Raw genomic sequence first — 203,202 nt, forward strand, 5'->3', positions numbered from 1 at the left:
TGCGCTTACTGAATCTCTTTCGTTTTTCAGTGGGGCAAAGATAGAGACTTCTTACATCCCTCGCAAGTTTATTTAACATAAAATTCATTTTTGAGTAACATTTTACGCTTAACAAACTGAGAACATGTGAGAAAAATTTTAAACATTTGTTTGGAGAATGGGGATCTTGGTGGGAAAAGATGGAAATTGATGGAAAATGGGACACCTATTATATATGAGTAATGAGTAATGAGTAATGAGTAATGAGTAATGAAAGCTACACATTATATATAATACATGATCTACGTTTTAAAATTAAATTTGAAATAAGTTTTGGCTAAAGCCAAGGGAGGGTGACTTTTTAATTTGAGTGGGCTTCTATCTGTTGGATCATAATGATAGAGTATAGCATTGTTCAGATCCTTACAGGATGACAAAGATTGCGTAGAGAGAGTGATGGGAAATAAAGAGACTATATAATATATAAGTAGAAGGATTATTATGAAAGATTCTAGAATAGATTATAAAAATGATTAAAGGGAAGTTTTTTATTTTCCCACAGATGGCACAGATTTACACAGATGAATATAGATGAGATGAATAGAAATGGTTGATGCCAGGAGATTACCACCCCGTCAAAAATTCAAAGAATTTTTGACACCCCTCCAGAGGAGGGGAATGATGGAGGTCGTTCCTTAGGGATAATTGTTAATGCCATTAATTAACTCCACCCTATTACCTATTACCTATTACCTATTACCTATTACCTATTACTCATTGCTCATCATTTATAATTCTGGTCCCCTACCCTAGCCCCGATAGAAACGGTTACCCCGCAGCAAGAGTTGGAGAGTTTGAAGGTTGGAGCGGTGGGGAGCAAAGGCGTGAGGAGTATGAGTGGATAGCGGGATGAAGCTCCTGAACATTTTTAGAGGCCAAAATAAGATAAGAAGAAGCGTTATCAATATCCTGTACTTCCCGCAAATGTACACTCAGCAATAAAAAAATTAATATAAACAGGATGGTTGCTTTATAAATTCTAGATTCTATTCTAAAAAAACATATTATGGCTAATGTTTAAATAAAGAGCATGAAAAGGTAATTTTCAAATTTGAAAGAATTCATTTTTTTGCTTGAGTCTTTGAAGACTTTCTATTCTAGCATATGTTAAAAAACAGGATTTGAGTGAATATAAATCATAAAAAGCGTGACTTTTTACATTATCATTAATTAATTGATCCTTATCTATTAAGGCAATAAAGACCGTATTTATTTTTTCTTAAATGGTTGTACTATTTTTGTTAAATTTGCCGTTTTACATAGAAGTGTAAGAATATTTTATTTTTTTATATTTTTTTTAAAAAACTGCATACTTTTTGTTTATGCTAATTGCCTGAAGAAACGAATGATGTTAAACAAGACCTCTAAAAAACACTATTTTTTATTTATTTTCCTGACCATTACCAGCTTTGCACATGCTCAAAACAGGGCCAGCGGAAAGATTGTTGATGCCAAAAATAACAAGGAAGTGAGTAAAGTTGATATTTTTATCAATGATAATAAAGCTCCATCTCTTACCACTACCTCAGGAACCTTCAGTGTTCAGTCTGACAGTATTATCCAAAGACTGAGATTTACACGAAAGAATTATACTACAGAAACTATTGAAATTACTCCTGATAATGCGGAGAATATTTTTGTTCAGCTTTCCCAGGCTAAGGTGAGCAATATTCAGGAAGTAGTGATACAGGTTGGAAAGCCTAAATACAAAAGCAAAAAGGAAAACCCTGCTTATGCGATTATGCAAAAAGTATGGGCTCAGAAAAGAAATAATGGTCTGGAAAAATTTGATACCTATTCATATAAGGAATACGAAAAGACTCAATTTGATCTTAATAATATAGACAGCGCCTTCATGAAGAAGAAAATCTTCAATAAGCTGGATTTTATTTTTGATTATGCAGATTCTACTGCCAGCGGAAGACTTGGACTTCCTGTTTTCCTTAATGAAGCAGTTTATGAAAACTATGGTAAAAACAAACCTTCCAAAGACAGCAAAAGAACTCTGGTTGCTCAAAAGACCTCTGGTTTCCAGGACAACCAAGTAATTACTGTTTCCGCAAAGAATCTTTACAGGGATATCAATATTTACGATAATACTTTAAATTATTTTGATATTGGTTTTCAGAGCCCTGCAGGAACAGATGGATTCGCTACTTATGACTATAACCTTGTAGATACTATTTCTATTCGTGGAGAGAAGGCATTTCAAATAAGATATCAGCCTAAACGTAAGGATGTACTGGCATTTCAGGGAAACCTTTATATAGATACGGATACTTATGCTGTTCTGGGAGCTACTTTAAGATCAACACAAAAAATCAATGTTAACTTCGTCAACAGTGTGTATACTCAATTGGAGTATGACAATCCGGATGAAACAACATTCCTTCCAAAGAAATTAATTACTGAAGTTGAAATGAGTCCTTTTTCAAAAAAGAAAGGATCAAAAAGCATTATTGCAAAAAAATCTGTTGATTATTCTAATTACGAATTCAATATTCCTCTGGATCCTAAAGTTTTTAAACGTACAGAAGAGGAATATGAGGATAAGTTCACTGATAAAGATGATGCTTATTGGACAAAGGCAAGACCTGATACTTTATCTAAATCTGAGCAGGGGGTATACAAAATGTTGGATCAGCTTCAGCAGACTCCGAAGTTTAACCGAATGGTGAAGTTGTTTGAAACTCTTGGTTCCCGTTATTATAATGCTTTTAAAGGAGTGGATTTTGGTCCTATTTTCTCTGTATACGGAAGAAATGAGGTAGAAGGAGACAGAATAAGATTGGGGGCAAGAACCTACTTTGGATTAAATGACCCTTGGAGAGTACAGTTCTATACAGCCTATGGATTTAAAGATCACCAGGTAAAATATGGTGCAGAAGCACGGTATATGTTCAACAGACTTAACCGATTTATGATTGGTGCCGGAACCAGCAGAGATATTGTTCAGCTTGGTGGGCAGCTTACATCCGGTGATGGTGTGGCCTCACGTTCTTTATCTTCCAGTACTTTTTTTGCAAGAGGGGAGAACATTTCTTTAAGTTCTGTGAACCAGACAAGTGTTTTCGCAGCTATTGAACCATGGAAAAACGTACAGATAAGAGTTGACGGAGTTATGCAGAGTATTAAGTCTGCCATTCCGGAGAAATTCAATCTTATGTACTATCAGCCGGATGGACAATTAAGAAAAACGGTAAATGACTCTCATGTTACCATCAGTTTAATTGCAAAACCAGGTGCAAGGTTTTCTCAAACCGGAATTGACCGATACCAGGCAAAAAACCTGGCCCCGACTATTGTTTTAAGATACACCAGAGGTATTGAAGGATTATTTAATGCTGATTTCAACTATGACAAGCTACAGTTTATGTTATACAAACCGTTTTTGATCGGGACATTAGGGAAAACTATTGTTAATTTTGAAGCGGGAAAAAACTTCAATACTGTTCCTTTGGCTTTACAGAATATTATTCCGGCTAACCTTTCTTATGGTTTGGCTCAGAATACATTCTCACAGCTTAATTATTACGAGTTTGTAGCAGATGCTTATACTACCCTTCACCTGGAACACCACTTCAACGGTAAAATACTGTCTTATATCCCTTTAATTAAGAAGCTAAAATTTAGAGAGGTTGCTTTTATCAGAGCGGCGTATGGAACTTTGAGCGAAGCATCTAAAGCAATTAATGTCGAAGGATTTAAATATTCAGCTCCAAGCGATCATATTTATTATGAATATGGATTCGGAATTGAGAATATTGGTATTGGAAACCTCAGACTTTTCAGGGTAGATTTCAACTGGAGAGGAAATTATCTAGACAGACCCGGTATTTCAAAATTTGGTGTTAAAGCCGGACTTCAGGTAGGATTTTAAACAACAAAATAATATATAAAATTAGGGCGGCTTCTTTGAAGCCGCCCTAATCTATTTTAAACAATATAATTTTAATAAGTCTGGCAACCGCATGGTTCCAGCAACATATTCAGACAGTGCGTTTTTTGTTCTGCAGGCAATCACCTAATTCCTGACAGGAGCAAGGCAAAATTAACCCAGTTCTCTCAACATCTGATTTCAAACTGATTCTTTGTTATTCTTTTATGATTGCTCATATTGACAAAGAACAATTTGTATTAAATACACTCACAAGGCTCTTCAAAAATATTACTTGGGCAATGTAGCTTCTGCCATGCAGTCCATTTGCACCATGCATTACAAGAACTTGCTACAGGAGGGCATGTACCTGCTCCACCATTAATTTCTTTCAGATTTCTTTTTGTTAGCTTTTTCAAATTTTTCATAGTTATTTAGTTTTAATTCATAGCCTTCTTTAAATACTTTCCGGCTTATGCAGTTGATTAATTGTTTGACAATTAGCAAATATATAAATATTTCACAAAATAAGGAATATTTATAAAATTATCTGGATATAAAGTGTAATAAAAAAATCAATCATCTTATATCCAGATATTAGTAGCGATACCTTAAAATATAAAAACCACAGCTTCAAAAAAACAGTGGTTTTTTATATTTATATTTTATCTGTCTGTTAACAGGGATCACAAAGTTCTCCAAGCAAACAATGTGACTTTTGCCATGGGGTCCACCCACACCATTCAACACATGTATCCGTTATAGGAGGACAATAAATAGCTCCCCCGTTAATACTTTTCAAACTTCTTTTTGTAAGCCTTTTAAAATTTTTCATAGATATATTTTAATTTATAGATCATACATCACAAATTAGCAATTACATGGCATTTCATCTATAACTGCTTTGGCACAATGAGCTTTTTGCCAGGCCGACCATCCACACCATTCGCTGCACCATGAAGCAGGAATTGGACATGTCTCTCCCCCAGCAATTGTTTTCAACTGTCTTTTTGTTAATTTTTTTAGATTTTTCATATTATTTAGTTTTAATGTGTTGCCTACTCTATATGCTTTTCGGCTTCCGCAACTGATTTGTTATTTGAATTACAACAAATATAAAAATATTTCACTTTCTATAGAATATTTATAAAAAATTAACTTTTGGGTATAAAAACAAAAAAGCCTCAGCATTTTGCTGAGGCTTTAATTTTTATAAAACGCTTAAAATTATGCGTTTGGTTCTACAGATACGAAAGATCTGTTGTTTGCTTTCTTTCTGAAAACTACTTTACCGTCTACTAATGCAAACAAAGTGTGGTCTTTACCGATACCAACATTATCACCTGGGTGGTGTTGAGTACCTCTTTGTCTAACAATAATATTTCCTGCAATAGCAGCTTGTCCTCCGAAAATCTTCACACCTAATCTTTTAGAGTGAGACTCTCTACCGTTCTTGGAACTACCGACTCCTTTCTTGTGTGCCATTTTATTACTGGATTATTTGTTAAGTGCTTTAAATTGATCAATATTCTTAATGATAGCAGCATCAACTTCTTCATGAGTAAGAATATTCTTTTCTAATTCAACTTTAACTGCTTTACCTAAAGTAATTAAAGTTTCTCTGTTCTCTTTAGACTGAGACAAGTTGTTTTTCTTTAAGTGATAGTTCAACTCGTGATCTTCGCTAAAGTTAACAGTTGCGTTGTCAGAAAGAACCTCAGACTTTACAGTTTCTTTTTTAGCAGCTTTTTTAGCTCCTCCTTCAAATCCTGTAATACCAGTGATTACGATTTGAGTTAAAGATTGTCTGTGACCGTTTTTCACTTTGTAACCTTTTCTTCTTTTCTTTTTGAAAACGATTACTTTATCAGCTTTAACATGGTCTAGGATCTCTGCCTCCACAGTGATACCGCTTACAGCTGGGGCGCCTACAGTGATTGCTCCGTTTACAGTAAGAAGAACTTTATCGAAAGAAACTTTTCCTCCTTTGTCTCCTTTTAAACGGTTCACAAACAACTTCTGGTCTTGCTCAACTTTGTATTGAAGCCCTGCTATTTCTACAATTGCAAACATTGTTTATAAATTTTTAGTTATTTCGAGGTGCAAATATACAAATAAAATTCTAAACACCTTACAATCAAAGCAATGTTTTTTATTTAAAAATTATATTCACTATGTTTTGAATAATTTTTACTACTAAAGTGCTCATACATAAAAGATAATTTCTTACCTTCGTTTTACCAACTAAATAATTATATGAAAAGAAACTTTAATCTCTGCTTAATTGCAGGCGCCATTGCTGCAACATTCCTGACAGCATGTAGTGATGACAAAATGGAAGAGACTGTTCTTCCTCAACAGGAAAGCCTTAGTGCAAAAATTGAACAACCAGGAGTTACTGAAAAAAGTTGCTCTTATGTGGACAACTACTGGAGCTCAAGCTCTGTTTTAATGACCGGACTTCAGAACTCCACAGACACCAATTTTATGAATGCCCAAATGACTAAAATTGCGAGTTTATGGGGAAGAAGTAATCCTACTCTGAGATTTGTAAACGATCCATCCAATTTCAATTCAACCTACAATGCTATTTCCTACTCTACAGGAAAAATCTATTATGGGTATGCTATCTATTATGATGCAAAAGCAAAAGGCGGAGATATTGTGAATGCAATGATTCTTGCTCATGAATATGGACACCAATTACAATATATATTTGGACTTCCTTCAGTAAACGAAAATACAGCAAGACCTAATGAGCTTGAAGCTGATGGGTTTGCAGGATATTATTTAAGAAGACCAAATGGTTATAACAAAACCAATTTCTCTGAAATTGCTGCAGCTTATGAATTTGCACAAAGCATCGGAGATTATCAAACATCAGATCCTGGACACCATGGAACACCTGCACAAAGAAGATCAGCAGTTCGTTTAGGTTTCCTTTTAGGGCAGTATGATCTTAATGCGTCCAATTTCGATTACAACTTCTTCTATTATTATCAGGGAGTTCTTAACGGAACTTACAAAATGGCTAAAAACACTGTAAACCCGGAAATCGACGCTTACATGAGCCAATATATAGATGAGCTGAGAAAAATTCAGTCTGGAGAAATTTCAGCAGAAGAATTTAAGCATCTTCAATAAAGAAACATTCATTTTTAGCATATTTAAGAAAGGAGGCAGACGATTACAGGTTCTGCCTCTTTTTATTTGTCTTGAAAAATAACAGAAGTTTATTTACTTTTGACCCCATATCCAATAATAATGAACAGAGATCTCTATATTGACTTCGCCAAAGGACTGGCTACCCTATCCATTATCTTTATCCATACGGCTTTCTGGTCAGGACAATTTTATATTCCTGCAGAAGTAAGAGTCTTTTCTCTTGTTTTTGATGTTGCCTTATTTTATGCTTTAAGTGGAATCACTTCCGGAGCTAATATTGAAAAGACTTTTTACAGATTACTCAAACTGCAGATTACTTACATGATCTTTGTAACTTTTCTGTTTTTCTTAGACTATTTCTTTAAAGTATTTGGACTCACCTTCTTTTCATTAGAGTGGCTGCAAAGCTTTTACTCAACATTTGGATCAAAATATTCCACCACCAGTATTTCCATCATGCCTCAATGGCAAAACTTAGGCAACTGGTACCTTCATCAGTACACCAATGCTGATACATTTCCTGTTGTTATGGGAAGCTTCTGGTATTTAAAAGTCTATTATATTCTTACCGTTCTTGGAGTATTAATACTAAGGTTTTTCCCAAGACATATCAATTGGTTCATTGGACTTTGTATTGGATTAACATTATTATTCAACATCTTCCCGGAATATTATCCAACAGGACAGGTAGGCTACGTAGCCTTTTATATGGCAGTATTCTTAATCGGAAACAGAATGCGTGGAAAAAAATCCCAACCAAAATTATTCCTGTACTATACTCACTTGTAGCCTTAGCATTAGCATGGATGTTTTGGTATTACGGAAATGAAATCTTCTATAAAATCAATAAAAATAAATTCCCACCACAGATTCCTTATATCATTTGGGCACAGTTCTCACTGGTTACATTATTTGTTCTTTACAACAGATTAAAAATAACCAAGGAAAATTTCATTACTTATATTGGTAAAAATGCTATTTTCTTCTATTTTGCACAGGGAATAAGCTCATCCTTAGTTTATTTTCTGGTAGTTCCATTGAAAGAAAACATGCCATGGTGGATTTTAATGGTTATCATTTACGTCATTAATATTGCTTTAGCATTTGCTATTTCAGCAGGATTGAAAAAAGTAGATGCATTAGGATGGAATATTCTTGAGTTCTTAAGAAATAAAACAGCTATTAAAGACTGATTATCTTATAATATATCCTGGAAAGTACAGTATTTATAAATGATTACAGTCTACTGATTACATAAAACCCAACAGAAAGCAAATTCTATCTATCAAGAAGCATTAAATATCTCTAATTTATATTAAATTTACAAAAATTTTAAAACATGTTTAAGTTGAAACTCCCAACCGATCCAAGGTGGGCAAACATTGCAGAAGGAAACATCGAAGAAATTTTAACAGACCATGCCTGGTGTGAGCAAAAAGCAGCCACCAATGCCATTGGTTTAATCACTATGCTTCCTGAATATCCGGAGATTGTTACAGAACTTCTAGCTATTGCCCAGGAAGAACTGGATCATTTTAACCAGGTTCATGAGATCATTAAAAAGAGAGGTTATAAGTTTGGAAGAGCAAGAAAAGATGATTATGTGAACGAACTGTCCAAATTTATCATCCAGGGAAGCAGAGAAGATCTTATTGTAGACAAAATGCTTTTTGCTGCGATGATTGAAGCAAGAAGTTGTGAAAGATTCAAGGTTCTTACTGAAAACATCAAAGATGAAGAACTTAAAGTCTTCTATAAAGAACTTATGATTTCTGAAGCAAACCATTATACAACCTTCATTGGATTTGCAAGACAGCTTGGAGATCCAGAAAAAGTAAATGAAAGATGGGATGCATGGTTAGAATATGAAGCCAGTATCATTAAATCTTACGGAAATAAAGAAACTATCCACGGATAAAATATAAAACAGTAAAGAAGAAACCTTGAAGAAGCCAAGCTTTGAAAATATTGCCAATCTATTCCTGAAGAATTTTTTTCAGGGACTGGTTATTATTGGACCAATAGGACTGACAATTTTTGTAATCTGGTATATTGTAAGTGCAATAGACAACCTTGTCCCTTCACTTGCCAAACAGATTCCGGGGCTTGTTTTCGTTTCAATTATATTACTTACGGCTATTTTGGGTTATCTGGGTAATAAGTTTGTAGTGGGAAGATTCTTTTTCGACACTATGGACAGCTTACTGGAAAAAACACCTGGAGTAAAGCATATTTATACTCCTACCAAGGACGTTATGTCCTCATTTGTGGGCGACAAGAAAAAATTCAACGATCCTGTATGGGTAAAAACCAATGAAAATCCGGAGATCTGGAGAATTGGTTTTTTAACCCAAAAAGAAATGTCGGACGTTGACAAGCATAATTACGTTGCGGTATATTTACCCCATTCCTATGCAATTTCGGGCTGGGTAATTGTTACTGAAGAAAAAAACATCAAACCTGTAGTGGGTATGACTGCAGCTTCTGCTATGAAGTTTGCGGTAAGCGGCGGTGTAGCCGGATTCCATTCTGATGAAAATATATTTAAAGCTCCGGAATAACTCCTGTTCCACTTTAGATGTACATTGATGAATTTGAAAATTATTTTCAAACAGATTTTTCTTTTACACACAATTTAAAAACATACCAACCCATGAATTTACCGTACGCGGAACCTTTCCGCATTAAAATGGTGGAAGAAATCTACCAATCCACAAGAGCTGAAAGAGAACAATGGCTTAAAGAAGCTAATTATAATCTCTTCAATTTAAAATCTTCACAAGTTTTTATCGATCTTTAACCGATTCCGGAACCGGTGCCATGTCTGACAGACAATGGGGAGCATTGATGACCGGAGACGAAAGCTATGCAGGTTCACGTTCTTTTGAACAACTGCAGAACAGTGTTGAAAAAATTACCGGATTCAAATATCTGTTACCTACTCACCAGGGAAGAGCTGCTGAAAATGTACTTTTTTCCGTATTGGTGAAGGAAGGAAATGTAGTTCCCGGAAATTCGCATTTCGATACTACAAAGGGACACATCGAGTTTAGAAAGGCTCATGCCATAGACTGTACCATTGATGAAGCTTTTGATATTAATAATCCACATCCTTTCAAGGGGAATATCAACCTTGAAAAGCTGGAAGCAATTTATAAAAGTCATCCTAAAGAAAACATCCCTTTCTGTCTGATTACCATTACCTGTAATTCTTCTGGAGGACAGCCTGTTTCTCTGGAAAACATGAAAGCTGTAAAAGCCCTTTCTGATCAATATGGAATTCCTGTATTCTTTGATTCTGCAAGGTTTGCAGAGAATGCTTATTTTATTAAGAAAAGAGAGCAGGGCCAGGAAAACAGAACCATCAAAGAGATCTGCAAAGAAATTTTCTCTTATGGTGACGGAATGACAATGAGTTCTAAAAAAGATGGATTAGTAAATATCGGTGGTTTTATCGCCTTAAATAATGAAGAAGTCTTTAGAAAAGCTTCTAATTTTACAATTATCTATGAAGGATTCATTACCTATGGTGGAATGGCCGGAAGAGATATGGCTGCATTAGCTGTAGGTCTTGATGAAGCTACAGAATTTGCTTATCTGGAAAGCAGGATTTCTCAGGTAGAATATCTTGGAAATAAATTAATTGAATACGGAATTCCGGTACAGAAACCCATTGGAGGGCATGCTGTATTCATTGATTCTTTAAATTTCCTTCCTAATGTTACCCGTGAGGAATATCCTGCACAGACTCTAGGTCTTGAAATTTATAAGGAAGCAGGGATCAGAACTGTAGAGATCGGCACTTTACTGGCAGACAGAGATCCGGAAACAAGACAAAACCGCTATCCAAAACTGGAACTGGTACGCCTTGCAATCCCTAGAAGAACATATACCAACAATCATATGGATTATATTGCTGCAGCTATAAAGAATGTATATGAAAGACGCGAAGAAATCGCAAAAGGATATAAAATTACCTGGGAACCGGAAATATTAAGACATTTTACAGTACAGCTTGAAAAAGCATAAAATAACAACAAAACCGGAATTCATTTCCGGTTTTTTTATGCAGTTTATTAATAAATCAGATATTTCTCTCAAAACATCGCCTTCATCCTATTATATTTCTTATGCTTTTCGTTTTATTTTTCAAAAATCAAGAATCAAATTAATTTATTTTTTAAAAATAATGAATGATTTTAATTTACTTTTGTACTCACAAAAAAACAGACCGAAAAGTATTTAAACACCAACCTGAAAAAAACCATTATTCCGAACATGAACAAAATTGCTGTCGTGGGCGCTGGTATTTCCGGCTTAAGCATGGCGAATTATCTCGAAAAACACAATATTGATTACCACATTTACGAAAGAAGGAAAAAGGAAGATCTGGCAGGCCATGGATTTCTTATTCCGCAGGAAGGCATTGAGTATCTTACCCAAATCATAGATACAGCTCTCCTTTTTGAACACGGAAGTTTTCTGAAAAAATATATCCAATACTCCCATACAGGAAAAAAACTTGCAGAAAAGGACCTCAACAATGTATTTGCTATTTCCAGGCAGGCACTCATTCAACTTTTGTCCGGAAATATATCTTCTGAAAAAATATCATATAATACAGCTATAATTTCTTCTGATATAGAAAAAGGAAAACCGAAACACTCTGACGGAACAGATATAGAAGCTGACGTAATTATTGTTTCGGATGGTTCTAAAAGCCGCATCAGAAGATCTCTTTTCAAGGATGAAAAAATGAGACAGGTACAGGAAAATGAGGTTGTAAACATTATTCAGAATGAAGAAATAGCAGCTTCTATTGAAAATGATTTCATAAAATTCCATCATGATCAGGGCGGACTTACTTTTGGAATTCTCAAACTTTCTCACGATACTATTCTTTGGTATTCTCAGTTTGACAATGAAAAATATAAAATCAACGAGTGCACGTCAGACAACCTGAAGAAATATATGCTTGATGTTTTTGCAGACTGGTACCCCTTGGTTCCTTCAATTATCCAAAAATCAAGTTATGAACATGTACATTTATGGTGTGTTTATGAGCTGGAAGAACTTAACCCTTTTTACAAAGACAATATAGCATTTATAGGCGATGCAGCACATCCGCTCATTCCTTTTACAAGCCAGGGAGTCACCTCAGCATTAAAAGACTCCTATACACTGACGAAATATCTAGTTGAGGAACAAACTTTTTCAGAAGCTTTTCAAAAATATGAAGCAGAAAGAAAGCCTGAGATTGAAACCCATATCAATAATGGAAGAATATTATTGAATCAATTCCTTCTCCCGACAGACCAACAGACAGACAATATTTTACCCATATCCTATAAATAAATATGTTTACCAATAACGATATCAATTTTGAAGCTCTAAAAAGAAAAGCCTATAACGGAAGATGGGCAACACTGGAAGAGGGAATTATCCCTTTAACAGCTGCCGACCCTGACTTTAGAACCGCTCCTGAAATAGAGCAGGGAATCATAGAATACATAAAAGACGGTTATCTGAGCTACGGCCCATTCTCTGGGCTTCCTGAATTTAAGAAAAGTGTTGCAGATCATTTTAATCAGGAAAAGCATGGAAGTTTTTCATCTGAAAACGTTCTGGCCGTTAACAGTGCCGCACAGGGAATGTTTCTGATCGCCAAATATGTTTTAAAACCTGGTGATGAAGCGATCATTCTGGATCCTGTAGATTTTTTATTTAAGAAATCTGTAGAAACGGCTGGTGGAGCAGTGAAACTATGCCCTGTAAATACTCAAACCGGAGAGATTGATTTTGAAAAATTGGTTTCTTTAATCAATCCCAAGACAAAACTGATCAGTATCTGTAATCCGCATAATCCGCTTGGTAAAGTATATTCCAAAGAGGTTTTAAAAAAGGTTTCCGAGATTGCTTCAGCTCATGATTTATGGGTAATGAGTGATGAGATTTGGAGTGATATTATTTATGATAACAGAGATTTCTATACTTATTCATCGGTATCTGAAGAAGCCAAAAGAAAAAGTTTTACGGTTTATGGATTTTCGAAGTCTTTTGGAATTGCTGGACTAAGAATTGGCGCTGTTCTATGTAACGATCAGGAAATCTTAGAAGATTTTACAGAGAAATCCAATTTCAATTCTACTATAGAAGGTGTTTCCACTCTATCACAAATTGCTGGAAGTGTGGCACTGGAAAAAGCGAAACCTTGGTACAGAGAATTTTTAAATCATCTACAGCAAAACAGGGATCTGGCCTTTCAGCTTCTGAACGGATCAGGGCTTGTAACACCTAATCTTCCTGAAGCTACTTTTGTATTATTTCCGAAGATTGAAAATGGAATGTCAAGCGACCAATTTGCCCAACATGTTCTGCAACACGGAAAAGTAGCGATTGTTCCCGGTTCAGAAAGGTGGTTTGGAAAAGGAGCTGAGGGACACATCAGAATATGCTTCTCTACTTCACAGGAAATTCTTGAAGAAGGACTTAAAAGAATCATTAACAGCTTTTAAGATTAAAATTTTTCGTTAAATTAAATATTTTAACTATTATTTTACTTTCATTTGAGATAAACAATATTAAATTAAGACATTCATAACAAATATTTAATTTAAGTATTGATTTAAAAATAAATATTGATAATTTTGAGTTATCCATCACTCAAAATTATCAATATGAAGATAAAATACATAAGCGTCATTTTTCTCACAGCATCTTCTCTGTCTTACGCTCAGCAGATAAAAGATACGCTGGCAAAAGAATCAAAAATAGACGAGGTTGCCATTACCGGAAGCCGGAACAAGAAAAGAACCGTTATTAATACCCCCGTTCCCATTGATGTTATAGATATCAAACAGGTAAGCCAGTCTACGGGGCAGGTGGAAGTGAATCAGCTACTGCAGTTTTCTGCTCCTTCCTTTAATTCTAACAAACAATCAGGATCTGATGGAGCTGATGCAGTAGACCCGGCTACCTTAAGAGGGCTCGGCCCGGATCAGACTCTTTTGCTCCTTAACGGAAAAAGATATCATCAATCTTCATTGATTAACCTTTTTGGAACCAAAGGAAGAGGAAATACCGGATACGATATGAATACAATTCCTATTGGAGCCATTAAACGTGTAGAAGTACTTCGTGACGGAGCTTCGGCTCAATATGGTTCGGATGCTATTGCCGGGGTAATCAATGTTATCCTTAATGACCGTGACAAAGGTTTTGAAGGGAATGCTTTCTATGGAATGAACCTTTTTAAAAGTCCGGGAGATAAGGATGTGGTTTCAGATCATAAGGTAGATGGAATTACGTTTGATTTCAGTGGAAATCTGGGAACAAAGATTGGAAATAAAGGTGGTTTCGGAAATTTCACTGCAGAATTTGTCAACAAGGATTACGCCATCAGAAATGCAAATCCTGATCTGTACAATGCACCAAGACAACGTTTCGGAGATGCTAAGGCTCAAAATGTTTATTTCTTCGGAAATATTGAACTTCCATTAACCGATGGGCTGAAGTTTTATTCCCGCCAGGGCTTCTCACACAGAAATACCAAAGCTTATGCATGGACAAGAACCCCTGAAGCCAATGGTAATATCCCTGAAATCTATCCGATGGGGTTTGATCCTATTGAAGATACCAGCATCACTGATTTTACCTTTGATAACGGTTTAAAATTCAAAGTAGCCAATTGGGATGTAGACTTTTATAATGCGTTTGGAAATAACCGGTTCACTTATGATATTACCAATACGGTTAACGCAACTTTAGGACCTAAATCTCCGACTCAATTTTATGCAGGTGGGCATTCATTGCTACAAAATACAACAGGCTTTAATGCTGTAAGACAGTTTAAGGTCCTTGAGGGATTGAATATTGCCTTTGGGTCCGAATTCAGATATGAAAAATTCAATATCATTAAAGGTGAAGAAGCTTCCTATACAATGTATGACATCAATGGAAATCCTGTAACCCCTAATACTCCAGATAATTTACTGGTGACCAACCCTCTTGCTGATCCAAATGACAATATAAGACCGGGAGGTTCGCAGGGATTCCCTGGCTATTCTACAGACATTGGTAAAAACAGGAACAATTTTGCAGCTTATGTAGATACAGAACTGGACATTACTAAAAACTGGATGATCAGTATAGCCGGAAGATTCGAGAATTACAATGATTTCGGAAGCACTTTAAACGGTAAGTTTGCCACCCGATATGCCTTTACTCCACAATTTGCATTCCGTGGATCTGTCTCTACAGGATTCAGAGCCCCTTCTCTTGCACAGAAGTATTACAGCCAGCAGTTCACGAACTTCCAGGGCGGTAAATTGGTTACCATTCAGCTGGCTTCAAATGACAGCGATCTCGCCAACAGACTGGGTATTGAACAGCTAAAACAGGAGACTTCTGTAAACGGAAGCGCTGGATTTACTTTTAACACAGGGAAATTCACTGCAACAATTGATGGATACTATATCAGAGTAAAAAACAGAATTGTTCTGACAGGAAACTTTTCTAGAGACGACCTTCCTACCGATGTTCAGGCTGACTATCCTTATATTGACCAGGCTCAATTCTTTTCCAATGCCATTGATACCAAGACTAAAGGGATTGATGTTATTTTAAGTTACAGCGAAAATTTAGGCTCAGGAAAATTAACGGCAACATTAGCCGGAAACTATAATGATATGGAAATTACCAAAGTTAATACTTCACCCAAATTACAAGGTAAAGAAGATGTCTATTTAAGTCTCAGAGAAAGAGCCTTTATCCTTGCTTCCGCTCCTAAAACCAAGATTAACCTCAACCTCAACTATAAAATCAAAAAGTTCAATGCAAATCTTCAGCTGGTAAGGTTTGATAAGGTTACCTTAATTGGATATGATGATGCAGAGCAGGTTTACAATCCTAAAGTAACAACAGATATCTCTTTTGGATATGAGATTTCAAACAACCTCAACTTTACTTTGGGAAGCAAAAATATCTTCAACAGATATCCAACCTTACAAAAAACACAGGTAAGTGAAGGAAATACAGAAGCCGGGGGAATTTTTGATCCGGTACAGATGGGATTTGCAGGAAGACAGGTTTTTGCCAGACTTAATTTTAAGTTTTAATAAGGTCGGAAGCTGGAAGCTCCTAGCTACCATACAATCATTTAAAATTCCTTTAATCAGAGGTGAGAATTTTATTTATAATGGCTGCAATAACTTCTCTCTTCCAGCCTCCAGCTTCCATAAAAACGTCTGCTGAAAATTTTCAGTAGACGTTTTTTTATTTCTTTGAAATTCTATACAATTTTCCACTATCCGTTACTGCATAGAGGTTTCCATCCATACCATCTAATACGTCTCTGAACCGTTCATTCTGATCTACCAGAAGACGTTCTTCTCCTATTACTTTATTATCTTTCATTACAATTCTATTGATATGCTCACCACTCAGACATCCAATGAACAGATTTCCTTTCCATTCTTCTATATTTCCGGTATAGAAAGTAACTCCACTTGGAGAAATTACAGGATCCCAGTAATAAACGGGTTGCTCTGTTCCTTCTTTCTTAGTAATACCCTCCCCTACTTTAGCCCCGGAATACTCTATTCCATAAGTAACATCTCCCCAGCCATAATTTTTTCCAGGTTGGATAAGATTGATTTCATCGCCCCCTCTTGGTCCCATTTCCACATCCCAAAGATTTCCGTTGGGGTCAATAGCCAATCCTTGAGGATTACGGACTCCATAGGCATAAATTTCAGGTTTGTATCCTTTTTTTCCAATGAATGGATTTCCTGGAGCTGGTAAACCATCTTTAGTAATTTTGATAATCTTTCCTAAATAATTATCTGTTTTCTGAGCATAAACCCTTGTTACTTTATCAGATCTTTCCCCTGTACTAACGAATAAATATCCATCTTTATCAAAAACCAACCTGCTTCCATAATGCTTATCTCCATCATAAGAAGGTTCTGCACGGAAAATTACTTTTACCTCTGAAATCATTTTCATATCGTCTGATAATTTTCCTTTAGCCACAGAAGTCAGGTTACCTTTTCCGAATGGTTCTGAAAAACTGAAATAAATAATGGAATTGGTTTTAAAGTCAGGATCCAATGCCACATCCAGCATGCCACCCTGCCCTTTCGCATCTACTTTTGGAAAGCCTTCTATTTTTGCCATCTGCTTTCCATCCTTAGAAACAATATTCATATACCCTTTTTTATCAGTAATAAGAAATCTTCCATCCGGTAAATTGATAATTCCCCAGGGTCTGCCAAGGTCTTTATTTAAAACCTCAACTGTGTAGGCTGCGTTTGTTTTTACTGCCTTAATTCTTGTCTGCCCTTTAAATGAAGGCTGATACTCAGAATTAGGTTTTTCAGTCTCAACACTGCCATCATTTCCAGTCTGCTGCGCATGTGCATTATTCTTTTTACACGAAGATAAAGTGAGAAAAAGGCTAAGTATCGGGAAATAAAATTGATTGATTTTCATAACATTATGATTAGATACTTGAAAAGATATGGAAAAATAATGACATAAAATTTGCACAGTTAAATTTTTATTCTACATTTGTAGAACAAATTACAACATTGTAGAATGAAAGAGATTAAACTTACTGATTCTGAAAAAGTTCTTATGGATATTCTTTGGGAGAAAAAGAATATTTTCATGAAGGATATTCTGGAAGCTTACCCAGAGCCTAAGCCAGCAGCAACTACCATAGCAACTTTACTGAAAAGAATGCAGAATAAGGAGCTTGTAGGGTATAAAGTATATGGAAATTCCCGTGAATACTATCCGATGGTAGAGAAAGGGGAATATTTCAAGGAAGAAATGACTTCTATGATAGACCGTTTTTTCAACAGCTCTGTAACTCAGTTTGCTTCATTTTTTACCTCGAATGCCAAACTTAGCCAAAAGCAACTGAAAGAACTTCGTGATATTATTGATGAACAGATAGACGAATAGCCATGTTACCTATTATCTTAAAAATAATTCTGTGCTCATCACTTTTCATTGCAGTATATTATCTGTTTTTGGAAAAAGAAAAAATGTATAGGTTTAATCGTGTCTATCTGCTAGGCTCATTAATTCTATCCTATATAATCCCATTTATTACATTTACTGTAGAGACACCCAAAACTACCCGTCCGCAACTGATTATTGAAGAGGCTGCACAATATGTCTCCATAGTACAGCCAGAACAGGAAAGCTTTAATTGGATCAATCTGATATGGATAATCTATGCAACGGTTACTCTTTTCATACTGATCAAAAACATCATCGCTGTAATAACCATTAAAAGAATAAAGGGTGAAAAACGTATTTATCAAAACTACAGAATCATCCTAACCCAAAAGAATCTATCCCCTTTTAGCTTTTGGAATACGATCTATATGGGAAAAGAGTATGTGAAAAATAATATCATAGATCCAAGAATATTTCTTCACGAGAAAAGTCACCTTGACCAAAGACATAGTGTAGACTTAGCTCTTTTACATATTATAAAAATATTCACATGGTTTAACCTGGCTCTTTTCCTATATAAAAAAGCAATTATTACGAATCATGAGTTTTTAGCCGATGAAACGGTATTGAATAACAAGTTCAACCTTAAGGAATATCAGAACCTAATTCTGGATGAACTTACGGGCAGCCAAAATATGACCTTTACCCATTCACTCAATTTTAATAACACCAAAAAACGATTTATCATGATGAAAGCACAAAAAACCAAGTTCAGCTTATTGCGAAAAACCATAGGCATCACCACGATTATTGCTGCTACAGTACTGCTTTCGGAAAGAACCTATGCCAATATCTCTGCTAAACCCGAGTCTGATAAAGATCTACCTGTGAATACAGATAAGAAAACTACCAATACTGAAGAATCAAAAGCAGTTCAGTATTTCATGAAAAGTATACCGGAAGATATTCTACAGAAAAACAATCCTGATGCTCCTGCAGCATTAAAGAAAGAATCTGCAAAATCTGTCACTGACACAATTACTCCTAAAAAAAACCAAGAAGGTAAAAACACAAACAACCAGGAAGACACAAATTTTGTCAGTGCAGAGTATCCGGGAAGTAAGGCAGAACTTAGAGCTCAGATAGGTAAAACCATGGATGTAAGTGCAATTCAACCTATAAAAGGAATAATAAAAGCAATAGCCTATATTCATATTGACCCAACAGGAAAGGCTACCAATATTACAACATCAGGTGATAATGATATTTTCAATAAGGAATTCCTTAAAGCAATGACAATCATCAGCAACAATACAAGCTGGAAACCCGCAACAAAAGATGGTCAACCCATCGCATCAGTGTTAAAGGTTCCGGCAACCATGAACTTCATACAACCATGAGAAGGAAGCGCTTTTAAAGCGCTTTTTTTATTTCTGGCCTCAAGATATTTTTCTTTAAAAAGACTATTTTCCAAAAAAGAAACAAAGCTATCAGAACAATCAGCTTCAGTTTTGACAATCAAAATATTCATCATCAAAACTTTATTCTGCCTAATTATTTCTTTCGTATTTTTGTTCTATACATTCTTTTCTTATGGATTTTAAGCTTCAATCAGAATATAAACCCACTGGGGATCAACCCCAAGCTATCGATAAATTAACTGCAGGAATAGAGATTGGTGAAAAATACCAGACTCTTCTTGGGGTAACCGGATCTGGAAAAACCTTTACAGTAGCTAATCTTGTTCAAAATGTTCAGCGCCCTACTCTGGTTCTGGCTCATAATAAAACGTTAGCAGCACAGCTTTTCATGGAGTTTAAAGAATTCTTTCCAGAAAATGCGGTAGAATACTTTGTAAGTTACTATGACTACTATCAGCCGGAAGCTTATATTGCTACAACAGGAACTTATATTGAAAAGGACCTGAGCATTAATGAAGAAGTTGAAAAATTACGTCTTTCTGCAACAGCAAGTCTTCTTTCCGGAAGAAGAGATGTTCTGATTGTTGCTTCCGTTTCATGCATCTATGGTATTGGAAATCCCACAGAGTTTCACAAATCATTAATTTCTATTGCAATTGGTGAAAAAGTAACAAGAACTGCACTTCTTCATTCTTTAGTGAATGCATTATACGCCAGAACTTTAAATGAATTCCAAAGAGGTACATTTCGTGTAAAGGGTGATGTTATTGATGTTTTCCCTGCTTATACAGATAATGCCATCAGAATTCAGTTTTTTGGAGATGAAATTGAAAAAATCCAAAGCTTTGATCCTGTTTCCGGAAATGTAGAGGATAATTTTGATCAGATACAGATTTATCCTGCCAACCTTTTCGTGACCTCAAAAGAGACCTTAAACGGAGCTATTAAAGATATTCAGGATGATATGGTAAAACAGGTAGATTTCTTCAGCTCTATCGGAAAACCTCTGGAAGCTAAAAGACTTCAGGAAAGAACAGAACTGGATTTGGAGATGATCAAGGAACTCGGATACTGTTCAGGAATTGAAAACTATTCCAGATATCTTGATGGCAGACTTCCGGGAACCAGACCTTTCTGTCTTATTGATTATTTCCCTAAGGACTTCTTAATGGTCATAGATGAAAGTCACGTAACCGTTCCTCAGGTTCACGCCATGTATGGTGGTGACCGAAGCAGAAAAGAGGCATTGGTAGAATATGGATTCAGACTTCCTGCCGCTATGGATAACAGACCTCTGAAATTTGAAGAATTTGAAGCCATTCAAAATCAGGTGGTATACGTTTCTGCTACTCCGGCAGACTATGAACTGGAAAAAACCGGTGGAGCTTACATTGAGCAAATTATCCGTCCAACAGGACTTCTTGATCCTATTATTGAAGTAAGGCCAAGTTTAAATCAGATTGATGATTTAATGGAAGAAATCCAGAAAAGAGCTGATGCCGATGAAAGGGTTCTGGTGACAACCCTAACCAAGAAAATGGCGGAAGAACTTACGAAATACTTTACAAAATTCGGGATCAGAACAAGATATATTCACTCGGATGTAGAAACCCTGGAACGTATTCAGATTATGCAGGATCTTCGTTTAGGACTTTTTGATGTCTTAATTGGAGTAAACTTATTAAGAGAAGGTTTAGATTTACCGGAAGTTTCATTGGTGGCTATTTTAGATGCTGACAAGGAAGGAATGCTGAGAAGCAGAAGATCTATGATACAGACCGTAGGACGTGCTGCAAGAAATATCAATGGGAAAGCAATCATGTATGCCGATAAGATCACAAAATCGATGCAGGCAACATTAGATGAAACCGAATACCGCCGTGCAAAACAGATGAAACATAATGAAGATCATGGCATAGTACCAAAAGCACTGAATAAAAAGATCTCCGAAAACTTAGTTGGAAGAAGCAAAGACTTCCCTGATGAAAAATATACTCAGAAAGAAATTCTTCAAAAGGTTGCCGAAGTGAAAGCTACCTATGCCAGCGAAGATGTTGAAAAATGATAGAACAGAAACAGAAAGAAATGGAAGCTGCGGCTAAAAACCTCGACTTTATTAAAGCGGCTAAACTAAGAGATGAAATTGCGGCTCTGAAAAATTAAAAATATTGAATAAAACAGTATCGGCGCTTCAAAGAAGCCGCCGATACTTTATCTAAAAACAGAATGTTTTCTTGTTACAATCCATTTCTTACCGAAGCTCTGATCGGTATCAACAGCTCCATTAATCCATTGAGTTTGATCTCATAGATTGTTGATAACTGCATTCCCAGTTTTCCTTTAGGCATTCCACTTCGGTGAAACCATTCAAGGTAGCTTATCGGAAGATCTGCTAAAACGGTTCCTTCGTATTTACCAAACGGCATTTTAACTACGCAGATCTCTTTTAATATTTCCGGATTTATTCCCTCCACTTTTTATATAATTAAATCAATTTATTTTCTCCTTCAGCCTTGTTGGATAATTCAAGGTCTGGCGGCACATTCTCATCCGTAAATTCATTTCTGTATACCTGTATCAAAAGAAGAGTGAGTGAGATCAAAATAGGACCAAAAATAAGTCCCATAAAGCCAAACAGATTCATTCCCATGATAATTCCAAAGACGGTATTCAGAGGATGGATATTTTCAAGTTTCTTTAAAAGTGTGAAACGAAGCAGATTATCTGTAAGTCCTACCACTACTACACAGTAAATAGCAAGGCCAATACCCTGTGCTGTATTTCCTTCTGCAATCATAAAGATACAGACAGGCACATACACAATTGCCGTTCCTACTACCGGAATAACAGAAGCTGCTGCCGTTAATGCAAAAAGGAGAACAGCTCCAGGAGCTCCAAATATCAGATATCCGATAAGAGAAACAATCCCTTGACCAATGGCAACTACAGGAATTCCTATAGCATTAGCCATAATCAGCTTTCTCAATTTTTCGCCTAACAAAGAAACATTTGACCGTTTTAAAGGGGCAGAATTTGTCAGAATTTTCTCAAATAGCCTTGGCTTTTCCAGCATAAAATACAGAATAAAGTACATAGACATCACTACCGTAAGGGTATTGAATGTCCCACTCAGAGCTGAAGTAGAGAATTTTCCTACAAAATTCTTCAGCTTATTCATATTTTCCTGGCTTAGAATATCAAAACCAACCTTATCATAAATATAGGAATGTATCTTATCTAAAAATACATTGAACTTATCCATATAAGCCTGTGCGTTTCCTAATTTATCAATAATCAGATCTGCAATAAAGTAAATAGGCAGAATCAGAACGATAAGACTGGCAAACATTAATACAAAAGCAGCCAGGGAAGGTTTCCACTTCTTTTCTTCCTGAAGATAGAAGTTATATTTTCTGCAGACTACATAAATGGTAATAGCCCCTAAAACTGATGGAATAAACAATGCAAGGTTAAAGCAGATCAAACCTGCCATCACCAAAATAATGGCGAGCAAAGAAATCTGCTTTATGGCAACACTGCTTATTTGATTGTCTTTATTCATCAATAGTTATTTTATTGTTTTGTATACATGATCTGTCTTGGCTTTCCAACAAAAGCACAATATGTGGAATACATTACGATCATAATGAACGGAGCTGTTAAAATAATCCCTATCCCACATAGAATGATTCCTGCCATTGAAATTAATACTCCTAAAAGACCTGTTGCCAGGAACGTTCCATAATTTTCTTTTGCAATATTAAAAGACTTCGATAAAGCATCTGTAGCCGAAGCATTTTCAAATAAAAGAACAGGATATCCAATTAATAGAAGAGGGTACACGAAAAAATAGGTAGCACACACAATGCCAAGGCAACAGAAGAAATAAGCCACGCAAGTAAGCTGTAAATAAGAATATTTACAAAATTCTGACGGTATCCGATAAAAAGATCAGAAAACTCAATAGGATTCTTAGTATTGTATTTATTTACTATGTAGATCAAACCGACATACAAAGGAGACAATAGCAGCCCAAAAAGGCTGGACGCACCCATATACAATGGAAGTCCCGGAGTGCTCCAGTAATTAAAGTTCCCTCCAGACTCTCTCATTTCTTCCACCATGGAAGCAGAATCAATCCCGAAAATAAGCTGGATTATATATCCACCCAACATATAAACGATCATAGCAACCACAGCGTAACCCAAGACCCCTTTATACATTTCGAAAGCGTGAGAAATAATTGATCCTGTTTCCCTGTTAGGCACAGAACCTTGCTGATCAAATTCGTTAAATTCAGACATAGTTTAAATATTTTAATGATTTTATCAAATTTAACTTTTTTTGATAAAAAAACATATTAAACCCGGTTGAATTTTAACTTTTCTCGGAAAATATAGTTTTATATAAAGAATAGATCATGGCATTCCAGAAAGGAAATGTGAAAAGCCCTCCAATCAAAAACAAACTGAATCCCAGGTATTTAAACAAAACCGCAACGAATACACATACCATGATTTCTACAAAATACATTTTAAGAGCCTTAAAATTAAGAGAAATCGCCTCAAATATCCTCTTATTCGTAAAAAACATCAGTGGAGCTACAAATACTGTTACTGCTACCCATATAATTGCCAGCAGAATTGTAGGAACTGTAAGTCTGTAGATCATAAACCAGAAAAGATAATATCCCAGATATTTAAAGAAATTAATTCCGTTATACCCTACAAATAAATCTCCTAATTCAATTTTTTCGTTAAGATCCAGTTTTCTGAAAATCTGAAACATTCCAAGATTCAATGGATACAAAAACGCAGTGGTAGCCCAGATTGCAAGGGTAAACATCTGATAGCCTTCTGTAGCGCTTAGTTCCGCAATCTTTTCCATATAAGCTTTTGTTCCTTCTTTTAAAGCTTCTGTCAGTACCTGATTTTGTTCCCATATTCCGTACCAACTGCCAAAGAAGAATAGAGAGGTAAGAAAAATTCCAAAAAAGATCATTGAAAACATCAACTGAAAAACCAGTGTTTTATTCCAGTAGAAAAAAGCCTGCTTCAATATAAAATCAATTCCCGGTTTCTGAGGATATTTACTCTGCATTATAAAAATTTTATGCAAAAGTAAACATCAATAATTATTTTTGCCGAATGTTTTCAGTGAATCATCAAAAATTTATAGAAATGGACGAACTCTCTCTTCAGAAGGTTCCCTATTTCTTTGTTATCGATTTCCTTTCGGAGAATGTTGAAATTTATCAGAAGGACGAGATTGAGAAATCAGGATTATTAATTGATTTTCAATCATTTTCAAACACAAAAAAAGAACATAAACTTGACAAAAAAGTAGAGTGGAAATCCTTTCCGGAAACCATGGAAAGCTTTAAAACCGGGTTTGATGCAGTTCAGAAAAATATTCGTCTTGGAAATTCCTACCTGGTAAATTATACCCGAAAAACAGAAATTGAGACCAATTTAAGTCTTGAAGAAATTTTTTATCATTCTGAAGCCAAATACAAGGTTTTTTATAAAGATTTTTTTGTATTTTTTTCTCCTGAAACTTTTGTGAAGATTATTGACGGAAAAATTCTGACTTATCCTATGAAAGGTACGATTGATGCTTCCATAGAAAATGCAGCCGAAATCCTGAAGAATGACCCGAAGGAAAAAGCCGAACATTATACCGTAGTAGATTTACTCCGCAATGATCTGAGCATGGTAGCAGATGATGTATGTGTAGACCAGTTTCAGCATATTGACTTTCTAAAAACCCGGCAGAAAGATTTATATGCCATGAGTTCAGAGATTTCAGGAAGATTGAAACCTGAATTTGACGGAAAAGTAGGAAGCATTATGCAAAAACTTCTTCCCGCAGGTTCTATTTTAGGAGCTCCAAAACCAAAAACTTTGGAAATAATACTGGAAGCAGAGGGCTATGAAAGAGGATACTATACAGGAGTCTGCGGCTGGTTCGACGGTAAAAATGTTGACAGCTGTGTAATGATACGTTTTATTGAAAAAGAGGGTGATAAACTCTATTTCAAAAGCGGAGGCGGTATAACGCACATGAGTAAATTAGAAGACGAATATCAGGAAATGAAAAATAAAATCTATGTCCCAATTCATTGAAAGCATTAAGGTAGAAGATCAGGAGATTTTTCTATTGGAACTCCATCAGAAACGTGTCAATCAAACATTTTCCCACTTTGGAAAAGAGGGGTCTATTGATCTGGCTAAAATCTACAAAAACCTGGAGCATGATGAAGACGGGCTTTTCAAACTTAGAATATCCTATGATCTGGATAAAAGAGTTCGGACTCAGATGATCCCTTATGCTATTCCTGAAATACAGGACTTCCAGCTGGTGGAAAACAACAGCTTTGATTACTCGTTTAAATTTGAAGACCGTAAGGAATTGGACCGAATGAAAATGAAAGCCAAGGCCGAAGAAATCATTATTATTAAGAATAATCACATTACCGATACTTCCTTCTCTAACCTTTTATTTTTAAAAGGTAAAGATTGGTTTACTCCCAATTCTTTTCTTCTGAATGGAGTACAAAGACAACATCTTCTAAAACAGAAAAAAATAAAAGAGGCCGAAATTACCTTACAGAATATAAAGCAATTCAGCCACTTTCAACTCATCAACGCTTTAAACGATTTTGATGATATGTTTATCTATCCTATCGACAGAATTATGAATCTGCCGGGAAATGAAGAATATTTAGATCTTTAGCTTTCTTTCATGAAATTAAAGTAAGCTTTCTGAACATCAGCACTGTTCTTTCCGTGGGTATTTACTTCCAGAATCTTTGGTTGTGCATCCGGCTTGAAGAAATTCTCCAGTACTCTGTCCAGCGTCAGATCATCTTCCACTTTGATGTAAGAGAATCCAAAATGTTTGGCCAGGTGTTCAGCATTTTTACGGTGCTTGGTGGCAATAAACTCGTCCAGAGTATTTGGGTTGGCATTTCCGGGTCCTGGAATGATCTTAAAGATATTTCCTTCCCCATTGTTGAAGATAATAATTCTTACAAAAGGAGGAATATATTGGTTCCAAAGACCATTGATATCATAGAAGAAACTTAAATCTCCAGTAATCAACAAGGTTGGATTTGTATTTTTAATCGCAAAGCCCATTGCTGTAGAAGTTGAGCCATCAATACCACTTGTTCCTCTGTTGCAGTACATTTTTCTTTTACCGAAGTCAAACAGCTGTGCATATCTGATTGCTGAAGAGTTGGCAAAATGAATATTATAGTTTTCAGGTACCGTCTGTGATGCTTTATTGAAGAAATAAAAATCTGAAAACTCAACAGTATTTAGAAACTGTTGATGCCTCGCATCCTTTTTGTCTCTTAAAACATCCCAAAGATTAAAATAAGGTCTCGGTTCCAGATTAATGAATTTCAATAATTTAGAAAAGAACACTTCCGGTTTCACCTCAATTTTTTCTGTCAGAGAGAAATACGTATCCGGCTGCCATACTTCATCCAGATGCCAGTGCTGTTTTGGTCTTGCACTTCTCAGGAACTGTTTTACTTTTTTGGAAACCACGTTCTGTCCTACCGTAATCAAAAGATCCGGAGCATAAGTTTTAAAGTCTTCTTCTGTAAAATTGAAGATATAACGGTCTATATGCCTGAAAAACTTCTCGTGATATAAATTGGAATTCGCTTCACTCAGTACAACAACAGAATGGTTTTTAACCAATTGTGTCAGCTGATTTTCCAGTTCAGGGCTATAATCTCTTGTTCCTACCAATAACATAATTCTTTGAGAAGTATGCCATTCTGCAATCAGATTGGAAGGAATCTCATAGTCTTTATGTTTGATTGTTTTTTCAACCGTCGGAAAAGTCGGAAGTTCTGATACCAACTCATACAATGGTTCTTCCAAAGGAATATTGATATGTACTGGCCCCTGCTTTTCAAAGCAAAGCTCAATAGCCTTTTTAATAATGTCAAAATTAATATCTTCTGCATTCTCTTTACTGTCTTCCAACAATTGGAAGTCTCCGTAAGAATGCTGATGAAAAACATCCTTCTGCCTGATCGTCTGCCCATCAAAAATATCAACAAAATCCGTTGGTCTGTCAGCCGTTAAAACTAAAAGCGGAATATTCTGATAAAAAGCTTCTGTGATCGCAGGATAATAATTAACCACGGCAGATCCGCTGGTACAGGTTATTGCTGTTGGTTTTTTCTCACTCTTAGCCATTCCCATTGCCACAAAGGCAGCACTTCTTTCGTCTACAATGCTATAGCAATTGAAGCTGTCTATTTCTGAAAAATGAATCGCTAAAGGAGCATTCCTTGATCCAGGTGAAATTACAACATCTGCAATTCCGTACTGCTGAAGAAGATGTGCAAGTATTTGGATACTTCTCTTAGAAGAATATTTTTTCATACAGCAAATTTAACTTATAAATAATGATTTTAAAATCATTTAATTTAAAAAAAATGTAATTTTGCTATTCGTAAATTTCTAAAAATGGACAAAATACCTAGTGTAGACCTGCGTGATTTCCTTTCGGACAACCCGGAACGCAAACAGAAATTTGTAAATGAAATCGGAAAAGCTTATGAAGAAATTGGTTTTGTAGCCTTAAAAGGCCACTTTCTTGATGACAACCTTGTAGAAGATTTATATGGAGAGGTAAAAAACTTTTTTGACCAACCAGTGGAAACGAAACAGAAGTATGAGATTCCAGGAATTGGTGGCCAGAGAGGGTATGTAGGATTCGGTAAAGAAACTGCAAAAGGTTTCAAAAAAGGAGACTTAAAAGAATTTTGGCACTTTGGGCAGTATCTGTCTGATGATTCAAAATACAAAGCTGAGTATCCAGACAATGTCATCGTTGATGAACTTCCAAAATTCAACGAAGTAGGTAAAGAAGCCTTCCAAATGCTTGAAAAAACAGGACAGTATGTTTTAAGAGCATTAGCTTTACACCTTGGTTTAGATGAGTTCTATTTTGACGATAAAATCGCAGAAGGAAACTCTATCTTAAGACCTATTCACTATCCGCCAATTACTGAAGAACCGGATGATGCGGTAAGAGCAGCAGCTCACGGAGACATTAACCTTATCACTCTTTTAATGGGAGCACAGGGGAAAGGTCTTCAGGTTCAGAACCACAACGGAGAATGGATTGATGCTATTGCAGAACCAGATGAATTGATGATTAACGTTGGAGATATGTTATCTAGACATACTAACAACAAATTGAAATCTACAATTCACAGAGTGGTAAACCCACCAAGAGAATTATGGAGTACTTCAAGATTTTCAATTCCTTTCTTTATGCACCCAGTGAGTGCCATGTCATTAAACGCTCTTGACAACTGTGTAGACGAAAACAATCCAAAGTTATACGAAGACACTACAGCAGGAGAATTTTTGCATGAAAGACTTATCGAATTAGGCTTGATTAAGAAATAACATTAACATAACGATAAGAAAAAGGCTGTCTCATTTGAGGCGGCTTTTTTTACAAAAAAGATTATCGAAAAGTCCGAGAGGAAAATGAAAATTTATTCAAAAAATCAAATTTTTATTATTGGGTTCCTATTTACAGGATTCTTATATTCAATATATTCATTCATTAAGTATAAAAATGCTATTGAAAAAGGTGTTCAGGTTGAAAAGCAGGTTATAAGCCAAAGCTGTAGACCTTACACAAGACTTGCATCAGGAGTAATGATAAATGTTGGAAATAAAGCATATCATGTAAAGTTGGATTACGGTAATTGTATAAAATATCCGGTGAATAGTAAAATAAAAGTTGTATACGACAAAGAGAGAGATACTTTTATTTTTCCTGTAAAAGTTTATAATACTGGCAGGATATACTTTTTAGGAATTTTATTATTAATTTCTACATTACCATGGCTTTATTTCATTAAAAAGAAATCTCTTTGTCAGCGCAAGCATCATAAAAATAGTCAGTAATTCAATTACTGACTATTATTTTTATTTATCCTGTTATACAGTAAAACTCCGGACAAGGAGTATTTTGCGTGAAAGTCCCCCATGGACAAATACAGGTGTAAGTATATCCGCCGCCGCCAGGTCCTCCTCCTCCGGGATCACCTGTATAAGGCACACATTTTCCTCCGGAACAGATCATTCCTGCTCCACAGCCACCTTCACCAGGTCCTCCGCCTTCAAAACAATAGGCAGGTCCTATATCACCAGCAATCATTTTCTTTTGTTCATCTCTGGAAAGTTTTTTGAAATTTTTCATAGTTTTTGATGTTTAGTTTTTTCCTACTCTATACGCTTTTCGGATACCGCTTCTCTAAAATTAAAATTTATTTCATTAACATTCAAATATTTACACTTAAAATCCACCTTGAATTGAATTTTTTATTATTATTTTAAATAAATTTTATCTTTTAACACACATCGTTTTATTTAATTGAAAATATTTTAATTAATTTTGTTTTACTATCAAATTTTTAATTAAAATCATATGAAAAATCTAAAAAAACTAAGAAAAGACCAATTGAAAGGCATTTCCGGAGGAGCTAATTTCCCTGGCGTTGAATACTGTTTATACGCCTGTAATGGCACTATCATTTGTGCAGCTTGCAGTGATGATTTCAAATGCCCTGTTACAGGAGGAGAAATAATGTAGAACTAATCATCAAAATGTAATCAAACCGTTTCAAGAGAAGCGGTTTTTTATTTTCTGGCAACCAGACAGTGCAGCAAAATAAAAAACTCAAAAACAATCACTTAAGAATATTTTCATATCTTTATTTAAACCAAAAATCAAACTATATGAAGAATTTAAAAAAATTAAGCAAGGACAAATTGAAAACTATTTCCGGAGGAATAAGCTATCCTTTTCCTGGAGACTGTTTCTATGTGTGTAGTGATGGAATACAGTATAAAGCATTATGCAGAATGGAATTCATTTGTCCTGATGGCGAGCAGCCCATTATTTACTAAAACAAAAAAACGCTCCTTCCCGGAGCGTTTATATATATTAATCAAACAGTCTCAGTTGTTGATCTTTTGTTCCTGTAAAGTTGGCTGTTGATATTTTAGGGAATTCTTTTCCGTCAAAGAATTTTTTCCTTCCTATTTTAAAAGTTGTGTGAATCATTTCAGCAATATTTCCCTCTCCTCTCTGTCTTTCAAAATATCTTTTGTCTCCTAGTTTTCCACCACGCATAGAACGGATCAGGTTCAATACTTTCTGTGCCCTATCCGGAAAATGAGTTTCAATCCAATTGACGAAAACAGGTTCTACCGTATCATTTAATCGAACCAATGTATATCCAAAACCTAAAGCACCTGCATCAGAAATAGATTTTAAGATATTTAAAGGCTCATCACTATTCAATCCCGGAATAATAGGTGCTACCATAACGTGAACAGGAATTTTATTTTCTGTCAGAATTTCAATAGCCTTTAATTTATTGGGAGCAGAGCTCGTTCTTGGTTCCATCTTTCTCCTCAATTCTTCGTTGATGGTAGGAATACTCAGAGAAACAGAAACAAGATTTTGTTCCGCCATCGGCTTTAAGATGTCCAAATCCCTCAATACCAATGCATTTTTTGTCAGAATATTGACAGGATGTCTGTAATCAAGACAAACCTGAAGGAGTTTTCTGGTTATTTCAAATTGCCTTTCAGCGGGTTGATAACAGTCTGTATTTCCGGAAAGCAAAATAGGAGCCGCTTTATACCCTCTTTTCTGAAAAAATTTCTCCAGCAATTCCGGAGCATTTTTCTTCACCATGATTTTTCTTTCAAAATCAATTCCGGCACTGTATCCCCAATATTCATGGGTAGGTCTTGCAAAACAATAAGAACAGCCATGCTCACAACCCTGGTATGGATTCATAGAATACTCCATTGGAAGATCTTCGCTTTTCACCTGATTTACAATAGTCTTAGGGAAAACTTCGGTAAAAGAAGTCTTTACCGTTTCGAAATCTTCATCTTCAGGCTCATAGGTATACCTGTCGAAACGGTTGATAACATTTCGCTGAGCTCCCTGACCTTTTATGAAGTTTTCTTTTGACATTCTGATGTAAAATTAGAATGGATTTTTTATAAAATAATGAACTTTAACATTTAAGTTTTCCACAAAAAAAATCCAACACTTTCAAAAGTGTTGGATTTAAACATAATTTAATATATTGTTTTACTACTTCAGCGCGTAAAATTCCACTCCGTGTGTTTCATCGTCGTGGCTCTTTTCATCAAAGTGTCTGTGATAATCTGAATAACTATCACTATATTTTTTATCTTTTTTTGTCAATATTTTTTTGATGCTTATTAAACTTAATACTGCCAAAAGACCAACTCCCCCTGCCAGTAAAACTCCAACTTCTTTTTTCATATTTTCTTTGATTTATTATTTTGGATATTGCAAAAAGTGTACCTATTTCATGTTTCTGAATTATAAATTTTGTTAACATTAAACTCTATTTTTAAGAAATTTATAATCCGCTATTTTTCTTATCTTTAGAAAAGCAATGGTTTAATTATTGTAGTTATCAACAAAAATAATATTATGGAAAATCCAGAAAACACTGATCAAATGACCACCTTAAGCCAGGTAATGAAAACCCTGTCTGAGAGAGGAATACATAGAGAATTCAGAATGAATGAAAATTGTGAGATGAAATTTGAAAATTCTGAAAAAATATATACCCCATCTGAGCTGACTATTTTAAAAACCTACCGTTTTGAAGGTGACAGTAATCCCGATGATAATGCTGTGTTATATGTGGTAAAAGATGATGCCGGAAACCGTGGAATGATTATCGATTCTTATGGGGCTGACAGTAATTATCCCGGAGATAAGTTTGATGAATTCCTGAGAGATATTCCTGTTCACGAAAGTGACGAATTCAATCTTTAAGCATTGAAAAACAATATTAATTTTTTAAACCATTAATTCCGTTTTAATTAAAATAAAATTGATTTCATCCCCATTGAAAGGGCCAGTTTATAATTATGCTTTAATGGTTTAAGAAATTATTTATCTTCAGTATTATCTTTCTTTTTAAAAATACCATGTAAGAAGCCTTTCTTCTCCTTTTTCTCTTCCTGAGCCGGAGAAGTATTTTTTTTGTGTTTAATTTCTTCTTTAATATCCTTTACAGACTGTTTCATATCTTTCACAGATGAAACTGCGTTTTTGACTTTCTGTTCAGTTTTTTCTACATTTTTTCCAATAAGCGTCTTCTTCAACCCCTGTTCAATCCCTTTCCAGAAAAGATTAAAGAAGGATTTTGTAGGATCACGTTCTACATTTTCTACCGTTACGGATTCAGGATAATTTCCGGAGTTCGATTTCAAGAAAACGTTAGCTACTGCTGTTAGAAAACCTTTTTTTCATGATTATTTTTGTTCAGGACAGCAATCTTCAGGTCTTTATGCTTTAAATTAAATGTTCCATGCAATCCGACCGGATTTCCTTTAAAATTAAACAGCATTTCCTGAATAGTTCCTGATGTAGCCGTCACATGCAGATAAGGTCTTATAAACGGATTAATTCCATTGGCAGGAAGGTTTGACGTTTTTCCTGAAATCGTAAAAGTATCATGCTGATCTGCAACATCAAATCCCCAATTTACAGAAAGCGGAGACAAATTCATGAATGAACAGTTAATATTGATGTCCACTTTGGTTGCCTTTCCTTTTGCTTTCGCTGAATTTAGATTCTTAACATTCATATTAAAGTTACTGAATATAAGTTTCCCCGGCCCCATACTTTCAGGCGTATCTTCCTCATATACCAAAACAGAATTCTTCAAATCCAGCGTATTGATATTCATAGGAATTTTAATGGAACGAAGCATTTTGGAATACAGTGCTTTTATCTTCGGATCGTCTTTTGGAATTTTACTTCTGAAAATATTAGCATCAGCAGACTGAATCACCACATGAGATGCATTGATGAATTTATGGTCTGAAAACACGTCCCAATCGCCCTCAGCTGTCATCTGATTTGCCTTCAGATCATACAAATCCCTTTCCACCGGTATCATTTTGATAAACTGACTTCTCGAAACGAGAGGCTTCATCGCAAAGTTATTGATCTGAACTCTATTCTTATTCAGCTTTAAAAGTCCAAGACTGATATTGTAAAATTGAGTTTTATATGCAAAATTGCGGGTAGTTAAAAAGTAATCTTTTATGGTAAAAGAAAGTCCCTGATCATTTGCTTTTGGTCCTATTTCAATCCCATTTACAGTAGCATTTAAATCATGGAAAGCCAATGGCTCTTTTCCTTTATCATAAGTAATATTTGAGTTCTTCAGAGAGACTTTTCTGATAACAACAGACTGTAAAATTCCAGCATTGGTGTTTTTACTTGGCTTATTTTCTCCGGCATTAATCGTTCCGTTTGCATTTTCAACCAGAACATCTTTAACATCAAGATTCAGTTTCTTATTAATGAATTCCAGCTTATTGATATTAAACGCAATATGACTGGATTTTACATCCATTGTTGTCTTTCCGCTTGATTGAGAGCCCGAAGTTAATGAAAGATCATTGATTTCCCCATTAGTTGGCTTTAAAGCAATACTTCTTACGGCAATATTCTGATGACCGGCATACAGAATATCTTTTCCGGAGAATGTAAAATCTTTATATCCCACTGGGATTACCTGCTCTGAAGTTTCTTTATTAAATACCAGCTTGCTGATATTCATATTCAGATTTCCTGCAGACAAAAGTTTGTTTCCATCGGCCCTGTTAATTTGACCGACAGCATTTTTAATCTTTATATTCTCTAAATTAACCTCAAAGTTAGATTTCCGATTCTCCTTCTTACCCCCTTTCACACCGGTATTATAGACTGTAAAAAATGGATTTTGAAAGTCTGCATCTGCAAAAGAAATTTTGTTTTTCTTTAAAACCACATCTTTGAATTCCATTTTGGGAATGGTAAATTCAACAAGTTGAGCTTTTTGAGGATAAAATCTTTTAAACTGTGCAAAAGATAACAATGGGATCAGTTTGAAATTTTCAACAGCTACCTGCCCATCTGCTGTATTAATAGAATGAATGGTAACAGCATATACATCATTCGGCCTGAAAAAAAAGTTCTGGCCTTTAATACTGTATCTATCAAAAACAACCGGCAGCTTATCTTCCACAGACTCTTCTGTCATTTGCAGATTTTCCACCAACAGATCCAGTTGTTGTACTGATAAAAATTTCTGTTTTGTATGTTTGAAAACAGAAATTTTTCCTTCATTAATCCTAATATTTTCAAATGAGACAGGTTTTCTTTTTTTCCCTGTTTTTTTGTCTGCAGGTTTTGCCAAAATGATATTCAGGTTGGGCTTTGCCAGCAACAAGTCAGATGAACTTATTGTTTTATTGAAAATAGCATCATAAATACCCAAACGGCTGATCTTTAAAGTATCAACTGTTCCCTGAAGACCAGTAACATTAGTATTTTGCGGATCTTTACTGTTAACAGAAATTCCTGTCACCAGAATATTTCCTGTGCTAAGATCTACATCCAGACTTTTATAGGAAACTTTATAATCTGTATTGTTTTTAATGTACTCCGGAAGTTGGGTTTTAAGCCAAAAATTCAGCCCGAAATTCGCAGCAAGAAGAAGCCCTGCAACAATTCCGAAACTGATTAATAGTCTTTTAACCCATTTTTTCATGTTTGTGATTTGGTTGATTTTTTTTGATGAGATTAATTTTTAATCTCCAGTTCTATTACATAACCTTCATGTCCTCTTACATTAATAAAGTTTCCGCCTTCAAACCCAAGATACTGCCCTTTTACTCCGGTAAGTCTTCCGGTAAATTCAGGTTTCTTATCTAAAGTAAATGAAGTTACTTTTTCCGGCTTTTCAAATGGATAATCAAATGCCCAGAGTTCTTCTCCTTCACTGTAAAACTTCTGGAAATCCTCAGGGAAATATTCTTTGATCTTCTGTCTGAAATCTGCAAGATCTACCTCACCTTCAAAGTCATCCTGAAGCATCTTTCTCCAGTTTGTTTTATCTGCTAAATGTTCTTTTAATGCCACTTCTATCATCCCTGCTTCATAACGATTCTCAGTTCTGGCAATCGGCAAAGCAAAAGTAGCTCCCTGATCGATCCATCTTGTCGGAATCTGCGTGTTTCTGGTTACCCCAACTTTTACGTCTCCGGTATATGCCAGATATACAGTGTGAGGCTGAAGCTGAATTTCTTTTTCTACTTCAAGATCACGCTCCGCTACTCCTAAATGTGCTGTTGAAAGCTCCGGACGGATAATGGTCTCACTAGCATAAGGACTCTCAAAAAAGCAACTTTTACAGAAGCCCATTCTGTAAATAGGTTTATTTTCACCACAGTTTACACATTGAAACCCTACATGCTTAATGCTTAATTCCTTGCCCAACAACTCATTAATATGGATCAAATCTCCTGAAAGATTCAGATAATATTGGATGGGTTTAGCATCGTAGCTTATCATTTTTAAAATTTGTCCTTGAAACTGCATATTATATTTATATTACTTTTTTACGTAAATTTAATGATTATATTTTTCAAAAAGTAAAATTTATATTTTTGTATTCATAAAAAACCATTGATGATTTATCTTGTAACAGGCGGTAGCGGGTTCATCGGTTCCCATTTAGTTGAACAATTATTAAGAAATGGACATTCTGTCATAAACATTGACAATTTTGATGATTTCTATAGCTATCAGACCAAAATTAAAAATACTTTAGAGTCTATTGATAAAATTTCGGATTTTGAATTTTCCGATAAAGAGTCTGATATTCAACGTCTGATTTCCCTCTCTCAGTCTGATCAATATTCCCTTTACTATCAGGATATCAGAGATAAAAAAGGGATGGAAAGAATTTTCAGCAACCACTCGATTGATATGGTGATTCACCTGGCAGCATTGGCCGGTGTTCGTCCTTCAATTGAAAGACCTTTGGAGTACGAAGAAGTCAACGTTCGCGGCACCATGAATCTTTGGGAGCTTTGTAAAGATTTTGGTATCAAAAAATTTATTTGTGCTTCCTCGTCAAGTGTTTACGGAAACAATGAAAAAGTTCCTTTTGCAGAAACAGACAATGTAGACAACCCTATTTCTCCTTATGCAGCAACAAAGAAGTGCGGAGAGATCCTGGGCCATGTTTATCATAACCTCTATCACATTGATATGATCCAGCTAAGGTTCTTCACGGTATATGGGCCAAGACAGCGACCGGACCTTGCCATTCATAAGTTCACAAAGCTTATTTCAGAAGGTATAGAAATTCCTTTTTATGGTGATGGCACAACTGCCAGGGATTATACGTATATTGATGACATTATTGACGGGATTGTTAAGTCTGCTCTATACCTGGAAGGCCATTCCAATGTGTACGAAATCCTTAATTTAGGAGAAAGTCAGGTAGTCTCCTTAACGGAAATGGTAGCTACCATAGAAGAAGCCATGAAAGTGACAGCTCATAAAAAAATTCTGCCAATGCAGCCGGGAGATGTCACAAAAACCAATGCCGATATTACCAAAGCAAGGGAATTAATAGGTTATAAACCTGACACAGACTTCCAAAATGGCATAAAAAAATTTGTGGAATGGTTTTTGAGAAAACGACAATAGTAAAATTACTGACATGGCTGCCATGCAGTTGGTGACAGACATTTACAAGAAAAAATTATAAAAAGAATTGAAAATCAAGTATAAAAAAGTTTATTATACAACCTATTTTTATACTTTTGCAAAAAATTAGAAAATTATGTACTGGACATTAGAATTAGCTTCATATCTAAGTGACGCACCTTGGCCAATGACAAAAGCAGAGCTTATTGACTACGCAATCAGAACTGGTGCACCTATGGAAGTAGTTGAAAACCTTCAGGCCATTGAGGATGAAGGAGAAATTTATGAATCTATCGAAGAGGTATGGAGCGACTATCCTACTGACGAAGATTTCCTTTGGAACGAGGACGAATATTAATAAAGCGATAAGCTTTAGGCTGCAAGCTTAGAGCTTTTTTGCCCTTTTTTATATATTAACTTACACGATAAGCGTGTCATTAAAACGCTTAAAGCATCTTGCATTAAGCATAAAGCAAAAAATTTATGAGTTTTTTAAACAAAGTTCTTAAAGGGTTTTTGGGAGACAAAAAAGCGCAGGACCTAAAAGAAGTAAAAAAGTTGTAACAAAAATCAAGGCTGTAGAGCCTAACATCCAACAATTGTCGGATGATGGACTGAGACAAAAAACTGCTGAGTTTAAAGCAAGTATTAAAGATGCTACCAGCAAGATCACAGCTCAAATAGAACAGATTAAAGAGCAGATAAAGAACTCAACAAACGTTGATGAGAAAGAAGCTCTTTTCACAAAGATTGAGTCTTTAAAGAAAGAATCTTACGAAATTGAAGAGAAAGTTCTTGTTCAGGTTCTTCCGGAAGCTTTTGCATTGATCAAAGAAACCGCAAGAAGATGGGCACAGAATGGAGAAATTCGTGTAACAGCAAGTGACTGGGATAGAGAACTGGCTGCTGCAGGAAAAGATTTCGTTAGCATTCAGGGAGACCAAGCTGTTTGGAAAAACTCATGGGACGCTGCCGGAACTCCAGTAGTTTGGGATATGGTCCACTATGATGTTCAGTTTATCGGAGGTATTATTCTTCACAGTGGTAAAATTGCCGAAATGGCAACCGGTGAAGGTAAAACTTTGGTAGGAACATTACCTATTTACTTAAATTCACTTCCGGAAAGAGGGGTTCACGTTGTAACCGTGAATGACTATCTTGCGAAAAGAGACTCCGCTTGGATGGGACCATTGTATCAGTTCCATGGAATGTCTATTGACTGTATCGATAACCACCAGCCGAACTCAGACGGAAGAAGAAAAGCATACAACTCAGATATTACTTACGGAACGAACAACGAATTCGGTTTCGATTACCTGAGAGATAACATGGTGACTTCACCTTCAGAACTGGTACAAAGAGAATTGAACTTTGCGATCGTGGATGAGGTGGATTCCGTATTGGTAGATGATGCAAGAACACCGTTGATTATTTCTGGTCCGGTTCCTCAGGGAGACAGACAGGAATTTGATGTTCTTAAACCTTCTATCGACAGAATCGTTGAAGTTCAGAAAAAGACTGTTTCCGTAATTTTCAATGAAGCGAAAAAACTAATCGCTGCAGGAAACACTAAAGAAGGAGGGTTCAAATTGCTTCAGGCATACAGAGGTCTTCCTAAAAACAGACAATTAATCAAATTCTTATCGGAAAGCGGAAACAGAGCATTGCTTCAGAAAGTTGAGGCACAATACATGCAGGACAACAACCGTGATATGCCGATTGTAGATAAAGATCTTTACTTCGTTATTGAAGAAAAAAACAATCAGGTAGACCTTACAGACAAAGGTGTTGAATACATGTCTCAGGGGAACTCTGATCCTAACTTCTTCGTTCTTCCGGATATCGGAACTGAAATTGCTGAAGTAGAGGCTAAAAATTTATCTAAAGAAGAAGAATTTGAAGCTAAAGAAAGACTTTTCAGTGATTTTGCTGAAAAATCTGAAAGAGTTCACACGATGAGCCAGCTATTGAAAGCCTATACATTATTTGAAAAAGATGATGAGTATGTGGTGATTGATGGAGAAGTAAAAATCGTTGACGAGCAGACTGGTCGTATCATGGAAGGAAGACGTTATTCTGACGGTCTTCACCAGGCGATCGAAGCTAAGGAAAATGTAAAAATTGAGGCAGCTACTCAAACTTTTGCAACCATTACGCTTCAGAACTATTTCCGTATGTACAACAAACTTGCGGGGATGACTGGTACTGCTGAAACAGAGGCTGGTGAGCTTTGGGAAATCTACAAATTAGATGTTGTAGTTATTCCAACCAACCGTCCTATTTTAAGACATGACAGACAGGATTTAGTTTTCAAAACTAACAGAGAAAAATATAACGCTGTAATTGAAGAAATTGAAAGATTAACAGCAGAAAAGAGACCTGTACTAGTAGGTACAACATCTGTTGAAATTTCTCAGTTGCTTTCAAAAGCACTTCAATTAAGAAAAATCCCGCACCAGGTATTGAATGCGAAACTTCACAAGAAGGAAGCAGAAATTGTTGCTGGAGCAGGACAGCCGGGAGTTGTAACTATTGCAACAAACATGGCAGGACGTGGTACGGATATTAAGCTTTCGAAAGAAGTAAAAGATGCAGGAGGTTTAGCTATTATCGGTACAGAAAGACACGATTCAAGACGTGTTGACAGACAGTTAAGAGGTAGAGCTGGTCGTCAGGGAGATCCAGGAAGTTCTCAGTTCTATGTATCTCTTGAAGATAACTTAATGCGTTTATTCGGTTCTGAAAGAATCGCTAAAATGATGGACAGAATGGGTCATAAAGAGGGGGAAGTTATTCAGCACTCTATGATTAGCAAGTCTATTGAAAGAGCTCAGAAAAAAGTAGAAGAGAACAACTTCGGAACAAGAAAGAGACTTCTTGAGTATGATGACGTAATGAACAAACAACGTGACGTAATCTATAAGAGAAGAAAGAATGCTCTATTCGGAGATCACTTGAAATATGACATCACGAATATGATTTTCGATGTAGCCAACTCTATCGTTGCGAAAGGAAAAGCTACAGGAAGTTATAAGGATTTTGAATATGACATCATTAAAACATTCACGATGGAATCTCCGGTTTCACAAAATGATTTTAATAATAAAAACATCCAGGATCTAACGAATATCTTATTCAAAGCTGCTCAGGAAGATTACCAGATGAAGCTGAACCTATTGAAAGAGAAATCATTCCCAATCATTGAGAATGTATACCAAAATCAAGGTTCAATGTTTAAGATGATCCAGGTTCCTTTCACAGACGGACACAAAACAATGACAATTGTGGCTGATCTTAAGGAAGCTTACGATACTCAGTGTGAAAGCTTAATCAACGATTTTGAAAAGAACATTACTCTATCAATCATTGATGAAAACTGGAAGCTGCACCTTCGTGAAATGGACGACTTAAGAAGATCTTCTCAGGGAGCTGTTTATGAGCAGAAAGATCCACTTGTAATCTACAAACAGGAATCTTTCCACTTATTCAGTGAAATGATGGAGAAATTAAACAAAGAAATTATTTCTTTCTTATATAAAGGAGAAATTCCTGCATAAGAAATAATTAACGATATTATTAAAAAACCGCTCTGGCACTGGCCGGAGCGGTTTTTTGTTGTGGATTGTATAATATTTTTATGATAAATATCAATATTATTGTTTATTTAGAATAGTTAAAAACAATATATTTGCATAAAATTTGACTTTCATGAAAAATGTACTGATTTGTGCTTCCGCACTGGGGACAATGCTGGTTTCTGCCCAAAAAAAGATTCATTAACCACAAAAAGCATTGACGAAGTAGTTATCAATACGTATGCAAAGAAAGACAGTGATTATTCCAACAAAATGCCTCTAAAAGCCATAGAGGACCCACAAGTATACTCTTCTATTGGCAAAGGAATTTTAGAAAATCAATTAATATTTACCGTAGATGAAGCCTTCAGAAACGTGGCTGGAGCTCAGAAAATGTGGAGTGCAACCAACAGAGCAGGAGATGGTGGAATATTTCTTAATTTAAGAGGTTTTGTAGCAGGAAACTCTATAAGAAACGGAATGGTAGCTCCCATTACCACTTCAATGGATGCTATTAATATAGAAAGAATTGAAATTCTAAAAGGTCCTTCAGCCACTCTATTCGGAAGTAATGTAACTTCTTATGGTGGGGTTGTTAACAGAATTACTAAAAAACCATATGAAACATTTGGTGGTGCTGTATCTTTAGCTGGAGGAAGCTATAATTATTACAGAGTACAGGCAGATGTAAACGCTCCTGTTACCAATGATAAAAAATTACTTTTCAGATTAAATACTGCTTACACCAATCAGGGGACATTCCAGAAAACCAATGCAAAAAACTCATTTTATGCATTTACTCCTTCCCTTACCTACCGTCCTTCAGAAAATTTAGAGATTAATGCAGAACTGGAAATGTTTGAAACCAATGCCTATGCAGAACCGGCATTTTTCTTCTACTCATCAAGTGCAGCACTTGGAGCTGATAACATGAATAAAATGAAGGATCTTGGCTATGATTACAAGCAAACTTATGCTGGTGACGGTCTTAAAACAACAGCAAAAGCCAGAAACTTTTTCGGACAGGTTAATTACAAAATAAACGATTATATCAAATCATCAACAAACGTAAGTACTTCATATTCTTACTCTGATGGTTTCAATCCCTATTATTACTTTTCTCCCAATCCAGCCAATCCTTCAGAAATTGGAGTTTCAAGAGCGGATCAATCAACCAAAGACAGTAAAAGAACTTATTTCCAGCTACAGCAGAATTTCAACGCTGATTTTAAAATCGGAAATGTAAGAAACAGAACCGTAGCAGGTTTCGATTATATGAGAATGAATGATAATCAGTTCTTCATGTTCACTGATTTTGACTGGGTTCCATTTAACGCCGCCAGCTATGCTGACATGAACGGTGAAGCTTTAGCAGCAAAATATAAAAGTTTGCAAAGTGACCCAAACTTTGACCGTAATAATACCTATATAAGCACAGGAAAAAAAGATGTATACAGTGGATATATTTCCAATGTCATTACCCCTGTAGCAGGGCTTAATATCCTTACCTCTTTACGATACGAAAGTGTAGATTTTAAAGGTGGGCAAACAGGGCAAAATCAAACTCAAGCTTATACTCAGGGTGCATGGTCTCCTAAATTAGGAATTGTATATCAGATTATTCAGGATAAAGTATCTGTTTTCGGAAATTATCAGAACAGCTTTACAAGCAATGGATATTATATTTCAGATGCAGATTCTAATGTAACCCTTTCTGATCCTGAAAGAGCCAATCAATTTGAAGGAGGATTTAAAGCAAGCCTTATCAAAGGAAGAGTGAGCACAACATTAAGTTATTATAATATCAAAGTAAAGAATACGCTTCTTAATGTAGGATATACAGCCCAAGGAAGAGCTATTCAAAGACAGGCTGGTTCCTTAACAAGTCAGGGTGTTGAATTGGAAGCCAATGCTTATCTGATTAAAGGATTCTCTGTAATTGCCGGAGTAAGCTATAATGATATGAAATACACGGAGGCTGATGATACAGTTATGGGAAGAAGGCCTGCAACAGCTTCATCTCCATGGTTGGTTAATTTCAATGCTAGCTATCAGTTCCTGGACGGAAACTTAAAAGGTCTCGGATTTGGCGTTGGAGGAAATTATGCCAGCGATAACAAAATTGTCAATTCCACAACAATGGGAACATTTATCCTTCCAAAATATCTTGTGATGAATGCCAATGTATTCTATGATACTCCAAAATTCAGAATCGGGGTAAAAGTAGACAACTTTACCAACGAATATTACTGGAACGGATATACTACAGCCAACGCACAGCCACTTGCTAATGTAGTGGGAAGCTTTACTTATAAATTCTAAACTGTTACAATAAATTACTACCCCTTATAAACAATGAAAAAACTGACGATAGGAGCAGCATTATTAACTTCCATGTTAACATTTGCTCAGGAAAAGGACACGATTAAATCTAACAATATTGAAGAAGTCGTTGTTAACGGAAGATATTATAAGAAATATGTAGAAAAGCAGGGATCTTCATCTCTTCGTCTGGATGAAGCCCTTATTAAAATTCCTCAAAACATTTCCATCATTACCAATAAAGCATTAGAAGACCAACAGGTTACTACTTTAAGTGATGGTGTATTAAGAAACGTTGCCGGGGCTCAAAGATTAGAGCATTGGGGAGATATGTATACCAGAGTTAATATGAGAGGAGCCAGAGCTGCTGCCTTCATGAATGGAGTAAACGTAACATCAAACTGGGGCCCTTTAAGTGAAGATATGAGCTACGTAGATCATATTGAATTCATCAAAGGACCATCAGGATTCTTAATGTCAAATGGAGAACCTAGTGGTATTTACAATATTGTCACGAAAAAGCCTACAGGTAATTCTCTAAATGGAACAGCAAGAGTAACTCTTGGAAGTTTCAATATGTACAGAGGAGAAGCAGATATTGATTCTAAAATCACAGATAAAGTAGCTTTCAGATTAAACTTAATGGCTCAGAATAAAAACAGTTTCAGAGACTATGAATTCAATGACCGCTATATCATCAATCCTTCAATTAAAATAGACCTTAGTGATAAAACAACTTTAACTGCAGAATATATCTATCAGAAGGCAAAAATGTCTGAAGTAGGTTCGGCTTATGTTTTCAGTTTCCAGGGATACAAAGCAAAACCTGTAGGATATACTCTTACAGATCCGGGTCTTGACCCAACAAAAGTTGACAATAATACGATCAACGTTAATCTACAGCATAAATTTAATGAAAACTGGAAATTAACTTCTCAATTGACTTATGTGAATGAATATACAATGGGAAGTGATCTTTGGCCAAGTAAGTTTGAAGGCAATTATATGCTTCGTCGTTTAAATTATTGGGAAGCAGATAATACGATGAAATTTGGTCAGATTTTCCTGAATGGACTTGTAAAAACAGGATCTGTTTCTCACAAAATCTTAGCTGGTCTTGATCTGGGAAGCAAAAAATATATGGCAGACTGGTCTCAAGGGTATAATTTAGATAAATTTAATGAAATGGTGATGAAACTGTCGAAAATAATGTTAAGGATTATAAATACTGGTATAATATCGATACCAATAACTATGATATCAATGGAGAAAGCAGCTATTATGGACCAAACAATACTACAGCTTATATGCCATTCAACAAATCAAAACCTCTTTCTGTAAGAGCTGGAGCAGGAAGTACTATTGATCAAAGATATACGGGGTTGTATTTACAGGATGAATTAGGTTTTTTCAATGATGCTTTAAGACTTACACTAGCAGCGCGTTATACTAATGTAAAAGAAGTTAACTATGGAACAAAAGCGGAAGCAAACAGAATTACTCCACGTATCGGATTAAGCTATTCTATAGATGAAAATATGTCTGCATATGCTCTATACGACCAATCATTTGTACCCCAGGCTGGTTTATTCAGAGATGGGACAACAGCTTCACCATTAACTGGAAGCAATATTGAAGTAGGATTTAAAAAAGATTGGTTTGCCGGTAAATGGAATACGACCCTTTCATTATATAACATTAATAAGAATAATGAAATTACAGGAGATCCGGACCTAACAAACAATCCAAACGGAAAATATTCTATTCTTCTTGGGAAAACAAGAGTACAGGGAGTAGAATTTGATCTTAAAGGAGAAATCGTAAAAGGATTTAATGCTATTTTCAATTATGCCTTTACTGAGAATAAATTTACAGAAACAACAGCTGCAAGTAAAAAAGGAGACCGAGTACCTGGATATGCAAAACATACCGCAAACGGTTGGCTAAACTACACGTTCAGTAATAATCTTCTTGAAGGCTTTGGGTTGAGTTTTGGAGGAACTTATATGGCAGATAGAAGCAGCTGGGGTTGGGGAAGCACAAACACTCAACAAATGGCAGATTATGTAAAATTTGATGCAGGAGCTTCATGGGAAAATTCAAAATTCAGAGTTAATTTTAATGTATTCAATATCTTCAACAGATATTTATATTCAGGCGCGCCATATGCAGGGTATTACTATTACCAGGCAGACGCCCCTAGAAACTTCAGAATATCAATCGGATATAAATTCTAAAAAATAAAGGTTAACCCTCTCGGGGGTTAACTTTTTGCTATGAAAAAAAAGCATCATCAAAAAAAGAAAATTTCTCCAACAAAGAAATGGTCTGCCAAACTGCATTTGTGGTTTGGTTTGTCTGTTGGTATCATTGTATTCATAGTCTCTCTTACAGGGACTTTGTACGTTTTTAAAGATGAAGTACAGAATATACTTCGTAAAGACGCTATTTATATACAGCAGAATGTTTCAGGACAAAAACCATTACCCATTAGCATCCTTCGGGAAAAAGTAAGCCTTGAGCTCAATGAAAAATACCCGATTAACTCTGTTGAAGTGTCTCTGGATAAAGGAAAATCTTATCGTTTCCTATATTACGAAAAGAGTAAGAAAGGCTGGAATTATTTTCAACAGGTACTGATCAATAAACAGGTTTATATTAATCAGTACACAGGAGAAATCTTGGCGGTTTATGATGAAAAATATGATGTATTCAATATTTTGAAATATATCCACTGGGGGCTTTTATTGAATTCTGAATGGGGACCGTATGTAGTTGGGATTCCAACTGTATTGTTTATCATCATGCTGATTACCGGGATCATTTTATGGTGGCCTAAAAACAAAAATGCCCGAAAAGGAAGATTCTGGTTCAATTGGGAAAATGTAAAAAACTGGAAACGCAAAAATTATGACCTTCATAATGTATTAGGTTTCTATGCCTCATTCATTGCCTTAATAATGAGTGTAACAGGGATTTACTTTGCCTATCCTTATGTAAAAAACACTTTTAATCTTGCTATATCCGGTTATTGGGAGCAGCCAAAAGAAAAACAGATCAAATCTCCGGATTCACTAACGACAAAGAGATCTGATCTTTTTGATATAACAGCTTTACAAACTGAAAAACTATACGCAGGAGCATCCAGCTACAGAATTACACTTAATGGAAAAAATAAGAAAGGAAAAGAGCTTAAAAACCTTCCCATCACCATTTACGGACAAGAAGGAAGGTTCAGTGAGAGAAACATCCTGACTTTTGATAAATACTCCGGAAAACTACTAGCCAACAAACCTCATCAACAACTGAGCAACGCCGAGAAATATGCCAATGCCAACTATGATGTCCACACAGGGTCCTACTTTGGATTGTTTGGAAAAATCATCTGGTTTATTGCCGGTCTTATATGTACATCACTTCCAGTTACCGGATTTTTAGTCTGGTGGGGAAAAAGAAAGAAACAAGGAAAGAAAATATAATGAAAAAAGCGCTTTTATCAGCTGCATGTCTGGGAACAGTAATGACTTTTGCCCAGAAAAATGATTCTTTAAACACTCAAAAAGTTGAAGAGGTTGTGATGACCGCTTCCAGAAAAAAAGAGAACATTAAAGAAGTACCAAGCTCTATTACCATTGTTGGTGAGAAACAGATACAGTCTCAATTGACGGTCAATTCAGACATTACAAGTATTCTGCAGTATACGGTTCCCAGTTTAGGAACCAATTCCGGACAGACATCCAATACGGGACAAACTTTAAGAGGACGTCAGGTATTGGTTTTAATAGATGGAATTCCTCAGTCTACTCCCCTTCGAAACGGAGCAAGAGATTTAAGAGTTATTGATCCTTCTGCTATTGAAAGAGTTGAAGTAATTAAAGGAGCTTCATCCATCTATGGAAACGGTGCGGATGGTGGTATCATCAATTATATTACGAAAAGAAATAAAACTGATAAAAAGATTACCGGAATCTCACAGATTGGTTTCACAGGACAGCGCTCCGGAGGAACTTTAGGAGTAAGAGCCAGCCAGCTTTTATCCGGAAAGATCAATAAATTCGACTATACCCTTTCCCTAGCCTACGAAAGAACGGGCTATATGAAAGATGCCAATAAAGTCTATTTAACACCTACCTACAGTACGGCTAAAATGGATAACTACAACGGAATGTTGAAGTTAGGCTATGACATTAATGAAAACCAAAGAGTTGAAGCTTCTTATATCGGATATTCTTCAAGATCAGATCTTAATCTGGGATTAAATACAGGTATATATGGAGTGAGGCCTACTATTGGTGAAGGTCAGGGAAAAGGTTTGGAAACCACACCACAGGGAACTCCTAAAAATCATAACATAAGAGTAAGCTATGATAATAAGAATCTATTCAAAGGAACTGCATTGAATGTGAATCTTTATTATCAGGATTTTAAAACGGTATACGGATACAGTGATACCTTTTTCAATGGCGGACAGTCCAATGTAATCTCTAAAAAAGCAGGAGCAAGATTCAATTTTGATACCCAGCTTTGGAATACACAAAATTCTCAGGGAGAAATCATCTATGGAGCTGATATCCTGAATGATGAAACAGTACAGAAGCTGGAAGACGGCCGTTTCTGGACTCCCAATATGAATATGACCAATATTGCTCCTTTCTTACTGGCAAAAATTGATCTGTTCAAAAAATTAACCATCAAAGGAGGTCTTCGATATGAAAATATCAAAGTAAATGTTGATGATTTCAACACCCTTTCTGTGATTAAAAACAACGGAACATTTACCCCAAGCATTCCTGTAGCAGGTGGAAAATTAAGCTATAATGCATTGGTAGGAAATATTGGATTACGTTACAATATTGAGCCATACATCAACCTATTCGGAAGCTTTTCACAAGCCTACTCTATCAACGAACTGGGAAGAATCCTGAGAACCTCAACCTCTGAGACCATCAAAAACCTTGAAACAAAGCCTATCATCGTAAACAATTACGAATTAGGAGCCACAGGACAGGTTTCCAGCTGGATGAATTATGAATTAACCTCTTATGTAAGTACCTCTAAGCTTGGAGCTACTTTTGTGCAGAGTGCGGACAGAGCTTTAACCATCAAAAGAGCACCGGAGATTATTTACGGTGTAGAAGGATTTTTACACTTCACTCCTCTTAAATGGCTTCAGTTTGGGGGAAGCTACAGCTGGATGGAAGGAATCACATCGCCGGATGACAATGGAAATTACTCAGCAAAAATCAATAACAGCAGAATTTCTGCGCCTAAAGTTCTTGCCTATGTTCAGGTTAAACCTATTCAGCAAATTTTCTTTGGCATTGATATGCTTCATTCTTTCCAGCAGAACAGATTTCAGCCTGATGCCAAAAATCAATATACTTATGGAGAAGGATTCGTTCCGGAATACACTGTATTTAACCTAAAACTTGGTGGCGAGATCAATAAAAACTGGAAACTTTCTGTAGGAGTTGAAAACTTATTCAACAAACTGTATCAGCCTTCAATCGCATGGTGGTCAGCAAGAGACAGCGAATTTGTGAATGCTCCGGGGACAAGAGGAACACTTATCCTTGAATACAAATTTTAATTAATCTAAATAAAAAGTAAAGTTTATCTTTGCAGAACTTTAACTGTTATATGAAGAAAAATCATCATCAAAAAAAGAAGCCGGGATTCTTTAAAAAATGGTCCGCAAAGCTCCATTTATGGTTTGGGCTGGGTATTGGATTTTTAATCTTTATTATCTCTATTACCGGGGCATTATACGTCTTTAAGGATGAGGTGGAAAACTATACCCGAAAGGATGTGATCTACCATCATGAGCAGAATATTGAGCAAAAGCAGATCCTTCCTATCCGGGAGATGGAAAAAGCTGTTGCAGAACAGGTAAAAGAAAAATATCCAATCCATTGGGTTAATATTCCTATGGACAAGAAAATGTCCTATATGTTCTTCTGGTATGAGCATAATACGGATGCCTGGAATTATTTTGATGAGTTTCCTATCTACAAACAGGCTTATGTAAACCCTTACACTGGAAAAGTTCTGAGAGTATATGATGAAAAGAACGGATTCTTCAATATTGTTAAAATGATCCACTGGAGCTACCTTCTGAAGCAGGATTGGGGGACGTATGTGGTAGGAATCCCCGTAATTATCTTCATCATCATGCTGATTACAGGAATTGTTTTATGGTGGCCAAAAAATAAAGCCGCAAGAAAACAGCGTTTTTCGTTTAAGTGGAAGAATATCAAGAGCTGGAAAAGAAAGAACTATGACCTTCACAATGTATTAGGTTTCTATGCTTCAATCTTTGCCCTTATCTTCTCTATTACAGGACTATTTTACGCATTCTTTGTAGTTCAGGCGATGATTTATGTAGTTTTTTCCGGAGGAGAAACTGCCTACCCTGATTTCTCTCATATTAAAACAAAGGCTCCTATTGAGATGAGAACAGAAACCACTCTGGATAAAATCATCAATACCGTTAAAGAAAAATATCCTGAATCTTATGGCTTTGCTATAGATCTTGGACATGAGCATATGGATGATCATGAGCACCCTAATTTTGAAGTGTATGTAAAGCACCTTACCTACTCTTATCACAAAAGCAGCAGCCTTATTTTTGATGAAAACTCAGGAGAACTGCTTCATACCCATGATCCAAAAGATAAAAACTTTGGAGAAAAGGTGGTAAGTGCTAATTATGACATCCACGTAGGAGCTATTTTAGGCCTTCCTACAAAGATTATTGCTTTTATTGTAAGTCTTATCTGTGCTTCTCTTCCGGTAACAGGATTTATGATCTGGTGGGGAAGAAGAAAGAAAAAACCGGTAAAAACTGCTTAATCTTTTAAATAATACAAGGTTAATAAGCTATTAATACAATCTTTTTTATAATTTTAGCCCCTAGAATTTAATAATAGAAATGTCATTAATAGATTTATCAAAACAGGTTGCCCTTGGAGTTGACATCGGCGGAACCAATACCAAGTTCGGAATTGTAAACCACCGCGGAGAAGTTCTGGATAAAGGAAACCTTAAAACCGATGCCTATGATAAAGTAGAAGATTTCATCGATGCTTTATATGAACATGTATACCCTTTAATGGAAAAACATGGTGCAGAAAAGCACTTCGACGGAATTGGTGTAGGAGCTCCCAACGCTAACTATTATAAAGGAACTATAGAATTAGCACCCAACCTACCATGGAAAGGGGTAATTCCATTTGCAGAGTTGATGACCGCAAAGTTCAATTTACCATGTACAATCACCAATGATGCGAATGCCGCAGCATTGGGAGAAATGCTCTTCGGAGCAGCCCGTGGAATGAAGGACTTTATCATGATTACCCTGGGAACAGGAGTAGGAAGCGGGATTATTGCCAATGGAAACTTAATCTATGGACATGACGGTTTTGCAGGAGAATTAGGACACACTATTGTAAAGCCAGGCGGAAGAAAGCACTGGAGTACAGGATCTGAAGGAAGCCTGGAAGCTTATGCTTCTGCAACAGGAATCACTATTACAGCCAAAAAAATGAGAGCTGAGTTCCCGGAATCTATGCTGAATCAATATCCTGAAGACGAAATTAATTCTAAAACAGTATATGAATGTGCAATGAAGGAAGACCCAATTGCCATTGAAGTTTTTAGATATACAGGACAAAAACTGGGTGAAGCATTAGCCAATTTCGTGATGTTTTCTTCACCGCAAGCCATTCTTTTATTTGGTGGAGTTATCAAGGCCGGAGATTTTATCTTAAAGCCTACTAAACTTCATATGGAAAGGAATTTACTTCCAATCTTTAGAAATAAAGTAAAACTGGTATTCAGTGAACTAGACGAGGCCGATGCCGCTATTCTTGGCGCAAGTGCTTTGGTTTGGGAAAAATAACTGATACACTTATCATATTTAAAGCGATCTCAATGTGAGATCGCTTTTTTTTCTTTTTGCTACGAATTCACGAATGTATTTATTAGTGCATTCGTAGCCAGCATCTATCATCAGTATCATCTATGAAAACAATTCATTTAATCCGTATCAGAATCCATCAACTTTTTCTTACTTTTGATTAACATTTTCTGCAGACTTTACAGCTAATGAAAATGATATAAAACAATATAATTACCAAAAATGGATAACAATAATTTAGAAACCATCGTATTCGGTGGCGGATGCTTCTGGTGTGTAGAAAGCTGTTTCAATCTGTTAAAGGGTGTTGAATCTGCTATTTCAGGATACTCCGGCGGTCATAAAGATAATCCCACTTATCAGGAAGTTTGCACAGGAGAAACTGGCCATGCAGAAGTAGTACAGATCACTTACAATCCTTCCATCATTTCTTATGAGCAGTTAATGGATGTATTCTTCTTCCTGCACGATCCTACCCAGCTTAACAGACAGGGAAATGACATCGGAACGCAGTACCGTTCTGTTATTTATTATAAAGATGATGCAGAAAAAACAAAAGCTGAAGAAGCCATTAAAGTTTCTCAGGAATCAGGAAGATGGGCAGGAACTTATGTAACAGAGTTAACACAATTTGATAAATTCTGGCCAGCAGAGCAATATCACCAAGGTTACTATAATGAAAATCCAACACAGCCTTACTGTAGTGCCGTGGTGGGACCTAAGATACAGAAGTTCAAAAAGTATTTTGGAGAACTGGGAATGCTGAATGCAGAGTAAACTATATAAGACAATAAAAGCGAAATAAATTCTTTCGCTTTTATTGTTTCATATCAAAATAGAGTGGTTATTACTCTATTGTTTAGCATTTTCTCCCCCATAAATTTCCAATATTCTTTCAGATACATCTTTTAATGCTTTTTCATTTTCAGGATGTTTACCAAAACTTGTAAAGAATTCAACATTATTATTGCTTTTATCATACCATACCTTCCCCATAGCATTTTCAGTAGTAAGAGTGTCTGGCTGGGTTATTTTCTTTAAATCTTTAAAATCGTCCTTTTGCATAGCAATAACTTTAAATTGTCTTCCTAAATTAGCACTATCTGTAGCAATATATCTTTCCCCGTTCCAATACATATATTTTTTATTAATATCCAACTTCCCTCCTGCAATTTCTCTCACTACATTTTCAAAGCCAGAAGTATCTTTTTTGCTATTAGAAAACGCAACACTCCCTGTAAGAAGAAGAAATATAAATGCAAATTCTGCAATTCCAAATCCATTTTTAACTGCAGATGGCCACGTAATTACCGGCTTATTAGTAATATTAATAACTATCTTAGAAACTGTATGATTAATTGCATATTCTATTGTCTTCCATTCTAAGCAGTAATTCAAAAAACTATCATAATCAATATACTTACAAAGATCATCTAATATTGCTCTTTTTATATTATAATCTTCTTCATTTTCAACAATTGATTTATAGTATGTTTCAAAAGACTTATAAGTTAAAGTGATGTTGTAATCATCCTTAAAGATCTTTCAATATGTTTTGCAATTCCTGTAAATGAAGTTTCTACAGCTTCTCGTATTCCTTTTTCATAAACTTCCTCCAATAGCTTTTTTTTCTGTGGTAAAAATTTAGACATAACTGTGAATTTTATTGCACCAAAGTAGAAAAAAAGGGTGGGAAAAAATGCGGAAAACCGTAATAATCAAACAAATAAACTTTCCAAAAACTTTCCAAAAACTTTCTAACTCTTACCTTTCTTTCTGCTGCATCTTTGCATCAGAGATCAGTGAGATACTAAAAAAACAAACAGAAAATCAAAACTCTGATTTCAAAAATCACCAGATAAAACGGAGGTAAAACTCCGGGTTGGGAAGCAGATGTTTCTCCTCCGTTTTTGAAGGTTTACTTCCCAAAAAATTTAGAAGCGCTTCAATTTTTTTAATCGTGTAAAACTATCTGCGATCTGTTTCGCAGGGAAGAATACGAATGCTTTAACAATAAATTTTTTGAAAAAAATGATACAGTTTATTTTAATGCTACTTGGTTTAGCATTCCCAAATAATAATACCCACACAACATCTGATAACAATCAAACACCTGATATAGTAGTAACCTATTCAGAACCTGAACAAGGCATAGATGATGGTGGCCCAATTACTGGAAATACAGGGCAAACACCCCCTCCAGCTCCAAAACCTTAAAAATATTAAATATCTTATTATATAACAAAAAAGACAGATTGCATAAATCTGTCTTTTTTAGTATTTTGCAATAAACCAAAACCATGAAAAACTTTTCATTATTTTTATTGATAATTCTATTTTTTTTTTACTCATGCAAGAAAAATGTGATTTCAACGAATAATTTTTTCTATGAAAAAGCCAAAAATTTTAGAAAGGCTAATATTATTGATTCAGCATTCAATTACTACAACTTAGCTAAAAACGATTATTTAAAATCAAATGATTCACTAGGAGCAGCCAAATCATTTGTAAATATGGCAATAATTCAAGCAGCTAGAGGAGACTTTTATGGAAGCATAGAAACATCTCTGGAAGCTAATAATTTACTAAAAAATGAAAAAGATAGTACTATAAGAAGTACTCTTGCGGCTAATTATAACAATATGGCTATTTCTTCTTCCTATCTTAAAAATTATGATCAATCAGTAGAATTTTATAAAAAGACTTTAGAATATGCTAATGATAGTGAAAATAAATCGGTCTACTATAATAATATAAGTGATGTATTAATACTTCAAGGAAAACTTCAATCAGCCAAGGTTTATTTGAAAATGGCAATTTTAGCTAAAGATAGTAACAACTATTCAATGGCTTTAAATAACTTAGCTAAAGTTAAATTTTTAGAAAATAAAAATTACAATCCATTACCTGAATTCCATAAAGCTTTAACAATAAGAGAAAGAAAAAATGACATTAATGGGAAAAATTCCAGTTATGCTACTCTTTCAGATTACTATGCTGAGAAAGACAAAGAAAAATCTTTATATTTTGCAAATCAATTACTATCCACCGCCACAGAGATTAATAGCCTAAGTGACCAAACAGAAGCCTTACAAAGGCTTATCGTTTTAGATTCTAAAAATTATTTAATAAATTTCAAAAAATTTAATGAAATTCATAACAGCCTACAGATAGAAAGAAACAATGCAAAAAATCAATTTGCTTTGATAAGGTTTGATGTGGAGAAGATAAAAAAAGAAAATGAAAAAAAAGAAAATGAGCTTTTAAAAAGAAATATAGGCTTAAGTGGTTTATCCTTACTTTTCATTGGTGCTTTTTTTGGAATAAAAAAAGGCAAAAAATTCTAAAACAAGAAAAAGAACTCGAAGTAAAAAACACAGAACTCAAAATGTCCAAAAAAGTACACGATGTTGTCGCCAACGGTATTTACCAAGTGATGACAAAGATTGAGAACCAGGAAGATTTTGACCGAGATAAAGCACTTGATGAACTGGAATTTGTGTATGAAAAATCAAGGGATATTTCTTATGATAAAATTGGAGAAGAAAAAGAGTTCAGCAAAATAGTTTCAGACCTTATTGCTTCCTTCAATAGTGAAACCGTAAAAACCTTTACAGCAGGAAACAGCCCTGCGATTTGGACCCCTATTTCAGCTACAGCTAAAGAGGAAGTTTACCAAATGATTCGCGAACTGATGGTAAATATGAAAAAACACAGCCATGCTAGTCATGTGGCTGTGAAGTTTGAAAAAATAAACAATAGGGTTGATATTCAATACAAAGACAATGGAATAGGAATTTCCGGAGATCTTATTTATAAAAATGGGCTGCGTAATACGGCATCCCGCATAGAAGCGATTAACGGAACCATTACTTTTGACACCAAAATTGAAAAAGGACTGAAAGTAAATCTTTCATTCCCTGCTTCCTAATCATATAGCCATGTTCAAAAAAGTTTTAATCGTTGAAGACCAGGAAATAATGAACCAGGGAATCCTGAACACGATAAAAGAATTAAATATCCCTGACTTTGATTATGTAATGTATTGTGATGAAGCTTTAAGCAGGATCAAAACAGCTTTAGAAAATAAAAGTCCTTATGATCTTCTTATCGCTGATCTGTCGTTTGAAAAAGATCATATTCCTCAACAGCTTCGTTCCGGACAGGAGCTTATTTATGAGGCAAAAAAGGTTCAGCCTGAGCTAAAAACAGTTGTGTTTTCTGTAGAAAAGAAAGCTAAAACAATTGATGATCTTTACAAAACATATAAAGTTGACGGATTTGTAAGCAAGGCGAGACGTGATGGGCAAGACCTAAAAAGCACAATACGGAAAATCTTTAATGGAGAAATTGTAATTCCTCAGGAAGTTATCAATACAATGCGTCATATTTCTTCTGAATTTGATGGATATGATATGAAATTAATTGAGCTGCTTGCTAAAGGACACAAACAAAGTGAAATAAGTACCTATTTGAAAGAACACCGAATGACACCTTACGGCATCAGATCTATTGAAAAAAGATTGAACGAACTCCGTGACAGTCTTGGCGCAAAAAACAATATTGAGATGATCGTAACCTGTAAAGATATTGGCCTCATCTGACCCAATCTGTGGAAAAGGTTATTTTTTCGCATTATTTACGGGATCACGTAATGATGAAAAAATAAATGAATATACTTTTGAGGTCTTAACCTATTTTTTTAATTAAATCGTATAACCATGTTCAAAAAAGTTTTAATTGCCGAAGACCATGAAAGCATCAATATTTCCGTTCAAAAAACCCTTGAGGAGCTGAATATTCCCAACGTAGATTATGTATACTATTGTGATGATGCCATAGGAAAAATACAGAAAGCGTTAAGGGAAGAACATCCCTATGACTTGTTGATTACAGATCTTTATTATGAGGAAGATCATCATGAACAGAATCTTAAAGATGGAAAAGATCTTATTAAAACAGCAAAAGAAATACAGCCTGATTTAAAAGTTATCGTATTTTCTGCAGAACATAAAACGGGTGTCATAGAAAATCTTTTTTCAGATTATCACATTAACGGTTATGTTCGTAAAGCCAGAAATGATTCAAAAGATTTAAAAAAATCAATTACCTCCGTATACATTGGTGAAGAATATTTATCTTTTGATCTCAAGCAAGATATGAAAAAATTCAATAGCTATGAATTTTCTACCTATGATATTACACTTGTTTCTCTCCTTTCTAAAGGAATTTTACAAAAAAATATACCTGTACATCTTGAGGAAAGAAATATTAGACCCGCCAGCCTCAGCAGCGTGGAAAAAAGGCTGAACAGCCTAAAAGAAGACCTTGAAATAAAAAGCAATGAACAGCTGGTGGCCTTCTGCAAGGATATCGGGATTATATAAAAACAATTCATTTCACTTACAACCTTTCAATTTTTTTGAAAGGGTTTTTATTTTTTGCTCGTTTTACGGAAACCCGTAATGAACAGAATTTTAATGCTCATATTTTTGGACTGTTAAACAATAAACAATTTTTATTATGAAAAAGGAATATTACATTAATAAGAATCAGCAGTCTAATGGAGACTATGAAGTGCATGAAAGCTCATGTCGATTTTTACCATCTTCTGAAAATAGAATTTATTTAGGCAGTTTTTATACTTGTCAGGAAGCAGTAAATGAAGCGAAAAGACTATTCCCAGCTCAACGAAACAATATTAACGGGTGTTATTATTGTTCAAATGCATGTCATACAAGTTAAATAAAAAACAATTATGGGAAAATTTATCATCACACAAAGAATCAACAACGAGTATCAGTTTAATCTGAAGGCCGGAAATGGCGAAATTATTTTAACGAGCGAAGGATATGTCCAGAAAGCATCTTGCCAAAAAGGAATTGAATCTGTAAAAGTTAATTCACAAGACCTTTCGAGATACGACAAAAGGGTTGCGAAAAACGGAAAAGATTATTTCGTTTTAAAAGCAAGAAACGGAGAAATCATCGGGAACAGTCAAATGTACAGCTCAAAGTCCGGACTGGAGAATGGCATTGCATCCGTAAAAGCAAATGCTCCAACAGCAGAAATCGTTGATGAAACTTTAAAAAAATAATATTATGGATCTCAAAATTAAACTTGATCAATTACATCAGAAAGTAATTGGTCTAAAAGAACAGATAGGAACGGAAGAAGCTACAAAAAATGCTTTTGTAATGCCTTTTATACAAATTCTGGGTTATGATATTTTTAATCCCACGGAAGTTGTCCCTGAATACATTTGCGACATTGGAACGAAAAAAGGTGAAAAAGTGGATTATGTTATCAAAAATAACGATGAACCCATCTTCATTATCGAATGTAAACATTGGAAAGAAAGTGCAGATGCTCACAATTCGCAACTTCACAGGTATTATCATGTTTCGAAAACGAGATTTGGAGTTTTGACTAATGGTATCGTTTATAACTTTTATACAGATCTTGAGAAGCCTAATATTATGGATGAAAAACCGTTCTTCACCATTAATATTGAGGATTTAAAAGACAGTTCTATTAAAATTCTGGAAAGCTTTACAAAGAAAGATTATAACCTGGAGAGTATCCTTGATTCTGCAGAAGCATTAAAGTACATCAAGGCCATCAGAAAAGAATTCGAAAAAGAGATTGAAAACCCATCTGATGAATTAGTAAAACTATTGGTGAGCCGTTTCTTTGAAAAGCCTTTAACAGCCAACAGAATGGTTTCTTTCAAAGAATATGCTAAAAAAGCTTTAACAACTTCTATTAATGAATCCATCAGCTTCCGGTTAAAATCTGCATTAAGCATTAATGAACAAATAGAAAAAAGAGAAGACGATGTAAAAACATCACAACCCATCGATGAGAATAATGATTCTAAAATTGTAACAACGGAAGAAGAATTGGAAGGATTTCAAATTGTAAAAGCGATCCTCAGAGAGAAAATTCCTTCTTCCAGAATTGCTTACAGAGATACCCTTTCATATTTCGGAGTTTTGTTGGATGATAACAATAGAAAACCGATTTGCAGATTACACTTTAATACAGCAAATAAATATTTAGAAACGTTCCATAACGGCAAAGAAGCAGGAGAAAAGGTTTTATTGAACACTCTGGATGAAATCTATAATTACAGGAATCAGCTTCATCAGACACTGGAAAATTATAACTAACCATGAAAAAACTAATCTCTTTCATAATATTGACCTTCAGCTTATTTCTGTTAAATTCTTATCTGAAAGCCAATGACAATGTAGAACACGGCGGAAGATGTACAGGTTCTGCCTATTGTTCCGCATGCTCCAACTGCTCAAGATGTGGACATTGCAGTGGTGGTGGAACGTGTGGGGTTTGTGGAGGAGGCTCTTCCGGGAGAAGTTCATCATCAGGCAGATCCAATAAAAAAAGTAAGTCTGAAAAATACAAGCCTTCTGATTCTTATAAATCCTCAAAAGCAAAATCCAGTAAACCCCCAAAAGTATTTATTGATGAAGTTAATTTCAATATTAATTCCAACAACAGGTACATTGCAGGAATAGAAGCAACAAATATTTATGAGAAGCCATCCTTAAAATCTAAAATAATAGCAACCATTTCTAAAAATACCAAGCTCATTCAACTTTCCAAAGAAGGCTCGTGGTATAAAGTACAAGTCAAATCAAGTGGAAAACAAGGATATGTTTATTATAAAGATGTAAAATAATCAAAACAAAATAATATGAACTTAAAGAATTTTTTAAATGAAGAACAGGATCCTCAAGCTGTTGAAAAACTTTTAGGAAGAATCAACAGCCTTCTTACTTCACAAGAAGTTGTAGAATACATAGCTGTTCAGAAGAAACCTGTAATCAATTTATCTCCAGATTGTATTGCTCTAACCAACAGGAGAATTATTTTCTGCAGGCCCAAAAATTTTGGCTTATCAATGGATTTTCAGGATTACAGTTGGGTAGATATAGCCGATTGCCACATCAAGGAAGGGATTGTTGGTGCTACGTTTATCATGAAAACAACAAACAACTTCACCAATATGATGGATTATCTCCCTAAAAACCAAGCCAGAAAACTATACCAGTTTGCACAGGAAGTGGAAGAAAGAATGCGCGGTCTGAGAAGAGAAAAAAATCTTGAAACTTTGAGAGCTTCAGCTGGTGGAGTTACTGTGAACAATGCTACTCCTATTATCACACAACCACAACAATTTCAGGAGGAAAAAAAACCATTATTAATAGAAAATGAAGATCCTTTTGCCTTATTACAGAAGTTAAAAGACCTAAAGGAAAACGGAATAATTTCTCCTGAAGAGTTTGAAACAAAAAAGAACGAAGTTTTATCAAGAGTTTAAATTATGAAATCAAAATCTACCGCCGCATTACTTGCTTTTTTCCTGGGAGGATTAGGCATTCACAGATTTTACTTAGGTCAAAATGTTATGGGAATACTTTATCTGATATTTTGCTGGACATTCATTCCTGCATTAATTGCATTTTTCGATTTCTTTGTATTTATTTTTATGTCTGAAAATCGTTTCAATTATAAATATAATCTTAAAACCGGATTTTAAACCAGTACTATGAAACCATTTCTCACCTTCTGTGCGTTATGTTGTTTCATCGGTATTTTCAGACTTCCTATAGAATATTATACTTTCCTCAGAATTCTTATTTCCATTGGAGCTTTATTGGTTTTATACGATACTTTAAGCTTTAAACAACATTATTTCAGTATAATTTTTCTGATCATTCTCATTCTTTTCAATCCTGTTTTTCCCATTTATCTGTATCGAAAAAGTATTTGGATCCCTATCGATACCATAACGGGAGTTCTGTTCTTATTGATCAATTTCATAGAAAGAAAAGAACAAAAAAGGAAGAAAAAATTACCGAAGAGGCCACAGAACCTTCAATACCCATTCACCAAAGAACTGTTTCAAGAGACAGAATTATTAATCCTAAAAAACCAAAAGAAGAATAAACATCATGGAAAACCATCAAATAACTGAAAATCTCAAAGCTCATTTCTTAAGATTGTATCAAATGGCAATCTGTGATGACGACTTCAGTGCATTAGAGCTTAAAATGCTTTACAGGTGCGCTGAGGAAAGAGGAATATCCTCAAAAAATTTGGATGAAATCCTTTTAAACCCGATCAATTTAAAATCATTGGTACCCAAAACTATTGAAGAAAAAATAGATTATCTGTATGATCTCACTGTCATGATCTGGGCAGACGGAATTGTTTCTCCAAACGAACATGCTGCAATGCAAAAATACGTTATGATGTTTGGTTTTTTGGAAGAGAATGTAATGGCAATTGTAGACTATCTCATTGAAGCCGTAAGAATCGGAAAGAACAAAAGTGAAATTTTATATGAACTAAAAAACTAACCTATCATGGACACTACCAGTATAAAAAATTTATTCAAACTCAAATCTGTTCCGATAGAACCCAAACCGGAAACGTTTTCCTCCAATAATGACCATCCTAACGATGAATCTCTGGAAGAAACCCGAAAAAGAACCTATCATGAATCAGGGTATAGAGACAGCTCACGAACCAACGGGAATCATTCCACCTTATCCATATGTCTTGATGCCGTTTATTCCAAATTCCAGAATGAAGAAAAGGAAATGGTAGAAAAGCAGCAAAAGCTCAAAGAAGCATACATTAATGAACAGAAAAATCGGGAAACTGAGATCAAAGCTTTATTTGTTTCACAGGAGACCAAAGAGGAACAGTTAAAAAATAAAAACAAAGAAGTTGAAAATCATCAGCATACGATTGAAACTTTAAAAGCTGAAATCCTTGATCTTCCCAGAAATCCTGAAAAGTATAATGTAAAAGCTTCAAAAGGAGCCTCTGCAAAGTTTTGGATAGGTTTTATTCTTCTGATTCCTATAAGTTTATATTTATTAACATTCTATATTTCAACTTCGTATTCCGCATTTTTTAAAAGCTTTGATGCAAAAAGTACAGTTATTCAAAGTGTTTTAGATGCACAAGCTTTCAGCAAAGCCTGGAATGAAGGAGCTATTGAAGGGGCTTTTGTTACTTTAATTCCATTTGTGTTTCTAGGATTGGGATTTTTGATTCACATGTTTAATGAAAATAAAACTAGAGCCAATTACATCAAATTAGGTTTATTATTTATTGTAACCTTTGTTTTTGATTCTATTCTAGCCTATGAAATTGAATCAAAATTATATGAACTCAATAAAACATTTGATTCTCCTCCTTTTGATCTCAAAATAGCTTTCACAAAAATTCAGTTTTGGGGAATTATTTTTGCCGGATTCATTGTATACATTATTTGGGGCGTAGTTTTCGATTTTGTCATGAAAGAACTTCGTGAAAAGGATAAAATCAAAAACGAGCAGGAAATCAGGCAGAAAAGGGTTGAATTCTTTCAGGAAAAGATCAATCTTTTGAAAAAAGAAATTGAAGAGATCCTTACCAGTATCGGAACAATAAAAGAAACCGTTATCAAAACACGAGGAAGAATCGAAGAGCTTCAGAATATTATTGACGGGGTCATTATTCCAACCAAAGATTACAAATTATATGCTTCGGAATATGTTCAGGGTTGGATCACTTTTATCGGTGAAAAAATAGCAGTATCAAGAACTGAAAAACAAACGTTGATTGATGACTGTATTGCCACCTACAATACGAATTTGGAAACCGTAGGTGCTAATTCCGATAATCAGAATTTAGTGTATTTATCATCTTTATAACTGAAAAATTATGAAAAAGATATTCTATTTATTGTTCATTATTTCTTTGGTTTCTTGTTGCAAAGAACCACCTTCAACACCTTGTACAAATTGTCCGCCGGAAGTTGATTCAAACAATATCAATCTCAGTATTTTAATTGATCTTTCCGACAGAATTGATCCTAAAACAAATCCGAACCCAACAATGGAATATTACCTACGAGACGTGGAATACATTAAAGCCATTGAAAAAGGATTTATCAATCATATTAAATCCAAGAAAATCATTACATACGATGATCAGATGCAGGTTTTCTTCAATCCGGAACCTTCCGACCCTAAGATAAATGATTTCACAAAAGAGCTGAAAGTTTCTTTCAATAAAGATATTCAAAAAAGTTATTTTGATTCGGTAGATAAAAAATATGCTGAATTACCTTTAAACATTTATCAGTCAGCTATAAAAGACGGAAAATTTGTAGGCTCAGATATTTGGGAATTCTTTAAAAACAAGGTCAACGATTATTGTATAAAACAAGATAAAAGGAATATTCTGTTCATTTTAACAGACGGATATATGTATCATGAAAACACAAAATTTGCAGAAGGAAGCAAAAACTCTTATCTAACAACCAAGCTCATAAAAGCCAATAATCTGACAGGTTCCAATTTTAAAGAAGTCATTGAAAAAAATGTCTATGGTTTTGTAAAAGCAAATGAAAATCTAAGTAACCTTGAAGTTATTGTTTTAGGAATTAATCCCGAAAAGGGAAATCCTTTTGAAGAGGCAGTTATTAAAGAATATTGGGAAAATTGGTTTAAAGAAATGAAAATCAAAAAGTACCAAATCAAATCTGCCGACCTTCCTTCAAACTTGGAACCCATTATCTTAAAAACGATTTCAGAAAAATAAAAGTGCATCCAATATATATTTAACTATCAAAAAAAGCGAAGAATTAATTTTCCTCGCTTTTATTTATTTCCTAATCATTTCCGTATGCGGAATATCATCCTCCAAATACTTCTTCCCGGTATCCTCAAAACCGAAATCACCATAGAACTTCAGCAGATAATCCTGTGCTGAAATCCTGATTTCAGAAGTATGAAAACGATTTTCTATAGTTTCAACAGCATACTTAATCAATAGCTTTCCTAAACTCTTTCCTCGTGCTTTCTCCGTTGTAAGAACTCTTCCAATAGAGGTTTCTTCATATTTGATGCCTTTATTGAAAATACGGCAGTAAGCCAGTACATCTCCATTTTCTTCTGCCCAGATGTGAACCGCTTTCTGATCATAATTATCCAAATCAGGATAAGGACAGTTCTGTTCAATCACAAAAACATCAATACGAGCCTTCAAAACAGCATATAATTCAGGAACTGTAAATTCCTCAAAGGTTTTTATTTTCCAGGTAATATTACTCATCGAAACTTACACCATTTTGAGTTAAAAAATCATTTGTCGTTTGTATAAAATCTAAAATTGCATCTCCACCCTCTTTCTTTTCAGCTGAAGTAATATATAATTCAGGAAGGTCTTCCCAGGTTTTATGCAATTCCAACTTATAGTCTTCAACATTTTTAATCACGGCATTAGGCTTTAGCTTATCTGCTTTTGTAAACACAATTGAAAACGGAACACCACTCTCTCCACACCATTGCATAAAATCAAGGTCTATGGGTTGAGGCTTATGTCTTATATCTACCAACACAAAAAGATTCACTAGGTTTCTTCTGTTCAGGATATAGTTCGTAATCAATTTTTCAAAATCCTTTCTCTGAACTTTTGAAACCTTTGCGTACCCATACCCTGGCAAATCTGTAAGATACCAGTTTTCATTAACTAAGAAATGATTAATCAGCTGAGTTTTTCCCGGAGTTTGTGACGTTTTAGCCAGGTCCTTATGATTCATCATTGCATTGATTAATGATGACTTACCTACATTAGATCTTCCGATAAAAGCATACTCAGGAATATTCGGATCAGGACACTCCTGCCATTTTCCACTACTTTTTACAAACGTTGCTGTCTTAATAACCATTTTTGAATATATTTTAGAAAAATAAACCATTAAGAAAAGCTCTTAATGGTTATTTATTATGTTTTAAACTTTATCTTTTATCCAGCCGTAAAGAATCTCGCAGAATTCATCCGGTTTTTCCATCATCGCAGCATGGCCGCAATGATCTATCCAGAATAAATCCGAGTTAGGAATAAACTTATGCATATCCTCAGCCACTTCCGGTGGTGTTACATTATCCTGTTTTCCCCAGATCAGACATGTTGGTGTCTGAATCTTCGGAAGATCATTCAGCATATTGTGTTTGATGGCACTTCTGGCCAACATTACCGTTTTTATTCCTTTCATTCTGTCATTCACAACAGCAAAAACTTCATCTACAAGATCTTCAGTAGCCACTTTAGGGTCATAAAAAACCTCTTCCGTTTTCTTTCTGATATAAGATCTGTCATTCTTTCTTGGGAAACTATCCCCGAAAGTTCTTTCATACAAACCTGAGCTACCAGTAAGAACCAGGTTCTTTACCAGATCAGGTCTTGCTAAAGTTAAAATAAGCCCTACGTGCCCACCCATTGAGTTTCCAACAATGGTAACAGGTCCTGAAATATGACTTTCAATAAACTTGATGATATATTTTGCTAAAGTGGTAAGATTCGTATTGAGTACCGGCAAATCATAGATGGGTAACTGAGGAACATATACTTTGAAACCTCTGTCCGAAAAAAAATCTACCATTTTATCGAAATTACTCAAACCACCCATTAACCCGTGCAACAGCACTAATGGATGTCCTTCCCCAGCCTCTACATAGGAATATTTCTTTTCTTTTTTTGTACTAAATATCATATACTGCCTTAATAAAGCCCTGCAAAAATACAAATTAAACCTCAAAAATATTTTGATTATCCTAATTTAAGATAAAAATAATACAATATTCTCCTTTTTAACTTTTTTTTTCAAAATCCCTTTATTATGGCTTAAATAACAGTTTTAACAACCTTCTACATATCAACTAATTACATTCTTAGAACTCAATCTTTAATAAAACTTATTAACATTGAGTCAAAAAGTGGGAAAAAGTGGGAAATTTTGGAAATTATTATATAAATTTGTCCCAAATGAAAAATTTCATTGGGACATATGAGTGTAAAATTGACGACAAAGGCCGCTTAAAAGTTCCTTCATCTTTAATCAAACAGATGGAAAACTTCGACGATAAGGCGTTTGTAGTCAAAAGATCTGTGTTCCAACCCTGTCTGGAAGTCTATCCAATGAATGCATGGGATAAACTGATGGGCAAAATTAATAAACTGAACAGATTCATAAAAAAGAATGCTGATTTCATACGAATGTTTACGGCAGGAGTAAAAACAGTAGAACTGGACAATGCGGGAAGATTACAGATATCTAAAGACCTGATGACTTTTTCAAATCTTCAGAAAGATGTAGTAATCACCAGCGCAGGAGAACTTTTCGAAATTTGGGATAAAGAAGCCTATGAACAGGTAATTTCTACCAATGAAACTGATTTTGCCAGCCTTGCCGAAGATGTAATGGGCTCTTTTGACGAAGAATAGCTGTATCGGTTATTAAAGATTTTATTTAATAAAAAACACAATTAAGCATGTATCATAACCCCGTTTTGTTGAAGCAGAGTGTAGATGATTTGGTGACGAATCCTGACGGAATCTATGTGGACTGCACCTTTGGAGGTGGCGGCCACTCAAGAGAGATTTTGAGCAGACTTTCTGACAAAGGAAAACTGTTCAGCTTCGATCAGGATCTGGATGCGCTTAAAAATACAATTGATGATCCCCGATTTACATTGGTTAATCAGAATTTCAGATTCCTGGAAAACTCTTTATTAATGTATGGCGTTCCTCAAGTTGATGGTGTTTTGGCTGATTTGGGAGTTTCTTCTCATCAGTTTGATGAAGCAGACCGTGGATTCTCTACAAGAAGCAACGCTCCTCTTGATATGAGAATGAATGTAATGCAGAGCCTTGATGCCAAAAGAGTGATTAACGAATATGGCGAAGAAGAACTTGCTGATATTTTTTATCACTATGGTGAACTAAGAGAAGCAAGAAAACTGGCAAGGGACATTGTTCATCACAGAAAAACAAAAAGCATAGAAACCACTGAGGACTTGAAAAAGCTTTTCAGCTACCTTCCCCCTCATAAAGTGAATAAATTCTATGCACAGCTTTTTCAGGCTGTAAGAATTGAAGTAAACCAGGAACTTGAAGTATTAAAAGAAATGCTGGTTCAGGCTTACAATGTTCTAAAACCGGAAGGAAGATTAGTAGTGATTTCTTACCACTCTCTGGAAGACCGTTTGGTAAAAAGATTTCTGAAAAACGGAATGTTTGAAGGTGAACCGGAAAGAGATATCTACGGAAATTATAAAAAGGCATTCGAATTGCTTAAGAGCAAAGCAATCATCCCGGACGATCAGGAGATTGAAGAAAACTCAAGAGCAAGAAGTGCAAAAATGAGAACAGGAATCAAAGTATAAATGATAAATCATAAGTGATAAGCGATATCAATTATCTTTTATCATGAATCAATTATAAACAAAGCTTTGGCAAAAAGAACAACAAATCGCCCCCAGAAAAGACTCACTTTTATAGACATTATAAAAGGAAACTTTCTGAATCGTGATGAGATCAAAATACATTACAAGTATTTTCTCCTCTTGTTTGTTCTCATGATGGCAATGATTTACAGTAACCATCTCGTCAATAAAAAAATTAAAATTGTTAACGCCTTAAAGGAAGAAACAGAAGAATATAAATCGAGAAATGCTTACGCCCAGAGTAAGCTGATCAAAGTAAAAATGGAATCAGAGCTGGGGAAAGAGGTTGCGCGGGACTCTTTGATGACCCTCGAAAACCATCCTCATAAATTGCTAATAAAACTGGACAGTACAGATGCAAAAGCAAAATGAATACGATAACAAACGTAAAAAAACGTTACGATGGGGCTACCTCTTTGCAGTGGTAGCTTTGTGCGTGTTTGTAATGTTCTTGGCAAGGATTGTTATTCTTCAGAATACCAATGTTCAGGAGATTAAAGATGATTACATTAATAAAAATTATCGTGAAGCCACTTTAAAGGCTGCCCGTGGTAATTTATTTGCTTCCGATGGTTCCATTTTGGCCACAACCGTAATGCGTTACGACATCTATCTTGATTTTAAAACAATGAAAGATACGGTGTACACCAACAATATCGGAGCATTAACGGATTCTCTGAGCAAAATGTTCGGAAAATCCAGAGGAGAGTTCAGACAAAAATTTGACGAACAAAAGAAAAAGAAAAACCAATACTATACCCTAGTAAAAGGTCTTGATTTTGACCAATACGACAGAATCAGACAGTTCCCGATCTTCAAAAGAGGTAAAAACAAAGGTGGGTTTATTGTAGACAGAAACTACAAAAGAGAACTTGCTACCTCAGAAATTGGTGCCGGAACCATTGGTATGGATAACGGAGAGCTGAAATCCGGACTGGAAGGAGCTTTCTCAAAGTATTTAACGGGTACAGACGGAAAAAGATTAGAACAGAGGATCAATTCTTCTCAATGGAAACCAATCGACTTCTGGAAAGTTCAGGAACCGATTGATGGAGAAGATGTTTATACTACCTTAGATCTTAGAATTCAGGACATTGCGCACTCCGCACTACAGAAACAGCTAATTCATTACGAAGCCAAACATGGAACCGTAGTGGTGATGGAAGTAGAAACCGGAAAAGTACGTGCTTTGGTTAACTTAAGAAGAACTGACTCAGGAGAATACGAAGACTCTTACAACTATGCGTTAAAAGATAATATCGAACCTGGATCCACCTTCAAAACCATTTCGCTTTTAGCAGCAATGGATGACGGATTCATCGATGAAAATTCAACTGTAAACGTAGGAAACGGAGTCTGGACCTATGCAAAACAAAGGATTTCAGACGGTCACGGTGGAGGAACATATGATATCAGTGATGTTTTAGCCAAATCCAGTAACGTAGGAACGGCAAAACTGATTACAAAATTCTATGCTGAGAAACCACAGATCTTCTTAGACCATTTAAAACGTTGGAAATTATTCGATAAAATGGATATCGAACTTCCGGGAATCACAAAACCGAAAATCTTAACCCCGGAAAATAAAAGATGGAACGCGGCTACACTGGCTTCTATTTCATTCGGATATTCTTCCAATGTTAATCTGCTACAACTGGCAACCTTCTACAACGGAGTAGCCAACGGAGGTAAAATGCTTAAACCATTATTCATTGATAAGATCATGAAAGACGGAAAGGTAATGTACAGTGCAAAACCTGAAGTAATGGTCAATAAAATGGCATCTGAAAAAGCCATCAAAATGATGACCAGCGCATTAACCAAAGCGGTAGAAAAAGGAACCGGACGAAGCATCTTCACGCCTAACCTTAAAATGGCAGGAAAAACAGGAACTGCAAGATTTGAATACTGGCTTCCTGGTCCAATGAAATATCGTGCATCATTCGCAGGATTCTATCCGGCAGATGCCCCGAAATATACGTGTTATGTGATGGTAAGTGAGCCCAATACAGCAATTGGGTTTTATGGAGGTCCTGTAGCAGCACCGGTGTTTAAAGAAATAGCAGGAAAAACGTTCTTAAAAACACCACAGAATATTGAAAAAGAAATGCTCGTAGACAAAAAGGTAAACCTTAGCAAAATGGTGGAACCTAATGTAAAAGTAGCAGTCAATGATAAGCAAATGCCCAATGTAGTAGGATTGATCGGTAAAAACGTTATCCCACAATTGGAAAACTTAGGATACCGTGTCGATTTTAAAGGAGTTGGAAGAATCAAAGAACAATTCCCCCAAGAAGGCACTACGATCAGTAAGAACCAGAGAATATATTTATCTCTACAAAATTAAAAGAAACAGAGTCCGAAGGGACGATTTAAGCCAAAATAGGATAAAATCCTATTGATATAAAATGATAATAACAGAATTAGTAAACAGAATCCCAGTACTGGAAATCCACGGAGACAACAACCGTGAGGTATCAGAATTGGTGTTCGACAGCAGAAAGGTTACAGAAAACACTCTTTACATCGCAATGAGAGGAACAGTGGTGGATGGACATTCATTCATTGCATCTTCTATTGAAAAAGGTGCAACAACAATTGTTTGTGAAGAATTCCCTGAAACGCTGGCAGAAAATGTAACGTATATTAAAGTGAAAGATTCTGCAAAAGCTTTAGGTCACCTTGCTTCAAACTTCTATGGAAACCCATCTAAAAAGCTGAAACTGATCGGTGTTACCGGAACCAATGGAAAAACTTCTGTTTCTACCTTGCTTTTTGATGTTTTCAAGAATTTAGGATATGATTCTGCTTTATTATCAACCGTTGAAATAAGAATTGGGGAAGAAATTATTCCTGCAACGCATACCACTCCGGATGTGATTACCATCAACAAAATCTTAGCTGAAGCAGTTGAGAAAGGGTGTGAATTCGCATTCATGGAAGTAAGCTCTCACGGAATTGCCCAAAACAGAATTGAAGGATTACACTTCAAAGTTGCCGGATTTACCAATCTTACTCACGATCATTTAGATTATCACAAAACATTTGAAGAATACCTAAAAACGAAAAAAAGGTTCTTCGATGAATTAGAAGATACAGCTATTGCCATCACCAATGTAGATGACAAAAACGGAAATGTCATGCTTCAGAACACAAAGGCTACAAAGAAGTCTTATGCTTTGAAAACAATGGCAGACTACCACGGAAAACTATTGGAAGTTGATTTCAACGGAATGCTGTTGAATTTCAACGGAAAAGAATTCTGGACAACACTGACAGGAAAATTCAATGTGTATAACTTGTTATTGGTTTTCGGAATCGCGGAAGAACTTGGATTTGCACAGGATGAAATTCTTCAGGCTATCAGTAAACTAAAAAGAGTTTCCGGAAGATTTGAAACTATGAAATCAGACGGTGGAATTTTCTTCATCGTAGATTATGCACATACGCCTGATGCTCTAGAAAACATTCTGGACAGCATCAACGATATCAGAACCAAAAACGAAAGATTAATCACCGTTTTCGGTTGCGGAGGAGACAGAGATCACTCCAAAAGGCCTGAAATGGGAAATATTGCCACTAAAAAATCAACCTTGGCAATCATCACTTCAGATAACCCGAGAACGGAAGATCCGGGACAAATTATCAAGGAAATTGAAGCAGGCGTTGAACCTCAGAACTTCAGCAAATACACTTCAATTCCGGACAGAAAAGAAGCCATCAAAATGGCCATAAAGTTTGCAGAACCTAAAGATATTATTCTCGTAGCCGGAAAAGGACACGAAAACTATCAGGAGATCAATGGCGTAAAACACCATTTTGATGACAAAGAAGTAATTAATGAGCTTTGGAAATTAATGAGCAAATAATTATTAACAAATTGAAACTATGCTATACTATCTATACGAATATCTAACAGACCATGGAATTCACGTTCCGGGATTAGGAATGTTGAAATACATCTCCTTCCGTGCCGGAATGGCTGTGCTATTCTCTTTAATTATTGCTCTTGTCTACGGAAAAAGAGTCATCAATTATCTGAGAACAAAACAAATGGGTGAATTAGTTCGTGACCTTGGATTAGACGGCCAGAAACAAAAAGAAGGTACCCCAACCATGGGAGGACTTATCATTATTTTGGCTACCATTATTCCTGTATTGTTGTTTACAAGAATAACAAACGTATACATTGTCTTACTGTTGGTTTCAATGTTTTGGATGGGAGCTATCGGGTTCCTTGATGATTATTTAAAGAAAATCAAGAAAAATAAAGACGGGCTAAGTGGTAAATTTAAGATTGTAGGACAGGTTGGTTTAGGCTTAATTGTCGGAGTTACAATGTATTTCCATCCGGACATTACCGTTAAAAGAAAATATGCAGATGCAAAAGTGGTAAACAGAAACAATGTAGAGCAAAACTTTATGCCTACAGAGAAAATTACAGTTTCTACAGTACCATTTGCAAAGAACAACGAGTTTGATTATAGCGGAATCCTGTTTTGGATGAATGAAAAAGATGCCCATGAATGGGCATGGATTGTCTTTATCCCTATCGTGATTTTCATTGTAACAGCCGTTTCCAATGGAGCCAATATCACAGACGGAATAGACGGTCTCGCCGCAGGAACCAGTGCCATCATACTGCTCACCCTTGCGCTTTTCGCCTACCTTTCCGGGAACATCATCTTCGCTGACTATCTGAATATCATGTTCCTGCCGAATATGGGAGAAACCACCATCTTCGCAGTCGCCATGGTAGGAGCCGTAATTGGATTCTTCTGGTACAACACTTATCCTGCCCAGGTTTTCATGGGAGATACGGGAAGTTTGATGCTGGGAGGAGTAATTGCCGTTTTAGCCATTATTTTAAGAAAAGAATTACTGATTCCTGTTTTATGCGGAATCTTCCTGATCGAAAATCTTTCCGTTATGCTTCAGGTAATTGTTTTCAAATACAGAAAGAAAAAATATGGGCTGGAATATGCTCAAAACAATAGACTATTCAAAATGTCACCATTACACCACCATTATCAGAAAGAAGGATTTCACGAAAGTAAAATCGTAAACAGAATGATTATCATCGGGGTAATACTGGCAATTGTTTGTCTGATCACCTTAAAAATGAGATAAACCTTAATTTAAAAATTAAAAGATTGAGTCTTTTAATCATTAAATCAAAATAATATGAAAATAGTTGTTTTAGGAGGAGGAGAAAGCGGATGTGGAGCTGCTTATTTGGCTAAAAAGAAAGGTCTGGAAGTATTTCTTTCAGATAAAGGAGCCATTAAAGATAACTATAAGCAGTTTCTTACCGAAAATGGAATTGAATTTGAAGAAGGAAACCACGATGAAGAAAGGATTTTAAATGCCGATTGGATCGTAAAAAGCCCGGGAATCCCGAAAAAAGCAGAGATCATCAACAAAATTCATGAAAAAGGAATAAGACTTTCCTCTGAAATTGAATTCGCTTCTGAATTTACAGATGCTAAGATCATTGCCATTACAGGAAGTAACGGAAAAACAACCACCACTTCCCTGATCTACTACATCCTGAAAAATGACGGATTAAATGTAGGTTTAGGAGGAAACATAGGATACAGCTTTGCAAAACAGGTTGCAGATGAAAACCATGAATATTATGTATTGGAAGTAAGCTCTTTCCAGTTAGATGATATTCAGAACTTCAGACCTTATATTTCTTTGTTGTTGAACCTGTCTCAGGATCACCTGGATCAGTACAACTACAACTATGAAGAATATGCATTAGCAAAATTCAGAATCACTGAAAATCAGGAAAATGATAATTTCTTCATCTACAACAAAGATGATGAAATGAGCAAAAACCTGCTTGAAAAACTGGAAATAAAAGCGAAGATGATTCCTTTCTCCACAAAGGAGTTACTTCCTGAGGGAGGTTTTGTAAATGACGATCAGATTGTGGTTAAAATGAAGGATGAATTCTCTATGAAAGTAGAAGAATTATCCCTACTTGGGAATCACAATGTAGCCAATAGCTTAGCCGCATCCATTGCAGGTAAGATATTGAAGATTAACAATGAAAGCATAAGACATTCATTAATGACATTCCAGGCTGTAGAACACAGACTAGAATTCGTAACTGAAACAGATGGTGTAAAATACATCAACGACAGTAAAGCAACCAATGTGAATGCCACTTATTATGCTTTAGAAAGCATGAAAACCCCAACAGTTTGGATCGTTGGCGGATTAGATAAAGGAAATGACTATACCGAAATTGAGGACTTAGTCAAAAGAAAAGTAAAGGCAATTGTTTGTCTTGGAGTAGATAATAAGAAGATCATAGATTTCTTCAAAGATAAAAAGGAGTTCATTTATGACACTTCGAGCATGGAAGAAGCAGTGAAAATATCGAAATCACTGGCTAAAAAAGGAGATACCGTTCTACTTTCCCCATGTTGTGCGAGCTTTGATTTATTCAAAAGCTATGAAGACAGAGGACGTCAGTTTAAAGAGCAGGTATTAAAGTAAAAATGTAAAATGTCAGTTGTACAAAGTGGATAACACTTTATACAAAAACATCAATACAAAGCATATGGACGAGCAGAATACAGAAACCAGATTTGAATTTCTAAAGGGCGATAAAGTACTTTGGATGGTCATTCTTGTGATCTCCATTTTCTCTATTTTCCCTGTTTACTCTGCAAGTTCAAACCTGGAATATATTGTGAATAACGGAACCACAACAGGTCACGTTATCAAACACATGTTCTTTGTAGTCCTCGGATTGGCCATTATGAGACTTGTAGGAACAATAAAATATGAATACATCGGGAAACTCAGCAGTATTTTGCTTGGCCTGATGATCGTCTTATTGATTGTTACCATGTTTACCGGACAAACCATTGATGGAGCCAGTGCTTCCCGATGGCTGAAAATTCCGGGGACACCTATCTCGTTCCAGCCGTCATCATTCGCCTTTCTGATGTTGATTATCTACTTGTGTAGATATCTAACCAAGAAGATTACACGAGAAAGGCTCCCGATAGAAAATATCATGTATATTTTCGGGCCTATCCTTCTTGTTTTTGTATTGGTAGCAAAAGATAACGGTTCTACAGCATTAATGATTCTGATGGTTTCAGTAATTGTTCTGGTTGTCGGACAGCTTCACTGGAAATACATTGCAGGCTTCATTTCAGCCTCATTTATAGCCATTGTACTCTTCCTATTGATAGCACTGAATACCAATATGATCGGTGGAAACCGTGTTCATACTTGGATGAGCCGTATAGAAACGTTTACATCAAGTAAAGCAAAATCTGCAGATACCGATGATGAAAGCGTAAAAGCCAAGAACTATCAGGTAATGCAGGCCAAAGCAGCCATCGTACACGGTGGAATTACAGGAATGGGACCAGGAAAAAGTGCATTAAAACAAATGCTCCCACAATCTGCTTCCGACTTTATCTTCGCGGTAATTGTAGAAGAATATGGAGTAATTGGAGCCGCATTTTTAATCAGTCTCTATCTGATTATGATGATAAGGATTGTAATGATCGCCAGTAAAATGCCAGCCTTCTTCGGATCATTGCTGGTACTCAGTCTCGGGGTAATGATCTTTATACAGCTATCGGTAAATATTGCCGTTGCTGTCAATCTGATCCCGGTAACAGGGCAGCCGTTACCATTGATAAGTTACGGAGGAACCTCAATGTTGGTTACCTACCTCCAATTAGGAATTATCCTGAATATAAGCTCCAGAATTCAGATTTATGATGAAGAAGGAATGGGCAAAAAACAAAGCATAGCAGAAATAAACGATATCGCATAAACCAAAAGAGTCCCAAAGGGATGATTTAACAAAAAATCGGACGCAGTCCTATTATATAAAATGAACAAAAAACTAAAAGTACTACTATCAGGCGGAGGAACAGGAGGACACATCTTCCCTGCAATCGCCATCGCAGATGAAATCAAAAAAAGATTTCCTGATGCAGAATTTTTGTTCATTGGAGCCAACGGAAAAATGGAAATGGAAAAAGTTCCACAAGCTGGCTATAAAATTGAAGGAATTGATATCGCTGGAATCGACAGAGGAAACCTATTATCCAACTTAGGACTTCCTTTCAAGATTATAAAAAGTTTACACAGATCAAAAGCGATAATCAAAGACTTTAAACCAGATGTTGCTATTGGAACAGGAGGATTCGCAAGCGGTCCCGCTTTATATGAAGCAACCAAACAAGGTGTTCCGGTATTCATTCAGGAACAGAATGCTCATGCAGGAGTAACCAATAAAATTTTAAGTAAAGCAGCCAAAGCGATATTTACAGCCTATCCTAAAGTAGCAGGATTTCCGGCAGAAAAGATAAAATTCCTTGGAAATCCAATTCGTTCAACGATTATTTCAGGGATGCAGGAAACTGCTCAGGCAAAACAAAAGATGGGATTAAATAAAGATAAGCTTACCATTTTATCAGTAGGTGGCTCTTTAGGCTCCAGAACATTAAACAATGCATGGAAGTCTCATTTAAAACAAATTGCAGACAAAGATTATCAGCTGATCTGGCAGACAGGAAAGCTTGATTATAAAGATATTATTGAAGAAACGAAAAATATTGATACCAGAAATATTCAGATCCGTGAATTTATCAAAGACATGGAACTGGCTTATTCTGCAGCAGATATAATCGTTTCAAGAGCCGGAGCCATTGCCATTTCAGAGTTGGCAGTAGCACAGAAACCGGTATTGTTGGTTCCTTTCCCTTTTGCAGCGGAAGACCATCAAACCAAAAATGCCATGAATCTGGTTGAAAAAAATGCCGCCAGAATGGTAAAAGACTCTGAAATGCAGGAAAAATTCTGGAATACATTAACAGAAATCTGCGAAAATGAAAATGTAAGAAAAGACATGTCCGACAATCTGAAATATTTTGCAAAGCCAGATGCCGCAAAAGAGATTGTAGATGAGATATTTAAAGTGATAAATAGATAAAGGAAAATGAAGAATTTAGAAACATATCAAAACTTTTACTTCGTTGGAATCGGAGGTATCGGAATGAGTGCATTGGCACGCTACTTCCATGCATCCGGGAAAAAAGTATTGGGTTACGATAAAACCAACACCAAGCTTACTCAGAACCTGATGAAAGAAGGAATCGATATTGTTTTCGAAGATCTTACTGATGAAAAAGTTACTGCTCTTCAAAAAGAAGATACATTAGTAATCTATACACCAGCCATCAAAACACTTGGAATCTTAGATTACTTCAATCAAAATCAGTTTGAAGTCTTGAAACGAGCAAAAGTGTTAGGATTAATCACTGAAAATACAAACTGTATCGCAGTAGCGGGAACTCATGGTAAAACAACCACATCTACCCTGGTTTCTCACTTATGCAAAGAAGCAGACCTTCCGTTCTCATGCTTTTTAGGAGGTATTTCTGAGAACTTTAAGTCGAACTTTCTTTACAACGGTTCTACCTATTCAGTAGTGGAGGCTGATGAATATGACAGAAGCTTCCTGAACCTGTCTCCGGACTGGGCAGTAGTTACTTCTACAGATGCAGACCACCTGGATATTTATGGTGATAAAAGCCATATTGAAGAAGGTTTCAGACAGTTTGCAGCCTTGGTTCCTGAAGACAAGCAGCTATTCGTAAGAAAAGGCATTGAAATAGGAAGAACACACCAAACCTATGCAGTAAACGAAAAAGCTGATTATTACTCGGATAACCTGAGAATGGATCACGATAAGATCTATTTTGATTTCCATACTCCAACAGAAACTATAAAAGATTTTGTTTGGGAAATCCCGGGAATCCATAATGTAGAAAATGCTACAGTAGCATTAGCAATTTTACACAATTTGGGCGCAGATTTTGATACGCTGAAAAAGGCAATCGCCAATTTTAAAGGAATCAAGAGAAGATATACCAAACATATTTACGAAAACGGTAAAATTTATATTGATGACTATGCTCACCACCCAACAGAAATTAATGCGGTTGTGGGTTCTATCAAAACATTTTATCCTGATAAAAAATTATTGGTTGTATTTCAGCCACACCTGTTCAGCAGAACAAGAGATTTTGCAGACGGATTTGCAGAAAGCCTGAGCAATGCAGATGAATTGATCTTATTGGATATTTATCCGGCAAGAGAGCTCCAGGAAAACTTTGAAGGAATTACTTCAAGCTGGTTATTAGATAAAGTAACATTGGATAAAAAAGAAGGATCCACTTTATCCGATGCTTTTGAAAAGATAAAAGAAAAAGACTTTGACATCCTTCTCACTGTAGGAGCCGGAAATATAGATACCCTATACGACCCGATCTGTGAGTGGATAAATAAATTGTAAAAAGTAATAATGTATTTACGTATTCATGAATACATTTTACATAAATACATGAATACAAAAAATGTATGAAAAATAAGTACAGAATATTAAAAATTGTTGTCACGGTAATCATCCTTGGATTGTTACTGAGTTTCTCCTTGAAGAGATTCAGCGGCCAAAAGATTACAGACAATAAGATTTCTGTAAAAATGAATGAAAAAACTCCCGTTTACTTTGTTGATGAAAAAGACATCAGAGAGATTGTAAAAAAGGAGAACCCATCAGGAAAAGTAGGAGATCTGAACATTCCGGTTTTAGAAAAAAAGATCAATTCTCTTCCAGCAGTAGATAGTGCCAATGTCTATTTGAACTTAAACGGAAAACTCAATCTGGATATCAAACAGAGAGTCCCGATTTTCAGACTTAATAAAGATGGAAAAGATTTTTATGTAGACGAAAAAGGAGTTGAATTTCCTATTTCAAGAACTTATTCTCATCCATGTATGCTGGTAACAGGAAATGTACAGCCGGATGAATATGAAAAACTGGCAGAACTAGTTGGAAAAATTGATAAAGACGACTTCAGTAAGAAATTCTTCATCGGAATTTCAAAAAGTAAAGACAGCTACAATCTTCTTACCAGTGAAGGCAACTACAGGGTAGAAATTGGAGATCTGGAGAATATCGATTTTAAAGTAAAAGGGTTTAAAACCTTTGTAGAAAAATACCTGGTGTATCAGGACCCTCAAAAATACAGCATGGTTTCTGTAAAATATCAGAACCAGATTGTAACCACTCTAAACCCACACTTCAAGGAAAACGACAGTATCCTGAAGGCAGGTAAATTAGAAATGGCAAAAGCTCCGGCTCTTACAGCTGCTGCTAAAAAAACGGATGCAAAGCCAAAGATTGCAGAAGTGAAAAAAACAAACTCAACCCCGGCAAAACCGAAAGAGAGTACAAACCTAAAACACAGGCAAAGGAAACAAAGAAAACAGAGAAAAAAACAACGGCCCCGGCACAGTCCAAGCCAAAGCCGAAACCAAAGGTGAAAATAGAATAAAAAAGAGTCCCAAAAAGACAATTAACACAAAGCAGGATTGAATCCTGCATGGAAAAAGTAGAAAAAAATCAAATCGATATAAAAATGGAAAATCAAGAGTATTCAGTAGGTCTGGACATCGGGACAACAAAGATAGTCGCGATTGTCGGAAGAAGGAATGCACACGGGAAAATAGAAGTTCTCGGTGTAGGAAAAGCTAAAAGTCTTGGTGTTCATAAAGGGATTGTGAATAATATTTCACAAACTATTAATTCAATCAAGGCTGCAGTATCCGAGGCACAATCCAGTGCTGGGGTTCCTATCCGCAAAGTTACGGTAGGTATTGCAGGAAAACACATCCGTTCTCTGCAGCACTCCGATTATATTATGCGTGAACATCCGGATAAATTCATCACAGATGATGATATTGAAGCATTAAAAGATCAGGTCAAGAAACTGGTTATGCTTCCTGGAGAAGAAATTATCCATGTCCTTCCACAAGAATATAAAGTGGATTCCGAAGGGGAAATTCAGGAACCTGTAGGAATGCACGGAAAACGTTTAGAAGCCAACTTCCACGTTGTAGTTGGGCAGATGGGAAGCATCAGAAATATTGCAAGATGCGTTCGCGAAGCCGGATTAGAAATGGAAGCCCTTACTTTAGAACCATTAGCCTCTTCAGAAGCTGTTCTTACCAAAGAAGAGAAAGAAGCCGGAGTTGCTATTGTTGACATTGGAGGTGGTACCACAGATATTGCAATCTTCAAAGACAATATCATCCGTCATACCTGCGTAATCCCTTATGGAGGTGGAATTATTACGGAAGATATCAAAGAAGGATGCTCCATTATTGAAAAACATGCTGAACAATTGAAAGTAAAATTCGGTTCGGCTGTTCCCGAATTGGAAAAAGACAGTACTTTTGTAACAATTCCGGGACTTCACGGGCGACCAGATAAGGAAATCTCTTTAAAAACTCTTGCTCAGATCATCAATGCAAGAGTAGAAGAAGTTCTTGAAATGGTAAATACCGAGCTTAAAGCTTACGGAGCCTTTGAACAGAAGAAAAAACTGATTGCAGGAATCGTTCTTACAGGAGGTGGATCAAATTTGAAACACCTTAGACAGCTGGCCAACTATACCACAGGTTTTGACAGCAGAATCGGTTTTGCCAATGAATATATCGCCAACGATAAAAATCAGTACCTGAAAGGCCCTGAATTTGCTACGTCTATTGGGTTACTAATGGAGAGTTTGAAGATCAGGGATAAGAAACAGACTGTTGATGATATAGAAGAAGCTGTAAAAGAGCAAACTAAGCCCGAAGCAGCTCCAGTACAGGCAGAAACTGTTCAACCCGTTCAGCAGACTGTAGCTCCTGTTCAGGAACAACCGATTGCAGATGAAAGACAGGAAAACAGAAAAGCGAAGCTCACTTTTGGGCAGTCGCTTATGGAAAAAGTAAAAAAATTCTTTGAAGAAGTAGAGTAAATTATAAATGATGAATGATAAGCGATAAACGGTTTTTTCCTTATCAATTATCATCAATCAATTATCAATTATAATTATTAAAAGTATAGTTATGGAAAATATAGGTACACAAGGATTTTCATTTGACCTACCAAAGGGAAATTCATCCATCATAAAAGTAATCGGTGTAGGAGGCGGAGGAAACAACGCATTAAAACACATGTACGAAAAAGGGATCCACGGAGTTGATTTCGTGATCTGTAATACAGACGCTCAAACCCTGGATAATAACCCTGTTGCCAATAAAGTTCAACTGGGAACTTCTATTACAGAAGGTCTTGGAGCCGGTGCTGATCCTGAAGTAGGAGAAAAATCCGCTATTGAAAGTATTGAAGATATCAAAGCAGCTATGGGCCAGAACACGAAAATGGTGTTCATCACTGCCGGAATGGGTGGTGGTACAGGTACCGGAGCCGCTCCTGTCATCGCTAAAGTAGCAAAAGACATGGGAATCTTAACGGTAGGTATTGTTACCGTACCTTTCAGCTTTGAAGGAAAAAGAAGATTAGAACAGGCCGAAAACGGACTTGATAAATTAAAAAATAATGTTGACTCATTAATTGTCATTAACAATGATAAACTGAGACAGCAATTCGGAAACCTTGGATTCAAACAGGGATTCTCTAAAGCGGATGAAGTGTTAGCTAATGCTGCTAAAGGTATGGCGGAAGTTATTACAGGTTACTTTGATGTAAACATTGACTTTAGAGATGCTAAATCTGTGCTTCAGAACTCCGGAACGGCTCTAATGTCTACAGGTACTGCTTCAGGTGAAAATAAAGCCGAAGAAGCGGTAAGAAAAGCATTAGATTCCCCACTATTAAATGACAACAAAATTACAGGTGCTAAAAACGTACTGTTGTTGATCAGAAGTGGTGCGGAAGAAGTTACCATGGATGAAATTGGTATCATTATGGACCACATCCAGAAAGAAGCTGGAAACACTGCTGATATTATCTTCGGGGTGGGTGCTGATGAAGAATTAGGAGATGCAGTAAGCGTACTTGTTATCGCTACAGGATTCTCTAACGACAATAAGAAGTTTTCAGGTCCTACAGAAAAGATCAGAATCAGTCTTAATGATAATTTAGAATCTCCAAAATCTTCTCCTTTTAAAACAAGAGAAGAAAGAGAGTCTGCTCCTGAAGTAACACATGATTTCGGTGGAAAAAGCCTTTTCAGATTAGATGATGAGGACCATGATACTCCGTTCAATGTGACTTCTACCGAAAAAAAATGATTATTGAGGAAGAGGAAATCAGAACTGAGATAAAATTCTTTGATAAAGAAGAAAGCACAATCAACACTCCTGAACAAGGGTGGAGAAATGAAGATGGACAAGAAGAATTCAGCCTTTCTATTGAAGAAGATGAAGAAGATCCAAACGATTTGGAAATTCAGTCTTTCTCATTTGATTTCGATAATAAAAAAGAAGAGCCTCAGTCTGGTAATGTATTCAACAACAACTCTTCACAGGAGAAGCCTGTTGAATTCAATTTCTTTGTGAATGAGCCTGTCAGAAATGAGCCTAAATCCGATTACGGACAACCTAAAGCAGAGTTTAATGCTCCTGCAAGTGCCGTAGCAGAACCAGCTCAGAAAATTGAAACCTTCTATCAGAAAGAAGAACCAAAAGTTGAGACAAGACCTGCTTTTGAAACAAAAACAGAAATTGAAACTCCGAAAACTGAAGAATCAGAATTCACTTTCGTGAACAAAACAATTGATCAGGAAAGAGTAATTGAAAGAAGAAATAAACTAAAAGAGTTCAATTCCCGTTATCAAAGCTTTGATAGTACAAGTGAATTTGAATCTATTCCTGCTTTCAAGAGAAAAAATATCTCTATTGACGGAACCAACGCATCAGACCAGAATATCAACACATATATGTCTGACAACAATGGTTCTATGCAGATCAGAGAAAACAGATTTTTAAATAAAGACGTAGACTAAATTAATTTGAAAATGATATAATTTGAGAATTTGAAAATTAATCTGTGGGGAAGATAGACCTGCTATATCAAACTAATCATTTTTCAAATTGTTTCATTTTCAAATTTTCAAATCATAAAACCATGAGTTTAGAAAATATAATAAGCGAAGCTATAAAAACAGCCATGAGAGAGAAAGACAGAGTTGCTTTGGATTCTCTTCGTGCTGTTAAATCTCAGATTCTTCTTTTGCAAACGGAGGCCAGAGGTGCTGAAGTTTCTGCAGAACAGGAAATTGCTATCCTTCAGAGAATGATTAAGCAGCGTAAAGATTCTTTTGAGCAGTTTTCTGCCCAAGGAAGACAGGATCTTGCAGATGTGGAAGAAGCTCAGATGAAGGTCATTGAAAAATTCTTACCAAAGCAGCTTTCTGCAGAAGAATTAGAAACAGAAATTAAAAATATAATTTCAGAAACCGGAGCTGAATCTATGAAAGATTTAGGAAAGGTAATGGGAGTTGCTTCAAAAGCATTAGCCGGAAAATCAGACGGAAAAAGCATTTCCGAGATGGTTAAAAAGCTCCTTTCATAATGTAATTCCGGTTTTAGGATTAAGATTCATTCTAAGTCCTATAAACGCGTGTTACATTCCATAACTAGGATATACAACCTTTGCATATCGATTTGATTAAGAAGCCCGGGACTGTTGAGTCTCGGGCTTCATTTTTTCTGGATATTAAAGTCTATTGGTCCGTTTGATTCAAAAAACCTTAAAAAAGAGTTTAAATACGATCATATTTCAGATTGTATTAAGTGATTGATTGCTTGAGGGAAAGCCTTAAATGTTTTTTTCATGGTCGTTTGTTTTTCAGAATCATTTCAAATTTAATAATTATATTTCATTATTCCTAATTTTAATTCACATTTTTATGAATATTATTACACTATTAATATTTGGTTAATTTTATATACCTAAACTATTCATAGTTATTATATATTGAACAAACGTAAAGAATTGCTTAACTTTGTACTGATAAAAAACAAAATATATGTATCCAACAGATTTAGTAATGCCTATGAAGGCTGAACTTACAGATAAAGGTTTCCAGGATTTAACAACTCCTACTCAGGTAGAAGATGCTTTAAAGCAGTCCGGAACAACATTATTGGTTATTAACTCCGTATGCGGATGTGCTGCAGGTGCTGCAAGACCGGGAGTTGTATACTCTTTAACCGGAGACAAAAAGCCGGATCATTTAACAACTGTATTTGCAGGTTTTGATACTGAGGCTGTAGTAGAAGCAAGAAAACACCTTGCTCCATTCCCTCCGAGCTCTCCTTGCGTAGCTCTTTTCAAAGATGGAGAATTGGTTCATATGCTGGAAAGACACCACATTGAAGGAAATCCTGCAGGAGCAATTGCTGCAAACCTTCAGGCTGCTTACGATGAGTACTGCTAAGAAACAATAAACTAAATACTAAACCGTTACAGATTTTGTAACGGTTTTTTTATTTAAACTCACAAAAAATTCTCTAAACATCCAAATATCATTATATTTGTTGGAATGGCAACCAAGGCACTTTTTAATACTGTAGTCAACTGGTTCATCCGTCAAAGGATAGACCAGATTCAGAATTTCATGGATCATCCCATTGAAACTCAGAAGGGTATACTGTTTTCTCAGCTGTTTCATGCGGAAGATACAGAATATGGCAAACTGCATGGATTTAACTCTATTTCAAGCTATCAGGACTTTAAAAACAAAGTTCCCATTGTTACCTATGAAGAAATGGAGCCCTATATTGAAAAAGCAAGGCAGGGACAGAAAGATGTAAGCTGGCCAGGGCTGATTAAGCATTTTGCCAAATCATCCGGAACAACCAATGCTAAAAGTAAATTCATTCCTATTTCTGCAGAAAGCCTGGAATACTGTCATATGAAGGCCGGAAAAGATATGGTTTCCATTTACGCCAACAACCACCCTGAAAATCAACTTTTTAATTATAAAAATTTACGCTTAGGCGGAAGTTCTGAACTATACGCAGATTTTAACACCAAATTTGGCGATTTATCTGCTATTTTAATTGATAACCTTCCGTTCTGGGTAGAAATTACCACCACTCCAAGTAAGAAGGTTTCTTTAATGGGTGAATGGGAAAGCAAGCTTAGAGCCATTACTTCAGAAGTGAAGAATGAAGATGTAGGCAGCATCCTTGGAGTACCCAGCTGGATGATGGTTCTTCTGCAAAAGGTACTGCACGAAACCAATGTAGAGAATATTTCAGAGCTATGGCCTAATCTGGAGGTGTTTTTTCACGGTGGAATCAGTTTTAAGCCCTACAGGGAGCAATACCGAAAGATCATCGGAAAAAACATCAATTACTACGAAATATACAATGCTTCGGAAGGGTTCTTCGGAATACAGGACAGATCCAACAGTGATGAAATGCTTCTGATGCTTGATTATGGGATATTCTACGAGTTTATTCCAATGGATCAGTTCCATTTTTCAAACCCTAAAGTGGTAAGTCTTGAAGATGTAGAAATCGGGAAGAATTATGCCATGGTTATCACTACCAATGGTGGATTATGGAGATATCTGATTGGCGATACGGTAATATTTACCTCTACCAATCCTTTCAGAATCAAGATAACGGGAAGAACGAAGCATTATATTAACGCTTTCGGAGAAGAATTAATGATTACCAATGTAGAATCTGCCTTATCTAAGGCCTGTGAGCTCACTGGGGCTCAGATTACGGATTTTACAGGAGCTCCGGTCTTTATGAAAGAAAATGAAAGCGGTGCCCATGAATGGATATTTGAATTCAGCCAGTATCCTGATAATCTGGACAGCTTTGTAGATGCTTTTGACCAGCATTTAAAGAAAATTAATTCGGATTACGAAGCAAAAAGATACAACAATATAACGTTGAGAAGACCCATTGTTCATATTGCCAAAGACAACCTTTTCTATCATTGGCTGGAATCCAAAGGAAAACTTGGCGGTCAGAATAAAGTACCGAGACTGAGTAATGACAGGGAATATATAGATCCACTGTTAGAGCTTAATAAATAATAGAGAGAAAGATGGATGCTGGAAGTTATTGCAGCCTTTACAGAACTTCTATTTTAAAACTGAGAGATAGATAAAAATATATAGGGACCAAAGTTAGATAAAGGTGAGGTTTCTTACTTCTAACTTCCTACTCAATAAAAAACCCGCAGTTGAAATCAACTGCGGGTTTTGTTTTATTTGCTTAAATCTTCTTTCAGTTTTTTAGCAGCGTCCTCTACTTTTGCCGCTCCTTTTCTTGCAGCGTCTTTGGCATCTTTTCCTGCTTCCTGAGCTCCGGTTTTAATATCTTTTCCTACTTTATTAGCTTCATTTTTGATATCCTGCCCTGCTTTATTAAGATCCTGTTTGGTTTTATCTGCAGTAGCATCTATTTTATCTTTAGCTTTTTGAGCAGCATTGTCTATTTTATCTCCAGCCTGGTCCAATTTTGCATCAACTTTTTCCTTAGCTTCATTTACTTTTGCTGAATCAACCATTGGAGATGTTTCAGAAACAGTTGTGGTGGTGGTAACAGTTCCATCAGCATTTTCTACCTGTTCTGTCTTTGTTGTGGATTTTGTGCAGGCAACTGCGAATAGAGAGATCGCTATTGCCGCAAGAATTTGCTTTTTCATATTGTATATTTTTAAAGATGTTTTTTGGATTTATTCTGTTTTGGTTACAGGAGAAGGTGGAGTTTCTACTGCTTTTTTCTTATTTTCAGCATCTGCCGTTTTCTTTTCTTCCTCTTCTTTCTTTTTGTTTTCTTTCTCCAGTTCTGCCTTAAGCTTCTGCTCTTCTTCCAGGGCTTTTTTAACCTGTTTTACAGAGTCCAGATATTCTGGTGAAGACATTCTGATCTTGCGGGCTATATCCACCGTTACAGCCCCATTAGAAAAAGAATCAACAGCTGTTGTATCATAGTGGCTTTTCAGATCCTGTTCGGCTCCAAATCCTGGAGATTCCTTCTTGGAACAGGCCGTTAGAAGAAGTCCAAAAATGAAAAGTGCAGACAATAAATTTTTCATGGAACTAATTTAGCAGAAATTCTGCAATTACAGGATAGTGATCCGATAATTTCACAGACTGATCTACTTTGTAGCTTAATGGAATAATTGATTTTGAACTGAAAATATAATCAATTCTCAAAGGAATTTTATAATCATGAAAACTGGAAGCACTTCCCTTTCCTGCCGTTAAAAACGCATCCTGAAGATCTTTTCCCAAACTGTAATATTCATAAGAATTCGGAACAGAATTAAAATCTCCGGCTACAATAACAGGGTAAGGAGAGAAGTCTACTACTTTTCTGATTTTTTTAATCTGATCTTCATGAGCCTGAAAAGTAGGTATCATATGAGAAAGAAGTGTAGATACGTTTCCTATTCCCATCGCATCCAGCTTTGTAAACATTGTTTTCTGTAGACGGAAAGGTTCAAGATAAACATTGACAATTCTGATGATTTTTCCATTGATATCTACATCTGCATAGAAAGAATTTCCTCTTGAATTATCTTCTATGATCTCTGCCTGTCTTAGGATTTTATGCTTTGTTTTTAGAATTACTGAAGGATATTTTACGAGATCCTGTCTTAAAGCACGGTTGGTGTCTTTTTCCTGTACCAAAATAATATCCGGATCCTGCTCTTTGATATAGTTTTTTACTTTATCCCATCCGTAATCACCATATTTTACATTAAAAGTCAGTACTTTAATATCACGTACTGTTTTTACTTTATCTGTTCTGGGGGAGAAATTAACCCATCTTCTGATTGGATTATAAAAAAGTAATGTTCCCAGCGCAAAAGCAATAGCAATTTTATTTTTTTTGAAAATCCATACCAATGTAAGAATAATGTGTGCAGACATCAGATACGGAAAACCAAGAGAAAGTAAATTAAGGTTCCCCAAAAGATTAGGTGGAACCCATGCATTTCCCAATGTGCACAGCAGTAAAACGGCAATAGCGATATGTATAAATAGTAATATCTGATTCGACTTCATGAAAAACATTCTTGGTACCCGTTTTTTTAAGCAAAAACCCTACCAAGCAGTCAAATTTTAACTATTTTTATGATTATTTTTCACTTACAGAGAGTTCGGAAATAACCGGATAATGATCTGAAACACTGATAGAACGGTCAACAACATAAGATACAGCCTTCAATGATTTTGAGGTAAATACATAATCAATCCTGATAGGAAATTTATAATCATGAAAACTGGTTGCACTCCCTCTTCCTGCCGTCATAAAAGCATCTTCAAGACCCTCAGATAAGTAATAATACTCATAAGAATTGGGAACAGAATTAAAATCTCCGGTGATAACAACAGGATATGGTGAATTTTCTATACCCTGACGTATTTTCTTTACCTGATCCTGATGTATTTTAAAAGTAGGTATTAGTTTTCTTACAACACCTTTTACTTTCTGTTCATTAGCTTCGGCATTTCCATCAAGCTTCACCATCTTCTTTTCAAACTGAAACGGATAAAGATAGACGTCAACAAATCTATAAGTTCTCCCTTTTATTTCAATATCTGCCTGGAGAGCACTTGGAAGGCTTACATCCTCATTTTCAGAAAAAATCAGTTTCTCGTTAGATAGGTTATGCTTTGTAAGAATAGTTAAAACCCCATTTGATTTAGTTCTATGGTAGCCTTTAAGGGTTGGATATTCCATTCCGCCATCTTCCTGCAGGAGAATAACATCTGCATCCTGAGCTTTGAGATAATCTAAGACCTCTTCCTTACCCATAAGCCCGGCTTTTATATTGAAAGATACAATCTTTATAGAACCGGAACTTTCTTTCTTCTCTGAAGAAAAATTGACCCATCGTTTTACAGGATTGATAAATGCCAATCCTACAAACATGAATACAAATGCTCTTTTTTTCCAGCTGAATACCCAGAATACTGTCAAAACAATATACAAGGTCATAAGAATTGGAAATCCTAAAGAAAGCAGATCAAACCACGGAAATATTTTAGGTGGGACATAAGCATTCAACAGAGAACCTAACAATAGAAACAGGATTCCTACATGCAGGACTAAAAGTATAAGTCGGAAAATCTTCACGGGAAATGATTAATTGAATCTATATAAATGTTTTTTCCAGATTCTTGCCAGCAGCCATCCTACCAGAGCTCCACCAACGTGAGCCAGGTGAGCAACGCTTCCTCCATTTCCGGAAACACCCAGATATACAGAAACCACAATAACAATAGGTAAAAGGTATTTTACTTTAATTGGAACCGGAATAAACATAATTCCGATTTTTGCATCAGGATATAAGGTTGCAAAAGCCGCTACTACACCAAAAATAGCTCCGGAAGCTCCCATCATAGGAGATTTTAATAATGCATAATATTGATTAGACAACTCAACTCCCTCAGGTGTTGTTGCGCTGATTCTCAAATCTCCCAAATAATCAATCCCTGCTTTTGAATAAATTTCTGATGCATTTAATCCTAAACTTTGTAAACCAGAAATGATTTGCTGTGCTTCTACAAAGTTCCATAGATTAAATAGGAAAAATGACCCTAATCCGCTGGCAAAGTATAATAATATGTATTTTTTTTCACCTAAAACCTGTTCTAAAACCGGCCCAAAACTAAATAGCGTAAACATATTGAATAAAATATGCATCAACCCACCAGGTTCTCTGAACGGAGCATGCATAAACATATGTGTAATGATCTGCCACGATTTAAAGTTGGGAGAAAAAGGATAGAATCCTGAAAGCGTATTGTATAAACTTGGATAGTATAAAAAATTAGCGATCAAGTAAACGACAATATTAATAATGATAATATTCCTTGTAATGGGTGGTATATTGTTAAACATATTTTTTAAAATTTGTTTTTAAAATCATTAAACGGAACTTCATAGAAGCATCTTTTCCCATCCGGTAAAAACTCAGGGAAACCTAATGCTGTAAAGTCTTTAATGACCTGTTCCGCATCTTTTTTATAAATAAAGTCAAATCTTGACTTCGACTGCATTTTACTCCATTGGTTATGGTAATAATGCATGAATTCATCTTCAGTTTTATAATCCAGGATTTCAAAAAGGTTTTCCAGGAACTTCATGGCCTGTGTTTCTTTTAATCCTTCCGGAAGAGAATCTATTCTCAATACACTTTCATGAGCAATTTTCATGTCAAACCCAAGCTCAGGAAGATATTTTTTAATGGATTCATATTTACTTTTCTCAATCTCATTCATGTGATACTCCAGAGAAAAAAGTAAAGCATGACTATTGGTATTCGTATTTGCTTTTCTTGTAGACTTATTATTTTCTGCAACCAGCAGCCTGTGCATTCTTCCAAGATCCAACATCAAAGTTACATCTCCTTTATTGAACAGCCAGTATCCGTTAGGCAACCTCATCAGGTCTTCATCAAAATCTTCATCTTCAAACAGATTGATTTTTGAAGGCTCTGCAGTAATATTCTGATGATACATTTCCGTAAGATTCTGAATTTCTTCTGGATGTACTACATTTTTCTCTTCCAAAAACGGGTTGTAATCTCTGTCTACAATAATCTCAGGCATTTTGATAACACCACCTCCACCGCCATTTCCTTTACTTGGAATAGGTTTGTTCATCATTTCATCCAGTTCCGGATCTCTATCGAAATCAAGGCTTGGAGAAACATTATAAATTCCCAGTGACCTCTTGATGGTAGAACGAAGCAAAGCGAAAATAAGATGTTCATCTTCAAACTTCACTTCTGTTTTCTGCGGATGAATATTGACATCAATTTTCTCCGGATCCAGTTCCAGATACAAGAAAAATGATGGAACATATCCTGGCTGAAGAAGCCCTTCAAAGGCTTCCTGTACCGCTTTATTAAAATATGGACTTCTGAAATATCTTCCATTAACAAAAAGAAACTGCTCTCCTCTGGCTTTTTTAGCGCCTTCAGGTTTAGCAACAAATCCGTGAAGTTTACACCAGATGATATCTTCTTTGATAGGAATTAAAAGCGGCTGTAATTTTCTTCCGAAAACGTCTACAATACGCTGCATCTGACTTCCTTTTCTTAATCTGAAAACAGCTTCATCATCATGAAATAAAGAAAATTCCAATCCTTCATGTGCCAATGCAACACGCTGAAATTCATCAATTACGTGTCTGAATTCAATATTATTATTTTTAAGAAACTTTCTTCTGGCAGGAACATTATAAAATAAATTCTTTACCAGAAAGTTTGATCCTTCTGCAGTCTGAACGGGATCCTGAAACTGGAAAACACCCCCTTCAATATAGATGTTGGTTCCAATGGAAGCCTCTCTTTGCTTTGTTCTCAGTTCAACCTGTGAAACAGCAGCAATAGAAGCTAATGCTTCCCCACGGAAACCTTTTGTTGCGATCTTAAAGATATCTTCCGTTCCTCTGATCTTAGAGGTAGCATGTCTTTCAAACGCCAGTCTGGCATCTGTTTCGGACATTCCTTTTCCGTCATCTACGACCTGGATAAGGTTTTTGCCGGCATCCCTGATAATCAGTTCAATCTTCGTTGCATCTGCATCTATAGCATTTTCCAAAAGTTCCTTCACGATGGATGCAGGTCTCTGCACCACCTCTCCTGCCGCAATTTGGTTGGCTACATGATCCGGTAAAAGCTGAATAATATCTGACATAAAAACGTAAATCAACTTACAAAAATAGTCAATGAAAATGGGAATTAAAACATTAAAAACGGGAATTAATATTTAATTATCAACATTTCAACAATACAGCTTTCTGCAAATTCTGCTCCAAACTGTTTGTAGTCTCAGCTTTTAATAAAGAACAATCCCCCATTGTTTTTCTACCAATAGAGGATTGAACCAGCTAGTTTATACAAAAAATTAATAGTGATATTTACCCTGCACCAGGTATCTAATCCTAGTCATCAAAGACCAGTTTTCTATTCTTTTTACTTTTAGGAATCCCATGGATCTTTTCATACAGATAAGCCAAAAGATTCGGTTTTTTATAAATTCTGTTGTATCTGTACTTCGTATTGAAGTGCCTTACATGAATTTTATAAGCGTCATATCCAATTACGATCATCAAACATACACTGATGACATAGAATACTCTAAATTCCAGATAGTAGTAAGTTAACCCAGAGAACACTGCACCTAATACATAGGCTACCATAATACTCATCAGCAATTTTGCTCTTCCGATTAATTCACCATTTTTCTGTATTTCTTCTGAGTAAACATAGAAACCAGAATTCCTAAGTCGGTGGTTGTTCCCGTAAGGTGGGTAGTTTTAACAGAGAAGTTGGAAATACTTGCCGTTAAACCATTCTGTAATCCTGTGGCGAAAAGCATTATTGCTACTAAAACTTCTGTTTCCGCCAACGTTTTCTGATAATATAACTGTCCATATACTCCTACTCCAAACAAACATAATATTTCCAGAACAAGAGGCATTGCGTGGGCAAAATACTTACTCTTCTTATTGAAGTTAATCACAATAAAGTTAGACAGGAAGCTTCCGAAAAAGAACAGGAAGATCCAGCTGCCCATTACAGCTACCTGAGACCAGTTTCCTTTACTGATTTCTGCAGCTAAAATCGCATAGTGACCTGTTACGTTGGATGTAAAAGAGAGAAATATAAGTAGGGATGCAATATTTATAGTACCTGCCGTGAAGGCAGTCAGCGTCCCCAACCTGATATTGTCTCCCAATGTTCTGCTGTTACTATAATTTCTTAACATTTGTAATCTTTTTTAAATTGTGATAATGATGATTAGACCTCAACAAAGATCTCAGCCAGCCTTCCTCTTTCCGGAAGTCTTTCTCTGATCTCAAGGGTAATTTCCCCAGACTGAAGTCCTTTGCTTTTTTTGATATAAGGAACAAGATCAAATTTTCCTTTTCCTTTGCTTTTAATGGCAGTAGAATAGTAAGCCTCTTCAATATTATTAGCCTCTACATATTGGTTGAAGGTTCTCTGGAAACTTCCTGTAAAGATGTCGCAGATAATCTTATTAACTAAATGAGGATACTTATTCTTAATGATTTCATAGCCATCACAGAACTCAGTAGGTCTGATTTTATTGAAGATCGTTGTCTTAGTATTAAATAAAAGATCTCTGATAGAATCTCCTGAATCATATCCTGAAACCAGAAGGATGTTATATTGATTTTGATCTTCAGAAGCATCTTTTTCTCTCAGTACTTTTTTCAATATGTTTAATGACTCAAGAGAGTAATCTGTTGCAATTAAAATTGTTTTAGCCATGTTCTTATTATTTTGTATTGTGTTTATCTTTTTTGATGATACAAAATTAGAATGGCCAGATTAGAAGATCTTTGGAATAGAATTAAAATGTCATTAAAGAGATTAAAATGAGATTAGAAAATTGTTAAGAGGTATTAACATGAACAAAACGGTCGTAAACAAAACCACATAAAACACTCATTATCATTGAAATAAACCAAAATGATTAAATTTTATTGCAGATAAAATCTTTGCGCCTTAAAAACACACCCCAAATAAAATTCTTTTGCGTCTTCGCGTTTTTCCAACATAATGAATATTTTTTGGGGAAATGCAAAGGCGCAAAGGTGATAAATAATAAGCTGCTTTTAAGGCGCAAGAAAATCAAAGATTTTCAGCAAGCAGATATTTAAAGCAACACACTATGTGGCTAATATAAAAATGATTAAAAACAGTGGAATGTAGATTTTCAGCTTTATACTGTTTCTTTCTGTGTACTGTAAAAGTTTGGAAAACGCATCTGTACTGTAGTTCCCTGGTTCTCATTGGAAGTTACAATCAGTTCACCATGATGCATTCTGACGATGTTTCTTGCCAATGGAAGCCCGATTCCATAGCCTTCGTAGTTATTAGTATTGGAAGCTCTGAAAAACGGATCATAGATTTTGTTCATTTCCTGCTGCGGAATCCCGATCCCGTTATCCTTTACAATGATATAAACATCAGCATCCGTAGCTCCCAGAGAAACTCTTACCTGCTGGAAATTAGAATATTTGCAGCCATTGCTGATAATGTTGGCAACCGCAAGATGCAGAAGCTGCTCATTACCCTGTACCTTTAATTTTTTAGGATTATCAGGAAGCATACTGATATCCAGATAGATATTGTTTCTGGAATCAATTTTTCTAAGGGTTTCAATAACATCCCAAAGCAGCTGATCCATTCTTACTTTATCCATTTTCTGGATCTTACCATCGAATCCGGTTTGGGCAATCATTAGAAGGGCTTTGATCTTTTTATCAAGCTTTTCTGCTTCATCCAGAATAATTTCCAGCGTTTCTTTATACTCATCCGGTGTTCTACTGATAGAAAGAGCAACATCTGCCTCTCCCATAATAGATGTTAACGGAGTTCTCAGCTCATGCGAAACATTACCAATTAAATGATTCTGTGTTTCAAAAGAGGTTTCAATACGGTTAAGCATATCATTGAAAGTGTCTACCAGCTCATTCAATTCTTTATTATCTGGCTGGGGCTCTAACCGAAGGTGAAGATTTTCAGAACTGATCTCTTTTACTTTCCCTGTAATTTTTAAAATAGGTCTAAAGAGTGTTTTTGACAGATAAAATGAAAAAATCATACTGAAGAACAATGAAAGCACAATACAGGTAAGCAGCGTTCTTTTCAAAAACCCAAGGTAATAGATCACATAATGGTTTTTAGCTGAAGCAATGGCGATATAGTCTTTATCATCATACTTAAAGCTTTGCCCAATATAGTAGAATTCTTTATCGTTATAATTGTCTTCTCCTTTTTTAAGGATATTTTTAAAGAAATAATCGGGAATATGAACTTCCTGAGAGATTTTCCTGAAATTGGAATCCGTTGGAACCGCAAAAACATAGTCTTTTTCCATTGGAAGCTCTTCATCATTCAGGCTGCTAAGAATATAGTTTTCGGGAAGATCCAGATGATCCTTACTTTTTTCTATCTGAACAATAGTTGCAGTACGGATTTTTAAAAGCTCATAAAACCTCTGGTGTGAAAAGTTAACAATTGAAAAGTAAACCAACCCACTGAACAGCAATATAATGGCGGTAAAAACCAACATTAAAAGTACCATCGTTTTGGTCTGATTTGTAATCACTTTGTTAAACATCCATTAAGCTTTTTTCAGAACGTATCCCATTCCTATTACGGTATGAATCAATTTATTATCATCTCTATCATCCAACTTTTTCCTTAGATAATTTACATAAACATCTACTACATTGGTTCCCAGTTCATAGTTTACTCCCCATACAGCATCTAAAATTTCAGCTCTGGAAATTACTTTTTCAGGGTTATTAAGGAAGTAAAGCAATAGCTTATACTCTGTAGAAGTAAGGGTAATTTCTTCTCCGGCACGGGTTACCTTTTTAGCATAATCATTGACCGTTAAATCAGAGAAATGAAACACATGTTCATTATCAGGTTCTGGTTCAACAATTTCCTGTGGAACGTTATTATGACTTCTTCTCAACAAAGACTTTACACGCGCTACCAGTTCAATAAATTTGAAAGGCTTCACCAAGTAATCATCTCCACCACTTTCCAGTCCCAGAACGATATTTTCAGAAGTTCCCAAGGCTGTTAAGAATAAAATCGGAACGCTTTGGTTGGTTTTTCTGATCTCCTTACAGACATCCAATCCATTCATTTCCGGAAGCATAATGTCTAAAATCACCAAATCGAAATCATTGGCCTGCACCAGCTGTACACCGGTACGCCCGTCAAAAGCCACGGAAATTTCATATCCGTTTTCCTGAAGTCCTTTTTTAATAAAGGATACTACACTGGTTTCGTCTTCGATGAGAATTATTTTTTTCATAAATGAAATAAGGAGTTTTACAAAAATAGGGAAATTTTATTGGGATAGGAGTATAAAGGAAAAGCTTTTTAAGTTGGAAGAGGGAGGCTGAAAGCTGGATGTTTCTTGAAGACCATTTAGAACTGAAGATTATTGATTATCATTTTACCTTTTCGTGAATTCCTCTTTTTGCCATACAACCTATATAGAATAATATTACCTTTGCTTTTCATTGACTATAGCATGAATGACTTTTTAATAGGTATCGGAAAAAGATTAAAAGATATCAGGAAGAAAAACAACCTAACTATTAACGAACTGGCTTTCAGAGCTAATGTAAGTAACGGTCTTGTTTCCCGTATCGAAAATGGAAGAACGATTCCTTCGCTTCCTGTTTTATTGGACCTTATTCAATCTTTGGATATTGATGCCAGCTATTTCTTTGAGGGAGTAGAGAAAAAATCCAATGCAAAATTTATTTATGTTCCTAAAGAAAGCCAGCAGGTTATAGAAAAAGAAGTTGAAGCTGAAGGTTTTAAATACATGCATATTTTCAGCAAAAGTCTTCATTCACTAGGTTTTGAGGCGGTACTGCTTACACTTGAACCCAATTCTAAAAGGGAAAAGGTGATTACCGATGCCTGGGAATTCAAATATATTCTGAAAGGAGAAGTAAAATACATTATTGACAATGAGGAGGTCATCATGAAAGAAGGTGATTCTTTATATTTAATGGAAAGTTTCCACACGTTCCCGTAAGCATCAGTAATGAAAGCTGCGTGATGCTTGTTCTTTATTTTTACACCGCTTAGATTCAATTACACAAAGCTTTTAGCCACATAGATACATCGTTTTTAAAAGCTTTGTATTCATTATAATATTCGTGCATTCGTGGCGAAAAAATTATTTTACAAGTAACCTTATCATGGTCTCTCATCAAAAAGTTTACTATTTGTAAACTTTTAGTTTTCTCATTTTTGATTAAAATGAACGGTATGTTAATCAGAAACCTCATCTGAACAGAAAATTTCAATTTAGAGAATTGAAGTTCAATTACCCCTCAACATCCTATAAAGAAACTATTTACCCAAAAACCATCACCCTTATTTTTCACATCAATAAAAACTCAGAAAGTAAAATTCAGGTAATAAATAGTCCTGATTTGTTAATCAATACTTAATACGAAATATTTATATATATTAAAATTATTAGCGTGATTTGCATAAAAAATTTAATATATGTAAAAATGAAAACAAATTTAGAGAAATTACTTACCCTTGCTTCTGTCTGTCTCGTTACCCTTGTTTCAGCACAAAAGCAGTTAATTATAGGAACTGTTCTTGACGACAGTCAGCCGCTTCCCGGTGCAACTGTCAAAATAAAAGGCTCATCCAAAAGTATAACCACTGATGTTGACGGAAAATTCGCAATTAATGACATCAAAGAAGGTGAATACAGTTTACAGATCAGCTACATTGGTTACACATCCACTGATATCACCGTTAATTTAAAAACGGATGAAACTACAGATCTCGGTACCATAAAACTTTCCCAGCCCAGAAAGAGTATTGATGAAGTTGTGGTTACCGGAACATTAAAAAACACAGAGGCAAGAGCCTTAAACTTACAGAAAAATGCGATCAATATTACCAATGTTATTGCATCTGACGGAATCGGAAAACTTCCTGATAGAAATGCTGCAGAAACTGTACAGCGTGTACAGGGAGTCTCTATTGAAAGAGATCAGGGAGAGGGAAGATTCGTTTCTTTAAGAGGCCTTCCGCCATTTTGGGCATCCACAACCATCAATGGGAACAGGCTTCCTACAGCAGAAGAAGAAACTACTTCCAGAGCTACAGCTTTTGACTTTTTCCCAACGGAACTAATTTCATATGTTCATGTCAACAAATCCTTTACACCTGATCTGGAAGCAGATGGAATTGGTGGCGGCGTTAACTTTATAACCAAGACTCCGCCTATGAAAACAGAGTTTAAAGCCACATTAGGAAGCGGTTACAATGCTAAAGCGGATAAAGGAGTCTATAACTTAGGTTTATTGTATGGTGGAAGAACGAAGGATAAAAAATTCGGGTATTTATTCAACTTTGCGCATTTCATCAGAAACTGGTCAACCGATAATTTTGAAGCAAGAAGAAGTGGTGATGAAGGCGTTTTCAGAATGGAACTTCGTGATTACAATGGGGTAAGAAAGACAACCGGAATTAATGCTGCATTTGAATATGTTCTTTCTCCCAAAAATACTCTATACCTGAAAGGAATGTATGGAACTTTATCTGACGATGAAACCCATTATAAACATAGAGTAAGGTTTGATAAGTTCAGTTCGGCTAATAATACAGCCAGAGTAGAACTTCAGAACATTCATAACTTATTGATTACGGAGCTTACATCAGTTTCATTAGGTGGGGTTCACAATTTAAATAAAGGAAAAATTGACTGGGATTTATCCTATTACGACAATCAGTTTAAATACGGAAACATCCCTGATAAACAGAACAATTCTTATTATGTAATTAAGTACACCCAATCCGGAGTTGGCATTAATCCAGATTATATTTCTGATCGTGGAAATGGTCCCAGAGCTTATTGGAAGGCAGATGGAGGAAAATTAGATTACAAAAACCCTGATGCTTTATTTGGCTTCTACAGCAATCCTGATTTTAAGATGGATGCTACTCAGATGAAGTTTACCGATCTTGAATTTTACAAGGTTTTCGTACAGGAAAAAGATAAGATTGTAGCAGCTTTCAATCATGAGATCAATGCTTCTGATAAACTGACCTTAAAATATGGTTTCAAATACAGGGATAAGGAACGTAATGCCAAATTCTCTGATATCTTCTACAACTGGAGCAACGGAGCAGCTCCTGTCCTATCAGATTATGCTCAATTTATTACAACCCAGCCAAATGGAAGAAAGTATTTGAGTGAAATGAATGCTCATATCGGAAATACATTCGGACCTGTACTCTCTACTGGAGGAATGAACCAATTCTGGTATGACAATCAGGGAAAATTGAAGATCAATACTACTGATTCCGAGGCATTAGAGTACAATAAAGCATTAGGAAGAAATTTTGATGTTTTTGAAAAACACGCCGATGCTTTTGGAATGGCAACCTACAAACTGAATGATAAGATCACTCTTTTAGGAGGAATCAGATTATCCAACACCAATACAAAGGTAAAAGGATATAATGTGATTGATGATGTGCTCACTCCGGTAGAACATACCAAAAATTATCTGGCTGTTCTTCCTATGCTTCATCTGAAATATACCTTAAATGATAAAACGAATATCCGTTTTGCGGCAACAAGAACTTTTTCAAGACCTAATTTCGGAGATTTAACACCAGGAGGAACTTATAGTGAAGCAGATAATGAATTCAAAGGTGGAAATCCCAATCTTAATCCAACCTACTCATTGAATTTTGACCTGATGGGAGAATATTATTTCTCAAATGTCGGAATCTTAAGCGGTGGTGTTTTCTATAAATCCATTACAGATCCAATTTTCCAGGATTCTTTCATTGGAGAGTATAATGGAATGCACGGAGTACAGTTCTCTGCCCCTAACAACGGAAATGCAGCTTGGTTAGGTGGTATTGAATTAGGCATCAACAAAAGATTTGACTTCTTACCAGGCTTCTTACAATATTTCGGAGCTCAGGTGAATGCCACCTTCATGACTTCTGAAATGGAAAAACCAAGCGGAAGAAAGGTAGCCCTTCCTTATCAGGCTAAAGAGTTGTATAACGTACAGCTATTCTTCGAGAAAAAAGGCTTCAATGCCAGAATAGCCTACAACTATAAAGGAAAATACGCTGTAGAATATGCTGAGGACGACATCAATGATTCTTACTACGGGAAATACAGCAGCTTAGATTTCGGAGGCTCTTATCAATTCACCAAAAACATAGGGCTGTATATGGATATCAACAATATTCTGAACAAACCTCTTATCTACCACTTTGGTAAAAACGAAGACCGCCCTGAGCAGGTAGAATATTATGGAGTACGATGTAACCTTGGAATAAAACTGAACTTCTAAACCATCACAAAATGGCCAGAACGATCAATAAAAAAACAATAGTAACACTAAAGGCCGCCTTTGCCGCCTTTGGTGTATACTTCTGCATGTACGGTTTCAGAAAACCTTTTACAGTAGCTTCTTTTGAAGGTCTTTCCTATTTCGGGGTTGATTACAAAATCCTGATTATCATTGCACAGGCTGTAGGCTATTTTATTTCAAAGTTTATCGGAATTAAGTTTATTTCTGAACTAAAACCAGCGAAAAGACTGACTTACTTATTCTCTTTTATCTCCATCGCAGAACTGTCTTTATTAGGATTCGCAGTAGTACCCGCTCCTTACAATATTGTGTTTATGTTTCTGAATGGAATTCCACTAGGAATGATCTGGGGGATTGTCTTTTCCTACATTGAAGGCCGAAAAACAACTGAAATCATCGGGCTTTTCCTTTGTTCGAGTTTTGTAGTTTCTTCAGGATTTACGAAGTCTGTAGGAAAGTTTTTAATGGATACCTTTTCTATTTCAGAATTCTGGATGCCATTTTCGGCAGGATTGATTTTTATTATTCCTTTACTTCTTTTCGGACTCCTGTTAGAAAGAATTCCCAAGCCCAGCGAAGAGGATGTTATGCTCAAAAGCAAAAGGCAGCCATTGAACGGAGCTGAAAGAAAAGCTCTTGTTCAGCAATTCTTTGTTCCCATTGTCTGCATTATCTTTCTCTACATCTGCCTGACTGTTTTAAGAGATTTCAGGGATAATTTTAACCGCGAGATCTGGGACGGGCTTCATTTTACTTTCGACAGCTCTATTTTTACCCTGACTGAAATTCCTATTGCAATAATGGTTCTTCTGATTCTGAGCTTTATGGTGAAAGTAAAAAACAATAAAAAGGCGTTTGCTTACTATCACTATATTCTTTTTGCAGGAATTTTAACGGTAGGGCTTTCTACTTACTTATTTCAGCAGAATGCTTTATCTCCTTTTTTATGGATGACCGTTTCCGGTTTCGGAATGTACATCTGCTATATTCCGTTTAATGGAATTTACTTTGACAGGATGATCGCTGCCTTTGATATTAAAGGAAATGTAGGGTTCCTGATCTATATTGTAGATTCTTTTGGATATCTGGGAAGCGTTTTGATCCTGCTGTATAAAAACTTCGGTTCGGCTCAGACTTCATGGCTTAATTTTTATATCAGCCTGAATTATATTATCACCATTAGTGTTTTAATTCTTTCTGTTATTGCTTTTTTAGCTTTCAGAAAGAAGGAAAAACCTAATTCAAACTCTAATCAATACATCAATTTCGATACGTCGAAAATCTTATAAATTATAGTACAATGAAAACAAAATTTGATTTACTCGTAGTAGGCGGCGGAATTTTAGGAACATTCCATGCTTATCATGCACTGAAGAGAAATCTGAAAGTAGCTTTACTGGAAAGAAACTCCATTCCTCAAGGTGCCACTGTACGAAATTTCGGGCAGGTTGTTCCTTCCGGTATGGATCTTAAATGGCAAAACTTCGGAAGAGAAAGTCTTTCAATATATAATGAACTTCATGCCCAGGCAGATCTTACCATCAGACAAAACGGTTCTGTTTACATCGCTTCCAATGATGAGGAACTTCAGCTTATTGAAGAACTGTATGAAATCAACAGAAACAATGATTATGAATCTGTTTTATTATCCAAAAATGACTGCATCAAGAAATATGATGGTCTTCGCTCTGATTATTGTAAAGGTGGATTATTCTTTCCCCAAGAGCTTTCTGTAGATTCTGCGGATATGATTGTAAAACTTCACAAGCTTTTACAGGAAAAAATGGGATTGCAGATCATTTATAACACCACTGTTGTTGAAACCCATGAGGATGAGCAAAAATGCACAGTTATCACCGCAAACGGAGAAGAATATACAGCATCTAAGATCATTATCTGTGGTGGACATGAGTTCAAAACTTTATATCCTAACGTATTCAATGAAAGTGATTTGCAAGTGAGTAAACTTCAGATGCTTCAAACCAAGCCTCAGGGAATCTATTCTCTTCCGGGAAATATCCTGACCGGGCTTTCAATAAGACGGTATGAATCATTTAGCGAATGTGCTTCTTTCCAGAAAATCAAATCATTAGAAGATCAAAATTCATTTGAAAAGAAATTTGGAGTTCACATCCTTTTCAAACAGGCATTGGACGGCTCCATCATTCTTGGAGACTCTCACGAATATGCGGATGCGAAGAATGCTGATGATCTTGGTTTTGATTTAAATATGGAAATTGACGAATTCATGATTCATGAAGCTAAGAAAATCATCGATCTTCCCACTTATGAAATCCAGAGAAGATGGTTTGGGGTATACTCTCAGTGCAAAACTAAAGATATTTTTGAGCATAGCCCATCTCCTAATATTCATATTGTAACGGGTATCGGAGGAAAAGGAATGACGGGAAGCGGAGGCTTCTCTAAGTTTAACATAGACAAAATTTACGCATAAATTTCAATGAAAAATATAGAATTATTGGTTCTGGATATGGCCGGAACAACAGTGGATGAAGATAATGTAGTATATAAAACCTTAACCGAGGCTGTTAACGAACATGGCTATCAGGTAAGCCTTGAACAGGTACTTATTACTTGTGCCGGGATGGAAAAACTGGAGGCCATCACCAGTTTATTAAAAAATATCAATGGAAATGAGGCAGAGGCAGCCTTTATTTTTGAAAACTTCTCTGGAAAATTAAAAGAGGCTTACCAGAATCTTGAGGTAAAACCGATCAACGGAACGGAAGATTTTCTCCTTAAAATGAAGTCCTTGCATAAAAAAGTAGTCCTTAATACAGGCTACACGTCTGAAATTGCCCAACAACTTTTAGATAAACTGCAATGGAAAGAAAATGTACATTTTGATGCCTTAATCACAGCGGATGATGTTTCAGAAAGCAGGCCAAGTCCTGAAATGATCCATCTGGCTATGAAAAAATTCAATATTCAGGAGCCGGAAAAGGTTTTGAAAGCCGGAGATTCCGTAATTGATATTGAAGAAGGGAAAAACGCAGGTTGTGGATTAACGATTGCTGTCCTTTCAGGAGCTCAGAGCAAATCAGAACTTGAAAAAGCTGAACCTGATTATATTTTTAATACCATTTCTGAAGCAGAAAACATTCTTTAAATACTTGCTTTATACTTTGACACAAATGTTTTTACTAGGCATTTGTGTCTTTTTTAAACCACCCCCTCAAATCTTCGATTTGCCACCCCTCCAGAAGAGGGGAATTATCACTCTCTCGACTGGATATTTACCTTCGTTGAAAATTTTGCTCACTGTCATTCTGAATGGAGTGAAACGTAATGAAGAATCTCAGAATAACAAATGTCAAATTTTTAATATTAGTCAACTTTTAAATTTTCAGCAATCCTTAGCGGCACTGCAACACACAGACTGCCTCCAAAATCAATTAAAACATTAATATTATAATAGTTACAATACTAAATTTATTTCTCGCACTTCATTATAAAAGCAACTTTTTAATTATCAATTAATTAATTTTCAGTTCACATATTTTTACAATAGTAAATTAATTTTACAATTATTAAAAAATAAATTACTATTTGTAAACTTTTACTTTTCAAAACCTTTTATCCCCATGAAAACAAAACTATTCTCAATGGCTGTTGTAATGAGCTGTTTCCTTGGAGCTCAAACTAAAAAAGTTCTTTTTATCGGTATCGACGGATGCCGTGCAGATGTGATGATGTCTGCCAATATCCCAACTATCAAAAACCTCATCAATCAATCCATCTATTCTCTTGACGGTTTATGCGCTGCTACAACCTGGAGCGGAAATGGCTGGAGTACCATGCTTACTGGTGTATGGCATACCAAACACAATGTACAGGATAATAATTTTACCAGTCCAAATTATGCGAATTATCCTGACTTTCTAACCAGAGCGGAAAGTCATAACCCTAATCTGAGAACTATTTCACTGGCTCATTGGGCTCCTGTGAATGATAAAATTATTCAGAATGCAGATGTAAAAACCAATCTATCGACCGATCTTGCGGTGAAAAACGCTGCTGTAAATGCCTTACAAAATGATAATCCGGATATTCTATTCTTAGATTTTGATGATGTGGATCATGCAGGACATTCTTATGGGTTTTCTTCTGCCATTCCACAATATGTTTCTTCTATTCAGACTACAGATGCCTATATTGGAGAAATTGTAACTGCAATGAAAAACAGAGCAACTTACAACAATGAAGATTGGTTGGTCGTTTTAACAACAGATCATGGTGCTGTGGACAGCTCTCATGGTGGTGGAAACCTTTCTGAGCGAAATATTTTTACCATTTATTCGAATCCAGGATTTACTCCTCAGCAGATCAGTAAAACCATTCTTGAGTCCAATAAAACATTCAATCAACTTAACCTTCCTTCAGGAACTTATGCAAAACCATCAAATCAAACGTCTTTCAACTTCGGATCAAATCAGGATTTCACAATTGAATTTTGGGTAAAACCAAACGCCACCTACACAAGTGATCCTGTATTTCTAGGAAATAAAAACTGGAATAATGGAAAAAATAAAGGAATTATCTTCTCAGGATACTCCGGGCAGACCTTTAAAATGAATATTGCAGATGGTACCAACCGCATTGATCTTGTAGGTGGAAAAATAGAAACCAATAAATGGAAACATATTGCTGCAAGCTTTGACAGAGACGGTCTTGTTACTTTATACGAAGACGGCGTTCCGGTTACTTTTGCTAAAATGAATACCATCGGAAATATTGATTCTATACTTCCACTCACATTAAACCAGGATGGAACAAATACTTACAGTGTTAATCTTGCCGCTTCTTATAAAGATGTAAGAATCTGGAAATCTGCGCTTCCGAATGATGTAATTGTGAACTGGGCCAACCAGGATATAACATCATCACATCCTTATTATGCTCAGTTATTGGCCAATTGGAAATGTAATGAATCGTCAGGAAGTTCGTTAGCAGATTCAAGTCCTAATGCTAATCACATGACTATTACAGGTTCTCCAACCTATGCGGCCAATGTTTCAAACACATTCAAAGTGTATGATTATACCACAACAACAAGAGAAACGGATCACTTCCCAACAGTATTGAACTGGCTTTGTATTCCGGTACAGGCTTCATGGGGAATAGATGGCACAAACAGAGGCCCTGATTGTTCAAAACAGGTATTATCAACCAAAGAAATCAAAACTACAGCTGAAGATTTTAAAGTATATCCTAATCCTTCCTCTACACAAATCAACATCAGTTATCAATCGGAGGATAAGGAAATTAAAGCTGAAATTATGGATATGAAAGGATCCTTGGTTTCCAACAAAAGTTTAAGATCTTTCAATGGAAATTATGATGAAAAAATCAATATTGAAGAGCTTCCAGCCGGAATGTACTTTATTAAACTTAATGGAAGTAAAAAGTCTCTGACGAAGGCTTTTATCAAGAAATAAAAAAAGAAAAACAATTAGATTTAAATTTTGATATTGGAACAAAGATATTACCATCCAAGTTCCAATATTTTTTTTATTAAGATTGAAGGTCTAACTCCATCTGTACATCTACCCGATCATAACCAGGATTAGTAATTTCAGTATGCTTAAATCCTAGTTTTTCATACAGTTTTATAGCAGGTACCAATATGGAATTGGTTTCCAGGAATACTTTTTTTGCCTTTAGTTCTCTAGCTTTCTCAACAAGAGCATGCCCAAGAAGATACCCGATTTTCTTCCCCTGTGCTTTAGGACTTACTGCCATTTTTGACAGTTCAAAAGCAAGAGGTTCTTCATGAGCTCTTACCAAGGCACAAGTTCCTACTGGTTCGCCATTCAACAAAGCAAAAGCAATATATCCTCCCTTATTTATAATCTGTTCTTCTGGATTATCCAGCAACTTATAATCACTGGGCTCCATAACAAAAAATGTTTTGATCCATTCCTCATTTAAGGCTCTGAAAGCTTCTTTATACTGAGGTTCGTAGGCTATAATTTTTACTTCATTATTGTTATCATTCATCGCTTTAGGTTTATTAAATTCTGTTTTTTATCATTTTTCCCAGTTTTTCCAGATCGCTTTCTACACGGTCTGTCCATTCCAGGGCATAGTTTAATCGCATACAGTTTTGATACTGGTTGTATTGTGAGAACATTCTTCCCGGAGCAAAATTCAGTTTCTGGCTTACTGCTTCATCATACAAATCTTCTGTACATATTCTTTTGTCAAGTTCCAGCCACAGCATAAATCCGCCTTTTGGTTCCGAAATTTTGGTATTATCCGGAAAATACTGCATCACAGACTTCTGAATCTGCAAATAATTGGCATACAGCTTCTTTCTGAACATTCTTAAGTGATGATCATAGCGGCCATGTTCCAGGAAATCAGCAATCACATCAGAAAATAAGGATGGGCTTGATACAGTTTGCACCAACTTCTGACGTATAATTTTTTCTTTAAATTTTCCCGGAGCCACCCAGCCTACACGAAAGCCAGGTGCTAGAGTTTTAGACACCGAACCTACCCACATTACAATTCCGGCTTCATCATAAAATTTACATGGTTTTGGTCTTCCCGCTCCGAAATAAATATTTCCGTATACGTCATCTTCCACCAAAGGAACATTATGCTCAGTAAGCATTTTTACCAGTTCTTTCTTATTTTCATCCGGCATCTGAAAGCCCAACGGGTTATTATAATTTACTACAAAACAGCAGGCAGAAAGCTTTGGAAGCACTTTTTTTAAGGCATTCAAATCTACTCCTGTAATTGGATGCGTAGGAATTTCCACCGCTTTCAATCCCAACAGCTGAATGGCCTGAAGAATTCCAAAATACACAGGACTTTCCACAGCTACAGAATCTCCTGGTTGAGTAACGGCCATCAGACAATTGTAGACTCCGTTCATCGCACCGGAAGTAATCACCAGATCATCTTCTGTAATTTTCCCTTCCATCACTATAGACCACTTCGCAATTTCTCTACGGAGCTTTTCGCTTCCCTGTACAGGTTCATAATTGGTTCCGCTGTCGTGTTTCCCTTTGATCACATTAATCATGCATTTCTTCATCTGGGCAACAGGAAGAAGGCTTTTTCCAGGAATTCCAAGAGCAAACTGTGTGACATCTGTTCCTGCAATAGATCCAAACACCTTCCCGACAAGATCTTCCGGGCTGTTCTTCACTTCTGAAACATTCATCTTTGCCACAGAAGGCAATGCTAATTTTCGTTGAGAAGTCTGGCTCACATAATATCCATATTTAGGCTTTGATTCCACAAGGGAACGGCTCTCCAACTCCATATAAGCCTGTTTAACAGTATTTAAGCTAACATTATATAGTTTCTGAGCACTTCTTAATGAAGGCAGCCTGTCCCCAAACTGCAGCGTCTCACTTTTGATCTGCTCAGTAACTGAATTCGCTATTTTAAGGTAAAGAACATCTTTAGGCATCGATCACTGTTTTAAGTAAATGTACAACTTTATCCCTTTGGGACTATTGGTTTAACCAAGTAACCATCCTGTAAATACTGTTTTTAAGCTGTTCTGGATTGCGAAAATTAGGGCCATTATTCTTTTTAAAATAGCTTTCCACTCTTTTAATAAAACTGTTCTTTTCTAGATTCTGAACTCCTGCTTTATCATAGATTTTAAAATCAATACTCCCTTTTTCACTAATAACCAGACTTGCAAAGGCAATAATTTCAGATTTCTTTTTTGCCAACAGAAAAGGAACCCCAAAGCCCGAGCTTACTTTTCCTGTATTCTGTACCTGCAGAAATATATTTTTTAGCACCAACATGTCTGAAATATAGACTTCTGCATATTGAAGCTGCTCCTGATATTGAATATTGGTTTCCATAGTATTCTTCTTAACAGAGCAAAATTATGGAGTCTTTAAGTTTGGACACAGATACAGAAGTATAGAATATTATGGGTACAGAATTTATTAATTCATTGTATATAAATAATATAAAAAGATTCCGGTCAAAGCGGCTTGTAACACTCTTTTCAAAACATCTATCTTTGTAAAAAAGATTAGAAAGAGATGAGCTTCTTTGGAACGAACATTAAGAAAATAAGACAGGTTAAAGGTTTGAGCCAAAAGACATTTGCTGATTTACTTGATTTAAACAGAGGCGTGATCAGTTCTTATGAAGAAGGCCGTGCAGAACCAAAGATTGAAACCATACTAAAGGTAGCCAGTCATTTTAATCTTAACCTGGAAAAACTCCTCACCGAAGAACTTCAGGAAAGTCATCTGGCCAATGTTTCAGAAACCAATCAACTGATGCTTTTCCCGGAATTGGAAGCGACTGGAGAAAAAGAAGCGGAAAGTCTAAGAATGAATACCTCGGAAAGCAATGCTATCCTTCAAAAAATACGGGCATCCGTAGATCTCATCTATGAATTTACTCCCGAAAAGAAACCCCTTTCTCCATACTATTACGGAGACATTTTATTTCTAAATAAGGCTGATCTTAAAAAGGATTCTTCCTGTCATCTGCTTGAGTATTCCAATAACAGTTTACAGTATGCTACAGCTTCAAGCGATCAGAATCTTTATAAAATTGTGGGCCATGTCTCTACTGCTGAGAAGAATATTTTCATTGATATCTTTGAAAGGCTGGAAAGGCTGGAAAAAACAATTAAAAACTAATTTTTTACTACAATACTTGCAGATAAAAATATCATTATAAAAGCTCCTTACAATAAAAAGTAAGGGGCTTTTTTCAAAATATGATTTTCCTTGACACAGGATAATATAAAAACAAAAAACCCTCCGTATTCAAAATACAGAGGGTTTTGTACCCCAGACGGGACTTGAACCCGTACGTCCTTGCGGACACAGGATTTTAAGTCCTGCGTGTCTACCAGTTCCACCACCAGGGCCGGTGTGTGGTACGAAAAAAGGACTTGAAAACAAATCCTTTTCGTATTGTGCGGATGAAGGGACTCGAACCCCCACGCCTCACAGCACCAGATCCTAAGTCTGGCGTGGCTACCAATTACACCACATCCGCTAGTTATATTGCTCTGCCACCGCAGATACAATCGATAATTCTTACAAATATAAGAAATTTATTTAAAAGATCACTCTCTCTATTAAAACAAAAAACCCTCCGTAAAGATACAGAGGGCTTTGTACCCCAGACGGGACTTGAACCCGTACGTCCTTGCGGACACAGGATTTTAAGTCCTGCGTGTCTACCAGTTCCACCACCAGGGCATGGTGTGGAGCGAAAAACGGGATTCGAACCCGCGACCCCAACCTTGGCAAGGTTGTGCTCTACCAGCTGAGCTATTTTCGCATAGTGCGGATGAAGGGACTCGAACCCCCACGCCTCACGGCACCAGATCCTAAGTCTGGCGTGGCTACCAATTACACCACATCCGCTGGTTTTTTAATATTGTAAGTTTTTAAAGAGCTTGCTTCGTTTTTGTGAGTGCAAATATAGGACAATTTCCTTTACCTCCAAACTTTTTCCAGAAAAAAATTAAAATTTCCAGATTTTTTTTCTGCGGCACCTATTATTACATTTCATTTTCTTACTTTTACAACGTTAATAATTACAATATGGAATTACAAGGAACGGTAAAGAAACTTTTTGAAACTCAAACATTTGCAAGTGGATTTCAAAAAAGAGAATTGGTTATCTTAACCCAGGAACAGTATCCACAGCCGATAAACATAGAATTTTTATCTGATAAAATTAGTTTGTTAGATAACCTTAAAGAAGGTGAAAACGTAAAAATAGGAATCAACATCAGAGGTAGAGAATGGGTTTCTCCACAAGGTGAAACGAAGTACTTCAACTCTATTACAGGATGGAGAGTAGAGAAAGTTTTTGACAATGGATCTGAACCTACTCAGGCTATGCCTCAGCAATCAGCTTCTCCTGTTTCTAACGAGAATCCGTTTGCCGGAGATGACGATGATGATTTACCTTTCTAATTGAAGAATTAAAATCAAATATAAATCCTGCTTTCTTAAAAGTGGGATTTTTTTTCTAAAAAATGGTCCGACTAGACGAAAACGAGATTTCATTTCCTGATCCGGAAGTGTATGATGGACATGATGGGCTTATTGCCTATGGTGGAGATCTGTCTATAGAACGCATTTGGTTCGCTTATCAGCTAGGAATTTTCCCGTGGTACAATCCGGGAGAGGAAATTCTATGGTGGTGCCCGGACCCGAGATTTGTTTTAGTACCAGATGAAATAAAAATTTCCAAATCAATGAGAAAGATATTAAACAGGAATGTTTTTACTTTCTCGGAGAACAAAAATTTCAGAGAGGTTATTAAAAACTGTCAGCAAGCTCAACGGAAAGGACAATCCGGAACATGGCTTTCCGATGAACTGATGAATTCTTTTATCAAACTTCATGAATATGGCCTTGCCAGAAGTATTGAAGTATGGCAGGATGGAGAGCTTGTAGGTGGTTTTTACGGTTTACAGATTGGAAATGTTTTCTGCGGTGAGAGTATGTTTGCGAAAGTCAGTAATGCCTCAAAAGCAGGATTTATTCATTTTGTGGAAAGCAACAGAGATCAGATCGAATTAATTGACTGTCAATCTCATACCGACCACCTGGAGAGTTTGGGAGCAAAAATGATTGCTAAGAAAGAGTTTTTAAAAATCTTACACGAAAACAATGAACGCAGATAAAGAAAAATGGCTTCTTCTGGCTACCCTAAGCATTATTTGGGGATCTTCTTTTATTTTGATCAAAAAGTCACTGGATCATTTTAATCCGTATCAGGTAGGATCACTCAGAGTGCTTATTGCCGGTATTATTTTGCTTCCGGTTGCCATTTCTAATTATAAATTTTTTCCGAAAAAACACATAAAGTGGCTTATTTTGGCTGCACTTACCGGAAATTTTATCCCTATGTTCCTTTTTCCGATTGCAGAAAAAGAGATATCCAGCAGTATTGCGGGAATCATTAACTCAATGATGCCCATTTTCGTCATTATTGTAGGTGCATTGGTATGGAAGTTTGAAACTACGAAAAAACAGATTATAGGAGTACTTATAAGCTTTACAGGAGTCTGTATTCTCGCTTTTGGTGGTGGTGATAGTGGTGAACTTAAGATCATACCAATACTATTGCTATTATTAGCCACTTTATGCTACGCTCTCAGTACAACAACCGTGAAATCGAAATTAATGGACGTTTCATCCATCGTTTTATCTTCCTTTATATTTTCATTTGTTTTATTATTTCCTTCTATTATTGCACTTACGAGTACGGGATTCTTTTCTGAATTCAGTTTTTCAAAGGACAATATGCTTGGATTAATGTTTGTAAGTTTACTTTCCATTTTCGGAACCGGGCTTGCAATGACGATGAATTATAGACTATTAAAGGTTTCCACTCCTCTTTTTGCCTCAACCGTTACTCTTATCATGCCTATTGTAGCTATTATTTGGGGGATAATTGACGGTGAAAAGCTAAGTATTATGCAATTTGTAGGGGCAGGAATTATTATAGCTGGATTGATATTTCTGAGAAGTAATCCGAAAAAATAGATTGAAGATAGGAAGCTGGAAGAGGGAGGCTGGAAGTCACTATTAGTCATATAATTAAAAGGTTACTTACTATAACTATTTCGGTATTATTTTAACGCAGAGTTCGCAGAGGTTTTAATAAAAAATGGAAAAATTTCGTTCGCAAAGGCGTTTCACTTAGCGATGGTCACCTTCTTAGCTGAACGAAGTGCCTTCGCGAACGAAAAATATCCATACAGCTTTGTACTTCTTTGTGTATTCTTAGCGTTAAAAATAATAGTATTTCAGTTTGGAAAAGTCAAAGGAAGACTTATAACTTTCTTTTAGCTTCAGATTTATAATACCTTTTTTATCAATAAAAAAGCCTGCATTTCTGCAGGCTTTTCTATTATTTAGGGTACGTTTAGTTCTTTTTCTTCACTTTACTCACTTTCACCTTTTTTACTTCTTCTTTGATGAAAGGATATTTCTTTTGCATATCCTTAACCAGAGACGGATCCAGATCTAAAGCTTTCTGAAGGGATTCTATTCCTTTATCCTGATCTTTAAGGTTGAAAAAACAGTTGCTTAGCTGATAATACAACTCTGCTCTGTTATGATGCTTTATGGCAGCATTTAAAACAGTAACAGCTTCTTCATATTCCCCTACAAGCATCAGAACTTCTGAATAGGCATACCAGTTGTAAAATCTTGATGGTTCTGCATCTACCAGTTTTTTAAGACAGGAAAGGCTTTCTTCAAATTTTCCTGAATCAATGAACAGAAATGCTAATCTTTTTTGATAATCAAGATTATTTTCATTCAGCTGGGTTGCTTCTCTTGCAAAATAAAGGGCTTCAGACATTCCACCCATTTCTTCGTATAAATAAGACTGTTCCATCATGGCCAGATAGAACTGAGGGTCTTCTCTCAACGATTTTTGAAATGAGTTTAAAGCTAAAATAGGTTGCTTTAATGCTTTATTACACAATCCGATTTTATAGAAAGTAAACGCCTTGGTATATTCCAGTTCAAGCATTTCCTCATAAGTTTCAATGGCTTTCTGGTATTGTCCTAAAGCTTCATAACAAGCTGCTTTATTGGCATATACTCCTACAGAATTTGAATTGATGGCTAATAAATAATCATATCCTTTTATCGCTTCATCAAAGTTCTTTCTGTTGAAATAGAATTGTCCGTATTCAAACCATGCGGTTTCGGAATAAGGAAATTCATCTAAATATTCATTAAGAAAGGCAATCGCCTCCTCGCTCTTATTCAGATCACTGAAGCACACCATTGCATTTTCCAACGAATACTCATCGGTAGGATCTTCTTTAAGTGCTTTTCTGTAATGTTTAAGAGCGTTAAAAGGGTCTCCCAGATTTACATACTCGTCTGCAATAAAGTTGTGAAGGAAGTTTTCTTCTTCCTCCAGCGTAAGGGCTTTTTTACAGATTTCAATGGATTTTCTAGGGTTACCCAGACTCGAATAATACTTGGCATAGCAAACTAAAAAGTCTGTATTCTCCATAGAAGAACCTTTCAGCTCATCAATAAGATCTTTTGCCGTATTATATTCTTCCCACTCCAGAAGAATTTCAAGTCTTTTGATCTTGATATCTAATGAATTGGGGTGAAGCTTCAGTCCATAATTAACGGCCATATCAGCGTAATTAAAATCACCCAGCTCCAAATAATAAACAATGATATCTTCCAACTCCTCGGTATCGAAGTAGAATTCGTCATTATTTTCCATCATTTCTTCGAACTTTTTTACAAGTTCATTTCCAAAATACTCTTCCAATAGTGTCCTCTTCGTCGGCCCAATGCCTGAATTTACTTACAGACCTCGGCAAACTTTATTAATTAATAATATATCTGAAACTGATATTCAAATATTTATGCAAAGTTGCAACTTTTTTTTGAATTTTCCAGTTCATAAATTTCTATTATAAAAATAGTAAAAAAGAAAACCGATAAAAGGATTGTGGATAAAAAAAGGAAATTGGGGTTAAATTCTTACTACCAGCTTTTTCCTGTTTGTATCTCCGCATTCCAGGCAGCTTCGATATTTTTTATATCAACATTTTCTGTTTCTATTTTTATTTTTCCTTCTACGGCAGCCTGAAACATTTCAGGAATAATTTCTGAAAACAACAATGCTGATTCTTGTTTTGTCCAGCTTCCTAACCCTGATCCTGAAATCTGAATATCTGTTGCCCTGAGAATTTGTGACGATAATTGGATGTTGTCTCCACTCATTCCGCCAATAGTGATCAGTTTTGTTTTGTGGGAAAATGTTCCGTCTCCTTTCAATGCAGATAAAATCATTTCCACAGAATGGCCCCAGATATAATCGATAATAATATCAATGGGACTTTCATGATGAATCTCTTTTATTCTATTTTTAAAATCTTCGTCATTTAAATGTAGTGAGACAGCCTCATCCGCTCCCAGTTCACGAAGTGCATGCAGAGATTCTTCGTTTCTTCCGGTGACAATAATTTTTGAGGCTCCATATACTTTCGCAATCTGTACAGCAATTCTGCCCGTAATTCCTGTAGCTCCATTAACCAGAACAACATTTCCGGGCTGTATTCCTGCTTTGAACTTTAATGCCATTGCTGATCCCATTACTGCATTGGGAAGGGCTGCGGCTATTAAGAAATCAAGATCTTCGGGAATAGGTACTATCATTTGTAGATTGGCTACTGCTTTTTCTGCAACGGTTCCTTTTTTACTGAAAAAATACACTTTTGATCCGTCTTCAAGATATCCTACTCCGTCGGAACCTATAACAGTTGGCTTATGGATTTCATTTTCAGTAGAATAATGTTTTCCACTTGCCCTTGCTTTATCAAGATTTTTGATGGATGCTGCTTTTACAGCGACCAATACTTCGCTTTCATTTGATATTTCCGGTTCTGGAAAATCTGCATATTGAGGAGTGCTTCCTGTTTCAAATACTACTGCTGCTTTCATTGCTTTAAATTTTTATACAAAATTATAAGTTGAAAGAGCGGCAGGACGATAACATTTGTTATCAGTTTGAAGACGATGGAAGCTGGAAGCGGGAGGATGGAAGTTATTTAAGTTGATAATTACAAACAAGGGATTTTAAAACGCCAGGTTCGCTAAGCTCCTTAATGATTATGCTTATAAAGAAACATCCTGCTTCCAGCTTCCTGCCTTAAGAAAGTTTTTCTTTCAGTATTTTACTCTTTATCCTACTGAGATGCACTGTTGTGATTCCCAAATAAGAAGCGATATAATGCTGGGGAACTCTTTTGATAATTTCAGGTTTTTGCTGAGCAAGCTGGAGATAACGCTGTTGTGGAGTATCTTTTATGAATGAAAAAAATGTTTCATATAATCGAAGATTCTCTCAAAAAGGGCGTCCATAAAAAAGGTTCTCATTTCAGGGTTTTCATATACTTCTTCCAGAAATGCTTCTACATCAGGCTTTTTAATCTTATATAAAATACAGGATTCTACCGTTTCAAAGGAGACCATGCTGGGAAGGCCTTTTTTAAAGCTTTCCAGAGAAGAAAACATTGTATTTTCCAGGAAAAACTGGAATGTAACATCTTTACCATCATTATTATACCAAGCTCTTACAATTCCTTTTTCCAGATAGAAGGCATTATTGGACACATCTCCTTCGTTTAGAAGCAGGGTTTTAGCAGGAACTTCTATTCTTTCAAAGCTGCTTATAAACTTTTTCCATTTCTCTTTGGGAAAAGGAAATTTGTTTTTTATGTGTTCAAACATTCTAGTATAAAAAAAGAACGGAACAAGTCCGTTCTTATATATATTTAAATTAAAGTTTTAATCTTAGCAATGATATCATCTCCTAATTTATCTGCTTCTTCCTGAGATTTAGCTTCTGTATAAATTCTGATGATAGGTTCTGTATTGGATTTTCTAAGGTGAACCCAGTCGTTTTCAAAGTCTATTTTAACACCATCCACGGTAGAAACTTCTTCGTTTTCATATTCTTTCTCCATTTTGCTTAAGATTGCATCTACATCAATTTCCGGAGTCAGTTCTATTTTCTTTTTCCCCATGAAATAGCTTGGATATCCTGCTCTTAATTCAGAAACGGTTTTATTTTCCTTTGCTAAATGAGTTAAGAATAATGCCACACCTACTAAAGAGTCTCTTCCGTAGTGAAGATCAGGGTAGATAATTCCTCCGTTTCCTTCTCCTCCAATTACAGCATTTTTCTCTTTCATTAAAGTTACTACATTCACTTCTCCTACTGCACTGGCAAAGTACTCTGAGTTGTGAGACTGAGCAACGTCTCTCAAAGCGCGGCTTGAAGAAAGGTTAGAAATTGCTGCACCATTTTTATTTTTCAACAGATAATCTGCAACGGCAACTAAAGTATATTCTTCACCGAACATTTCTCCTTTTTCATCAATAAGGGCTAATCTGTCTACATCCGGATCTACTACAACTCCAAGATCTGCATTTTCTTTTTTTACCAACTCACAGATATCTCCTAAATGTTCTTTTAAAGGTTCAGGATTGTGAGGGAAATGACCTGTTGGGTCACAGTATAATTTAACGGTTTCGCAACCTAATTTATCTAATAACATTGGAATGGCGATTCCTCCTGTAGAGTTTACAGCATCCAATACCACTTTGAAGTTTTTTGCTTTAATAGCTTCAGCGTCTACCATTGGTAAATCAAGAATCTGCTGAATATGGATATCAAAAGCATCGTCTCTTGTTTCGTATTTTCCAAGATCATCTACTTCTGCATAGTTGAAATCTTCACTTTCTGCTAAAGCAAGAACTTCTGCTCCGTTTTCACCCGTGATGAATTCTCCTTTTTCGTTTAAAAGTTTAAGCGCATTCCATTGTTTTGGATTGTGAGACGCCGTAAGAATAATTCCTCCGTCTGCTTTTAACTCAGGAACCATTACTTCAACGGTAGGTGTTGTAGAAAGGCCTAAATCAACCACGTTGATTCCTAATCCCTGTAATGTAGCTGTAACCAGTGAAGAAACCATTTGTCCTGAGATTCTGGCATCTCTTCCGATGATTAGGGTTAAGTCTTTTTTATTTTTATTATTCTGAAGCCATGTTCCGAATGCGGAAGCGAATTTTACCACGTCAAGAGGCGTTAAGTTATCATTTACTTTACCTCCAATGGTTCCGCGAATTCCCGAAATAGATTTTATTAACGACATTCTGTTTTTATTTCTAATTGATTAGTGTAATTTTTTATGCGAAACAAAGATACTTAAAAAGACAGTCCTCTTATAAAACCGGGATCTTTTTTTGAATTTTATCATAAGTATTTTTGACTACTCTGGGTGGTGCAAAACGATAACCAACATATAACAAACCGTATACACTGTTATTCTGTACCACCTGACTTCGGGTTTGATTATAGGCATAGGCACTGAAATTCATTTTCCCGCCAAACAGAAACCTATCCGTATTGTATCCTACATGCAGGCCTCCTTCCATTCTTAAGGTCAGATATTGGGCATTTGTTCTTGTGCCGTCACCCTGAACATTTCGGTATGTAGAAAATTTCCCACCAAGTCCAAGTGCTAAATAGGGTGCAATATTTACGTTTTTTCCCAATACCCAATTGTAGAAATAACCCATATTGGCTCCAATTTTATATTGGGTCTCTTTTAGACTCTGTTCTTCTACTTTATTTCTGAAAATAGTAAGATCATAATCAAGAAATGGAATCCAGCTGCCACTACTCTTCTTTTGCCATTCTCCCTGAGTGTAGATGCTTCTTGCGGAAAAATCTTTATTGAGAACATAAGAAGTAGACCCTCCAAAACTTTGTACTCTAAGGTCAGGAAACTGGGTGTAGGGATCTCCTTCTTTCCAATCCGGAAAGACCTCTTTCATATTTTCAATGTAGAAGCCTTTGACATTCTTGTAATAAAGAGTCTGAATAATTCTTTTGGGGAAAAATCTGAAACTGAAGTCTGTATAAGAACTGTTTCCTTTCAGATCGTTGTCTTGATTTCCTTCAAAAAATTTGGGTGCAAAGGATAAAGTGGCACTTATAATCCTATAATCAATGGATAGTGAAACTTTTGTCTTATTGTTGATAGAGAAAATCTGCTGCTTTGCATTTTCCTTCTCTCCTTCTGTAAAAATATAGCTTTCAATATTGGTATCCAGATTGGCCCGAATCATCACCTGATCTGCATAAGACTTAATATTTGTGGTATCTTTCTGTGCATTGACCTGAATGGCCAACAAAGAAAACAATACAACAATTCCTACCCTTATAAGATTCAATCTGAATATTTTAAATTAAAAAAATGAAAATACTACATTTTTTTTAATTTACCATTGAAATCTATGTTAAGAACAGCCGCAGTCTTTATCACACCCCGATCTTTTAGAATCGAACTTACTGGGTGCAAAATTCTTTTTAAGCACCTTGAATAAGGAGTAGCAGGCAAATGCCACTATTAATGCAATCAGTACGTATTGAAAAATTAATGAAGTATCCATTACTTTAAAATTTGATATACTATCATCGACACAAAATATGCCAAACCTGTCATCATAGCCACCTGAAAGCCTGTCCATTTCCAGCTTTTGGTTTCTCTATAAACTACTGCCAGTGTAGAAACACACTGCATTGCAAATGCATAGAAAAGAAGAACTGAAATTCCTGTTGCAAAGCTGAAGACTTTTTCTCCGTTTGGCTTTACATCTCTTCTCATTTTATCAATCACTTTTACTTCCGGAGCATCATCTTCAAGGCTATAAAGCGTTGACATGGTACCTACGAATACTTCTCTTGCTACAAAGCTGGTAAGGATTCCTACTCCCATTTTCCAGTCGTAACCCAATGGTTCTATTATGGGTTCTATTCCTTTCCCCATTTTAGCTAGGTAAGAATGATCCAAATGAACATCTGAAGCTACAAACTCATCTGCCTTTTGTCTAGGTCCGAAATAGCTTAATACCCAGATAATAATACTTACAATGAAAATTATTTTCCCTGCTCCGGTAATGAAATCCCATACTTTACCTAAAACCATTTTAAGATCATATCCGAAAAGTGGCTTTTTATAAGCAGGAAGGTCCATTACTAAATAGGTTTTCCCTTTATCTTTAATAAATCTCTTAAGAATAGCTGCAGAGAATAATGCTACCAGAAATCCTAACAGGTACATCCCCATCAGTACCAGAGCTTTATATTTTATTCCTAAAAATGATCCCTCTGAAATAATCAGCCCAATAATGATGCTGTATACTGGAAGTCTTGCAGAACACGTCATGAATGGCGTTACCAATATCGTCAACAATCTTTCTTTAACGTTCTCTATATTTCTTGTGGAAATAACTGCTGGAATTGCACACGCTGTTCCTGAAACAAGGGGAACAATACTTTTCCCGTTCAGTCCAAAAGGACGTAACAGCCTATCCATCAGGAAGACCACTCTTGCCATATATCCGGAATCTTCCAACAGATAAAGGAAATACAGAAGAATACCAATCTGCGGGGCAAACACTACAATCCCTCCGATTCCCGGAACAATTCCGTTAGATATCAGAGAATTGATTGGCCCTTCCGGAAGATGCTCGCTGGTAAATGCTGCTAACCATGAGAAAGATTCTTCAATCCAGTTCATCGGATATTCTGCCAGGAAGAAAACACTTTGAAATATGATTAATAAAATCAATAAGAAAACCACATATCCCCAGAATTTATGAACTAAAACTTTATCCAGCTTTTCCGTTAACAATTCTTTGAACTGAGGCTTTTTGGAGATCACATTCTCCAGTATTTTATCTACATTCTGGTATCTTCTAACCGTTTCCTGAACCTGTAATCTTTTTGGAACCAAGCTCTTAGCTTCAGATTCATTAATCTGATCCATTACAGATTCTATTTTACCAAGATCTGTCCCCATTGAAAGGCTCATCCAGGCTTTATATTCATTATCAAATCCTTTATGAGATACTAATTTCTGAATAAAATCTCTGTGTTCGTTCGGTGTTTCAAAAGATGCTTTATCTGTTTTTACAAAATCACTGTTATATACAGCTTCTTTCACTTCATTGATCCCAATCTGCTCCTTGGCATTGGTCTGGATAATTTTAATCCCCAATGCTTCTGAAAACTTCTGAATATCTATGGTGATACCTCTTCTTTCCGCCTGGTCAATCTGATTGACGATCAGAATCATCGGAATCCCAAGATCCTGAATCTGCTGGAATAGAAGAAGACCTCTCTTTAAACTTAATGCTTCAAGAATATAAACAACGCCTGCGTAGTTTTTCTGCTCATCAAGAAGGTATTTTGAGAAAATAGCTTCATCTTCTGAGCTCGGATAAACGCTGTAAGAACCCGGAAGGTCAATCACTTCAACGTCTTCATTCTTATGTGTATAGTTTCCCGAATGGCTTGCAACGGTAACTCCTGCATAGTTTCCGGTTTTCTGCTTTTTATTACAAAGTGCATTAAAAACCGTTGATTTCCCTACGTTAGGATTCCCAACTAAAAGTATCTGTTTTTTCTTGTTTGCCTGCATTAATTCAATTCTTCAACAATGATATAATCTCCTTCTTCCTCACGAAGAGCAATCCGGCTTTTCTCTGCTCCAAATTCCACATACATTGGTCCATTAAACGGAGCCTGGTACAAAATTCTGAAAATGGTCTCCGGAAGGAGTCCCATTTCAATGATTTTATTGGGCATTTTCAGATGGTCATTATCATATCCCAATATCTTTCCCATTTTGTTTTTAGGAAATCCACTTAATTTATGTAATTGTTTCTCTTTCAAAGCCCTGATTTTTTTGTAGTGCAAATATACGCTATTTAAATTTAATCTAAATAACGTTCCGCCTATAAAAAAACCAACCCAAATACATTACTGTACCTGGGTTGATTCGGAATATAATTTAGTTGATATGAAGCTTATTTTTTCTTTTTATCTGAAGAAGGCTGTTCTTTTTCAATTGGATTATCGTTGGCATTAAAATAATCCTTGGTCATTTTTTCCTGTCTTTTAAGGGCATCACCAATGGTTACATCAGATCCCGGCATTTTCATATTCATCATTTCCGGAGACACTCTTTGACGGATTTCTGCCATAGGGTCCTGTTTAAAGCTTGCGTAGGCTTTCTCAAATTTCTCTTTTGTAGTAGGTGTTACGGTATTGGAAATACCATATTTAGCATTGATCTTATCTGAATAGGATAGCTCATCATAATTTGCTATCTTTTTATTACCACTCAACATCCATGAGTAGTTCTTTTCATCATCTTCAATCTTAACAATTAAGCCTGGAAGTCCATAAAATTTATACGGACCATCCTGAAAAGGAATATCTGAGCTGAACCATGCTGTCCATTTTCTGCCACCATATTCTGTAGTTGCTTTCTGAGTATTGTATTCTCCTATTTTCTGCTTTTCCGGCTGAATATTCCAGGTAAATTTAATGGGATCATCATATCCAAATAAATTCATGCTTACTCTATCAATATACTGCTCTTTCATTTCCGGATACGTTTTTACAATCTTGTAAGCGAACTTAGGCATTCTGATGAGCTTTGAAATATCTTTCCAGGTTTTTGCTTTTTCCATTTCCTCTACCGCCACCTTGATAATGGAATCCTGTGAAGGAATGGTATAATCCTGATAAATAGATTTTTTTGGAGTAATATCCAAAATCGTAATCAGCTTATCCAGCTTGGCAGAATCCTTTTTGGGCTTAAAGGTTAGCTCATAAAAGAAGCGGTTAGCCGTTTCTTTAGTATCCTGAGCATTCGCAAAGGCAAAAAGAGTGATAAGAAAAATTGAAAATAGCTTTTTCATTCCTCAAGTTTTAATAATTAGTAATCACTTTTGAAAGTTTGTTACAGTTTTTTTTCATTTTTTTTAAGATGGTATGAAAGCAAAGGGAATGGAAGCAAATATTAACTACCCAATTATTTCTTGTATTGAAAAATTATGATTCTCTTAAAACATTTTCAGTTTTAAAAGTTTTAACTTTAATTCTCTCAAAAACAAAATATTATGGATACTTTATCACAATTTAAAAATGAGCTGGAAGCTGAATACCAGACGACCAGAAAATTCTTTGAAACTTATCCTGACGAAAAAAATGACTATGCCCCTCATGAAAAAAGTATGAAAATGCTACCTCTTGCCACTCATATTGCAGAAATCTTTGAGTGGCCCAATACCATGCTCAGCACTTCAGAACTTGATTTTGCCAGCGGGGATTATCAGCCCAAGCAACTTTCTACCAGAGAAGATCTTCTTAAAACTCTGGATCAGAATTTTAAATCAGGGAAAGAAGCACTGGAAAAAGCCCAAGAGAGCGATCTTACAGCGAGCTGGGCATTGAAAAACAATGGTGAAGAACTGGCAAAATGGTCTAAATATGAATCTATTCGTCATGCTCTGAACCAAATTACTCATCACAGAGCACAATTAGGAGTTTATTACAGGATTAATAACATTCCTTTACCTGGAAGTTATGGCCCTTCTGCTGATCATCAGGCTTTTTAATCAATTGCTATATATCTCAACAAAAACCAATCCGTTCGGATTGGTTTTTTGTATTATTTAAAGTTGAATTTTACGGTAAACATGACTTGGCTAGGACGGAGCTGCATTGTTGTCTGCTCAATAGTTGCATCTTTTACGCTTACTCTTTCAAATACTTTTCTGTCTGCTATATTCATCCACTTCAGTTCGAAATCAACTTTTTTCTTAGTCCAGCTGAACTGATAGGATACATCAAAAAATCCATTGTTGAACTTTGTATCTCCAAGCTTCGAATTAATCTGATCCCAATAGAAACCAATAGTATGACTTTCCAAGGATAGAAGAATACATTTAAGTTATGACTGTAACTTTCACTTTTTCCTAAGTTTCCTATAGTATAAATATTAGATTGTTTATTCCATGACTTTGTCATATTGAAATCTACACTCATCCAGGAGAAATAGGTATTATTAAACTTGAAACCAAGCGTATTTCCTTCTGTTTTGGTATCAATTAAATCATTATTCCTTTTCATCTGTGATTTTGATACTGCATTATTATAGGAAAATGAAGCATTGGTTTTAAAACTTGGAAAATATTTCCCAATTTCTGCATAATAGCTATTATTTGTCCTTTTATTTTCACGTTCAATGTATTCAATAACACTAAACCCTGACTGGTTGACTATACTTGAAGCTAATAAGTTATTTTTAGCATCACTTAATCTGTAACCTACATTAAAGAAAAGATTATTCAGTGGGTTCCTGTATTCCAGCCTTACTCCTCCAGTTTTTGTAGTAGTCTGAGGGATTGGATTTTTAGGGTCCATTACACTAAACCCTCCCGGGCTGGTTAAAATATATCCGGCATAGGCTGTCTGAATATCTCCAAAATTATTATTTATCCCCCCACTTACACTTGCTTTAAAGAAAGAGGCAAAAGAATATTGAGCGAAAATATTAGGGGTAAATGTTACTTTATTTAAAGATTTTGAAACATTTCTGAAAGCATCTTCAGCTTTAATACTGTTAAAATTTACCGGAAAACTCGAAAATAAGCTCCATGCATCAGATTTATAATTAATTCCCAGAGAAGCAGTTGGATTAACTTTTGTGAATTTTAAATTATTTTCGTAAGCCAGAGTATTGAAATCAGGTTTGTTATCCACTGTAACTGCATCAAAATTGGTGGTTAACTTATCTGTGGAAAAGTCAATTCCAACTTGTGGAGTGAAAGTCCATCCTTTTGTTGTAAAACTTATATTCGCAGAATGTGAAGTATCTAAGCTCTTAATTTTAAAGCTTTGTAAAGCGGTACTTCCAGGTGTAAATTTAATTGTTGTAAACGGATCATCAGCTGATTCTCTATAAGGAAACTGTAAATAATTAGCCGGAGAAATTTCCAATACCTGTTTATCATTTTGATAGCTGATATATGATTTAAAATTAACCATTTTTTCTTTCCAGGGAATAATGGTACTCAGGGAGTTCTGAAATGAAGAAGTAGGTGACTGTAATGCTTCATTTCCAATTAAACCGCCTCTTTCTGCCAAAGCCCTGTCTGCGTTCCAAAACTGAGAAAATGTAGTGGTATTTTTAAAAAATCCCTTTTTGGCATTTTTAGTAAATATCAATTCTCCTTTTAACTTATCGGTATAAAAATTATTCAGAAATCTTGTATTAAACTGCGTTCCCTGTTGAATATCCCTTGTTAATGTATTTGACTCTCTTTCTACAGCATTATTTGTATAATTGGCATTGGCCTTTAACTCCCATTCTTTTTTCTTGTCAATATTGGTAAGATAATTAGCTGAAAGATAATGTACGCTGTTCAATAAGTATCTCTTTACAGGAAGATTAGGTGTTTCAGCATTTTCAACATTTAGCCAGTTATTCTGGGATATATTGGATCTTTTCCCTTCCCATCCGCTTCCGAATGCCAGAATATTTCCCTCATTTTCCACCTGCTCGCCCATATTATTGGTTTTGTAATTAACTACCCATTGGCTTTTCTGCCCGAAAAACATAGGAGTCAATTTTACATTCCAAAGCCATGGTTCACCAAAACCTGTTCCTACTTCACCACGACCGGTCATCGTGACAGAGTTCTTAAGTTTAATATTGATAGCCGCCTGATCTGAAGGCACTTTATCTTGAAGAATCTTCACCGGCTGATGGTTTTCAAGAACTTCCACTTTTTGTACAGCATCTTTTGGAAGTGAGTTGTTGATGGTTCCATAACCACCTTCCATAAGGTCTTTACCATTAACGTAGAACTTATTGATTGCATTCCCCTGATAGAGAATGGTGCCATCTGTATTAACTTCAATCCCGGGGATTTTCCTCATTACATCGGCCAGGGTTCTGTCATTTTTACTGTTAAATGCCTTAAGATCATAGGAAATGGTATCCCCTCTTGCGGTGATCATTTTGGTTTTCAGCTGTACTTCCTTAATTTCTGTGGCTTCAGACTGCATTTTAAAATTCAGGGTCTGATCACTGTTGTTGATCTGTTTTGTAAGCGGTTTTTGATTAAAAGCTTTTACTTTAAGATCTACATTAGATTCCGAAGAGGTAAAGGTTACTTTATACTCTCCTTTGGAGTTGGTAATTCCATAAGCAAGAATAGCATCTTTCCCGGGTTCTTCAATGGTTACACTTGCACTTGGTATGGCTACCCCGTCATCATCTGTAATTTTTCCGGAAATTGTTTTCTGTGCAAAGGTAAATACCGCTATAAAGAGCATCAGAAATAAGGAAATATTTTTTTTCATATTCGTTATTTGAATAATTAGTTAATCATTGTAGTTTTTCGTTACACTTTTTTTAAAGATATATTTTTAAGCAAAAAGTTAAATCCTATCACTATAAAAATAGTTATTATGTGTGCTTTCTCAAGATTCCTCACTAATTGTTTAAAAATTATACTTTTCTATTTGATTAAGAGAAAACAAAATATAAGTTTTCAGTATTTAAAATCACTGACCTATTGAATAATTAAAAAATTAATCCATTTATAATCAATCGATTAAAAATAAATTTCAAAAAATGAACCTTTTTTTCAGATAAAAAATATTCTTATGAGAACTTCTTTCAAAAATAAAATTTAAAATCATTTCCCTCATCATTGAATTAAAACAATATAACTATCTATTATTCTTTAAATTATAAACTTTCCAAAAAAAACAACTGTGAAATAAAAGCAATACCTTCGTGTAAGAATGGATTTTTATTCATCTATTTTGTGTTTTTGCCCTGTAATTCTTTTGCAGGGTATTTTACATACATATTCTTAAGAAAAGAAGAGGTTGGGTAAACAATCGCAAAGTTTTATATTTTTTATTTAGACTAAATAATATAAAATAAATTGAATCATTGATTAAAAAAAATTAAACGCTGGTTCATAAATATTTATTTAATAATTTTGTAACATAAAATTTACAAAATGGGAATTATTTTAAAGCCTATAGATGTTGTAGATGATATTTCTAAAGAGGAATTCTTCGAAAAATATCTAAAGCCAAGAAGGCCCGTTGTCATCAAGAATATGGCAAAAAAGTGGCCTGCTTACCAAAAATGGACGATGGAATATATGAAGGAGGTTGTAGGAGATGTGGAGGTCCCGTTATATGACAGCTCAAAAGCAGATCCTTCTGCTCCCATCAATGCTTCTGCAGCCCAAATGAAATTCGGTGATTATATAGATCTTATTCAGAGAGAGCCTACTGATCTTAGAATTTTCCTTTTTGACCCGATAAAATACGCTCCGAAACTTCTGGAAGATTATATTTCTCCTAAAGAATTGATGGGTGGTTTCCTTGATAAATATCCGAATATGTTCTTCGGAGGAAAAGGATCCGTAACATTTCTGCATTTCGATATCGACATGGCGCACATTTTCCACACTCATTTCAACGGAAGAAAGCATGTTCTTCTTTTCGATTATAAGTGGCGTGAAAGATTGTACCAGATTCCTTATGCAACTTATGCTCTGGAAGATTATGATATTGAGAATCCTGATTTCACAAAGTTCCCTGCACTAGATGGCGTAGAAGGTATTGAATGTTTCTTGGAACATGGTGACACTTTATTTATGCCTACAGGATGGTGGCACTGGATGAAATACCTTGATGGATCTTTCTCAATCTCATTAAGAGCCTGGGATAAATCATGGGCAGTAAAGGCACATTCTTTATGGAATCTTACAGTACAGCGTAAATTTGACGACATTATGAAGTCTAATTTCAAAAAGAAATACATGGACTGGAAAGAGAAAATGGCTGTTAAAAGAGCTGAAGTAGCTTTAAAAAGAGGCTTACCAAGATAAATAAAAAAGACGTTTCAATGAAACGTCTTTTTTAGCTTAACTATTTATTTTCAAGCAGTTATAAAACTCTAAATACAGGATACTGTCTGAAAGTTTTTTCTTCAAAATAAGGAGAATGCCTGTACACCCAATCTAACTGGGCATTACCATCTTCTGATAGCTTTTTGTCTGATTTTTTTGCTGTTTCAAAAGCTTCTTTCAGTTTTGAATCTTTCTTCAACAGTTCTGCAGCAGTATCTTCAAAGATGTAAGCTGAATAATATTCTTTCTGAGCCAGAATACCATCAAAGAAGTTCCAGTTAAAAAAAGAGTCTAATGCTTCAGGTTCAAGGGTTTCTATAATATATTTAACCCCGGGTTGATTAGTAGAAACAATATAGTCTCCTGCTGCAAATTTCTGCTCTCTTTTGGTGGCATCTACTGTAGTTTCATAGTGCACATAATGTCCTTCATAAGGGTTTTTTACGGTTTTAAAGTCTTTGATTTTATAAGATTCTACGGCAATAGTACTATCTTTCTGAATGGATTTCATCTGAATACCATTTCTTCTAAATTCCTCAAGAACTCTGTATTGTGATTGTGGGATCACATAGTATTTAGGAATGGTAATATATCCTGTAGGAACCGCTGTGGTAAAAAGCTTTATATTCTTTGTAAAAGGCTTGTTTCTGTCATAATACAGTCTTGGCTTCCCGGAGATTTCACTTGGCTTATAGTTGCCTTCATAGCCTTTAAAATCCATGGTTGTATACTTTGTAGAATCAATTTTCCAGCGGATTCCGTATTGCTTCCCAGCCTGATACTGCTTAAGATTTTCTATACGAAGCTGTTTTATTTTCTGATAATCTTTATCCAGATTTTGCAGATTCACCAACATGTATTTGTAGGTAGCATCTACTCTTTTATCATAAGGTTTCAGCATATGGGTCTCAGGAACGGTTCCTAAAGAATTAAACAAAGTGGTATAACCTGTAGAATATCTCGGAGAATCCTCGAATGATGCAAAACCAACCTCAGGAATATCACCGTGAATATTCACGTAAGGCGTACTCTCGTAGCCTAATTTCTTCATATCATCAAGGTTTTTAGCCTGATAATCATTGTAAAAGTAGTTCCCTAATATATTTCCTAAGCGTTCTTTAAAGGTTGAGATATAAGTAAAAGTATACTGATAATCAGCTCCGTTACTAACGTGGTTATCAATAAAGACATCTGGTTTTAGCCATTGATAGATTTCCTGGAAGCTTCTCGCATTTTTAGTGTCAGCTTTAATAAAGTCTCTGTTCAGGTCATAGTTCCTTGCATTTCCTCTGAACCCGTACTGTTCCGGACCATTCTGATTGGCTCTTGAATGGGAGCCTCTGTTCAGCATTCCGCTGATATTGTAGGCTGAAATAGCAGCAATGATAAAGTTTTGCGGCGGTTTTATCTTCTTAGTAGCTAAATCCCTCATCAGCATCATGGTGGCATCAATGCCATCCGGTTCCCCTGGGTGAATTCCGTTGTTGACAAAGAGAATAGCTTTATCTTTTCTCAGTTTTTCAATATTCTTTTCAGGAAAGGGATTGTAAACAACTACATAGATCGGTTTTCCGTTATCATCTTCTCCTTTTTTAAGATATTGAATGGTATTAAAGTTTTTAACCAGATCCTGATAATAGGTGTTCATTTCATCATAGGTAACGGTTTGGTTACCATTTCCTTTTTCAAAAGGAGTCTGAAATGTTTTTTGCCCAAAAAACAGGGATGAGCTTAGAATAAGCAGCAGGTATTTCAGTTTCATTATTAACATATTTTCGGGATTTAAAATTAGTCAATAAGATCCTGTCAAAAAAACAAAATAGAGATCAATATATTATTTTCTCTTCTTTTTATTCAATTCTAATCAAGTTAAATGTTTCTTGATTTTATTTCTTTATTCACCAGATTTAAATTGATGAGTAGTGGCATCATCGTTACAGGCATTACAATGAACGGAGTGAATGCCACAAAAGGAAACCCTTTAGCTCCTTTGATGACCAGAAGTACAATGAAAGCGATAATTCCCAAGGCAAAAATAACTCCGAAGCCAATGGAAACTCCTTTGAGTGTATTTCTTTTTTTAATCAGCTCTTCGTTGCTTAATGCTTCATAAATATTTTTCTTCATAGAATACAGTTTTTACAAATATAGCTGGTTTTAGGGATATAAAATACTGTAAGAAAAGAGGAAAATCACTAAGTTTGAAAAGTGAGTACAGCTAATTCTCATTAGCCAGATTATACAGTTTAAATAATGAAGACAGAATTTATCAATGCTTTACACCAATTGAAAGAATGGATTTTAAAAAACGAAGTGGTTATTGAAACCCTTCAATGGAAAGATGGTAAACAAATCGTAGAATCAGAAATCTTAAAGTTTAATATTCAACCACTTTCCAACGAAGAAGTGGAAGAAATAAAAGCTTTTACCCAACATTTGCTTCCCGAATCCTATTATCATTTCCTGGCTGAAATTGGAAGCGGACAGTTTTTAATAGGTGAATTTTCACCCTGTTTCCAAATCTATAATTTAGCTGAATTACAAGAGTATAATGCTCTTGTTAAGCAGGAAATTGAGGATGCGGAAGAACAAGTCAATGATCAATTTATCATGATTGGTTCCCATTGTTCTATGGGAGACTGGATGGGATTTTGTACTACCAGAAATGATGAGAAAAACTATGATGTTTTTTGTCACGAATATCCGATTTCTGAATATTCAGAAATTTCGGATGAGTTAAATTCATGGCGAAGTTTTGAAGAATGGGTTATTAAAGCTGTCGAAACTAAAGGACAGGAAACGTTATAAGGTGTATATTATTTGTTCATCATATCTCCATTTCTCCCTTTTTCGTTAGGATATAAGGATGGAAGCAGATCGCTTTGCCAGAATTCATTGGTCTCAATATCCATGATGGATAAAGCTCCTGTAAAGGCTGCTCCTGTATCCATATTCCAGATATTGGCTTTATTGGTTGGTGTTTTACTTCCGATGTATAATGTTGGAGTATGTCCGATAAATATTTCCTTATAAAGAAGCAGTCGTTTAGGATAGAATACAGAATGTTTTTCCAGATTTTTATCCATGGCTACAGCTGTTTCCCAAAGGGTTCTGTCCCAACGGTAATTGCTGGAATATACTTCTTTTTCCGGACCATGCATTGAAGAATATCCGGCATGAATGAACAAACGGTTCTGATCGTCAACGTGATAACTTTTCATACGCTGGAAAAACTCAAGATGCAGCTCCTGATCTTCCTGAGAATAGTTTTCATAGCTATCTACCGTACTTTTTCCACCATTGGAAAGCCAGACACCAGGTCCTTCTCCGCGTGCTAACCAGTCTTCACACCAGACATCATGATTTCCTTTGATGAAAATACAGTCCTGCTTTTCCGAAAGTTCTATTAAAGACTGAATGACTTGGGAAGACTCACTCCAACCGTCTACATAATCTCCAAGAAAAATTAATTTGTCATTCGGGGTAACCTCTGCTCTTTCAAGTACCTGCTGCAATGCTTTGGATCCGCCGTGAATATCTCCTATTACTAATGTTCTGTTCATTTCATGTTTTAGTTAGTGAAAAGATAAGCCATTATCTTTAAAATAATGGCTTTTTTTAGTGCAACACTTCTGTTTTTATCACTTTGAAATATATTTCGGGTCTACAAACTCTGTAAGCCACACTCCGTTAGCTGATTGGAAGAATTCAACTCCTTCTTCATACATTTTTCCTGTTCTGATGGTCAGGATTGTAGGTTTTCCGTGTCTCATTCCAACCTTTGTAGCAGTCTCTTTATCAGCGCTCAAGTGTACATGCTGGCGGGTTCTTTTTTCAATTCCTTTTTCTAAAATGGAAGAAATATTAGCTTCCGCCGTTCCATGATACAAGAAATCGGGAGGTTGTATAGCTTTCAAGGCTAAATCTATATCAATAGAATGTCCCTGGCTGGCTCTGATCTTTGTTTTATCTTCATTAAAGGCAAATCTCTTTTTATTATTGGTTTCCACCACCTCATCTAATTCTTCCAGAGAAAAATGCACTCTTTTTTTCGCTGATTTTGCTCTCAGCTCTTCTACATCTGCCCATCCGTTTTCATCAAGTTTTAACCCGATCGTTTCGGGTTGGTGTCTCAAAATGAGGCTTAAAAATTTACTTATTCTTTTTGTTTCTATTTCGTTCATTGTTTTTTGTGTTTTCATTAAGCATTATAAAATTCCGGGGAAAAAGTGACTGTAAATCCTGTTGTTTTATTAATGGCATCTGCATATTGATCAAAATAATAAATTTCCGGTGTTGCCGAAAGCGTCACAAATGATTTCTCATACAGATAAACCCATAAACAAGCTTCAGCGGGTCCTCTTCCTTTCAACATATTTTGAATTTCTATTCCATTGATTTTATTCAGAGGAATTAATAAAGTTCTCTTTTGATCTGAAATACCCAGCAGACTATTTTGATTGTCTATCCAAAGTAAGGTCTTTTCCTTTACAATATTCAACAATTCAACCGGTGTCTCAAATGCATAATCCGGTGAATAATGAACATTGCAGTTTCCTATTTCCAATGCTTTATTGATTTCAATTCTTCCTTTATATTTCTTCAAAGGGTAATTCTGAATATCCTTCTCAGGAGCATATTTGGAAAACATATCGGCAAGGGCTTTTAGGAAAGATTTCATTGGTTGATTGGGTATTTATTGTTTAATTTTTCACATAGATTTTCAATATCATCTTTTCTTACCAAATCGTCAATCCATTGCTGGGGAATATTTTCAAATCCATAATAAATTCCTGCCAATCCCCCGGTAATAGCTCCTGTTGTGTCGGTATCTTCGCCAAGATTTACCGCTTTCAATACAGCTTCTGAATAACTTTCTGAGTTTAAAAAGCACCATAAAGAGGCTTCCAAGCTATGAAGAACATAACCACTTCCTCTTATTTCATCTTCTGGATAACCTGAAATATCATTTTTTAAAACCCTATGAAAGAGCTCTACTTCGCTTAAGCTAAACCATTGTTTTTCTGCATATTCCAAAGACAAATTTTGCATATACGTGTATGCTTCCGTTTTATTCTTTCCTTTTATTAGTTGAATTGTAAAAATTACATAAATAAAACAAGCAAAAACAGAACGGAAATGACCATGAGTAATCGTGGAGACTTCCTTTACCGATCGATAAATGTTTTCAATATTTTCTTCATCTTTTAAATAAAAAGCCAAAGGAAGAATTCTCATCAAAGATCCGTTTCCATTATCTTCTTCAAAAATATTTCCTGAAAATCGGGCGCTCTCTCCTTTAATTAATCTTGCAATGGCTTCCCGGGTAGTTCCTCCAATATCGAAAAGCCTTCCGTGAGCAGTCCAATGACCATATCTTACCCATTTTACAAAGCTTTGTCCTATTTTTTCCAGATTATAGCCTTTTGTAAGTATCTCAGCAAGGCAGAGTGTTAAAGAACTGTCATCACTCCAGGTACCTTTGGGCTGATTATGTGATCCGAATTCCTGCATTTCTGTAACAGGAAATCTTTTCAGATAATCTCTATCTTTAAACTCTACAGGAACTCCAAGGGCATCACCGATGCAAACTCCCATAATCCCTGCCTTTACTTTATTTTCCATTAGGCAAGATCTACCAGTTTATCAAATAAAAGCTTCATTCCCTGTGTGGCGGTTTCTTTCATCACTACTGCTCTTTCTCCATAGCCAAAGCCTGTTTCATTAGGATTGATTACGATTAAAAGGCAGTCATCCTTGATGTCATCGATTAATACCGATGCAGGATATACTCGTAAGGAGGTTCCAATTACCAGTAAGATATCTGAATCTTTTACCATTTCTCTGGCATCATGATATAAAGGAACGTCTTCCCCAAACCAAACGATAAAGGGTCTCAACTGGGCACCATCTTCAGCTTTATCTCCTATATTGATGTCATCTTTCTGTTCATAGATCAGCCTTTTATTGTTGCAGGAACATGATTTGAACAATTCTCCATGGATATGAAGGATCTTAGTGGAACCGGCCCTTTCATGCAGATCATCAATGTTTTGGGTAATGATCTGAACATCAAAATATTTTTCCAGTTCTGCCAAAAGTTGGTGCGCTTCGTTAGGTTCTACTTCATGCAGCTGACGTCTTCTCTGGTTATAAAATTCCAATACCAGAGCTCTATCTTTTTTCCATCCTTCCGGACTTGCTACATCGGTGATATTATGATTTTCCCACAAGCCATCTCCATCTCTGAAGGTTTTTATTCCGCTTTCGGCACTGATTCCTGCTCCGCTTAATATGGTTAGTTTTTTCATTGGTTTTAAATTTTTGTTTTGTACACTGTGTTTTTAGCCACTAATGCACGAATTTAATTGATTCTAAAAGGGTGAATTTAAAAGCTTTTTATAAATTTCTTCATTCTCTTCATCGAAACAGACAAAAATAACTTTCTCTAGAATATCTGAGTGAAAGTTTCTCACCTCATCAACCGCTATTTTTCCTACAAGTTCTTTCGGAAACCTATAAACTCCTGTGCTGATATTAGGAAATGCTATTGTTTTAACACCAAGATCTTCTGCCAGCTGTAAAGAGTTTTTATAACAATTTGACAAAAGTTTTGAGCTTTTTTCTTCATCTCCATTCCAGACTGGTCCTACAGTATGGATAACATATTGTGTAGGAAGATTTCCTGCTGTTGTTACTACTGCTTCTCCTGTATTACATTTACCCTGCCTGTTTCTGATCGCTCTGCATTCTTCCAGAATCTGAGATCCACCTGCACGATGTATGGCTCCATCTACACCACCTCCACCTAATAAGGAAGAATTAGCTGCGTTGACAATAGCATCAGCTTGAACTTTTGTGATGTCTCCTTTTATAATCTCAATTTTCATTATATTTCTTCAAATGGCATCAGCATTTCTTCTTTCTTAGTAAGCACTGCAAAAACCACTCTTTTAAATTTGTTCTTATATTTTCCCTGAAGATATTTTTTGAATAGACCCGCAATTTCTTTCGGATCATTTTTGAATACTCCACAACCCCAAGCTCCTAAGATTAAGGTTTCATTTCCCTGGTGTAAGGCTAATGCAAGCATTTTATCTGTTCTGATATCCATTGCTCCCAAAATCTCTTTCTCTCTTTGTGGTTCCTGACGTTTTACCACGCCTGCATTCACCGCTGCTGAAGTAATGAAATTACACATCACCGGTTTGGATAATAATTCTCCTTTATCTTTCCTGAAAACAGGAACTTTGGGGCTGTAAATCATAGTATCTGTATAAAAACAAGAGGTCATATTACGGTGTGTCGTGTAATAATCGTCTGCCATCAACAGGGTTTCATATAATGCGGAAGTTCTTGCTAGGCTTTCTTCCTGTGCTTCTGCTCCATTGATGAATCCACCACCCGGATTTTTTGCTGATGCAAAATTCAGACACATGGTCTTTTCCTGATCTTCTTCTGCTGCTAATTCTAAAATAGCTTTTAGAGAGCTGCAACGCCAGGTTTCAAATTGAGTTTCAAAATGAGTTTCAGGCAGTGGAGCAACAGTTAATTCAGCAAGTTGTTCCGGAGTGAAAAGAGCGGTTTCTTTTTTACTGATTTCCAGCTCTTTCGCTATATCTATTTTTTCGTTGTCTGTATTGATATAATATTTTCTGGCCAGGATATCTAATGTATCTTTTGCCATTCCTTTATTGGTCATGATTCTTTTTGTTTTTGGCCACGAATTTTTTAGCAAATACATCATTTCAAAAACTCATTGTAATCACACTGTGTATTGTATTCGTGCATTCGTGGCATTATCATTTAATTCTTTTTTTCACCACGAATGCACGAATGTTTTTACAATCTTAAAGATTCGTGGTGGTTATTTTTAAAGCATTCACCAGGCTTTCTATTTCCGTATTTGCAGATCCTTTAAAGTCGTTTCCTACAAATACTCTGATAACTTCTATGTTACCTACAATGGCTTGATTGAATGCATCCAGCTCTTCAGAAGGGACCCACAACTCATTATGGTTTCTGGCGCCTACATTCTGTGCCGGATATTGATTGGCTGCTTCCTCTGAAACATCAAAACGGGTTACAAAACCAAGATAATTTCCAAACTCATCTCTGGTATTCCATTTCTCAGCAATTTCTGAGGCATAGTCTTCATCCAGTACCGGATAAAAGATGGGTTGCCATTCCAGTCTTGGCGGAAATTTTTTGTATCCGTTCTCAATAATAAGAACCATTTCCTTCTCTCCTACCGGTCTGTACAATCTTGTTGTTTTCATTTTGTTCATTTTAATTTCCTGATCCTATCCTTTGAGCAATCTCACAGGACAGCGAATATATTTTTTCTATTCAAATTCTTTCGTCATTAATTAATCAAAATCATAGACATATACCTCAACATTTTTATTCAGTAAGGTTCTTTCTATGATAGGTTCTATATGTTCCCATTTTCCGCCAGCCAATCCGCATCCAATTCTCGGCATATGAATGCTTGCATCGAGTTCTATGGCTTCTTTGGCTAATGTTTCCAGACATTTTTCAATGGCTTCATAGCGAACGGGAACTCCATTACTTCCGGTTTTCATTCCCTTCTGGCCGATCATATTGGCTACATAGATGTATTTTTCAACCTGAATGATCTGAATTTCACCCAATCCAAAATTATTTTCACTTCTGAAACGGTGCCAGTTTCTGTATTCTTTCTCCGGTTCTTTCCACCTTTTGGAAACTGCCAATACAAAACCTTTTCCCCAACCTCCCAGATCGTTACAGATATGAGCAATGATTTTTATTCCTTTTGCCTGTGGAACCGTAGCATCTCCTTTTAAATAGTGTATCGTTTTCATTGTTTCTTTTTCAAAATGCATTATTTACCTCATCATTGTATTCCAACCCTAAATATAAGATAAAACCTCTGTATTCAGTATTAAATCAGTCTTTTAAAATCTTTTGAATAAGGAGAATAAGATCCGAAAATGGAATCAAATTTTATTTCCAGTTTATCAAATTTAAACTCCTCATCTATCTGATCCAGGCAGGTTACCACTAAATTCTTTTTTGTTGAATTGATATACGCTCCATCCAGCTTTAAGGCATAATTCAGAAGCTTATAATCTAAATCACCAAACCTTAGGTCTTTTTGGTATTCATTAAAGGTACAGGTTTCTTCTTCATTATTTTTCAGCATCAACTCTTTTTCATTGCTCATCCAACCATTTCCGTGGCGTGTTGCATAGCTTCTGGTCACATAAAACATCTCAATATCTTCAATTTGAAGTTTTTTACAGACCTCATATGCATTTTTTGAGGTGGTATGAGCATAGGTCACATTCGGAAAAACACCATGATCCATATCTAATAAAATTCCCTGGCTGCCTTCAAAAATGAGGTTTTCAAATGAATTCAGATAGCTGTAATCATCAATCCTCCAATCTATTTGCTCAATAACTTCTAAAAAAGGATTAATCTGTTCATTAATCTCATCTTCATCCATAAAACCGTAGTAATAAGCAATTCCTTTTAACTTTTCTACCAACATTTCTTTTGGTGCGATAAGATCAATCGCGAATAGCTTATAAGGGCTTTCATTTCTTTTCATGGTGGCTCCTACTCCTTTTCCGCAGGTTCCGTGTTCCAGATTTTTGGAACTGTTCCTGTTTTGCCAGACATCAAAAGGCGTGGTTACCTTGGCTAAAGGATGAATGTGAAACTCTGTATTTCCGTGTTTTGCTTTTAACTCTTCTCTTTCATTGAATAGAAATTGAGGATGAATCGTGCAATGTTCCGTAAAATAAGATGGTAATCCACGAAGCGCTCCGCTTGCAAAACTGGAATGAACGTGCTTTCTATCATCGATCATTACAGTATGGGCCGCCTGCTGTCCTCCTGAAAACCGGATCACCACAGACTCAGGGTTTTGCTGAGCCAGAAAATCTGTAGTAATTCCCTTTCCTTCATCTCCGAAACTTAATCCTATAACTATCTGCGCCTTTTTCATGTCTGACATTTTTAAAATTATTGCCCTGCCGGCAAATTGGTGATCTAAAGCATCTGTACGTTATCTAATCCGTCCAGATTTGGTGTTCCAAAAGTTTTATCTTTAAACTTTTCACAGATAATCCTTTTGATTACTTCCGGAATAGCTCTGTGATCTTCTATTGATATACAATTCTGCCCCAGCAACTCTTTCCAGCCTCTGTCTGCTCTTACAGCCTGATCGGAATGTAACACACTGATGTGATACACTTCATATCTTTTTTTTGCTTCTTCCAACAGCTCATAATGAGTATAAGTTTGCTGTCCTGAACCCATAATTTCCCTGATGGCCGATGCTGGAAGTACATTCAGGCAAGGTTCGTCTCCTACTGTAAACAATAATCCTTTCTGGTTTCTTTTTTCAAAAGCATCTGTTCTGGTATGGAAAGCAGCAAAATACCATGCTAAAAGATAACTTTCACCAGCATTTCCACCGCCTCCGGATTCAATATAAGTTCTGGTAAGCCACATATCTAATTCTTCATCTCCAGACTCAAACTGTCCTACCTGAAGTGGATAGCTGTCGCATTCATGATCACCTATTCCCAAGAAAAGCAGTGCAGGATCTGGAACTCCACTTTGAATAATCCCACCCATCAGCTTTGGTAAGCCTTCTCTGATAAGCTCATGAGGAATATGGCCCATACTTCCCGTAACATCCAATCCCAGAATAATAGGAACTGAATTAGGATGTACTTCAGAATCTCTGGATTCCCTGAAAGAAATTCCCTGAGGAATCATTGATGGATGTGCCTGTCTTTTGGCATTCTGTGTGAAGATTTCTGCTGCGGATTTTGTTTTGTAACCTGCTTTGCTTGCTCTGTCATAACGAGCATCTATATCGTATCTTGTACTTCCCATGACTAAAATGTTTTTCCAAATAAATATTCAAATCTCTTTTGAGTAACTTCTAGCTGAATATTTAGATTTCTGATTGTTAATGATAATTCCATGTCTTTCTGAACGAATGCTTCGGGATTAAAATCCGCAAAAGTCAAACTGTTTCTGTCCAAAGGACTGATGTCAATAAGTCCTTCCTGCTCACGCTCGAGTCTTTTTATTTTCAACTCGATGTCTTCTACCTTGCGCCTGTAGATCAATTCTGAATCGTCTCCGATCGTTCGCGCACGGTCTTCTCTGATCTGATCATTGTTTCTCTGTAATGATTCGACAAATCTTGGTTTTAATTCATCTTCCATAGCTGATCATTTTTTGTGTTATTATTACGCTAATTAAAAAGAGCATAGTTATGCATCATTCCTGCATTCATTTTAACAGGAATACATTACATCAGTTCTTAAAACATATTTTAGTCCACTTATCAGTGTTTTACCTTCATGTCGTAAAGGATGATAAAAAACTAAGGCTGTACCCTTTTTAGGAGCTACTGTAAATAGGTTTTCAAATTCTGTTTCTCCGCCGTCAAAATCATCATTCAGATAGATTAAAAATGTATAGAAACTTTTTTCTTTTTCATTTCTGATATAGCTTCCGTCACGATGCATTTTGAATTGCTGCCCGGGAGAATATTTATACACTCTGAACATTTCATTAAAGTTCAAAAGGCTGTAGTTTTCATGTTCCTGTGGAAGAAATTCGGATACTCTTTTGAAAAGGTCTTCAGCAAGATTATTATCGAAAATCATCAACCTATCATTGTTTCTGATTCCTTTACTCATCATCTGGCGTCCCCCAACATTGATCTTGGCTTCTTCAAAGGTTTTTCCCTCTGATAAGGCAATGTATTCGTCACATTCAGCTTCTGAGAGAAAATCCTCAATCAGAAATATCTGCGGATGTAGATCTGTTTTTTCCATGATTAATATTCTGTGACTGGTTGTTGTGTTTTTACCCTCTTAATTCATCCCGAACTTCCATTAAAGCAAATCCTAAAAGGTTTTTTCCATTCCATAATAAAGGATTTTCTGCTCTTAAATCTGTTTCCAGCATTCCAATTCCCCAAATGGTATCATAAGGACTGGCTTCCACCAGGATCTTATCCCCAGTTGATAAAAGAAAGTCTTTGTATTTCTTATTTTGTGAGAACTTTAAAAGATTTCCCTGTTTTACAATCTCATATTTATGTTCATCCCAAAGTTTCGGATCAAAGTTTTTTACTTTTCTTCCTAAGGCTTTCACCTGATTAGGGCTGGCTGCTTTTAATATTTTTTCTAAAATTTCAGCATCATTAAATAATCTTGCTTTACCAGCCATCATATAATGTTCTGCTGTTTTGTAAACAATTCCATTTTCTTCAAAATGTCCTGTAAACCATTGACTAAAACATGATTTTGTAATTTCATCCTTAACCGTGTGTCCCCAGAAAAATAAAAACTTTATCCTTTCTTTTTTCTGAAATCTGTTTTTGATATTTTGTATGGTGTATTTCATATTGTGTTATTTCTACGCAAATGTAGCGCAATATCAATTTATTTTCCAAATTTATTTGTGTTAATTTTACACTAATGTATATAATACACTGATTATCAGATACAAAATCTAATTATTATAAACAACAAATAACACGAATATTTAGCACAAGCGACACTAACGTATTAGGTTTCGGCTAAAGCCATTGGAATTTTTGTTCATAAAAAAACGGGCTAAAGCCCGTTTCTATTGAATGTATTTTTTGGATGTCATTTGCATATAAAATATTTTAACAAAAGTTTTACTATCCTAGTAGCATATAAATTTGTGATTATTCGTGAAAAATATTTGTGTCATTTGTGGTTAAAACCTATTTGATTTCGAAATAGAATCCTTGCTCTTCCAACTCTTTATATTTTTCCTGATTAAAGGTAAAAAGTTTTCCAGGCCTTCCGCTTCCCTCTTTTTTGACATTATTGGTTTCATTAAGTAATCCGTAGCTCATAATCTTTTTACGGAAGTTTCTGCGGTCTATTTCCTGTCCTACAATTGTTTTGTATAAGTTTTCAAGGTCAGAAAAAGGAAATTCTTCATTAAGAAGATTAAAGCCAATTGGCTGGTATTGAATTTTGGTGCGAAGCCTTTTTAAGGCAATATCAATAATATTTTTGTGATCAAAAGCAACCAAAGGGAGTTGATTTACACTGAACCATTGAGCATCATCAGCATCGGAGTCTGCAAAAAGTTCATGGTAAGATGGGTTTACAAGGCCCAAATAAGCCACAGAAACCACTCTGTTTCTTGGATCGCGGCCTACGTTACCAAATGTATAGAGCTGTTCTAAAAAATCAGGTTTTATGCCTGCCTCTTCATGAAGTTCTCTTTTTACGGCATCATCCAGATTTTCATCATCCAAAACTAGTCCTCCCGGAAGCGCCCACCCCCCTTTAAAAGGTTCTATATTTCTTTTAATGAGAAGGATTTGAAGATCTTTTTTATCGAAATATCCAAAGATAACGGCATCTACCGCTACTTTGATATCCTGTAATTTTTTGGAGACTCCATAAATATATTTGCGTTACGAATACGCAAAGCTATGAATAAATATTTAGTATTTTTACTAAATGATAAAAAAGCTGCTTTACTTCAGTCTTATCCTTGGACTATTCTCATGTAAAAAAGAAGCGTCATTTGCAGATTCCATCATTTTAGACCATGAAAAAAATGAGAAGCTAACTTACCAAAAGTTTAACGAAGGAATAGGAGAAACAGAAACTGGATTAATATACATTGGCAAAGATCCTTCCAACGTGAAAGTAAAATATTACAGTTCAATGATACCTGCTCCTCCACCTCCGCCCGGTACAGAAGTTGAAAACAATCCTATCCATAATACTGCATATTTTCATGGAGATTTTGAAAGAATGAAGTTTTCTAAAACATCAGTTAATTTTGATTCTTTATCTGAAAATAATGTCAAAATTGTCATCAAACCCAATGACACTATCCCTAAATATGCATACAATTCAGAAACAGGAACTCTTAAAAAATATAAAGCCTTTCCTGTATTTATCAAGAATATTTCAAATCGGAAATTAATACTTCCTGACCTTAAAAATCTACCACTTGCTATACTTGACGATAAACAAAAATGGCAAATGATATGGAATGACAATGCCCTTATTTGCGGAACCGGTTGGGGTATGCATTACTGGGAATTTGAACCTAATGAAATCATGATATTTTCAGTTAATTATCTCACAGGAAATGACCGGGGGAAATTTAAAGTCACGCTGTTCGATAGTTCTTCTGAATCATTTATGATGAATTATGATAAAAATATACTCAAAGAGCAAAGAAGGTATGGCGAAGTAAAATAAAAACTGTGCCCTTTAAAGAAAGGGATTGGTTTGATTTAATTTTGATTTTTATTAAGGATATACTATCATAAAAATATTTTACTAGTAATAAAAGTTCATATCTTTAAGTTATTATTATAACCAACTTAAAATTAAATATTTATGAAAAATTTACTAGCAATCATCACTATTGGTTTTTTACTTACATCATGTGACAAAGGAAAAACCACAGCCTCTGAGACATCAGATAAGAAAGACTCCGGCACTGTTGCTTCTGAATGGAAGCCTGTAGATTCTGCTGCTGCCACAAAAGCCTGGATGGAATTTGCAACTCCGGGTGACATGCATAAAATGCTGGCCAAATTTGACGGTAACTGGACGGGTGCAACCAGTATGTGGATGGACGACAGTGGAAAAGCAGCAACCAGCACATCTGAATGTACTAATAAAATGATCTTTGAAGGCCGTTATCAGGTAAGCAATTACAAAGGAAATTTTATGGGAATGCCTTTTGAAGGCATGAGTATTATGGGTTATGACAACGCTAAGAAAAAATTTGTAAGCACATGGATAGACAATATGGGAACAGGTTTAATGCGTGCAGAAGGAGACTGGGATCCAGCTAAAAAATCAATTAATTTTAAAGGTAAGATGACAGATCCAAGCCAACCGGGAAAAGAATGTGAAGTAAGGGAAGTTTACACGTTTACTGACGATAATAACCATACTTTGGAAATGTATGGACCTAATCCTAAAACAGGAAAGGAGATGAAAACAATGGAAATAAAATTCACCCGCAAAAAGTAAAAATAAAAAAACCGCTTCTTAATGGAAGCGGTTTTTGTTTTATAATGAATTAGTCATTCAGCTTTAATACAGCCATGAACGCCGATTGTGGTACTTCTACTCTACCGATCTGCTTCATTTTCTTCTTACCTTCTTTCTGCTTTTCCAATAGCTTACGCTTTCTGGAAATATCCCCTCCGTAACATTTTGCGGTAACGTCTTTTCTTAAGGCTTTGATGGTTTCTCTTGCAATAACCTTCGTTCCCAAAGCTGCCTGAACAGCAATATCAAACTGTTGTCTAGGAATCAGCTCACGAAGTTTTTCACACATTCTCTTACCAATATAGTAAGCATTACTGTCGTGAATCAAAGATGAAAGAGCATCTACCATATCACCGTTAATCAGGATATCCATTTTTACAAGCTTGGAAGCTCTGAATCCGATTGGGTGGTAGTCAAATGATGCATATCCTTTAGAGATTGATTTCAATCTGTCATAGAAGTCAAATACAACTTCTGCAAGAGGCATATTGAAAATTAATTCAACTCTTTCAGATGTTAAATAACTCTGGTTAACGATCTCCCCTCTTTTCTCAATACATAAAGTCATTACGGCTCCAACAAAATCAGATTTTGTAATGATAGAAGCCTTAATGAAAGGTTCTTCTACTCTATCCATTGTGGAAGGATCCATCATTTCAGATGGGTTGTTAATCAAAATCGGAACTTCAGGTTCTTTTTTAGTATACCCGAAGTAAGATACGTTAGGTACCGTAGTAATAACGTTCATATTGAATTCTCTGTCCAAACGTTCCTGAACAATTTCCATGTGAAGCATTCCTAAGAATCCGCAACGGAATCCGAAACCAAGAGCTGCAGAACTTTCCGGTTCAAAAACCAAAGAAGCATCATTCAGTCTTAATTTTTCAAGAGAGAATCTTAATTCTTCAAAATCCTCAGAATCAATTGGATAAATACCCGCGAATACCATTGGTTTTACCTCTTCAAATCCATCAATCGGACCATCTGCAGGTTTATCAAAAGAAGTAATGGTATCTCCTACTTTTACTTCACGGGCATCTTTAATCCCTGAAACCAAATATCCTACGTCTCCACACTGAATGGTTTTCTTTGGAACCTGCTTCAGCTTTAGAGTACCTACCTCATCTGCTCCATATTCTTTTCCAGTTGCAAAGAATTTGATCTTCTCATTCTTAGTGATGCTACCGTTGACTACTTTGAAGTAAGCTTCAATTCCTCTGAACGGGTTGTAAACAGAGTCAAAGATCAAAGCTTGAAGCGGACCGTCAGGATTTCCTACTGGTGCAGGAATTCTTTCAACAATCTGCTCTAACAGGTTATGAACACCTTCTCCTGTTTTTCCTGAAACTCTCAATACATCTTCATATTCACATCCGATAAGATTCATAATCTCATCAGTTACTTCTTCAGGGTTGGCAGACGGAAGGTCAATTTTATTCAGAATCGGAATGATTGTTAAATCATTTTCCAATGCTAAATATAAATTACTGATGGTCTGAGCCTGAATACTCTGTGCTGCATCTACAATAAGAAGTGCTCCTTCACAGGCAGCAATAGAACGGGAAACTTCATAAGAAAAGTCTACGTGTCCCGGTGTATCAATCAGGTTTAGAATATATTTTTCTCCTTTATATTCATAATCCATCTGGATTGCGTGAGATTTAATGGTAATCCCACGTTCCTTTTCCAAATCCATATCATCCAGCGTCTGAGACTGTAATTCTCTTTGAGTAACAGTGTTTGTATACTCCAAAAGACGGTCTGCCAGGGTACTTTTACCATGGTCGATATGAGCGATTATGCAAAAATTTCGTATGTTTTTCATTTAAGAATCTTGTAATTTGCAAAGATAAAAAAAAGAGAGAGATTATTGTCTTTCATCATCTTATTGTATCAATTTATTTAAAATAAGTGATAAGAACTATAAAGACAGCCGGGTATTTTCACTTTCAATCAATCAAAAATATAACTTCCGGTTAATGAATCCATATAGACATTCGGCATCCCTGAAGTATCAACATTTTTACCTCTTCTACTAGACCCGGAATCAATGGCTGCTCCAATCACTGCTCCTAAAAGTCCTCCCGTCATCGCTCCAATCATTGCTCCAGTTCCATTATTGACTGGAAAAAGTTCTGCTTTCGTCGCAACAACATAAAATCCTCTATCATCTTTTATCATTTCTAAATATCCTGCCGGAGTAGATCTGTAAGCTTTACCATTTTCTATATATCCAAATACCTGCTTGTTATCTATGACTTCTTCATTTAAAGTTGCATTAGTATCTTTAATATTGGTTACTCTTCCTTTTTTATTTTTATCTGTAACATAATTAGGTTCAGGCTTCTGCTCATAAAATGATCTGAAATCTTTATAAACACCATCTTTTAATTCCTTCCCCCCAAAAAGCGGAGAATTCTCAGTAATATATTTCTCGTAATTCGTTAAATCTTCTTCGGACATTGCCCCTCCTAAAGGCACGCTCACATAGGACTCCTTGATCATACCGGTTACCGCATTGGATATCTGGCTTGCTATATATTTAGGAAAATTGGAATCGGATGTAATAACGTTTTGAATACGGTTTAGAAAGTAATATTTATTGTTTCTTTTGATAAAACTTGAAAATTTAAATTTAATTTTCGTCATGGAAGTTTTATCTTCCGGATTCTCATTATAAGCCTTTACATCTTCAAGCATTAAAACAATATCATTATTACCTTTTACTTTGTTATCCTTTGAGAACCAATCTTCGATATAATTTTTCAAATCATCAGTACCAAATTTAAGCGTATAGGTTTCTTTACGAAAAGGTATATTTCCTATTTCTTTCTCTGATCTGTTATCAATAACAGTTATTGATTTTGTGGTTCCTTTTCTATCTTTAATACTTTGCTTCAGTTCTACTACTTCTGTTTTCTGTGCTGATAATGAAACCGCCATCATTAAGAAGAAAAATACTTTTTTCATTTATTATTTTTTCCGGCAAAAGTATAGATTTGGAACGAAAATTAAACGGCTCTCACAAAAAGATTTGTAAGAGCCGTCCAACATTAAAAAAATAAACTATTATGGGTTTTGTTTAGGTCCCGAAGTGTTATTATGTACGTGAGGTTTTCTTTCATTCATTTTATCTCTCATCATACCCTCAGATTGAAACAGCTTCAGAACTTTCTGGCAGGGAATCACCTGCTGCATTTTTTCTGCATATCTTTTTCTGTTATCCAGGAGTTTCTGTCCTATCTCAAAACTTTGCTGTAATTTAGCTTTGGCTTCATCATCTGATAGTGTTTCAGGATTAAACCCCGGATCAAACTGACTTTTTATTTGTTTCTGACTGTCCAGATACTCGTTATAAAGCTGAGTAAATTCTGCTTTATCTCCGGGATCTACATTCAGATTATCCATGATCATATTATTCCTGAATTTTTTAAGGAGTTCCTTTCTTTCTTCAGGAGAAAGATTATTGATGACTTCCTTCCTTTGTTTAGGATCCATCTTTTTCCAGTCATAATCTGTTCTTTGAGCATTTAAGCCAAGACTAAAACCATAAATAATAAAAAACGTCAATAGTATCTTTTTCATCTTTCTTTATTAATTATATAAATCCAAATAAACATCCTGAGTAGAGTTGCTCGCCAGTTCTGCAATTTCAGAATTGGAGAACGAATCCAGATATTCATTCATCTGTGTTTCTTCTTTTTTGGTGACAGGTTTCACTATTTTTTGTGAAACTGTTTCTTTTTCATTTCCATCTTCACTTTTCACAGCAAAAGATGTATTATTTTTCTGATTTACAACTGTTTGATTATTATTTTCAACAGAAGTTAAATCATTTTGTAATGTTTCATAAGCTATCTCAGCCTCCGTTTTAGGTTCTCCTTTATGATTAGCATAAATCTCTTTTGAATTCGGATTTTTATCCACTGAATCATTATTGGAATTAAAAATAAAAGTTATCCCAAAGATCAAAGCCAGTGACGCTGCTGCTGCATACATCCAATTTAATTTAAAGACCGGTGCTTGTATTTTTTGTTCCGGCTTTATATCATTCATAACCCTCTCCTGAATATTTTCAAACAAATTTTCAGGGACTGTGTAAATGTTTTTACGTTCTAATTTTTCTATGTCGAACTCTTTCATCTTTGTTTTCTCAAAAATTATCTTTCGTAATTTTCCTTAATATATTCTTCTATTTTCTGTTTGGCATAATGATAATTCGTCTTCAAGGTTCCTACAGACATATCTACAATCTTAGATATTTCTTCATAGGGCAAATCATCATAATACCGCATCATAAATACCAGTTTCTGCTTTTCCGGCAGGCTTTGTATGGCGTTCTGCAGTAAAATCTGTATTTCTTCAGCATCCCCTTCCACATTGTCGGCTACTAGATTCTGCATATGATACTCCGGATCTTCATCTGTCTTCTGCATTTTCTTCAGTTTATTAACCTGTTGTAACGCTTCATTGGTTGCAATTCTATACAGCCATGTATACAACTGGCTATCGTTTTTAAACTGATGAAAATTCTGATAAGCTTTAATAAAAGTTTCCTGCAAAGTATCCTGAGCAAGATCTCCGTCTACAATAATTCTTCGTATGTGCCAGTACAATCTGCTTTGATAGGCATCCATCAAGGCACGAACACCTTTATCCTGTGTCCGTGGATTCTGCATCAACGAAATAATCTCCGCGTCCTTAATCTTCATAAGATGCCTTTCACTGTTTTGGATTACAAAAATAACTGAAAGTTAAATTAAATATTCAATTTTCAATCTAAATATTAAAAATAATATGAGACAGTTACGCAATAAACGTGCCTATATTGAAGTTTAGTGTTTCTGTACTGTTCTTCCTTTCCCGGCTCGGCTTAAAACCTTATATTTGTTAGATGCAAATTGTAATTATCGGTTCCGGAAATGTAGCCTACCACATGGCAAAAGCCTTTAGTTTGAAAGGTATTTCCCTTGCTCAGATTTTTGGGCGGAACGAAAAAGAATTGAGTAAAATTTCTGAAGAACTGCATATTCCATATTCTACAGAATTTCTGGAAGATGCAGACCTGTATATCATCTGTGTAAGTGACAATTCTGTAGGGGAAGTCTCGAAATTGATTACTAAAAAGAACTGTCTGGTTGCCCATACTTCAGGTTCACTTCCTAAAGAAACCTTGAATGGAGAATACAGAAAAGCAAGTTTTTATCCACTACAGACTTTTTCAAAATCTAAAGAACTGGAATACGAAAAAATTCCGTTTTTCATTGAGACTGAAAATAAAGAGGATACGAAAACCCTTTTTGGGCTTGCTTCCAGAATCTCAGAAAATGTAATGGAAAGCAATCATGAAAAAAGAAAATACATCCATCTTACAGCGGTTTTCGCCTGTAATTTTGTGAATCATCTTTTTTCAAGAGCTAAAGAAATTTCAGATTCACAGAACATCCCATTTGATTATTTTTTACCATTGATTGATGAAACAGTTCAGAAGATTCATGAGATAGAACCTAAAATGGCACAGACAGGACCAGCTGTAAGAAATGACCTCAGGGTTTTACAATTGCATGAACAGTTATTACAAGACGAAGAAAGTCTTAACATTTATAAGACAATGAATCATTCTATTCAAAAAATGTATGAGTTATAAAGAGAAATTAAAGGATATTAAGGCCTTTGTATTTGATGTAGACGGTGTTTTTACAGATGGGAGCGTTTATCTAATGCCAGGTGGAAATATGTGCAGGGTAATGAATGTTCTTGATGGCTACGCAGTAGTTAAAGCCTTAAAAAACAATTATTTAATAGGGGTGATAACAGGAGGTAACGATGAAATGGTAAAACACAGAATCAATTATCTCGGTATTCAGGATTATTATCCGAAATCCCATAATAAAATAGAGGATTTTGAAGATTTTAAAAAGAAATACAACCTTAAAAATGAGGAAATTCTGACCATGGGAGATGACCTTCCGGACATCCATATCATGGAAAGTTCAGCAATTGCGACATGTCCTGAAAATGCGGTTCCTGAAGTAAAAGGAGTATCTCATTACATCTCTCCGAAAAAAGGTGGAAGCGGTGCTGTACGTGATGTTATTGAACAGGTTATGAAGGTTCAGGGGAACTGGCATGATGATAATACTCAATCCGTATAATTGTTTCTATGAAATTACTTTTAGCATCACAATCTCCAAGAAGAAAAGAACTTCTTTCCAGTCTTGGTTTTGAATTTGAAGTGGTAAAAATAGACTGTGAGGAAATTATTCCTGAGCATATTAAAATAGAAAATGCAGCGGGATATCTTGCTGAGTTAAAAGCAGACGCTTTCAGAGGTCTTACTGCTGATGAAGTTTTACTAACAGCAGATACTGTAGTAGCTATAGATCAGCAGATTCTTGGTAAGCCAAAAGATGAAACTGATGCTCAGAATATGCTGAGAAGCCTTTCAGGAAAAACTCATCAGGTTTATACAGGAATTACCATTAAAACTGCAGATAAAATTTTTACAGAAACGGATGTGGCTGATGTAACTTTTGATGAGATTACTGATGAGGAAATTCAGTATTATATTCAAAATTATAAGCCTTTTGATAAAGCCGGAAGTTATGGCATTCAGGAATGGCTGGGAATGGCAAAAATTAAAAGCCTGACAGGTAGTTTTTATACAATTATGGGGCTTCCTACTCATCTTGTTTACAAAATTTTAAAAGAGATCTCCGCTGTTTAAAAAACAGTGGTTTCCAGGCTCTATAAAAATGAAATAAAATATTTCCCGGAGAAATATAAATATTATTCATTATAAAATTTTATTATTTTTACAAAATCATCAAACTGCTGATAATAAAAAGCAGATTAGCGAGTTATATTGAATAATGAAAAAGAATATATTGTTCCTTTTAGTGATTTGTCTCATTGCTTCCTGTGCTACCAAAACAAAGAAGCCGGAGCAACGATCCAAATTATTGAAGGGATTTTCCACATATTACAACACTCTTTTTAATGCCAAAGATGCATTAAACAGTGAGTTTACAGCCAGAGATAAAGGTCATAAGGACAACTTTTATGCGCCTTATATTCCTATTCTTACGTTTGAAGAACAACCTCTGGGAAGTGATCTGGGGCAATCGGCTGCTTTTGCAGAAAATTCCATGAAAATGGCAGAAGTTGCCAACAGACCATCCGGAAGAAACTCAGGAATTCCGAATATGTCAGGGGGTCCCGGCAGTGATCCTTCCAATGCAGATGGTACTCAGGTAAAAGGAGCAACTACTTTGGAAATTGCTGAGGCTAAAGCATTAAAAGCTATCAATAAATATTCTGTTACCAGAAACGGAGAAGAAAAAAACAAGCAGATTTTTGATGCTTATATTATTCTTGCCCAATCAAGAATTTACAGAAATAAACCTTTGGAAGCTCTGGACGCACTTAATTATGTCTTTGCTCATATGAAGGATGATAAGAGAGTGCCACTGGCAAGAATTTATCAGGGAGTTGCTTATGATAAAATTAAAGATTATCACAGAGCTCATGAAATTTTTGCCAAGCTGAAGAGTGACGGGATCAACAAAACATACTCAAAACTATTGAGTATTTATTACGCTGAATCTCTTTTAGATGCCGGTAAAAAGGAAGATGCTGCTAAAGAACTTGATTTGGCCTTTGAGCTTAACTCTAACCGAAAACTGAAGAGCAGAATTGCTTATTTAAGAGGTCAGGTCCTTGAAAATTTAGGGCAAAATGACAAAGCAAGAGAAAGCTATACGGCAGCCTACAAATATTCCAATGATTTTGAATTTGAAGTAAAATCTCAAATTGCCATTGCTAAAACGTTCAATGGTAAAGGAGATTATAACGGAGCAAAACACTATCTGGAAGGGATCAGTAAAAAAGGAACTTATGGTTCCAGAAAAAATGAATTTTACTATGCTTTAGGACTTATGGCCAATAAAGCCGGAAAACAGGATGAAGCACAGCAGTTTTTCAGAAAGTCTTTATTTGAGAAGGTTTCAGACCCTCAAATTCGAGGATTGGCTTATTATGAGATCGGAAAAAGCTATCTTGAAAAGAACGATTATATTGGTGCCGGAATTTATTATGATTCTGCTCTTACTGTAATGACCTATGAGCCTTCAAAGATTTTACTGAAAGATCAGTCTGCTTACATTAAAAAGATTTCCAAGAACTACTATCTGATCAAAAAGAACGACAGTATTCTTTCTTTAGCCAAGATGGATAATGCCCAAAGAACTGATTTTTTCTCAAAATATATCGCCAAATTAAAGATCAAAGAGGAAAAAGAAGAGCAGGAAAGAAAACGACTGGAAAGAAACAAAGGATTTGATACCGGAGATTATAATGCAAATTCTATTTTCGCGAATAACAGCTCCAGTGCTTTTGAGGATTTTGGAGTAACTACAAAAGGTTTTTATTTCAACAATACCGGAACTGTAAGCAAAGGAACCTCTTCCTTTAAGCAGGTTTGGGGAGAAAGAGCACTTTCAGATAACTGGCGTTTCTCTAAGAAAATGGCATCTATTGAGGATATGAAAAGTGAAGCGCTTGGGGTAACTGCAGCACCTAATCCGAGACGTTTTGAGCCTGCTTATTATATTGAACAGATCCCTACCAATCAGGAGAGGCTGTCACAGCTTAAAAAGGATAGAGATACGGCATCTTTAGGCCTTGGTATTATGTATCAGAATTACTTTACCAATACTCCTCTTGCCACGAAAACACTGTATGATCTTGTAGATGTAAAGCCGGAAGAAAAAGTAATGCTTCAGGCACTGTATGAGATTTTTGCCATGAATTATGAGAAAACCCCTCAGGCTGCTGAGAGAGCGAAACAAATTCTTTTAGCAGATTACCCTTATACCTCTTACGCTGAATTTGCAAGAAATCCTAAAAACAATTCATTTGTAAAATCAACAGAGGATGTTGAAAATGAGTATAAGCGAGCCTACGCTTTATATGAATCTGAGAAATTTACAGAAAGTAAAGAAGTTATTGACCAGACGATTCAAAAGTACCCGAAAGATGCATTAGTTCCGAAATTATATCTTTTAAATGCGTTTAATACAGGAAAAGCAAGCGGAAAAGAAGTAATGATTCTTCAACTTGAGCAGATTGCTTTAAATTATTCTAAAACTCCGGAAGGTATAAGAGCTAAAGAAATGCTGAATTATCTGAAAAGTGACCTCAGCTTCCAGGCTACGGATAATAAAGGAAATACGCTACCTCAACAGCCGAACTCTCCTACTCCACCGGTCAGCAAAAATATTCCGCAAATGGCAAATGGGGATATCAACAATCAGAATAAAGTGAAGGAAACGGATTTCAAGCAGGTACAGCCGATGCAGCCTCCAACTTCAGCAAATATGAGCAATACACCACAGCAAAAAACTGATAAACCTAAGTCAAGAAACAAAAATATGCCTGATGGCCCACAAAAACAATAAAATAAAAAAGCGAAGAGTACATCTTCGCTTTTTTTATGCTTTATATATTTTAGATCTTAGTGTTCTATGAACCCTTTTTCTTTACCCCGTGGAAATCTTTAAGATAAAAAGGCTCAAAATAAGCCATATCTTCAAATTCTTTCTTTTCTATTTTCTCCAGAGTTCTTTTAATCAGGTATTGTGAAGACGGATAAACATCTTCTCTAAAATCTGCATCAGGAAGGTTCAGAATCTCTTTCGCTTTCTTTGCTCCATCTCCTACAAATATTACTTTTTTATCTCTGAATTCTTCAAAAGAAGTTTCATCTAAAATCTTTGCCTCGGTTGCCAATAGTTCTTTCCCTGTAGAACCGTCATAAACGGCCGTATACACCTCCATTCTCCTTGCATCGATCAATGGCACTATAAAATCATAGTTATCGCCTAAAAAAGGCTCTATCATGCTTTCAAGAGAATTAACTGCAATAAACGGAACTTTCAACCCATAGCAGAAACCTTTTGCAGAGGCGGCTCCAATTCTTAATCCGGTATAAGATCCCGGCCCTTTACCCAAAGACACTGCTTCAATGTCTTTCAGTGAAAGTCCTGCTCCTTCTAAAGCCCATTCTACATAGGTATGAAGACTTTCAGATTGTTTATAGTTTTCAGAAACTTCTTCACATACGCACAGCAGCTTTTCATTATCTGATACAGCTACTGAACAGTTTTTAGATGATGTTTCAAGATATAGAATTTTCATTTTCTTGTTTTAAGCTAAATAACAACTTTGCGAAAAGGCAAAATCGTTTTACATTTTCCTGCAAATTTAGTCCTTTATTTTGATACTATTTTCGATAGATTGTTCTTGGTTCAGCCTGAGCACTTGGATAGATGCACATATCGGCAATGGTAACATGTTTTGGAGCATTTATACAATAGGCAATGGCATCTGCAATATCTTCTGCTTTTAAAGCCTCATATCCATCATATACTGTTGCTGCTTTCTCGCTGTCACCTTTAAATCGTACCAATGAAAAATCTGTTTCAACAGCTCCCGGTTGTATATTGGTTACTTTGATTCCGAATTCAGTAAGCTCTAGTCTCATCCCTTCGGAAATAACATCTACTGCTTTTTTAGTAGCACAGTATACTACTCCATTGGCATAGGTTTGTCTTGCTGCTACAGAACTTATGTTCACAACATGACCTAAGTTTTTAGTTTTCATCCTGGGGATAATCATTTTAGAAACATAAAGGAGTCCTTTTACATTCCCATCAATCATAGAATCCCAGTCATCTACCTTTCCAGATGAGAGTGGATCCAGCCCATGTGCATTACCGGCATTATTAATCAGAACATCAATATCTTGCCATTCTTCAGGAAGCGAATTAATAGCGGTTTCTACCTCTTCCAGATTCCTTACATCAAACCTTAAACTAAATACTTCGGTAAATTGAGAAAATTCTTCCTTTAAAGATTCCAGTACTTCACTTCTTCTCCCACAAATGATGATTCTGTTTCCTTGCTTTGCCAGCAGTTCTGCAGTGGATTTGCCAATACCGGAAGTGGCTCCGGTGATTAATATTGTTTTCATAAAACTGATTATTTATTTAATGTAGCAATGTATCAGTATAACAATTTACCAACACCTGATATTTATTGTTACACTGATATATTACTAAAATGATACATTATTTATTCTATTTTTACTTGGTCAATTTGCATCGAATGCCTGGAAAGCATCAGCAATATGGTCAATAGTTAAATTCTTGTTTTCATCAGGTAAAACAGAAATGATATCAAATCTTACTTCATTCTGCCTATTAAATTCTTCCAGATAATGGTTCGCTGCCAGGACAATGGATCTTATCTTTGTTTTAGTTACGGCTTCCTGAGGCAGTATAAAGACATCGGTAGATCTTGCTTTTACTTCCACCACAATAATCAGATTATCTTTTTCAGCAATAATATCAATCTCTGCTTTCTGAAATCTGAAATTTCTGGTCAGGATTTTATATTCTTTTTTCTGAAGGTAATCCGCTGCCATATCTTCAGCTATTTTTCCAAAGTCATTATGATCAGCCATTTCTCGTGTTTAGGATATAAAAGTGGAGTAGTGCCTTAAAATTCAATCTTTACTTTAGCATCAATTTTTACCTTAGCCGTTCCGCCAATTAAAAGCGGTCTGTTGTCCTTAATGTGACCATTTGGAAATCCGAATACAGTGGGGAATCTGTATTTTGAAATTCTCTCCGAGATCAGTTTATAAGCAAACTCATCAAAGCTGGCTTCATACTCTTTATTATCCTTTTCATCACCCATATTGGTCATTCCCCCTACGATAAGTCCTTTGATCTTGTTGAAGACCCCTGCAAGCTCCAGGCTCATGATCATACGATCCAGCGCATAGAAGTTTTCTCCGATATCTTCAATGAATAAGATTTTATCTTTAAAGTCGAAAGAATATTTGGTTCCCAGAAGGGCATAGATAAGGGCTAAATTTCCCCCAATCAATTCTCCTGTAATATTTCCTTTTTTATTTAATGGATGAGATTTTAGGCTGTATTTAGGCGTTTTCCCTTTTAAAATATCGAAGATCAAGTCGTAGCTTTCATCAGTAACTCCAAAACTGGATGTCTTGATAGTCTGTCCATGGATGGAAGCAAAACCTTTTTTCAACAGATAGCTTTGTATAACAGTATTATCGGAATAGCCAATATACCATTTCGGGTTTTCTGTAAAGTTTTTCAACTTCAGATGCTGAATCAGATGCTGACATCCGTAACCGCCTCTTGAAGCCCAGATAGCCCCAATTTCTTTATCGTTTAAAGCCCAGTTAATATCTTTTATTCTTTCCTTTTCTGTTCCAGCGTAATTGTATCCGTTTGAAAATTTGGTGTAAAGATGTTCCCCTAAAACAGGTTCAAACCCTTTACTTTTAATCAATTTTATTCCCTTTTCAAGTTGTGAAGCATCTACAGCTCCGGCAGGGGAAATAACAGCTATTTTGGCTCCTTTTTTAAGAGCTTTTGGAAAGATAATTTTTTTCATTTTGTTTGTTGATATTTTACTTCTTTTTTCTCGGCTTCTTCCAGTTGTCTGTCAAACTGATTGAATGTTTTAAAGCTCTGCAGGAAGATAAAGAAACTGAAAACAATAAGAATCACTCCTACAACTCTTCTGATCTGGTTAGCCAGTTTCTGGGTAAGTTTATCATGAAACTGTTTGGCCAGAAATATTTTGGCAAGGTCAATACAAAGGTAAGTCCCGATTACAATGCCTATATATAAAATAAAACTGCTGGTGTCCGGGTATTGATTCCTTACGGAAATTACCGTTACCAGCCAGAAAAGAATGACTCCAACATTTAAAAGATTAAAGAAAAAACCATTAAAAAAGGTCTTAATATAGTTTTGACTGATGATTTTCTCTTCACCGGGCATATGCATTTTAGTTTTTGTTACCAGCATCACAATCCCGTAGACAAAAATCAGAATAGAAGTAATCCTATAGAACCCCGGATGTTTATCTATGAGGGTAACAATATCTGCACTGGCATAATAGGCTGCTACAATACACAGTAAATCTGCAGTGATTACCCCAAGATCCAATGATAAGGCATGCTTTGGGCCTCTTGAGAAGCTGGTCTCTATTAACAGGAAGAATATAGGTCCTATAAAAACCAGACTCAACATGAATCCTAAAATAATGGCAGATAATACAAGTTCAAGCATTTAATAAATTTTAAAATGAAAAAGATTTCATTCCGTTTTATACAAAGTTATACTTTATGATTTAATTATTCAATAAAGATGTGATATATCAACTTTTATTTTAGTTACTAATTGTGTACAATTCTTTTTTAGAAAGGAAGTGAGAAGCGGAGAGAAAGGAGGTCATGTGGCATGAAAAAACTACAGTAGTTTAAAGCATCCTTTTTTTATTTTCCTAAAAACAAAGAGGTTATTCCTTTTTTTGGAACAACCTCTTTTTATTTTTTTTCGATTACTGATATTACTCAACAATCTTAAAATCCAATTGCTTTTGGATCAGATTTGCTTTCACCACTTTAATCTGAACCTGATCTCCCAACTGGTATTTATTTCCGTGTCTGATTCCGTATACGGCATGTGTTTTTGCATCATACATATAAGAATCATCCACTAAATCTCTTAATTTGATTAGACCTTCAGCTCCGTTTTCAGGAATTTCTACCCAGAATCCAAATTCTGCCACTCCGGAAATAACTCCGGTGAACGTTTCACCCAAATGTTTTTCCATGAATTTCACCTGCATGAACTTAATAGAATCTCTTTCTGCATCAGCTGCCAATCTTTCCATAGAACTGCAGTGTTTTGCTTTTTCTTCCAATTCCGGTCTGCTTGGCGATTTTCCTCCATCCAGATAATGCTGAAGAAGACGGTGTGCAAGCAAATCCGGATAACGGCGGATAGGAGAGGTGAAGTGGCTATAATAATCAAATCCAAGTCCGTAATGACCGATAGGTTCTGTAGAATATACCGCTTTACTCATACTTCTCATCGCAAGAGTTTCGATCATATTTTCTTCTCCTTTTCCTTTTACATCATGAAGAAGCTTGTTTAAAGATTCAGCTACCTTTTTGGTATTAGCCAGGTTCATTTTGTATCCGAAAGTAGAAACAAAGTCTCTTAACGATTCCAGCTTTGCAGGATCCGGATCATCGTGAACCCTGTAAATAAATGTATTTTGAGTAGTTTCTCCTTTTCTTGTAAGAGATACAAATTCTGATACTTTTTTGTTAGCCAAAAGCATGAATTCTTCGATCAGGTGATTGGAATCTTTACTGATTTTAAAGTATACTCCAATCGGTTCATTATTTTCATCCAGATTGAATCTTACTTCACTTCTGTCAAAGGTAATAGCTCCGTTTTTAATACGGGCATTACGCATAATCTTCGCTAATCTGTCAAGAACATTGATTTCTTCAGCTAAATCTCCCTGACCTGTTTCAATACGTTCCTGAGCTTCCTCATAGGTAAATCTTCTGTCTGAATGAATCACAGTTCTTCCAAACCATTGTTTTTGGATCTCTGCCTGATCATTCAGTTCAAAAACTGCTGAGAAGGTATACTTATCTTCGTGTGGACGAAGAGAGCATACATCATTACTCAATACTTCCGGAAGCATTGGAACTACTCTGTCTACTAAATAAACCGAAGTTGCTCTCTGATAGGCTTCATCATCAAGGATAGTTCCCGGAACCACATAATGAGATACATCGGCAATGTGAACCCCGATTTCCCAGTTTCCGTTTTCCAGCTTTCTCATGGATAAGGCATCATCAAAGTCTTTCGCATCCTTAGGGTCGATAGTAAACGTGCAAATATTACGCATATCCCAACGTTTTGCTACTTCTTCATCCGTAATGCTTCGGTCTATTTTATCAGCATCTGCTTCTACTTCCTGTGGAAACTCATAAGGTAAACCATATTCTGCAAGAATAGCATGGATCTCGGTTTCATGTTCTCCCGGAGCACCCAATACCTGTATGATTTCTCCTTCAGGATTTTTATCTCCAGGTTTCCATTCTGTCATCTTTACGATAACCTTATCTCCATCTTCTGCATTATTGAATTTTGTCTTCGGAATAAAGATATCTGTATTGATTGATTTTTTATCACAAACAACAAATCCAAATTCCTTGTGAGCTACCTTTTGGAATGTTCCCACAAACTCTGTTCTGTTTCGCTCTAAAACCTCCAAAACGGACCCTTCAAGTTTCTTTCCTTTATAATGATAAGTTATAATAAGAACCTTATCTCCCTGCAGCGCATCCTTTACATTTTTAGAATGAACGAAGACATCGTCTTCTAATCCTTCTACATTTACATAAGCATTTCCGCTTTGATTGAAATCAATGATTCCAGTAAGTGTTCCTGCAATTTTCAGGTTTACGATATACTTTCCTCTTTCTACTTCTTTAATCTTTTCAGATCCCTGAAGTTTATGCAGTGCCTGGATCACAAGTTCTCTTTGTCTTGGATTTTTGTAATCTATTCCGTCAGCAATCTGCTTATAATTATAAATTTTGGATGCATTTGCATTCATGAAACGAAGGATCAATCTTCCGATTTCCATCAGTTTCAAATCATTTTTATGACTTATATATTTTCTTTTTTTGGCCATTTTAATTTTTTTAAATTTCTTAGGTTGTTATATAATGAAAAGAAATTTCTTTAATTCCAGAATTTTCCCATTCAAAATAACAGCCTTTATTGTTTACTCAAGTCCTTGCTTTACTTTTGTTCCCTTTATTAAACAAAGCTATAAAATCTATGCCAGGACTTTGAATATCTTCTTTATTATTATGTATATTTTTTAAAAGCTCTTTTGGTATTTTTTCAGCCATTATGATCTTTTGCTTTTTATGGATAAAAACAATTTATCCATAAAAAAATAAACCATAGATCTTTTTATTTTTATCAAACCTTAATGTTTAATTTAATCTTATTTTTTCTAAATCTACTTTATAACGAAATCTTTAGTTTTGTATAAATTTACTACAAATCTGGAGAAGAAAAGAGAAAAACCTTCTATAAAATATCTTTAAAAATATTACAAAGGTTCAGGAGAAGTATAGAATTTAATTTCTATTGAACACTGCAAATGTACAAATAAAAAATAAATAAGGCCTGCAATCAAATTACAGGCCTCAGTATATTTAACAAACAGCAATCTTATCAACTCTGTTCTGGTGTCTTCCACCTTCAAACTCTGTAGAAAGAAATTTGTCAACAATTTCAATCGCCTGTTCTTTTGATATAAACCTTGCCGGCATAGAAATCATGTTGGCATCATTATGCTGTCTTGCCAGTGTTGCAATCTCCGGCATCCAGCAAAGTGCACATCTGATTTTCTGGTGTTTGTTCGCAGTGATCTGAACCCCGTTTCCGCTTCCACAGATCAAAATTCCCAGCTCATTTTCTCCGTTTTCCACAGAGGTTGCAGCAGGGTGTACAAAGTCTGGATAATCCACACTGTTTGTGGAAAACGTTCCAAAATCCTGAACCTCAAACTTTTCTGAAAGGTAGTTCTTAACAATCTCCTTATATTCATAGCCTGCATGGTCTCCTGCGATAGCAATTTTTCTTTTCATAATACTCTTATTAAGCTTTTTTAGATTTTATTTCCTTACAAAGGTAAGAATAATAACAATTCGTGTTAGTAAACCGTGAGTTAATTGTGAAAAGCTATGTTAATAAGTGTGGAAAACTTTTTTCAACTTTCTATTTTCAAAGATGAAATTATTTCGTAATAGAAAATCTATTCTAAACTTTTCCCCACAACTTTCCAGATCTTTTCTTCAGCTATCCCCAGGCTTTTCCATAATAAAATAACTAATAATGCTTAGTTAGCAAAGTTATCAACAATTGTGAATAAGTGTGTGAATATGCAGGTTTACAGTAATTTATATTGTGAGTTATTTATGAATTGTATACCAGTTGAGTATTATGAACTTTATGCCTAAAACTTATCCCCGTTACTAACAATACATAACAACAACAGCTTTATTTTTTTTAAAAGAGAAAAGATTTGTTGATTATTGAGTGATTGGCTTCGGGGAAAGTTTTTGAAAACTTTTATTTCGATCAATCTGTTGAAAAAGTTTAAAACCTTACATTTGTGAAACGAAAAATCAAAGAAATTTATGAAATTGACCCTGCCGGAATTTGTTGAAACTTAGCCTGGCCCGGAAAGGGGATTGCATGGAATTTCAGAAAAATAAATCTAAATATAAAAATGAAAACAATTAACGACTTCAATTTTAAAGATAAGAAAGCTCTTGTAAGAGTTGACTTCAATGTTCCACAGGATGACCAGTTGAATGTGACTGACAATACCAGAATTGTTGCGGTGAAACCAACCGTTGAAAAAGTCCTTAAGGATGGTGGTTCTGTTATTTTAATGACACACCTTGGTAGACCAAAAGGTGAAGTGAAGGATGAGTTTTCTCTAAAACATATTATTGGTGAAGTTTCCAATGTTCTAGGACAGGAAGTGAAATTCGTTGATGAATGTATCGGAGAGAAAGCTGAAAAGGCTGCTGCAGATTTGAAGCCGGGAGAAATTTTATTATTAGAGAATGTTCGTTTTCATAATGAAGAAGAGAAAGGGGATGAAGGCTTTGCTGAGAAACTTTCTAAATTAGGAGATGCTTATGTAAATGATGCTTTCGGAACTGCGCACAGAGCTCATGCTTCTACAGCAGTTATTGCTAAATTCTTTCAATCAACTAAGTTTTTCGGTTTATTGATGGCTAAAGAACTTCAGGCTATTGATAAAGTTTTGAAAAGTGGTGAGAAACCAGTGACAGCAATTCTAGGTGGATCTAAAGTTTCAACTAAGATTACTATTATAGAGAATATTCTTCCTGCAGTAGATAATTTAATTATTGGTGGGGGAATGGCCTTCACATTTATTAAAGCATTAGGAGGAAAAATAGGAAGTTCTTTAGTAGAAGAAGATAAACTTCCTTTAGCATTAGAAATTTTAGCTAAAGCAAAAGAACATAAAGTAAAAGTATATCTTCCGTCTGATGCCATCATTGCTGAAAGCTTCAATAATGATGTTGAAAGAAAAGAGGTTGATATCTATGCAATTCCTGAAGGATGGATGGGATTGGATGCAGGTCTTAAATCCAGAGATCAGTTTAATGATGTACTTTTAAATTCAAGAACAATTCTTTGGAATGGACCTATTGGAGTTTTTGAAATGTCAAATTTTGCTGGCGGAACTGTTGCTCTTGGAGAAAGTATTGCTGAAGCAACAAGATTAGGTGCCTTCTCATTAGTAGGAGGTGGTGACAGTGTTGCTTTCGTTAAGCAATTCGGATATGCTGACAAAGTAAGCTATGTTTCTACAGGTGGTGGAGCAATGCTTGAAAGTCTTGAAGGGCTTGAGCTTCCTGGTGTAGCTGCAATCAACAATTAATAGAGAATAAAATTCAATATTTTGAAGCCTGCTAATAATATTAGCAGGCTTTTTTATGCTTATATTTTCATTGAGAAATCCTGAATTTTGAAAGAACTTTATTCCTTTTTGTTATAACCTTATGTTATATTGAATTCAGGTCTTTTGATTTAGTGGATGTTACGTTTTAAGTCCGATTAACAAAGGATAAATCGAGAGGTAAATCTTGATAGGATAGTATAATTATCTGTATTTAAACATTAATTTTTTACCTTTTCTTTTTATACTTTTTGTTTGAATTTTATAATTTTATAGCCATATAATAAGTGAATTTTTGACTTTATAAGAGACTTTATTCTATTGCTTTCTGGAGCATATTTTTATATTTAGAAAAGAGATTTACTCTTTATATTTTATGTCTTTTAATCTAAAATTTAAGGATATCAGACTTCAGCTAATATTGAAATTATTAGTAAAATATCTTACTTTTTTGAAATGTATTAGCTTTTGAAATCTATTTTTAGAGTTCAATTATGAGCGGTTTTTTAAAAAAATTCTGGTGTTACGATTAATTTTTTTGTTAAACTTTTTTGACTTGGATTTTAATACGGTCAATAAATATTGGAATTATATTCGTATCTCAATTTTTTTAAAAAAGAGTAGAGGTGAAGAAAGTATGAACAAGTCTCTATTTTCTGAATTATCATTCTTGTTGACTCGTAAAGGATCTTGAATATTAATTTTGAAAACATATTTAAAATAGACTAGTATAAAATCATTTATTGCATAGTGCATTGATTCTTAATATGTTTTACTTTTTGAATAAGCTTATATGTAAATTAATTCGTGCAGTATTATTAGTGTTTTAAATATTTGATTATCAATGTTTAAACTGTTATTTTGATAGTTGTTTTTATCCTTTTTTTAACAATTATGGAAATAATTTTTATGTAATCATTGGTTTTTGTTTCTTGTGTTTAATTCTTTGTTGTATTCTGTTTATAATCAGTGATTAAACTTTTTTTTGTATTGATTTAAAGTATTAAATTATTTTTTTTAAAACAGTTTTGCTCTCTTATAGCTATGAAATATCTGCAATTCTTGGATTTCACGTTTAGTAATCTTTATATAATTCTTTTTAATTTTAATATTTCTGAATATCAGAATTTTCTTAAGCAATAAATTTTTCAGTTGCTTGAGATAAATTTTATTTTTTTTTGGATTTATGAGAATTGGACTTTCGATTACAATTTTTTATCCTTTCAAAATGCCAATATCTTTTTAAAGGTTCAGGATATGTTTTTCTGTTTGTTTTAATAAAAACTCTGAAAAATGACCTTTATAAATGGCTTTAAAATTGAAAAACTAAAATTCTTCAAGGATTTATATATAAAATCAAAATAATGGTTAAAATGGAGGGTTTATGATGGAAATTATTTTTGTATTTAAGATTTCAAGCTTTTTAACACCCATTTATGGAAAAATATTTTCTAGTAACAAATAAGTTTGTTAAGACTTAGTTTATTTAATTTAAAAATGACAGAACTGACGAATGTGGAGTAGGGGAGTGGAACAAAATTCAATGAGTATTTTTTTGTTTAATAAAGCACGGATATAAATCTGTTAATTTAAATTTAAGTAAATAAAAAACTCAGAGAAATATTCTCTGAGTTTTAAGTTTTTTAGCTCAAAATGCTGAAAATCGGCTTTCAGAAATGGCTTTAAAATCGATTATCTATCTTTTTTCGATAATGTATATCAAACTTGAAAATTCGTTCGAAAATGAGGCTTTTATGTTCGAAATCGTTCCGTAGATACTTGCTTTTAGCCAGAATAGAGGTGATTTTTTATATTTTTCGCTCAACATAGAGATGTAGTAAGAATCAAGGATCAAAGGTTTGATCTTTCTCATTTTCCAATCTGGTTTTTAGAAATCAGATTTTCCATTCCATTTTTAGAAAAATGATAGATGTGTCTTGGTACATCATAGGCAGCCCAATATTCTTTGTAATGTTTGGCATCATAAGAAGTAGGGTTGGGAACAGCAATAATAAGAAGTCCTTTGTCTTTTAATTTCGAGTGAAAGATATTGAGCATTTCATCCTGGTTCTCTATATGCTCAAATACGTGCCATAGTGTAATTGCATCTAAACTTTTGTCTTCAATTTTTTGGATATCATCCAGGATTTTTGCTTTTGTAATTTTTCCCTGTGCTGCTTTTCTTGCATCTGCATCCGGTTCAAAACCGAATGTTTCAAAATCATTTTCTATATACTTTACAAATTCTCCGGCACCACATCCATAATCTAATACTTTTGATCCTTGTTGAACTCTCTCAACAAGAATATTTTTTTTGTAACGCAGATTAAAAGACTGAAGAAATTTATACAGCTTTTCTTTCAGGCTTCCGGAATCCTGGTGATGAGAAATGTAATCTTCACTTTCGTAATATTTGGAAATATTGGATGGAATAGGGGAGGTTTTGTAAACTCCTTTTGTCTCTGTTTCTTTAATTTCAAATATTTCCTGTGAAAGAAAATGATCTTTTATTTTCATTGAATTTGCTATCTGTTATATTTTAATAAATAGTAAGTCTATACAAATTTAGTTTTTTGTGCCATTATTTAGGATGAAGATAACTTAGGATTGTAGAAGTAAATCTTTACTATGATTTAATAGTTCTTCATCGGAGTGACAAACATCTTTTAAAGTGTATATAACTTAAAAAATTAAGATATTCATCAACTTTTGAAAGTTAAATAAATACCTTAATTTTTATTTTTATTGCAAGAAATGTTTCACGTGAAACATTTTTATTTTAACGTCCTAAATACACTAGTAAAACATTAATATCAGCCGGAGAAACCCCGCTAATCCTGCCTGCCTGTGCAATGGTCTTAGGACGTACATTAGACATCTTCTGTTTTGCTTCTGCAGAAAGGCTTGTAAGCTTGGTATAATCAAAATCTTCTGGGATTTTAATGTTTTCCAGACGGTTTAATTTAGCTACGTTTTCCTTTTCTTTTTCAATATAGCCTTTATACTTAATATTGATCTCAGCTTGTTCCCTTACTTCGTCATTATACTGAGAAGAAGTTTCTTTAATAAAATCAATTCCATCAAGTTTATCTAAAGTCATATTAGGTCTTGTAAGAATCTGAGCGGCTCTGTAAGCTTGATCTACAGGGCTGCTTTCTATAGATTCTAAAATAGGGTTGATAACGCCTGGTTTTAAAGAAGTTTCACGTAAAAACTCTTCAAGTTGCTGACTTTCAGTTATTTTGGATTCTACTTTCCTTAATCTATCTTCTTTTGCCAATCCAAGCTGATAGGCTTTCTCAGTTAATCTGATATCTGCGTTATCCTGTCGTAAAAGAAGCCTGTATTCGGCACGTGAAGTAAACATTCTGTATGGTTCTTCAGTTCCTTTTGTAATCAGGTCGTCAATAAGTACTCCAATATAAGCTTCGTCTCTGTTCAGGATAAACTCATCTTTTTCATGAACTTTATTGTGAGCATTGATTCCGGCAATCAGACCTTGACCTGCTGCTTCCTCATATCCTGTAGTTCCATTGATCTGTCCTGCGAAATATAAATTATCAATTAATTTTGTTTCTAAGGTATGCTTCAATTGGGTAGGAGGGAAGTAGTCGTATTCAATGGCGTATCCCGGACGGAAAACTTTTACATTTTCAAATCCTGGAATATGTTTCATAGCTTTGATCTGTACATCCTCCGGAAGAGAAGAACTGAATCCGTTTACATAGATCTCAACAGTTTTCCATCCTTCTGGTTCTACGAAAAGCTGGTGTCTGTTTCTTTCTGCAAAACGGTTAATTTTATCTTCAATACTTGGGCAGTATCTTGGACCTAAACTTTGAATGGTTCCATTGAACATTGGACTTCTATCGAAACCTTCACGAAGAATATCATGAACAATCTCGTTGGTATATACAATATGACAACTTAATTGTTTTGTTAATTTCGGAGTATCAAGGTAGCTGAACTTTTGAGGATTTACATCTCCTTTCTGTTCTTCCATTTTTGAGTAATCCAAACTTCTTCCGTCAACTCTTGGTGGAGTACCGGTTTTCATTCTTCCGGCTTCGAAGCCTAAACTTACTAATTGTTCGGTGATCCCAAAAGCTCTCGGTTCACCCATTCTTCCACCACCTAGTTGTTTGTCTCCAACGTGAATTAATCCGTTCAAAAAAGTTCCGTTGGTAAGAACTACAGATTTTGCTTTGATCTCAATTCCTAAAGAAGTAATTACTCCGGTTACTTTATTATTTTCAACAACCAGTTGTTTCACCATATCCTGAAAGAAATCAAGATTGGGAGTATTCTCTAAAGCCAGTCGCCATTCTTCGGCAAAAAGCATTCTGTCATTTTGGGTTCTTGGGGACCACATGGCAGGACCTTTTGAAAGATTCAGCATTTTGAATTGGATGGCAGATTTGTCTGCTACGATTCCGGAGTATCCACCCATTGCGTCAATCTCTCTTACGATTTGTCCTTTTGCGATTCCACCCATTGCCGGGTTGCAACTCATCTGTCCGATGGTCTGCATATTCATTGTAACCAATAGTGTTTTTGAACCCAGGTTGGCTGCCGCTGCTGCTGCTTCACATCCTGCGTGTCCTGCACCTACTACGATTACGTCATATATTTCTGAAATCATTTTTTATCTCGCTGTTTAAGCGTTAAACCTTAACTTTAACTACAATGTTTCACGTGAAACATTTTTGAAGAATGCACTCTAGGTAAGTTTATATTGTTACTAGAATTGAGTACTTTAGATATCGGACTTTAAGTGATTATTTAATTTAATTCTTTAAATCTCTATATTTAGCTAAGTACAGATCTTCCATTCTTCGCATCTCTTTTTCCTCTGCTTCCGTCTTGTCTTTATAGCCAATAAGGTGTAAAACTCCATGGGCTAAAACCCTTCTTAATTCATCTTCATAATCTCGGGAAAGGGTAGAGGCGTTATCAGAAATGCGCTGCAAAGATACGAAAATCTCAGCGCTAATTGTCTTCCCTTTTACATAATCAAAAGTGATGATATCGGTATAATAATCATGCTGTAAATAATCCTGATTAATCTTTAAAAGATATTCGTCATCACAGAAAATGTAGTTGATTTCTCCTAGTTTTTTTCCTTCTGAAAGAATCAAATCTTCCAGCCATTGTTTGTAATCTGTATCTACCGACTCCGGTAAATTTTCGTAAAAGAATTGTATCATTGTATTAAAACCAGTGTCCTAAAATAACACTGAATATGCCTTTTTGATTGTTTTTTAGTGAGTGGCTGAAGTTCACTTTAATCTGCCCAAAAGGAGATTTATATCCAGCCGTAATGCCAAGCGAGCTATAATTTACTTTAACAGCATCTTCAAATTTAATATCGTTGGAAAGGTTGGCAAAGCTAAAATTTCCGCTGATAAAGTAGTTTTTATTAAATCTGAACTGAAGATCATTGGATGCCAAAATTACGTTATTTGTATATAATTGGGCAAAGTAAAATCCTCCAAAACGTTTAAAGTTGATGATATTCTGTTCAAATATTCCTCCCAGTCTGTATTGATAATAGGGTGGAAGATGTTCTCCAAGAGTAATTCCGCCAAATAAATTAAGACGGTATGTAAACTGTTTTCCCAACGGAATATTGATCTTTAAGTCTGCTTTTATCTGTACGATTCTCTTCTCAACTTCAGATTTTAAAAGATCTATAACTTTTCCTTCCGCTGCAAAATAGATTCCTTTGGTTGCAAATTCTTTGTCATCCTGAGTATCGGTCTTCAGAAATATATAAGGATTTAAAAAGCGACTGTAACGTCTGTTATCGCCATTAATTTCAGCCTTAAAGTAGTCATGGCTAATACCACCACCAATTGCGTATTTATCCTTCCATACAGACTGTATATAAGCCTCGTTTCGCATCCATTCCCATTTGTCGATAATATTATTATCTACATTTTTGAGGTCGAAACTCATTCCTGATGAATAAATACCGAATCCTGGAATATAACCGTTGTCGATAAAATAGTTCAGATAATATCTTAATTTATCACCTACTACGACATCCACAGAAAGATTAGAATTTTTAAATAAAAGCCTTTTTGCTGAATAATTAAGCAATAAACCTGTTTTGAAAACTTCATCATAATGCAATCCGAATTTTAAGAAATGCCGTGCCTCATCTTCGGTAACATACAGCTTTAAATAATTGGCATCATTTTCCTGAACAATATCGTAGTTAATGAACTTGTAATTATTGGTGGCAACAAGTTTATCCACCATTTTATTGATATTTCCATAGGTTTGCAAAGAGGGAAGACGTAGTCCCATTTTCCCTAGAGTATAGTTTTTACCATATATTTTGCTTCCTTCTATGGAAATACTGTCTATCTTATATACATTGGAATATATTGGATTTACGCGCTGTCTGAGACGGTCAAACTGGCGTTTTGGAAGTTGGTCCAGCACCTGGGAATATTTTAAACCTTCCACATAGCCGCTGTCAAGAATCTTTTTCTTTTCATCGTAGCTTGTGGCAGACATTCCTTTAAGGTTAGGTTTAATATTGATGTCTGTATACTTATATTGTTTCCTTGTATCTCTTTTGATTCCGAAATCAATCACCTGGTTAAGAATGGATATAATATTGTTTAAATCTTCTCTTTTGGACAGATCCTGGTTAAGATCCACACCGATAACGATATCGATTCCCCGGTCTTTTAATGGCTTTGAAGGATAATTTACCGTCATCGCTCCATCAATATAAATACTGTCACCAATTTTTACGGGATCCATTAAAGATGGAAATGCAGAGCTGGCCATAATAGACTGTACCAAATCTCCTTTTTCAAAGATCTGCATATTGCCGCTTTCAAGATTAGTGGCAACACATAAAAAAGGAATTGGCATTTTAGAAAAGTCTTCAATATTGGCAACATTTTTTAAAAGTTCCTTTAAAAGATAGACGTTTCTCTGCCCGGTACTGATGGAAGAGGGAAGTGTAATTTTTCCATTTTTTAATGGAATAGACAAAAGATATTTGTCTACAGATTTGTTGAAAAAGGTAGTTTCCTGTCTGGATTTTGGATCCATAATTAAAGAATAGAAATCTGTATCCATTACAATCTTTTCTATTTCTTTACCGGAATATCCGGAAGCGTACAGACCACCAACAATGGCTCCCATACTGGTTCCGGCAATATAATCCACTTTTACTCCTAATGAATCTAATACTTTAAGCACTCCTACATGTGAAAAACCTTTGGCACCACCACCGGCGAGCGACAGTCCTATTTTGGGGTTCTTCGGAATCACCAGGTCCTTTTTTACCTGAGATTGGATCCACAGTAATGGGAATATGAAAAGAAGAATCAGGAGTTTTCTCATAGTTAATCTTTTATATAGATCCGTTTCACCCGAGGCGAAATGGATGTTAATACTTCATAGGTTATCGTTTTGCAGTAGCCTGCGAATTCTTTTAAACTTGGTTTTGCATTAAAGACGGTTACCATGTCGCCTTCCTTTACATTCGGAATATTTTCTACATTAATCATCATCATATCCATACAAATATTCCCAACAATTGGAGCCAATGTTTTATGTACACCCAGGCTTCCTATCTGGTTTCCTATCAATCTTGGAATACCATCAGCATATCCAACAGGGATAGTAGCAATCTTGGTTGGGTGATCTGCTTTAAATCTTCTGCTGTATCCAACAGACTCACCGTCTTCAACCATTGATATCTGTGAAATTACGGTTTTAAAACTTACCACAGACTGTAATTGTTTCTGAATTTCAGTATCCGGAGATTCACCAAGCATTCCGATACCGATTCTTACCATGTCATATTGGTGATTTGTATAGCTTGTAATTCCTGAAGAATTTAGAATATGTCGGAGAGGAGTATAGCCCAGTTTTTCTATCAGATAGCTGGAATTCTTATCAAATACCGTGAATTGATTCATAGTAAATTCCTTTTCTTCAGGCATATCAGAAGATGATAAATGACTGAACAAACTTTGAACTTTAAGATTTTTCTCACTTAAAGTTTCACTCAGCTGATCCAGTTCAAAATCTTTAAATCCAAGACGGTGCATTCCCGTTTCCAATTTAATATGAATAGGATATTTTTTATCATATCCGGATTTCTGAACGGCTTCATAGAAAAGTTCTAAAACCCTGAAACTATAAATCTCAGGCTCCAGATTATATTCTATGATAGTCTGGTAACTGTGCTGCTCAGGGTTCATTACGATAATAGGAGTGGTGATTCCCTTTTTACGAAGTTCAACACCTTCATCAGCGAAAGCTACTCCCAGATAATCTATATGGTGATGCTGTAAAAATTCTGAAATTTCATAACTCCCCAAACCGTAAGCATTGGCTTTTACCATAGCCATCATTTTGGTTGTTGGCTTCAGAAGAGACTTGTGGTAATTGATATTATGAAGAATTGCATTCAGATTTATTTCTAAAACCGTATCATGCTTTCTGAGTTCCAGAATATCTTTCAGTTTTTCAATTTCAAATTTTCTGGCTCCTTTCAGAAGAATAATTTGATTTTCAATTTCAGAAAGATGCTTGCTTTCGATCAGTTCTTTCGTATCAATGAAAGTATAGGTTTTAGATTTAAATAATTCACTAAATCTTGAAATTTCATCCCCAATCAGGAATACAGAATCAAAATTTTGCTCATTCACCAATTCTGAAACTTCTTCATATAATTCCTGAGAATTGGTATTCACCCCTACGATATCTGTTAAGACCAGAGATTTTTTAGGTTTATTGTATTCCTTTAAAAATTGAAGGGCAGTTTTCAGAGAATCGAGGTCAAGGTTGAAAGAATCGTTGATGACAATATTGCCCTTAATTCCTTCAATGGCTTCAAGCCTCATTTCGACGGCTTTTAAAAGGTTGATTTTTTCAACGATCTTTTTATTTTCGACCTGTAACACCTTAAGGACTGCGATAAGCGCTGTAGCGTTGGTTAATGTGGATTCGTCTCTCTGATGAGCCGGAAAACTGATTTCTTCACCAAAATAGTCAACAACGATGTTTTCGTCCTTCGTATTTTTTTTGATGAAGACCTGATTTTCTTTTTTAAATCCGTAAGAGATTAATTTTTTATCAGCGTATGCATTTTTTATTTTTTGATCTACCAGAGAATGGTCACCATTATAAATGATCACTTCAGAATCTTTGAAAAGTTTGATCTTCTCATCAATCAGTTCTTCTTCAGAAGAAAAATTAGCAGCATGGGCTGTTCCGATATGTGTTAACAATCCGATCTGAGGATGGAAAATATTTTCAAGTTTTTCCATTTCATTCGGATGAGAAATTCCTACCTCAAAAATTCCCAGTTGGTGAGAATCGTTAATTTGAAGAAGAGAAAGGGGAAGTCCTATCTGAGAATTAAAACTCTTTGGACTTTTTACAGTTGGGTATTCATTCCATAAACATTGGTACAGCCATTCCTTTAAAATGGTCTTTCCATTACTTCCTGTAATTCCGATGGATTGTAAATGAGAATTTTCAAAGTGATATTTGGCTAATTGCTGTAGAAAATCCACGGAATTTTTAACAATAATCCACGTTACATTTTCAAACTGTGGATACTGATGTTCCGAAATAATGATAGTAATACCTCTGTCTATAGCAGCTTCAATGAACTTTTCACCAGAATTTTTATGGGTGTTAATTGCAATAAAGGCAGTATTCTTAATTGAATAAATAATCCTGCTGTCATAGGCTATATTTTTAACCATTAAATTCTTGTCTCCAATAACCTCGGCATTGGTGATCTCTGCAATTTGTTGTACTGTATAATTCATTGGTACCCTTTCTGCTTTATTTTTAAGTGAAATTGCAAAAAGGTAAAATTGCAAAGAGGTGAGAAGAGCTCATATGGTAAGCAGTTTCCTTTTGAAATTTTACAAAATTGCTTTTTCGTTGTTCATTTATATTATATGAAGTGAATCTATATTTTGATTTCGAGCTTTTATCTTTATAAATTACTTCCTTTTTGAAAGCACTTCATCAATAAAAACACGACGGCTTACGGCTTCATAGCTTTCAGTCTCACCAAGCTCTACCAGATTATCTCCCTGTGAGGTTCTCATAGAATAATTGGCAAGGTTACCTGTTCTCTTGCAAATAGCATGCACTTTTGTGACATATTCTGCTGTAGCCATCAAATTGGGCATTGGCCCGAAAGGACGTCCCAGGAAATCCATGTCTAAACCTGCAATAACTACCCGGATGCCGTTGTTTGCCAGTTGATTGGCTATGTCAACAATGCTTTCGTCGAAAAACTGTGCTTCATCTATTGCTACTACATCACAATTGGATGCCAATAGAAGAATCTCACTAGGATTATCTACTGCCGTACTGCGGATTTTATTCTGATTATGAGAAACAACGTCCTCTTCAGAATACCGGATATCCAGTTTCGGTTTAAAAATTTCCACATTCTGTCCTGCCATTTCTGCTCTACGTAATCTTCGGATCAACTCCTCGGTTTTACCCGAAAACATAGAGCCACAAATCACTTCCATCCAACCACTTTGTTTGGAATGATTAATTGTATTTTCTAAAAACATTTGTTAAATTAGCCGTATATTTTCAACATCAAAAGTAAGCAATTTTAATAAGAATCTTATCATGCAAAACATCCAAGATTTAAAGGAAAAGATTTTATTTGAGGCCAAGAATATCATTGATAATCTTGACAAAATAAATAACGTAGACGAATTACTTTCCAAGCAAGATCTTGTAGATGAGCTTGCTAACAGGATTTCTTTTTTGAAATTACTGGAAAAGAACATCGAATATTTCGTAACAGAAGAACCGGTTCTTCATTCAGACGGTCTTGCAGCTTCTTTTGTCTCTGATGAAGCGGATCACCATCATCATGATTCAGGAAATGAAGTAACAGAAGAAGAAGCTATTTTTAATAATGAGCTGAATGAAATTGATGAGCATGAAAATGATAGTTTTATCAGTGGAAAAGCTGATGATGAAGAGATTTTTAATGCCCAGCTGAACGAGATCGTTGAAAATGAGTTTCATGAAAATATCATAAGCTTTGTTGCGGAAAATAATGAAGAAAGAGCTGTTGAAAATGTTCAGACTTCGGTTGTATCTGAAGATGTAACGGAAGAGGAAGCGATTTTCAATAACCAGTTGAATGAAATTGATGAAAATGAACATTTTATTGCTGAAGGTGCTGTTTTAAGCTTTGTGGATGAAGAAAAAATTCTTGCTGATGCTCACCCGGATTCAGACGAAGATATCAATGAAGATATGTTTGAGGATGAAGTAACGGAAGAAGAAGCAATTTTTAACAACCAGCTGAATGAAATAGATGCAGAAGAGCAAGAAGAAGAAACTGAAAATAAAAAAGAGGTAGATTTTGCAGAAGTAAGTGATACCAAAGAAAACAGAGTCAGAGAAACTATTCCAAGTATTTTTGATACTGAAATGCTTGATGATGAAATACTGATTGAAGAAAATGAAGAACAGTTTATTGCTTCTAACATTTCTTTAGAACAAGGTGAGCTGGCCACAGAGACCTCCAATGTTGAAAATATTGTGAATGACATTAAAAATGACCATTCAGAAGAAGAAATAAAAGAAGAAAATGTTCTTGCTGAAGTATACGACAGAAGAAAAATTGTTGAAATAGACAAACCTGTTCCTGAAGAAACAGATAGACATCCTTCTGATGAAAGTTTTGAAAATTTAGATGAATATCATCAGGAGAAAAAAATAAAATTAGCCAATATCAAAGGGTTGAAAGCTGTTCAGTCCCTGTTTGATGATGATCCGCTGGAAAGAGAATTTCCAAAAGAAAATCAACCTGAGCCTGCAAAAGAGGATGCAGGAAGCATTTTAAAGTCTAATATTCCTACTCACTTTATGGAAGCTGAAAAGCAAAAAACGGAGTTTAAATTGGATTTGAATGACAGAATTGCTTTTTCAAAAATGTTGTTTGAAGGAAGCCAGGCTGATCTGAATGAAGCTGTAGCTTATCTGAACCAGTTCAGAACACTGGAAGAAGCCAAGGAATACCTGAGTGACCTTTACTACGAAAGAAAATGGAATAAGGTGGATGAATATGCACAGCGACTTTGGATATTGGTGGAAAATAAATTCTTATAATTTTGAGCGGAATCCTATATTTTGTTCCCACACCTGTTGGGAACCTGGAAGATATGACTTTCAGGGCAGTAAATGTCCTTAAAGATGTAGATTATATTTTATGTGAAGACACCAGAACTTCTGGAATACTTTTAAAACATTTTGAAATTTCCAAGCCTTTAAAATCGTATCATTTACACAATGAACATCAGGCAACGGAAAAAGTAATTACAGACCTTAAAAACGGTCAGAATATCGCAATCATTACCGATGCAGGAACTCCTGGGATTTCAGATCCGGGATATTTATTGGCAAAAGCAGGGGCAGACAATGATATTGAAATGATCTGTTTACCTGGTGCAACAGCTTTAATTCCGGCTTTAGTAGTTTCCGGACTTCCGAATAATGAGTTTTTATTTGCAGGTTTTTTACCACAGAAGAAAGGAAGACAAACCAAGTTAAAGCAGCTTGCCGAAGAAAAGAAAACCATTGTACTGTACGAAAGTCCACACAAGATCAATACCACATTAGAGCAGATCAAGGAATTCTTTGGTGAAAATACCAAAGCAAGTTTAAGCCGTGAAATCTCCAAGAAGTTTGAAGAAACCAAACGAGGGACAATCAATGAGTTAATTGAATTTTCCAAGAGTAAAACTTTAAAAGGAGAGATTGTTCTTATTGTCAATAATTCTATTTAATTTTTAATTGAAAAAGCTAGTTTTTGTATTGTGTTCTGCAGTTTGTATGGGGCAAACCAACCAATACACTAAGGTTCTTCTTTCCAAAAAGACCGGGAAGGAGGTAAGCTCATATTCTGATGGTTTCGGGATAGCTTATGATCCTGTTTCCAAAAAACAGAGCATTGTAGATGCTAAAGGAAATATAACCTTTGAATTACCATATAGAGGAGGACTTTCCCATATTTTTAAGAACAGGTTTATTCTTTATTCTGAGGAAGAAAGTAAAAGAAAATCTGCAATTATTGATGAAAAAGGGAATGAACTGGTTCCTCTTGACGATCAGGACTTCAACACACCTTGGTGGAGTAAAGAACGTATTATTGCTTCAAAACAAGGAAAAGAAGCGGTGTATGATTACAATGGTAAGCTCATCATCCCGGATTCAGATAAAATCAGATTTGCCGGAAAAGATGCTTTCTTTGTCTTAAAGGATAAGAAATGGATTCTGTATGACTTTAATGGAAAACAGCTTAGTGACAGAGAATTTAAAGATGATTATAACTTTGAGAATGGAAGAGCTCTAATACTCAATGAAGAAAACCAAAAGGAAATCATTGGGAAAAACGGCCAAACCTTACATCAACTTTCAAAGAATGTTGTAGATATTAATGCCTATCCTTATCTGATTACCCAAAACAAAAGTACCGGTAAGTATGGACTGATTGATCCTGAAGGTAACATTATTGCAGATGAAATCTATAGCGATATTACTCCGGAATACTTTGGTAAAAAAGAATATATTTATCTTACAAAAAGCAATAAAACAACTGTTTTTAATAAGAAAGATCAGAAGCTTTATCCTAATAATTATAAATATTTATATGCTTTATCCAACCAATTTTTCAGGGTTTACAGTGATAAGACGGATCAATCTGGTATTGTAGATCTGAATGGAAATATGGTAATTCCTCAGGAATATAGTTTTATTAAAAACTTTACTGTCTCAGGAAAGGATTTTATTTATCTTAAAAAAGGGAATGATGAAAAACTTTTGGATAAAGAACTCAGAAATATTCTGAATGAAGGGGATCAGATCGTAGGTTTTTACCCGGAAAATCTTATCATCAAAAGACAGGATCAGTATTATCGGTTTTTAGTGTCCAATAAATCTACCGTTGAACTTAAAGATGTGAAACAGATCAAAAATCAGGATGTTGAATATTTTAATATTCTGAATGAGTATTCAAAGCCATTGGTTTGCATGAATAATGCTAATCTTTATGGTATTCTGGATGCAAAGGGTACTGAAATTGTTCCATTTACTTATGAAGATATTATTGCTTTTGAAAACTTTGAAAATGAAATTGTTGTAAAAAAAGATGGTAAATACGGCGTTCTAAACTTTCAGAATGAACCTATTACAGATATCATTTATGATAAATATACCTGGATGAAAGAAGTTTTAAAATTGAGTAAAGACAAGAAAACAGACTTAATTTATTTCACCAGATTTAGAAATGATATGATAGAATTGTAGTAAAAACACAGAAATTCAACAAAAAAAATCAGTATTTTCATGTTTTCAATGTGTTGAATAACAATTTATAATATCTTTGCAAACCGTTTAATTCTGAAAAAGAATTATGATACTGAATGAGTCAGCTTTCAATAGCTGAATGAGTTATAAAAAAATAATCGTCAAGAGATATGAAATTATTAGAAGGAAAGGTAGCACTAATTACCGGAGCTACAAGAGGAATCGGGAAGGGTATTGCTGAAATGTATGCTCAACAGGGAGCAAAAGTAGCATTTACTTATGCCGGTTCTGTAGACAAAGCTAAAGAATTAGAAGCAGCTTTAAGTTCTGTAACCCAAATTAAAGGGTATCAGTCTGACGCATCAGATTACGATGCCGCTCAAAAATTGGTAGAAGAAGTAATGGCGGAGTTTGGGCAGATTGATATTTTGGTAAACAATGCCGGGATTACAAAAGATAACTTATTATTGAGAATGTCTAAAGAAGATTGGGATCAGGTAATCAAAGTAAACCTTGATTCGGTTTTTAACCTTACAAAAGCGGTTATTAAGCCAATGATGAAGGCTAGAGCAGGATCTATCATTAATATGACTTCAGTAGTTGGAGTAAAAGGAAATGCAGGACAGGCAAACTATGCTGCTTCTAAAGCTGGTGTAATCGGATTTACAAAATCTGTAGCATTAGAGCTGGGTTCAAGAAACATTAGATGTAATGCTATTGCTCCAGGATTCATTGAAACTGAAATGACTGCTGTTCTGGATGAGAAAACAGTTCAGGGATGGAGAGAAGGTGTTCCTTTGAAGAGAGGAGGACAGCCGGAAGATATCGCTAATGCTTGTGTATTCTTCGGAAGTGATATGTCATCATACATTACAGGCCAGACGCTAAACGTAGACGGTGGAATGTTGATGTAAAAAATACAAAGAGGCTATACAAAATGTATAGCCTCTTTTTTTTATGCAAAATTTTTAAATAAATCAGTTAAAAACCTGATTTTCCTGCTCCTGAACCCTGATAAAAGTAGTTCTTTTTGAAAGTTCTTTAAGCTTGGAAGCACCTACATAAGTACATGTAGAGCGCACGCCCCCTAAAATATCTTTCACGGTTTCAGCAACCGGACCTTTATAAGCAACTTTCACCGTTTTTCCTTCAGAAGCACGGTATTCAGCTACACCGCCTGAATGTTTATCCATAGCTGTTTTAGAGCTCATACCATAGAATAAACGGTATTTTTTACCATTTTCTTCAATCATTTCACCACCACTTTCATCGTGACCTGCAAACATTCCGCCTAACATGACGAAATCAGCACCACCACCAAATGCTTTAGCAACATCTCCGGGAATTTTACAACCCCCATCTGCAATAATATGTCCCCCTAAACCATGAGCAGCATCCGCACATTCTATGATCGCAGATAACTGTGGGTAACCAACTCCTGTTTTTACACGGGTTGTACATACTGAGCCAGGTCCAATTCCAACTTTAATGATATCTGCTCCCACTAAAAGAAGTTCTTCTACCATTTCTCCGGTCACTACATTTCCGGCAATAATGATCTTATCAGGAAAATTAGCCCTTGCAGCCTTCACAAACTGAACGAAATGTTCAGAATAACCATTGGCAACATCTATACAGAGAAACTCTATTTTTGGATGCTTTTCGAGGATCAGTCTGATCTTTTCTTCATCCGCTTTTCCGGTACCTGTGCTTAATGCAATATACTGATGAATACTTTCAGGCTGGCTTTGAAGGAACTGATCCCATTCTTCAGGAGTATAATGTTTGTGAACTGCGGTGATGATTTTGTCTTTAGCCAGTTCTACAGCCATTTCAAAAGTTCCCACAGTGTCCATATTGGCAGCAATAACGGGAACTCCACTCCATCTTTTTTAGTATGTTTAAAGATAAATTCCCTTTCCAGATCTACTTCTGAACGGGATTTCAATGTAGAACGTTTAGGGCGGAACATTACATCCTTAAACCCCAGTTTTATGTCATATTCTATACGCATTTTGTAATTATTTGTCAGAATAAAGGTAGTAAATAATCTGAAATGGATTATTTTTGAAACCATGGATTTTCCTGTAACATTTCATATTTTCGGACAAACCATTCTTGCACATCCGCTTTTTGAGGCAGTTGGAATGTTTCTTGGCATGCGGTATTATTTTTATCTTAAAAGAAAATCTCCGGAAAAATTATCATTCAATACTTCTGCTGCTGTTTTGATAGGAGCAACGGCTGGAGCATTATTAGGTTCCAAACTCATTGGAAATCTTGAAAATCCATACACCATGTTTGAAAATTTCAGTTTTCAGAAGTTCTGGTCCAGTAATACGATTGTCGGTGGACTCGCTTTTGGATTATTGGGTGTGGAACTGGCTAAAAAAGCAGTAGGGCATAAAGAAAGTACAGGAGATTTGATTGTTTTCCCTTTAATGTTGGCCATAATTATCGGAAGGATAGGTTGTTTTCTTACCGGGATTCATGAAGAAACCTATGGTATTCCCACTGATTCTGTCTTTGGAATGTATTTGGGAGATCAGTATCTCAGACATCCTGTTTCCTTATATGAGATTGGCTTTCTGATTGTGCTTTGGATAGTTTTGAAATCTATTCAGAGACAAAAGAAGTATCCGTCGGGGTTTCTTTTTCAGATCTTTATGCTGAGTTATTTTACATTCAGATTCCTTTTAGACTTCATTAAGCCAAGAGTGGAAATTGCAGGAAATCTGGGAACTATTCAACTTGTATGTATTTGTGTAATTATTTACTACATTTATAATATTAAAAATACCCAAACCACACATTTAAAATATTCAAGATGAAACCTTTAACACTTTTGGAAGTTGGTGACCTCACTGGACTGGTAGTTATGATTGTTGGTATGATAATTATCGGGGCTCTGTTTTTTTCAATTATTGTCACCTTTATTGTGAAGCTGATCTATGAAAGTAAGGATAACAGAAAATTCAGCAGAAAACAGTTTATACAGACTTTTGTTATTTGTTTATTGATCTGTGGTCTGATCAGCGGATACATCTGTGGATAAGCATTTTAAAAACTAATTATGCCAGTAAGAAACTATACCTATTACGATTATACAATAAGTCTTTGCCCGGAATGCCTTAAAAGGGTAGGAGCGAAGATCATCATAGAAGATGAAGCTGTTTTCATGACCAAAAGATGTCCGGATCATGGTTTTTTCAAAACAAAAATTGCTTCAGATGTTCATTATTACAAGAACATAAGAAATTATAACAAAGCTTCGGAAATGCCTCTTCATTTCGGAACAGATGTAGAGTATGGGTGTCCATATGACTGTGGCCTTTGTGTAGATCATGAGCAACACAGCTGTCTTTCCATTGTAGAAGTTACAGATCGTTGCAATCTCACCTGTCCAACCTGTTATGCAATGTCTTCTCCACATTATGGAAGTCATAGGAGTTTAGAGGAGATTGAGGCTATGTTTGATGTGATTGTTAAAAATGAAGGAGAACCGGATGTTGTTCAGATCAGTGGAGGAGAACCAACTATTCATCCCGAATTCTTTAAAATTATGGACATTGCAAAGTCAAAGCCCATTAAACATTTAATGTTGAATACCAACGGGATAAGAATTGCTAACGATCCTGGTTTTGCAGAAAAGCTGGCCACTTATGCTCCGGAATTTGAGGTGTATCTTCAGTTTGACTCATTTAAACCTGAAGTTCTGGAAGATTTCAGAGGAAAAGATCTTACCTCTGTAAGAATGAAAGCTTTAGAAAAACTGAATGAGCTGAACCTTTCTACCACCTTAGTAATTGTTCTTCAAAAAGATAAAAACATTGATGAAATTGGAAAGATCATCGAATTCGCTCTAAAACAGAAATGTGTAAGAGGAATTACCTTCCAGCCTGTAGAAATTGCAGGAAGAAACAGGGAAGATTCTGCTCATGAGAAAATCACTTTAACGGAAGTAAGACAGGAAATTCTGAATCAGTTTCCACTTTTAAATTCAGATGATATTATTCCGGTTCCGTGTAATCCGGATGCTCTGGCAATGGGATATATTTTAAAACTTCAGGGAGAAATTATTCCTTTAACCCGATATATCAACCCTGCTGATCTTCTGAATAACGAATCTAAAAATACCATTGTTTACGAACAGGATGCGGGACTTCATATGCAGTTACTGGACATCTTCAGTACAGGAATTTCTGTTGATAAAGTAAAACCTAAGGTTAATCAGTTACTTTGTTGTCTACCTGAAGTGTGTGCGCCGGATTTGGATTACGATAATCTGTTTAGAATTATCATTATGAACTTTATGGATGCTCATGATTTTGATGTAAGAGCAGTGAAGAAATCCTGTGTTCATATCGTCAATAAAGACCTGAAATTAATTCCATTTGAAACCATGAACCTTTTCTACCGCGATGATAAGAAAAGCTATCTGGAAGAACTGAGGAAAGAAGACAAGGTGCTATTTTAACACAGAAATAAATTAGTATTTCTAACCAATCTTAAACATAATCATCTGTGTTAATCTGCGAAAATCTGCGAGAGATAAAAAAACAAAAAGCGTGAAATCATTAAATTTCACGCTTTTCTATCTTTAAATAAAAGGATTATTTAGATTCCTTTACGACATCAAAAGCCATTACTTCTTCCAATGTTTTCATATACTCGTAGGCTGTAAGATCAAATTTTACAGGGACAATTGAGATATATCCGTTCGCTAGCGCAGTTTCATCAGCATCTTCAGACTCATCCATATTGTTGAAGTAACCTGTTAGCCAGTAATACTTTTTCCCGTGTGGATTTACTCTTTCATCAAAGCTTTCTTCCCATTTGGCATTAGCCTGTTTGCAGACTTTTATGCCTTTTATTTCTGATGCAGGAAGTTTTGGGATGTTCACATTCAGAACAATTCCTTTTGGCATTGGGTTTTCAAGAGTTCTTCTTACAATATTCTGAATAAATTCTTTAGCCTGGGTAAAATCTGCTTCCCAGCTGAAATCCAGTAATGAGAATCCAATGGCAGGAATTCCTTCTACCCCCGCTTCTACAGCAGCAGACATCGTCCCTGAGTAAATCACATTAATGGATGAGTTGGCACCATGATTAATCCCTGAAACTACAATGTCTGGTCTTCTTGTCAAAATTTTATCAAGAGCCATTTTTACACAGTCAACAGGAGTTCCACTGCATGAATAATCTGTCTGCGGACCATCAAGAGTAACTTCTTCGTAACTTAAAGTAGAGTTAATGGTGATAGCGTGGCCTTTACCACTTTGAGGAGAGTTAGGGGCTACCACAATTACTTCTCCGATTTCGTTCATAAAACTGATCAAATTTCTGATACCAGGAGCTGTAATTCCATCATCATTAGTAACCAGAATAAGCGGTCTTTCCATATATTATCTTAATTTTTTATACAAATAGAGTACAATCTGTTCATTTGAGAATTGAACAAAAAGAATTTTCAACACATCAAATGTAGTTAAAAATAAGACGCAATAAAACAGGAGAGTGGCCATTCGGTCATTTAATTTCTGAAACAAATATCCTGTATTTTAGCAAGAAAAGGAGGCTGAACAGAGGAAAAAGAAGCTGTTGGCCGTTCAAATTACTATTGAATTTTAGCATAATTTTATCATCTTCCAAAGAATATTTAACATTGAATCCAACCCATGGAATATTGTTAACTTCTATGATCTTTTTAAAGATGATAGAAAGCCTCATATCACTATATATTTCAAGATCAGGAAATGTTCCGGAAGTAAAAGATGATCTTTTGATTGAATAAAAATTCTTAAAACTGTGCGATATTTGTAAATAAGGTATTAAATTTGATCGTTTGTAACAGTCTGCAAATTATTGCTACTTATTACAATACTTATTTTTCAAAAAATTAATAAATAAAGACAGTTTATGTGGAAAAATTTCAAACTGAATAAATTTTTACTACTGATTCCATTAACCAGTCTAATGTTTTGCTTCAACTCGCCGAAGAACGATGATGAAAAGATGCAGACAATAATGGTGAGCGTAAAAAACACTCTTTCTTACCTGCATTATAGTCCGAAGCCTATCAATGATGCCTACTCAAAAGATGTCTATAAGCACTATTTCGAATTGGTAGACCCTGCCAAAAGATATTTCCTGCAGTCTGATATGGATGAATTCAGCAAGCATGAAACAAAGCTTGATGATTATATCAACCAGGGTGATCTGAGTTTCTATAAACTTACGATTGACAGACTTTACCAGAGAGTAGATGAAATTGATAAAATTACTCAGGATATTTTCAGTAAGCCTATTAATCTTCAGGAAGAAGAAACTCTTACTCTTGAGCCTAAGCTTAAAAAAGTACCTGCTAATAAGCAGGAGCAGTATAATGAATGGAAAAAATTCATCAAATACAATATCCTTCAGGAAGTTGAATCGATGAACAGTAAAGAAGAAGCTCAGAAAGAGAAAAAAGACTCTGTTCAGAAATACAAGCTAAATGATACTATCAAGCTTAAAGTTCTTACTCAGGATGAGAAGATCAAAAAAGCTACAGATGAGGTTAAAGATCTTGTAAAAGAAACCTTTACCAGATTCAAAAAGAGAAAGAAAATGGATTGGTTTACAGTGTATATGAATGCGTATACTGAAGTATTTGATCCGCATACTAACTATTATTCTCCAAAAGATAAGGAAGATTTTGATACTCAGTTCACCGGAAAAGTAATTGGTATTGGTGCATTGATCCAAGAGAAAAAAGGGAACCTTTATCTTGGGGCTCTTACCATTGGTGCTCCGGCATGGAAATCTAAGCAGCTTTCCGAAGGAGATAAGATCCTGAAAGTAAAATCTAAACCAAAAGATGATGCTGTAAATGTGGTAGGAATGCTTTCTGACGAAGCGGTAAGATTAATCAGAGGGGAAAAGGGAACACCTGTTACCTTAACCGTTCAGAAAAAAGACGGTACTATTAAAGATGTAACGATGATTCGTGAAGAGGTTGCTATTGAAGATACTTTTGCAAGAAGTATTGTAGTCAATGCTCCGAACGGTAAAAAATATGGATTTATCAACCTTCCAAGTTTTAATGCTGATTTTGAAAATTCAAAAGGAAGAAATGCTTCTGATGATATTAAAAATGAGATTGTAAAGCTTAAAGGGCAGAATATTGAAGGAATTATCCTTGATCTTAGAAACAATGGTGGTGGTTCTTTAACGGAAGTAGGGGATATTATGGGACTTTTCATGGAGGCTGGGCCTTATGTACAGGTGAAAGATGGAAATGGAAAAATACAGACCCTAAAGAACAAAAATGAAACTCCTATCTGGACAGGTCCGCTTGTGATTATGCAAAACGAACTTTCTGCATCGGCTTCTGAGATCCTTGCAGGGGTGATGCAGGATAATGGAAGAGCGGTAGTGATTGGATCTCCACAATCTTTCGGAAAAGGTACCGTTCAGACTTTTGTTGACCTGAACAGATTCCTGAATACAGAAGATGATTTCGGATCTTTAAAACTTACTATCCAGAAGTTCTACAGAATTACAGGAGAATCTACACAGAGAAAAGGAATTGTTTCGGATATTCAGATGAAAGATTTCTTTACATATGCTGAAGTAGGTGAGCGTTATGATGATTTTGCGCTGGCTTGGGATAAAATTCCGGCTACCAAATTCGAAAAACTGAACTACTTTAATATTCAGGCTCTTGAAAAAGCAAGTGCAGACAGAATGGCTAAGAATAAGAATTACCAGCTTCTGTTAGAATCAGCTCAATGGAGAGAAAAACTGGATAAAGAAGAAAATATTACGCTGAACATCAATAAATTCAATGATGTCATGAAGCACAGAAAATCTCAGATTGAAAAGTTCAAAGTACTGACTAAATTTGAAAACGGACTTCAGTTTATCATGTATCCAAGCGAGATTGAAAGAGAGAAAAAAGATGAAGCTTTCAAAAAGAAATCTGAAATGTGGATCAAGAATCTTAAAAAGGATCTTTACCTGCAGGAAGCAATGAATATTGTATCAGAAATGGGAGTTAAATCATAAACATAAAAAACCGATAATGAAAATTATCGGTTTTTTTATTGTGTAAATAAATGATTACTTAATTTCTACACATCCTACTCTTCCGCCTGCATTTCCGGTAGGCTGAGTATGGAAATCATCAGCTGCTGCGTGTACAATAAGACCTTTTCCAATGATGTTTTTAGATTCATCTGTACAACCCAGACACCATTTATCTGTTTTAAAGGTTAAAACAGCTGTTCCGTTCTGATCAGCTACTAAATTTCCTATATCTCCCATATGGAAATGTTCAGCTCCCCATTTTCCATGATCGTTCTTAGATGGGTTCCAGTGTCCGCCTGTAGAAGTACCGTCTGCTGCAGAGCAGTCTCCTTTTTCATGAATGTGTACTGCATGGATTCCAGGAGTAAGATTCGTTACATTCAGCTTCATGATGACATCATTTCCCTGTTGGGTAAACTTTGCTGTTCCCCCTGTCTGTGTTCCGCTTTTGGCATTTACGGCATACGTATTTGTAGTTCCGCATGAAGTTGCCAACAATGCAAATCCTGCCAATAATGCTAGTGTTTGTACTTTCATTTTTAAATGATTTATAGTGATATTTAGGATAAAATTAAAAAAGATTTTCCAGAATACTTTATGATTACAGCCTTTTTTCTAAAAGAATATCTCATTGCACACTTTAATTTTGGTCTGTATAACCTCAGAATGTGTAGGTTTACCTTCAGTAGTATTTAAGGTTAAAAGGCACTAAAAAATGCTTATTTTTATCTTTTCAAGGAAGAAGTCATATTTATCTTTTAAGTCAATACAATACATTTGATTTACACTGGAGGAGACCCTCATTTATTCAGAGAGTCTCATAAAATCGGTTGGAAATCTATTTATTCTTAGCTCCCTAAAAAATATTTAGCAAGAACAGACAATATAAATGCATTTAGGATCAATACCTTTGTGATTCTACACCTTTTATTTTGGAAGAATACAAAAAACGGATTGTAAAAACCATACAATATATCGATACAAACCTTGACGCTGATCTCTCTCTGGAAAAAATTGCAGAGATAAGTGCCTATTCGCCTTTTCATTTTCACAGAATATTCAAGCTTGTCACAGGAGAAACCCTTCAGAATTATATTATCAGAAGGAAAATAGAAAAAAGTGCTTTTCTTCTGGCTGTCCATAAGAATATGGAGATGAAAGAAATCTACTTTGATCTTGGCTTTTCAAATCCTTCTGTTTTCAGCAAAACCTTTAAAAAATACTACGGATTACCACCTTCCGAATTTCGTAAAACAGCACCCAAATCATTTCACAAGATTTTACAAACACAAAGCAAGAACGGACAAATTGATACAGTTTTCAGCCAATACATTTGTACTATTGAAAACCTATTAAATTGGACAACAATGAATTTAAAAATTGAAGTAAAAGAAATGCCGGAAATGAATCTGGCAGCAGTAATGAGCCTTGGTATTGCCGGGGTAGAACCTTCTTACAATGTACTCATTGACTGGGCAAAAAAGAAACATCTGTTTCCCAAAGAAGATGTAAAAATGATCTCCGTGTACCATGACAGCTTTAAAGTAACACCGCCGGATAAAGTAAGAATCCATGCCTGTATGCTATTGGATGAAAAACTGGAAGAACCAACTGGGGAAGTATTTTCGGAAACCATAGAAGCCGGAAAATTTATTGTAGGAAGTGGTGAAGTTACCCTCAATGATTTCGAGCAATGTTGGGTGTCATTATTCTTATGGATGAATGAACATAACTATTCTACGAGAAGAACCTTCCCGTTTGAGATCTATCATTCCAACTTTAAAGAACATCCTGAAGGAAAAATGATGGTGGATTTCTGTATCCCGATTCAGTAATTAAATTCTGGCAGGAAGCCTGAAGCTGGGAGATGGAAGTCATGAAGGTCATAAAGAATAAGAACCTGCCTTTTAAAATCAATGGATTGGGTAGGGGATATCAGTAACTATAACTAAGAGTAACTTCTAACTTTCTTTCTTCCAGCCTTTTTACCATTCAGTAACAAAAGTATGCCCTTCAGTAATAATTTTTTACAGAAGGGCATTTATCATCTTATTTTTGATCCAGAAATAATAACCATGAAAGCACAAGGACATAAAATACTTCTTCTGATGGCATTCGTTGCCTTTACACTTGGATATTCTCAGATAAAGGTCTCAGGTAGAGTTACTTATAAAAAAAAAGGTGTAGGCGAAGTAAATGTTACGTTAAAAAACACCTATGATGGAGCTACTACCGATGCTCAAGGGAATTTCTCATTTGAAACGCCTGAAAAAGGAAGCCATCAGATTACTTTTACCCATCCCAAATATGAAGAGGTGGAAAAAGTGATTAACATTGATAATGAAAATATTATTGTCAATGTGGATCTTAAAGAACAGATCAGTGAAATAGATGCTGTAGTGGTTTCTGCAGGTTCTATTGAAGCCAGCGATAGAAAGAGAGCAACTGCATTATTGAGCCCCATTGATATTTATACTACAGCGGGATCTGATGGACAGATATCATCTGCTTTAACATATTTGCCGGGTGTTCAGAAAGTAGGAGAATCCGGAGGACTATTCATTAGAGGAGGTACAGGTGCTGAATCTAAAATTTTTATGGATGGAAGTCTTATCAATAACTATTTTTCTAACTCTGTCCCTGGAATTGCAGGAAGAGACCAGTTCAACACTTCACTTTTCAAAGGGAATATATTTTCCAGTGGTGGATATTCTGCATTGTATGGGCAGGCTCTTTCTGGAGTATTGATGCTGGAAAGTGTAGATCTGCCGGATCAAAGCTCATATAATTTAGGCGTTTCTCCTATCTTTTTAGATGCAGGATTTCAAAAATTAGGAGCTCAGAAAAACTATTCCTTTGGAGCTTCAGCCGGGTATTCTCTTTTAAGTTTAATGCAGAAGGTTTTTAATTTTAATACTGATTTTATTGATGCTCCTCAGGGATTCAACAGTGATTTTAACTTTAGATTTAAAACAAAATCCGGGGGCTTTTTTAAATATTACGGAATGTATAATTCCAATAAAATGGGAGTAAAGACAGAAAGTCTGGAACCTGAATATGAGTTCGGATTAGTAAGATTAAAAGGAAAAACTACTTATCACAACCTGTCTTTCAAGCAAAAATTCGGAAAATACCTTCTCAATGTAAGTGGTTCCTATTCCTATAATAAGTCCGATCTTAATTTTTCTACAGAAACCAACGGAGTGGAAAGTGGTAGCAGCAGGTTGCTGAATTACGGAAACTATATTAATTTTAAAACTGTTCTTGAAAGAAAAATTAACAGAATCAGTGCTTTGAGAGGAGGTTTTGAACTGAACAACACGGATGAAAACCTGAACTTTAGAAGTATTCTGAAAAATTATAAAGACTTGATTTCCTCTGCATTCATAGAAACAGATCTTGGATTCAGCAATGCACTGTCTGCAAAGGTCGGTTTGAGAGCAGAAAATTCATCTTATCTGGGGAAAAGTAATATAGCACCCCGCTTTGCACTGGCATACCGCCTTGCAGATCAATGGACAGCTAATGTAGCCTACGGAATTTTCTATCAGAATCCTGAAAGTAAATACATTAACGGACCTGCAAATCTTGATTTTCAAAAATCACAACACTATATTTTTCAGCTTCAAAGGAGTTCGGAAGGAAGGAGTCTGCGTTTTGAGGCCTTTTATAAAAAATACGATCAGCTGATTAAAACATTTAATATCCTTCCTGGAAAAGAACAGAATCAACAGGTTCAGACCGCTCTGAATAATGATGGCTATGGCTATGCAAAAGGGCTGGAGCTATTCTGGAGAGACAATAAAAAAACATTTAAAAATATAGATTACTGGTTAACGTACTCATTTCTGGATTCAAAAAGAGATTTTATCAATTATCCGGCAAGTTTAAAACCAGGATTTGCGGCAGAACACACACTTTCTGCAGTTGTTAAAAGATTTATTCCGGAATGGAAGCTGGGAGTAAACTTATCCTATACCTATGCTAAAGGCCGCCCATACTATGATATTGCCACTGAAATTAAAAATGGAGAAGCAATTAATTATACCAGAAATGAAGGAAGATTAAAGGATTACAACGCTTTAAATATCAGTTTCAATTATCTTCCTGCAATAGGAAAAAAAGAGGCAAAAGCATTTCCTGTATTTGTATTAAGTGTTTCCAATGTTCTTGGATCTAAAAATATATACGGATATAACTTTTCAGCAAACGGATCAAAAAGCTCAGCTGTAGTTCCGCCAGTCAATACCTTTGTTTTTATAGGAGCTTTTATAAGTTTTGGAGTAGATAAAACAGAGGATGTGATAAATAATAATTTATAAAAACATAACTTCGAACAAACAATATACTAACTTTTAAAATTTGATATCATGAAAAAATACATTTTAAGTTTTGCTTTAGTTCTATTTAGTTTAACAGCTTTTGCACAGACAGATTATGAAAAAATAATGTCTGAAAAAGTAGCAAAAATTGAGACTTGCAAAACCCCTGAAGATTTTCAGGCACTCTCTAATGATTTCCAGAGAATAGGAAGTAAGGAAAGTTCACAATGGCTGCCATCATATTATGCTGCATTGGCCCAAATTCAAAAAGGAAGAGTGCTGATGAGAAATGGAAATATGCAGGATCTTGATGGCGTGGCTGCACAGGCAGAAAAATACCTGGGAACAGCTCAAAGTCTTGCCGGAGCAGATAATGCTGAGATCCACTTATTGAGGAAAATGGCATATTCTCTTAGGATGATGGTTAACCCGCAACAGCGTTTTATGACAGATGGAGCCAGAGCTTCTGAAGAACTTACCAGAGCTGAAAAACTGGAACCCGCAAATCCAAGAATTGCTCTTATTAAAGCAGAAGACATTTATTTTACCCCTGAACAGTACGGAGGAAGTAAAAGCAAAGGAATAGAAATGTTTAAAGATGCACTTGCAAAATTTAATGCCTACAAACCTAAAACGGCTTTAGACCCGAATTGGGGCAGAGGAGAAGCTGAATATTTCTTAAGTCTGCCTGCAGAAAAGAAATAATAGTGAAAAGCCTTCACAAAGGGGAGGTTTTTTATGCTGCTAAATTCAATTTTGATATAAAAAAAGAAAGAGTACCAGGATTATATGGTACTCTTTCAATGTTTTATCTTAAAGGCTGAGCTTATTCACACAAGCTCCAGTCTTTTGTACAAAATCCCTGTTTGCTTCTGCACATATTCCATGCACAACCGTCGTCATTTCCTGGTTCTCTTGGAATAGTATCTCCACCAGCGATGTTTTTCTGTTCGTTTCTGGAAAGATGTTTTAACCCTTTCAGTTTGATTTGTTTTTTCATGTTTAGTTTTAGTTTTTTGACTTTCCTACTCTTTAAGCTTTTCGGATAACGCTATTTTTATATTTCCCTAAAATAGGATAAATGTGGTGATTGGCAAAATTATTTCCCATTGGAATGTTTATTTTTTAATGAATAATATGTTTGTTTGTGCGTTCTTATTATTGAATTGTTAATTTGAATTCAGAAGCTTTGTGCAATATTTCATATATATCCCATTCAGTAATAGAAACTAACCCTTCGGTAAGAAATAATTTTTGATACCTTTAATAAAAGCTATTTTTGAATCAAGAAAACTCATCATGAAACGTAAAGAAATTCTAACCATGTTTTGGATATCGTTCATAGTCTCTATGTTTTTCTTTTTGGTCTTTACAGAAGAGAAAAACTTGGAGAACTTTGGCTTAACGATTCTTATTTCGCTGTTGTACACTGTAGTATTAGGAGGTGGAAACGGATTTTTGAATACATTTCTTAACAAAAGGTTTCCCTGGTCTGAAGAAACCTCAAAAAGAGCGGTAATAAGTATTATCTCCGTTATTGTTGTCAATATTGTATTGGTCTATTTTTGTAATTACATCAATTTTATAATCATCCAGAAAGCGGCTACTACAGAGGAATATTTCTCTGGAAAATATAACCTTACCAATTGGTTTACCATCAATATTGCGCTGCTTATTTCAGCTTTTCTTCATGCAAAGAACTTTATGCAGGAGCTGAAGAAAACATCCAGAAAAGAAGTGGTGGAGCAGAAACTCATTGCCAAGTCTGCCAATGCACAGTTTGAAAGTTTAAAGAACCAGCTGGATCCTCACTTCCTTTTTAATTCTTTAAATGTTCTGAGCTCATTGATTGATGAAAACCCTAATCAGGCACAGAAGTTTACGGCTTCAATGTCAAAGATTTACCGTTATGTACTTGAACAGAAAGATAAAGAGCTGGTAACGGTGGAAGATGAAATAGAATTTGCCAAAACCTATTGCGACCTTTTAAAAACAAGGTTTGAGGATAGTGTTGATTTTATTTTTGATGTTGCAAAAGAAGACTACCGGAAATATGTTGTGCCTTTGTCCTTACAGCTTCTTCTAGAGAACTGTATCAAACACAATTTTGCCACATCATCGAAACCATTAGTCATCAGAATATTTTCAGAAGATGATATCCTTTGCATCGAGAACAATTTGAAGGTGAGAGAACAGATTAAAGAAAGTTCAGGAATCGGATTGGCTAATATTGTGCAACGGTATTCTCTGCTTACAAAAAGAAATGTTTTCATAGAAAAGTCTGAAGATTATTTTAAAGTAAAACTTCCGATGCTGGTTAATAAACCTAATATTGTCAGTACAAAACCGGATGATGATCTCCAGGCTTATAAAAAAGCGCAGAAGAGAATGAAGGAGATCAAAGACTTCTATATCAATCTGATTTCTTACTGCATTGTGATCCCTTTTCTGGTCTTTATTAATCTCTTTACCAAAAGTTCATTTCACTGGTTCTGGTTTCCAATATTTGGATGGGGAATAGGAGTTGCATCTCATGCTTTTCAGGTTTTTGGAGTCGGAGAGTCCTGGCAGGAAAAGAAGATCCGTGAAATTATGAATAACCAAAAAAATAATAACGATGGAAAGATTTGATGAAAATGATATTCAATATCAGAAAGCCAAAAGATATGTAGAGAAATTAAGAGGTTTTTATGCCCATTTATTTGTCTATATTGTTGTGAATGTACTGATTGTTTTTTACAATTATACCCATCTGAAACCCGGAGAAAGCTATTTTGAATTCAAAAACTTCTTTACCCTCACATTCTGGGGTATTGGATTATTGGCTCATGCAGCAACCGTTTTCCTGTCAAAAAGCGGGTACTTACATAACTGGGAAGAGAAAAAGATCAGGGAACTGATGGATAAAGAAAAAAAAGATCTTTAATGTAAAAACAAGTGATTAAAGAACCTTTTTATTCAAAAATGCGATTAATTTCTTTGTTTTTTCTGTTTTTCGACTAAAAACACCTTAAATATTCATCAAAATGGACGCTTTGCAAATTCTGTACATAATATCCATGATGGCATGGTTTCTCAGTGAGTTTCTTTATAAAAACATCCTGAAATCTGGTAAAGAAGATAAAAAAGGGAAGGATAAATCAACACTTAATATTCTATGGTTGGCTATTCCTTTTTCAATAGCTGCTGCGGTAACGATTTCCAGTCTATCAACATTACCCATCACTAAAGGCATCTGGATTATGTATGCAGGTGAGGCATGCATTCTTATCGGGATTATTTTTAGATTTATTATTATCAGATCTTTAGGAAAATATTTTACAGTGGATGTTACCATTAAAGAAGACCATAAGATCAAAAAAGAAGGGTTTTATAAGTATTTGAGGCATCCGTCTTATGCTTTTTCCCTGCTTACTTCATTGGGCCTTGGGCTGTATCTCAATAATTGGCTGTCATTAATTTTAGCTTTTGTACCCCCATTTTTGGCCTTTGCTTACAGAATTAAAATAGAAGAACAGGCTCTTGTAGAACAATTCGGAGATGAGTATATTGAATATAGAAAAACAACAAAAAAACTTATTCCGTTTATCTATTAAACTTCCTCACGCATAAGATTTACTTTAAAAAGCCACGGATGCACGAATGATTCTATTCGCGTATCCGTGGCTTTTTTGGTCTCCTTGTCAAGGTTCTAAACCTTGACAAGGAGAAGGTAAATGATACAGTACTATAAAATTTAGCTGATATCTTTGGTTTTATTGCGTCTTTGCGTGTTTCCAATAATCGCATTCAATTCCATAAAATTCATTAAGCTGTATTTTTTACCATTCGGTCATCATAATCTACGGTTCGGTCATATAAAATTGATTTGAGGGGCTTTTCCGTCATACATTTGAATCAAGAAAAAGACATATTAACCTTTAAAAATTAAAATAATGGAAACTTTTAATAAAGAAACAACCGCTTACGAAAAAGCAGCTAAAAGAGTAAAAGAATTAAAAGAGTTTTACGGAAACATCAGTTCTTACTGTATTGTAATTTCCTTTTTAGCCTTTCTGAATCTTATGACTTCTCCGGAACATTTATGGTTCTTATGGCCAATGCTGGGATGGGGAATTGGGGTAGCGTTCCATGCAGTGAGTGTATTTGGAATTGGAAAAAGTTGGGAAGAGAAAAAGATCAAAGAACTGATGGATGAAGAAAAAGGAAAAATCAAAACATTATAAATAATCATTTAAAAAAACAATATATCATGGATTATAACAGAGCATACGACAGAGTTCAAAAGTTGAAAAAATTCTATAAAAACCTGATGTGGTTTGGAATTATATCCGTAATTATTCTCGAGGACGACTGGTTTAATGATGAATTACGTTACCAACTATTTGGCGGACATCTATTTTTAGGAATTTGGGCACTGATTCTGGTCATAAAAGCAATCTCACTATTCATTTTTAATGATGAATGGGAAAGAGAAATTATGGAAAAAGAAGTCGGAAAAAATAATAAAACAATAGATTTCTAAATGTGATTATTTTATTTAATTTTATTTCTCAATTTTAAAACTAAAACTATTAGCTCAATGATCAAGACCGTTATTATCGAAGACGAAAAACCTGCTTCAAGGAAATTAGAGAGAATGTTAAGTAATTTCCCTGATATTGAGTTGGTTGCTAAGATAGAATCTGTAGAAGAAGGAGTAGCCTGGTTTTCGGAAAATGAACATCCACAACTGATATTTTCGGATATTGTTCTTGGAGACGGACTGTCTTTCGATATCTTTGAAAAAGTTCCTACCAAAGGATTTATCATTTATACAACAGCCTTCGATCAGTATACTCTAAAAGCTTTTAAATTAAACAGTATAGATTACCTATTGAAACCAATTCTTGAAGAAGATCTTTCAGGAGCTATTGAGAAATTCAAGTCTTTTCTGCCTTCCAATAATGATATTGGATCACAGGATATCAAACAGCTGATAAGAAAAGAAAAATCTATTCTTTCAAGAGTTTTAGTGAAAATAGGGTACAATCTGAAAATTGTTCAGACACACGAAATAAGTTGCTTTTTCAGCGAAAATAAGATTGTATATCTTCAGACTGATGACCGTTCTTATCCTTCGGACTTTACGTTGGATGAACTGGCAGATATCCTGGATGAGAAAAAGTTTTTCCGTGTGAACAGACAGTTTATCATCAATTCTGATTATATCAAGAACATTCATACTTCACCGTATTACAAAGTAGACCTCGAATTTCAGCCTCAGGAAGAAATTACCGTAAGCCGAGACCGTGTCAAAGATTTCAAAGACTGGCTCGTAAGTTAAAGATAACATCATAACATATCAAACCACCAAATAACATAACCATGGACCTCATTCTATTACTTTTCAGACTTCTCCTCTCCATTTTTTCTGCCTGATGAGCCGGAGTAAAATTCACTGGCAGATTGGGTAAACTGATGAAAAGCTTCCGTTATTTCGGTTTTGTGCTTATGCGTCAGAGGAAAAGGAACCATATGAGAATAATCAAAAGGAAAATCCTTGATCTCAACATCCACATTGATGTTTCTGTAGCCACCCTGCAATGTATTTAAAGCTTCAATGGGGGGAGCAATGCTGTCTTTATCCAGTACATAAGCTTTTAATTGAGACTGAATCTCATGAATTCTTTCCTCTCTTTCCTTTTGGAAGTAATTGTATCTGAGCATCCTCTTGAACCAGCTTTCCTGCGGATGAAGCTCATCATCCTGATAATGCTTCAGCCTGTTATCAAACTTAAAATCAGAGCTTAATAATTCCGTAAAAACAGACTGCATTTTAACCGTAGCCTGGGAATCCATAATGTATTTTGAAATCGGAAACATCCGGTCAATGGTCATTCCACCACAAAAACAAAAAACTTTAGATTGAGTGAAGAATCCATATGGGTCAGCCATTTTAATAATCATGGTAAGAAATGAACCGATAGAATATCCAAACAGATCCAGACTCGCATCCGGATCAATAGATTTGATCTTATTATCTTTAATTTCTTTCACTACTTCAATAATATCTGAATAAGTCTGTAATCCTGACCAGAAAATCCGTTGGGGATGAGCTTCCAGTCTGGAGCTTGTGGCAGCGTTTACGTAAGAAAAATGAGTGTTCACAGGGTATTTTTCCTTTCTGAACTTAACAATTTCTGTCATTTGATGGCGGTCACTCCAAATTGCTTCAGCACGATCCATATGAAAAGCTATAGGAAATAATATGATTGCTTTACCGGTTTTTTGAGCCAATTCATAAGCCCATGGAAGATATTTGTCCCATTTCTTTTCATTCAGGCCATGAAAAAAATAATACAGCCATTGGCAGTTTCTATATCAGCCCGTTTAAGGATATGATACTCAAACTTTTTATTGCACTCAATCTCAAAATCCTTAATATCTATTGAAGGCTGATGATATACCAGATAAGCATTTTCATGAGTTTTCAGAGGTTGGTGATGCTTTGTGCAATCCGTATTACCGGAACCATGAAGCAGATCTGAAACCTTGGAGTCAAAAGGAATAGACTCAATGGTTACGTTCATATCTTTGATCTCCACAATCCCTTTTCTGGAATCAAAATGACTTTTCAAAACTTCATACAATTCATAATATTCCATAGCAAGATCATTGATGGGTTCATATTTAGAACATTTAAATTAGGGAATTATTACGGTAAGGTGTTGATTTTTAAAGACTAAAAGTATTCCTGACATAGGATCCATAAAAATAAACCCGAAACAAAATTGTTCCGGGCGGATATAGTGAATAGATGTTGATGTCTTATTTTTCTCCTTTTCATCAGTTTTAGTCCCGTACTTCTGAACCATTACTGAGGTAAGTGCTGCCAGAATAACACAGATAAAAAGGTCTGATTTTTCCGGATGATAGATTTCCTGGTAAATATTATACCCTAAAAGCATAGAGACAACAAAGATTAAGACATTATTGGCAGATGCGTACTGATTGTGGGAAGTTGAAGTTTTCATAATGGTTTTTTTATTGTTGTTTACTCAGTAAGTATGACAATTCAGAATACGTTACAGAAAAATTTCAAAAAATATCTTCTCCTTCCCTAAAAACTGTACTTAATCCCGCACCCCGCACCTCGAAACTCGCACCCCGTCCCTCGTTTACCTATAATCAATCCTGTTAGACTCTGTATCCTCAAGCTGTTTAAGAATAGATTCCGGAATTTCATCACTGTCAATAGGAAAGCTGATGGAATCAGAAATAAAGTTCTTTCTGTCTGCTTTGCGGAAGATTTCAAACAGAGCAATCGGTTCCTGATTAAAACTGATGCAAGTGCTGATAAAGTGGAGTTCAGGCATTTTATAATCCGGATTTTTAAGTTTTTCCTTACTGTCTTTTATTCTGGAAATAAAATGTCTTTGCCGGATAAAAGTATTACTGTTCATGATGATAAAAACATAATCGGAATAAGCCGTTACCTTTCCGAAATATTTATGGTGATCTCCACCGCTTCTTTCTATGAAATATTCTCCTGTAGTTTCAGACTTGTAAATTTCCATGGCAGAACGCCAGATTCTGTCTTCCCGGGCCTGTGTAGGGTTTTCCGGAAGATTTCTGTTATACGAATACCAACAGCCTACAAGACGGTCTAAAAGAGCCGTATTCTGATTTACATTATTCATATCAATCTTAAGATCATTAAAATTGAATGCCTCCGTGTTGGAATTGATAAAATCAATATAATTTGAATAGCCTAACACTTTAACAATCAGACTTAATTTAGCAAGGTTAGGCCGGCTCAAAACTGCTTTTTCATTTTGACTGAACTTTTTAAGCTTGTTGATAATCAGATGCTCATAAAGATAATTGGTTCCCAGGAGATCAGGAGCTTTCTTTATTTCTTTTTCTGAATGCTCGGTGATAATAAGCTCATTAAGTTCAGCACAGATGTATGACCATTCGGTTTTGGTTACATCTTCCCAGTGGTTTTTCTTTAAAAACTGCCTGCTCAGGAAATTCATCAGTTTTTCCAGGTGCAGAATATCTTCCTTTTTCATAAGCTGATTTTATAAGACTAATTTAAGATTTTTATCAAACCAAATAAGATTTTTGAAAGACTTTTATATTATAGGATCGATGGATATTTACTTAGAAAAACAAAATATAAAACAATGGAAACAAGAATGTTATTAAAAGATGAGTCCCTTTGGAATAGAATTCAAGGATTTTCACTGGATGCTTCCGATGCTGATTTTCCTTTTTCTAAAAAACTGGCAAAAGAAGAGAACTGGAGTCTGGAATTCACCAGAAAAGCCATCGAAGAATATAAAAAATTCGTCTATCTCTGCTGCATCCTTCCCAAAGGAGCTTCGCCAAGTGAAATTGTAGATAAAGTCTGGCACTTACATTTGATTTACACCCAAAATTACTGGGAAGATTTCTGCCCCAATATTTTAAAAAGACCTTTGCATCATCATCCTTCAAAAGGAGGCAGGGAAGAAAGAGATAAGCATCATAACTGGTTTGAAAATACCCTTGAAAATTACCGGAAAGTATTTCAACAGGAAGCTCCGGAGGAAATATGGAAAGAACTCCATAAAAAATCCAAAGTAAAATCCTGGCTTAAAAAGATTGCTGTTTTTTCACCAATCTTTATGGTATTGCTGCTGTATTCATGTACGGAAGGAACGGGTTTTACAGGGCTGTTAGTTACTGCTGTTGTATTCGTAATTATTTTCATTCTGGGAGCTATAGGATCCATAATGGGAGATCATGAAGTTTCAGATCTTCATAAAAAAGATAAGCAGAATAATGATGGCGGAAGCAGTTGTAGTGGTGGCGGAAGCTGCGGAGGGGGATGTGGAGGATGTGGTGGCTGCGGAGGTTGTGGTGGATAAAAATGAATATCTAAAAATAATATTGAATCATGAAAAAGCTAATCATTCATTCTACACCAGTTGTAATAAGCTTTATATGGCTTGTTATTGAATGCAATACAATTAATCCGATTACATTAAAAGGACCAAATTTCTTGAAATTCTATTTGATTCTGATACTTGGGTTTTACCTCTCCGTTTTTATTGTAAAATTGCTGGGAGAAAAAATTTCACAGACAACTTTTTATTTTCTAATGGGTATTGGTGCTTTGGGAATCATCAAATTGATCCGGGGAATCATGCTGGGAAAACCAGTCGGTTTTTTAACCATGATATTAATTGCAGAGTTAATTATTGCATTTTTGCTAATGGGCTTTACATCTAATGATAAGCTTAAGCAATAAAAAAACAAACCCGAAACAAAATGCTTCGGGCTTTATCATAAGATATTGTGATTAATTGTTTTCTTTATCTTTTACCTGCTTATAACCATATTTTCTGACCATAACAGAAGTAAGAACCACCAGAATAAGGCTGATAGCAATATTGGATTTATCAGGATGTACAATTGCCTGATAAAGGTTGTATCCGAAAATAGCAGATACCAGAGCAATTAAAATACTGTTGGCAAAAGCGTACTGATTTCTTGTAGTAGTTTTCATAATGATATTTTTTATTGTTATTTACCCAGTAAGTATGACAATTCTGAATACGTTACAAAATATTTTCAAAAATTTTTTCTTTTAAAAGCAAACCCGAAACAAAAGTTGCTTCGGGCTTTATAATATCATTAAATATGATTCTTAATTTTAGTCTGGATTTTTGTTCAATGAACAGGTATTTGAAGATTTAGCCATCGGTATCACGTATCTCGTAACCCAATAACCCGGATCTCCTACGAAATCACACCACTTCCAATCAATTCTTCATCAATATACCATGATGCAAACTGTCCTTCAGCAATAGCAGATTGCGGTTCCTCAAATTCAACATAAAAAGCATCTTCAAACTGATAAAGGGTTGCTTTCTGCAAAGGCTGTCTGTATCTGAATCTGCCCATTACTTCCATAGATTCTCCGTTTTGAAGCTTCATGTCTTCACGAACCCAGTGAAGTTCAGAATTGTCTATTTTCAATGCTTTTTTATAAAGTCCCGGGAAGTGATTTCCTTCTCCAACAAAAAGAATATTGTTTTCCATGTCTCTGGAGACGATAAAACAGCTTTCTTTATGTCCGCCAATTCCTAACCCTTTACTTTGTCCGATGGTGAAAAATTGAGCACCTTGGTGCTTTCCGATCACTTTTCCGTCAGCTTTTTTATAATTGATTTTTCTTGATAAGAAAGTAAGTTCTTCTTCTTTTGTAGAAAATTCAGGGGTTTCTTCAGCAAATAAAGGGGAATCTTTGAAAATCTCTACAATTTCTCCTTCATTCGGTTTCAATTGCTGTTGTAAAAACTGAGGAAGGCTCACCTTTCCGATAAAACATAATCCCTGAGAATCCTTTTTATCAGCTGTTACTAACCCAATTTCTTTTGCAATCTCTCTTACCTGAGGCTTGGTAAGTTCCCCGATAGGAAATAATGCTTTTGATAACTGATCCTGGCTTAACTGACAAAGGAAATAAGATTGGTCTTTATTGTTATCCTTTCCGGCCAAAAGATGGAAAATTTCCTTTCCATTTTCATCAATAGTAGAATTTACCCTTGCATAATGCCCTGTAGCTACCTTATCAGCACCTAAAGACATCGCAGTCTTCATAAAAACATCGAATTTTACTTCTCTGTTACATAAAACATCAGGGTTCGGAGTTCTTCCTTTTTCGTATTCGGCGAACATGTAATCTACAATACGTTCCTTGTAAAGTTCGCTCATATCAATTACCTGGAATGGGATCCCCAGCTTCTGGGCTACCATTAAAGCATCATTACTGTCTTCAATCCATGGACACTCATCTTCCAATGTCACCGAAGCATCATTCCAGTTTCTCATAAACAAAGCCACTACTTCATGACCTTGCTGTTGTAGCAAATATGCTGTAACACTTGAGTCTACACCTCCTGAGAGGCCTACTACTATTTTCATTGTATTTCAATTTTACGAAACTCTTAACGGGAGTTCTTAGTTTGACCCGGCAAAAATACAACTAAATAAATTCGTAAAAAAACCATAATTTTAAACATTGATAAAAACGATAGTAATATAATCGTCGCCAATCACCAAGCTTACAACATTTAAAAAAGTTTAAATGTGAATGGTTTGTAGAGTTTCAGAACAAAATAAAATATTTAAATATGAAAAAGTTTATTATTTCCATGATGCTGATTGTTTCAGGATCTGCATTTTCCCAGGTTTCAATAGGTGCACCGGTGCAGGAAAACAATAAATGGACCTTTGGTGGAGGAATAGGCCTTGGATTTGGAAGCAACAGTTCATTCTATCTGCAGGCTTCACCAAGAGTAGGATACCGACTTACTGAAGATCTTGAAGCAGGGGCTGTAGGAAGTGTTTCCTGGCAGACTTCAGATTATTACAGGTCTACAATGTTTGGAATAGGTCCTTTTGCCAATTATTATATTGCCCGTTCATTTTATTTAAGTGCCAATTTCCAGCATTATTTTATCAATTACAAGGATAAATACTACGATTATAAGTACAACAGAGAAGAAAATGCCCTGTATCTTGGAGGTGGATATATGCAGAGGATCGGGAATAACTCTTTCCTACAGATCGGTTTAATGTATAATGTGCTTTGGAAAGAAAACTCAAGTGTATTCTCCAATGGCCTGGTCCCGAATATCGGATTTGTGGTAGGACTTTAAGAATGGTATTCATTAAAGAAATGAGCTGCATTCAATTTTATCATAGATAAAATCCTTGCGCCTTAATAATGTATCACATATAAAACCCTTTTGCGCCTTTGCGTTTTCCAACAAGATATAATCTCGCAGATTTTTCAGATTAATGCAGATAATTTTAGACATTGCAATAGTAATATTCAATAGGGATGGGCTTTAGCCAAAACTTATAAAAAAATAAAAAGCACCAGGAATTTTCCCAGTGCTTTTTTATTGAAATTAAATTATTTATTTAAGATTGAGGTGAAGACTTTTCAGCCGCTGATTTCTTAGACTTTGAAGTTTTTCCTCCTACTAATCCGTCTTTTGCTTCATTAAGCTCAAGAACTACAGTTTCTCCTTCGTTCAGTTGTTTATTCACAAGCATTTCTGCCAATAAATCCTCAATGTACTTCTGAATAGCTCTCTTCAATGGTCTTGCTCCGAAGTCTTTATCCCATCCTTTTTCAGAAATAAAGTCTTTTGCTTCTTCGGTTAATTCCACTTTATAGCCTAATTTTTCAAGTCTGCCATATAGTTTATTCAGTTCAATATCAATAATTTTCTTGATATCATCCTGTACAAGAGAGTTGAAGATCACAATATCATCAATTCTGTTTAAGAATTCCGGAGCAAATGCTTTTTTAAGGGCATTTTCAATGGTGCTTCTTGCTCTTGAATCTGAAGTGGTTTTCTTAGCTGAAGTACCAAATCCTACACCATCTCCGAAATCTTTAAGATCTCTTGTTCCAATGTTGGAAGTAAGGATAATGATGGTATTTCTGAAATCGATTTTTCTACCTAAACTATCTGTTACGTGTCCTTCATCAAGAATTTGCAACAGGATATTGAATACATCCGGGTGAGCTTTTTCAATCTCATCCAAAAGAACCACAGCATAAGGTTTTCTTCTTACTGCTTCAGTTAACTGACCTCCTTCTTCATATCCAACATATCCTGGAGGCGCACCTACTAATCTTGAAACAGCGAATTTTTCCATGTATTCACTCATGTCGATTCGGATCAAAGATTCGTCAGACTCAAAAAGCTCTCTAGCCATTACTTTGGCAAGCTCGGTTTTACCAACCCCAGTTGTTCCAAGGAAGATAAATGTACCAATTGGACGATTCGGATCTTTAAGACCAGCTCTGTTTCTCTGGATAGCTTTCACTACCTTTTTCACTGCATCTTCTTGGCCGATAACTTTTCCGTTAAGTTTTTCATCCATTTGAGCCAGTTTGTCAAGTTCGTTTTTACCAACTTTCGTTACCGGAACTCCACTCATCATAGAAACAACTTCCGCTACATTTTCTTCACTTACGGTTTCTTTTTTCTCTTTTACATCCTTATCCCATTTTTCCTGAGCAGCATTCAACTCCATCTGAAGACGTTCCTCTTCATCCTTAAGTTTTCTTGCTTCAAGATAATCCTGAGCTTTTACAGCTTTTTGTTTCAATTCCTTGATCTCTTCGATTTTCTTTTCAAAATCAATGATTTCAGTAGGAACTTTCATGTTCTTGATGTAAACTCTTGACCCTGCTTCGTCCATCGCATCAATAGCTTTGTCCGGTAAGAAACGGTCTGTAATATATCTCGATGTCAAATTGACACACGCTGCAATCGCTTCAGGAGTATAAATTACATTGTGGTGCTCTTCATACTTATCCTTAATCTGGTTCAGAATCTGAATGGTTTCATCAATAGAAGTAGGCTCCACCATTACCTTCTGGAATCTTCTTTCTAAAGCTCCGTCTTTTTCAATATACTGACGGTATTCATCCAGAGTAGTTGCCCCGATGCATTGAATTTCACCTCTTGCAAGTGCCGGTTTGAACATATTGGAAGCATCTAAGCTTCCTGTAGAACTTCCTGCTCCTACAATGGTGTGAAGCTCATCAATAAATAAGATGACATCTCTATTCTTTTCAAGTTCAGTCATGATGGCCTTCATTCTTTCTTCAAACTGACCACGATACTTAGTTCCTGCAACTAAACTTGCAAGATCTAGAGTGATAACACGTTTTCCGTAAAGAACTCTGGAAACTTTTTTCTGCTGAATTCTTAAAGCCAGTCCTTCCGCAATGGCAGATTTACCAACCCCTGGCTCCCCAATAAGAAGTGGGTTGTTTTTCTTTCTACGGGATAAGATCTGAGATACTCTCTCAATTTCTTTCTCACGTCCAATTACCGGATCTAATTTTCCATCTCTTGCTAAAGACGTTAAGTCTCTACCAAAATTGTCTAATGTAGGAGTTTTGCTTTTTGCAGAGCCTAAATTTCCTGTAGGCTTTCTCATTTGCTCAAATTCCTCTCTTTCATCATCATCGTCATAAGCACTCATTTGTGGTGACTGCCCGGAATTTTTAAGCATAGTCTGGTATTCTCTTGAAACACCTTCATAGTCGATGTCATAAGCTCCCAAAATATTTGAAGTAGGGTCCTCATATTTATATAGAATACCTAAAAGCAGGTGAACGGTATTAATTTCATTGCTTTTGTACTGTCGGCATTCTAGCTCCGCACGTTTAATAGCATGATCTGCCATTTTGGTGAAAGAAATATTGGTAACCTCCTCAGAAATAGGATTAAGACTTGCTGTATTCAGAGTTTCAATTTTTCTTCTGATTTGTGTTAAATCCGCATTGAGGTTTTGAAGGATTTCTTTTGCAGAGTTTTCCGTTTTTATAATACCTAAAAGTAGATGTTCTGTATTAAGAAATTCACTTTTCAGCCTCTTAGCTTCGCTTTTGCTTTGTTTGAACACCTGGCTCAAACCTTGTGAAAACTTATAATCCATAATATATCTCATTAGAATAAAAGCAGCATTGCCATTTATTCATTATCTAAATTACAAATATTTTACCAAAAATCAATAAATGACTTTATGGCAGAAAAAATTTTATTATCTTATTGAAAATGATTAAGTTTGTTATCCTTAAAATATTCCAATGAATCCTGAAATTACCACTTACATCGGATACTCAGCCTCAGTTTTTATCGTATTGAGTTTCATACTGAAAGATGTAAGAAAAATCAGAGTTGTTAACATGATCGGCTGTATCTGTTTTGTCATTTATGGCTTCTTTAGCGGACCATTATGGCCGGTTATTATCCCGAACGGACTTATCTGCTTTATCCAAATCTATCATTTATTGTTTGGGAAAAAAGCTTAATGAAGAAAAAAATCATCACATCTGCCTTCAGTAATTTGTATACGGACCAGCGTATTGAAAAGGTATGCCGGACTTTGTATGAAAGCGGTTATGAGATTGAACTGATAGGAAATGACTGGAATGGAGCGGAAGAGATGCAACGTCCTTATCCATTCTCGCGTATCCATCTGTCTTCAAAAAGCCTTAAAACAGCCTACTTTGAATTTAACTGGAAACTGTATCATGAACTTAAAAAGAAAGCAGATCAAAATACGATTCTTCATGCCAACGATATTGATGCATTATATCCAAACTTTCTTATTGCCCAAAAGCTAAATATTCCATTGGTTTTTGACAGCCATGAAATCTTTTCTGAAATGCCTGCTGTTCAGGGCAAAATGTCACAGAAATTATGGCGTTATGTCGAAAAAACTGTCATCCCGGAGTTGACATGGATGATTACAGCAAGTGGAAGTTATGGAAAATGGTTTCTGAAAAAGTATGGTATAAATCCGGTAGTGGTTCAAAATGCACCCAGAAGATTAGACTTCAGTGGTGAAATTCCTGAAAACAACCCTAAAATATTGCTGTATCAAGGCGCTATCAATCCTTTCAGAGGAATTGATAAAGTAATCCTTGCGATGCATCATCTGGAACATGTACAGTTGAAAATTGCCGGTGATGGCCCAAGAAAAAAAGAATATGAAGAGCTGGTTATAAGTGAAAAACTTCAGCATAAAGTTCAGTTTCTTGGAAAATTAAAACCCGAAGATTTAAGAAAGGTTACATTGACGGCCGATTGCGGAATGAGTATTGAAGAGAATGGGGGAGACAGCTATCTGTATTCTTTACCTAATAAAGTGCTGGATTGTATTCAGGCCAGAGTTCCTTTAATTCTGTCGAATCTTCCTGAGCTTAAGAATATTAAAGATCAGTTTGATGTTGGTGAGTTAATCAGAGATCATGAGCCGGAAAATATTGCCAAGGCAGTGGAAAAAGTTTTAGCAAAAGGTAGAATGGATTATCAGACGGAACTGGAAAAAGCTTCCGAAGCACTTTGCTGGGAACATGAAGAAGTAAAGTTATTGCAGGTTTTTCAGAAAGCATCTAATGCATTAGGCTTTAAGTAATATACTTTTTTCAAGACATAATATTTCAGAAATTGACTTATGGCTTACCGCTTTAGGCCTAAAGCATAATTTACTATCTTTGCACAAAGAAATTTGATTTAAAATGACCATTAAAGAAAAACAGCAGGAAATAATTGACGAATTTGCGTTTCTTGACGACTGGGAGCAGAAATATGAGTATATCATTGATCTTGGAAAAGAGCTGAAAGGCCTGCCGGAAGATAAGAAAACAGAGGAAAACCTTATTAAAGGCTGCCAGAGTAAAGTTTGGATTGATGCTGAATTTAAAGACGGTAAACTTTTCTTTAATGCAGATTCAGACGGAATTTTACCAAAAGGTATTGTTTCTCTTTTGGTGAGTATTTACAGTGGGCATTCTACTCAGGAAATCTTAGATTCAGACTTTGAATTCATTGCAGAGATTGGTCTACAGGAGTTTCTTTCGCCATCCAGAGCTAATGGATTAATGGCCATGACTAAACAAATCAAATTTTACGCAGTAGCTTATCAGCTGAAATCATAACCGTGACCAGAATTTTAGCATATCGTTTTTCTGCATTTGGAGATGTTGCCATGACGGTTCCTGTTTTTAAGGAATTTTTAGAGCAAAATCCCGGTGTGGAGATTGTCATGGTTTCCAGAAAAAACTTTGAGGCTTTATTTGCAGGTATTCCCAATGTCATTTTTAAAGGGATTAATGTAGATGATTACAAAGGTCTCTTTGGGCTGAGAAGACTGGGAGATGAGTTGATCAAAGAATTTAAACCGGACTATATTGCCAATCTTCATGATGTGATCAGAACCAAAATTCTGGATAGGATCTATAGAAGAAAAGGGCTAAAGGTTTTCAAAATAGATAAAGGTAAAGAAGAGAAAGAACATCTTACTGATGTCTGGAATTTGAATAAAGTTCAATTGAAAAAACAGTGGAACGTTATGCGGATGTCTTCCGTGAAATGGGTTTTAAAGTGGAGTTATCCCAAAAACTGAGACCGGTTTCTGAGCATAAATCAGGCATTGGTTTTGCACCTTTTGCTCAACATAAAGGAAAAATGCTTCCGTTGGAAAAATCATTTGAACTGGCCAGGCTTTTGGCTCAGAAGCATACTGTATATTTCTTTGGAGGCGGAAAAAAGGAAACAGAAACTCTTGAATCCTGGGAAAGCAAGATTCCTAATACGAAGAGTCTTTCAGGGAAATTAAGCCTTACAGAAGAGCTTCAGAAAATTTCCGAATTGGAAGTTATGATTTCTATGGATTCTGCGAATATGCATTTGGCAAGCCTTATGGGAACCAGATGTGTTTCTATTTGGTGTGCAACGCATCCTTATGCCGGGTTTTTAGGATTCGGGCAGAGTGAAGAGGATGTGGTTCAGGTAAAAGATCTTTCCTGCAGGCCATGTTCCGTTTTTGGAGATAAAGAATGCTATAGGGGAGATTGGGCTTGTGTAGAGGAGTTCAGTATTCAAAAAGTAGTTGAGAAAATCTGACACCATGAAGCTGTCGATCTGTATTCCTGTCTATAATTTTGATGTCCGTGAATTGGTTTTTGATTTAAAAAAAGAAATTGATAACCAGAATATAGATGCTGAAATAATACTGATAGATGACGCTTCGGAAGAAGTGTTTAAACAGATTAATAAAGAGCTTCAGAATATTGTACATTCTTTTATTTTTCTTGAAAAAAACATCGGACGCTCCCGGATCCGCAACCTTTTTCTTCAATATACAGCGGGAGAATATCTTCTATTTCTAGACTGTGACGGGAAAATCACAGGGGGGAATTTCTTAAAAAAATATACACAGTTTATCCAGAAAAATCCGGACACTCAAGTTATCTACGGGGGTAGAGGTGTTTTGGGATCTGCATCTGATCAGGATCATTATTTAAGGTGGAAATTTGCCGTCGAGAGAGAGAATCTTTCAGTAGGAGTGCGTAAGGAGAAACCTTATTTGAGTTTTCAGACCAATAATTTTGTAATCAGGAAAGAAGTATTGGAAAGGGTAGGTTTTAATCCGGAATTTCAGAAATACGGTTATGAAGATCTTCTTTTTGCCATGGATTTAAAGGCTGAGAATATAAAGATCTGCCATATTGAGAATCCTGTTCTTAATAACGATCTGGAAAGCAATATCATTTACCTGGGTAAAGTGGAAGAATCTGTTGAGAGTTTATCTCATATGCTTAAAGATGATATACTCAGTTCAAAATTATCAGAAGTAAAACTCGTTAGGCTTTATAATAAGCTTAAAAACACTCCTTTTAAAGCTATTGTAAGCCTTTTGTTCAATATGGGTGAAGGAAGTATAAAAAAGAAGCTTTCTAAGAGAAATGTGAATCTCCGTTATCTTGATATATATAAGCTTGGATTACTTTTCAGAAAGATGAAATAGATGTTCTAAAGAGAGAGTAAGCAAGTGGCTTTTGTGTTTATTCCTTCGGATTTGAGTCTGATTAAATAAACTGAATGTTATACAATAAAAAAATCTCCCAGAAATCTGAGAGATTTTTTGTGGGTCCTGAGGGATTCGAACCCCCGACCCTCTGGGTGTAAACCAGATGCTCTGAACCAACTGAGCTAAGAACCCGAATTTTTTGAAAGGTTTCGTTTCCTTTTCTGTGGGTCCTGAGGGATTC

General features: G+C 35.5%; 186 protein-coding genes, 6 tRNA genes and 12 pseudogenes. 107 read left to right on the plus strand and 97 right to left on the minus strand.

Features of this window, described 5'->3' with window-relative positions; all coding sequences use genetic code 11:
• Nucleotides 1-1,384: 1,384 nt before the first annotated feature.
• Nucleotides 1,385-3,919, plus strand: coding sequence for a DUF5686 family protein (locus BOQ64_RS16110; protein WP_228448422.1), 2,535 nt, complete (start codon nucleotides 1,385-1,387; stop codon nucleotides 3,917-3,919).
• Nucleotides 3,920-4,176: 257 nt separating this feature from the next.
• On the opposite strand, the gene BOQ64_RS23145 is transcribed toward BOQ64_RS16110, so the two are convergent.
• The 5 genes from BOQ64_RS23145 to rplU all read right to left on the minus strand — a co-directional run bounded on the left by BOQ64_RS23145 (nucleotide 4,177) and on the right by rplU (nucleotide 5,989).
• Entirely contained in the window at nucleotides 4,177-4,344 is a 168-nt protein-coding gene (locus tag BOQ64_RS23145) for a bacteriocin-like protein (protein ID WP_164975823.1), read from the minus strand.
• 248 nt (nucleotides 4,345-4,592) lie between these two features.
• A complete protein-coding gene (locus BOQ64_RS24900; RefSeq protein WP_410494481.1) occupies nucleotides 4,593-4,751 on the minus strand; it encodes a bacteriocin-like protein in 159 nt (52 codons plus the stop codon).
• Between the two features lie 35 nt (nucleotides 4,752-4,786).
• The gene (locus BOQ64_RS24905; RefSeq protein WP_129058788.1) at nucleotides 4,787-4,951 is read right to left on the minus strand and encodes a bacteriocin-like protein; all 165 of its coding nucleotides are present in this window, start codon (nucleotides 4,949-4,951) and stop codon (nucleotides 4,787-4,789) included.
• A gap of 192 nt (nucleotides 4,952-5,143) precedes the next feature.
• Nucleotides 5,144-5,401, minus strand: coding sequence for a 50S ribosomal protein L27 (gene rpmA, locus BOQ64_RS16120; RefSeq protein ID WP_027372929.1), 258 nt, complete (start codon nucleotides 5,399-5,401; stop codon nucleotides 5,144-5,146).
• 12 nt (nucleotides 5,402-5,413) lie between these two features.
• Entirely contained in the window at nucleotides 5,414-5,989 is a 576-nt protein-coding gene (rplU, locus tag BOQ64_RS16125) for a 50S ribosomal protein L21 (RefSeq protein WP_129058789.1), read from the minus strand.
• A 183-nt stretch (nucleotides 5,990-6,172) separates the two neighbouring features.
• On the opposite strand from rplU, the gene BOQ64_RS16130 reads away from it, so the two are divergent.
• The 8 genes and pseudogenes from BOQ64_RS16130 to BOQ64_RS16165 all read left to right on the plus strand — a co-directional run bounded on the left by BOQ64_RS16130 (nucleotide 6,173) and on the right by BOQ64_RS16165 (nucleotide 16,197).
• Complete coding sequence (locus tag BOQ64_RS16130) at nucleotides 6,173-7,060, plus strand: metalloprotease (RefSeq protein ID WP_129058790.1); 888 nt, start codon at nucleotides 6,173-6,175, stop codon at nucleotides 7,058-7,060.
• A gap of 120 nt (nucleotides 7,061-7,180) precedes the next feature.
• Nucleotides 7,181-8,274: pseudogene (locus BOQ64_RS16135) on the plus strand (acyltransferase family protein).
• Between the two features lie 146 nt (nucleotides 8,275-8,420).
• A complete protein-coding gene (locus tag BOQ64_RS16140) occupies nucleotides 8,421-8,999 on the plus strand; it encodes a tRNA-(ms[2]io[6]A)-hydroxylase (RefSeq protein WP_129058791.1) in 579 nt (192 codons plus the stop codon).
• A 25-nt stretch (nucleotides 9,000-9,024) separates the two neighbouring features.
• The gene (locus tag BOQ64_RS16145; protein WP_129058792.1) at nucleotides 9,025-9,642 is read left to right on the plus strand and encodes a DUF502 domain-containing protein; all 618 of its coding nucleotides are present in this window, start codon (nucleotides 9,025-9,027) and stop codon (nucleotides 9,640-9,642) included.
• A gap of 92 nt (nucleotides 9,643-9,734) precedes the next feature.
• A pseudogene (locus tag BOQ64_RS16150) lies at nucleotides 9,735-11,110 on the plus strand (tryptophanase).
• Between the two features lie 249 nt (nucleotides 11,111-11,359).
• Nucleotides 11,360-12,436: an FAD-dependent monooxygenase gene (locus BOQ64_RS16155; RefSeq protein WP_129058793.1), complete on the plus strand. Its 1,077-nt coding sequence runs from the start codon at nucleotides 11,360-11,362 to the stop codon at nucleotides 12,434-12,436.
• A gap of 2 nt (nucleotides 12,437-12,438) precedes the next feature.
• Complete coding sequence (locus tag BOQ64_RS16160; RefSeq protein ID WP_129058794.1) at nucleotides 12,439-13,596, plus strand: pyridoxal phosphate-dependent aminotransferase; 1,158 nt, start codon at nucleotides 12,439-12,441, stop codon at nucleotides 13,594-13,596.
• A gap of 162 nt (nucleotides 13,597-13,758) precedes the next feature.
• Complete coding sequence (locus tag BOQ64_RS16165; RefSeq protein ID WP_129058795.1) at nucleotides 13,759-16,197, plus strand: TonB-dependent receptor plug domain-containing protein; 2,439 nt, start codon at nucleotides 13,759-13,761, stop codon at nucleotides 16,195-16,197.
• A 157-nt stretch (nucleotides 16,198-16,354) separates the two neighbouring features.
• Here the strand turns inward: BOQ64_RS16165 and BOQ64_RS16170 are convergent, their stop codons facing one another.
• Entirely contained in the window at nucleotides 16,355-17,572 is a 1,218-nt protein-coding gene (locus BOQ64_RS16170; protein WP_129058796.1) for a PQQ-dependent sugar dehydrogenase, read from the minus strand.
• Nucleotides 17,573-17,677: 105 nt separating this feature from the next.
• Between BOQ64_RS16170 and BOQ64_RS16175 the strand changes: the two genes are divergently transcribed.
• From BOQ64_RS16175 to uvrB, 3 genes and pseudogenes are all read left to right on the plus strand, one after another.
• Nucleotides 17,678-18,049 (plus strand): BlaI/MecI/CopY family transcriptional regulator, encoded by a 372-nt coding sequence (locus BOQ64_RS16175; RefSeq protein ID WP_129058797.1) that lies wholly within the window; start codon nucleotides 17,678-17,680, stop codon nucleotides 18,047-18,049.
• 83 nt (nucleotides 18,050-18,132) lie between these two features.
• Nucleotides 18,133-19,449, plus strand: coding sequence for a M56 family metallopeptidase (locus BOQ64_RS16180; protein ID WP_164975824.1), 1,317 nt, complete (start codon nucleotides 18,133-18,135; stop codon nucleotides 19,447-19,449).
• A 193-nt stretch (nucleotides 19,450-19,642) separates the two neighbouring features.
• A pseudogene (uvrB, locus tag BOQ64_RS16185) lies at nucleotides 19,643-21,633 on the plus strand (excinuclease ABC subunit UvrB).
• A 74-nt stretch (nucleotides 21,634-21,707) separates the two neighbouring features.
• Here uvrB and BOQ64_RS16190 read toward each other — a convergent pair.
• The 5 genes from BOQ64_RS16190 to BOQ64_RS16205 all read right to left on the minus strand — a co-directional run bounded on the left by BOQ64_RS16190 (nucleotide 21,708) and on the right by BOQ64_RS16205 (nucleotide 24,570).
• Nucleotides 21,708-21,935: a DUF3820 family protein gene (locus BOQ64_RS16190; protein ID WP_129058943.1), complete on the minus strand. Its 228-nt coding sequence runs from the start codon at nucleotides 21,933-21,935 to the stop codon at nucleotides 21,708-21,710.
• 20 nt (nucleotides 21,936-21,955) lie between these two features.
• A complete protein-coding gene (locus BOQ64_RS16195; RefSeq protein ID WP_129058799.1) occupies nucleotides 21,956-23,032 on the minus strand; it encodes an AI-2E family transporter in 1,077 nt (358 codons plus the stop codon).
• An 11-nt stretch (nucleotides 23,033-23,043) separates the two neighbouring features.
• Nucleotides 23,044-23,313 carry a hypothetical protein gene (locus BOQ64_RS24065; RefSeq protein WP_228448423.1) on the minus strand — a complete coding sequence of 90 codons (270 nt, stop codon included), beginning with the start codon at nucleotides 23,311-23,313 and terminating at the stop codon, nucleotides 23,044-23,046.
• Nucleotides 23,295-23,774 carry a hypothetical protein gene (locus BOQ64_RS16200; protein WP_228448424.1) on the minus strand — a complete coding sequence of 160 codons (480 nt, stop codon included), beginning with the start codon at nucleotides 23,772-23,774 and terminating at the stop codon, nucleotides 23,295-23,297. The genes BOQ64_RS24065 and BOQ64_RS16200 overlap by 19 nt, the downstream gene beginning before the upstream one ends.
• A gap of 73 nt (nucleotides 23,775-23,847) precedes the next feature.
• Nucleotides 23,848-24,570: a hypothetical protein gene (locus tag BOQ64_RS16205; RefSeq protein WP_228448425.1), complete on the minus strand. Its 723-nt coding sequence runs from the start codon at nucleotides 24,568-24,570 to the stop codon at nucleotides 23,848-23,850.
• Between the two features lie 47 nt (nucleotides 24,571-24,617).
• Between BOQ64_RS16205 and BOQ64_RS16210 the strand changes: the two genes are divergently transcribed.
• A complete protein-coding gene (locus BOQ64_RS16210; protein ID WP_129058800.1) occupies nucleotides 24,618-25,595 on the plus strand; it encodes an aminodeoxychorismate synthase component I in 978 nt (325 codons plus the stop codon).
• Nucleotides 25,579-26,205: an aminotransferase class IV gene (locus BOQ64_RS16215; RefSeq protein ID WP_129058801.1), complete on the plus strand. Its 627-nt coding sequence runs from the start codon at nucleotides 25,579-25,581 to the stop codon at nucleotides 26,203-26,205. Before BOQ64_RS16210 ends, BOQ64_RS16215 begins: the two co-directional genes overlap by 17 nt.
• Here the strand turns inward: BOQ64_RS16215 and menD are convergent.
• Complete coding sequence (menD, locus tag BOQ64_RS16220; protein WP_129058802.1) at nucleotides 26,202-27,878, minus strand: 2-succinyl-5-enolpyruvyl-6-hydroxy-3-cyclohexene-1-carboxylic-acid synthase; 1,677 nt, start codon at nucleotides 27,876-27,878, stop codon at nucleotides 26,202-26,204. The two genes, BOQ64_RS16215 and menD, sit on opposite strands and share 4 nt — an antisense overlap.
• Before the next feature lie 84 nt (nucleotides 27,879-27,962).
• Here menD and BOQ64_RS16225 point away from each other — a divergent pair, with 84 nt between their 5' ends.
• On the plus strand, nucleotides 27,963-28,913 hold the full coding sequence (locus tag BOQ64_RS16225; protein ID WP_129058803.1) for an isopenicillin N synthase family dioxygenase: 951 nt from the start codon (nucleotides 27,963-27,965) through the stop codon (nucleotides 28,911-28,913).
• 84 nt (nucleotides 28,914-28,997) lie between these two features.
• A complete protein-coding gene (locus tag BOQ64_RS16230) occupies nucleotides 28,998-29,423 on the plus strand; it encodes a hypothetical protein (RefSeq protein WP_129058804.1) in 426 nt (141 codons plus the stop codon).
• Between the two features lie 25 nt (nucleotides 29,424-29,448).
• Here the strand turns inward: BOQ64_RS16230 and BOQ64_RS16235 are convergent, their stop codons facing one another.
• Nucleotides 29,449-29,718 carry a hypothetical protein gene (locus BOQ64_RS16235; protein WP_129058805.1) on the minus strand — a complete coding sequence of 90 codons (270 nt, stop codon included), beginning with the start codon at nucleotides 29,716-29,718 and terminating at the stop codon, nucleotides 29,449-29,451.
• Between the two features lie 228 nt (nucleotides 29,719-29,946).
• On the opposite strand from BOQ64_RS16235, the gene BOQ64_RS23150 reads away from it, so the two are divergent.
• Both BOQ64_RS23150 and BOQ64_RS16240 read left to right on the plus strand, forming a co-directional pair.
• Complete coding sequence (locus BOQ64_RS23150; RefSeq protein ID WP_164975825.1) at nucleotides 29,947-30,111, plus strand: bacteriocin-like protein; 165 nt, start codon at nucleotides 29,947-29,949, stop codon at nucleotides 30,109-30,111.
• A gap of 146 nt (nucleotides 30,112-30,257) precedes the next feature.
• Entirely contained in the window at nucleotides 30,258-30,428 is a 171-nt protein-coding gene (locus tag BOQ64_RS16240) for a bacteriocin-like protein (protein ID WP_129058806.1), read from the plus strand.
• A gap of 37 nt (nucleotides 30,429-30,465) precedes the next feature.
• Here BOQ64_RS16240 and BOQ64_RS16245 read toward each other — a convergent pair whose 3' ends face one another.
• Both BOQ64_RS16245 and BOQ64_RS16250 read right to left on the minus strand, forming a co-directional pair.
• Nucleotides 30,466-31,512, minus strand: coding sequence for a PA0069 family radical SAM protein (locus tag BOQ64_RS16245; protein ID WP_129058807.1), 1,047 nt, complete (start codon nucleotides 31,510-31,512; stop codon nucleotides 30,466-30,468).
• A gap of 123 nt (nucleotides 31,513-31,635) precedes the next feature.
• Nucleotides 31,636-31,830 carry a hypothetical protein gene (locus BOQ64_RS16250; RefSeq protein WP_123869127.1) on the minus strand — a complete coding sequence of 65 codons (195 nt, stop codon included), beginning with the start codon at nucleotides 31,828-31,830 and terminating at the stop codon, nucleotides 31,636-31,638.
• A gap of 174 nt (nucleotides 31,831-32,004) precedes the next feature.
• On the opposite strand from BOQ64_RS16250, the gene BOQ64_RS16255 reads away from it, so the two are divergent.
• The gene (locus tag BOQ64_RS16255) at nucleotides 32,005-32,355 is read left to right on the plus strand and encodes a hypothetical protein (RefSeq protein ID WP_129058808.1); all 351 of its coding nucleotides are present in this window, start codon (nucleotides 32,005-32,007) and stop codon (nucleotides 32,353-32,355) included.
• 116 nt (nucleotides 32,356-32,471) lie between these two features.
• Here the strand turns inward: BOQ64_RS16255 and BOQ64_RS24070 are convergent, their stop codons facing one another.
• From BOQ64_RS24070 to BOQ64_RS16265, 3 genes are read right to left on the minus strand one after another with little or no spacing between them, the layout of a single operon-like run.
• Nucleotides 32,472-32,795 (minus strand): hypothetical protein, encoded by a 324-nt coding sequence (locus BOQ64_RS24070; RefSeq protein WP_228448426.1) that lies wholly within the window; start codon nucleotides 32,793-32,795, stop codon nucleotides 32,472-32,474.
• Nucleotides 32,796-32,815: 20 nt separating this feature from the next.
• Nucleotides 32,816-35,128 (minus strand): hypothetical protein, encoded by a 2,313-nt coding sequence (locus BOQ64_RS16260; protein ID WP_228448427.1) that lies wholly within the window; start codon nucleotides 35,126-35,128, stop codon nucleotides 32,816-32,818.
• 32 nt (nucleotides 35,129-35,160) lie between these two features.
• A complete protein-coding gene (locus tag BOQ64_RS16265) occupies nucleotides 35,161-35,958 on the minus strand; it encodes a DUF2797 domain-containing protein (RefSeq protein ID WP_129058810.1) in 798 nt (265 codons plus the stop codon).
• Between the two features lie 90 nt (nucleotides 35,959-36,048).
• On the opposite strand from BOQ64_RS16265, the gene BOQ64_RS16270 reads away from it, so the two are divergent.
• The 11 genes and pseudogenes from BOQ64_RS16270 (at nucleotide 36,049) to msrA (ending at nucleotide 51,669) form a co-directional block, all read left to right on the plus strand.
• Nucleotides 36,049-37,077, plus strand: a complete 1,029-nt coding sequence (locus tag BOQ64_RS16270; RefSeq protein ID WP_129058811.1) for a GDP-mannose 4,6-dehydratase — start codon at nucleotides 36,049-36,051, stop codon at nucleotides 37,075-37,077.
• A gap of 136 nt (nucleotides 37,078-37,213) precedes the next feature.
• A complete protein-coding gene (locus BOQ64_RS16275) occupies nucleotides 37,214-37,435 on the plus strand; it encodes a DUF2795 domain-containing protein (RefSeq protein ID WP_002662059.1) in 222 nt (73 codons plus the stop codon).
• 125 nt (nucleotides 37,436-37,560) lie between these two features.
• Nucleotides 37,561-40,634: pseudogene (gene secA, locus BOQ64_RS16280) on the plus strand (preprotein translocase subunit SecA).
• Between the two features lie 168 nt (nucleotides 40,635-40,802).
• Nucleotides 40,803-42,974 (plus strand): TonB-dependent siderophore receptor, encoded by a 2,172-nt coding sequence (locus BOQ64_RS16285; RefSeq protein WP_228448428.1) that lies wholly within the window; start codon nucleotides 40,803-40,805, stop codon nucleotides 42,972-42,974.
• A 33-nt stretch (nucleotides 42,975-43,007) separates the two neighbouring features.
• Complete coding sequence (locus BOQ64_RS16290; protein WP_129058813.1) at nucleotides 43,008-44,315, plus strand: TonB-dependent siderophore receptor; 1,308 nt, start codon at nucleotides 43,008-43,010, stop codon at nucleotides 44,313-44,315.
• Nucleotides 44,234-45,211 (plus strand): TonB-dependent siderophore receptor, encoded by a 978-nt coding sequence (locus tag BOQ64_RS16295; RefSeq protein ID WP_262708771.1) that lies wholly within the window; start codon nucleotides 44,234-44,236, stop codon nucleotides 45,209-45,211. Before BOQ64_RS16290 ends, BOQ64_RS16295 begins: the two co-directional genes overlap by 82 nt.
• 39 nt (nucleotides 45,212-45,250) lie before the next feature.
• Nucleotides 45,251-46,453: a PepSY-associated TM helix domain-containing protein gene (locus BOQ64_RS16300; RefSeq protein WP_129058815.1), complete on the plus strand. Its 1,203-nt coding sequence runs from the start codon at nucleotides 45,251-45,253 to the stop codon at nucleotides 46,451-46,453.
• Nucleotides 46,453-48,564 carry a TonB-dependent receptor gene (locus BOQ64_RS16305; protein ID WP_129058816.1) on the plus strand — a complete coding sequence of 704 codons (2,112 nt, stop codon included), beginning with the start codon at nucleotides 46,453-46,455 and terminating at the stop codon, nucleotides 48,562-48,564. The genes BOQ64_RS16300 and BOQ64_RS16305 overlap by 1 nt, the downstream gene beginning before the upstream one ends.
• A 50-nt stretch (nucleotides 48,565-48,614) precedes the next feature.
• Nucleotides 48,615-49,826: a PepSY-associated TM helix domain-containing protein gene (locus BOQ64_RS16310; RefSeq protein WP_129058817.1), complete on the plus strand. Its 1,212-nt coding sequence runs from the start codon at nucleotides 48,615-48,617 to the stop codon at nucleotides 49,824-49,826.
• Between the two features lie 79 nt (nucleotides 49,827-49,905).
• The gene (locus BOQ64_RS16315) at nucleotides 49,906-50,874 is read left to right on the plus strand and encodes an ROK family protein (protein ID WP_129058818.1); all 969 of its coding nucleotides are present in this window, start codon (nucleotides 49,906-49,908) and stop codon (nucleotides 50,872-50,874) included.
• Nucleotides 50,875-51,114: 240 nt separating this feature from the next.
• Nucleotides 51,115-51,669 carry a peptide-methionine (S)-S-oxide reductase MsrA gene (gene msrA / locus BOQ64_RS16320; protein ID WP_129058819.1) on the plus strand — a complete coding sequence of 185 codons (555 nt, stop codon included), beginning with the start codon at nucleotides 51,115-51,117 and terminating at the stop codon, nucleotides 51,667-51,669.
• Between the two features lie 75 nt (nucleotides 51,670-51,744).
• Here the strand turns inward: msrA and BOQ64_RS16325 are convergent, their stop codons facing one another.
• Nucleotides 51,745-52,290 (minus strand): hypothetical protein, encoded by a 546-nt coding sequence (locus tag BOQ64_RS16325; RefSeq protein ID WP_129059757.1) that lies wholly within the window; start codon nucleotides 52,288-52,290, stop codon nucleotides 51,745-51,747.
• Nucleotides 52,291-52,403: 113 nt separating this feature from the next.
• Entirely contained in the window at nucleotides 52,404-52,544 is a 141-nt protein-coding gene (locus BOQ64_RS23155) for a hypothetical protein (protein WP_164975826.1), read from the minus strand.
• A 379-nt stretch (nucleotides 52,545-52,923) separates the two neighbouring features.
• On the opposite strand from BOQ64_RS23155, the gene BOQ64_RS16330 reads away from it, so the two are divergent.
• The 15 genes and pseudogenes from BOQ64_RS16330 (at nucleotide 52,924) to BOQ64_RS16400 (ending at nucleotide 62,517) form a co-directional block, all read left to right on the plus strand.
• The gene (locus BOQ64_RS16330) at nucleotides 52,924-53,109 is read left to right on the plus strand and encodes a hypothetical protein (RefSeq protein WP_129058821.1); all 186 of its coding nucleotides are present in this window, start codon (nucleotides 52,924-52,926) and stop codon (nucleotides 53,107-53,109) included.
• A gap of 83 nt (nucleotides 53,110-53,192) precedes the next feature.
• Complete coding sequence (locus BOQ64_RS16335; RefSeq protein WP_129059758.1) at nucleotides 53,193-54,239, plus strand: tetratricopeptide repeat protein; 1,047 nt, start codon at nucleotides 53,193-53,195, stop codon at nucleotides 54,237-54,239.
• A 41-nt stretch (nucleotides 54,240-54,280) separates the two neighbouring features.
• Nucleotides 54,281-54,823, plus strand: a complete 543-nt coding sequence (locus BOQ64_RS16340) for a sensor histidine kinase (RefSeq protein WP_129058823.1) — start codon at nucleotides 54,281-54,283, stop codon at nucleotides 54,821-54,823.
• A gap of 10 nt (nucleotides 54,824-54,833) precedes the next feature.
• Nucleotides 54,834-55,496, plus strand: a complete 663-nt coding sequence (locus tag BOQ64_RS16345) for a DUF5932 domain-containing protein (RefSeq protein ID WP_129058824.1) — start codon at nucleotides 54,834-54,836, stop codon at nucleotides 55,494-55,496.
• 117 nt (nucleotides 55,497-55,613) lie between these two features.
• Entirely contained in the window at nucleotides 55,614-56,279 is a 666-nt protein-coding gene (locus tag BOQ64_RS16350; RefSeq protein ID WP_129058825.1) for a response regulator, read from the plus strand.
• Between the two features lie 371 nt (nucleotides 56,280-56,650).
• On the plus strand, nucleotides 56,651-56,989 hold the full coding sequence (locus tag BOQ64_RS16360; protein ID WP_105702221.1) for a YegP family protein: 339 nt from the start codon (nucleotides 56,651-56,653) through the stop codon (nucleotides 56,987-56,989).
• A gap of 4 nt (nucleotides 56,990-56,993) precedes the next feature.
• A complete protein-coding gene (locus BOQ64_RS16365; protein WP_129058827.1) occupies nucleotides 56,994-58,064 on the plus strand; it encodes a type I restriction endonuclease in 1,071 nt (356 codons plus the stop codon).
• 2 nt (nucleotides 58,065-58,066) lie between these two features.
• Nucleotides 58,067-58,594 carry an SH3 domain-containing protein gene (locus BOQ64_RS16370; RefSeq protein WP_129059760.1) on the plus strand — a complete coding sequence of 176 codons (528 nt, stop codon included), beginning with the start codon at nucleotides 58,067-58,069 and terminating at the stop codon, nucleotides 58,592-58,594.
• Between the two features lie 15 nt (nucleotides 58,595-58,609).
• Entirely contained in the window at nucleotides 58,610-59,236 is a 627-nt protein-coding gene (locus BOQ64_RS16375; protein WP_105702224.1) for a PH domain-containing protein, read from the plus strand.
• 3 nt (nucleotides 59,237-59,239) lie between these two features.
• A complete protein-coding gene (locus BOQ64_RS16380; RefSeq protein WP_129058829.1) occupies nucleotides 59,240-59,455 on the plus strand; it encodes a TM2 domain-containing protein in 216 nt (71 codons plus the stop codon).
• Between the two features lie 9 nt (nucleotides 59,456-59,464).
• Nucleotides 59,465-59,677: pseudogene (locus BOQ64_RS24755) on the plus strand (DUF6804 family protein); the annotation flags it as partial.
• A gap of 8 nt (nucleotides 59,678-59,685) precedes the next feature.
• Nucleotides 59,686-59,865, plus strand: coding sequence for a hypothetical protein (locus tag BOQ64_RS24075; RefSeq protein WP_228448429.1), 180 nt, complete (start codon nucleotides 59,686-59,688; stop codon nucleotides 59,863-59,865).
• Nucleotides 59,866-59,870: 5 nt separating this feature from the next.
• The gene (locus BOQ64_RS16390) at nucleotides 59,871-60,278 is read left to right on the plus strand and encodes a hypothetical protein (protein ID WP_129058830.1); all 408 of its coding nucleotides are present in this window, start codon (nucleotides 59,871-59,873) and stop codon (nucleotides 60,276-60,278) included.
• A gap of 6 nt (nucleotides 60,279-60,284) precedes the next feature.
• Complete coding sequence (locus BOQ64_RS16395) at nucleotides 60,285-61,625, plus strand: beta-carotene 15,15'-monooxygenase (protein ID WP_129058831.1); 1,341 nt, start codon at nucleotides 60,285-60,287, stop codon at nucleotides 61,623-61,625.
• A 10-nt stretch (nucleotides 61,626-61,635) separates the two neighbouring features.
• On the plus strand, nucleotides 61,636-62,517 hold the full coding sequence (locus tag BOQ64_RS16400; protein ID WP_129058832.1) for a hypothetical protein: 882 nt from the start codon (nucleotides 61,636-61,638) through the stop codon (nucleotides 62,515-62,517).
• 63 nt (nucleotides 62,518-62,580) lie between these two features.
• On the opposite strand, the gene BOQ64_RS16405 is transcribed toward BOQ64_RS16400, so the two are convergent.
• The 3 genes from BOQ64_RS16405 to BOQ64_RS16415 all read right to left on the minus strand — a co-directional run bounded on the left by BOQ64_RS16405 (nucleotide 62,581) and on the right by BOQ64_RS16415 (nucleotide 64,471).
• Nucleotides 62,581-63,030 carry a GNAT family N-acetyltransferase gene (locus tag BOQ64_RS16405; protein ID WP_129058833.1) on the minus strand — a complete coding sequence of 150 codons (450 nt, stop codon included), beginning with the start codon at nucleotides 63,028-63,030 and terminating at the stop codon, nucleotides 62,581-62,583.
• Complete coding sequence (yihA, locus tag BOQ64_RS16410; protein WP_129058834.1) at nucleotides 63,023-63,646, minus strand: ribosome biogenesis GTP-binding protein YihA/YsxC; 624 nt, start codon at nucleotides 63,644-63,646, stop codon at nucleotides 63,023-63,025. The genes BOQ64_RS16405 and yihA overlap by 8 nt, the downstream gene beginning before the upstream one ends.
• Before the next feature lie 63 nt (nucleotides 63,647-63,709).
• Nucleotides 63,710-64,471 carry an alpha/beta fold hydrolase gene (locus tag BOQ64_RS16415; protein ID WP_129059761.1) on the minus strand — a complete coding sequence of 254 codons (762 nt, stop codon included), beginning with the start codon at nucleotides 64,469-64,471 and terminating at the stop codon, nucleotides 63,710-63,712.
• A 272-nt stretch (nucleotides 64,472-64,743) separates the two neighbouring features.
• Between BOQ64_RS16415 and mraZ the strand changes: the two genes are divergently transcribed.
• The 17 genes and pseudogenes from mraZ (at nucleotide 64,744) to BOQ64_RS16495 (ending at nucleotide 84,106) form a co-directional block, all read left to right on the plus strand.
• The gene (gene mraZ / locus BOQ64_RS16420) at nucleotides 64,744-65,202 is read left to right on the plus strand and encodes a division/cell wall cluster transcriptional repressor MraZ (RefSeq protein ID WP_045492316.1); all 459 of its coding nucleotides are present in this window, start codon (nucleotides 64,744-64,746) and stop codon (nucleotides 65,200-65,202) included.
• Between the two features lie 47 nt (nucleotides 65,203-65,249).
• Nucleotides 65,250-66,143, plus strand: coding sequence for a 16S rRNA (cytosine(1402)-N(4))-methyltransferase RsmH (gene rsmH / locus BOQ64_RS16425; protein WP_129058835.1), 894 nt, complete (start codon nucleotides 65,250-65,252; stop codon nucleotides 66,141-66,143).
• A gap of 66 nt (nucleotides 66,144-66,209) precedes the next feature.
• Complete coding sequence (locus tag BOQ64_RS16430; protein WP_053327577.1) at nucleotides 66,210-66,575, plus strand: FtsL-like putative cell division protein; 366 nt, start codon at nucleotides 66,210-66,212, stop codon at nucleotides 66,573-66,575.
• On the plus strand, nucleotides 66,559-68,550 hold the full coding sequence (locus tag BOQ64_RS16435) for a penicillin-binding transpeptidase domain-containing protein (RefSeq protein ID WP_129058836.1): 1,992 nt from the start codon (nucleotides 66,559-66,561) through the stop codon (nucleotides 68,548-68,550). Before BOQ64_RS16430 ends, BOQ64_RS16435 begins: the two co-directional genes overlap by 17 nt.
• A 61-nt stretch (nucleotides 68,551-68,611) precedes the next feature.
• Nucleotides 68,612-70,072 (plus strand): UDP-N-acetylmuramoyl-L-alanyl-D-glutamate--2,6-diaminopimelate ligase, encoded by a 1,461-nt coding sequence (locus tag BOQ64_RS16440; protein WP_129058837.1) that lies wholly within the window; start codon nucleotides 68,612-68,614, stop codon nucleotides 70,070-70,072.
• Nucleotides 70,073-70,091: 19 nt separating this feature from the next.
• Nucleotides 70,092-71,333, plus strand: coding sequence for a phospho-N-acetylmuramoyl-pentapeptide-transferase (mraY, locus tag BOQ64_RS16445; RefSeq protein ID WP_129058838.1), 1,242 nt, complete (start codon nucleotides 70,092-70,094; stop codon nucleotides 71,331-71,333).
• Between the two features lie 54 nt (nucleotides 71,334-71,387).
• Entirely contained in the window at nucleotides 71,388-72,713 is a 1,326-nt protein-coding gene (gene murD, locus BOQ64_RS16450) for a UDP-N-acetylmuramoyl-L-alanine--D-glutamate ligase (RefSeq protein WP_129058839.1), read from the plus strand.
• Between the two features lie 64 nt (nucleotides 72,714-72,777).
• On the plus strand, nucleotides 72,778-74,016 hold the full coding sequence (locus BOQ64_RS16455; RefSeq protein WP_129058947.1) for an FtsW/RodA/SpoVE family cell cycle protein: 1,239 nt from the start codon (nucleotides 72,778-72,780) through the stop codon (nucleotides 74,014-74,016).
• Between the two features lie 60 nt (nucleotides 74,017-74,076).
• Nucleotides 74,077-75,180 (plus strand): undecaprenyldiphospho-muramoylpentapeptide beta-N-acetylglucosaminyltransferase, encoded by a 1,104-nt coding sequence (gene murG, locus BOQ64_RS16460; protein ID WP_129058840.1) that lies wholly within the window; start codon nucleotides 74,077-74,079, stop codon nucleotides 75,178-75,180.
• Nucleotides 75,181-75,186: 6 nt separating this feature from the next.
• Complete coding sequence (murC, locus tag BOQ64_RS16465; protein ID WP_129058841.1) at nucleotides 75,187-76,545, plus strand: UDP-N-acetylmuramate--L-alanine ligase; 1,359 nt, start codon at nucleotides 75,187-75,189, stop codon at nucleotides 76,543-76,545.
• 65 nt (nucleotides 76,546-76,610) lie between these two features.
• A complete protein-coding gene (locus BOQ64_RS16470) occupies nucleotides 76,611-77,576 on the plus strand; it encodes a cell division protein FtsQ/DivIB (protein ID WP_228448430.1) in 966 nt (321 codons plus the stop codon).
• Between the two features lie 95 nt (nucleotides 77,577-77,671).
• Nucleotides 77,672-79,057 carry a cell division protein FtsA gene (gene ftsA, locus BOQ64_RS16475; RefSeq protein WP_129058843.1) on the plus strand — a complete coding sequence of 462 codons (1,386 nt, stop codon included), beginning with the start codon at nucleotides 77,672-77,674 and terminating at the stop codon, nucleotides 79,055-79,057.
• A 91-nt stretch (nucleotides 79,058-79,148) separates the two neighbouring features.
• A pseudogene (ftsZ, locus tag BOQ64_RS24080) lies at nucleotides 79,149-80,294 on the plus strand (cell division protein FtsZ); the annotation flags it as partial.
• A gap of 38 nt (nucleotides 80,295-80,332) precedes the next feature.
• Nucleotides 80,333-81,049 (plus strand): hypothetical protein, encoded by a 717-nt coding sequence (locus BOQ64_RS24085; protein ID WP_164975828.1) that lies wholly within the window; start codon nucleotides 80,333-80,335, stop codon nucleotides 81,047-81,049.
• Between the two features lie 122 nt (nucleotides 81,050-81,171).
• Nucleotides 81,172-81,618, plus strand: coding sequence for a GatB/YqeY domain-containing protein (locus BOQ64_RS16485; RefSeq protein ID WP_089735546.1), 447 nt, complete (start codon nucleotides 81,172-81,174; stop codon nucleotides 81,616-81,618).
• Between the two features lie 457 nt (nucleotides 81,619-82,075).
• Nucleotides 82,076-82,486 carry a BrxA/BrxB family bacilliredoxin gene (locus tag BOQ64_RS16490; RefSeq protein ID WP_079243608.1) on the plus strand — a complete coding sequence of 137 codons (411 nt, stop codon included), beginning with the start codon at nucleotides 82,076-82,078 and terminating at the stop codon, nucleotides 82,484-82,486.
• 105 nt (nucleotides 82,487-82,591) lie between these two features.
• Complete coding sequence (locus tag BOQ64_RS16495) at nucleotides 82,592-84,106, plus strand: GH3 auxin-responsive promoter family protein (protein ID WP_129058844.1); 1,515 nt, start codon at nucleotides 82,592-82,594, stop codon at nucleotides 84,104-84,106.
• Nucleotides 84,107-84,279: 173 nt separating this feature from the next.
• Here the strand turns inward: BOQ64_RS16495 and BOQ64_RS16500 are convergent, their stop codons facing one another.
• The 11 genes from BOQ64_RS16500 to BOQ64_RS16545 all read right to left on the minus strand — a co-directional run bounded on the left by BOQ64_RS16500 (nucleotide 84,280) and on the right by BOQ64_RS16545 (nucleotide 93,904).
• Nucleotides 84,280-84,720, minus strand: a complete 441-nt coding sequence (locus BOQ64_RS16500) for a hypothetical protein (protein WP_129058845.1) — start codon at nucleotides 84,718-84,720, stop codon at nucleotides 84,280-84,282.
• A gap of 30 nt (nucleotides 84,721-84,750) precedes the next feature.
• Complete coding sequence (locus BOQ64_RS16505; protein WP_129058846.1) at nucleotides 84,751-85,113, minus strand: hypothetical protein; 363 nt, start codon at nucleotides 85,111-85,113, stop codon at nucleotides 84,751-84,753.
• A gap of 4 nt (nucleotides 85,114-85,117) precedes the next feature.
• Nucleotides 85,118-86,089, minus strand: coding sequence for an endonuclease/exonuclease/phosphatase family protein (locus tag BOQ64_RS16510; RefSeq protein WP_129058847.1), 972 nt, complete (start codon nucleotides 86,087-86,089; stop codon nucleotides 85,118-85,120).
• 73 nt (nucleotides 86,090-86,162) lie between these two features.
• Nucleotides 86,163-87,164, minus strand: a complete 1,002-nt coding sequence (locus BOQ64_RS16515) for an endonuclease/exonuclease/phosphatase family protein (RefSeq protein ID WP_228448431.1) — start codon at nucleotides 87,162-87,164, stop codon at nucleotides 86,163-86,165.
• 9 nt (nucleotides 87,165-87,173) lie between these two features.
• Nucleotides 87,174-87,932, minus strand: coding sequence for a rhomboid family intramembrane serine protease (locus BOQ64_RS16520; RefSeq protein ID WP_129059763.1), 759 nt, complete (start codon nucleotides 87,930-87,932; stop codon nucleotides 87,174-87,176).
• A 5-nt stretch (nucleotides 87,933-87,937) separates the two neighbouring features.
• The gene (gene mutL / locus BOQ64_RS16525) at nucleotides 87,938-89,734 is read right to left on the minus strand and encodes a DNA mismatch repair endonuclease MutL (RefSeq protein WP_129058848.1); all 1,797 of its coding nucleotides are present in this window, start codon (nucleotides 89,732-89,734) and stop codon (nucleotides 87,938-87,940) included.
• 247 nt (nucleotides 89,735-89,981) lie between these two features.
• On the minus strand, nucleotides 89,982-90,239 hold the full coding sequence (locus tag BOQ64_RS24090) for a hypothetical protein (RefSeq protein WP_228448432.1): 258 nt from the start codon (nucleotides 90,237-90,239) through the stop codon (nucleotides 89,982-89,984).
• A gap of 29 nt (nucleotides 90,240-90,268) precedes the next feature.
• The gene (locus tag BOQ64_RS16530) at nucleotides 90,269-90,808 is read right to left on the minus strand and encodes a YoaK family protein (RefSeq protein ID WP_228448433.1); all 540 of its coding nucleotides are present in this window, start codon (nucleotides 90,806-90,808) and stop codon (nucleotides 90,269-90,271) included.
• A 32-nt stretch (nucleotides 90,809-90,840) separates the two neighbouring features.
• On the minus strand, nucleotides 90,841-91,335 hold the full coding sequence (locus BOQ64_RS16535) for a hypothetical protein (RefSeq protein ID WP_129058849.1): 495 nt from the start codon (nucleotides 91,333-91,335) through the stop codon (nucleotides 90,841-90,843).
• A gap of 454 nt (nucleotides 91,336-91,789) precedes the next feature.
• Entirely contained in the window at nucleotides 91,790-93,193 is a 1,404-nt protein-coding gene (locus BOQ64_RS16540; protein ID WP_129058850.1) for a sensor histidine kinase, read from the minus strand.
• A gap of 3 nt (nucleotides 93,194-93,196) precedes the next feature.
• Nucleotides 93,197-93,904 (minus strand): response regulator transcription factor, encoded by a 708-nt coding sequence (locus tag BOQ64_RS16545; protein WP_129058851.1) that lies wholly within the window; start codon nucleotides 93,902-93,904, stop codon nucleotides 93,197-93,199.
• Between the two features lie 222 nt (nucleotides 93,905-94,126).
• Between BOQ64_RS16545 and BOQ64_RS16550 the strand changes: the two are divergent.
• From BOQ64_RS16550 to BOQ64_RS16575, 6 genes and pseudogenes are all read left to right on the plus strand, one after another.
• Nucleotides 94,127-94,695: pseudogene (locus BOQ64_RS16550) on the plus strand (helix-turn-helix domain-containing protein).
• Between the two features lie 434 nt (nucleotides 94,696-95,129).
• Nucleotides 95,130-97,955: a TonB-dependent receptor gene (locus tag BOQ64_RS16555; RefSeq protein WP_129058852.1), complete on the plus strand. Its 2,826-nt coding sequence runs from the start codon at nucleotides 95,130-95,132 to the stop codon at nucleotides 97,953-97,955.
• A gap of 11 nt (nucleotides 97,956-97,966) precedes the next feature.
• Nucleotides 97,967-99,265 carry a DUF5690 family protein gene (locus BOQ64_RS16560; RefSeq protein ID WP_129058853.1) on the plus strand — a complete coding sequence of 433 codons (1,299 nt, stop codon included), beginning with the start codon at nucleotides 97,967-97,969 and terminating at the stop codon, nucleotides 99,263-99,265.
• An 11-nt stretch (nucleotides 99,266-99,276) separates the two neighbouring features.
• Nucleotides 99,277-100,431 carry a TIGR03364 family FAD-dependent oxidoreductase gene (locus BOQ64_RS16565; RefSeq protein ID WP_129058854.1) on the plus strand — a complete coding sequence of 385 codons (1,155 nt, stop codon included), beginning with the start codon at nucleotides 99,277-99,279 and terminating at the stop codon, nucleotides 100,429-100,431.
• Between the two features lie 6 nt (nucleotides 100,432-100,437).
• Complete coding sequence (locus BOQ64_RS16570; RefSeq protein WP_129058855.1) at nucleotides 100,438-101,106, plus strand: HAD-IA family hydrolase; 669 nt, start codon at nucleotides 100,438-100,440, stop codon at nucleotides 101,104-101,106.
• Between the two features lie 475 nt (nucleotides 101,107-101,581).
• Entirely contained in the window at nucleotides 101,582-103,435 is a 1,854-nt protein-coding gene (locus BOQ64_RS16575) for an alkaline phosphatase family protein (RefSeq protein ID WP_129058856.1), read from the plus strand.
• Nucleotides 103,436-103,511: 76 nt separating this feature from the next.
• Here the strand turns inward: BOQ64_RS16575 and BOQ64_RS16580 are convergent, their stop codons facing one another.
• From BOQ64_RS16580 to BOQ64_RS16590, 3 genes are read right to left on the minus strand one after another with little or no spacing between them, the layout of a single operon-like run.
• On the minus strand, nucleotides 103,512-103,997 hold the full coding sequence (locus tag BOQ64_RS16580; RefSeq protein WP_129058857.1) for a GNAT family N-acetyltransferase: 486 nt from the start codon (nucleotides 103,995-103,997) through the stop codon (nucleotides 103,512-103,514).
• Between the two features lie 13 nt (nucleotides 103,998-104,010).
• Nucleotides 104,011-105,426 carry a PLP-dependent aminotransferase family protein gene (locus BOQ64_RS16585; RefSeq protein ID WP_129058858.1) on the minus strand — a complete coding sequence of 472 codons (1,416 nt, stop codon included), beginning with the start codon at nucleotides 105,424-105,426 and terminating at the stop codon, nucleotides 104,011-104,013.
• 43 nt (nucleotides 105,427-105,469) lie between these two features.
• Nucleotides 105,470-105,835, minus strand: a complete 366-nt coding sequence (locus BOQ64_RS16590) for a hypothetical protein (protein ID WP_129058859.1) — start codon at nucleotides 105,833-105,835, stop codon at nucleotides 105,470-105,472.
• 186 nt (nucleotides 105,836-106,021) lie between these two features.
• On the opposite strand from BOQ64_RS16590, the gene BOQ64_RS16595 reads away from it, so the two are divergent.
• Nucleotides 106,022-106,633 (plus strand): helix-turn-helix domain-containing protein, encoded by a 612-nt coding sequence (locus BOQ64_RS16595; protein ID WP_129058860.1) that lies wholly within the window; start codon nucleotides 106,022-106,024, stop codon nucleotides 106,631-106,633.
• A 149-nt stretch (nucleotides 106,634-106,782) separates the two neighbouring features.
• Here the strand turns inward: BOQ64_RS16595 and BOQ64_RS16600 are convergent.
• The 5 genes from BOQ64_RS16600 to BOQ64_RS16620 form a co-directional block, all read right to left on the minus strand.
• Nucleotides 106,783-106,866: transfer RNA gene (locus tag BOQ64_RS16600), tRNA-Leu, on the minus strand.
• Between the two features lie 49 nt (nucleotides 106,867-106,915).
• A tRNA-Leu gene (locus tag BOQ64_RS16605) sits at nucleotides 106,916-106,997 on the minus strand.
• A gap of 122 nt (nucleotides 106,998-107,119) precedes the next feature.
• A tRNA-Leu gene (locus tag BOQ64_RS16610) sits at nucleotides 107,120-107,203 on the minus strand.
• 6 nt (nucleotides 107,204-107,209) lie between these two features.
• A tRNA-Gly gene (locus BOQ64_RS16615) sits at nucleotides 107,210-107,285 on the minus strand.
• 4 nt (nucleotides 107,286-107,289) lie between these two features.
• Nucleotides 107,290-107,371, minus strand: a tRNA-Leu gene (locus BOQ64_RS16620).
• Nucleotides 107,372-107,551: 180 nt separating this feature from the next.
• Between BOQ64_RS16620 and BOQ64_RS16625 the strand changes: the two genes are divergently transcribed.
• The 3 genes from BOQ64_RS16625 to BOQ64_RS16635 all read left to right on the plus strand — a co-directional run bounded on the left by BOQ64_RS16625 (nucleotide 107,552) and on the right by BOQ64_RS16635 (nucleotide 109,510).
• Nucleotides 107,552-107,929 (plus strand): DUF3127 domain-containing protein, encoded by a 378-nt coding sequence (locus BOQ64_RS16625; protein WP_065395975.1) that lies wholly within the window; start codon nucleotides 107,552-107,554, stop codon nucleotides 107,927-107,929.
• A 62-nt stretch (nucleotides 107,930-107,991) separates the two neighbouring features.
• The gene (aat, locus tag BOQ64_RS16630) at nucleotides 107,992-108,645 is read left to right on the plus strand and encodes a leucyl/phenylalanyl-tRNA--protein transferase (protein ID WP_129058861.1); all 654 of its coding nucleotides are present in this window, start codon (nucleotides 107,992-107,994) and stop codon (nucleotides 108,643-108,645) included.
• A complete protein-coding gene (locus BOQ64_RS16635) occupies nucleotides 108,632-109,510 on the plus strand; it encodes a DMT family transporter (protein WP_129058862.1) in 879 nt (292 codons plus the stop codon). The genes aat and BOQ64_RS16635 overlap by 14 nt, the downstream gene beginning before the upstream one ends.
• Nucleotides 109,511-109,892: 382 nt before the next feature.
• Here the strand turns inward: BOQ64_RS16635 and BOQ64_RS16640 are convergent, their stop codons facing one another.
• The 8 genes from BOQ64_RS16640 to BOQ64_RS16675 all read right to left on the minus strand — a co-directional run bounded on the left by BOQ64_RS16640 (nucleotide 109,893) and on the right by BOQ64_RS16675 (nucleotide 119,293).
• Nucleotides 109,893-111,275, minus strand: a complete 1,383-nt coding sequence (locus BOQ64_RS16640; RefSeq protein ID WP_129058863.1) for a tetratricopeptide repeat protein — start codon at nucleotides 111,273-111,275, stop codon at nucleotides 109,893-109,895.
• 218 nt (nucleotides 111,276-111,493) lie between these two features.
• Entirely contained in the window at nucleotides 111,494-112,453 is a 960-nt protein-coding gene (locus tag BOQ64_RS16645; RefSeq protein ID WP_129059764.1) for a zinc-binding alcohol dehydrogenase family protein, read from the minus strand.
• Nucleotides 112,454-112,816: 363 nt separating this feature from the next.
• Nucleotides 112,817-113,242: a Crp/Fnr family transcriptional regulator gene (locus BOQ64_RS16650; protein ID WP_228448434.1), complete on the minus strand. Its 426-nt coding sequence runs from the start codon at nucleotides 113,240-113,242 to the stop codon at nucleotides 112,817-112,819.
• Between the two features lie 44 nt (nucleotides 113,243-113,286).
• The gene (gene glmM / locus BOQ64_RS16655; RefSeq protein WP_129058866.1) at nucleotides 113,287-114,669 is read right to left on the minus strand and encodes a phosphoglucosamine mutase; all 1,383 of its coding nucleotides are present in this window, start codon (nucleotides 114,667-114,669) and stop codon (nucleotides 113,287-113,289) included.
• 70 nt (nucleotides 114,670-114,739) lie between these two features.
• On the minus strand, nucleotides 114,740-115,753 hold the full coding sequence (locus BOQ64_RS16660; RefSeq protein ID WP_129058867.1) for a DUF4421 family protein: 1,014 nt from the start codon (nucleotides 115,751-115,753) through the stop codon (nucleotides 114,740-114,742).
• A 218-nt stretch (nucleotides 115,754-115,971) separates the two neighbouring features.
• Nucleotides 115,972-118,005: a ferrous iron transport protein B gene (gene feoB, locus BOQ64_RS16665; protein WP_129058868.1), complete on the minus strand. Its 2,034-nt coding sequence runs from the start codon at nucleotides 118,003-118,005 to the stop codon at nucleotides 115,972-115,974.
• A complete protein-coding gene (locus BOQ64_RS16670) occupies nucleotides 118,005-118,259 on the minus strand; it encodes a ferrous iron transport protein A (RefSeq protein ID WP_129058869.1) in 255 nt (84 codons plus the stop codon). The genes feoB and BOQ64_RS16670 overlap by 1 nt, the downstream gene beginning before the upstream one ends.
• Before the next feature lie 134 nt (nucleotides 118,260-118,393).
• Entirely contained in the window at nucleotides 118,394-119,293 is a 900-nt protein-coding gene (locus BOQ64_RS16675; RefSeq protein WP_129058870.1) for a GLPGLI family protein, read from the minus strand.
• A gap of 201 nt (nucleotides 119,294-119,494) precedes the next feature.
• Here BOQ64_RS16675 and BOQ64_RS16680 point away from each other — a divergent pair, with 201 nt between their 5' ends.
• Nucleotides 119,495-119,992, plus strand: a complete 498-nt coding sequence (locus BOQ64_RS16680; RefSeq protein WP_129058871.1) for a DinB family protein — start codon at nucleotides 119,495-119,497, stop codon at nucleotides 119,990-119,992.
• Between the two features lie 53 nt (nucleotides 119,993-120,045).
• On the opposite strand, the pseudogene BOQ64_RS16685 reads toward BOQ64_RS16680, so the two are convergent.
• A pseudogene (locus BOQ64_RS16685) lies at nucleotides 120,046-122,744 on the minus strand (hypothetical protein).
• A 671-nt stretch (nucleotides 122,745-123,415) separates the two neighbouring features.
• Here BOQ64_RS16685 and BOQ64_RS16690 point away from each other — a divergent pair.
• The gene (locus tag BOQ64_RS16690; RefSeq protein ID WP_129058873.1) at nucleotides 123,416-124,297 is read left to right on the plus strand and encodes a cupin-like domain-containing protein; all 882 of its coding nucleotides are present in this window, start codon (nucleotides 123,416-123,418) and stop codon (nucleotides 124,295-124,297) included.
• Between the two features lie 58 nt (nucleotides 124,298-124,355).
• On the opposite strand, the gene BOQ64_RS16695 is transcribed toward BOQ64_RS16690, so the two are convergent.
• Together BOQ64_RS16695 and BOQ64_RS16700 are read right to left on the minus strand one after the other, a co-directional pair.
• On the minus strand, nucleotides 124,356-126,080 hold the full coding sequence (locus BOQ64_RS16695) for a hypothetical protein (RefSeq protein ID WP_129058874.1): 1,725 nt from the start codon (nucleotides 126,078-126,080) through the stop codon (nucleotides 124,356-124,358).
• Nucleotides 126,081-126,187: 107 nt separating this feature from the next.
• Nucleotides 126,188-126,445 carry a hypothetical protein gene (locus tag BOQ64_RS16700; RefSeq protein WP_129058875.1) on the minus strand — a complete coding sequence of 86 codons (258 nt, stop codon included), beginning with the start codon at nucleotides 126,443-126,445 and terminating at the stop codon, nucleotides 126,188-126,190.
• Between the two features lie 126 nt (nucleotides 126,446-126,571).
• Here BOQ64_RS16700 and BOQ64_RS16705 point away from each other — a divergent pair, with 126 nt between their 5' ends.
• Nucleotides 126,572-127,126: an SMI1/KNR4 family protein gene (locus BOQ64_RS16705; RefSeq protein WP_129058876.1), complete on the plus strand. Its 555-nt coding sequence runs from the start codon at nucleotides 126,572-126,574 to the stop codon at nucleotides 127,124-127,126.
• Nucleotides 127,127-127,134: 8 nt separating this feature from the next.
• On the opposite strand, the gene BOQ64_RS16710 is transcribed toward BOQ64_RS16705, so the two are convergent.
• From BOQ64_RS16710 to BOQ64_RS16780, 15 genes are all read right to left on the minus strand, one after another.
• Entirely contained in the window at nucleotides 127,135-127,881 is a 747-nt protein-coding gene (locus BOQ64_RS16710) for a metallophosphoesterase (RefSeq protein WP_129058877.1), read from the minus strand.
• A 78-nt stretch (nucleotides 127,882-127,959) separates the two neighbouring features.
• On the minus strand, nucleotides 127,960-128,502 hold the full coding sequence (locus BOQ64_RS16715) for an RNA 2'-phosphotransferase (protein ID WP_129058878.1): 543 nt from the start codon (nucleotides 128,500-128,502) through the stop codon (nucleotides 127,960-127,962).
• A 17-nt stretch (nucleotides 128,503-128,519) separates the two neighbouring features.
• Nucleotides 128,520-128,999, minus strand: coding sequence for a hypothetical protein (locus tag BOQ64_RS16720; protein ID WP_129058879.1), 480 nt, complete (start codon nucleotides 128,997-128,999; stop codon nucleotides 128,520-128,522).
• Nucleotides 128,996-129,943, minus strand: a complete 948-nt coding sequence (locus BOQ64_RS16725; protein WP_129058880.1) for an ADP-ribosylglycohydrolase family protein — start codon at nucleotides 129,941-129,943, stop codon at nucleotides 128,996-128,998. Before BOQ64_RS16725 ends, BOQ64_RS16720 begins: the two co-directional genes overlap by 4 nt.
• Nucleotides 129,943-130,629, minus strand: coding sequence for a Sir2 family NAD-dependent protein deacetylase (locus tag BOQ64_RS16730; protein ID WP_129058881.1), 687 nt, complete (start codon nucleotides 130,627-130,629; stop codon nucleotides 129,943-129,945). The genes BOQ64_RS16725 and BOQ64_RS16730 overlap by 1 nt, the downstream gene beginning before the upstream one ends.
• 63 nt (nucleotides 130,630-130,692) lie before the next feature.
• The gene (locus BOQ64_RS16735; RefSeq protein WP_129058882.1) at nucleotides 130,693-131,208 is read right to left on the minus strand and encodes an O-acetyl-ADP-ribose deacetylase; all 516 of its coding nucleotides are present in this window, start codon (nucleotides 131,206-131,208) and stop codon (nucleotides 130,693-130,695) included.
• Complete coding sequence (locus BOQ64_RS16740) at nucleotides 131,208-132,020, minus strand: TIGR02452 family protein (protein WP_129058883.1); 813 nt, start codon at nucleotides 132,018-132,020, stop codon at nucleotides 131,208-131,210. The genes BOQ64_RS16735 and BOQ64_RS16740 overlap by 1 nt, the downstream gene beginning before the upstream one ends.
• 148 nt (nucleotides 132,021-132,168) lie before the next feature.
• Nucleotides 132,169-132,597, minus strand: a complete 429-nt coding sequence (locus BOQ64_RS16745) for an ADP-ribosylation/crystallin J1 (RefSeq protein WP_129058884.1) — start codon at nucleotides 132,595-132,597, stop codon at nucleotides 132,169-132,171.
• 90 nt (nucleotides 132,598-132,687) lie between these two features.
• A complete protein-coding gene (locus tag BOQ64_RS16750) occupies nucleotides 132,688-133,164 on the minus strand; it encodes a macro domain-containing protein (protein ID WP_129058885.1) in 477 nt (158 codons plus the stop codon).
• Nucleotides 133,165-133,244: 80 nt separating this feature from the next.
• Entirely contained in the window at nucleotides 133,245-134,315 is a 1,071-nt protein-coding gene (locus BOQ64_RS16755; protein WP_129058886.1) for an adenylosuccinate synthetase, read from the minus strand.
• Nucleotides 134,316-134,359: 44 nt separating this feature from the next.
• On the minus strand, nucleotides 134,360-135,214 hold the full coding sequence (locus BOQ64_RS16760) for a hypothetical protein (RefSeq protein WP_129058887.1): 855 nt from the start codon (nucleotides 135,212-135,214) through the stop codon (nucleotides 134,360-134,362).
• A gap of 2 nt (nucleotides 135,215-135,216) precedes the next feature.
• Complete coding sequence (locus BOQ64_RS16765) at nucleotides 135,217-135,552, minus strand: hypothetical protein (protein ID WP_129058888.1); 336 nt, start codon at nucleotides 135,550-135,552, stop codon at nucleotides 135,217-135,219.
• A gap of 72 nt (nucleotides 135,553-135,624) precedes the next feature.
• Nucleotides 135,625-136,170, minus strand: a complete 546-nt coding sequence (locus tag BOQ64_RS16770) for a prolyl hydroxylase family protein (RefSeq protein ID WP_129058889.1) — start codon at nucleotides 136,168-136,170, stop codon at nucleotides 135,625-135,627.
• Between the two features lie 31 nt (nucleotides 136,171-136,201).
• Nucleotides 136,202-136,744 carry an NADAR family protein gene (locus BOQ64_RS16775; RefSeq protein WP_129058890.1) on the minus strand — a complete coding sequence of 181 codons (543 nt, stop codon included), beginning with the start codon at nucleotides 136,742-136,744 and terminating at the stop codon, nucleotides 136,202-136,204.
• Between the two features lie 349 nt (nucleotides 136,745-137,093).
• The gene (locus BOQ64_RS16780; RefSeq protein ID WP_129058891.1) at nucleotides 137,094-137,792 is read right to left on the minus strand and encodes an NUDIX hydrolase; all 699 of its coding nucleotides are present in this window, start codon (nucleotides 137,790-137,792) and stop codon (nucleotides 137,094-137,096) included.
• 55 nt (nucleotides 137,793-137,847) lie between these two features.
• Between BOQ64_RS16780 and BOQ64_RS16785 the strand changes: the two genes are divergently transcribed.
• Nucleotides 137,848-138,603, plus strand: a complete 756-nt coding sequence (locus BOQ64_RS16785) for a hypothetical protein (protein ID WP_129058892.1) — start codon at nucleotides 137,848-137,850, stop codon at nucleotides 138,601-138,603.
• A 141-nt stretch (nucleotides 138,604-138,744) separates the two neighbouring features.
• Complete coding sequence (locus BOQ64_RS16790) at nucleotides 138,745-139,389, plus strand: DUF1579 domain-containing protein (protein ID WP_129058893.1); 645 nt, start codon at nucleotides 138,745-138,747, stop codon at nucleotides 139,387-139,389.
• A 49-nt stretch (nucleotides 139,390-139,438) separates the two neighbouring features.
• On the opposite strand, the gene lepA is transcribed toward BOQ64_RS16790, so the two are convergent.
• The 5 genes from lepA to BOQ64_RS16815 all read right to left on the minus strand — a co-directional run bounded on the left by lepA (nucleotide 139,439) and on the right by BOQ64_RS16815 (nucleotide 144,122).
• Nucleotides 139,439-141,235 carry a translation elongation factor 4 gene (gene lepA, locus BOQ64_RS16795; RefSeq protein WP_065395526.1) on the minus strand — a complete coding sequence of 599 codons (1,797 nt, stop codon included), beginning with the start codon at nucleotides 141,233-141,235 and terminating at the stop codon, nucleotides 139,439-139,441.
• Between the two features lie 128 nt (nucleotides 141,236-141,363).
• Nucleotides 141,364-142,380 carry a glycine zipper family protein gene (locus BOQ64_RS16800; protein WP_129058894.1) on the minus strand — a complete coding sequence of 339 codons (1,017 nt, stop codon included), beginning with the start codon at nucleotides 142,378-142,380 and terminating at the stop codon, nucleotides 141,364-141,366.
• A 99-nt stretch (nucleotides 142,381-142,479) separates the two neighbouring features.
• Nucleotides 142,480-142,995, minus strand: a complete 516-nt coding sequence (locus BOQ64_RS16805) for a hypothetical protein (protein ID WP_129058895.1) — start codon at nucleotides 142,993-142,995, stop codon at nucleotides 142,480-142,482.
• A gap of 9 nt (nucleotides 142,996-143,004) precedes the next feature.
• Entirely contained in the window at nucleotides 143,005-143,553 is a 549-nt protein-coding gene (locus tag BOQ64_RS16810) for a hypothetical protein (protein ID WP_129058896.1), read from the minus strand.
• A 17-nt stretch (nucleotides 143,554-143,570) separates the two neighbouring features.
• Nucleotides 143,571-144,122, minus strand: a complete 552-nt coding sequence (locus tag BOQ64_RS16815; protein WP_068941214.1) for an RNA polymerase sigma factor — start codon at nucleotides 144,120-144,122, stop codon at nucleotides 143,571-143,573.
• A gap of 182 nt (nucleotides 144,123-144,304) precedes the next feature.
• On the opposite strand from BOQ64_RS16815, the gene BOQ64_RS16820 reads away from it, so the two are divergent.
• From BOQ64_RS16820 to BOQ64_RS16835, 4 genes are all read left to right on the plus strand, one after another.
• A complete protein-coding gene (locus tag BOQ64_RS16820) occupies nucleotides 144,305-145,057 on the plus strand; it encodes a Rossmann-like and DUF2520 domain-containing protein (RefSeq protein ID WP_129058897.1) in 753 nt (250 codons plus the stop codon).
• A complete protein-coding gene (locus BOQ64_RS16825) occupies nucleotides 145,047-145,565 on the plus strand; it encodes a KdsC family phosphatase (RefSeq protein WP_129058898.1) in 519 nt (172 codons plus the stop codon). The genes BOQ64_RS16820 and BOQ64_RS16825 overlap by 11 nt, the downstream gene beginning before the upstream one ends.
• Nucleotides 145,566-145,573: 8 nt before the next feature.
• Nucleotides 145,574-146,137, plus strand: a complete 564-nt coding sequence (locus tag BOQ64_RS16830) for a Maf family protein (protein WP_129058899.1) — start codon at nucleotides 145,574-145,576, stop codon at nucleotides 146,135-146,137.
• Between the two features lie 145 nt (nucleotides 146,138-146,282).
• The gene (locus BOQ64_RS16835; protein ID WP_129058900.1) at nucleotides 146,283-148,868 is read left to right on the plus strand and encodes a tetratricopeptide repeat protein; all 2,586 of its coding nucleotides are present in this window, start codon (nucleotides 146,283-146,285) and stop codon (nucleotides 148,866-148,868) included.
• A 64-nt stretch (nucleotides 148,869-148,932) separates the two neighbouring features.
• Here the strand turns inward: BOQ64_RS16835 and tsaB are convergent, their stop codons facing one another.
• The 7 genes from tsaB to rpiB form a co-directional block, all read right to left on the minus strand.
• Nucleotides 148,933-149,607: a tRNA (adenosine(37)-N6)-threonylcarbamoyltransferase complex dimerization subunit type 1 TsaB gene (gene tsaB, locus BOQ64_RS16840; protein WP_129058901.1), complete on the minus strand. Its 675-nt coding sequence runs from the start codon at nucleotides 149,605-149,607 to the stop codon at nucleotides 148,933-148,935.
• Between the two features lie 85 nt (nucleotides 149,608-149,692).
• Entirely contained in the window at nucleotides 149,693-150,442 is a 750-nt protein-coding gene (locus BOQ64_RS16845) for an SDR family NAD(P)-dependent oxidoreductase (protein WP_129058902.1), read from the minus strand.
• Between the two features lie 120 nt (nucleotides 150,443-150,562).
• The gene (locus BOQ64_RS16850; protein WP_129058903.1) at nucleotides 150,563-150,934 is read right to left on the minus strand and encodes a YraN family protein; all 372 of its coding nucleotides are present in this window, start codon (nucleotides 150,932-150,934) and stop codon (nucleotides 150,563-150,565) included.
• A gap of 35 nt (nucleotides 150,935-150,969) precedes the next feature.
• Complete coding sequence (locus BOQ64_RS16855; protein ID WP_129058904.1) at nucleotides 150,970-151,899, minus strand: LD-carboxypeptidase; 930 nt, start codon at nucleotides 151,897-151,899, stop codon at nucleotides 150,970-150,972.
• Nucleotides 151,896-152,582, minus strand: coding sequence for a LysE family translocator (locus tag BOQ64_RS16860; RefSeq protein WP_129058905.1), 687 nt, complete (start codon nucleotides 152,580-152,582; stop codon nucleotides 151,896-151,898). The genes BOQ64_RS16855 and BOQ64_RS16860 overlap by 4 nt, the downstream gene beginning before the upstream one ends.
• A gap of 280 nt (nucleotides 152,583-152,862) precedes the next feature.
• The gene (gene rnr, locus BOQ64_RS16865; protein WP_129058906.1) at nucleotides 152,863-155,016 is read right to left on the minus strand and encodes a ribonuclease R; all 2,154 of its coding nucleotides are present in this window, start codon (nucleotides 155,014-155,016) and stop codon (nucleotides 152,863-152,865) included.
• 535 nt (nucleotides 155,017-155,551) lie between these two features.
• Nucleotides 155,552-155,986, minus strand: a complete 435-nt coding sequence (gene rpiB, locus BOQ64_RS16870) for a ribose 5-phosphate isomerase B (RefSeq protein ID WP_129058907.1) — start codon at nucleotides 155,984-155,986, stop codon at nucleotides 155,552-155,554.
• A 644-nt stretch (nucleotides 155,987-156,630) separates the two neighbouring features.
• Here rpiB and BOQ64_RS16875 point away from each other — a divergent pair.
• Entirely contained in the window at nucleotides 156,631-157,821 is a 1,191-nt protein-coding gene (locus BOQ64_RS16875) for a phosphoglycerate kinase (RefSeq protein WP_129058908.1), read from the plus strand.
• A 1,714-nt stretch (nucleotides 157,822-159,535) separates the two neighbouring features.
• Here the strand turns inward: BOQ64_RS16875 and BOQ64_RS16880 are convergent.
• From BOQ64_RS16880 to BOQ64_RS16905, 6 genes and pseudogenes are all read right to left on the minus strand, one after another.
• Nucleotides 159,536-160,356: pseudogene (locus BOQ64_RS16880) on the minus strand (class I SAM-dependent methyltransferase).
• Between the two features lie 262 nt (nucleotides 160,357-160,618).
• Nucleotides 160,619-162,481 carry a tRNA uridine-5-carboxymethylaminomethyl(34) synthesis enzyme MnmG gene (gene mnmG, locus BOQ64_RS16885; RefSeq protein ID WP_129058909.1) on the minus strand — a complete coding sequence of 621 codons (1,863 nt, stop codon included), beginning with the start codon at nucleotides 162,479-162,481 and terminating at the stop codon, nucleotides 160,619-160,621.
• 145 nt (nucleotides 162,482-162,626) lie between these two features.
• Entirely contained in the window at nucleotides 162,627-163,046 is a 420-nt protein-coding gene (gene ybeY / locus BOQ64_RS16890) for an rRNA maturation RNase YbeY (RefSeq protein ID WP_129058910.1), read from the minus strand.
• Nucleotides 163,047-163,050: 4 nt separating this feature from the next.
• On the minus strand, nucleotides 163,051-165,207 hold the full coding sequence (locus BOQ64_RS16895) for a patatin-like phospholipase family protein (protein ID WP_129058911.1): 2,157 nt from the start codon (nucleotides 165,205-165,207) through the stop codon (nucleotides 163,051-163,053).
• Between the two features lie 2 nt (nucleotides 165,208-165,209).
• Nucleotides 165,210-167,654, minus strand: coding sequence for a bifunctional UDP-N-acetylmuramoyl-tripeptide:D-alanyl-D-alanine ligase/alanine racemase (locus tag BOQ64_RS16900; RefSeq protein WP_129058912.1), 2,445 nt, complete (start codon nucleotides 167,652-167,654; stop codon nucleotides 165,210-165,212).
• A 180-nt stretch (nucleotides 167,655-167,834) separates the two neighbouring features.
• Nucleotides 167,835-168,422, minus strand: a complete 588-nt coding sequence (locus BOQ64_RS16905; protein ID WP_129058913.1) for a thymidine kinase — start codon at nucleotides 168,420-168,422, stop codon at nucleotides 167,835-167,837.
• 61 nt (nucleotides 168,423-168,483) lie between these two features.
• On the opposite strand from BOQ64_RS16905, the gene BOQ64_RS16910 reads away from it, so the two are divergent.
• The 4 genes from BOQ64_RS16910 (at nucleotide 168,484) to fabG (ending at nucleotide 173,093) form a co-directional block, all read left to right on the plus strand.
• Nucleotides 168,484-169,983, plus strand: a complete 1,500-nt coding sequence (locus BOQ64_RS16910) for a hypothetical protein (protein ID WP_129058914.1) — start codon at nucleotides 168,484-168,486, stop codon at nucleotides 169,981-169,983.
• Nucleotides 169,984-169,985: 2 nt separating this feature from the next.
• Nucleotides 169,986-170,660, plus strand: coding sequence for a 16S rRNA (cytidine(1402)-2'-O)-methyltransferase (gene rsmI, locus BOQ64_RS16915; protein WP_129058915.1), 675 nt, complete (start codon nucleotides 169,986-169,988; stop codon nucleotides 170,658-170,660).
• A gap of 7 nt (nucleotides 170,661-170,667) precedes the next feature.
• Nucleotides 170,668-172,179 carry a WG repeat-containing protein gene (locus BOQ64_RS16920; protein ID WP_129058916.1) on the plus strand — a complete coding sequence of 504 codons (1,512 nt, stop codon included), beginning with the start codon at nucleotides 170,668-170,670 and terminating at the stop codon, nucleotides 172,177-172,179.
• Between the two features lie 170 nt (nucleotides 172,180-172,349).
• Entirely contained in the window at nucleotides 172,350-173,093 is a 744-nt protein-coding gene (fabG, locus tag BOQ64_RS16925) for a 3-oxoacyl-[acyl-carrier-protein] reductase (RefSeq protein ID WP_129058917.1), read from the plus strand.
• Nucleotides 173,094-173,156: 63 nt separating this feature from the next.
• Here the strand turns inward: fabG and BOQ64_RS16930 are convergent.
• A pseudogene (locus BOQ64_RS16930) lies at nucleotides 173,157-174,193 on the minus strand (GMP reductase).
• 61 nt (nucleotides 174,194-174,254) lie between these two features.
• Here BOQ64_RS16930 and BOQ64_RS16935 point away from each other — a divergent pair.
• The 3 genes from BOQ64_RS16935 to BOQ64_RS16945 are packed head-to-tail and all read left to right on the plus strand — an operon-like array spanning nucleotide 174,255 to nucleotide 176,656.
• Nucleotides 174,255-175,010: a prolipoprotein diacylglyceryl transferase gene (locus BOQ64_RS16935; protein ID WP_129058918.1), complete on the plus strand. Its 756-nt coding sequence runs from the start codon at nucleotides 174,255-174,257 to the stop codon at nucleotides 175,008-175,010.
• The gene (locus tag BOQ64_RS16940) at nucleotides 175,007-175,234 is read left to right on the plus strand and encodes a hypothetical protein (RefSeq protein ID WP_129058919.1); all 228 of its coding nucleotides are present in this window, start codon (nucleotides 175,007-175,009) and stop codon (nucleotides 175,232-175,234) included. Before BOQ64_RS16935 ends, BOQ64_RS16940 begins: the two co-directional genes overlap by 4 nt.
• Before the next feature lie 18 nt (nucleotides 175,235-175,252).
• On the plus strand, nucleotides 175,253-176,656 hold the full coding sequence (locus BOQ64_RS16945) for a radical SAM protein (protein WP_129058920.1): 1,404 nt from the start codon (nucleotides 175,253-175,255) through the stop codon (nucleotides 176,654-176,656).
• Nucleotides 176,657-176,792: 136 nt separating this feature from the next.
• On the opposite strand, the gene surE is transcribed toward BOQ64_RS16945, so the two are convergent.
• Nucleotides 176,793-177,581 carry a 5'/3'-nucleotidase SurE gene (surE, locus tag BOQ64_RS16950; RefSeq protein WP_129058921.1) on the minus strand — a complete coding sequence of 263 codons (789 nt, stop codon included), beginning with the start codon at nucleotides 177,579-177,581 and terminating at the stop codon, nucleotides 176,793-176,795.
• A 517-nt stretch (nucleotides 177,582-178,098) separates the two neighbouring features.
• Between surE and BOQ64_RS16955 the strand changes: the two genes are divergently transcribed.
• Nucleotides 178,099-180,228, plus strand: coding sequence for a carboxy terminal-processing peptidase (locus tag BOQ64_RS16955; protein WP_129058922.1), 2,130 nt, complete (start codon nucleotides 178,099-178,101; stop codon nucleotides 180,226-180,228).
• Nucleotides 180,229-180,282: 54 nt separating this feature from the next.
• Here the strand turns inward: BOQ64_RS16955 and BOQ64_RS16960 are convergent, their stop codons facing one another.
• Nucleotides 180,283-180,786: a superoxide dismutase family protein gene (locus BOQ64_RS16960; RefSeq protein ID WP_129058923.1), complete on the minus strand. Its 504-nt coding sequence runs from the start codon at nucleotides 180,784-180,786 to the stop codon at nucleotides 180,283-180,285.
• A 395-nt stretch (nucleotides 180,787-181,181) separates the two neighbouring features.
• Here BOQ64_RS16960 and BOQ64_RS16965 point away from each other — a divergent pair, with 395 nt between their 5' ends.
• The 3 genes from BOQ64_RS16965 (at nucleotide 181,182) to BOQ64_RS16975 (ending at nucleotide 185,276) form a co-directional block, all read left to right on the plus strand.
• The gene (locus tag BOQ64_RS16965; RefSeq protein WP_129058924.1) at nucleotides 181,182-182,084 is read left to right on the plus strand and encodes a GyrI-like domain-containing protein; all 903 of its coding nucleotides are present in this window, start codon (nucleotides 181,182-181,184) and stop codon (nucleotides 182,082-182,084) included.
• A 240-nt stretch (nucleotides 182,085-182,324) separates the two neighbouring features.
• Nucleotides 182,325-184,571 carry a TonB-dependent receptor gene (locus tag BOQ64_RS16970; RefSeq protein WP_129058925.1) on the plus strand — a complete coding sequence of 749 codons (2,247 nt, stop codon included), beginning with the start codon at nucleotides 182,325-182,327 and terminating at the stop codon, nucleotides 184,569-184,571.
• 48 nt (nucleotides 184,572-184,619) lie between these two features.
• Entirely contained in the window at nucleotides 184,620-185,276 is a 657-nt protein-coding gene (locus BOQ64_RS16975) for a hypothetical protein (RefSeq protein ID WP_129059766.1), read from the plus strand.
• Nucleotides 185,277-185,397: 121 nt separating this feature from the next.
• On the opposite strand, the gene BOQ64_RS23170 is transcribed toward BOQ64_RS16975, so the two are convergent.
• Nucleotides 185,398-185,571, minus strand: coding sequence for a hypothetical protein (locus BOQ64_RS23170; RefSeq protein WP_164975829.1), 174 nt, complete (start codon nucleotides 185,569-185,571; stop codon nucleotides 185,398-185,400).
• A 299-nt stretch (nucleotides 185,572-185,870) separates the two neighbouring features.
• On the opposite strand from BOQ64_RS23170, the gene BOQ64_RS16980 reads away from it, so the two are divergent.
• The 6 genes from BOQ64_RS16980 (at nucleotide 185,871) to BOQ64_RS17005 (ending at nucleotide 189,897) form a co-directional block, all read left to right on the plus strand.
• The gene (locus BOQ64_RS16980) at nucleotides 185,871-187,202 is read left to right on the plus strand and encodes a 2TM domain-containing protein (protein WP_129058927.1); all 1,332 of its coding nucleotides are present in this window, start codon (nucleotides 185,871-185,873) and stop codon (nucleotides 187,200-187,202) included.
• Entirely contained in the window at nucleotides 187,189-187,497 is a 309-nt protein-coding gene (locus BOQ64_RS16985) for a 2TM domain-containing protein (protein WP_129058928.1), read from the plus strand. The genes BOQ64_RS16980 and BOQ64_RS16985 overlap by 14 nt, the downstream gene beginning before the upstream one ends.
• Nucleotides 187,498-187,597: 100 nt before the next feature.
• Nucleotides 187,598-188,167, plus strand: a complete 570-nt coding sequence (locus BOQ64_RS16990; RefSeq protein WP_129058929.1) for a methyltransferase family protein — start codon at nucleotides 187,598-187,600, stop codon at nucleotides 188,165-188,167.
• 339 nt (nucleotides 188,168-188,506) lie between these two features.
• Nucleotides 188,507-188,797 carry a 2TM domain-containing protein gene (locus tag BOQ64_RS16995; protein WP_129058930.1) on the plus strand — a complete coding sequence of 97 codons (291 nt, stop codon included), beginning with the start codon at nucleotides 188,507-188,509 and terminating at the stop codon, nucleotides 188,795-188,797.
• 26 nt (nucleotides 188,798-188,823) lie between these two features.
• Nucleotides 188,824-189,096, plus strand: coding sequence for a 2TM domain-containing protein (locus BOQ64_RS17000; RefSeq protein WP_129058931.1), 273 nt, complete (start codon nucleotides 188,824-188,826; stop codon nucleotides 189,094-189,096).
• Between the two features lie 57 nt (nucleotides 189,097-189,153).
• The gene (locus BOQ64_RS17005; protein WP_129058932.1) at nucleotides 189,154-189,897 is read left to right on the plus strand and encodes a LytR/AlgR family response regulator transcription factor; all 744 of its coding nucleotides are present in this window, start codon (nucleotides 189,154-189,156) and stop codon (nucleotides 189,895-189,897) included.
• A gap of 56 nt (nucleotides 189,898-189,953) precedes the next feature.
• Here BOQ64_RS17005 and BOQ64_RS17010 read toward each other — a convergent pair.
• From BOQ64_RS17010 to BOQ64_RS17020, 3 genes and pseudogenes are all read right to left on the minus strand, one after another.
• Nucleotides 189,954-191,218 (minus strand): annotated as a pseudogene (locus tag BOQ64_RS17010) (DUF6051 family protein).
• A 39-nt stretch (nucleotides 191,219-191,257) separates the two neighbouring features.
• Entirely contained in the window at nucleotides 191,258-191,587 is a 330-nt protein-coding gene (locus tag BOQ64_RS23455) for a hypothetical protein (protein ID WP_185147084.1), read from the minus strand.
• A 144-nt stretch (nucleotides 191,588-191,731) separates the two neighbouring features.
• Complete coding sequence (locus BOQ64_RS17020) at nucleotides 191,732-192,628, minus strand: hypothetical protein (RefSeq protein ID WP_129058933.1); 897 nt, start codon at nucleotides 192,626-192,628, stop codon at nucleotides 191,732-191,734.
• A 114-nt stretch (nucleotides 192,629-192,742) separates the two neighbouring features.
• Between BOQ64_RS17020 and BOQ64_RS17025 the strand changes: the two genes are divergently transcribed.
• Together BOQ64_RS17025 and BOQ64_RS17030 are read left to right on the plus strand one after the other, a co-directional pair.
• The gene (locus BOQ64_RS17025) at nucleotides 192,743-193,468 is read left to right on the plus strand and encodes a glycine-rich domain-containing protein (RefSeq protein WP_129058934.1); all 726 of its coding nucleotides are present in this window, start codon (nucleotides 192,743-192,745) and stop codon (nucleotides 193,466-193,468) included.
• Between the two features lie 29 nt (nucleotides 193,469-193,497).
• Nucleotides 193,498-193,851, plus strand: a complete 354-nt coding sequence (locus BOQ64_RS17030; protein ID WP_129058935.1) for a hypothetical protein — start codon at nucleotides 193,498-193,500, stop codon at nucleotides 193,849-193,851.
• Between the two features lie 51 nt (nucleotides 193,852-193,902).
• Here the strand turns inward: BOQ64_RS17030 and BOQ64_RS17035 are convergent, their stop codons facing one another.
• Together BOQ64_RS17035 and mnmA are read right to left on the minus strand one after the other, a co-directional pair.
• Complete coding sequence (locus tag BOQ64_RS17035) at nucleotides 193,903-194,109, minus strand: hypothetical protein (RefSeq protein WP_129058936.1); 207 nt, start codon at nucleotides 194,107-194,109, stop codon at nucleotides 193,903-193,905.
• 233 nt (nucleotides 194,110-194,342) lie between these two features.
• The gene (gene mnmA, locus BOQ64_RS17040) at nucleotides 194,343-195,530 is read right to left on the minus strand and encodes a tRNA 2-thiouridine(34) synthase MnmA (protein ID WP_129058937.1); all 1,188 of its coding nucleotides are present in this window, start codon (nucleotides 195,528-195,530) and stop codon (nucleotides 194,343-194,345) included.
• Nucleotides 195,531-195,739: 209 nt separating this feature from the next.
• On the opposite strand from mnmA, the gene BOQ64_RS17045 reads away from it, so the two are divergent.
• Nucleotides 195,740-196,267 carry a hypothetical protein gene (locus tag BOQ64_RS17045; protein WP_129058938.1) on the plus strand — a complete coding sequence of 176 codons (528 nt, stop codon included), beginning with the start codon at nucleotides 195,740-195,742 and terminating at the stop codon, nucleotides 196,265-196,267.
• Between the two features lie 268 nt (nucleotides 196,268-196,535).
• On the opposite strand, the gene BOQ64_RS17050 is transcribed toward BOQ64_RS17045, so the two are convergent.
• Entirely contained in the window at nucleotides 196,536-199,079 is a 2,544-nt protein-coding gene (locus BOQ64_RS17050; RefSeq protein WP_129058939.1) for an ATP-dependent Clp protease ATP-binding subunit, read from the minus strand.
• Between the two features lie 151 nt (nucleotides 199,080-199,230).
• On the opposite strand from BOQ64_RS17050, the gene BOQ64_RS17055 reads away from it, so the two are divergent.
• The 5 genes and pseudogenes from BOQ64_RS17055 to BOQ64_RS17075 all read left to right on the plus strand — a co-directional run bounded on the left by BOQ64_RS17055 (nucleotide 199,231) and on the right by BOQ64_RS17075 (nucleotide 202,958).
• Complete coding sequence (locus BOQ64_RS17055) at nucleotides 199,231-199,455, plus strand: uroporphyrinogen decarboxylase (RefSeq protein WP_123909503.1); 225 nt, start codon at nucleotides 199,231-199,233, stop codon at nucleotides 199,453-199,455.
• Nucleotides 199,455-200,564 (plus strand): glycosyltransferase family 4 protein, encoded by a 1,110-nt coding sequence (locus tag BOQ64_RS17060; RefSeq protein ID WP_129058940.1) that lies wholly within the window; start codon nucleotides 199,455-199,457, stop codon nucleotides 200,562-200,564. Before BOQ64_RS17055 ends, BOQ64_RS17060 begins: the two co-directional genes overlap by 1 nt.
• A 103-nt stretch (nucleotides 200,565-200,667) precedes the next feature.
• On the plus strand, nucleotides 200,668-201,087 hold the full coding sequence (locus BOQ64_RS17065) for a SufE family protein (protein ID WP_129058941.1): 420 nt from the start codon (nucleotides 200,668-200,670) through the stop codon (nucleotides 201,085-201,087).
• Nucleotides 201,088-201,137: 50 nt separating this feature from the next.
• Nucleotides 201,138-202,054, plus strand: a pseudogene (locus BOQ64_RS17070) (glycosyltransferase family 9 protein).
• A gap of 4 nt (nucleotides 202,055-202,058) precedes the next feature.
• On the plus strand, nucleotides 202,059-202,958 hold the full coding sequence (locus BOQ64_RS17075; RefSeq protein WP_129058942.1) for a glycosyltransferase family 2 protein: 900 nt from the start codon (nucleotides 202,059-202,061) through the stop codon (nucleotides 202,956-202,958).
• Between the two features lie 120 nt (nucleotides 202,959-203,078).
• On the opposite strand, the gene BOQ64_RS17080 is transcribed toward BOQ64_RS17075, so the two are convergent.
• Nucleotides 203,079-203,153, minus strand: a tRNA-Val gene (locus BOQ64_RS17080).
• Nucleotides 203,154-203,202: the final 49 nt, after the last annotated feature.

This window comes from Chryseobacterium sp. CH25 (assembly GCF_004119455.1).
Classification (GTDB): domain Bacteria; phylum Bacteroidota; class Bacteroidia; order Flavobacteriales; family Weeksellaceae; genus Chryseobacterium.

Excerpts from the sequence above, each read along its gene's own strand:
- BOQ64_RS16900 (WP_129058912.1), bottom strand. The coding sequence starts at position 167,654 with ATGAATTATACAGTACAACAAATTGCAGAGATCACCAATGCCGAGGTT.
- BOQ64_RS16205 (WP_228448425.1), bottom strand. The coding sequence starts at position 24,570 with ATGCAGAGTAAATATCCTCAGAAACCGGGAATTGATTTTATATTGAAG.
- BOQ64_RS16560 (WP_129058853.1), top strand. The coding sequence starts at position 97,967 with ATGGCCAGAACGATCAATAAAAAAACAATAGTAACACTAAAGGCCGCC.
- BOQ64_RS16945 (WP_129058920.1), top strand. The coding sequence starts at position 175,253 with ATGCCAGTAAGAAACTATACCTATTACGATTATACAATAAGTCTTTGC.
- BOQ64_RS23170 (WP_164975829.1), bottom strand. The coding sequence starts at position 185,571 with ATGAAAAAACAAATCAAACTGAAAGGGTTAAAACATCTTTCCAGAAAC.
- BOQ64_RS16350 (WP_129058825.1), top strand. The coding sequence starts at position 55,614 with ATGTTCAAAAAAGTTTTAATTGCCGAAGACCATGAAAGCATCAATATT.
- lepA (WP_065395526.1), bottom strand. The coding sequence starts at position 141,235 with ATGAAAAACATACGAAATTTTTGCATAATCGCTCATATCGACCATGGT.
- BOQ64_RS16970 (WP_129058925.1), top strand. The coding sequence starts at position 182,325 with ATGAAAGCACAAGGACATAAAATACTTCTTCTGATGGCATTCGTTGCC.
- BOQ64_RS17005 (WP_129058932.1), top strand. The coding sequence starts at position 189,154 with ATGATCAAGACCGTTATTATCGAAGACGAAAAACCTGCTTCAAGGAAA.
- tsaB (WP_129058901.1), bottom strand. The coding sequence starts at position 149,607 with ATGAAAATTCTATATCTTGAAACATCATCTAAAAACTGTTCAGTAGCT.
- BOQ64_RS16875 (WP_129058908.1), top strand. The coding sequence starts at position 156,631 with ATGAAAACAATTAACGACTTCAATTTTAAAGATAAGAAAGCTCTTGTA.
- BOQ64_RS16405 (WP_129058833.1), bottom strand. The coding sequence starts at position 63,030 with ATGAGTAATATTACCTGGAAAATAAAAACCTTTGAGGAATTTACAGTT.
- BOQ64_RS16365 (WP_129058827.1), top strand. The coding sequence starts at position 56,994 with ATGGATCTCAAAATTAAACTTGATCAATTACATCAGAAAGTAATTGGT.
- BOQ64_RS16200 (WP_228448424.1), bottom strand. The coding sequence starts at position 23,774 with ATGTCTGAATTTAACGAATTTGATCAGCAAGGTTCTGTGCCTAACAGG.
- BOQ64_RS16990 (WP_129058929.1), top strand. The coding sequence starts at position 187,598 with ATGGACGCTTTGCAAATTCTGTACATAATATCCATGATGGCATGGTTT.
- BOQ64_RS16805 (WP_129058895.1), bottom strand. The coding sequence starts at position 142,995 with ATGAAAAAGATACTATTGACGTTTTTTATTATTTATGGTTTTAGTCTT.
- BOQ64_RS16790 (WP_129058893.1), top strand. The coding sequence starts at position 138,745 with ATGAAAAATTTACTAGCAATCATCACTATTGGTTTTTTACTTACATCA.
- BOQ64_RS16745 (WP_129058884.1), bottom strand. The coding sequence starts at position 132,597 with ATGAAAACAACAAGATTGTACAGACCGGTAGGAGAGAAGGAAATGGTT.
- BOQ64_RS24090 (WP_228448432.1), bottom strand. The coding sequence starts at position 90,239 with ATGGTAGCCTATGTATTAGGTGCAGTGTTCTCTGGGTTAACTTACTAC.
- rpmA (WP_027372929.1), bottom strand. The coding sequence starts at position 5,401 with ATGGCACACAAGAAAGGAGTCGGTAGTTCCAAGAACGGTAGAGAGTCT.
- BOQ64_RS16955 (WP_129058922.1), top strand. The coding sequence starts at position 178,099 with ATGTGGAAAAATTTCAAACTGAATAAATTTTTACTACTGATTCCATTA.
- BOQ64_RS16635 (WP_129058862.1), top strand. The coding sequence starts at position 108,632 with ATGAACGCAGATAAAGAAAAATGGCTTCTTCTGGCTACCCTAAGCATT.
- BOQ64_RS16180 (WP_164975824.1), top strand. The coding sequence starts at position 18,133 with ATGTATAGGTTTAATCGTGTCTATCTGCTAGGCTCATTAATTCTATCC.
- BOQ64_RS16330 (WP_129058821.1), top strand. The coding sequence starts at position 52,924 with ATGATACAGTTTATTTTAATGCTACTTGGTTTAGCATTCCCAAATAAT.
- mraY (WP_129058838.1), top strand. The coding sequence starts at position 70,092 with ATGCTATACTATCTATACGAATATCTAACAGACCATGGAATTCACGTT.
- BOQ64_RS16510 (WP_129058847.1), bottom strand. The coding sequence starts at position 86,089 with ATGAAGTCGAATCAGATATTACTATTTATACATATCGCTATTGCCGTT.
- BOQ64_RS16735 (WP_129058882.1), bottom strand. The coding sequence starts at position 131,208 with ATGAAAATTGAGATTATAAAAGGAGACATCACAAAAGTTCAAGCTGAT.
- BOQ64_RS16740 (WP_129058883.1), bottom strand. The coding sequence starts at position 132,020 with ATGACCAATAAAGGAATGGCAAAAGATACATTAGATATCCTGGCCAGA.
- surE (WP_129058921.1), bottom strand. The coding sequence starts at position 177,581 with ATGGAAAGACCGCTTATTCTGGTTACTAATGATGATGGAATTACAGCT.
- BOQ64_RS16910 (WP_129058914.1), top strand. The coding sequence starts at position 168,484 with ATGCAAAACATCCAAGATTTAAAGGAAAAGATTTTATTTGAGGCCAAG.
- BOQ64_RS16345 (WP_129058824.1), top strand. The coding sequence starts at position 54,834 with ATGTTCAAAAAAGTTTTAATCGTTGAAGACCAGGAAATAATGAACCAG.
- BOQ64_RS16895 (WP_129058911.1), bottom strand. The coding sequence starts at position 165,207 with ATGAGAAAACTCCTGATTCTTCTTTTCATATTCCCATTACTGTGGATC.
- BOQ64_RS16375 (WP_105702224.1), top strand. The coding sequence starts at position 58,610 with ATGAACTTAAAGAATTTTTTAAATGAAGAACAGGATCCTCAAGCTGTT.
- BOQ64_RS17035 (WP_129058936.1), bottom strand. The coding sequence starts at position 194,109 with ATGAAAACTACTACAAGAAATCAGTACGCTTTTGCCAACAGTATTTTA.
- BOQ64_RS16390 (WP_129058830.1), top strand. The coding sequence starts at position 59,871 with ATGGAAAACCATCAAATAACTGAAAATCTCAAAGCTCATTTCTTAAGA.
- BOQ64_RS16130 (WP_129058790.1), top strand. The coding sequence starts at position 6,173 with ATGAAAAGAAACTTTAATCTCTGCTTAATTGCAGGCGCCATTGCTGCA.
- BOQ64_RS17065 (WP_129058941.1), top strand. The coding sequence starts at position 200,668 with ATGACCATTAAAGAAAAACAGCAGGAAATAATTGACGAATTTGCGTTT.
- BOQ64_RS16110 (WP_228448422.1), top strand. The coding sequence starts at position 1,385 with ATGATGTTAAACAAGACCTCTAAAAAACACTATTTTTTATTTATTTTC.
- BOQ64_RS16830 (WP_129058899.1), top strand. The coding sequence starts at position 145,574 with ATGAAATTACTTTTAGCATCACAATCTCCAAGAAGAAAAGAACTTCTT.
- BOQ64_RS16505 (WP_129058846.1), bottom strand. The coding sequence starts at position 85,113 with ATGAAAAATTTATTGTCTGCACTTTTCATTTTTGGACTTCTTCTAACG.
- BOQ64_RS16470 (WP_228448430.1), top strand. The coding sequence starts at position 76,611 with ATGAAAAATAAGTACAGAATATTAAAAATTGTTGTCACGGTAATCATC.
- BOQ64_RS16645 (WP_129059764.1), bottom strand. The coding sequence starts at position 112,453 with ATGAAAGCAGCAGTAGTATTTGAAACAGGAAGCACTCCTCAATATGCA.
- BOQ64_RS17020 (WP_129058933.1), bottom strand. The coding sequence starts at position 192,628 with ATGAAAAAGGAAGATATTCTGCACCTGGAAAAACTGATGAATTTCCTG.
- BOQ64_RS16695 (WP_129058874.1), bottom strand. The coding sequence starts at position 126,080 with ATGAAACTGAAATACCTGCTGCTTATTCTAAGCTCATCCCTGTTTTTT.
- BOQ64_RS16760 (WP_129058887.1), bottom strand. The coding sequence starts at position 135,214 with ATGGGAAGTACAAGATACGATATAGATGCTCGTTATGACAGAGCAAGC.
- BOQ64_RS16230 (WP_129058804.1), top strand. The coding sequence starts at position 28,998 with ATGAAAATTTATTCAAAAAATCAAATTTTTATTATTGGGTTCCTATTT.
- glmM (WP_129058866.1), bottom strand. The coding sequence starts at position 114,669 with ATGTCGTTAATAAAATCTATTTCGGGAATTCGCGGAACCATTGGAGGT.
- BOQ64_RS17050 (WP_129058939.1), bottom strand. The coding sequence starts at position 199,079 with ATGGATTATAAGTTTTCACAAGGTTTGAGCCAGGTGTTCAAACAAAGC.
- BOQ64_RS16530 (WP_228448433.1), bottom strand. The coding sequence starts at position 90,808 with ATGTTAAGAAATTATAGTAACAGCAGAACATTGGGAGACAATATCAGG.
- BOQ64_RS16440 (WP_129058837.1), top strand. The coding sequence starts at position 68,612 with ATGATAATAACAGAATTAGTAAACAGAATCCCAGTACTGGAAATCCAC.
- BOQ64_RS16675 (WP_129058870.1), bottom strand. The coding sequence starts at position 119,293 with ATGAAAAAGCTATTTTCAATTTTTCTTATCACTCTTTTTGCCTTTGCG.
- BOQ64_RS16170 (WP_129058796.1), bottom strand. The coding sequence starts at position 17,572 with ATGAAAATCAATCAATTTTATTTCCCGATACTTAGCCTTTTTCTCACT.
- BOQ64_RS17075 (WP_129058942.1), top strand. The coding sequence starts at position 202,059 with ATGAAGCTGTCGATCTGTATTCCTGTCTATAATTTTGATGTCCGTGAA.
- BOQ64_RS16750 (WP_129058885.1), bottom strand. The coding sequence starts at position 133,164 with ATGAAAACGATACACTATTTAAAAGGAGATGCTACGGTTCCACAGGCA.
- BOQ64_RS16415 (WP_129059761.1), bottom strand. The coding sequence starts at position 64,471 with ATGATATTTAGTACAAAAAAAGAAAAGAAATATTCCTATGTAGAGGCT.
- BOQ64_RS17025 (WP_129058934.1), top strand. The coding sequence starts at position 192,743 with ATGGAAACAAGAATGTTATTAAAAGATGAGTCCCTTTGGAATAGAATT.
- BOQ64_RS16845 (WP_129058902.1), bottom strand. The coding sequence starts at position 150,442 with ATGAAAACAATATTAATCACCGGAGCCACTTCCGGTATTGGCAAATCC.
- BOQ64_RS16980 (WP_129058927.1), top strand. The coding sequence starts at position 185,871 with ATGAAACGTAAAGAAATTCTAACCATGTTTTGGATATCGTTCATAGTC.
- BOQ64_RS16975 (WP_129059766.1), top strand. The coding sequence starts at position 184,620 with ATGAAAAAATACATTTTAAGTTTTGCTTTAGTTCTATTTAGTTTAACA.
- BOQ64_RS16210 (WP_129058800.1), top strand. The coding sequence starts at position 24,618 with ATGTTTTCAGTGAATCATCAAAAATTTATAGAAATGGACGAACTCTCT.
- BOQ64_RS16960 (WP_129058923.1), bottom strand. The coding sequence starts at position 180,786 with ATGAAAGTACAAACACTAGCATTATTGGCAGGATTTGCATTGTTGGCA.
- rsmH (WP_129058835.1), top strand. The coding sequence starts at position 65,250 with ATGTATCATAACCCCGTTTTGTTGAAGCAGAGTGTAGATGATTTGGTG.
- BOQ64_RS16140 (WP_129058791.1), top strand. The coding sequence starts at position 8,421 with ATGTTTAAGTTGAAACTCCCAACCGATCCAAGGTGGGCAAACATTGCA.
- BOQ64_RS16340 (WP_129058823.1), top strand. The coding sequence starts at position 54,281 with ATGTCCAAAAAAGTACACGATGTTGTCGCCAACGGTATTTACCAAGTG.
- BOQ64_RS16495 (WP_129058844.1), top strand. The coding sequence starts at position 82,592 with ATGGCAACCAAGGCACTTTTTAATACTGTAGTCAACTGGTTCATCCGT.
- BOQ64_RS23145 (WP_164975823.1), bottom strand. The coding sequence starts at position 4,344 with ATGAAAAATTTGAAAAAGCTAACAAAAAGAAATCTGAAAGAAATTAAT.
- BOQ64_RS16585 (WP_129058858.1), bottom strand. The coding sequence starts at position 105,426 with ATGCCTAAAGATGTTCTTTACCTTAAAATAGCGAATTCAGTTACTGAG.
- menD (WP_129058802.1), bottom strand. The coding sequence starts at position 27,878 with ATGAAAAAATATTCTTCTAAGAGAAGTATCCAAATACTTGCACATCTT.
- BOQ64_RS16165 (WP_129058795.1), top strand. The coding sequence starts at position 13,759 with ATGAAGATAAAATACATAAGCGTCATTTTTCTCACAGCATCTTCTCTG.
- BOQ64_RS16850 (WP_129058903.1), bottom strand. The coding sequence starts at position 150,934 with ATGGCTGATCATAATGACTTTGGAAAAATAGCTGAAGATATGGCAGCG.
- BOQ64_RS16935 (WP_129058918.1), top strand. The coding sequence starts at position 174,255 with ATGGATTTTCCTGTAACATTTCATATTTTCGGACAAACCATTCTTGCA.
- ybeY (WP_129058910.1), bottom strand. The coding sequence starts at position 163,046 with ATGATACAATTCTTTTACGAAAATTTACCGGAGTCGGTAGATACAGAT.
- mnmG (WP_129058909.1), bottom strand. The coding sequence starts at position 162,481 with ATGATTTCAGAAATATATGACGTAATCGTAGTAGGTGCAGGACACGCA.
- mutL (WP_129058848.1), bottom strand. The coding sequence starts at position 89,734 with ATGTCAGATATTATTCAGCTTTTACCGGATCATGTAGCCAACCAAATT.
- BOQ64_RS17060 (WP_129058940.1), top strand. The coding sequence starts at position 199,455 with ATGAAGAAAAAAATCATCACATCTGCCTTCAGTAATTTGTATACGGAC.
- BOQ64_RS17045 (WP_129058938.1), top strand. The coding sequence starts at position 195,740 with ATGAAAAAGTTTATTATTTCCATGATGCTGATTGTTTCAGGATCTGCA.
- BOQ64_RS16490 (WP_079243608.1), top strand. The coding sequence starts at position 82,076 with ATGTATCCAACAGATTTAGTAATGCCTATGAAGGCTGAACTTACAGAT.
- BOQ64_RS16360 (WP_105702221.1), top strand. The coding sequence starts at position 56,651 with ATGGGAAAATTTATCATCACACAAAGAATCAACAACGAGTATCAGTTT.
- BOQ64_RS16545 (WP_129058851.1), bottom strand. The coding sequence starts at position 93,904 with ATGAAAAAAATAATTCTCATCGAAGACGAAACCAGTGTAGTATCCTTT.
- BOQ64_RS16540 (WP_129058850.1), bottom strand. The coding sequence starts at position 93,193 with ATGTTTAACAAAGTGATTACAAATCAGACCAAAACGATGGTACTTTTA.
- BOQ64_RS16300 (WP_129058815.1), top strand. The coding sequence starts at position 45,251 with ATGAAAAAAAAGCATCATCAAAAAAAGAAAATTTCTCCAACAAAGAAA.
- BOQ64_RS16250 (WP_123869127.1), bottom strand. The coding sequence starts at position 31,830 with ATGAAAAAAGAAGTTGGAGTTTTACTGGCAGGGGGAGTTGGTCTTTTG.
- fabG (WP_129058917.1), top strand. The coding sequence starts at position 172,350 with ATGAAATTATTAGAAGGAAAGGTAGCACTAATTACCGGAGCTACAAGA.
- BOQ64_RS16820 (WP_129058897.1), top strand. The coding sequence starts at position 144,305 with ATGCAAATTGTAATTATCGGTTCCGGAAATGTAGCCTACCACATGGCA.
- BOQ64_RS16860 (WP_129058905.1), bottom strand. The coding sequence starts at position 152,582 with ATGCTTGAACTTGTATTATCTGCCATTATTTTAGGATTCATGTTGAGT.
- BOQ64_RS16650 (WP_228448434.1), bottom strand. The coding sequence starts at position 113,242 with ATGTTTGAACACATAAAAAACAAATTTCCTTTTCCCAAAGAGAAATGG.
- BOQ64_RS16770 (WP_129058889.1), bottom strand. The coding sequence starts at position 136,170 with ATGGAAAAAACAGATCTACATCCGCAGATATTTCTGATTGAGGATTTT.
- BOQ64_RS16565 (WP_129058854.1), top strand. The coding sequence starts at position 99,277 with ATGAAAACAAAATTTGATTTACTCGTAGTAGGCGGCGGAATTTTAGGA.
- BOQ64_RS16175 (WP_129058797.1), top strand. The coding sequence starts at position 17,678 with ATGAAAGAGATTAAACTTACTGATTCTGAAAAAGTTCTTATGGATATT.
- BOQ64_RS16775 (WP_129058890.1), bottom strand. The coding sequence starts at position 136,744 with ATGAAATACACCATACAAAATATCAAAAACAGATTTCAGAAAAAAGAA.
- murD (WP_129058839.1), top strand. The coding sequence starts at position 71,388 with ATGAAAATAGTTGTTTTAGGAGGAGGAGAAAGCGGATGTGGAGCTGCT.
- BOQ64_RS16270 (WP_129058811.1), top strand. The coding sequence starts at position 36,049 with ATGATTTATCTTGTAACAGGCGGTAGCGGGTTCATCGGTTCCCATTTA.
- BOQ64_RS24085 (WP_164975828.1), top strand. The coding sequence starts at position 80,333 with ATGATTATTGAGGAAGAGGAAATCAGAACTGAGATAAAATTCTTTGAT.
- murG (WP_129058840.1), top strand. The coding sequence starts at position 74,077 with ATGAACAAAAAACTAAAAGTACTACTATCAGGCGGAGGAACAGGAGGA.
- BOQ64_RS16700 (WP_129058875.1), bottom strand. The coding sequence starts at position 126,445 with ATGAAGAAAAATATTTATGAAGCATTAAGCAACGAAGAGCTGATTAAA.
- mraZ (WP_045492316.1), top strand. The coding sequence starts at position 64,744 with ATGAAAAATTTCATTGGGACATATGAGTGTAAAATTGACGACAAAGGC.
- msrA (WP_129058819.1), top strand. The coding sequence starts at position 51,115 with ATGGATAACAATAATTTAGAAACCATCGTATTCGGTGGCGGATGCTTC.
- BOQ64_RS16380 (WP_129058829.1), top strand. The coding sequence starts at position 59,240 with ATGAAATCAAAATCTACCGCCGCATTACTTGCTTTTTTCCTGGGAGGA.
- BOQ64_RS16240 (WP_129058806.1), top strand. The coding sequence starts at position 30,258 with ATGAAGAATTTAAAAAAATTAAGCAAGGACAAATTGAAAACTATTTCC.
- murC (WP_129058841.1), top strand. The coding sequence starts at position 75,187 with ATGAAGAATTTAGAAACATATCAAAACTTTTACTTCGTTGGAATCGGA.
- BOQ64_RS16810 (WP_129058896.1), bottom strand. The coding sequence starts at position 143,553 with ATGAAAGAGTTCGACATAGAAAAATTAGAACGTAAAAACATTTACACA.
- BOQ64_RS16500 (WP_129058845.1), bottom strand. The coding sequence starts at position 84,720 with ATGAAAAAGCAAATTCTTGCGGCAATAGCGATCTCTCTATTCGCAGTT.
- BOQ64_RS16765 (WP_129058888.1), bottom strand. The coding sequence starts at position 135,552 with ATGGAAGATGAATTAAAACCAAGATTTGTCGAATCATTACAGAGAAAC.
- BOQ64_RS17055 (WP_123909503.1), top strand. The coding sequence starts at position 199,231 with ATGAATCCTGAAATTACCACTTACATCGGATACTCAGCCTCAGTTTTT.
- yihA (WP_129058834.1), bottom strand. The coding sequence starts at position 63,646 with ATGGTTATTAAGACAGCAACGTTTGTAAAAAGTAGTGGAAAATGGCAG.
- BOQ64_RS16310 (WP_129058817.1), top strand. The coding sequence starts at position 48,615 with ATGAAGAAAAATCATCATCAAAAAAAGAAGCCGGGATTCTTTAAAAAA.
- BOQ64_RS16265 (WP_129058810.1), bottom strand. The coding sequence starts at position 35,958 with ATGCAGTTTCAAGGACAAATTTTAAAAATGATAAGCTACGATGCTAAA.
- BOQ64_RS16215 (WP_129058801.1), top strand. The coding sequence starts at position 25,579 with ATGTCCCAATTCATTGAAAGCATTAAGGTAGAAGATCAGGAGATTTTT.
- BOQ64_RS23150 (WP_164975825.1), top strand. The coding sequence starts at position 29,947 with ATGAAAAATCTAAAAAAACTAAGAAAAGACCAATTGAAAGGCATTTCC.
- BOQ64_RS16160 (WP_129058794.1), top strand. The coding sequence starts at position 12,439 with ATGTTTACCAATAACGATATCAATTTTGAAGCTCTAAAAAGAAAAGCC.
- BOQ64_RS16710 (WP_129058877.1), bottom strand. The coding sequence starts at position 127,881 with ATGAACAGAACATTAGTAATAGGAGATATTCACGGCGGATCCAAAGCA.
- BOQ64_RS16195 (WP_129058799.1), bottom strand. The coding sequence starts at position 23,032 with ATGAATAAAGACAATCAAATAAGCAGTGTTGCCATAAAGCAGATTTCT.
- rnr (WP_129058906.1), bottom strand. The coding sequence starts at position 155,016 with ATGGCCAAAAAAAGAAAATATATAAGTCATAAAAATGATTTGAAACTG.
- BOQ64_RS16580 (WP_129058857.1), bottom strand. The coding sequence starts at position 103,997 with ATGAATGATAACAATAATGAAGTAAAAATTATAGCCTACGAACCTCAG.
- BOQ64_RS16400 (WP_129058832.1), top strand. The coding sequence starts at position 61,636 with ATGAAAAAGATATTCTATTTATTGTTCATTATTTCTTTGGTTTCTTGT.
- BOQ64_RS23155 (WP_164975826.1), bottom strand. The coding sequence starts at position 52,544 with ATGTCTAAATTTTTACCACAGAAAAAAAAGCTATTGGAGGAAGTTTAT.
- BOQ64_RS16815 (WP_068941214.1), bottom strand. The coding sequence starts at position 144,122 with ATGAAGATTAAGGACGCGGAGATTATTTCGTTGATGCAGAATCCACGG.
- BOQ64_RS16520 (WP_129059763.1), bottom strand. The coding sequence starts at position 87,932 with ATGTTTAACAATATACCACCCATTACAAGGAATATTATCATTATTAAT.
- BOQ64_RS16335 (WP_129059758.1), top strand. The coding sequence starts at position 53,193 with ATGAAAAACTTTTCATTATTTTTATTGATAATTCTATTTTTTTTTTAC.
- BOQ64_RS16725 (WP_129058880.1), bottom strand. The coding sequence starts at position 129,943 with ATGGAAAATAAAGTAAAGGCAGGGATTATGGGAGTTTGCATCGGTGAT.
- BOQ64_RS16835 (WP_129058900.1), top strand. The coding sequence starts at position 146,283 with ATGAAAAAGAATATATTGTTCCTTTTAGTGATTTGTCTCATTGCTTCC.
- BOQ64_RS16260 (WP_228448427.1), bottom strand. The coding sequence starts at position 35,128 with ATGAAAAAATGGGTTAAAAGACTATTAATCAGTTTCGGAATTGTTGCA.
- BOQ64_RS16715 (WP_129058878.1), bottom strand. The coding sequence starts at position 128,502 with ATGAACGAAATAGAAACAAAAAGAATAAGTAAATTTTTAAGCCTCATT.
- BOQ64_RS16625 (WP_065395975.1), top strand. The coding sequence starts at position 107,552 with ATGGAATTACAAGGAACGGTAAAGAAACTTTTTGAAACTCAAACATTT.
- BOQ64_RS16275 (WP_002662059.1), top strand. The coding sequence starts at position 37,214 with ATGTACTGGACATTAGAATTAGCTTCATATCTAAGTGACGCACCTTGG.
- BOQ64_RS16575 (WP_129058856.1), top strand. The coding sequence starts at position 101,582 with ATGAAAACAAAACTATTCTCAATGGCTGTTGTAATGAGCTGTTTCCTT.
- BOQ64_RS16590 (WP_129058859.1), bottom strand. The coding sequence starts at position 105,835 with ATGGAAACCAATATTCAATATCAGGAGCAGCTTCAATATGCAGAAGTC.
- BOQ64_RS17030 (WP_129058935.1), top strand. The coding sequence starts at position 193,498 with ATGAAAAAGCTAATCATTCATTCTACACCAGTTGTAATAAGCTTTATA.
- BOQ64_RS16155 (WP_129058793.1), top strand. The coding sequence starts at position 11,360 with ATGAACAAAATTGCTGTCGTGGGCGCTGGTATTTCCGGCTTAAGCATG.
- BOQ64_RS16690 (WP_129058873.1), top strand. The coding sequence starts at position 123,416 with ATGGGAATTATTTTAAAGCCTATAGATGTTGTAGATGATATTTCTAAA.
- BOQ64_RS16785 (WP_129058892.1), top strand. The coding sequence starts at position 137,848 with ATGATAAAAAAGCTGCTTTACTTCAGTCTTATCCTTGGACTATTCTCA.
- BOQ64_RS16755 (WP_129058886.1), bottom strand. The coding sequence starts at position 134,315 with ATGAAAAAGGCGCAGATAGTTATAGGATTAAGTTTCGGAGATGAAGGA.
- BOQ64_RS16570 (WP_129058855.1), top strand. The coding sequence starts at position 100,438 with ATGAAAAATATAGAATTATTGGTTCTGGATATGGCCGGAACAACAGTG.
- ftsA (WP_129058843.1), top strand. The coding sequence starts at position 77,672 with ATGGAAAATCAAGAGTATTCAGTAGGTCTGGACATCGGGACAACAAAG.
- BOQ64_RS16455 (WP_129058947.1), top strand. The coding sequence starts at position 72,778 with ATGGACGAGCAGAATACAGAAACCAGATTTGAATTTCTAAAGGGCGAT.
- feoB (WP_129058868.1), bottom strand. The coding sequence starts at position 118,005 with ATGCAGGCAAACAAGAAAAAACAGATACTTTTAGTTGGGAATCCTAAC.
- BOQ64_RS16305 (WP_129058816.1), top strand. The coding sequence starts at position 46,453 with ATGAAAAAAGCGCTTTTATCAGCTGCATGTCTGGGAACAGTAATGACT.
- BOQ64_RS16395 (WP_129058831.1), top strand. The coding sequence starts at position 60,285 with ATGGACACTACCAGTATAAAAAATTTATTCAAACTCAAATCTGTTCCG.
- BOQ64_RS16290 (WP_129058813.1), top strand. The coding sequence starts at position 43,008 with ATGAAAAAACTGACGATAGGAGCAGCATTATTAACTTCCATGTTAACA.
- BOQ64_RS16905 (WP_129058913.1), bottom strand. The coding sequence starts at position 168,422 with ATGTTTTTAGAAAATACAATTAATCATTCCAAACAAAGTGGTTGGATG.
- BOQ64_RS23455 (WP_185147084.1), bottom strand. The coding sequence starts at position 191,587 with ATGAAAACTTCAACTTCCCACAATCAGTACGCATCTGCCAATAATGTC.
- BOQ64_RS16535 (WP_129058849.1), bottom strand. The coding sequence starts at position 91,335 with ATGGCTAAAACAATTTTAATTGCAACAGATTACTCTCTTGAGTCATTA.
- BOQ64_RS16245 (WP_129058807.1), bottom strand. The coding sequence starts at position 31,512 with ATGTCAAAAGAAAACTTCATAAAAGGTCAGGGAGCTCAGCGAAATGTT.
- BOQ64_RS17000 (WP_129058931.1), top strand. The coding sequence starts at position 188,824 with ATGGATTATAACAGAGCATACGACAGAGTTCAAAAGTTGAAAAAATTC.
- rpiB (WP_129058907.1), bottom strand. The coding sequence starts at position 155,986 with ATGAAAAGAAAAATTGCTATCGCAGGAGACCATGCAGGCTATGAATAT.
- BOQ64_RS16730 (WP_129058881.1), bottom strand. The coding sequence starts at position 130,629 with ATGAAAAAACTAACCATATTAAGCGGAGCAGGAATCAGTGCCGAAAGC.
- BOQ64_RS16485 (WP_089735546.1), top strand. The coding sequence starts at position 81,172 with ATGAGTTTAGAAAATATAATAAGCGAAGCTATAAAAACAGCCATGAGA.
- BOQ64_RS16370 (WP_129059760.1), top strand. The coding sequence starts at position 58,067 with ATGAAAAAACTAATCTCTTTCATAATATTGACCTTCAGCTTATTTCTG.
- BOQ64_RS16705 (WP_129058876.1), top strand. The coding sequence starts at position 126,572 with ATGAAGACAGAATTTATCAATGCTTTACACCAATTGAAAGAATGGATT.
- BOQ64_RS16940 (WP_129058919.1), top strand. The coding sequence starts at position 175,007 with ATGAAACCTTTAACACTTTTGGAAGTTGGTGACCTCACTGGACTGGTA.
- BOQ64_RS16315 (WP_129058818.1), top strand. The coding sequence starts at position 49,906 with ATGTCATTAATAGATTTATCAAAACAGGTTGCCCTTGGAGTTGACATC.
- BOQ64_RS24905 (WP_129058788.1), bottom strand. The coding sequence starts at position 4,951 with ATGAAAAATCTAAAAAAATTAACAAAAAGACAGTTGAAAACAATTGCT.
- BOQ64_RS16435 (WP_129058836.1), top strand. The coding sequence starts at position 66,559 with ATGCAAAAGCAAAATGAATACGATAACAAACGTAAAAAAACGTTACGA.
- BOQ64_RS16595 (WP_129058860.1), top strand. The coding sequence starts at position 106,022 with ATGAGCTTCTTTGGAACGAACATTAAGAAAATAAGACAGGTTAAAGGT.
- BOQ64_RS16680 (WP_129058871.1), top strand. The coding sequence starts at position 119,495 with ATGGATACTTTATCACAATTTAAAAATGAGCTGGAAGCTGAATACCAG.
- BOQ64_RS16825 (WP_129058898.1), top strand. The coding sequence starts at position 145,047 with ATGAGTTATAAAGAGAAATTAAAGGATATTAAGGCCTTTGTATTTGAT.
- BOQ64_RS16235 (WP_129058805.1), bottom strand. The coding sequence starts at position 29,718 with ATGAAAAATTTCAAAAAACTTTCCAGAGATGAACAAAAGAAAATGATT.
- BOQ64_RS16995 (WP_129058930.1), top strand. The coding sequence starts at position 188,507 with ATGGAAACTTTTAATAAAGAAACAACCGCTTACGAAAAAGCAGCTAAA.
- BOQ64_RS16800 (WP_129058894.1), bottom strand. The coding sequence starts at position 142,380 with ATGAAAAAAGTATTTTTCTTCTTAATGATGGCGGTTTCATTATCAGCA.
- BOQ64_RS16255 (WP_129058808.1), top strand. The coding sequence starts at position 32,005 with ATGGAAAATCCAGAAAACACTGATCAAATGACCACCTTAAGCCAGGTA.
- BOQ64_RS24900 (WP_410494481.1), bottom strand. The coding sequence starts at position 4,751 with ATGAAAAATTTTAAAAGGCTTACAAAAAGAAGTTTGAAAAGTATTAAC.
- BOQ64_RS16985 (WP_129058928.1), top strand. The coding sequence starts at position 187,189 with ATGGAAAGATTTGATGAAAATGATATTCAATATCAGAAAGCCAAAAGA.
- BOQ64_RS16555 (WP_129058852.1), top strand. The coding sequence starts at position 95,130 with ATGAAAACAAATTTAGAGAAATTACTTACCCTTGCTTCTGTCTGTCTC.
- mnmA (WP_129058937.1), bottom strand. The coding sequence starts at position 195,530 with ATGAAAATAGTAGTAGGCCTCTCAGGAGGTGTAGACTCAAGTGTTACA.
- aat (WP_129058861.1), top strand. The coding sequence starts at position 107,992 with ATGGTCCGACTAGACGAAAACGAGATTTCATTTCCTGATCCGGAAGTG.
- BOQ64_RS16855 (WP_129058904.1), bottom strand. The coding sequence starts at position 151,899 with ATGAAAAAAATTATCTTTCCAAAAGCTCTTAAAAAAGGAGCCAAAATA.
- rplU (WP_129058789.1), bottom strand. The coding sequence starts at position 5,989 with ATGTTTGCAATTGTAGAAATAGCAGGGCTTCAATACAAAGTTGAGCAA.
- BOQ64_RS16225 (WP_129058803.1), top strand. The coding sequence starts at position 27,963 with ATGGACAAAATACCTAGTGTAGACCTGCGTGATTTCCTTTCGGACAAC.
- BOQ64_RS16720 (WP_129058879.1), bottom strand. The coding sequence starts at position 128,999 with ATGAAATCTTTCCTAAAAGCCCTTGCCGATATGTTTTCCAAATATGCT.